Origin of the sequence: Chelatococcus sp. GCM10030263 (assembly GCF_042666455.1) — a bacterium.
GTDB lineage: Bacteria > Pseudomonadota > Alphaproteobacteria > Rhizobiales > Beijerinckiaceae > Chelatococcus.
On record NZ_JBHTDB010000016.1, the window covers coordinates 282,415 to 513,100 of the forward strand.

At 64.9% G+C, this 230,686-nt stretch carries 200 protein-coding genes, 7 tRNA genes and 1 riboswitch (2 of these 208 running past the window's edge); of the genes, 78 read left to right on the plus strand and 129 right to left on the minus strand.

What is annotated here, in order from left to right:
* The 6 genes from ACFQU1_RS23705 to ACFQU1_RS23730 form a co-directional block, all read right to left on the minus strand.
* Positions 1–2,172 carry the 5' portion of a RelA/SpoT family protein gene (locus ACFQU1_RS23705; protein WP_378137425.1) on the minus strand. Its footprint begins 33 nt before the window's first position, so 2,172 of the gene's 2,205 nt are visible here — the first part of the coding sequence; it begins with the start codon at positions 2,170–2,172; its stop codon lies off the left edge, out of view.
* A 153-nt stretch (positions 2,173–2,325) separates the two neighbouring features.
* Positions 2,326–2,712, minus strand: coding sequence for a DNA-directed RNA polymerase subunit omega (gene rpoZ / locus ACFQU1_RS23710; RefSeq protein ID WP_378137427.1), 387 nt, complete (start codon positions 2,710–2,712; stop codon positions 2,326–2,328).
* A gap of 101 nt (positions 2,713–2,813) precedes the next feature.
* Entirely contained in the window at positions 2,814–3,551 is a 738-nt protein-coding gene (locus ACFQU1_RS23715) for an NUDIX hydrolase (RefSeq protein ID WP_378137429.1), read from the minus strand.
* On the minus strand, positions 3,538–3,993 hold the full coding sequence (locus tag ACFQU1_RS23720) for a DUF983 domain-containing protein (protein ID WP_378137431.1): 456 nt from the start codon (positions 3,991–3,993) through the stop codon (positions 3,538–3,540). The genes ACFQU1_RS23715 and ACFQU1_RS23720 overlap by 14 nt, the downstream gene beginning before the upstream one ends.
* Positions 3,972–6,323, minus strand: coding sequence for a ribonuclease R (gene rnr / locus ACFQU1_RS23725; RefSeq protein ID WP_378137433.1), 2,352 nt, complete (start codon positions 6,321–6,323; stop codon positions 3,972–3,974). The genes ACFQU1_RS23720 and rnr overlap by 22 nt, the downstream gene beginning before the upstream one ends.
* A 204-nt stretch (positions 6,324–6,527) precedes the next feature.
* Positions 6,528–8,180, minus strand: a complete 1,653-nt coding sequence (locus ACFQU1_RS23730; RefSeq protein ID WP_378138335.1) for an acyl-CoA dehydrogenase family protein — start codon at positions 8,178–8,180, stop codon at positions 6,528–6,530.
* Between the two features lie 211 nt (positions 8,181–8,391).
* On the opposite strand from ACFQU1_RS23730, the gene ACFQU1_RS23735 reads away from it, so the two are divergent.
* The 8 genes from ACFQU1_RS23735 (at position 8,392) to ACFQU1_RS23770 (ending at position 20,447) form a co-directional block, all read left to right on the plus strand.
* Positions 8,392–10,374: a methyl-accepting chemotaxis protein gene (locus tag ACFQU1_RS23735; RefSeq protein ID WP_378137435.1), complete on the plus strand. Its 1,983-nt coding sequence runs from the start codon at positions 8,392–8,394 to the stop codon at positions 10,372–10,374.
* Positions 10,375–10,421: 47 nt separating this feature from the next.
* Positions 10,422–11,369: an ACP S-malonyltransferase gene (gene fabD, locus ACFQU1_RS23740; protein ID WP_378137437.1), complete on the plus strand. Its 948-nt coding sequence runs from the start codon at positions 10,422–10,424 to the stop codon at positions 11,367–11,369.
* Positions 11,370–11,389: 20 nt separating this feature from the next.
* Positions 11,390–12,127, plus strand: a complete 738-nt coding sequence (gene fabG / locus ACFQU1_RS23745; RefSeq protein WP_378137439.1) for a 3-oxoacyl-[acyl-carrier-protein] reductase — start codon at positions 11,390–11,392, stop codon at positions 12,125–12,127.
* Between the two features lie 285 nt (positions 12,128–12,412).
* On the plus strand, positions 12,413–12,652 hold the full coding sequence (locus ACFQU1_RS23750; RefSeq protein WP_378138337.1) for an acyl carrier protein: 240 nt from the start codon (positions 12,413–12,415) through the stop codon (positions 12,650–12,652).
* Positions 12,653–12,727: 75 nt separating this feature from the next.
* Complete coding sequence (gene fabF, locus ACFQU1_RS23755; protein ID WP_378137441.1) at positions 12,728–13,993, plus strand: beta-ketoacyl-ACP synthase II; 1,266 nt, start codon at positions 12,728–12,730, stop codon at positions 13,991–13,993.
* A gap of 362 nt (positions 13,994–14,355) precedes the next feature.
* Complete coding sequence (locus ACFQU1_RS23760; RefSeq protein ID WP_378137443.1) at positions 14,356–16,188, plus strand: peptidase domain-containing ABC transporter; 1,833 nt, start codon at positions 14,356–14,358, stop codon at positions 16,186–16,188.
* A gap of 317 nt (positions 16,189–16,505) precedes the next feature.
* A complete protein-coding gene (locus tag ACFQU1_RS23765; RefSeq protein WP_378137445.1) occupies positions 16,506–20,081 on the plus strand; it encodes a hypothetical protein in 3,576 nt (1,191 codons plus the stop codon).
* 150 nt (positions 20,082–20,231) lie between these two features.
* The gene (locus tag ACFQU1_RS23770; protein WP_378137447.1) at positions 20,232–20,447 is read left to right on the plus strand and encodes a hypothetical protein; all 216 of its coding nucleotides are present in this window, start codon (positions 20,232–20,234) and stop codon (positions 20,445–20,447) included.
* A gap of 56 nt (positions 20,448–20,503) precedes the next feature.
* Here the strand turns inward: ACFQU1_RS23770 and ACFQU1_RS23775 are convergent, their stop codons facing one another.
* From ACFQU1_RS23775 to ACFQU1_RS23785, 3 genes are all read right to left on the minus strand, one after another.
* A complete protein-coding gene (locus ACFQU1_RS23775) occupies positions 20,504–20,860 on the minus strand; it encodes a hypothetical protein (protein ID WP_378137449.1) in 357 nt (118 codons plus the stop codon).
* Positions 20,861–21,073: 213 nt separating this feature from the next.
* Positions 21,074–21,724 (minus strand): 2-dehydro-3-deoxy-6-phosphogalactonate aldolase, encoded by a 651-nt coding sequence (locus tag ACFQU1_RS23780; protein ID WP_378137451.1) that lies wholly within the window; start codon positions 21,722–21,724, stop codon positions 21,074–21,076.
* Complete coding sequence (locus ACFQU1_RS23785; protein WP_378137453.1) at positions 21,721–22,734, minus strand: 2-dehydro-3-deoxygalactonokinase; 1,014 nt, start codon at positions 22,732–22,734, stop codon at positions 21,721–21,723. The genes ACFQU1_RS23780 and ACFQU1_RS23785 overlap by 4 nt, the downstream gene beginning before the upstream one ends.
* Before the next feature lie 267 nt (positions 22,735–23,001).
* On the opposite strand from ACFQU1_RS23785, the gene ACFQU1_RS23790 reads away from it, so the two are divergent.
* A complete protein-coding gene (locus ACFQU1_RS23790) occupies positions 23,002–23,244 on the plus strand; it encodes a hypothetical protein (RefSeq protein WP_378137455.1) in 243 nt (80 codons plus the stop codon).
* A gap of 226 nt (positions 23,245–23,470) precedes the next feature.
* Here the strand turns inward: ACFQU1_RS23790 and ACFQU1_RS23795 are convergent, their stop codons facing one another.
* From ACFQU1_RS23795 to ACFQU1_RS23805, 3 genes are all read right to left on the minus strand, one after another.
* Positions 23,471–23,746, minus strand: coding sequence for a hypothetical protein (locus tag ACFQU1_RS23795; RefSeq protein WP_378137457.1), 276 nt, complete (start codon positions 23,744–23,746; stop codon positions 23,471–23,473).
* 314 nt (positions 23,747–24,060) lie between these two features.
* Positions 24,061–24,133 (minus strand) — tRNA-Cys (locus tag ACFQU1_RS23800).
* Positions 24,134–24,264: 131 nt separating this feature from the next.
* Positions 24,265–24,879 carry a cysteine hydrolase family protein gene (locus ACFQU1_RS23805; RefSeq protein WP_378137458.1) on the minus strand — a complete coding sequence of 205 codons (615 nt, stop codon included), beginning with the start codon at positions 24,877–24,879 and terminating at the stop codon, positions 24,265–24,267.
* 1,525 nt (positions 24,880–26,404) lie between these two features.
* Here ACFQU1_RS23805 and ACFQU1_RS23810 point away from each other — a divergent pair.
* Entirely contained in the window at positions 26,405–27,760 is a 1,356-nt protein-coding gene (locus ACFQU1_RS23810) for an MFS transporter (RefSeq protein WP_378137461.1), read from the plus strand.
* Between the two features lie 336 nt (positions 27,761–28,096).
* Here ACFQU1_RS23810 and ACFQU1_RS23815 read toward each other — a convergent pair.
* From ACFQU1_RS23815 to ACFQU1_RS23830, 4 genes are all read right to left on the minus strand, one after another.
* A tRNA-Pro gene (locus tag ACFQU1_RS23815) sits at positions 28,097–28,174 on the minus strand.
* Positions 28,175–28,416: 242 nt separating this feature from the next.
* Positions 28,417–28,677, minus strand: a complete 261-nt coding sequence (locus tag ACFQU1_RS23820) for a hypothetical protein (protein ID WP_378137463.1) — start codon at positions 28,675–28,677, stop codon at positions 28,417–28,419.
* 405 nt (positions 28,678–29,082) lie between these two features.
* Positions 29,083–29,376, minus strand: a complete 294-nt coding sequence (locus ACFQU1_RS23825) for a hypothetical protein (protein WP_378137465.1) — start codon at positions 29,374–29,376, stop codon at positions 29,083–29,085.
* A gap of 477 nt (positions 29,377–29,853) precedes the next feature.
* Positions 29,854–30,498 carry a redoxin domain-containing protein gene (locus ACFQU1_RS23830; protein ID WP_378138339.1) on the minus strand — a complete coding sequence of 215 codons (645 nt, stop codon included), beginning with the start codon at positions 30,496–30,498 and terminating at the stop codon, positions 29,854–29,856.
* Positions 30,499–30,713: 215 nt separating this feature from the next.
* On the opposite strand from ACFQU1_RS23830, the gene ACFQU1_RS23835 reads away from it, so the two are divergent.
* The 4 genes from ACFQU1_RS23835 (at position 30,714) to ggt (ending at position 35,166) form a co-directional block, all read left to right on the plus strand.
* Positions 30,714–31,889: a lytic transglycosylase domain-containing protein gene (locus ACFQU1_RS23835; RefSeq protein ID WP_378137467.1), complete on the plus strand. Its 1,176-nt coding sequence runs from the start codon at positions 30,714–30,716 to the stop codon at positions 31,887–31,889.
* 175 nt (positions 31,890–32,064) lie between these two features.
* Positions 32,065–32,718, plus strand: a complete 654-nt coding sequence (locus tag ACFQU1_RS23840; protein ID WP_378137469.1) for a L,D-transpeptidase — start codon at positions 32,065–32,067, stop codon at positions 32,716–32,718.
* 73 nt (positions 32,719–32,791) lie between these two features.
* On the plus strand, positions 32,792–33,331 hold the full coding sequence (locus tag ACFQU1_RS23845) for an OmpA family protein (protein ID WP_378137471.1): 540 nt from the start codon (positions 32,792–32,794) through the stop codon (positions 33,329–33,331).
* A 77-nt stretch (positions 33,332–33,408) separates the two neighbouring features.
* Positions 33,409–35,166: a gamma-glutamyltransferase gene (ggt, locus tag ACFQU1_RS23850; RefSeq protein WP_378137473.1), complete on the plus strand. Its 1,758-nt coding sequence runs from the start codon at positions 33,409–33,411 to the stop codon at positions 35,164–35,166.
* A gap of 19 nt (positions 35,167–35,185) precedes the next feature.
* Here ggt and ACFQU1_RS23855 read toward each other — a convergent pair whose 3' ends face one another.
* Positions 35,186–35,476 (minus strand): hypothetical protein, encoded by a 291-nt coding sequence (locus ACFQU1_RS23855; protein ID WP_378137475.1) that lies wholly within the window; start codon positions 35,474–35,476, stop codon positions 35,186–35,188.
* Positions 35,477–35,640: 164 nt separating this feature from the next.
* Here ACFQU1_RS23855 and ACFQU1_RS23860 point away from each other — a divergent pair, with 164 nt between their 5' ends.
* Positions 35,641–36,747, plus strand: a complete 1,107-nt coding sequence (locus ACFQU1_RS23860; protein WP_378137477.1) for an HlyD family secretion protein — start codon at positions 35,641–35,643, stop codon at positions 36,745–36,747.
* Positions 36,738–38,336, plus strand: coding sequence for a DHA2 family efflux MFS transporter permease subunit (locus tag ACFQU1_RS23865; protein WP_378137479.1), 1,599 nt, complete (start codon positions 36,738–36,740; stop codon positions 38,334–38,336). Before ACFQU1_RS23860 ends, ACFQU1_RS23865 begins: the two co-directional genes overlap by 10 nt.
* Here ACFQU1_RS23865 and ACFQU1_RS23870 read toward each other — a convergent pair.
* The 5 genes from ACFQU1_RS23870 to ACFQU1_RS23890 form a co-directional block, all read right to left on the minus strand.
* The gene (locus tag ACFQU1_RS23870; RefSeq protein ID WP_378137482.1) at positions 38,290–38,583 is read right to left on the minus strand and encodes a KTSC domain-containing protein; all 294 of its coding nucleotides are present in this window, start codon (positions 38,581–38,583) and stop codon (positions 38,290–38,292) included. The genes ACFQU1_RS23865 and ACFQU1_RS23870 overlap by 47 nt on opposite strands.
* A gap of 185 nt (positions 38,584–38,768) precedes the next feature.
* A complete protein-coding gene (locus ACFQU1_RS23875) occupies positions 38,769–39,176 on the minus strand; it encodes a lysozyme inhibitor LprI family protein (protein ID WP_378137484.1) in 408 nt (135 codons plus the stop codon).
* Positions 39,177–39,526: 350 nt separating this feature from the next.
* Positions 39,527–40,252 (minus strand): hypothetical protein, encoded by a 726-nt coding sequence (locus ACFQU1_RS23880; RefSeq protein ID WP_378137486.1) that lies wholly within the window; start codon positions 40,250–40,252, stop codon positions 39,527–39,529.
* A gap of 11 nt (positions 40,253–40,263) precedes the next feature.
* The gene (locus tag ACFQU1_RS23885) at positions 40,264–40,767 is read right to left on the minus strand and encodes a Panacea domain-containing protein (RefSeq protein ID WP_378137488.1); all 504 of its coding nucleotides are present in this window, start codon (positions 40,765–40,767) and stop codon (positions 40,264–40,266) included.
* Positions 40,768–40,850: 83 nt separating this feature from the next.
* Complete coding sequence (locus ACFQU1_RS23890; protein ID WP_378137490.1) at positions 40,851–44,606, minus strand: vitamin B12-dependent ribonucleotide reductase; 3,756 nt, start codon at positions 44,604–44,606, stop codon at positions 40,851–40,853.
* A gap of 661 nt (positions 44,607–45,267) precedes the next feature.
* Here ACFQU1_RS23890 and ACFQU1_RS23895 point away from each other — a divergent pair.
* From ACFQU1_RS23895 to ACFQU1_RS23905, 3 genes are all read left to right on the plus strand, one after another.
* Entirely contained in the window at positions 45,268–45,672 is a 405-nt protein-coding gene (locus ACFQU1_RS23895) for an NADH:ubiquinone oxidoreductase subunit NDUFA12 (RefSeq protein ID WP_378137492.1), read from the plus strand.
* A 70-nt stretch (positions 45,673–45,742) separates the two neighbouring features.
* Complete coding sequence (locus tag ACFQU1_RS23900; protein ID WP_378137494.1) at positions 45,743–46,300, plus strand: GNAT family N-acetyltransferase; 558 nt, start codon at positions 45,743–45,745, stop codon at positions 46,298–46,300.
* Positions 46,301–46,412: 112 nt separating this feature from the next.
* Positions 46,413–47,003 (plus strand): DUF2155 domain-containing protein, encoded by a 591-nt coding sequence (locus ACFQU1_RS23905; RefSeq protein ID WP_378138341.1) that lies wholly within the window; start codon positions 46,413–46,415, stop codon positions 47,001–47,003.
* Positions 47,004–47,007: 4 nt separating this feature from the next.
* On the opposite strand, the gene aat is transcribed toward ACFQU1_RS23905, so the two are convergent.
* From aat to ACFQU1_RS23935, 6 genes are all read right to left on the minus strand, one after another.
* Positions 47,008–47,673, minus strand: coding sequence for a leucyl/phenylalanyl-tRNA--protein transferase (gene aat, locus ACFQU1_RS23910; RefSeq protein WP_378137496.1), 666 nt, complete (start codon positions 47,671–47,673; stop codon positions 47,008–47,010).
* Between the two features lie 35 nt (positions 47,674–47,708).
* Positions 47,709–49,076, minus strand: coding sequence for an acetyl-CoA carboxylase biotin carboxylase subunit (gene accC / locus ACFQU1_RS23915; RefSeq protein ID WP_378137498.1), 1,368 nt, complete (start codon positions 49,074–49,076; stop codon positions 47,709–47,711).
* 8 nt (positions 49,077–49,084) lie between these two features.
* The gene (gene accB, locus ACFQU1_RS23920) at positions 49,085–49,549 is read right to left on the minus strand and encodes an acetyl-CoA carboxylase biotin carboxyl carrier protein (RefSeq protein ID WP_378138343.1); all 465 of its coding nucleotides are present in this window, start codon (positions 49,547–49,549) and stop codon (positions 49,085–49,087) included.
* An 11-nt stretch (positions 49,550–49,560) separates the two neighbouring features.
* Entirely contained in the window at positions 49,561–50,049 is a 489-nt protein-coding gene (aroQ, locus tag ACFQU1_RS23925; protein ID WP_378137501.1) for a type II 3-dehydroquinate dehydratase, read from the minus strand.
* 139 nt (positions 50,050–50,188) lie between these two features.
* Positions 50,189–50,974 carry a DsbA family protein gene (locus ACFQU1_RS23930; RefSeq protein WP_378137503.1) on the minus strand — a complete coding sequence of 262 codons (786 nt, stop codon included), beginning with the start codon at positions 50,972–50,974 and terminating at the stop codon, positions 50,189–50,191.
* Between the two features lie 49 nt (positions 50,975–51,023).
* Positions 51,024–52,445: a M48 family metalloprotease gene (locus ACFQU1_RS23935; RefSeq protein WP_378137505.1), complete on the minus strand. Its 1,422-nt coding sequence runs from the start codon at positions 52,443–52,445 to the stop codon at positions 51,024–51,026.
* A 169-nt stretch (positions 52,446–52,614) separates the two neighbouring features.
* Between ACFQU1_RS23935 and ACFQU1_RS23940 the strand changes: the two genes are divergently transcribed.
* Both ACFQU1_RS23940 and ACFQU1_RS23945 read left to right on the plus strand, forming a co-directional pair.
* The gene (locus ACFQU1_RS23940) at positions 52,615–53,823 is read left to right on the plus strand and encodes a pyridoxal phosphate-dependent aminotransferase (RefSeq protein ID WP_378137507.1); all 1,209 of its coding nucleotides are present in this window, start codon (positions 52,615–52,617) and stop codon (positions 53,821–53,823) included.
* Positions 53,824–54,005: 182 nt separating this feature from the next.
* Entirely contained in the window at positions 54,006–55,493 is a 1,488-nt protein-coding gene (locus tag ACFQU1_RS23945) for an MDR family MFS transporter (protein ID WP_378137509.1), read from the plus strand.
* 287 nt (positions 55,494–55,780) lie between these two features.
* Here the strand turns inward: ACFQU1_RS23945 and ACFQU1_RS23950 are convergent, their stop codons facing one another.
* Positions 55,781–58,585, minus strand: coding sequence for an Rne/Rng family ribonuclease (locus ACFQU1_RS23950; protein ID WP_378137511.1), 2,805 nt, complete (start codon positions 58,583–58,585; stop codon positions 55,781–55,783).
* 640 nt (positions 58,586–59,225) lie between these two features.
* Between ACFQU1_RS23950 and ACFQU1_RS23955 the strand changes: the two genes are divergently transcribed.
* The 3 genes from ACFQU1_RS23955 (at position 59,226) to prfB (ending at position 64,375) form a co-directional block, all read left to right on the plus strand.
* Positions 59,226–60,569 (plus strand): N-acetylmuramoyl-L-alanine amidase, encoded by a 1,344-nt coding sequence (locus tag ACFQU1_RS23955; RefSeq protein WP_378137513.1) that lies wholly within the window; start codon positions 59,226–59,228, stop codon positions 60,567–60,569.
* 157 nt (positions 60,570–60,726) lie between these two features.
* Entirely contained in the window at positions 60,727–63,153 is a 2,427-nt protein-coding gene (locus ACFQU1_RS23960; RefSeq protein ID WP_378137515.1) for a penicillin-binding protein 1A, read from the plus strand.
* Between the two features lie 90 nt (positions 63,154–63,243).
* A protein-coding gene (gene prfB, locus ACFQU1_RS23965) for a peptide chain release factor 2 (RefSeq protein ID WP_378137517.1) occupies positions 63,244–64,375 on the plus strand; the annotation gives its coding sequence in 2 pieces (ribosomal slippage) (positions 63,244–63,312 and positions 63,314–64,375; 1,131 coding nt in all).
* Here the strand turns inward: prfB and ACFQU1_RS23970 are convergent.
* Complete coding sequence (locus ACFQU1_RS23970; RefSeq protein ID WP_378137519.1) at positions 64,336–65,670, minus strand: peptidoglycan DD-metalloendopeptidase family protein; 1,335 nt, start codon at positions 65,668–65,670, stop codon at positions 64,336–64,338. The two genes, prfB and ACFQU1_RS23970, sit on opposite strands and share 40 nt — an antisense overlap.
* Before the next feature lie 125 nt (positions 65,671–65,795).
* Positions 65,796–66,260 (minus strand): peroxiredoxin, encoded by a 465-nt coding sequence (locus ACFQU1_RS23975; RefSeq protein ID WP_378137521.1) that lies wholly within the window; start codon positions 66,258–66,260, stop codon positions 65,796–65,798.
* Positions 66,261–66,843: 583 nt separating this feature from the next.
* Between ACFQU1_RS23975 and ACFQU1_RS23980 the strand changes: the two genes are divergently transcribed.
* Positions 66,844–70,155, plus strand: coding sequence for a DUF3971 domain-containing protein (locus ACFQU1_RS23980; protein ID WP_378137523.1), 3,312 nt, complete (start codon positions 66,844–66,846; stop codon positions 70,153–70,155).
* A 55-nt stretch (positions 70,156–70,210) separates the two neighbouring features.
* Here ACFQU1_RS23980 and tyrS read toward each other — a convergent pair whose 3' ends face one another.
* The 3 genes from tyrS to ACFQU1_RS23995 form a co-directional block, all read right to left on the minus strand.
* Positions 70,211–71,464, minus strand: a complete 1,254-nt coding sequence (tyrS, locus tag ACFQU1_RS23985; protein WP_378137525.1) for a tyrosine--tRNA ligase — start codon at positions 71,462–71,464, stop codon at positions 70,211–70,213.
* Between the two features lie 128 nt (positions 71,465–71,592).
* Complete coding sequence (locus ACFQU1_RS23990; protein WP_378137527.1) at positions 71,593–72,174, minus strand: GNAT family N-acetyltransferase; 582 nt, start codon at positions 72,172–72,174, stop codon at positions 71,593–71,595.
* A gap of 51 nt (positions 72,175–72,225) precedes the next feature.
* The gene (locus ACFQU1_RS23995; protein WP_378137529.1) at positions 72,226–72,885 is read right to left on the minus strand and encodes an alpha/beta hydrolase; all 660 of its coding nucleotides are present in this window, start codon (positions 72,883–72,885) and stop codon (positions 72,226–72,228) included.
* Between the two features lie 255 nt (positions 72,886–73,140).
* Here ACFQU1_RS23995 and ACFQU1_RS24000 point away from each other — a divergent pair, with 255 nt between their 5' ends.
* The 10 genes from ACFQU1_RS24000 (at position 73,141) to ACFQU1_RS24045 (ending at position 81,665) form a co-directional block, all read left to right on the plus strand.
* On the plus strand, positions 73,141–74,340 hold the full coding sequence (locus tag ACFQU1_RS24000; RefSeq protein WP_378137531.1) for a cysteine desulfurase family protein: 1,200 nt from the start codon (positions 73,141–73,143) through the stop codon (positions 74,338–74,340).
* A 128-nt stretch (positions 74,341–74,468) separates the two neighbouring features.
* Positions 74,469–75,944: a Fe-S cluster assembly protein SufB gene (gene sufB, locus ACFQU1_RS24005; RefSeq protein WP_378137533.1), complete on the plus strand. Its 1,476-nt coding sequence runs from the start codon at positions 74,469–74,471 to the stop codon at positions 75,942–75,944.
* Positions 75,941–76,471, plus strand: coding sequence for a cupin domain-containing protein (locus ACFQU1_RS24010; RefSeq protein ID WP_378137535.1), 531 nt, complete (start codon positions 75,941–75,943; stop codon positions 76,469–76,471). Before sufB ends, ACFQU1_RS24010 begins: the two co-directional genes overlap by 4 nt.
* Positions 76,464–77,213 (plus strand): Fe-S cluster assembly ATPase SufC, encoded by a 750-nt coding sequence (gene sufC / locus ACFQU1_RS24015; RefSeq protein WP_378137537.1) that lies wholly within the window; start codon positions 76,464–76,466, stop codon positions 77,211–77,213. The genes ACFQU1_RS24010 and sufC overlap by 8 nt, the downstream gene beginning before the upstream one ends.
* A 7-nt stretch (positions 77,214–77,220) precedes the next feature.
* Positions 77,221–78,552 carry a Fe-S cluster assembly protein SufD gene (gene sufD / locus ACFQU1_RS24020; RefSeq protein WP_378137540.1) on the plus strand — a complete coding sequence of 444 codons (1,332 nt, stop codon included), beginning with the start codon at positions 77,221–77,223 and terminating at the stop codon, positions 78,550–78,552.
* A gap of 112 nt (positions 78,553–78,664) precedes the next feature.
* The gene (locus ACFQU1_RS24025) at positions 78,665–79,912 is read left to right on the plus strand and encodes a cysteine desulfurase (protein ID WP_378137542.1); all 1,248 of its coding nucleotides are present in this window, start codon (positions 78,665–78,667) and stop codon (positions 79,910–79,912) included.
* A 123-nt stretch (positions 79,913–80,035) separates the two neighbouring features.
* On the plus strand, positions 80,036–80,374 hold the full coding sequence (locus ACFQU1_RS24030) for an SUF system Fe-S cluster assembly protein (RefSeq protein ID WP_378138345.1): 339 nt from the start codon (positions 80,036–80,038) through the stop codon (positions 80,372–80,374).
* Positions 80,374–80,799 carry a VOC family protein gene (locus ACFQU1_RS24035; RefSeq protein WP_378137544.1) on the plus strand — a complete coding sequence of 142 codons (426 nt, stop codon included), beginning with the start codon at positions 80,374–80,376 and terminating at the stop codon, positions 80,797–80,799. The genes ACFQU1_RS24030 and ACFQU1_RS24035 overlap by 1 nt, the downstream gene beginning before the upstream one ends.
* Before the next feature lie 90 nt (positions 80,800–80,889).
* Positions 80,890–81,273: a HesB/IscA family protein gene (locus ACFQU1_RS24040; RefSeq protein WP_378137546.1), complete on the plus strand. Its 384-nt coding sequence runs from the start codon at positions 80,890–80,892 to the stop codon at positions 81,271–81,273.
* Complete coding sequence (locus tag ACFQU1_RS24045) at positions 81,270–81,665, plus strand: TfoX/Sxy family protein (RefSeq protein ID WP_378137548.1); 396 nt, start codon at positions 81,270–81,272, stop codon at positions 81,663–81,665. Before ACFQU1_RS24040 ends, ACFQU1_RS24045 begins: the two co-directional genes overlap by 4 nt.
* A 3-nt stretch (positions 81,666–81,668) precedes the next feature.
* Here the strand turns inward: ACFQU1_RS24045 and ACFQU1_RS24050 are convergent, their stop codons facing one another.
* Together ACFQU1_RS24050 and parE are read right to left on the minus strand one after the other, a co-directional pair.
* The gene (locus tag ACFQU1_RS24050; RefSeq protein ID WP_378137550.1) at positions 81,669–83,249 is read right to left on the minus strand and encodes a DEAD/DEAH box helicase; all 1,581 of its coding nucleotides are present in this window, start codon (positions 83,247–83,249) and stop codon (positions 81,669–81,671) included.
* Between the two features lie 185 nt (positions 83,250–83,434).
* Positions 83,435–85,495 carry a DNA topoisomerase IV subunit B gene (parE, locus tag ACFQU1_RS24055; RefSeq protein WP_378137552.1) on the minus strand — a complete coding sequence of 687 codons (2,061 nt, stop codon included), beginning with the start codon at positions 85,493–85,495 and terminating at the stop codon, positions 83,435–83,437.
* A gap of 384 nt (positions 85,496–85,879) precedes the next feature.
* On the opposite strand from parE, the gene ACFQU1_RS24060 reads away from it, so the two are divergent.
* Positions 85,880–86,098, plus strand: coding sequence for a hypothetical protein (locus tag ACFQU1_RS24060; protein WP_378137554.1), 219 nt, complete (start codon positions 85,880–85,882; stop codon positions 86,096–86,098).
* Here ACFQU1_RS24060 and ACFQU1_RS24065 read toward each other — a convergent pair.
* The 3 genes from ACFQU1_RS24065 to ACFQU1_RS24075 form a co-directional block, all read right to left on the minus strand.
* On the minus strand, positions 86,087–86,620 hold the full coding sequence (locus ACFQU1_RS24065; protein WP_378137556.1) for an MgtC/SapB family protein: 534 nt from the start codon (positions 86,618–86,620) through the stop codon (positions 86,087–86,089). The two genes, ACFQU1_RS24060 and ACFQU1_RS24065, sit on opposite strands and share 12 nt — an antisense overlap.
* Positions 86,621–86,766: 146 nt before the next feature.
* Positions 86,767–88,176, minus strand: a complete 1,410-nt coding sequence (glnA, locus tag ACFQU1_RS24070) for a type I glutamate--ammonia ligase (protein ID WP_378137558.1) — start codon at positions 88,174–88,176, stop codon at positions 86,767–86,769.
* 63 nt (positions 88,177–88,239) lie between these two features.
* A complete protein-coding gene (locus tag ACFQU1_RS24075) occupies positions 88,240–88,578 on the minus strand; it encodes a P-II family nitrogen regulator (protein ID WP_378137560.1) in 339 nt (112 codons plus the stop codon).
* Positions 88,579–88,873: 295 nt separating this feature from the next.
* On the opposite strand from ACFQU1_RS24075, the gene ACFQU1_RS24080 reads away from it, so the two are divergent.
* Positions 88,874–90,370, plus strand: a complete 1,497-nt coding sequence (locus ACFQU1_RS24080; RefSeq protein WP_378137562.1) for an NAD(P)H-hydrate dehydratase — start codon at positions 88,874–88,876, stop codon at positions 90,368–90,370.
* A 6-nt stretch (positions 90,371–90,376) separates the two neighbouring features.
* Here ACFQU1_RS24080 and ACFQU1_RS24085 read toward each other — a convergent pair whose 3' ends face one another.
* On the minus strand, positions 90,377–91,858 hold the full coding sequence (locus ACFQU1_RS24085; protein ID WP_378137563.1) for a multicopper oxidase family protein: 1,482 nt from the start codon (positions 91,856–91,858) through the stop codon (positions 90,377–90,379).
* 248 nt (positions 91,859–92,106) lie between these two features.
* Here ACFQU1_RS24085 and ACFQU1_RS24090 point away from each other — a divergent pair.
* From ACFQU1_RS24090 to ACFQU1_RS24130, 9 genes are all read left to right on the plus strand, one after another.
* Positions 92,107–92,191 (plus strand) — tRNA-Leu (locus ACFQU1_RS24090).
* A 74-nt stretch (positions 92,192–92,265) separates the two neighbouring features.
* Positions 92,266–93,693, plus strand: a complete 1,428-nt coding sequence (gene tig, locus ACFQU1_RS24095; protein ID WP_378137565.1) for a trigger factor — start codon at positions 92,266–92,268, stop codon at positions 93,691–93,693.
* Positions 93,694–93,803: 110 nt separating this feature from the next.
* A complete protein-coding gene (locus ACFQU1_RS24100) occupies positions 93,804–94,427 on the plus strand; it encodes an ATP-dependent Clp protease proteolytic subunit (protein WP_378137567.1) in 624 nt (207 codons plus the stop codon).
* 233 nt (positions 94,428–94,660) lie between these two features.
* Positions 94,661–95,926, plus strand: coding sequence for an ATP-dependent Clp protease ATP-binding subunit ClpX (gene clpX, locus ACFQU1_RS24105; protein WP_378137570.1), 1,266 nt, complete (start codon positions 94,661–94,663; stop codon positions 95,924–95,926).
* A gap of 281 nt (positions 95,927–96,207) precedes the next feature.
* Positions 96,208–98,634: an endopeptidase La gene (lon, locus tag ACFQU1_RS24110; protein ID WP_378137572.1), complete on the plus strand. Its 2,427-nt coding sequence runs from the start codon at positions 96,208–96,210 to the stop codon at positions 98,632–98,634.
* A gap of 120 nt (positions 98,635–98,754) precedes the next feature.
* Positions 98,755–99,129, plus strand: a complete 375-nt coding sequence (locus ACFQU1_RS24115; protein WP_378137574.1) for an HU family DNA-binding protein — start codon at positions 98,755–98,757, stop codon at positions 99,127–99,129.
* Between the two features lie 302 nt (positions 99,130–99,431).
* Positions 99,432–99,507 (plus strand) — tRNA-Val (locus ACFQU1_RS24120).
* A 418-nt stretch (positions 99,508–99,925) separates the two neighbouring features.
* Positions 99,926–100,297 (plus strand): hypothetical protein, encoded by a 372-nt coding sequence (locus tag ACFQU1_RS24125; protein WP_378137576.1) that lies wholly within the window; start codon positions 99,926–99,928, stop codon positions 100,295–100,297.
* Between the two features lie 105 nt (positions 100,298–100,402).
* The gene (locus ACFQU1_RS24130; RefSeq protein ID WP_378137578.1) at positions 100,403–102,058 is read left to right on the plus strand and encodes a sensor histidine kinase; all 1,656 of its coding nucleotides are present in this window, start codon (positions 100,403–100,405) and stop codon (positions 102,056–102,058) included.
* Here the strand turns inward: ACFQU1_RS24130 and ACFQU1_RS24135 are convergent.
* The gene (locus ACFQU1_RS24135; protein WP_378137580.1) at positions 102,043–102,411 is read right to left on the minus strand and encodes a PRC-barrel domain-containing protein; all 369 of its coding nucleotides are present in this window, start codon (positions 102,409–102,411) and stop codon (positions 102,043–102,045) included. The genes ACFQU1_RS24130 and ACFQU1_RS24135 overlap by 16 nt on opposite strands.
* A 280-nt stretch (positions 102,412–102,691) precedes the next feature.
* Here ACFQU1_RS24135 and mazG point away from each other — a divergent pair, with 280 nt between their 5' ends.
* The gene (gene mazG / locus ACFQU1_RS24140; RefSeq protein ID WP_378137582.1) at positions 102,692–103,531 is read left to right on the plus strand and encodes a nucleoside triphosphate pyrophosphohydrolase; all 840 of its coding nucleotides are present in this window, start codon (positions 102,692–102,694) and stop codon (positions 103,529–103,531) included.
* On the opposite strand, the gene hflX is transcribed toward mazG, so the two are convergent.
* The 7 genes from hflX to dusB form a co-directional block, all read right to left on the minus strand.
* On the minus strand, positions 103,528–104,850 hold the full coding sequence (gene hflX, locus ACFQU1_RS24145) for a GTPase HflX (RefSeq protein WP_378137584.1): 1,323 nt from the start codon (positions 104,848–104,850) through the stop codon (positions 103,528–103,530). The two genes, mazG and hflX, sit on opposite strands and share 4 nt — an antisense overlap.
* A gap of 64 nt (positions 104,851–104,914) precedes the next feature.
* Positions 104,915–105,178 carry an RNA chaperone Hfq gene (hfq, locus tag ACFQU1_RS24150; RefSeq protein WP_378137586.1) on the minus strand — a complete coding sequence of 88 codons (264 nt, stop codon included), beginning with the start codon at positions 105,176–105,178 and terminating at the stop codon, positions 104,915–104,917.
* Positions 105,179–105,419: 241 nt separating this feature from the next.
* A complete protein-coding gene (locus tag ACFQU1_RS24155; RefSeq protein ID WP_378137588.1) occupies positions 105,420–106,787 on the minus strand; it encodes a sigma-54-dependent transcriptional regulator in 1,368 nt (455 codons plus the stop codon).
* Complete coding sequence (locus tag ACFQU1_RS24160) at positions 106,784–109,045, minus strand: ATP-binding protein (protein WP_378137590.1); 2,262 nt, start codon at positions 109,043–109,045, stop codon at positions 106,784–106,786. Before ACFQU1_RS24160 ends, ACFQU1_RS24155 begins: the two co-directional genes overlap by 4 nt.
* A gap of 170 nt (positions 109,046–109,215) precedes the next feature.
* Complete coding sequence (ntrC, locus tag ACFQU1_RS24165; protein WP_378137592.1) at positions 109,216–110,661, minus strand: nitrogen regulation protein NR(I); 1,446 nt, start codon at positions 110,659–110,661, stop codon at positions 109,216–109,218.
* 8 nt (positions 110,662–110,669) lie between these two features.
* Entirely contained in the window at positions 110,670–111,788 is a 1,119-nt protein-coding gene (locus ACFQU1_RS24170) for a nitrogen regulation protein NR(II) (RefSeq protein WP_378137594.1), read from the minus strand.
* A gap of 38 nt (positions 111,789–111,826) precedes the next feature.
* Positions 111,827–112,792, minus strand: a complete 966-nt coding sequence (gene dusB, locus ACFQU1_RS24175; RefSeq protein WP_378138347.1) for a tRNA dihydrouridine synthase DusB — start codon at positions 112,790–112,792, stop codon at positions 111,827–111,829.
* Between the two features lie 225 nt (positions 112,793–113,017).
* Between dusB and ACFQU1_RS24180 the strand changes: the two genes are divergently transcribed.
* Together ACFQU1_RS24180 and ACFQU1_RS24185 are read left to right on the plus strand one after the other, a co-directional pair.
* Positions 113,018–114,211, plus strand: coding sequence for a bifunctional 2-C-methyl-D-erythritol 4-phosphate cytidylyltransferase/2-C-methyl-D-erythritol 2,4-cyclodiphosphate synthase (locus ACFQU1_RS24180; protein ID WP_378137597.1), 1,194 nt, complete (start codon positions 113,018–113,020; stop codon positions 114,209–114,211).
* A gap of 27 nt (positions 114,212–114,238) precedes the next feature.
* Positions 114,239–114,766, plus strand: coding sequence for a CinA family protein (locus tag ACFQU1_RS24185; RefSeq protein ID WP_378137599.1), 528 nt, complete (start codon positions 114,239–114,241; stop codon positions 114,764–114,766).
* A gap of 10 nt (positions 114,767–114,776) precedes the next feature.
* Here the strand turns inward: ACFQU1_RS24185 and ACFQU1_RS24190 are convergent, their stop codons facing one another.
* Entirely contained in the window at positions 114,777–115,256 is a 480-nt protein-coding gene (locus ACFQU1_RS24190) for a type II toxin-antitoxin system RatA family toxin (protein WP_378137601.1), read from the minus strand.
* Positions 115,257–115,311: 55 nt separating this feature from the next.
* Positions 115,312–116,307, minus strand: coding sequence for a lipoyl synthase (gene lipA / locus ACFQU1_RS24195; protein ID WP_378137603.1), 996 nt, complete (start codon positions 116,305–116,307; stop codon positions 115,312–115,314).
* 142 nt (positions 116,308–116,449) lie between these two features.
* Here lipA and ACFQU1_RS24200 point away from each other — a divergent pair, with 142 nt between their 5' ends.
* Positions 116,450–117,547, plus strand: coding sequence for an acyltransferase family protein (locus ACFQU1_RS24200; RefSeq protein WP_378137606.1), 1,098 nt, complete (start codon positions 116,450–116,452; stop codon positions 117,545–117,547).
* A 3-nt stretch (positions 117,548–117,550) separates the two neighbouring features.
* Here ACFQU1_RS24200 and ACFQU1_RS24205 read toward each other — a convergent pair whose 3' ends face one another.
* From ACFQU1_RS24205 to eno, 8 genes are all read right to left on the minus strand, one after another.
* Positions 117,551–117,808, minus strand: coding sequence for a GlsB/YeaQ/YmgE family stress response membrane protein (locus ACFQU1_RS24205; RefSeq protein ID WP_378137608.1), 258 nt, complete (start codon positions 117,806–117,808; stop codon positions 117,551–117,553).
* A 91-nt stretch (positions 117,809–117,899) separates the two neighbouring features.
* On the minus strand, positions 117,900–119,339 hold the full coding sequence (gene lpdA, locus ACFQU1_RS24210; protein ID WP_378137610.1) for a dihydrolipoyl dehydrogenase: 1,440 nt from the start codon (positions 119,337–119,339) through the stop codon (positions 117,900–117,902).
* A gap of 322 nt (positions 119,340–119,661) precedes the next feature.
* The gene (locus ACFQU1_RS24215) at positions 119,662–121,110 is read right to left on the minus strand and encodes a pyruvate dehydrogenase complex dihydrolipoamide acetyltransferase (protein ID WP_378137612.1); all 1,449 of its coding nucleotides are present in this window, start codon (positions 121,108–121,110) and stop codon (positions 119,662–119,664) included.
* A 7-nt stretch (positions 121,111–121,117) separates the two neighbouring features.
* Positions 121,118–121,357 carry a hypothetical protein gene (locus ACFQU1_RS24220; protein WP_378137614.1) on the minus strand — a complete coding sequence of 80 codons (240 nt, stop codon included), beginning with the start codon at positions 121,355–121,357 and terminating at the stop codon, positions 121,118–121,120.
* Between the two features lie 5 nt (positions 121,358–121,362).
* Complete coding sequence (locus ACFQU1_RS24225; RefSeq protein ID WP_378137616.1) at positions 121,363–122,799, minus strand: pyruvate dehydrogenase complex E1 component subunit beta; 1,437 nt, start codon at positions 122,797–122,799, stop codon at positions 121,363–121,365.
* A gap of 73 nt (positions 122,800–122,872) precedes the next feature.
* Positions 122,873–123,976 carry a pyruvate dehydrogenase (acetyl-transferring) E1 component subunit alpha gene (gene pdhA / locus ACFQU1_RS24230; protein ID WP_378137618.1) on the minus strand — a complete coding sequence of 368 codons (1,104 nt, stop codon included), beginning with the start codon at positions 123,974–123,976 and terminating at the stop codon, positions 122,873–122,875.
* 155 nt (positions 123,977–124,131) lie between these two features.
* Positions 124,132–124,437 carry a septum formation initiator family protein gene (locus ACFQU1_RS24235; protein ID WP_378138349.1) on the minus strand — a complete coding sequence of 102 codons (306 nt, stop codon included), beginning with the start codon at positions 124,435–124,437 and terminating at the stop codon, positions 124,132–124,134.
* 161 nt (positions 124,438–124,598) lie between these two features.
* The gene (gene eno, locus ACFQU1_RS24240) at positions 124,599–125,888 is read right to left on the minus strand and encodes a phosphopyruvate hydratase (RefSeq protein ID WP_378137620.1); all 1,290 of its coding nucleotides are present in this window, start codon (positions 125,886–125,888) and stop codon (positions 124,599–124,601) included.
* Positions 125,889–126,078: 190 nt separating this feature from the next.
* Here eno and queF point away from each other — a divergent pair, with 190 nt between their 5' ends.
* Entirely contained in the window at positions 126,079–126,528 is a 450-nt protein-coding gene (queF, locus tag ACFQU1_RS24245; RefSeq protein WP_378137623.1) for a preQ(1) synthase, read from the plus strand.
* Positions 126,529–126,647: 119 nt separating this feature from the next.
* Here the strand turns inward: queF and ACFQU1_RS24250 are convergent, their stop codons facing one another.
* The 8 genes from ACFQU1_RS24250 to tpiA all read right to left on the minus strand — a co-directional run bounded on the left by ACFQU1_RS24250 (position 126,648) and on the right by tpiA (position 133,780).
* Positions 126,648–127,265, minus strand: a complete 618-nt coding sequence (locus ACFQU1_RS24250) for a thiamine phosphate synthase (protein ID WP_378137625.1) — start codon at positions 127,263–127,265, stop codon at positions 126,648–126,650.
* On the minus strand, positions 127,265–128,059 hold the full coding sequence (locus tag ACFQU1_RS24255; RefSeq protein ID WP_378138351.1) for a thiazole synthase: 795 nt from the start codon (positions 128,057–128,059) through the stop codon (positions 127,265–127,267). The genes ACFQU1_RS24250 and ACFQU1_RS24255 overlap by 1 nt, the downstream gene beginning before the upstream one ends.
* Positions 128,060–128,085: 26 nt before the next feature.
* Positions 128,086–128,313 carry a sulfur carrier protein ThiS gene (gene thiS, locus ACFQU1_RS24260; RefSeq protein WP_378137627.1) on the minus strand — a complete coding sequence of 76 codons (228 nt, stop codon included), beginning with the start codon at positions 128,311–128,313 and terminating at the stop codon, positions 128,086–128,088.
* 20 nt (positions 128,314–128,333) lie between these two features.
* A complete protein-coding gene (thiO, locus tag ACFQU1_RS24265) occupies positions 128,334–129,482 on the minus strand; it encodes a glycine oxidase ThiO (RefSeq protein WP_378137629.1) in 1,149 nt (382 codons plus the stop codon).
* A riboswitch (TPP riboswitch) is annotated at positions 129,471–129,565 on the minus strand. It overlaps the preceding gene by 12 nt.
* Positions 129,566–129,618: 53 nt before the next feature.
* On the minus strand, positions 129,619–130,491 hold the full coding sequence (locus ACFQU1_RS24270) for a VOC family protein (protein ID WP_378137631.1): 873 nt from the start codon (positions 130,489–130,491) through the stop codon (positions 129,619–129,621).
* Positions 130,492–130,610: 119 nt separating this feature from the next.
* On the minus strand, positions 130,611–132,239 hold the full coding sequence (locus ACFQU1_RS24275) for a CTP synthase (protein WP_378137633.1): 1,629 nt from the start codon (positions 132,237–132,239) through the stop codon (positions 130,611–130,613).
* 158 nt (positions 132,240–132,397) lie between these two features.
* Entirely contained in the window at positions 132,398–132,877 is a 480-nt protein-coding gene (gene secG, locus ACFQU1_RS24280; protein WP_378137635.1) for a preprotein translocase subunit SecG, read from the minus strand.
* 144 nt (positions 132,878–133,021) lie between these two features.
* Complete coding sequence (gene tpiA, locus ACFQU1_RS24285; RefSeq protein ID WP_378137637.1) at positions 133,022–133,780, minus strand: triose-phosphate isomerase; 759 nt, start codon at positions 133,778–133,780, stop codon at positions 133,022–133,024.
* A 192-nt stretch (positions 133,781–133,972) separates the two neighbouring features.
* Here tpiA and ACFQU1_RS24290 point away from each other — a divergent pair, with 192 nt between their 5' ends.
* From ACFQU1_RS24290 to glp, 7 genes are all read left to right on the plus strand, one after another.
* Positions 133,973–135,886, plus strand: coding sequence for a SurA N-terminal domain-containing protein (locus ACFQU1_RS24290; RefSeq protein ID WP_378137639.1), 1,914 nt, complete (start codon positions 133,973–133,975; stop codon positions 135,884–135,886).
* Between the two features lie 4 nt (positions 135,887–135,890).
* Positions 135,891–137,405 carry an anthranilate synthase component I gene (trpE, locus tag ACFQU1_RS24295; protein ID WP_378137641.1) on the plus strand — a complete coding sequence of 505 codons (1,515 nt, stop codon included), beginning with the start codon at positions 135,891–135,893 and terminating at the stop codon, positions 137,403–137,405.
* Positions 137,406–137,481: 76 nt separating this feature from the next.
* Entirely contained in the window at positions 137,482–138,090 is a 609-nt protein-coding gene (locus ACFQU1_RS24300; protein ID WP_378137644.1) for an anthranilate synthase component II, read from the plus strand.
* A gap of 10 nt (positions 138,091–138,100) precedes the next feature.
* The gene (trpD, locus tag ACFQU1_RS24305) at positions 138,101–139,132 is read left to right on the plus strand and encodes an anthranilate phosphoribosyltransferase (protein ID WP_378137645.1); all 1,032 of its coding nucleotides are present in this window, start codon (positions 138,101–138,103) and stop codon (positions 139,130–139,132) included.
* Entirely contained in the window at positions 139,129–139,935 is an 807-nt protein-coding gene (gene trpC, locus ACFQU1_RS24310; RefSeq protein WP_378137647.1) for an indole-3-glycerol phosphate synthase TrpC, read from the plus strand. Before trpD ends, trpC begins: the two co-directional genes overlap by 4 nt.
* Positions 139,932–140,417 carry a cyclic pyranopterin monophosphate synthase MoaC gene (moaC, locus tag ACFQU1_RS24315; RefSeq protein ID WP_378137649.1) on the plus strand — a complete coding sequence of 162 codons (486 nt, stop codon included), beginning with the start codon at positions 139,932–139,934 and terminating at the stop codon, positions 140,415–140,417. The genes trpC and moaC overlap by 4 nt, the downstream gene beginning before the upstream one ends.
* Positions 140,414–141,649 carry a gephyrin-like molybdotransferase Glp gene (gene glp, locus ACFQU1_RS24320; protein WP_378137651.1) on the plus strand — a complete coding sequence of 412 codons (1,236 nt, stop codon included), beginning with the start codon at positions 140,414–140,416 and terminating at the stop codon, positions 141,647–141,649. Before moaC ends, glp begins: the two co-directional genes overlap by 4 nt.
* Positions 141,650–141,709: 60 nt before the next feature.
* Here the strand turns inward: glp and ACFQU1_RS24325 are convergent, their stop codons facing one another.
* The 5 genes from ACFQU1_RS24325 to ACFQU1_RS24345 all read right to left on the minus strand — a co-directional run bounded on the left by ACFQU1_RS24325 (position 141,710) and on the right by ACFQU1_RS24345 (position 149,106).
* Complete coding sequence (locus ACFQU1_RS24325; protein WP_378137653.1) at positions 141,710–143,317, minus strand: FAD-binding protein; 1,608 nt, start codon at positions 143,315–143,317, stop codon at positions 141,710–141,712.
* 184 nt (positions 143,318–143,501) lie between these two features.
* The gene (locus ACFQU1_RS24330; RefSeq protein ID WP_378137655.1) at positions 143,502–144,701 is read right to left on the minus strand and encodes an aminotransferase class V-fold PLP-dependent enzyme; all 1,200 of its coding nucleotides are present in this window, start codon (positions 144,699–144,701) and stop codon (positions 143,502–143,504) included.
* 205 nt (positions 144,702–144,906) lie between these two features.
* Entirely contained in the window at positions 144,907–146,118 is a 1,212-nt protein-coding gene (locus ACFQU1_RS24335; RefSeq protein WP_378137657.1) for an amidohydrolase/deacetylase family metallohydrolase, read from the minus strand.
* A gap of 84 nt (positions 146,119–146,202) precedes the next feature.
* The gene (locus tag ACFQU1_RS24340; protein WP_378137659.1) at positions 146,203–147,732 is read right to left on the minus strand and encodes an ABC transporter substrate-binding protein; all 1,530 of its coding nucleotides are present in this window, start codon (positions 147,730–147,732) and stop codon (positions 146,203–146,205) included.
* A 222-nt stretch (positions 147,733–147,954) separates the two neighbouring features.
* Complete coding sequence (locus ACFQU1_RS24345; RefSeq protein WP_378137661.1) at positions 147,955–149,106, minus strand: GntR family transcriptional regulator; 1,152 nt, start codon at positions 149,104–149,106, stop codon at positions 147,955–147,957.
* A 754-nt stretch (positions 149,107–149,860) separates the two neighbouring features.
* Between ACFQU1_RS24345 and lexA the strand changes: the two genes are divergently transcribed.
* Complete coding sequence (gene lexA, locus ACFQU1_RS24350; RefSeq protein WP_378137663.1) at positions 149,861–150,562, plus strand: transcriptional repressor LexA; 702 nt, start codon at positions 149,861–149,863, stop codon at positions 150,560–150,562.
* A 48-nt stretch (positions 150,563–150,610) separates the two neighbouring features.
* On the opposite strand, the gene ACFQU1_RS24355 is transcribed toward lexA, so the two are convergent.
* Entirely contained in the window at positions 150,611–152,941 is a 2,331-nt protein-coding gene (locus ACFQU1_RS24355; protein ID WP_378137665.1) for a ComEC/Rec2 family competence protein, read from the minus strand.
* 133 nt (positions 152,942–153,074) lie between these two features.
* Here ACFQU1_RS24355 and gltX point away from each other — a divergent pair, with 133 nt between their 5' ends.
* Together gltX and gltA are read left to right on the plus strand one after the other, a co-directional pair.
* Complete coding sequence (gene gltX, locus ACFQU1_RS24360) at positions 153,075–154,496, plus strand: glutamate--tRNA ligase (RefSeq protein ID WP_378137667.1); 1,422 nt, start codon at positions 153,075–153,077, stop codon at positions 154,494–154,496.
* A 259-nt stretch (positions 154,497–154,755) separates the two neighbouring features.
* A complete protein-coding gene (gltA, locus tag ACFQU1_RS24365) occupies positions 154,756–156,048 on the plus strand; it encodes a citrate synthase (RefSeq protein ID WP_378137669.1) in 1,293 nt (430 codons plus the stop codon).
* A gap of 42 nt (positions 156,049–156,090) precedes the next feature.
* On the opposite strand, the gene lpxB is transcribed toward gltA, so the two are convergent.
* From lpxB to ACFQU1_RS24555, 38 genes are all read right to left on the minus strand, one after another.
* Positions 156,091–157,257 carry a lipid-A-disaccharide synthase gene (gene lpxB / locus ACFQU1_RS24370; protein WP_378137671.1) on the minus strand — a complete coding sequence of 389 codons (1,167 nt, stop codon included), beginning with the start codon at positions 157,255–157,257 and terminating at the stop codon, positions 156,091–156,093.
* The gene (locus ACFQU1_RS24375; RefSeq protein WP_378137673.1) at positions 157,254–158,186 is read right to left on the minus strand and encodes an LpxI family protein; all 933 of its coding nucleotides are present in this window, start codon (positions 158,184–158,186) and stop codon (positions 157,254–157,256) included. The genes lpxB and ACFQU1_RS24375 overlap by 4 nt, the downstream gene beginning before the upstream one ends.
* On the minus strand, positions 158,183–158,983 hold the full coding sequence (gene lpxA, locus ACFQU1_RS24380) for an acyl-ACP--UDP-N-acetylglucosamine O-acyltransferase (RefSeq protein WP_378137676.1): 801 nt from the start codon (positions 158,981–158,983) through the stop codon (positions 158,183–158,185). The genes ACFQU1_RS24375 and lpxA overlap by 4 nt, the downstream gene beginning before the upstream one ends.
* A 4-nt stretch (positions 158,984–158,987) precedes the next feature.
* On the minus strand, positions 158,988–159,461 hold the full coding sequence (gene fabZ / locus ACFQU1_RS24385; RefSeq protein ID WP_378137678.1) for a 3-hydroxyacyl-ACP dehydratase FabZ: 474 nt from the start codon (positions 159,459–159,461) through the stop codon (positions 158,988–158,990).
* Positions 159,462–159,477: 16 nt separating this feature from the next.
* Entirely contained in the window at positions 159,478–160,542 is a 1,065-nt protein-coding gene (lpxD, locus tag ACFQU1_RS24390) for a UDP-3-O-(3-hydroxymyristoyl)glucosamine N-acyltransferase (protein WP_378137680.1), read from the minus strand.
* Between the two features lie 68 nt (positions 160,543–160,610).
* The gene (gene bamA / locus ACFQU1_RS24395; RefSeq protein WP_378138354.1) at positions 160,611–163,052 is read right to left on the minus strand and encodes an outer membrane protein assembly factor BamA; all 2,442 of its coding nucleotides are present in this window, start codon (positions 163,050–163,052) and stop codon (positions 160,611–160,613) included.
* Between the two features lie 145 nt (positions 163,053–163,197).
* Entirely contained in the window at positions 163,198–164,364 is a 1,167-nt protein-coding gene (gene rseP / locus ACFQU1_RS24400; protein ID WP_378137682.1) for an RIP metalloprotease RseP, read from the minus strand.
* Between the two features lie 246 nt (positions 164,365–164,610).
* Positions 164,611–165,456 carry a phosphatidate cytidylyltransferase gene (locus ACFQU1_RS24405; protein ID WP_378137684.1) on the minus strand — a complete coding sequence of 282 codons (846 nt, stop codon included), beginning with the start codon at positions 165,454–165,456 and terminating at the stop codon, positions 164,611–164,613.
* A gap of 2 nt (positions 165,457–165,458) precedes the next feature.
* The gene (locus tag ACFQU1_RS24410; RefSeq protein WP_378137686.1) at positions 165,459–166,220 is read right to left on the minus strand and encodes an isoprenyl transferase; all 762 of its coding nucleotides are present in this window, start codon (positions 166,218–166,220) and stop codon (positions 165,459–165,461) included.
* 231 nt (positions 166,221–166,451) lie between these two features.
* Positions 166,452–167,015 carry a ribosome recycling factor gene (gene frr / locus ACFQU1_RS24415; protein WP_378137688.1) on the minus strand — a complete coding sequence of 188 codons (564 nt, stop codon included), beginning with the start codon at positions 167,013–167,015 and terminating at the stop codon, positions 166,452–166,454.
* Between the two features lie 190 nt (positions 167,016–167,205).
* Positions 167,206–167,913 carry a UMP kinase gene (gene pyrH / locus ACFQU1_RS24420; protein ID WP_378137690.1) on the minus strand — a complete coding sequence of 236 codons (708 nt, stop codon included), beginning with the start codon at positions 167,911–167,913 and terminating at the stop codon, positions 167,206–167,208.
* A gap of 86 nt (positions 167,914–167,999) precedes the next feature.
* The gene (gene tsf, locus ACFQU1_RS24425) at positions 168,000–168,926 is read right to left on the minus strand and encodes a translation elongation factor Ts (protein ID WP_378137692.1); all 927 of its coding nucleotides are present in this window, start codon (positions 168,924–168,926) and stop codon (positions 168,000–168,002) included.
* A gap of 233 nt (positions 168,927–169,159) precedes the next feature.
* On the minus strand, positions 169,160–170,179 hold the full coding sequence (locus tag ACFQU1_RS24430) for a 30S ribosomal protein S2 (protein ID WP_378137694.1): 1,020 nt from the start codon (positions 170,177–170,179) through the stop codon (positions 169,160–169,162).
* A gap of 254 nt (positions 170,180–170,433) precedes the next feature.
* Positions 170,434–173,895, minus strand: a complete 3,462-nt coding sequence (dnaE, locus tag ACFQU1_RS24435) for a DNA polymerase III subunit alpha (protein WP_378137696.1) — start codon at positions 173,893–173,895, stop codon at positions 170,434–170,436.
* Between the two features lie 432 nt (positions 173,896–174,327).
* Positions 174,328–175,020, minus strand: coding sequence for an ABC transporter ATP-binding protein (locus ACFQU1_RS24440; protein ID WP_378137698.1), 693 nt, complete (start codon positions 175,018–175,020; stop codon positions 174,328–174,330).
* 4 nt (positions 175,021–175,024) lie between these two features.
* On the minus strand, positions 175,025–176,308 hold the full coding sequence (locus ACFQU1_RS24445; RefSeq protein ID WP_378137700.1) for a lipoprotein-releasing ABC transporter permease subunit: 1,284 nt from the start codon (positions 176,306–176,308) through the stop codon (positions 175,025–175,027).
* 36 nt (positions 176,309–176,344) lie between these two features.
* A complete protein-coding gene (gene proS / locus ACFQU1_RS24450; RefSeq protein WP_378137702.1) occupies positions 176,345–177,667 on the minus strand; it encodes a proline--tRNA ligase in 1,323 nt (440 codons plus the stop codon).
* A 603-nt stretch (positions 177,668–178,270) separates the two neighbouring features.
* Positions 178,271–178,531, minus strand: a complete 261-nt coding sequence (locus ACFQU1_RS24455; RefSeq protein ID WP_378137704.1) for a DUF1467 family protein — start codon at positions 178,529–178,531, stop codon at positions 178,271–178,273.
* A 21-nt stretch (positions 178,532–178,552) separates the two neighbouring features.
* Positions 178,553–178,957 carry a methylmalonyl-CoA epimerase gene (gene mce, locus ACFQU1_RS24460; protein ID WP_378137706.1) on the minus strand — a complete coding sequence of 135 codons (405 nt, stop codon included), beginning with the start codon at positions 178,955–178,957 and terminating at the stop codon, positions 178,553–178,555.
* 24 nt (positions 178,958–178,981) lie between these two features.
* The gene (locus ACFQU1_RS24465) at positions 178,982–180,649 is read right to left on the minus strand and encodes a ribonuclease J (RefSeq protein WP_378137708.1); all 1,668 of its coding nucleotides are present in this window, start codon (positions 180,647–180,649) and stop codon (positions 178,982–178,984) included.
* A gap of 102 nt (positions 180,650–180,751) precedes the next feature.
* Positions 180,752–181,558, minus strand: a complete 807-nt coding sequence (locus ACFQU1_RS24470) for a biotin--[acetyl-CoA-carboxylase] ligase (protein WP_378137710.1) — start codon at positions 181,556–181,558, stop codon at positions 180,752–180,754.
* A complete protein-coding gene (gene nuoN / locus ACFQU1_RS24475) occupies positions 181,558–182,997 on the minus strand; it encodes an NADH-quinone oxidoreductase subunit NuoN (protein ID WP_378137712.1) in 1,440 nt (479 codons plus the stop codon). Before nuoN ends, ACFQU1_RS24470 begins: the two co-directional genes overlap by 1 nt.
* 12 nt (positions 182,998–183,009) lie before the next feature.
* Positions 183,010–184,524, minus strand: coding sequence for an NADH-quinone oxidoreductase subunit M (locus tag ACFQU1_RS24480; protein WP_378137714.1), 1,515 nt, complete (start codon positions 184,522–184,524; stop codon positions 183,010–183,012).
* Positions 184,524–186,599 carry an NADH-quinone oxidoreductase subunit L gene (nuoL, locus tag ACFQU1_RS24485; protein ID WP_378137716.1) on the minus strand — a complete coding sequence of 692 codons (2,076 nt, stop codon included), beginning with the start codon at positions 186,597–186,599 and terminating at the stop codon, positions 184,524–184,526. The genes ACFQU1_RS24480 and nuoL overlap by 1 nt, the downstream gene beginning before the upstream one ends.
* Positions 186,600–186,607: 8 nt before the next feature.
* Complete coding sequence (nuoK, locus tag ACFQU1_RS24490) at positions 186,608–186,916, minus strand: NADH-quinone oxidoreductase subunit NuoK (RefSeq protein WP_378137718.1); 309 nt, start codon at positions 186,914–186,916, stop codon at positions 186,608–186,610.
* A gap of 9 nt (positions 186,917–186,925) precedes the next feature.
* Positions 186,926–187,531, minus strand: coding sequence for an NADH-quinone oxidoreductase subunit J (locus tag ACFQU1_RS24495; RefSeq protein ID WP_378137720.1), 606 nt, complete (start codon positions 187,529–187,531; stop codon positions 186,926–186,928).
* A 99-nt stretch (positions 187,532–187,630) separates the two neighbouring features.
* Positions 187,631–188,119: an NADH-quinone oxidoreductase subunit NuoI gene (nuoI, locus tag ACFQU1_RS24500; protein WP_378137722.1), complete on the minus strand. Its 489-nt coding sequence runs from the start codon at positions 188,117–188,119 to the stop codon at positions 187,631–187,633.
* Positions 188,120–188,169: 50 nt separating this feature from the next.
* On the minus strand, positions 188,170–188,364 hold the full coding sequence (locus tag ACFQU1_RS24505) for a hypothetical protein (RefSeq protein ID WP_378137724.1): 195 nt from the start codon (positions 188,362–188,364) through the stop codon (positions 188,170–188,172).
* A gap of 61 nt (positions 188,365–188,425) precedes the next feature.
* On the minus strand, positions 188,426–189,469 hold the full coding sequence (gene nuoH / locus ACFQU1_RS24510) for an NADH-quinone oxidoreductase subunit NuoH (RefSeq protein ID WP_378137726.1): 1,044 nt from the start codon (positions 189,467–189,469) through the stop codon (positions 188,426–188,428).
* 12 nt (positions 189,470–189,481) lie between these two features.
* Complete coding sequence (gene nuoG / locus ACFQU1_RS24515; RefSeq protein ID WP_378137728.1) at positions 189,482–191,563, minus strand: NADH-quinone oxidoreductase subunit NuoG; 2,082 nt, start codon at positions 191,561–191,563, stop codon at positions 189,482–189,484.
* A 4-nt stretch (positions 191,564–191,567) separates the two neighbouring features.
* Positions 191,568–192,869, minus strand: coding sequence for an NADH-quinone oxidoreductase subunit NuoF (gene nuoF / locus ACFQU1_RS24520; protein WP_378137730.1), 1,302 nt, complete (start codon positions 192,867–192,869; stop codon positions 191,568–191,570).
* Between the two features lie 6 nt (positions 192,870–192,875).
* A complete protein-coding gene (nuoE, locus tag ACFQU1_RS24525) occupies positions 192,876–193,835 on the minus strand; it encodes an NADH-quinone oxidoreductase subunit NuoE (protein ID WP_378137732.1) in 960 nt (319 codons plus the stop codon).
* Positions 193,836–193,858: 23 nt separating this feature from the next.
* Positions 193,859–195,049, minus strand: a complete 1,191-nt coding sequence (locus ACFQU1_RS24530) for an NADH-quinone oxidoreductase subunit D (protein ID WP_378137734.1) — start codon at positions 195,047–195,049, stop codon at positions 193,859–193,861.
* Positions 195,042–195,488 (minus strand): GFA family protein, encoded by a 447-nt coding sequence (locus ACFQU1_RS24535; protein ID WP_378137736.1) that lies wholly within the window; start codon positions 195,486–195,488, stop codon positions 195,042–195,044. Before ACFQU1_RS24535 ends, ACFQU1_RS24530 begins: the two co-directional genes overlap by 8 nt.
* Before the next feature lie 5 nt (positions 195,489–195,493).
* Positions 195,494–196,138: an NADH-quinone oxidoreductase subunit C gene (locus ACFQU1_RS24540; RefSeq protein WP_378137738.1), complete on the minus strand. Its 645-nt coding sequence runs from the start codon at positions 196,136–196,138 to the stop codon at positions 195,494–195,496.
* Positions 196,139–196,152: 14 nt separating this feature from the next.
* Positions 196,153–196,701, minus strand: coding sequence for a NuoB/complex I 20 kDa subunit family protein (locus ACFQU1_RS24545; RefSeq protein WP_378138356.1), 549 nt, complete (start codon positions 196,699–196,701; stop codon positions 196,153–196,155).
* Positions 196,702–196,724: 23 nt separating this feature from the next.
* Positions 196,725–197,090, minus strand: coding sequence for an NADH-quinone oxidoreductase subunit A (locus ACFQU1_RS24550; protein WP_378137740.1), 366 nt, complete (start codon positions 197,088–197,090; stop codon positions 196,725–196,727).
* Positions 197,091–197,326: 236 nt separating this feature from the next.
* On the minus strand, positions 197,327–198,415 hold the full coding sequence (locus tag ACFQU1_RS24555) for an ROK family protein (protein WP_378137742.1): 1,089 nt from the start codon (positions 198,413–198,415) through the stop codon (positions 197,327–197,329).
* Positions 198,416–198,516: 101 nt separating this feature from the next.
* On the opposite strand from ACFQU1_RS24555, the gene ACFQU1_RS24560 reads away from it, so the two are divergent.
* Positions 198,517–198,744 carry a hypothetical protein gene (locus tag ACFQU1_RS24560; protein WP_378137744.1) on the plus strand — a complete coding sequence of 76 codons (228 nt, stop codon included), beginning with the start codon at positions 198,517–198,519 and terminating at the stop codon, positions 198,742–198,744.
* Between the two features lie 61 nt (positions 198,745–198,805).
* On the plus strand, positions 198,806–199,654 hold the full coding sequence (locus ACFQU1_RS24565) for an amidohydrolase family protein (protein WP_378137746.1): 849 nt from the start codon (positions 198,806–198,808) through the stop codon (positions 199,652–199,654).
* 6 nt (positions 199,655–199,660) lie between these two features.
* On the opposite strand, the gene ACFQU1_RS24570 is transcribed toward ACFQU1_RS24565, so the two are convergent.
* Positions 199,661–202,012, minus strand: a complete 2,352-nt coding sequence (locus ACFQU1_RS24570; RefSeq protein WP_378137748.1) for a Tex family protein — start codon at positions 202,010–202,012, stop codon at positions 199,661–199,663.
* Between the two features lie 319 nt (positions 202,013–202,331).
* Here ACFQU1_RS24570 and ybaL point away from each other — a divergent pair, with 319 nt between their 5' ends.
* Together ybaL and ACFQU1_RS24580 are read left to right on the plus strand one after the other, a co-directional pair.
* Positions 202,332–204,161, plus strand: a complete 1,830-nt coding sequence (gene ybaL, locus ACFQU1_RS24575; protein WP_378137750.1) for a YbaL family putative K(+) efflux transporter — start codon at positions 202,332–202,334, stop codon at positions 204,159–204,161.
* A gap of 169 nt (positions 204,162–204,330) precedes the next feature.
* Complete coding sequence (locus ACFQU1_RS24580) at positions 204,331–204,624, plus strand: winged helix-turn-helix domain-containing protein (RefSeq protein WP_378138358.1); 294 nt, start codon at positions 204,331–204,333, stop codon at positions 204,622–204,624.
* On the opposite strand, the gene modC is transcribed toward ACFQU1_RS24580, so the two are convergent.
* The 6 genes from modC to ACFQU1_RS24610 all read right to left on the minus strand — a co-directional run bounded on the left by modC (position 204,618) and on the right by ACFQU1_RS24610 (position 210,128).
* Entirely contained in the window at positions 204,618–205,721 is a 1,104-nt protein-coding gene (gene modC / locus ACFQU1_RS24585) for a molybdenum ABC transporter ATP-binding protein (protein ID WP_378137752.1), read from the minus strand. The genes ACFQU1_RS24580 and modC overlap by 7 nt on opposite strands.
* A complete protein-coding gene (gene modB / locus ACFQU1_RS24590; RefSeq protein WP_378137754.1) occupies positions 205,718–206,419 on the minus strand; it encodes a molybdate ABC transporter permease subunit in 702 nt (233 codons plus the stop codon). The genes modC and modB overlap by 4 nt, the downstream gene beginning before the upstream one ends.
* A 59-nt stretch (positions 206,420–206,478) precedes the next feature.
* Positions 206,479–207,300, minus strand: coding sequence for a molybdate ABC transporter substrate-binding protein (modA, locus tag ACFQU1_RS24595; protein WP_378137756.1), 822 nt, complete (start codon positions 207,298–207,300; stop codon positions 206,479–206,481).
* 139 nt (positions 207,301–207,439) lie between these two features.
* A complete protein-coding gene (locus ACFQU1_RS24600; protein WP_378137758.1) occupies positions 207,440–208,294 on the minus strand; it encodes a D-amino-acid transaminase in 855 nt (284 codons plus the stop codon).
* A 275-nt stretch (positions 208,295–208,569) separates the two neighbouring features.
* Positions 208,570–209,469 carry a DUF2189 domain-containing protein gene (locus ACFQU1_RS24605; protein ID WP_378137760.1) on the minus strand — a complete coding sequence of 300 codons (900 nt, stop codon included), beginning with the start codon at positions 209,467–209,469 and terminating at the stop codon, positions 208,570–208,572.
* A gap of 585 nt (positions 209,470–210,054) precedes the next feature.
* Positions 210,055–210,128: transfer RNA gene (locus tag ACFQU1_RS24610), tRNA-Gln, on the minus strand.
* A 287-nt stretch (positions 210,129–210,415) separates the two neighbouring features.
* On the opposite strand from ACFQU1_RS24610, the gene ACFQU1_RS24615 reads away from it, so the two are divergent.
* From ACFQU1_RS24615 to ACFQU1_RS24625, 3 genes are all read left to right on the plus strand, one after another.
* The gene (locus ACFQU1_RS24615; protein ID WP_378138360.1) at positions 210,416–211,228 is read left to right on the plus strand and encodes an aminoglycoside phosphotransferase family protein; all 813 of its coding nucleotides are present in this window, start codon (positions 210,416–210,418) and stop codon (positions 211,226–211,228) included.
* A gap of 261 nt (positions 211,229–211,489) precedes the next feature.
* Positions 211,490–214,078: a mechanosensitive ion channel family protein gene (locus ACFQU1_RS24620; protein ID WP_378137762.1), complete on the plus strand. Its 2,589-nt coding sequence runs from the start codon at positions 211,490–211,492 to the stop codon at positions 214,076–214,078.
* A complete protein-coding gene (locus tag ACFQU1_RS24625) occupies positions 214,051–214,680 on the plus strand; it encodes a GNAT family N-acetyltransferase (protein WP_378137764.1) in 630 nt (209 codons plus the stop codon). Before ACFQU1_RS24620 ends, ACFQU1_RS24625 begins: the two co-directional genes overlap by 28 nt.
* A gap of 109 nt (positions 214,681–214,789) precedes the next feature.
* On the opposite strand, the gene ACFQU1_RS24630 is transcribed toward ACFQU1_RS24625, so the two are convergent.
* Positions 214,790–215,017 (minus strand): DUF378 domain-containing protein, encoded by a 228-nt coding sequence (locus ACFQU1_RS24630; protein WP_378137766.1) that lies wholly within the window; start codon positions 215,015–215,017, stop codon positions 214,790–214,792.
* A 257-nt stretch (positions 215,018–215,274) separates the two neighbouring features.
* Between ACFQU1_RS24630 and ACFQU1_RS24635 the strand changes: the two genes are divergently transcribed.
* The gene (locus ACFQU1_RS24635) at positions 215,275–216,273 is read left to right on the plus strand and encodes a L,D-transpeptidase (RefSeq protein ID WP_378137768.1); all 999 of its coding nucleotides are present in this window, start codon (positions 215,275–215,277) and stop codon (positions 216,271–216,273) included.
* A 64-nt stretch (positions 216,274–216,337) separates the two neighbouring features.
* Here the strand turns inward: ACFQU1_RS24635 and ACFQU1_RS24640 are convergent, their stop codons facing one another.
* The 3 genes from ACFQU1_RS24640 to ACFQU1_RS24650 form a co-directional block, all read right to left on the minus strand.
* Positions 216,338–216,565 (minus strand): hypothetical protein, encoded by a 228-nt coding sequence (locus ACFQU1_RS24640; protein ID WP_378137770.1) that lies wholly within the window; start codon positions 216,563–216,565, stop codon positions 216,338–216,340.
* Positions 216,566–216,756: 191 nt separating this feature from the next.
* Positions 216,757–217,161, minus strand: coding sequence for a DUF1398 domain-containing protein (locus ACFQU1_RS24645; RefSeq protein ID WP_378137772.1), 405 nt, complete (start codon positions 217,159–217,161; stop codon positions 216,757–216,759).
* 38 nt (positions 217,162–217,199) lie between these two features.
* On the minus strand, positions 217,200–217,661 hold the full coding sequence (locus ACFQU1_RS24650) for a MarR family winged helix-turn-helix transcriptional regulator (protein WP_378137774.1): 462 nt from the start codon (positions 217,659–217,661) through the stop codon (positions 217,200–217,202).
* A 160-nt stretch (positions 217,662–217,821) separates the two neighbouring features.
* Between ACFQU1_RS24650 and ACFQU1_RS24655 the strand changes: the two genes are divergently transcribed.
* Positions 217,822–218,337, plus strand: coding sequence for a DUF1772 domain-containing protein (locus tag ACFQU1_RS24655; RefSeq protein WP_378137777.1), 516 nt, complete (start codon positions 217,822–217,824; stop codon positions 218,335–218,337).
* Here the strand turns inward: ACFQU1_RS24655 and ACFQU1_RS24660 are convergent.
* Entirely contained in the window at positions 218,316–218,693 is a 378-nt protein-coding gene (locus tag ACFQU1_RS24660; protein ID WP_378137779.1) for a VOC family protein, read from the minus strand. The genes ACFQU1_RS24655 and ACFQU1_RS24660 overlap by 22 nt on opposite strands.
* Positions 218,694–218,769: 76 nt before the next feature.
* On the minus strand, positions 218,770–219,267 hold the full coding sequence (locus ACFQU1_RS24665) for a hypothetical protein (protein ID WP_378137781.1): 498 nt from the start codon (positions 219,265–219,267) through the stop codon (positions 218,770–218,772).
* An 86-nt stretch (positions 219,268–219,353) separates the two neighbouring features.
* On the opposite strand from ACFQU1_RS24665, the gene ACFQU1_RS24670 reads away from it, so the two are divergent.
* The 5 genes from ACFQU1_RS24670 to ACFQU1_RS24690 all read left to right on the plus strand — a co-directional run bounded on the left by ACFQU1_RS24670 (position 219,354) and on the right by ACFQU1_RS24690 (position 222,399).
* Positions 219,354–220,187, plus strand: coding sequence for a helix-turn-helix domain-containing protein (locus tag ACFQU1_RS24670; RefSeq protein WP_378137783.1), 834 nt, complete (start codon positions 219,354–219,356; stop codon positions 220,185–220,187).
* A 435-nt stretch (positions 220,188–220,622) separates the two neighbouring features.
* Entirely contained in the window at positions 220,623–221,093 is a 471-nt protein-coding gene (locus ACFQU1_RS24675) for a cupin domain-containing protein (protein ID WP_378137785.1), read from the plus strand.
* 742 nt (positions 221,094–221,835) lie between these two features.
* Positions 221,836–221,912, plus strand: a tRNA-Pro gene (locus ACFQU1_RS24680).
* 78 nt (positions 221,913–221,990) lie between these two features.
* Positions 221,991–222,296 (plus strand): ETC complex I subunit, encoded by a 306-nt coding sequence (locus ACFQU1_RS24685; protein ID WP_378137787.1) that lies wholly within the window; start codon positions 221,991–221,993, stop codon positions 222,294–222,296.
* Positions 222,297–222,322: 26 nt separating this feature from the next.
* Positions 222,323–222,399 (plus strand) — tRNA-Arg (locus ACFQU1_RS24690).
* A 98-nt stretch (positions 222,400–222,497) separates the two neighbouring features.
* On the opposite strand, the gene ACFQU1_RS24695 is transcribed toward ACFQU1_RS24690, so the two are convergent.
* Positions 222,498–222,953, minus strand: a complete 456-nt coding sequence (locus ACFQU1_RS24695) for a hypothetical protein (protein ID WP_378137789.1) — start codon at positions 222,951–222,953, stop codon at positions 222,498–222,500.
* A gap of 339 nt (positions 222,954–223,292) precedes the next feature.
* Here ACFQU1_RS24695 and ACFQU1_RS24700 point away from each other — a divergent pair, with 339 nt between their 5' ends.
* Together ACFQU1_RS24700 and ACFQU1_RS24705 are read left to right on the plus strand one after the other, a co-directional pair.
* Positions 223,293–223,502 carry a cold-shock protein gene (locus ACFQU1_RS24700; RefSeq protein ID WP_378137791.1) on the plus strand — a complete coding sequence of 70 codons (210 nt, stop codon included), beginning with the start codon at positions 223,293–223,295 and terminating at the stop codon, positions 223,500–223,502.
* An 83-nt stretch (positions 223,503–223,585) separates the two neighbouring features.
* Positions 223,586–223,801: a hypothetical protein gene (locus tag ACFQU1_RS24705; RefSeq protein ID WP_378137793.1), complete on the plus strand. Its 216-nt coding sequence runs from the start codon at positions 223,586–223,588 to the stop codon at positions 223,799–223,801.
* Positions 223,802–224,009: 208 nt separating this feature from the next.
* Here the strand turns inward: ACFQU1_RS24705 and ACFQU1_RS24710 are convergent, their stop codons facing one another.
* The 3 genes from ACFQU1_RS24710 to eda all read right to left on the minus strand — a co-directional run bounded on the left by ACFQU1_RS24710 (position 224,010) and on the right by eda (position 226,240).
* Entirely contained in the window at positions 224,010–224,525 is a 516-nt protein-coding gene (locus tag ACFQU1_RS24710; RefSeq protein WP_378137795.1) for a DUF192 domain-containing protein, read from the minus strand.
* 239 nt (positions 224,526–224,764) lie between these two features.
* Complete coding sequence (locus ACFQU1_RS24715; RefSeq protein WP_378137797.1) at positions 224,765–225,391, minus strand: cold-shock protein; 627 nt, start codon at positions 225,389–225,391, stop codon at positions 224,765–224,767.
* 204 nt (positions 225,392–225,595) lie between these two features.
* Positions 225,596–226,240 carry a bifunctional 4-hydroxy-2-oxoglutarate aldolase/2-dehydro-3-deoxy-phosphogluconate aldolase gene (gene eda / locus ACFQU1_RS24720; RefSeq protein WP_378137799.1) on the minus strand — a complete coding sequence of 215 codons (645 nt, stop codon included), beginning with the start codon at positions 226,238–226,240 and terminating at the stop codon, positions 225,596–225,598.
* Between the two features lie 224 nt (positions 226,241–226,464).
* Between eda and ACFQU1_RS24725 the strand changes: the two genes are divergently transcribed.
* A complete protein-coding gene (locus ACFQU1_RS24725; protein WP_378137801.1) occupies positions 226,465–227,457 on the plus strand; it encodes a heparan-alpha-glucosaminide N-acetyltransferase in 993 nt (330 codons plus the stop codon).
* Between the two features lie 104 nt (positions 227,458–227,561).
* Here ACFQU1_RS24725 and zwf read toward each other — a convergent pair whose 3' ends face one another.
* Complete coding sequence (zwf, locus tag ACFQU1_RS24730; protein WP_378137803.1) at positions 227,562–229,040, minus strand: glucose-6-phosphate dehydrogenase; 1,479 nt, start codon at positions 229,038–229,040, stop codon at positions 227,562–227,564.
* 95 nt (positions 229,041–229,135) lie between these two features.
* Positions 229,136–230,686: the 3' portion of a transcription-repair coupling factor gene (mfd, locus tag ACFQU1_RS24735; protein WP_378137805.1), read on the minus strand. 1,971 nt of this gene lie beyond the right edge of the window; only the last 1,551 of its 3,522 coding nucleotides appear in the window; its start codon lies off the right edge, out of view — the gene reads right to left on this strand; it ends in the stop codon at positions 229,136–229,138.

Below are 230,686 nucleotides of genomic sequence, written 5' to 3' on the forward strand. Positions count from 1 at the left end.
AGGCTTGGCTTTGAGCTCGCTGATGACGGCGTTCAGGTGTTTCAGGTCCCACACCGATAGATCGATCACGAGGTCCGTGAAGTCCGGCGTGCGTCGGGTCATCGAGATGTTCTCGATATTGCCGTCGTGCTCGGCGATCACCTGGGCGATCTGAGCCAGCGTCCCGGGCTCGTTGATGGAGTTGAGCTTGATGCGCGCGGGAAAGCGTTGGGCGTTGCGCTCGTCGATGTCCCAGCGCACATCGAGCCAGCGGTCGGGCTCGTTCTCCACCTTGGCGAGTGCCGGCGACTGAATCGGGTAGATGGTGATGCCCTCGCCGGGCGTGAGGATGCCGATGATGCGGTCGCCCGGTACGGCGCCGCCCTCGGGGGCAAAGCGGACCGGCAGATCGCCGTTGAGGCCGCGGATCGGGATGGCATTGCCTTGGGCTTCACCCGCGCCGCCCGGCACCTTGAACTTGAAGGCGCGGCCGCTCTTCAGGCCGAACCAGCCGCGGCCGACGGCGCCGTTATCCACCGGCGGCCGTCGCTCCTCCTTGTAGTCGGGATAGACGGCTTTGACGACGTCGCCCGAGAACATCTCGCCGCGCCCGACGGCAGCGAGCACGTCGTCGACGCTCACCCGCGCGAGCCGGGGCAGGGCGGCCTTCAGCTTGTCCTCGGCGAAGGCCTTGCCTGCCCGCTCGAAAGCGCGCTCGATGATCTGGCGCCCGAGGCCGGCATATTGCCGGCGCACGGCGGCGCGCGTGGCGCGGCGGATGGCGGCGCGCGCCTTGCCGGTCATCACGAGTGATTCCCAGGCCGCAGGCGGAACTTGCTCCTGGGCGCGCACGATCTCGACCTCGTCGCCGTTCTGCAGTTCCGACAGGAGCGGGGCGATACGTCCGTTGATCTTGCAGCCGACGGCAGTGTTGCCGACGTCCGTGTGGACGGCATAGGCGAAGTCGATCGGCGTTGCGCGCCGCGGCAAGGCGATCAGGCGGCCCTTCGGCGTGAAACAGAAGACCTGGTCGTGGAACAGCTCGAGCTTCGTATGCTCGAGGAACTCCTCGGGATTGTCGCCCTCGGCGAGGAGGTCCACCGTGCGGCGCAGCCATTGATAGGCTCGGCTTTCGCCGGCCGCCGCGGTCGACCCGGCGGGTGCCTCCTTATAGGCGGCATGCGCGGCGATACCGTATTCGGCGATGTCGTCCATCTCCTGCGTGCGCAACTGCAGTTCGACCCGCTGGTGGCCGGGGCCGATCACGGTCGTGTGGATGGAGCGATAATCGTTCTGCTTCGGCGTCGAAATGTAGTCCTTGTAACGACCGGGGACCATGGGCCAGGTCGTATGCACGACGCCGAGCGCCCGGTAGCAATCGTCGATGGTCTTCACGACGATGCGGAAGCCGAAGATGTCGGACAGTTGCTCGAAGGCGACCGATTTGCGCTCCATCTTGCGCCAGATCGAATAGGGGCGCTTACGGCGGCCCGTGACGACGGCGCTGATCGATTGGTCCGCAAGACGCGCGGTCAGGTCGCGTTCGATGGCTTCGATGAGCTGTCCGTTGCGCTCCGTCACCTCGTCGAGACGCTTGCTGATGGTCTCGAAGGCTTCCGGCTTGAGGGTCTGGAAGGAAAGGTCTTCCAACTCGTCGCGCATCCACTGGATGCCCATGCGTCCGGCGAGTGGCGCATAGATCTCCAGCGTTTCTTCCGCGATGCGGACGCGCTTTTCCGGCGGTACGAAGTGGAGCGTGCGCATGTTGTGCAGGCGGTCGGCAAGCTTGACGAGAAGCACACGCACATCGGCGGCAATGGCGAGCAGGAGCTTGCGGAAATTCTCGCCCTGGGTCGCCTTCTTCGAGACGAAGTCTAACTTCTTGATCTTGGTGAGGCCATCGACCAGGGCGCCGATCTCGGAACCGAAGAGCCGGTCGATTTCCTCACGCGTGGCATCAGTGTCTTCGATCGTATCGTGCAGCACCGCCGCGACGATCGTCGCATCGTCGAGTTTGAGGTCGGTCAGGATGGCCGCAACTTCGAGCGGGTGCGAGAAGAACAGGTCGCCGGAGGCACGCTTCTGCGAGCCGTGCGCGCGCATGGCATAGACATAGGCCCGGTCGAGCAGCGCCTCATCCGCATCGGGATCGTAGCGCTTCACACGCTCGACAAGTTCGTATTGCCGCATCATGAATTTAAGACATTCCGGACGGGGTGCCGACACACCGCTGACCGAAATATCGTCCCGAACCGTCGCGAGAACAAGCGACAGTACGCGCGAACGACCACAAAAAAGCCCGGCAGAGCCGGGCTTTAGCGAAAAACGTTAACGGACGTTGCCCGCTTATTCCTCGTCGTCGCTTTCGGCCGGCGGCACGAGGCCTTCGAGACCGCGCAGGAGGTCCTCTTCGCTCATGCGATCGAACTGCCCCTCCGGGTCGTCGCTGGTCGCGGCAGCGGTGGGGGCGAGCAGGGGCACGGCTTCGGCCTCGGGCTCGTCCACTTCCACATATTTCTGCAGAGAGTGGATGAGGTCTTCCTTCAGGTCCTCGGGCGTCAGGGTGGAATCCGCGATCTCACGCAGGGCGACGACCGGGTTCTTGTCCTTGTCGCGGTCGATCGTCAGCGGCGCCCCGGCTGAAATCAGACGGGCGCGATGGCTGGCAAGGAGGACGAGCTCGAAACGGTTCTCGACCTTGTCGATGCAGTCCTCGACGGTGACGCGAGCCATGAATGGCTCCTTCTATTGCCGATGTGGATTGGGTTTAATCTCGCTCACTACACCTGTCGTCCCGACGATGCAAGCCCCTCGTCGGCGGGCGCGACGATCCGTCAGGACGGCATCGAAGTGAGCGCGACCAGCTCGTCGCGGCGCGGCTTGCCGCGCGTCATATAGAAGAAGGGAACGGGCGCGCTGTAGGGGAGACCAGCCGCCAGCCGCCGTTCGAGCTCGGTGAGGATGATGCGGGTAATGTCGGGCAGCGGGAGGCGCTCGGTCTCTGCGAAGCTCACCCAGGCGATCTCGACGAATTCGCTGTCCGGCCCGACGAATCCGGGACATTCCCCGACGATCGCCTTGGCGCTCACAGCAAAGAAGCGCGTGTCGAAGCGGCGCGAGCGACCCGGCGGCGTGATGGCGCGGGCGATGAAATGCAGGCCGTCAAGCTCGGGAAAGACCTCTTGGCGTGCGAATTCGCTCCAGGACGGCGGCACGTTCTCCGGCGTGCCGTAATCCCTCGTACCGATGACGAGGCCGGTTTCCTCGAAGGTTTCGCGAACAGCGGTGAGGGCGAGCGCCCGCGGGCGGTCCAGAGCCGAACCGCGGCAGCGTTCGAGAAGCCGTGCTTCGACGGTCTGGTGTAGGGTGCCGGCCGCGCTCATCCGCCGGTCGTCGGGCTCGTAGCGGCCGCCGGGGAAGACGAACATGTCGCCCATGAAGACCTGGCGGGTATGGCGCCGACCCATGAGAACGCGCGGCCGCCGCCGACTGCTGTCGATGATGATCAGCGTGGCGGCGTCGCGCGGCTTGAGAACAACGGCCGGACGTTCCGTCTGCTCAACGAGCGTCATGCAGCCGTCCGCCGACCCGGTCCATGACAGGGTTCTCCGTCTCGTCGCCGAAACCATGCATGCGCATCGCCCATTGATGGGCAACGACGGCGCCTTTGACGGGCTGCATGATCAGGAGGCAGAGCACCAGCGTCATGAGCGGCCAGACCACCATGTGCATCCACAGCGGCAGTTCCGAGATCGCCTCCGCGACGAGGATGCCGCTGACGACCACATGGCCGACGACGCTGATTACGATATAGGGCGGCAGGTCGTCGGCGCGTTCGGCGCTCAAGTCCTCGCTGCAGGCCGCGCATCGGCGCTCGACCTTGAGAAATGAGGAGAACAGGCGGCCCTCACCGCAGGAGGGACAGCGGCAGGCGAAGCCCTTCTTGATGGCCGGCCACCAAGCGCGCTTCTCGTCCATGCCCTCGATGTCGGTCAGTCCTCTGATGGCTGCCATGCCGCCCTCCTACCCGCTACGGTCGCGCGCGCTGTTGCACGTTCCGGTTTGCGGTTCTTTCCTGTCGCGCTTTTTCGCCCACCGCGCAACGCGGCCCCGCGTCGCCCCTCCGACAGAAGCTCGAAACGGAGTGCCCCCGCTACGGGCGCGGCTTCGATGAGGCGTACCTCCACCCTGTCGCCGAGGCGATGGGTCTCGCCGGTGCGGCTGCCGACGAGGGCGTGACGCCCTTCCTCATAGCGGAAATAATCCGCGCCGAGGGTGGCGGCCGGGATGAATCCGTCTGCGCCGGTCTCGTCGAGCTTCACGAAGAGGCCGGCCTTGGTGACCCCGGAGATCTGCCCGCTGAAAGTCGTGCCGATCTGGTCGGCCATATGATGGGCGATGAGGCGCTCGACCGTCTCGCGCTCGGCGGCCATGGCGCGGCGTTCGGCGGTCGAGATCAGCGCGGCCGTCTCGGCGAGCTCGGCCGTGGTCGCCCCTGCCGGCAGGCCGTCGGACCCGAGCTTCAGCGCGCGGATCAAGGCGCGATGCACGATGAGGTCCGCATAACGGCGGATCGGCGACGTGAAATGCGCGTAGCGGCGCAAGTTGAGACCGAAATGGCCGTAGTTCTCCGACGAATACTCGGCCTGGGCCTGCGTGCGCAGGACGACCTCGTTGATGAAGGCGCGATGCTCCGTGCCCTGTACGGCCGCCAGAATGCGGTTGAAGAGAGCAGGGCGGAGGGCCCCCGCCTTCGGCAGCTTCAAGCCGATCGATCCCAGCACCTCGCCGAGCACCCGCATCTTCTCGAGCGAAGGCTCGTCGTGCACGCGGTAGATCAGGGGTGAATGCGCGGCTTCCAACGTCTCCGCCGCGCAGACATTGGCGAGGATCATGAATTCCTCGATCAGGCGATGCGCATCGAGCCGCGGCGGGATGACGACACGGTCGATCGTGCCGTCCTCCTTCAGAATGAGCTTGCGTTCCGGCAGCTCGAGCGCCAGTGGCCCGCGCTGGTCGCGCGCCTTGGCGAGCGCGCCATAGGCGGCCCACAACGGCTTAAGTACGGGCTCGACGAGGGCGGCGGCCGGGTCATCCGCCTCCGCATGGCCGTCGATCGCTGCTTGCGCCTGCTGATAGGCGAGCTTGGCCGCCGAGCGCATGAGGATGCGATGGAAGGAATGGCGCTTCTTGCGGCCCTCGGCATCCACGACGATGCGCACGGCGAGCGCCGGCCGTTCCTCCTCAGGTCGCAAGGAGCAAAGATCGTTGGAGATCCGCTCCGGCAGCATCGGTACCACGCGGTCGGGAAAATAGACCGAATTGCCTCGTTGCAAGGCGTCCCGGTCCATGGCCGAGCCGGGCGTCACATAGGCCGCGACATCGGCAATGGCGACGGTGATGACGAAGCCGCCTGAATTGCCGGGATCGTCGTCCGCCACGGCATGCACCGCGTCGTCGTGGTCCTTGGCATCGGCGGGATCGATGGTGACGAGCGGCAGAGCGCGCCAGTCCTCACGCCCTTTTACGGAAACGGGAGCGGCGAGCTCCGCCTCCTTGAGGGCGCCCGGCGAGAAGGCCTGCGGGATGCCATGGGCGTGAATGGCGATGAGGCTCACCGCGCGTTCGGAACGGATGGAGCCGAGGCGCTCGCGCACCTTCGCGACCGGCTGGCCGAAACGTCCTTGCCGCGCCACCGAGACCGACACCAGGTCGCCGTCCTCGGCCTCGCCGGCCTGTCCTGCCGGAATGAGAAGCTCGCGCCCGAGGCTGCGCTTCTCCACGGGAACGAGCCGCCCGCCGCCGTCGGGCGACGCGCGAAAGATGCCGAGCACCTGCGCCTTCGCCTTCTCGAGGACCTTGATGACGCGGCCGGTATAGGCCGGCCCCTCGTCCTCGCCGCTCGCCTCGACGCGCACGACGGCGCGGTCGCCGACGCCCGGCGGCTTCTGTCCCGGACGGGGCCGGCGTGGCATGGCCAAAACGATCTGTGGCGCTGGTCCGTGTTCTTCCGCGTCCCACTCCGCAGGCTCGGCGAGGAGCTCGCCGTCCTTGTCGCGACCGGTGATGTCGGCCAACACGACGGGCGGGAGCTTTTCAGCACGCGCCAGGCGCTTGCCGCGACGGTTCACGAGACCGTCGTCCTCGAGCTCGCGCAGCATCCGCTTCAGCCAGATGCGCTGCCCGCCGCCGATGCCGAAGGCGCGTGCGATCTCGCGCTTGCCGACCTTGCCGGGTGTCTCGGCGATGAAGGCGGCGAGCGCCTCCTTGGTCGGGAGATGTCCGTCGCTGCCGGTCGCGTTTTGGCGAGGGGCGCCTTTTGAAGATTTGGGGGGGCGGGCCAAGTCACTCGTCCAATCGATGTGAATGTCGTTTCTTGCACGGGCGGCGAGAGATCGCCACCCAGGCTCTATGCCGTCGGTCGCCCTGTCGGTTGCAATTGCACCCCCACCAAGGCCTTGATATATGGAGCCGGCCTTGGAAGTTCGATGGGCCGAGGCAGATAAGTTTACACTAAGGCCGGGATTGAAGGGCGCGCGCAGCGATCTTCAGAGGGACGGCAGCACGCGGGCGAGGAGCCGGTCCGTGACCGCCCCGAGATCATTCGCGCCGGGCGGCCAGGGCGCCGTTGCGAGCCGGGTGCGCGCATAGGCCTCCGCGATCTCGCGCGGCGCCGAGCCGGCGAGGGCCGCGGTTGCCGCAAGCGCCGCGAGCCGGACGACGGCAAAGCGCGCCCGCGCTTCGGCTTGCGGTGCCTTGAGCGCTTCTTCCACGTCGCGGGCTGCCTGCTCGACACCGGGCAAGCCGCGCGCCTCCTCGGTCAGGGTGACGAGAACCGATGCGACCGCCTCGGGTTGCCGCGTCGCCGCCCGCAGGACGTCGAGCGCCATGACGTTGCCCGCTCCCTCCCATATGGCGTTGACCGGGGCTTCCCGGTAAAGGCGCGGCATCGGGCTCTCCTCGATGTAGCCATTGCCGCCCAGGCACTCCATGGCTTCGAAGAGAAAGCCGGGCGCCATCTTGCAGATGGCGAATTTGGCGACCGGTGTCAGCACGCGACTGCGCGCCGCCTCACGCTGCTCGGCCGGGGCGCGGTCGAAGCTTGCCGCGAGCCTGAATGCGAGGGCGGTCGCTGCCTCCGATTCGAGCGCGAGATCGGCGAGAACCGCACGCATCGCCGGCTGGTCGAGGAGCTTGCGCTGGAAGACGGAGCGATGGTGGGCGTGGTGCACGGCAAGCGCCGTGCCCATGCGCAGCAGGCCCGCCGAGGCGACGGCACAGTCGAGCCGTGTGAGCTGCACCATGCGCAGGATGGTGCGGATGCCTTTGTCCTCCTCGCCGATGCGCCAGGCGAAGGCCTCGTCGAACTCGACCTCCGCCGAGGCATTGGAGCGGTTGCCGAGCTTGTCCTTGAGGCGCTGGAAGTGCAGCCCGTTCACATTGCCATCCGGGCGGAAGCGCGGGACGAGGAAGGCTGTCGGCTCGGCGCCGACCTTCGCCAGGACGAGGAAGGCGTCGCTCATCGGCGCGGAAAAAAACCATTTATGGCCGGTCAGCGCATATTCGTCGCCGCTCACCGCCACAGCCGCTGTCAGATTGGCGCGCACGTCGGTGCCGCCCTGCTTCTCCGTCATCCCCATGCCGATGGTGACGCCGTGCTTCTCCCAGAAGGGCAGGAAGCGGCTGTCGTAGCTGCGCGAACGCAAGAGCGGCAACCAATCGCGCAGCCGCTCGGGTGCGGTTTCCAGCGTCGCCACCGAAGCATGCGTCATGGTCATCGGGCAGACGTGGCCGCTTTCTACCTGGGCGGCTACGAAGAGGCGCGCGGCGCGCTCCACATGAGCGGTGCGGGGCGCAGCCGGGGCCCTCGACGTCTGCGGCGTCTCGCGTGCCGGATCCCAGGTCGAGGCGTGCAGCCCGTTCGCGACGCTCGCCCCCATCAGAAGGTGATAGGCGGGGTGAAACTCCACGACATCGGCCCGGCGCCCATAAGGATCATGGGTGCGAAGCGCCGGCGTATGCGTATTGGCGAGACGCGCGAGATCGAAACGCTCCTCGCTGCCCCATTCTTCGCCGTATGAAAGGAAGCCGGCACTGATCGCATCCACGTGGTTATGGCTCAGCGCATCGAGCAGCGGCTGGTCGAGAGCCACCAGATTGACGCCGGTGAACGGCGGCACCTGGTTAAACACTTCGTGGATCCTTGCTTTTGCGGCCAATGCGGGCGTCCTCGTCTTCGACCCTCGTTGCAGACCCCCTCTTAAGGCGGACCACGGGACCGTCCAGAAATCAAGGCCAGCCGCGGGATCCGGCGCGGTGCTTCACCGAATCTTAGAGAAAAAGATGCCAAGCATGGCAAGTTTTTCTGATCCAGACGACGGAATGGCCGAGAGGACGACAGGCTTGCCGCGCATGAGACGCATTTCTCTCGAAGGCAGGTTGTTGCTTCTGGCTGGTGTGCCGATCGCCGGGCTGGTCGTCGGAACGCTGTTCTCCCTGGTCGCTCAAAATTTCGCGGAAAATGCCCAAAGCGCGCTCATCGCGTCCGTCTCGGCGGCGCGCGTCGCGTCGAACCTGCGCAGCGAGATCCGGATCATCGGCGCATCCATCGACGAGATGCTGAACGACCCCGGACCGCGCGGCGAGGAACTGACGCGGCGTCACGCGGCCATGGCGCGGGCAGAAGCGGGAATGCTGCGGCAGAAGCTCTCTTCGGCCGCTTCCAGTCGTGAATCGGCGGCTGTCGGTGCACGTTTCGAATCGCTCAATCACCGCATCGACGAGTTGGCGGAACTCAAGGCCGGGCTTGATACGCAGGCCAACGCGGTGGACCAAACTGGTCAAGGCGCGGAACAGACCCTCGATGCCGTTGTGACCGGACAACCCTTTCAAGGCCGGGCGGAGGCCGCACAGCCCATCATTCTGTCCTTCGCCAATATGCGCATGCGCGAAAAGAGCTATCAGTTAGTGCGTGAACCGGCCCAGCAGCGCGCCTTCGAGCAATATTTCGAATCCTTGGCTGCGCAGATCAGTCCCTACAGCGCCCGGGGGCAGGGCCTACAGCCGCTCACCGACCAGCTTGCCCGTTATCGCCAGGCCTTCGAGGGCTGGGTCTCTGCCCAGCATCGGCTGGACGAGGTCAAGCTGATGTTTGATTCCGAACTCGACGAGCTCGGCGCCATCATGGAGCGCCTGATCAGGCAAGCCAACGAGGAGGAGCGGCAGGCGGCGGCGCGATTGGGACGCGTCAACCGCCTGGCCAGTGAAAGCCAGACGATCGCGGTGGTCCTGACGGTGATCATGGCGCTCGGTCTGGCCTATTTCCTCGGCCGCAGCATCGCCGTGCCGCTCCGGCGCATCATCAAGGCCATGCGGAGGCTGGCCGCCGGTGACACCGAAATTGTGGTGAGCGATCTCGGCCGTGGCGACGAAATCGGCGACATGGCGCGCGCGCTCGCGGTGTTCCGCGATCACGCGGTCGAGCGCGACGAGCTACTCGCCCTCGAGCGGCGCCAGGGGGCGGCGAGCATCGAGCAGGGCATGCGCACCAATGCCTTGATCGTCGGTTTCGAGCAGGCGATTGGGGAAACCTTGAGCGACCTGCGCGATGGCGCGACCCAGCTCGACGAGATGGCATCCCGTCTGCACGAAATTTCCGCCGATGTCGCCAACCGGGCGCGCGATGCCGATAGTGCCGTTTCCACCGTGTCGCAGAATGTCGCCTCGGTGGCCGGCAGCATCGAGGAACTGACCGCCTCGACCGCGGAGATCGCGAGTCAGGCCAAGCGCTCCGACGAGGTGGCGGGCAGGGCCGTGCGCGAGGTGCACCAGACGGTGCGCAGCATCACCGGCGTGACCGACAAGGCCTCCGAGATCGAGGGAACCACCACGATCATCCAGCAGATCGCCCAGCAGGTGAACCTGCTTGCGCTCAATGCCGCCATCGAGGCTGCCCGTGCCGGGGAGGCCGGACGGGGATTTGCGGTCGTGGCGCAGGAGGTCAAGTCGCTCGCCACCCAGAGCGCGCAGTTTGCGAGCGAGATCTCCGAGAAGATCCAGGATATCCACCAGGCGTCGCAGGGAGCAACGGCCTCGGTTGGTCAGGTCAGCGCCATCATCGGCGATCTCTCGCAAATCGCCACCGCCGTGGCGCAGGCAGCCGAAGAGCAGCATGCCATCGTGAGTCATATGGCCGAGACCACCCAGAGCGTTTCGGCGCAAGGGCGTGCGGGCGTTTCGTCCATGCGCAGCGTGGAGACCCGCATCGCCAATGCCGCTGACGCTGCGTCCCTCGTTCACGACTGGTCGTCGCGATTGACACAGCAGGCCAATCACTTGGAACGCGAGGTCCGGCTGTTCCTCGTGAATGTGCAAAGACGGCAAAGTGCGGCTTGACAGGCGGGTGAGGCGATGCGAGACGGCCGCCTGTCACGGAGCAGGCCATGTCGCTCGCACTTACCTTTCCAGGCCAGGGCAGCCAAGCGGTCGGCATGGGCAAAGCGCTCGCCGACACCTTCGCCCCGGCTCGTGCCGTCTTCGACGAAGTCGATGACGCGCTCTCGCAGCGTCTGTCGCACCTCATCTTCGAGGGGCCGACAGACGAACTGACCCTGACCGCCAATGCTCAGCCGGCGCTGATGGCCGTCAGCTTGGCGGTCTTGCGCGTGCTGCAGGCCGAAGCCGGGATCGACGTCGGCCGCGATGCCGCCTTCGTCGCCGGTCATTCGCTAGGCGAATATTCGGCGCTCGCAGCGGCCGGCAGCCTCTCCGTCGGCGATACCGCGCGCCTCTTGAGGATTCGCGGCGAGGCCATGCAGCGCGCCGTGCCGGTCGGCGTGGGCGCCATGGCCGCACTTCTCGGCCTCGACTATCCGGAAGCCGCGGCCGTCGCCGCCGACGCAGCGCAGGGCGATATCTGCGAGGCGGCCAATGACAACGGTCCGGGCCAGGTCGTGGTCTCCGGCCACAAGGTGGCCGTCGAGCGTGCCCTCACGCTCGCTCAGGAGAGAGGCGCCAAACGCGCCATTCTTCTGCCCGTCTCGGCGCCCTTCCATTGCGCGCTCATGCAACCGGCGGCCGAGGCCATGCGCGCGGCCCTCGCGGGAGTCCGTGTCGCGCCGCCTGCCGTGCCGCTCGTCGTCAATGTCGCAGCCGCGCCGATCACCGACCCGGAGGCGATTCGCGCGAGCCTCGTTGCCCAGGTGACCGGCACGGTTCGCTGGCGCGAAAGCGTTGCCTTCATGGCGGCGGAGGGCGTCGATATGTTCTATGAGGTCGGAGCGGGCAAGGTTCTGAGCGGGCTCGCTAAGCGGATTGCGCCTGGCGCGGGGACGATGGCGATCGGCACGCCCGGCGATATCGCCGCCGTCGTCACCGCCCGCAACGGCTGACGCCCACCAGGAGAAGAGCGATGTTCGATCTCAGCGGCATGAAGGCGGTCGTCACCGGCGCGACCGGAGGAATTGGCGGATCGATCGCCCGTGCGCTCCACGCGCAGGGCGCCGACGTCGTGATCTCCGGCACGCGTGAGGACGCGCTCGCGGCCCTTGCCGCAGAGCTCGGCGATCGGGTGCACATCCACCCGGTCAATCTGAGCGAGGCGCAAGCCGTCGAGGCGCTGGTGCCGGCTGCGGAAGAGAAGCTCGGCGGCCTCGACATTCTCGTCAACAATGCCGGCATCACGCGCGACAATCTCTTCATGCGCATGAAGGATGAGGAGTGGGACGCGGTTTTGACCGTCAATCTCACCGCCACGTTCCGGCTGTCGCGTGCTGCGGTACGCGGCATGATGCGCCGCCGCTTCGGGCGGATCATCAATATCAGCTCGATCGTCGGCGTCACCGGGAATGCCGGGCAGGGCAACTATGCCGCGTCCAAGGCCGGGATCATCGGCATGAGCAAGGCACTTGCGGCAGAGGTCGCGAGCCGCGGCGTGACGGTCAACTGCATCGCACCGGGCTTCATCACCTCGCCCATGACGGATGCGCTGAATGAGAAGCAGAGGGAAGCGATTCTGTCCAATGTGCCGGCCGGGCGTCTGGGCAGCGGTGAGGATTGTGCGGCTGCGACCGTCTATCTCGCCTCCCGAGAGGCGGCATACGTCACCGGCCAGACCCTTCATGTCAATGGCGGAATGGCAATGATTTGAGGACGTTGGGCTAAGTTGCGATAGTCGCTTGCGAAGCCTTTCTGGCTCTCGCCATCCCGAAGCGAGTATGTTAACAAGCCTTTGAAGAGGTCCGGGGCTCGGCGGGGTGCAAGCCGTTGTCATCTGGTGGATTTGCTGCCAGCTGGCCGGCGGTCTTGCTCAGGACCGATTTGTCATGGAACTCATGAGGCGAAACTGGTCGGTGTAGCGCCGGCCGAGGGTCAAGTCTTGAAAATCGCAGGCTTCCTGGCATCAGGGCTTCGCGAGTGGAACGAGGACGAAACGATGAGTGATATCGCCGAGCGCGTAAAAAAGATTGTCGTGGAGCATCTGGGCGTCGACCCCGAGAAGGTGGTCGAAGGTGCTCATTTCATCGACGATCTTGGCGCCGACAGCCTCGACACGGTCGAACTCGTGATGGCCTTCGAGGAAGAGTTCAACGTCGAAATTCCCGACGATGCCGCGGAGACGATCGTCACCGTCGGCGATGCGATTAAATTTCTTGAGAAGAATGCCTCTGCCTGAGGGCCATGGGCTCAGGAGGCAGATCGTCCGGTCCGTGCATCGCGTGGGGCCAGACGTTGGCATCGCGGTGATTGCATGAGACGCGTCGTCGTAACTGGTCTCGGTATGGTATCGCCGCTAGGGAGCGGCGTCGAGGAAAGCTGGAAGCGGATCGTTGACGGGGAAAGCGGTGCGGCCGCCATCGAAGACTTCGACGTCTCCGATATCGCTTGCCGCATCGCCTGTTCGATCAAACGGGGCGATGGGAGCAACGGCTCCTTCAATCCCGATGACTGGATGGATCCGAAGGACCAGCGCAAGGTCGATCCCTTCATCGTTTTTGCCATGGCAGCCGCCAGGCAGGCCCTCGACGATGCCGATTGGCATCCGCAGGCGGATGAGGATCAGTTCGCTTCGGGCGTTCTCATCGGCTCCGGCATCGGCGGCATCGGCGGGATCTATGAAGCCTCGCTCATTCTCTCCGAGAAGGGACCGCGGCGGCTGTCGCCATTCTTTATCCCCGGCCGCCTCATCAATCTCGCATCCGGTTATGTGTCGATCGCGCACGGCCTGAAGGGGCCGAACCACGCGGTCGTCACTGCCTGCTCGACAGGTGCGCATGCGATCGGCGATGCGGCCCGGCTCATCGCGCTGGGCGATGCCGAGGTGATGGTCGCCGGCGGCACCGAATCGCCGCTCAACAGGCTATCGATGGCAGGCTTCGCCGCCTGCCGCGCATTGTCGACCAATTTCAACGATGCGCCGCAGCGCGCTTCGCGTCCCTATGATCGCGACCGGGACGGCTTCGTCATGGGCGAGGGCTCGGGCATCCTCGTGCTCGAGGAGCTGGAGCATGCGCGTGCGCGCGGCGCCCGCATCTATGCAGAGGTCGTGGGCTACGGTCTTTCGGGAGACGCCCACCACATCACTTCGCCTGCCGATGACGGCAACGGCGCCTTTCGCTGCATGCAGATGGCGTTGAAGCGCGCCGGCATGGCGCTCTCGGACGTGGACTACATCAACGCCCACGGCACCTCGACGCCGGTGGGCGACGAAATCGAGCTGCGCGCCGTCGAGCGGCTCGCCGGCAACGCCGCCTCCCAGCTCACCATGTCGTCGACCAAGTCGGCGATCGGCCATCTGCTCGGGGCGGCCGGTGCGGTCGAGGCGATTTTTTCGATCCTCGCCATTCGTGACGGCATGGCGCCGCCGACGCTCAATCTCGACAATCCTTCGGTCGAGACCGAGATCGATCTCGTGGCGCACAAGGCCAAGGCCATGCCCATCGAGGTGGCGCTGTCGAACTCCTTCGGCTTTGGCGGCACGAATGCGTCCTTGATCTTCCGCCGCCTGGACGCCTGACGCGAGCTGCTCGACCTCTCGCGGTTCGACCCATAATCCCTGACTATCATCATTGTCTGGCCCCTAGTCGGTTCGTCCGACTGGGGTTTATCCCGGGCGCGCACGCGATAGCGTTGAATCTGCCGCTATCGGCAGGGTTACCGTTCAATTGACGTATTTGCCGAAAACATAGCAATTTCAGGTTGTTATGGCCACTCGTTCTGCGCGCTTTGCAACGACTATTGCAGTCTATTGATGGTATATCTCTGCCTGTTTCGAGTTCATATCGTTCCGAATCTGTAATAGATGAAAATCGTGCCTCAATATTAACTTACGATTTACTCTAGAATAGAGCATCGGACGATCTCGGCAAGGGGTATGTCGTGGCCGACATCGTTACAGGGGCGAGGAGCCTCATCAGATATCACGGACCGCGGGGCGGCATCGCCGCTTTGGCTTCTGTTCTGCTTCGCAAAATGAGCGGCGCCGGGGAGGGGGCTTTTAGCTTCGCCTCCGCCGCGCTGGCGGAGACGATCAGGCGCGATCGATATGCCCTCGGGGGGATACTGATCGCATCCGTTCTGCTGCAGGTTCTCGCCATCGCCGCGCTGGTGACCGGCGCCATCGTCATCGACCGCGTCACCGCGCAGGCCAATCTGTCGATGCTCGACGTCGTGGTCGTCGTGCTTGCCGCGATCCTCGTGGCGGAGGCCTTGCTCGCAGGCTTGCGCAGCCATTTGGCCAGCCGCGTGGCGAGCCATATGGAGGTTGATCTCGGCAAGCAGCTGTTCGTGCGTCTCACGGCCCTGCCGCTCACTTATTTTCAAGCACGCCCGATCGGCGAGTTCCTTGCACGCTTCGGGGCGATCGAGACGATCGGACGATCGCTGGCGGCGTCAGTGCTGCCGTTGGCCATGGATATGATCTTCGCGGTGCTCGTCCTGCTAGCGCTGACCCTTTATAGCCCGCTTCTATCGCTCGTCGTTGCAGCTGCCATCCCGCTCTATCTCGCACTCCTGGCCCTTCCCGCGCCGCTTCTGGTGCGCCGGCTGCAGGAGCGGTTCACGCGCGGGGTGGAGCGTCAGTCGCGTATCGTGGCGACAGCGGCGACGATCGAATCCATCAAAGCGATGACGATGGAGCGCCTTGTCCACCGCCGCTGGCACGAGGAACTGGCCGGGCATGTCTTTGCCTCCCAGCGCGTCGCGACGCTCGCCAACGGGTCGACCCAGATCGCGCGCGGCCTTCACAAGCTGACGATCCTCGCGGTGCTCTTTCTCGGTGGGCGGATGGTGCTCGCCCAACAGATGACCATCGGTGAACTCGTCGCCGTGACCATGCTGGCCGGCCAGATTCATATGGTGCTGTTGCGTCTGGTCAAGATCTGGCCCGGTCTCCGGGAGGCGCAGATCGCCCTCGCGCGGCTCGGCGAGATCGTTGATGCGCATGCCGAGACGAGCCATCCTCTGGGCCGTGCGGATGCGCCGATCCGTGGGGATATCGCCTTCGAGCGCGTGTGCTTCCGCTATGGGCCGGAGCGCGGTGAAATCCTGACGAATATGAACCTCACCGTTTCCGCGGGAGAGACCGTCGGCATCCTCGGCCCGACCGGTTCCGGCAAGAGCACGCTCACAAAGCTGATGCAACGCTTCTATGTGCCGGAGCACGGCCGCATTTTGGTCGACCGTATGGATCTCAGCCTCATGGATCCGGTTTGGCTGCGCCGGCAGATCGGTGTCGTGCCCCAGGAGGTGACGCTCTTTGGCGGAACCATCCGCGAGAATATTGCCGGGGCCGATCCGACGCTCGGGTTGGACAAGGTTATCGCGGCGGCCAAGGGTGCGGGGGCGCATGATTTCATCGTCAGGCTACCGCAGGGTTATGACACGGTCTTGAGCGATCACGGCTCGTCGCTGTCAGCGGGGCAGCGACAGCGCATCGCCATCGCGCGCGCGCTGGTTACCGAGCCGGCGATTCTCGTGCTCGATGCGGCGACGAGCGCCCTCGACGAGGAGGCGCAAGGAGTGATCCAGGACGCGCTGAAGGCGATGACGGGGCGGACCGTGCTTATCCTTGCGCAGCGACTGTCAGCGCTTCGAGCCGCCGATCGCATCGTGACGATCGACGATGGGCGATTGCTGCCTTTGGCGGCGCAGAGCGCCGGCAGCGATGATGCCGCACGGTCGTCTCGCGGCGACGCAGCTGACGTACCGTAACGACGAACGCGCTGCTCATCCCGGGACGCCGGCAGAGGATGCCGATCGCCCCGGCGGAGATCGCCGCAGCATCGCTGCGGCTGCGAGCCTTAGCGATTTGCGGGGCTTATCATTAGTTGCGCGCGCGCTGCCAAGAACTGCACTCGCTTTAATTTTACACAGGCCGCTGGGCTCGCACCTCCAATGGGAGCCGAGCAGAGCGATCGGCCGGCTCGCGCATTGAGCGCCGCCAGGGAGCAGGCCGAGATGGGAGGATGGCCCGTAGGGCGGGCCGATATGTGGCCGAAGTCCTCCCCTCCATCAGAAGGAGCAGCGGCATGAGCGATCAGGACAACACAGAGTTTGAGAAAGCAGCGCAGTTCGATGATGCTGCTTTCGTCGAACTCGTCACGTCTCTGCAAGGCGTTGTTGCCGATCCCGAGTTGAAGAGCCTGCTCGATCATCTCGTCACGGTCGCCGAACAACCGGCCGCCCCTGCGGATGAAGCGCCGGCGCCGCTCAACATTGCTGGGACGGGTGAAAGGTATGCTGGCGCGATCTTGGCCTGGATGAAGGCAAATGCCATCAAGGAACGCGACAGCATCGATCAGAACCTGACGAATCTCGGCGGCGGTCTCACGCTCGCGAACCAGGCCCCCGTTATCGCCGAGCCTGTTCTGACGAATGCCGATGCAGCCAAGGATGCGGCCGCTTACAAGGCCTATTATGCCCAGGTCGAAGCCGAGCTGAACAAGGCCTTCAAATTCGATCTCGCCACCAGCAGCGACCCTAAGGCGATTGCTTGGCGCGACCTGCGGCAGCAATTGGCCGATCAGAGCAGCGAAGAAGCGCTCACGAAACGTTATGCCAACGGCGCTGCCGCCAGTGCGAGCCTCGTCGGCGACAGCCTGGCGGGCAAGATTCGCGATGTCTTCATGCAAAAGACCGGTTTGACATCCCGAATCAATGTGCTTGACAGTCAGTTGGACAGGGCGACCACGCTTCTGCGGCTGACCGGCAGCATGCGTAGCGCCAGTACATTGATGCGTCTGGTAGGCGTGCTCAACTCGTCCGAAGCGACCGAGGCCGACAAGTTCCGCGCCGTTGCCGAAATCGCGCACAACGGGGCATCGCTGGGGCAGGCGGTTCTGGGTATGGCCATCGACGCCTGGCCGAAAGCCCTCGATCAGGTCGGGCCGGGCTTAACCGGAACTCCGCTGACCCCCAGCGCAAGTGCGGGGCTCGCCGCGGCGCAAAAGACGCAGGAGATGTTGAAGGCGTCGCTGGCCAAACTGACGGACGCCTTCAAAACCCAAAGCCCCGTGCAGGAGCTCTTCAAGCCGATCTCCATCCGCAATACGGCGGTTACGGCGGCGGATCTCGCAAAGCTCGACGCTCTCGGCCAAGCGAATGCGTCGGCAAGAGAGCGCGCCAGCGGCCGCACTAAAGCCCTCGGAAAGGCAGCCATCGGCACCCTTGCGAGTATCCTGACCGTGGGCAGCGATGTCGCCAAGCTTACCCAATCGCAGGGTTGGGCCGATGTGGGCCGAACAGTCACCGACTTGTTCGGAAACGCGACACTATTCGCGAGCGATGCGCTCAAAGTCGTCGGCAATGGTGCCAAGGCAGCGCAAATCGTCACCTGGCTCGGAGTGGCCGGCGCGGCATCCAACACCGTGGCCGCCGGTTTCAGCCTCGTCGAGAGCGCACTCGAACTCGCCGAGAATCCGGCATCCGAACAGGCCAAGTGGAATGTCGTCAATGCCGCCGTGCAAGTCGCCGGCGGCATCTTTGCGGCCACGATGGCGGTCGTCTGCCCGCCCGCAGCGCTCGTCACGCTTCTCATTCCCAACTTCAGCACGGTCGGTCAGGCGATCGAATATGTGAAACTCATGGAGGACTATGAGAGGCGCGGGTTGATGCACGAATATGCCGTTCTGAACGAACTGCATACGGAGGCTGCCCTGGATGCCTCGCCGGTCGCGAATTGGTTCGGTGCCGTCTATTCCCCGGCCATCGAAGGGGCCATGCGTGACAAGATGACGACGCAGTGGTTTTGGGACGCCTACCAGGAACGGATCAATAATATTTTCGGTGGCCAGTTTACTGATGAAGAGAAGGCGCGCAGCGGCGGTCTGGAGCAACTTCGCGCGAGCACCGGCGCCGTGGAACTGATCGATATCATCTATGACAAAGAGGAATTTTCCTGGCTCGGCAGAGATAAAAAGCTCTTCGGCACGGCCATGACCACCTATACAGCGGATGGTCGGGATGCGCACTTTGATAAGATCTGGCGTGGCAATGTCATGATCGCCGAGCGCAACGGCGCGACCAAGGACGGCCAGATCGATCGTACCGTGCTGCTGCAGAGAAACTTCGAGAGTGACGAGGTTCTGCCGGCCGAACAGCCCATTGGGGAGGAGCTGAGGACGCGCGAAGTGGAGGACTCGTCCTTCGCCGTCGACGGCTGGACCGTGACGCAAATGCGAACGGAAACATATCTGCAGCCGGTCAATGCGCCCGTGGCTAAGGGTATGTCGGTCGAGCTCAAGCTCGACGGCGATAATCTGGTGATCCTGCAGGCCTCCGATACCGTGGTTCACGCGAGCGGCGAAAGCAACGACACCTACAAGGTGCTCGATGGGGTGAACTACGCCATCGGCGACGATTCCGGCGATGCCGATCGCGTGATCTTCGATGCGAGCGCCGACGGCCAGACGTTCAAGCTCCAGGGGACCGGCATCGAAGCCTATTACGGTTCGTCGTTCGACGACACGGTGATCGGCTCCGAGGGCGACGACATCTTCGACAGCGGCGCCACGCTTTACGAGGGTGGTGGAGGCGACGACACCATTACGCTCAACGGCGGTGACGACCTCGCAACAGTCAGCGGCCCTGCCGCCGTGGTCAGTCTAGGTGCAGGCAACGATGCCGCCTATCTTTATGCCCTCGGGGCAACAGTCGATGGCGGAGATGACGCCGATGCCGTTTATCTCGCCGATGCGGTCACGCAGGCAGTGACTGGTGGCACCCGCATCGGCGATGACGGCAAAGTGGTGATCGAGGTCGCCGAGCAGCAACCGTCGGACGGCACGACCCCGTCGACCAGCCGAATGACCGGCATCGAGAGCCTGACGCTGACTCGGCAGGACGACATCTTCGACATCGCAGCGGTTGCGCAAGGCACCGGCCCGGCGGCAGAAGGGCTTGGCCTCCTTGATACTGGCGACGGCAACGACTCGGTGCGGTCACTCGCGGGCGATATCGCCATTCTCACCGGCAACGGGAACGACAGCGTCATCATCGGTAGCGAGGAGCTCGGTGGCGCTGCGATCGAGAATGTGTATGTGGAGGTCGAAGCCGGCAACGACCTGGTCACGGTGGAGGGTAATGTCGCGGCCAATATCGTGCTGAACGGCGACGATCGCATCGCGGCGGCCGGGCAGGTGGACGGCAGCCTCAATGTCCAGGTGGGCAGCGGCAATGCCTGTGTCGAGATCGGCACGGCCGATACCAGTCTCCATTTCGACAAAGAGGACTGCGGCACGCTGACCGTTATAGATGGGCAGGGGCGTGCGGCGGTCCTGGACGAGGTGGTCTTCGACTTCCAGGACTGGTCTGCCGGCGAGCTCGCCGTTGGCATGGCCTATGACGCGTTCGGTGACGCCTGCTATTCGATCGCGACAAGCGGCGGTGAGTTCCAAGTCGACTTTTCATCCGACGATCCGTCGCGCACATGGATCGAGGCCGGGGACGAAGCCTATTCGATGAGCGCGGCCGTCGCCCAGCTCACCCAGGCCATGGCGATACCCGGCACCGCGACGGCGAGCTTGACCCTCGCGTCCTTGGCCGCGGACGCTCACCAGCATATCGAGCGTCCGACATCGACGCCGCTTGCAAGCCTTTCGGTCTGACGGGGGCGGCGTGGGCGCACCCGCATCAGCGGGAAGGCACCTGCGTCTTAAGCAAGAATGCAAATTGTGCGGGACGATGCGCGAATGGCGCTTGAACCGGCAGGGCTCCTCCTATCGTATGAGGCACCTGCTTTATGGTTCGAGGAACACATGCGTTTCAGCAGACTGGCACTGGTGATGGCGCTCGGCGTCGCCACAGTGGGATGCACAACGACAGGGCCCCATCGGGGGGGCTACGGCGGCCCCGGTACTCCGGACTACATCGACGATCAGCTCGACGATGCGGCGTCGCCGCTGCCGCCCGACGACCGCTACGGTGATGACCAGCTCGTTCCAGGGATCGGCGGTCCCGAGGGTGCCGAATAGGCGCGGCTCTAGGGCTTCGAAACGGGACAGCCAAGCTTTCCCTTAGACCTCGGTGATCAACCCAGCGAGGATGCCTTGGCAACGCCCGCACGAAGGTGTGGGGCGCCAGGCGTTGTTTCCATCAACTGGCGTGCGGCAATCGCTTCTTGAACGGCGCGAACGAGTGCCGCAAGCGCCTCGTTGTCACCAGCTTGAGGCGCCGGCTTTTGGTCTGACGGATCGATCGTGTGGCCGTTCACGGGAGACGCGCTCCCCGCCTCTTGCGAAACCTGCGCGGGCACAGCATCGGGGATTGGTTCGGTGAGTTCGACGGTGCCCCAACTGCGGAGCAGCTCCAGAGACCGCCGACGAATGGCCTCTTGCCGCTCCGGCGACATGGCCGCGATCGCTTGACGTAACAGATCATCGCCCATCGCAACCGACTCCCGCACAGAAGGACGCTGATGGTAGGCTGTACGGTGATCAGTGAAAGCGCAATACCGGCATTTGTCCACCGCAATTTGCCGGCTGACTTCTGATCTCGGGCGTGAGCCGTTATCTGAAATAGATTCAGGGAACGCGCCGTAAGGCGCCCATCCAGGGCGGAAAGGTCGAATTCGCCGCTTGTCCGGCGCCTGCCCTGGCCCTCAGGCGGATGCGAGGGCGCGCCAGGCTTTCACGAATTCCACTGCTTTGGCGCGAACATCCTGCGCAGCCGATCCTGGCTTGTAGAGCGCCGACCCCAGGCCAAATCCGGCCGCGCCGGCTGCGAGGAACGGCTCCATGGTCGTCGGCGTGATGCCGCCGACCGGAACGAGCCGCACGTCCTTGGGAAGAATGGCGCGCATCGCCTTGATAATCGGCGGCCCGATGAGCTCTGCGGGAAAGATCTTCAGCGCTGCGGCGCCGGCCGCCAGGGCGGCGAAGGCTTCCGTCGGGGTGGCGATCCCGGGCGTGCAGATCATTCCGGCTGCGACCGCGGCGCGAATGATCTCGACGTCGCCATGAGGCATGACGACGAGATCTGCGCCGATGTCGGCCAGCTGCCGGACATCGTCGATGCGCGTGACCGTGCCAGCCCCCACCAGCACGTCGGTCGGCAGGAGGTCGCGAATGATGCGAATGCTCTCGAAGGGCTCGGGCGAATTCAGCGGCACCTCGATCAGCCGGAAGCCGGCCTCGTAGAGCGCAGTGGCGACGCCGGGTGCTTCCCGCGGCGTGAGGCCGCGCAGGATGGCAATGAGGGGAAGGGCGCTGAAGGCCTCGTCGAAACGCGCTGCGCGGCTCGTCCCGGTCATGGCGTTACTCTCCTCGAGCCGTTGTCATCGGGTGTAACGAGCCCGGCGGCAACGGCGAAATGGAACAGACCCCTCGGCGCCGTGTTGCCGAGGAGCGCCGCAGGGGCGACGTCGAACAGCTTCAAGCCCTTTACATAGCGCTGACTGAGCGCGACGTCGCCGATGAGAACGATCGGCGGCCTATCCTGACCGGCCGCAGCGAGCCGCCCGAGGCCGGATGTCAGTTCCTGCCCGATCAGGAGCCCGGAGAGATAATCCCTGAGCGCGGAGGCCGGCAACCGGTGCGTGAGGCCGAGGGTGCGGGCGGCAAAGAGCTGGTGAAGAAGATCCCCGGGGCCGCTTTGTCGGGCGGCCTCGACGCCGGCCGCGAAGGCTGCATCGCCGGCCGCCGCATCAAGCGCCTCATCGGTCATCAGCCGGCCGAGAATGGAGTGGCGCGTCATCACGGCGAAGACTTCGCCGGTCATATAGGTGTCGAAGCGTGTGATGCGGCTCTTGTCGACCTCGACCCATTTCGAATGGGTGCCGGGCATCACGACGCAGGCCCGCCCGGCAAGCGCCGGGTTGTCGGCAAGGGCTCCGGCGATCTGGATTTCCTCGCCGCGCATAACGTCCGGCGGTGCGTCGGCCGGGTCGAAGATCACGCCCGGCGCGATTTGGATGACGCGGCCGTCCCCGGCCGTCACGCGTCCGGCCTGGCGCGCGAGCTGCGACACGTCGGCCGGGCAGGGCACATAAGGTGCCTCGATCCAGCCCTGCGCGCTACCCACCATGCCGCCGGCCACGACGGGAAGGCCGGGCCATTCCTCCAGCCAGGCGGCGCAAAGTTCGGCAAAAGCTTGTTCGAAACCCGCCACGCCGGGCGCCGGCAGGCTTTGGATTCCGTGGCTGCTGGCACGCTGATCGACGACTTCCGCCTTGCCGTCGATGAGAAAGGCCCGCAGGCTCGAAGTGCCCCAGTCGAGCGCCAGGAGGACGGGCGGCCCGGCGGCGGTGGGAACGGCCGACATGGGACCACTGCTCCCTTGCACGGTGCTGCCGCTCATCCTGTTCACCCCGTCCTCTGACCGCGGTCGATAGCGCGACCTGGATTGCTCTTAGGGGAGCGATCGCGGCCATGTCAAACGCGGCCCCGCCCATGGAGACTCTCACTGGTTATGCGGCCGGAGCCGGTTCACAGGGCCATTCTTTCCTGCATGTTCTTTTTTTGTTCTCATATCCTTCGCGACGCGTTATGGTGCTACTCCGCGCATGTGGACAGAGTCGAGAGTATGAACGTGGACGAGATCGTTGCGGCCTATCTCAAGGCGGAAGGGGACGCGCTTGCCGCGCTCAATGCGGCCATACGCGATGCATTGGCCGATCTCACCGAGAAGGAGCAGCGCCTCGCGAAGGCGGACCGGCTGATTTCACGGGGCTATGTGCGCGGCCGCATGGATGCCGCGCTAGCCCGGTCGGCCGATCCCGATCGCTCCGAGCGGGATAGCCCTGCCCGCGTCGAGAATGACTGCGACATATGACGGTGGTGGCTTTTCATCCGGATTGGGAACCGGCCGCTCTCCAGGTGGCTCGTCAGGCTCAGGTTCCTCCACCGGCGGCGGTGGCGGCTTCGTGGGATCCGTAGGGTCAGCCGGCTGTGGCGGTCGCGGATCAGGGCTCGGCGAGTTCGGCGGCGGCTGTTGCAGAGACAGCATCGACGTCTTCATGGATCTGGCGGCTTTCATGGGCGTGAGCAGCAGCATCGAATCACGCATCGCCCGGGCTCTTTGAGCCTTCCTCGACGCGGACGAGAAGACCCGTCGTTTCGACCCAAGCGCGAAAGGCATCCTCAGCCTCGGCTTTTTCATCCGGTAGACGCGCCCTCTGCAGGCGATAGATCGTGCCGTCCCTGTTGGCCGCGTGGCCGACCGGATGGGCATTGATGAAGGCGAGCGCTTCTTCGAGCGTCGTTATGAGACGTTCGTTCTCTCCGTCGCGCAGCACAAGGCGCGGCTCGATGGGGGTATCGGCTGCAGCTGTCATGACGGGCGAACGGCTGCCGTGACCGGAAGTTCCCTGGCGGCGCCATATCGGAGGGCGCTGGATCTGTGCCTACCCCGACCTATGTCTTGTCAGATACGGAAACGGATGAGCCGGACAGCGGGCGAGTGGCGAATATGAATCGACGCATGTGGACGGTCACGATTGTCTTGGTCGCTATCGTGGTGCTGGGCACCCTGGCCTTCATGTATCTGGGCCATTTCGGAGCGAGTCCGCCGGCCAATGCACCGACGCCGCCTGGGTCCTGAGCCTATCCGCGCCGGGACCAAGCTGAAGCCGGCCAACGGCGGCGGCAATGGAGGCCTCGCCTGGATTTGAACCAGGGTGACAGGATTTGCACTCCTGCGCGTAACACTCCGCCACGAGGCCGGCCAAACAGCGCTATCATCAACACAGTTTTGCCGCAATCAGAAATCGTCTGTGCTTCGGTCCCGACGACCGCCAGTTGCGGGTCCCGACAGCTGCTGGCGAGGACGCCATCGGGAACCGGTGTTGGATGCTCATCGGCGCCATGCGGAGAGCACCACATCGGTCGTCACCACCTCCACCTGCTGGCTATAGCGGTTGCGGTAAACGGTCATGAGCGCGTCGTGCGTCTCGTCGGACGACGAGCAGAGCGCATCCGTCGCGATGAGGACGCGATAGCCGAGGTCGACCGCTCCGAGCACCGTCGCCAGCACGCAGACATCGGTCTCACCCCCGGTGACGATGAGCGTGTCGACGCCGTGCTGCCGCAGGCGCCCGTGCAGGGATGTGCCGAACCAGGGGGAATAGGCCGGCTTGTCCAGAACCTTTGCCGGAGGCACGAAGCGGGCGAGATCCGGGACGAGATCGATCATCTCGGAGCCGAGCCGCTCGATCGTCATATCCGCCCAGCGTTCGTAGTATCTTTTCCAGGTTCCTTGACCCTGGCCCGGGCGTTCGGCGGGGATGAAGCGCGTGAAGATCGTCCGGTCGGGGCGGGCAGCGACGATCTCATGAATGTTCGGCAGGACGCGTGGCATCCATGGGGTGCGCCAGGGCGTGTCCTCCGCAAAGAGGCGTTGCATGTCTACGCAGATGTGAATGCAGCCTGGTCCGAGCGGTCCGAAATTCAGATCGGTGTCTTTTGCCATCATGCCCTCCCGCACGGAAATCGCGGGCAAGCTGGACCGTTCCATCAACCCCTGAGGAAATGAAAACGGAGTTGAGCATCGACAGCGCTTGAAGGCGGTGGACGGGTGGTGCTCATGGGGCTGAGCTCCATGAGTTCTGTTCGGTCGACTTTCAATGATCGTGCCGGCGTCCTGCGGCGCTACGGTCCTGCCGGTGAAGGCATTGGCCTGGTCGTTCACCGGGCGGCATGCTGCCGAACGGATGTCGACCGTCCATTATTGGCGGATATCGCGACTTTCAAAGTCGAGCTCGACCACGTGGAGAGACACGTTGCCGTCGGTCGCCATCCGCCGGATGCAGGCGCTGACGAGCCTGAGCAATTTCGTGGAGGCAGTGTCTGAAACCGGCGCTGCGGCCCAGCCGTGAAGCAGCCCGTGGAGGTCCCGAAGCCGCTCATCATTGAGGATGACACGCGCTCTGTATCGCGGCTCCGGTGCGCGCATGGTCCCCGGTTGAGGCTGTCGGAGGTCCGTCGGCCTCTCTCCAGGCCCTTGACCTTGGCGAGGTTGCAGCCTGCCCAGAATGAAGCCAAGGGTGCTCGGCCAGGGCGGGAAGATGTCGGATCTGAACTGGCGATCGCCCCCCATGCGTCGGCTCCGGCATCAACGTCGCGCGAATCCGCTCCCAGCTTGTACGGTCCAGTCGCGCGCCTCGCCGCGGGGCCATGGCGCGCCCGAGACGAGAGAGGGTGATGCGCCCGATGGGGGGCAGCTGGGGTCAACATCGCGTCCGGGGGGACGCAAGAGGCTCGGGCGCATCGGTAGGCTAACGAATGAGCGGCGTGTTTATTCCCTGGCCAGCTGTGCGCGTCATGAAAGCGGCGGAGGCCCGACGGTCCCGAGCGCATAAGCGAGAAAGTCGACCAGAAACGACCTTCTCCTAAGATGCTGAGTTTTGGGGAGTTTTAGTCGGAGCGGAAGGTGGTGCGCCACCCGAATGGCAAGCCGGCGTGGTTCCTGGACCGTTTCGTCTATGACGAGATCGTCGGCGGCGGGTAGGGCGAGAGGGGCGTGACGGTCGACGGCTTTAGCCAAACCCGGCGGCGGCCCTGTCCCGGCACCTATGAGCGGACCTATTTCGACCCGGTGCCGGCGCTCGTCGATGGATCGAATACGAGGTCCGGCATGCGGCCCGCTTCCTGCTTTGGCGGTCGTAGATCTCATCTCATTCGCTTGCGACCAATAAAATGGTCTGCAATTCCATTCACTACTGCGAATAATGGTTCCGCCGTTGCTCGATCGTCCTTCAAATTCGAGCTGGATCTACAGTGTCGTTTCCGATGACGCGAACGGCATCAAGCGCCTTCTGTATTTCTGTGGAATCCGTTTTTAACCAAGTCGACAGATGGCGAACCAAACCGTCCTTGCATGACTCCCCCTATTGCTCAGACAGTAGACCGTGGTCCCGAAGAGCAGGACGATATTGGGGCTCGGATACTGGAGATCCAATCGTGTTGTATTTAGTTGTCCGCCCGTGATCCCCGCCATGCGCCAATCACCACCTCATCCACCCCGTCGCGCGCTCGTCGGATGGGTGCTGTTCGACTGGGCTTGTCAGCCTTTCTTCACTCTGGTCGCCACATTCGTATTCGCCCCTTACTTCGTGACAGTGCTGGCACCGAACCCGATCGAGGGCCAGGCGCTGTGGGGTTATGCCACGGCCGCCGCCGGGCTGGCGCTCGCGCTTATCTCGCCAGTACTCGGCAGCCTCGCCGATGCGAGCGGACCAAAGAAGCCGTGGATCGCCGGTTGTGGTGTCGTGCTGATCACGGCAACCGCCGCGCTTTGGTACGTCGAGACCGGCGGCGTTATGCTCGCGCTCGTTGCCTTTGCCGTCGCTACCGTGGCGATAGAGGTCGCGATCGTATTCAATAACGCGATGATGCCGCATCTGGTCCCGCCGGAGCGCCTCGGGCGTCTCTCGGGCACTGGCTGGGCCGCCGGCTATGCGGGCGGGCTCGTCTCGCTCGCCATCGTCCTCGGCCTGCTCGCGGCGGTCCCCGAGACAGGCCGCACCTTATTCGGCGTCGAGCCACTGTTCGGTCTCGATCCAGGGCGCCGGGAGGGGGACCGCATCACCGGGCCGCTCGTCGCCGTCTGGTTCGCCATCTTCGTCCTGCCCCTGTTCCTGTTTACGCCGGATGCACCGCGTACGGGCAAGCGGCTCGCCAAGGTCATACGCCACGCTCTGGCACAGCTTGCTGAAACGGTTGCGGAGGCGCGCCGTGACAGCACGGTGGTGCGCTTCCTCCTCGCCCATATGCTCTATCAGAACGGGCTCGTAGTGCTGTTCTCCCTGGGCGGCGTTTATGGCGCGGGACTTTTCGGCTGGAGCTCCGCGGAGGTCGGTGTGTTCGGTGTCCTGACGACGGTGGCTGGCATGATCGGCGCGCTCGTCGGCGGCCGGCTCGACGATCGCTTTGGCGCCAAACCCGTCATCCTGGGCGCACTGATAGTGCTCGTTGTCTTCTGCCTTGGCGTACTATCGCTCAGACGCGACCATATCCTGTTCGTGATTGCGGCCACGCCGCCGCTGCCGGGAGACGGGCTCTACGGCAGCTTGCCGGAGAAGCTGTTCGTAGCCTGCGGCTTGATCATCGGGGCTGTCGCCGGGCCATTGCAGGCCTCATCGCGCAGCCTGCTGGCGCGTCTGGTGCCGGCCGAGGCGGCCGGGTGCTATTTCGGCCTTCTGGCGTTCTCGGGCAACCTGACGTCGTTTCTCCCATCCCTCCTCGTCGCACTCGCAACCGAGGCGACCGGTATGCGGGGCGCCGGGCTCGTCGCCCTCATCGCCTTCTTCAGCGTCGGTGCCATGCTGCTGAGCCGTGTCAGGCGAGCGTGAGGACACCAACGGGGGCGAGCTCCGGTTCGGGTACTTCGTTCGCCGAGGCAGAGGCAGCATGACCGCCGTGGCAAGCGCAGCATTATGATCCGGCAGAGGTCGCTGAAGCGCCTTCGCTTCATCCCAAGGCGCCCGCATCCAGGCCTCGCACTGTTCCTCGGTCGAAGCGCCGGGGTTTTTGTGCCTGCGCATGCGAATAGAGCGCGAGCAAATTTGTGGGGAATTTGTGGGGCTCTCGGCGACATTCCGTGCGATTACGTGCCATTCTGCGAACTAAACGAGAACGGCCCCGCAGGGGCGCCGATCCAAATTTCGCTTTATTTTCAAAGGGCTTGATGGTCGGAGCGACTGGATTCGAACCAGCGACCCCTAGTCCCCCAGACTAGTGCGCTAACCGGGCTGCGCTACGCTCCGACGCCCTATGGGCGTTGATGACGTAGGGTTTTTTCGGTCCGAGCGCAAGCCGGAAATCCCGCGTCCACAGAACATACTGGCAGGGAATGCGGCCTGTTCGAAGGGTGGCGCGTGATACTCGAGCGAAAGGCTCACGGTAGCCACGCGGCTATGTGGTGTGGACTGGCCCTCTCGACCAGTTCATCCATCATCACCTCAAACGCGGGTTTTGGCGAGGCCGCTGTGGCCACGGCGACGGCGGCTCACTGCAGGGAAGCGTCATCACTCCAGATGCTTTCTGTAAGGAAGGCCTCGGCGATCGCGCGCTCTAGCGCTGCGTCCCCAACTGCTGCGGCGAGAAGTGCGTTGCGGAAGTCCGTCAAGGCGCTCACATCCTCGACACCCCGCTCCAAGGCGAGGGCTCTGACCGATGCAATCGCTAGACGACGGATGGCCTGATACGACAGACCATCGTCGATGTTCGCGGAGGCACACGGCGCCTTGACGCTACGCTCGATCCCCATTGTCAATTCCCCGTCCCCCGGGATGCGGCATGTACTGCTATACGGAACTCTAAGGGCGGCTACCCTCCGTCGGTGAGGCAGAGTGGCCCCGGCAATGCCAATCCCGGGCGAATTTGGCCCGGCCGGGGGTCTGCTGACCCAAGAACGCATTCAAATTCAGTCTGATCACAGCCTCCTCCGCTAAGGCGGTTTCACTGGCGGCGCTGTCATGACCATTTTTGATTCCGGAGATCATGCCCCCGGCGAGGCATCTGCCGGACCGAAATGTTCAGTGCAAGCGTACAGCTCTCGCGTCTGCCGGGTGGTGTCCTCGACGGCTACGGCCCCATGGCGCGTCAGTTCTCGGGAACGTATGGGCTCGATATGACAGCAGCGAGGCGGTGAACGTAGCGTCGTCCCGCAGCCCTACCAGTCCCGGCGCTTGCATTTCACCTTTTCCTTGTAGCCGCCTCGATCCCATTTCCGTTCAATCTTGCACCCGCCTCGGCGGTATTTCTCGCGGTAGGCGCGGCGCTCGTAGCGCGGGTCATAGTAATGGCGGCGCGGGCGCCAATCGTCGTAATGGCGCTCATAATGGCGATAGCCCCGGCCATGGCCGCTTTCGTCCTTCCAAGGATCAGCGGACGCACTGCCGGCCAGGCCCATGGCCAGGCCCATGGCCAGGACGGCCAAACTTCCAAGCAGCGTGGCTCTTCGCATCGGAGTGGTCCCTGCTTCGTGACGCCGATCGGCACACCACCGCTGCCGTGATGTTGCAGCACGCACGCTGAGCGCCGCGGTGGCCTGCTACGGGCGGTGATGCGCCTGATCGGGTCAAGCTGGGGGCAGCATCGCGTCCGGGGGGAACGCAGCACGTTCAGGCGCATCACCGCTATAGAAACGGACCAGCCGCGGATTTATTCCCGACAGATAGGACTGCGTTCGGCCGCGAGGCGGCAGCGGGCTCTGCGGGGGATGTAGGGCTTGAACCGGGTGACGGGAGAGGTGAGGGGACTAGCGACATCGCTCGTTAGGCCCGCTCCAATGAGGCACTGAGCGCGCCGGCTGGAGCCGCCGGCCGTTAGACCACCATCCGGCGCGATCCAATAGACCGGGTCCGCAGTCGTCGAAGTCGAGCCGATGTCACTCATGAGGTTCGAGGGTGACGGGTGCTCGGCAGGTGCGCCACGGCCTCTGTCAGTTCTCGTCGGCTCGTCCGGCATACTGATCGACTGCCCCCGCCATCTGGAGCATGAGTTTCTCCATGGAGATAGAGTTGTCGCCATAGGGGTAGAAGTCGGACTTGTCACCCTTCTCCCATTTCCGCCGCAGTTCCGGCTCGGTGATATCCCAGTCACGATAGGTTTTTCGTGCCACCTCGCGCAGGTCCGCATGCAATTCGGCCATGGATGGGCGGCCCCAATAATAGTAACCGTTATAGACCTTGTGGACCTCGAGATTTCGGCCGAGCACGATCGTGTGCGGGATCATCACGTCGTGCGAAGTGTCGGTGTATTCTTTAATGTCGAGGTCCTTCTGTACGATCCGCTCTTCATCGTAAAGGAAGGGCCAGGGGGCTGCGGTCTGCTGGCGATAGTTGTTCGTGGTGTGCCAGTCGTCAGTGGTGATGGTGACGACCTGAGTGTAGCCGACCACGAATTGGGGGTGGAAGCGCACGAGCTCCAGCATGTGCCGACGGTCTTTCGGGCAGAAAAAGCCACGTGTCAGCACCAAGATCATGATCTGGTCGCTTTGGAGGTCCGATAGGCGCCGAGGCGTCTTCGTGTGATCGGGAAGGATGTAGTCGGGGAACTTCCCACCCGCCGCTATGTCCTGTCTCATGAGGCTCACTTCCGGCATTGTGGCGCATTCCTCTCGTTAACCGGGGTTCGGGCAGCATGTTCCACTCCGTGTTGGCAGCCAACGGCGTGCCGTGACCGCGCGCGCCGAGGAACGCCATGACCCGATGCTCATGCGCTTTTGCAAGCGCACGGTCTGGCATCTGCAAGGGAATCGCGTTCTTCTGGGGGCCGGCTCGGACGACGAAGGATATAATCATGCGGCACGTCATCCTAACCGCCATCATGTCGCTCATGAGCGCGGGCTCTGCGGCGGCCAGTTTTTCCACCTGCATCGCCGATCTCCGGGAGAGCGCGGTGCGCGCCGGCATCGACCGGGCGGTGGTGTCGCGGGCGCTCGCCCTCTCCGAGCCCGACGAGAAGGTGCTGCGCCTCTCGAAGGTTCAGCCGGAGTTCAAGACGCCGATCTGGGATTATCTCGGCTTTCTGGTCGACGAGCAGCGCGTCAGCGAAGGCCGGGCCATGATGCGCCGTTACGATCGCGTCCTGCGCGCGGCGGAGCGGCGCTTCGGTGTCGACCGCCACGTCATCGCCGCGGTCTGGGGCGTCGAAACCGATTATGGCAAGGAAGCCGGCGACAGCTTCCTGCCGCATGCCTTGGCGACGCTCGTCTGCGAGGGAGGTTCGCGGCAGCGCTTCTGGACCGGCGAACTCATGGCCGCGCTCAAGCTGGTCGATCGCGGCGATCTCCAGCTCGATGAACTTTACGGCTCCTGGGCCGGCGCTTTCGGGCAGACCCAGTTCATCCCGACTACTTATCAGCGGCTCGCGGTCGATTTCGACGGTGACGGGCGACGCGATCTCGTCAAATCCGTCGCCGATGCGCTCGGTTCGACCGCGAATTACCTGAAGCGCGCGGGATGGCGCAGCGGTGAACACTGGATGATCGAGGTCCGTGTGCCGGAGGGCTATCGCGGGCCGACGGGCCGGGGCAGGCGGGCGTCGCTCTCGGCTTGGGCTGCACGCGGGCTGACCCGTGCCGATGGCGCACGGCTCCATGGCGCCGACCATGCAGGGCTTCTGCTGCCGGCCGGGGCCAACGGTCCGGGCTTTCTCGTCTTCCGCAATTTCAATGCGATCTATTCCTATAATCAGGCGGAATCCTACGCGCTCGCCATTTCCCATCTCGCGGACCGGCTCGCCGGAATGCCGCCGCTCAGAACCCCGTGGCCGACGGACGACCCGGGGCTGACCCGCGCGCAACGCCTTCAACTGCAGAAGCTGCTGCTCGCCAATGGCTATGCCATCGGCGAGGCGGATGGGAAAATCGGCCCGGCATCGCGCGCGGCCATCGCCGCAGCGGAGAAGCGCCTGGGCATGCCGCCGACGGGCAGGGCGGGGCAGAAGATCTATCGCGCATTGGGTGGGCGATAGCACCCGCTGTACCTTCTCATGACCGCCGGTTCACGTCGCAGTGTAGCGGCATACCGCGGCTGCGGGCGTCATAAGTTTTCGGTGCACCGGTTGCGTTAAGCATAATTGCACATTGACCCGACGCCGCGATTCGGCAGGATGCATTTGTGGCGAACAGGGGCGGGGTGGCGTGCAAATGACGCGCGAGAAAGCGCTGACGCGCAGACAATTGGTCGCCGGGGCGATCGCGGCAGGCGGTGTGGTGCTGTCGCGGCCGGCAACGGCACAAACGGTTGATCCATCCGCGTATTTCGCGGGATCGGCCATGGACAACAGCATGGTCTATCGCAAGACGAATTTTGCGATGATCCAGCCAGTGTGGCGACGTCAGCTCGTCAAATACTATAGCGACGAGCCGCCCGGTACCGTGGTCGTCGATACCAATCACCACTTTCTCTATCTGATCTTCGAGAATAAGACGGCCCTGCGCTATGGCGTCGGCGTCGGCCTCGAAGGCTTCCAATGGTTCGGGCGGGCCGAGATCGACCGCAAGGCGGCCTGGCCGAATTGGGTGCCGCCGCCGGAAATGCTCAAGCGCCGCCCTGATCTGCCCCGTTTCGTGGCCGGCGGCCCGGACAATCCGCTGGGGCCGCGGGCGCTCTATCTCTATCGCAACGGCACGGATCTGGGCTACCGCATCCATGGCACGGTGGAGCCTTGGAGTATCGGTTCGGACGTCTCAAGCGGCTGTATCCGCATGTTTCCAGAAGACGTCATGGATCTTTATCAGCGCTGTCCGATCGGCACGAGGGTGCTCGTGCTGAAGCATATCGCTGCACGCGGAGCATAGGGCGGCCTGCCATCAGGGCAGGGCAAGTCTGCCATCAGGGCAGGACAAGTGTTCTCGGCCAGAGGGGGCTGACGTGATTGAATTGTTGCTTCGTGTGCGCCGTAGCGGCGCGCTCGCCTTTGCGCTCGTGGCTGCATTGGCCACGGCGGGTTGCGTCAGCGGCCCAATGGCGGGGGCGCCCAAGGCCACTGCCAATGTTCAGGATGCTCCGGTCGGCGCGGGCGTCGACGTGCCGCCCGGGTCCAACGAGGACTGGATCGTCAATGTCGGCCGCCGCACCTATTTCAAGGAAGGCTCGGCGACGCTGGACGACACCGCCAAGGTGACCCTCGACCACCAGGCCGAGTGGCTCGCCCGCTACCCGCGCTGGAAGGTGAAGGTGCAAGGCTTCTCCGACGATCCCGGGTCCGAGGCGGCCAATATGGCGCTGAGCATGAAACGGGCCGAGGCGGTGCGCGATTATCTCGTCGCCCAGGGCGTCGCTCCGCAGCGCACCCGGGTGAAGGGCTATGGCCGCACGGCCGAGCGGCTGGTGCGTGACTGCCCCGACATCTCCTGCAAGTCCCAGAACCGTCGTGTCATCACCAATCTCGAAGGCGACGAGGATATCTGAGGAAGCAGCACCGGCTGTCCTCTCCTTTTGCGGTGTCGTGATCTAAGATCGCGCTCAGCAAGCGGGGAGACGAGCTCATGACGATGCCTGGCCGGGTCGGATCGACGTTAGCGGTGCTGGTTGTGCTGGCGCTGGTCGCGCCCTCACGACCGCAGGCCCAGGCGCTCGCTCCAGCGCCGGAGGCGCCGGTCGGCCGCAGTCAGCACGTCCTCGGTACGGCGCGGCATTTCATGGTCGCGGCCGCCAATCCCGTTGCGGCGGAAGCCGGCCGCGAAATTCTGCGCGCCGGCGGCAGCGCCGTGGATGCGGCGATTGCCGTGCAGCTCGTGCTCAATCTCGTCGAGCCGCAGAGTTCGGGCATCGGCGGCGGCGCCTATATGCTGCACTGGGACCAGGCAAAGCATGCGCTGACCTCGCTCGATGGCCGCGAGACGGCGCCGGCGGCGGCGAAGCCGGACCGCTTCATGACGCCGGACGGCAAGCCCATGCCCTTCATGCAGGCGGTTGTCGGCGGCCGCTCTGTCGGGGTGCCCGGCACCCCGCGGCTTCTCGAAGAAGCGCACAAGCGCTGGGGGCGCCTTCCCTGGGCGAGCCTCATTCAGCCCGCCATCCGCCTCGCCGAGAACGGCTTCACCATTTCGCCGCGTCTCAACGGGCTGTTGAGCAAAGAGAGGGCGCTGCAGGACAATCCCACGGCGCGCGCCTATTTCTATGAGGCGGACGGCAGCCCGAAGCCGGTCGGCACGGTGCTCAAGAATCCGGCCTTCGCCGCGACTTTGCGGACCATCGCGGAGAAGGGGGCGGAAGCCTTCTACAGCGGCTCGATCGCCGAAGACGTCGTCGCGACCGTCAAGGGACACCCCACCAATCCGGGCGACATGACGCTCGCCGATCTCGCGGCATATCGGGTGGTGGAGCGTGCGCCGATCTGTGGGCCCTACCGGGCCTATACCGTCTGCGGCATGGGGCCATCGAGCTCGGGCGGCATCGCGGTGGCGCAGATTCTCGCCATGCTCGCGACCCAGAATCTGGCGCGCATGGGGGAGGGGCCGGAGGCGGCCCATTGGATCGCGGAGGCAAGCCGCCTCGCCTATGCCGATCGCGCGCAATATCTCGGTGATCCGGATTTTCTCTCCATCCCGGTGCGCGGACTGCTCGACCCCGGCTATCTCGCGAGCCGGGCCGCCTTGATCAGCCCGGAGCGCTCCATGGGCCGGGCTGAGCCCGGCGAGCCGCCCTTCGCGCGCAAGTCGGAGCTTGCCCCTTCCGAGGGCGTCGAGCATGGCACGAGCCATATCTCCGTGGTCGATGCCGACGGCAATGCGGTGTCCATGACGACCACCATCGAGAGCGGCTTCGGCGCGCGGCTCATGACCAAGGGCGGCTTTCTGCTCAACAACGAATTGACGGATTTTAACTTCCTGCCGACGGAAGCCGGCAAGCCGGTCGCGAACCGGGTGGAACCGGGCAAGCGCCCGCGCAGCTCCATGGCGCCGACCATCGTCTTCGACGCCTTCGACCGACTTTATGTCGTCACCGGCTCGCCGGGCGGCAGCCAGATCATCAATTTCGTGGTGAAGACGCTGGTCGGACTGCTCGACTGGAAGCTTGATCCGCAGGCCGCCGTCGACTTGCCGAATTTCGGCAGCCGCAACGGCCCGACCGAGATCGAGGCCGGCACCGCGGCGGAGGCCTGGAAGGCGCCGCTCGAAGCGCGCGGCCATAAGGTGACAGTGCTGCCCATGGAATCCGGCATCCAGGCGATCGTCCTGACGCCCTCTGGCTTCCTGGGCGGCGCCGACAGCCGCCGCGAAGGCGTCGCGATCGGCGATTGAGCCGGATCACACCTGCCGGTCAGATCTGCGATGATTTCGACGGATGGCCGGGTCGCCCCGTGATGTTCTCGTCATTTGACGGATAGTCCGGCTCTTCCTCGTCCTGCTCGTTGGGCGGGCTCTGTTGGGCGTTTTCGATATCCTGCTGGTCGTTGCCGGTGATCCGGTTGCCGCGCAGCTCTTCGACGATTTCGGCATCGTTCAGCAGCCGCTCGTCGGTGGTGCCGGTCTGCTGATGGCCGCGCGTGGTGTCGCGCCCCATGCCTGTTCCGGCGCCAGTGTTCCCTCGGAATCCGGGGTTGCGTGCCATGGTGGTTCTCCTGTCCTGACAAAGCTTTAGGCCGGCTGGCCCTCTCCGCTGAACGTCTTGGCCCCGATATGGTTGCGACAACAGCTCCGGAACGCCGATCCGCTCCGCCCGTTATGGACAGGTACTCTGCTGACCGCGGGCTGCCTGGCGCCTGGAGACGTCGCGTGCTCAAGGACAAGACCTGGAACGACGATGAGGCTGGACAGGACGAGACGCCGCGCCGCGGCCGCCTTCGCCGGCTCGTCGCGCAGCGGCCATTCCTGACCGCGAGCATCGTGTTCGGCACTCTCGTGCTGATCGCCGCAGGGGCCATCTGGTGGCTCTATGCCCGCCAGTTCGAAACCACCGACGATGCCTTCATCGATGCCCGCACGGTCGCCATCAGCGCCGAGGTGAGCGGCGCGATCACGGAGGTTCCCGTGACCGACAATCAGATGGTCGAGGCCGGCGCGGTGCTCGCGCGCGTCGATCCGCGCGACTATCAGGCGGCGCTCGACCAGGCAAAGGCGCAGGCCGAACAGGCGGAAGCCGCCATCGCCAATGTGGAGGCGCAGATCGGCGCCCAAGAGGCGCAGATCGAGCAGGCGCAGAAGCAGGTGAGCGAGGCCGAGGCGGCGCTCACCTTTGCGCAGGACGAGGCCAAGCGCTACACCGACCTCCTCGAACGCGGCTCAGGCACCGAGCAGCGCGCGCAGCAGGCGACCACGGATCTCGCCCAGCGGCAGGCGGCGCTCGCCAGCGCCAAGGCCGCCGCGACCGCAGCCGAGCGGCAGCTCGCCGTGCTGCGGGCGCAGGGACAGAACGCCCGGGCGCAGCTCGACCAGGCGCATGCGGCCGAGGAGCAGGCGCAGGCTAATCTGTCGCGCGCCGTCGTGACGGCGCCTGTCGCCGGCCGCGTGACGAAGCTCTCCGCGGCCAAGGGCGGCCATGCCGCGCCGGGCCAGGCACTGATGATGCTCGTGCCGCGCGAGATGTGGGTGACCGCCAATTTCAAGGAGACGCAACTCGGCCGCATGCGGCCCGGCCAGCCGGTGACCATCTCCCTCGACGCCTATCCGGAGGCCGATCTCAAGGGGCACATCGACAGCATCCAGTCCGGCAGCGGCACGGCCTTCAGCCTGCTGCCGGCGGAGAATGCCACCGGCAATTACGTGAAGGTGGTGCAGCGCGTGCCGGTGAAGATCGTCTTCGACGAGCCGCCGAGCGCGGTGATCGGCCCGGGCATGTCGGTGGTGCCCTCCGTCAGGATCAGGAACCGCATGTGGCCGTGAGCAGCGGCGGTGAGGAGAGCCGCTCGGCGGCGGGCGGCCGCAATCCGTGGATCATCGCCGTCGTCGTCTCGATCGCCACCTTCATGGAGGTGCTCGACGCCTCCATCGCGAATGTGGCGTTGCGCCATATCGCAGGGTCGCTCGCCGCCGGCGCCGACGAAAGCACCTGGGTGCTGACGAGCTATCTCGTCTCGAACGCGGTCATCCTGCCGATCAGCGGTTGGCTCTCGTCGGTCGTTGGACGCAAGCGCTTTTACATGACCTGCGTCGCCTTGTTCACGGTGAGCTCGTTTCTCTGCGGCATCGCGACGAGCCTGTCGATGCTCATCGTCTTTCGCGTGCTGCAGGGGCTCGGCGGGGGTGGGCTTGCGCCGAGCGAACAGTCGATGCTCGCCGACACCTTCCCGCCGGAGAAGCGCGGACAGGCCTTCGCGCTCTACGGCATCGCCGTCATCGTCGCGCCGACGGTCGGCCCGACGCTCGGTGGCTGGATCACCGACAATTTCTCCTGGCACTGGATTTTCTTCATCAATGTGCCGATGGGGCTCATGTCGCTCGCCCTCGTCCATTGGCTCGTCGTCGAGCCGGGGATCCTCGAACGAGAGCGGCGCGAGCGCCTGAGGGAGGGCCTCAAGGTGGACTGGGTGGGCTTCCTTCTGGTCGCCGCCTGGCTCGGCTGCCTCGAGGTCGTGCTCGATAAGGGCCAGCGCGAGGACTGGTTCGAGTCGAGTTTCATCATCACCTTTGCGGCGATCTCCCTCGTCTCGCTCGTGCTGTTCATTCCTTGGGAGCTTTCGCGCAAGGATCCGATCGTCGATGTGCGCCTGCTGTTCCATCGCCAGTTCGGCACGTCCTGCCTCGTCATGCTGGCGGTCGGGGCGATCCTCTTCTCCTCGACGCAGTTCCTGCCGCAGCTCCTGCAGACCAATTTCGGCTACACCGCCATGCTGTCGGGGCTTGCCATGATGCCGGGCGGGCTCGCCATGCTCGTTCTCATGCCGCTCGCCGGCGGCCTCACCGGCGTCGTGCAGCCGAAATATCTGATCGCCGGCGGCACGCTTATCGTCGCGGCGGCCATGTGGCACCTCACGAGCCTCTCGCCAGAGGCTGACTTCGCCTATTTCGCCTGGGCGCGCGTGTTCCAGATGATCGGGCTGCCGTTCCTGTTCATCCCGATCACCACGGCGTCCTACGCCGGCCTGCCGCCGGACAAGTCGAGCGAGGCGGCGGCGCTCATCAATGTGGCACGCAATCTCGGAGGCAGCATCGGGATTTCGATGGCGACGACCGTGCTCGCGCAGCGCTCGCAGTTCCACCAGTCGCGGCTCGTCGAGAACGTGGCGCCGTCCTCTTTGAACTACCAGCAGGCCATGCAGCACATCACCGGCTATTTCACGGGGCAGGGGGCGACGGATGCGGTGGCATCCCAGCAGGCGACGGGTTGGATCGGCCAGCTCGTCACGACCCAGTCGACGCTGATCGCCTATACGGATGTCTTTGCCGGGCTTGCCATCGTCGCGCTCTGTGTCGCGCCGCTCGCCCTCATTCTGCGCCGCGTCGAGGGCGGGAGCGCGAGCCCGGCCGTGTGAGGGAAGGGCGCCGGCGGCTGGTTTGCCGCGGCCCGCCGCGCTGGCCCGCCTCGCTATAGGCGTAGCGATCGCGGATGCGAAAATTGAAGAAGCGGCCCTTCGAATCCGACGCGAGGAAGGCGCGGTAAACGTCGGGCGGAACGTCGAAATAATTGTAAGTCGTGGTCTCGCGGAAGGCGATCGTCAGGACCCGCTTGCGGCGGTCATAATCGATCCAGTCGATGGCTGACGATGTAACCGCCGGCATCCCTCGCCTCCATGCTTCCCATGAGGAACGCGGGCCGAGCGGGGAGGTTGCAGGCACATCGGCTCGTGCCAGCGGCAGAACGGCTTCTCAGCTGTTGCGGCCAGCTGGTCCTGTGCACGCGTGGGCTCCGACAGCGTCAGCCACACTGCCACGAATACGACTGTCGAACCCCTGCTGGCGCGATCTCAATTTCCCGCGGGCACGGGACAGCCGAGATCACCTTCCTTGCAGCTCAGATATTGTTTGAAGTCCGCCACGCGCTTCGTCGTCAGGGCACCGAGGCAGCCGGCGTTCACCATGGGATAGATGCTTCCGCCTTCCGAGCGCGAGGTGGCGAATCGGCATTCGGCATCGCGGAAAGCCACCCAGCTCCGTTGCGCAGCGACGAACCGCTTTTTGGACTCGGTATCGTCGCCCAGCCGCTGAGAGATTTGCTGGTAAAGCTTGTTGAGCTCGGCATCTGCGGCTTTGTAGGACTTATCAGCGCAAGCGTTGATATCGGTCTGTGTCTTTGCCTTGTCCAAGCATTCGTCTGCGGAAGCCGCTTGGAGCGACAGAAGCATCAAGGCAGCGGCTACACTAAAGCGTCTCATGGCTTCTCCTCAGCTTTGGCGAGCAATGCCGCCGGTCACCCTCATCTCGCGCCGCGTGGAGCGGGGACGCGCGAGGGCGGCCGTTTGAGGCAGGGGCGTCGCCTCAAGGTCTGGCGGTCTCGCGGATGGTGATCGTCAGGACGCGCCAGCGTCGAGTGTAATCGATACAGTCGGTGGCCGACGATGAGACTGCTGACATCCCTCCCTCTGTGCTTCTCAAGGAGGAACGTGGGCCGCGCGGGTTGCGTTAGATGGCGCGGTTGGCCTCCGCTGAGCACAAAACGGCGCGAGGGCGGATCAAACTGAGGCGCTGACCATTCGCGCTAACCTGTCGCGGCAAAGAAGGCCGGTTAGTCGAACAACCCGGGCTGATCCGGATCAGGTGAACGACTGTCCGGTCGCTCTTCCGGCCGGGGAGAAGCCGGCGCGCCCCGTAGTTCCGCAACCGCTTGAAAGTAGCCCTCCGCAAAACACTCCAGCATCTCGACTTTACGGCGGTCGTCGAGGCGGATGATATCGCGCGCGTCGACAACGCGCAGGGTACGTTCCTGCTTAGGACCGGGGCAGCTGAAATCCAAGATCTCGAACCGAGCTGTTTCCAGGTCAGGATCTTGCATCAAGATTTCATCCACAAGCGTGACAAATAATGCCAAGCGTTCCTTCGCAAGAGGATTTGTGCGCCAAAAGCTAAACCAGGGGAAATAAAGCTGTCCGCCGACGCCGTAGATCAAGGGCGGTTCAAATGGCACCATAAGGCCGCGACCTACCGGATAATAACGTTTGCCGACAGTTTGGTAGAAATCAGGTGAGACGTCAGAAAAATGGTTGCGAATGAGAGGCAACACACTAAGAAGATTCTGGCGGACGTTCTCACGTTTGATTCTTCGAATTCCCTTCTCCACCTCATCGTAAGGGACGCCGAGTACCAGCATGTCCTGGACTGCGGCATACAGTGGATTGTAATTGAAATGCGGCGGGTTGCGAGCCAGTTGAACTAACGCGCGTGCGATGGCTGTCGGCTGTTGATTCCAGTTCCGAGCGAGATGTTGAACGGAGGGGACGCGCAAGTCTGCCATATAATAGTCACCTATTGAATGGAGTTGGGGCACGTTGCCTTGGAGTAAAATTCCTGAATTTTGACATCATCAATTTTCATGCCGGGATTCACTCTTCCCCCGTGATTCCATACAGAATGCCAGGGTCCGCCCTCCGCGTGACTTAATTCGACAAGGTCGCTAGCACGAAGCCGCGAGTAGAACGCAACAATCTGGTTTAGCAATGTCTCCGTCTGCGTATCGAAAGCATATTGCACAACTTCACTTTGGCCATTGCGAGGGTTGATTTGAGTGGCGCGACCGGCAATTGCCAATCGGTCAAACTTTCTGAACTCGCGATAGAGATAAGGTAGGACCGGCCCATACTCCCAAGCCTCGAATTTATGACGTACGAGAGGCCGGCCTAATTCGATTAGCGACCAGACATGGCAGAAGTACACAATCTTCTGCAGCGAGAGGTTGGTCACCGCCCGACCGTTCCTATCGCAGAAGTCGAGTATGAAATTGGCGATGGCGCGTCCGTCGTAGCCGCCCATCAGTCAATGTCCTCATTCGTTCTGGAGTTGTTGCTCTCGTCTTAGCAGCGTGTTTATAGACTATTTGAGTCTCGGAGAGCATCTCAGCTGCAGCCCGTCGTGCTGCCGCAGGTATCACATTTCATGCAGGTGCCGTTGCGGACCAGTGAGAAGTTGCCGCATTCGGAGCAGGCCTCGCCCTCATAGCCCTTCATGCGGGCTTCCGCCCGGCGGTCGGCGATGCTGCGCACCGCCGTCGGGGTCGCGAAGCCGAGCGACGAGAAGGCCTCGTCGCCAACGGGCTCGATCGCCTCGTCCGCCTCCACATCCTCCTGCGGCTCGCCCTTCAGCGCGGTCGCGCCGGCGCTCGTGAAGGCGACGACCGTGCCGGCGCCACCCTGCGCCGTCGGCGTCTTGCCGCCATCGCGCTTGTCGCCGGGTATGGACATGAAATTGGTCGGCCGGCCGCGCACGAAGCCTTTCGAGACGACCTGCTGGCCCTGTGAGCCTTCCGGCGCTTTGCCCTGGTCCTCGCCCTTGCCGATCACGTCGAAGCCGATCTCGCTCGGATCCACATGGGCGAGGTCGTAACGGCCGAGATAGCTGATCGCGAGCTCGCGGAAGACATAGTCGAGGATCGAGGTGGCGTTCTTGATCGACTGGTTGCCCGCCACGAAGCCCGCCGGCTCGAATCGCGTGAAGGTGAAGGCCTCCACATATTCCTCGAGCGGCACGCCATATTGCAGGCCGAGCGACACGGCGATGGCGAAGTTGTTCATCATCGCCCGGAAGGCCGCGCCCTCCTTGTGCATGTCGATGAAGATCTCGCCGAGACGCCCGTCGGTATATTCGCCGGTGCGCAGATAGACCTTGTGGCCGCCGACCACCGCCTTCTGGGTGTAGCCCTTGCGGCGATCCGGCATCTTCTCCCGCTCGCGCACCCGCTCGACGCGCTCGATGATCTTCTCGACGATGCGCTCGGCGACCTGGCTCGTGCGTGCCGCCGTCGGCTGGGCGAGGAGGGCCTCGACGGCATCCTCGACCTCGTCCTCCTCGTCGCTGATCAGCGCGGAATTCAGGGGCTGCGAGAGCTTCGAGCCGTCGCGGTAGAGCGCATTGGCCTTCAGCGCCAGCCGCCAGGAGAGGAGATAGGCCTGCTTGCAGTCCTCCACCGTCGCGTCATTCGGCATATTGATCGTCTTGGAGATCGCGCCGGTGATGAAGGGCTGCGCCGCCGCCATCATGCGGATGTGGCTCTCGACCGAGAGATAACGCTTGCCGGTGCGCCCGCAAGGATTGGCGCAGTCGAAGACCGGGTAGTGCTCGGGCTTCAGATGCGGCGCGCCTTCCAGCGTCATCGCTCCGCAGATGTGGATATTGGCGGCGTCCACATCGGCCTTGCTGAACCCGAGATGGGTGAGGATGTCGAAGGCCGGGTCGGCGAGCTTGTCGGCCGGGATCTTCAGGGTGCCGGTGAGGAAATCCTCGCCGAGCGTCCATTTATTGAAGACGAATTTGATGTCGAAAGCCGACTTGAGACCGGCCTCGACGGCGGCGATCTTCGCCTCCGTGAAGCCCTTGCCGGCAAGCGTCGTGCGGTTGATGGCGGGTGCCTGGGCGAGCGAGGCATGGCCGACCGCATAGGCCTCGATCTCGGCGATCTCCGCCTCGCTGTAGCCGAGCACGCGCAATGCGTCCGGCACGGCGCGGTTGATGATCTTCCAATAGCCGCCGCCGGCGAGCTTCTTGAATTTCACCAGCGCGAAATCGGGCTCGATGCCGGTTGTGTCGCAGTCCATGACGAGGCCGATTGTGCCGGTCGGCGCGATCACCGTCGTCTGGGCGTTGCGATAGCCGTTCTTCTCGCCGAGCGTGAGCGCCTTGTCCCAGGCAGCGACCGCATGCTCGACGAGAAGTCGGCCGAGCGAGCCGACCTTCGCCGCGGAGGCATGGTCGAGCGGCACCGGATTGGTGTCGAGCGCCTCATAGCCAACCGCCTCGCCGCGGGCCGCGCGGCGATGATTGCGGATGACGCGCAGCATATGCGACGCGTTCTTGGCATAGCCGGGGAAGGGGCCGAGCTCGCCCGCCATTTCGGCGGAGGTCGCATAGGAGGTGCCGGTCATGATGGCGCTGAGCGCCCCGCAGAGCGCGCGCGCTTCCGCCGAGTCATAGGGCAGGCCCATGGTCATGAGCAGGCCGCCGATATTCGCATAGCCCAGGCCGAGCGTGCGGAACTCGTAGGAGAGCTCGGCGATCGCCTTCGACGGGAACTGCGCCATGGTGACGGAGATCTCGAGGACGAGCGTCCACAGCCGGCAGGCGTGTTCATAGGCTTCGACGTCGAACGCGCGCGCGGCGCGGTCGTAGAACTGCAGCAGATTGGCCGAGGCCAGATTGCAGGCCGTGTCGTCCAGGAACATGTATTCCGAGCACGGATTCGACGCGACGATTGGGCCCGAGGCGGGGCAGGTGTGCCAATCGTTGATGGTGGTGTGGAACTGGATGCCCGGATCGGCCGAGGCCCAGGCGGCATGGCCGATCTTTTCCCAGAGGTCGCGCGCCTTCAGCGTCTTCACGGGCTTGCCCGTCAGGCGGGCGGTCAGCTGCCAGTCCTTGTCCTCGGCGACGGCGTTCAGGAATTCGTCTGTCACCCGCACCGAATTGTTGGAGTTCTGTCCGGCGACCGTCGCATAGGCCTCCGAATCCCAGTCGGTGTCATAGACGTCGAAGGCGATGTCGGTGTAGCCCTGCCGGGCGAACTGGATGACGCGCTTGATATAGTTGTCCGGCACGAAGGCGCGGCGCGCCAGCCGGATCTCGCGCTTCAGAGCCGGGTTCTTCTCCGGGTCGAAACAGGAATCGGCGTCGCCCTCGCAGTTGACGCAGGCCTTCATCACCGCCTTGAGGTGCTTGTGGCAGGCCTTGGAGCCGGCCACCAGCGCGGCGACCTTCTGCTCCTCCTTCACCTTCCAGTCGATATAAGTCTCGATGTCCGGGTGATCGACGTCGACAACGACCATCTTGGCGGCGCGGCGGGTCGTGCCGCCCGACTTGATGGCGCCTGCGGCGCGGTCGCCGATCTTGAGGAAGCTCATCAGGCCGGAGGAGCGGCCGCCGCCGGAGAGCTTCTCGCCCTCGCCGCGCAGCCTTGAGAAATTCGAGCCGGTGCCCGAGCCGTATTTGAAGAGGCGCGCCTCGCGCACCCACAGGTCCATGATGCCGCCCTCGTTGACGAGGTCGTCACTGACCGACTGGATGAAGCAGGCGTGCGGCTGCGGATGCTCGTAGGAGGACTTCGACTTCGTCAGCTCGCCGGTCTTGAAGTCCACATAATAGTGGCCCTGGCTCGGGCCATCGATTCCATAAGCCCAATGCAGGCCGGTGTTGAACCACTGCGGCGAGTTGGGCGCCACCATCTGGTTCGCCAGCATGAAGCGCAACTCGTCGAAGAAGGCGCTCGCGTCCTCCTCGGACGAGAAATAGCCGCCCTTCCAGCCCCAATAGGTCCAGCAGCCGGCGAGTCGGTCGAAGACCTGCTTCGCCGAGGTCTCGGACGTGTAGCGCTCGGCCTCCGGCAGTTCCGCCAGCGCCTTCTCATCGGCGACGGAGCGCCACAGGAAGGAGGGGACGTCATTCTCCTCCACCCGCTTCAGCCGCGCTGGCACGCCGGCCTTGCGGAAGTATTTCTGGGCGATGACGTCGGTCGCCACCTGGCTCCAGCTCTCCGGCACGTCGATGGCGTCGAGCTTGAAGACAGTCGAGCCGTCGGGATTGCGGATCTCGCTCGAGGCGACCCGGAATTTCATGGAGGAGTACGGGGACTGTCCCGCCTCGGTATAACGCCGCTCGATCCGCATGCTGTGATCCTCGGAGGCGGTCCCCCGCCCTGTCTAGATATTGGTCCTGTGCCTTAAGGCACCAAGCTTGAACGCATCAGTCGACGCCCTACCGAAGACCTGCTTCCCGGGGTTCCGACCAACGCCGCGAATCCGCGTCGCCGGTCGGACATTCAGGCACAGAACAGCGCACGCTGCTCGGCAACGCCGCACGTCGGTGGACTCGACTTTTGAAACTGATCGATCGGGTCGCCAGCGCTACTGCAGCTAACGAAACAGGATCGGAGGTTAGTGCCATCCTCGATCGGGCGTCAATATCTAGTTGCTCGCCGATTTTGAGCCGCTAGGTCTTGACGGCCTCTCTCAAAAATCCGCGCGCCTCTCTGCGCGACGATAAGTGCCCCTGATGTCGAGGAGAATCACCGGTTTGCCGTCATCTGTGGATGGCCTCAGTCTCGTCATCATTTGTTCACCATAATTTATCTATCCACCGTCATCCCCAATGCAGCCTTCGATCCGCTTCGCCGGCAGCCCGGCGGCGGCCGGTGCCTCGCCGCACGCGCCCCATGCGAATCGAGATCAAGCGAGACCTCTCGCCACAAGCCCTGATGCTGGACAGCGGCGGCCGGAAGCGCCATAACCGCAGCAACGGCAGGCCTCTCGGTGGCCTTGGGAATCGGTCATGAAAGACTTTCTTCTGCGCGTCTTCACCTGGTGGAACAGGCAGACGATCGGCACCCAGTTCTGGACATGGCGGAAGGGTGAACTGGTCGGTGAGGACGAGTTCGGCAATCGCTATTACCGGACACGCGGCGGTGCCAAGGATCCGGCGCTCGGCTTCGAGCGCCGCTGGGTCATCTATGCCGATTACGCCGAGGCATCGATGATCCCTCCCGGCTGGCACGGCTGGATGCACCATACCACCGACGTGCCGCCGAGCCGTGACACCTACACGCCTCGTGAGTGGCAGAAGCCGCACCGGCCGAACCTTACCGGCACGGCGGAGGCTTACCGGCCCTCCGGCTCGACCCTGGCGAGCGGCCAGCGCCCGCCTGCGACCGGCGACTACAGCCCCTGGACACCCTGACGGCGGCATTTGCGTCGCCGCGATCGCTACAGGCAGGCAAATTACCGGGAGATCGACAGGAGACTCCCGGATGCCTTTTTTATGGTCGCGGACCTCGCCTATACGCCAGGTCACGCCGGTGGAGTTTTCTCGCCTGTGCGACGCCTTCCAGCAGGACCTGATCGAATGGTTCGTGCTGGGCGCTCGATCTCAGGAGCAGCTGAAGTGGAACAATCGAATTGCCGCGGCTCTGGCGCTGAGTAAATTCTCCTTCGGTTCCGATTACTTCACCTGTGTTATCGGCCGAAAACCAGTCGGGATTGCCGCTGTCACGCGCACAGATGGCTGCTATATCGACATTGGCTTGCTCGCGACCCATCCGGGGCAACAGGGGGCCGGTTCGATCCTCATCGAACATATCGTCAATTTCTGGCCGCCGCAGTCCTTTCACTTGGAACTCGCCCCTCTCAGCGATGCGCGCCCGTTCTACCTGCGGCTCGGCTTCGAGACGCTCGGAAGTCGGGACATGCGTCTCGATGTGACGAAAAGCCCGCAGTGGGTGAGGCTCGGTGGTAAATGGCGCCTGGCCGCATATGTGCATCTGCCGTTCTACGCCGCCGTCGTCGACGCCGTTCCGGCCGCACCATAAAGCCGTCCCACTCGATCGCCATCATGGACGCGCTTCCGCTGGCGTCGTTCATCGTGTTAAGCACGGCAGTGACGCCTTCGCTCCATCCCCGTTGCGGCAAGACACCAGCATGATGTTTCGACGCCTGTCCGCGATGTGTATCGCGGTCGCCCTCTTGAGCGCATCGACCGGAGCGGCTCTAGCCGACAAGATCAAGAATCCGATCGCGGTCTTTTCCGGCCTGGACAAGATCACCGGGCGAATCGTGTCCTTCGAGGCCGCGATCGACGAAACGGTGCAGTTCGGGGCACTGCAGATCACGCCGCGCGTCTGCTACACGCGTCCGGCGACGGAAACGCCCAATACCACCGCCTTCGTCGAGGTGGACGAGATCACCGCATCCAACGAGATCAACCGCATTTTCGCAGGTTGGATGTTCGCGGCGAGCCCCGGCCTGAGCGGTATCGAGCACCCCGTCTATGATGTCTGGCTGACCGACTGCAGAGGCGGCACGCAAGTCATCGTCGAGCCGAAGGACAGGACGGGCGAGGAGCCGCCGCCGCCCAATGCGCAACCGCTGAACGTGCCGCGTTCGTCTGTCCCGCAGCCGCGCCGGCAGGTCCTGCCACCGTCTGAAGCGCCGCGGCAGCCTCAGCCGATGGCGCCCGCCGAACCGCCCGGCTTCGTTCCGCCCATGCCGATCGGACCCGATCCGGCGCGATAGGCGGTCAGCGCACGCCGAGCGTCTGCAGCGCCAACGCACCGGTGAGGATGGTTTCAGGCGGCCAGGACCACCAGTTGGCAACCTTGCCGAGGGCCGCATCGAGCTGCGCCATATAGGCCTTGCGCGGCACGGCCACGGCGCCGAAGCGTGCCAGATGCGCGGTGACGAATTGCGTATCGAGGAGTTGAAAGCCTCCATGTCGCAGGCGAGCGACGAGATGGACGAAGGCCACCTTGGAGGCGTCGCGCTCGCGATGGAACATGCTCTCGCCAAAAAAGGCCGCGCCGAGCGCAATCCCGTATAGACCGCCCACCAGCCGCCCTTCGCGCCAGACCTCGACCGTGTGGCAATAGCCGCGGTCGAAGAGCTCGCCATAGAGCGCGCGAATGCGGCCGTTGATCCAGGTCTCCTCGCGCCCCTCGCCGGGGGCGGCGCAGCCGGCGATCACCGCGTCGAAATCGCGGTCGATCGCGATCTCGAAATGGTCGGCGGCAATGGTGCGTGCCAGACGATGGGGAACGTGAAAGGAGTCGAGCGGAACGACGCCGCGCTCCTTCGGCTCGACCCAGAAAAGCCCGGGATCGTCGGCGCTTTCGGCCATCGGGAAAAGCCCGTTGGCATAGGCGTTGAGCAGGATCTCGGGCGTGATCTCGGCAGGACGCGTCGTCATGACCACCCAATTCCGGCCAACCGTGGCGGTTCCGGTCAGATGGCGGCCATGATCTCTTCGACGCCGCCCTGATCGAGAAAATGCTCCAGCCAATGAATGTCGTAAAGGCCGTTCTGGATGCTCTGGTTCCGGACCAGCGTCCGGAACAGGGGCAGTGTCGTTTCCACCCCGTCCACCACGAATTCGTCGAGCGCGCGCCTCAGCCGCATCAGGCATTCGGTGCGTGTCCGGCCGTGCACGATGAGCTTGCCGACGAGCGAATCGTAATGCGACGGAATGCGATAGCCCTGATAGACCGCCGAATCGACGCGCACGCCGAGGCCGCCCGGCGGATGGAAATAGGTGATCGTGCCGGGTGAGGGGCGAAAGGTCGCCGGGTGTTCGGCATTGATGCGGCATTCGATGGCATGGCCCTCGATGCGCACGTCTTCCTGCCGGATCGAGAGGGGATTACCGGCGGCGATGCGGATCTGCTCGTTCACCAGATCGATGCCCGTGATCATCTCCGTCACGGGATGCTCGACCTGGATACGCGTGTTCATTTCGATGAAATAGAACTCGCCGTTCTCGTAGAGGAACTCGACCGTTCCCGCGCCGAGATAACCGAGCTCCTGCATGGCCTTGGCCACGACGCTGCCGATTTCCTCGCGCTCGGAGCGGTTGAGGGCAGGTGAGGGGCCTTCCTCCCAAACCTTCTGGTGCCGGCGCTGTAGCGAACAGTCACGCTCGCCGAGATGGATCGCCCCGCCACGGCCGTCGCCGAGCACCTGGATCTCGATATGGCGCGGCTTCTCGAGATACTTCTCGATATAGACCGCATCGTCGCCGAAGGCGGCGAGCGCCTCCGCTCGTGCGGTGGCCAGCGCATGGTGAAGTTCGCCTTCGCTGCGCGCCACCTTCATGCCGCGCCCGCCGCCGCCGGCGGCCGCCTTGATCAGCACGGGATAGCCGACCTCGGCCGCGACCCGCATCGCCTCGCCGTCCTCGGTGATGCCGCCGTCCGAACCGGGGACGCAAGGGATGCCGAGCCGGTGCGCGGTGCGCTTGGCTTCGATCTTGTCGCCCATCAGGCGGATATGTTCCGCCTTCGGCCCGATAAAGCCGATGCCGTGATCGTTCAGGACTTCAGCGAAATGCGCGTTCTCGGAGAGGAAGCCATAGCCCGGATGGACCGCATCGGCCCCGGTGATCTCGCAGGCGGCGATCAACGCGGGGATATTGAGATAGCTTTCGCGGGCCGAGGGCGGTCCGATGCACACGCTCTCGTCAGCGAGACGCACATGCATGGCGTGCTGGTCGGCTGTGGAATGCACCGCAACCGTCGCGATGCCGAGCTCCTTGCACGCCCGCAGAATGCGTAGGGCGATCTCTCCTCGATTAGCGATGAGGATCTTGTCGAACATGGGCCCGGTCATTCGATGACGAGCAACGGCTCGCCGTATTCCACCGGCTGGCCGTCCTCGATCAGGATGGCGGTCACGGTTCCGGCGCGAGGAGCGACGATGTCGTTGAAGGTCTTCATGGCCTCCACGAGGATGAGCTTATCGCCGACTTCGACCCGCGAGCCGATCTCGATGAAGGGCTTGGCCTCCGGCGATGGGCGCAGATAAGCCGTGCCGACCATCGGCGAGGTCACCGTGCCCGGATGATCCGCGTCGGGCTTGGCCGAGGCCGCCACCGGGGCCGTGACGCTAGCGGCGGGAACATGGACAGGCGGAGGTGCAGCGACGGGTACATGCACGGCCGTCGTCACGTTGCGCGCGACGCGGATGCGTAGATCCCCCTTCTCGACTTCGATCTCGGTGAGATCCGTCTCGGCAATCAGGCGCGCGAGTTCGCGCACGAACTCATGATCGATCGGACTTGGTTTGGCCATTGGCACTTTTGTCATGAATGGGTTCCACTACCCGGCGCGGCTGCCGTCGTCTTCGCGGTCCGCGCCTCGACCAAGGGAACGAGCGCATCGAAGGCGAGGTCGTAGCTCGCCGCCCCGAAGCCGCAGATGACGCCCACGGCAACCGGCGCGATCAGCGAGTGGTGACGGAAGCTCTCCCGGGCATGGACATTGGAGAGATGAACCTCGATCGTCAGCGCATCGACGCTCTTGATCGCGTCTCTGAGCGCGATCGAGGTATGTGTATAGGCGGCCGCGTTCAGGATGACCCCGGCACCAGCCAGCCCGGCTTCCTGGATGAAGCTGACGAGCTCACCCTCCACGTTGCTCTGGCGGAAGACGAGCTCCACCTGGCCGCGAGCGGCCGCACGCGCGCGCAGCCGCTGCTCGATATCGGCCAGGGTCAAGCTGCCGTAGACCTGCGGCTCGCGCCGCCCGAGCAGGTTGAGATTGGGGCCGTTGAGGACGTGGATGGCTATCATGCCGGATTGAACGTTCCGTCGTGAGGCTTCGCGACGACCTTGCCGCGAGGCGGCCCTCTTAACGCGAACGTGGCCTGAGGGGAAGGCCCGCGCGCCGCGGGGCCGCTGAAAGCGGTGGGTAGCTTTGCTCGCGATGCGGTCAACAGGTCGTCCGGCCGCACTGGCGAACCGAGGCGATCGCCTTCTGCATGGGCTCGAGGCCGACCGCCCCGAAGACGACGTCGCGCCCAATGACGAAGGCCGGCGTGCCGGTGAGGGACAGCTGGTCGCCGAGAGCGAGGGTCTTCTTGATTTCGTCGCGCAGCTCGGGCGAGGCCGCATCGCGCTGCAGGCGCGCCAGATCGAGACCCATCTCCTTGGCGACTTCCATCGCCCGCTCCTTGCCGACGAGGCCTTTCGAGGTCAGGAGGCGGCTGTGATAGTCGAAGAATTTCTCGCCTTGCAGCTGCTTGCGGGCCGCGAGTGCGAAGAGGGAGGCATCGAGCGACTCCTGCCGGAGGATGGGAAAGTCCTTCAGCACAACCCGCAGATTCGGATCATCCTTGACGAGATTGGCGATGTCGCCCAGCGCGCGCTTGCAATAGCCACAGTTGTAATCGAAAAACTCGACGACCGTGACATTGCCCTTCGGATTGCCGACGACGACGTTGTTCTCGTCGTCGAAAAGCGCCTGGCTGGCGCTCGCCACCGCCTGTTCCTGGGCCTGACGCTGCTGGTCCTGCTGGCGGCGCTCCAGCTCAGCGATCGCCTCCTGCAGAACCTCGGGGTTCTTGAGGAGATAATCGCGGACGACCTGCTCGATCGCCGTCCTTTCCGCAGGCGTCATTTCAGCGGCGGATGCCGGCCCGACCGGGGCGAAAGCGGCAATAGCCGAGATCGCCACGACGGCTGCGGCCGGAAGGCGAAGTTTGGAGAACAGGCGCATGCAGATAATCCAATCATTAGAGCCGTGGAGAAGGCGACACTGAATTATGTCATTTATCCGGCGGACGGGTGGTTGGTTGATAGGCCAGGATATCGTCCGCCCTGAGCCAGGCCGGCGAATTCGGCTTGAGCTTGGCCTTGGCGCGCGAAGCCTGGGTCACGGCCTGGTCCCATTGGCCGAGCGCAAAGTAATATTGCCCGGCGGCCAGTTCGGCCATGCCGATATTGCCTTTGCGGCCATAGGCGGTCGAAAGATCCCGGAAGGCGTCCGCGAACTCCGGTTCGTGTTGAGTGGCGTTGGTGAGCTCGCGGATCGCCTGGTCGAGGAGGCTCGGATCGCCCGACGTAACCAGCGCCCGGCCGAGCATGGCGCGAATGAGCGGGGTCGACGGGGCAAGGGCCACCGCCTGGCGTAAGGGCGCGATCGCCTCACGCGGCCGGCCGCTCTCGAGCAGCACCTGGCCCTTCATCTCCCAGAAATAGGGATTCTTGGGCTGTTCATGCAGAAGGTCGTCCATCTGGGCGATCGCCTCGCGTGAACGCGCCGTGCGATAGGCGAGGATCGCGCGGGCATAGCGGGCGGCGACCGAGCGATCGCTCGGCGGATACCGCCGCATGACCGTCTCCGGGCGTTCAGTGAAACCGGAGAGCTTCGCCCGCATGAGATCGTGGCGAGCCTGCAGGGCCGGCGGGTCCGTGACATTGTAGTAGGGACTCTTGGCCGCGAGGTCCGCGAGATTGGCGATGCGTTCCTGCGGCAGCGGATGGCTCTGCAGATAAGGATCGATCGACGCCGTGCTGAACAGCGCGTTGTTGGCGAAGCCCTTCAGTGTGGACAGCAGCCCCTTCGCCGATTGATGCGTCGCATTGAGGAAGCGCACGGCCGCCTGATCGGCCGCCTGCTCTTCCGAACGTTGATAGGACAGAAGATTGCGTCGCACGAGCTCCTGCGAGCCGACGAGCAAACCGCCCGCGCCCGTGCCGCTCTGGCCGACGCGCCCATTCGCCGAACCGACCAAGGCGCCGGCGCCCAGCAGCAGACCGACGACCGACAGAACCTTGGCATTGGCGAGCTGCTGGTGGAGGCGCGCGAGATGGCCGCCGGCGATATGGCCGGTCTCATGGGCGAGAACGCCGATGATCTCGTTCGGCGTGCGTGTCTCGATCAGCGCGCCGGTATTGATGAAGATCTTCTGCCCGTTGGCGACGAAGGCGTTGAAGGTGGCGTTTTGGATCAGAACGACCTTCACGGCGCTGCCGCGGACATTCGCTGCCTTCAGGATCGGCCTGATATAGTCGCGTAACAGGCTCTCGATTTCCGTGTCGCGCACGATCGGCATCTTGCCGCTGCTCTGGGCAACGGCGGCGTGCGGCGCCAGCGCCAGCGCTGCGCAGCTCACGGCAACGAGGATGCGGCGCAGAAGGCCCGGGCGTTGTCTCGAAAGGGGAGATGCGACGGGTAACGGCTGCATTCGGCTGGGGCACTCTTTCCTGTTCATGCGGGTGACGCGAACCGACAAATTTCATAAAGCAATGAAGCCTATCGGGACAAATTGAAGACAATCGGTCAAATCAGAAAGCCGTCATCGCCTGCCGGATCCGCCGCCCTTTCTGCCGCATCGCCGGAGAACTCGTTCAGTCATGCCCACTTCCCCGCCCAGCAGCCCACCGAAATCCCCGCCCGTTCTCGGTCGTCTGCCGGCCGCCCGCATGGCGAATGTCGCGCCCTTTCTCGCGATGGACGTCTTGTCTGCCGCCAAGGTGATGGAACGGCGCGGCGAGAGCGTGATCCACATGGAGGTGGGTGAGCCGACTGCGGCCGCTCCGCGCCGGGTGCGGGAGGCGGCCCAGGTGGCGCTGGCAAGCGGCCGCATCGGCTATACGGAGGCCTTGGGGCTTCCGAGCCTGAGGGAAGCGATCGCACGCAATTACCGCGACCGTTACGGCCTGTCGGTCGGCCCGGAGCGCATTGCGGTGACGACCGGCTCCTCATCGGGCTTCGTGCTGACCTTTCTCGCGCTGTTCGAGCCGAGAGCCCGCGTCGCGATCGCCTCGCCGGGCTATCCGGCATATCGCAACATCCTGACGGCACTCGGGCTGGAGGCGGCGCCGGTGGCGGCCGGACCAGCCGAGGGCTGGGTCATGACGGCCGAGGCGATCCGCCGATGCCATGCGGAGGCGCCGCTCGCCGGCGTGCTCGCCATGAGCCCTGCCAACCCGACTGGCCGAATGATGGACCGCCATGCCCTCGGTGAGATCGCCGGCACTTGTCGCGAACTCGGCTTGTGGTTCATTTCCGACGAGATCTACCACGGCTTGCATTATGAGGCGGAGCCCGCGACGGCGCTCGCCTTCGATGACGATGCGGTGATCGTCAATTCCTTCTCCAAATATTACTGCATGACCGGTTGGCGCGTCGGTTGGCTGGTCGTGCCGGAACGCCTGGTGCGGCCCATCGAGCGGTTGGCGCAGAATCTCTTCATTTCGCCGCCTTACCTCAGTCAGATTGCGGCCGAAGCGTCTTTCGAGTCGACCGAGGAGCTCGAAGCGATCAAGGCCGGCTATGCCGCCAATCGGGCGCTCCTGATGGACGCGCTGCCGTCGCTCGGGCTCGATGCGATGGCGCCGCCGGACGGCGCCTTCTACGTCTATCTTGACGTGGCGCGCTTCACCAATGACTCCATGGACTTCTGCCGGCGTCTTCTTAGCGAGGCGGGGGTCGCCGCAACGCCGGGTCTCGACTTCGACCAGGAGGCGGGCAGCCGCTTCATGCGCCTTTCCTTTGCCGGGTCGCATGAGGACTGTGGCGAGGCGGTCCGTCGCCTACGGAGCTGGCTACCTTCGGCTTGAGCCCCGGCCGGTCGCCGGCAGGCGGCAGGCAAGGGGCTCCGCTTGATTGTGCACATGCGAAGAAGAGAGCATAGCTGTCCTTCACGTGGCGCGGATCTCGGGCAAAACCAATCTGTTATAAGGATGCGGCGCAAAGAGCGCCGTGCCGGCTTTGTCCGGCGTCCATCCAGCCGAAGTGCACGATGACTGCCCTCTCGTCCAATGCCGCGCCCAGTCCCCTGACGCATGCGGAAATCATATCGATCATCGTTGGCGTCATGCTGGCGATGTTTCTCGCCGCGCTCGACCAGACGATCGTCGCGACCGCCATGCCGACCATCGGCGACGATCTCGGCGATATCGCCCATCTGCCGTGGGTGGTGACCGCCTATCTGCTCGCGGCCACCGCGGTGACGCCGCTCTACGGCAAGCTGAGCGATATCCATGGGAGACGCGTCACGATGCTGGTGGGCATCGGTGTCTTCATGCTCGGTTCGCTCGCCTGCGCCTTGGCGCCGACGATGCTCCTGCTGGTGATCGGGCGGTTCATCCAGGGGCTTGGCGGCGGTGGGCTCATCTCGCTAGCGCAGACCATCATGGGCGACATCACCTCGCCCCGCGAACGCGCGCGCTACCAGTCGCTCATCGCCGTCGTCTTCGTATCGGCGAGCGTCATGGGGCCGCTGCTCGGTGGCTTCTTTGCCGAAAAGCTGCATTGGTCCTTGATCTTCTGGATCAATCTGCCCTTGGGCCTCGCGGCCTTCTTCATGACCTATAGGCTCCTGCGCAAGCTGCCGCGGCACGAGAGGCCGCATCGCATCGACGTGCTCGGCGGGCTGCTCATGCTGGCGGCGACCGTGTCGTTGATGCTGGCGCTGAACTGGGGCGGGTTGCGCTATCCTTGGATCTCACCGGAGATCATCGGCCTTCTGATCGTCTCCGCCGTGATGTGGGTTGCCTTCGTCCTTCGGCTGCGCACGGCGGTGGAACCGTTCCTGCCGCTCTCGCTCCTCGCCAATCAGGTCGTGCGCAACGGCACCCTGTGCTCGGGCCTCGGGATGGGGGCCTACATCGGCCTGACAATCTACCTGCCCGTCTATCTGCAGACGGTCTATGGCATGACGGCGAGCGAGACCGGCTTGATGCTCGTGCCGCTGATGGCGGGGACCGTCGTGGGCGCCACAGTATCGGGCAACCTGATGGCGAGGGTGCAGCACTACAAGCGTTTGCCGCTCTTCGGTCTTGCTATCTCGATCATCGGGCTCGTCGCGCTCGCAATCCATCCGGAGAGGATGTCGCTCACCAGCTTCGAAATCCTGCTCGGCCTCATCAGCATCGCGCTCGGCACCATGCTGCCGGTGGTTACGGTCTCCATCCAGAACGCAACGCCGCTTCACCAGCTCGGCACGTCGATGGCGATCATGAATTTCTGCCGTCAGCTTGGTGGAGCGTTGGCCGTTGCCGTGTTCGGGGCGATCGTGCTTGGTGCCTTCGCCCAGCGCGATGGCGTGGCTTCGCCGGAAATGATGGCGATCGGCTTTGTGGGAAGCGATATCGACTTCGCGCCGACATTCCGCTGGGTCTTCATTGCTGCCGCTGTGGCCCTGGCTGCAGCGCTCGCCGCCCTGATCGCCATGGAGGAGCGGCCTCTGCGTGCCACCGTCGACGAAATGCCGGTCGCCGCGGAGTAACAGCCAACTGCGATCGGCCTGCGCCTCGCGAGGTTCCGAAGGGGGAGGACGCTTCTCCAGATCTCGCGCCGGTTAGGATAGATGGTCGTTCCGGCCCGCCCGAAAAGGCAGGGCCTGCATATCCATCGTTGCGTGCGGCTATTCCGGAAAGATCTGACAGGCTTTGGATCCGCTCCCCGCGCTGAACGCGGTTGTCCCAATTCAGATTGAAGGGGCCTAAGCGGACCGGCAGCGGGTCTCTTGGGGTACGAGCGGAGCGCGCTCAGGCGCTCCGCTCGTTAGCTACATCAGCCGCCGGTAATCGTTGCCTTGGCGCGCGACCACCAGCCGGTGCGCTTCGGCCGATTGTCGACTTCCTGGGTTTGGGCGGGAGCCGGCGCTTCTTGCTGGCTCTCTGCAGCGGTTGCCTCTACTGGGGCTTCGGCCTCGCTCGGCGCCGCAGTTGATGCAGGCTCAGCAGACTCAGGCACCGCTTCGGCCATAGTCGGCTCCGGCTCCACATCAGGCGTCTCGGCCTCGCTCGTCTCCGCCCGCGTCTCGCCGACATCGGATCGGCTGCGCGCAGCCGACCGGCGCGGCGCCCTCGTCCGCGTCTTTTTCGCAGGCGCAGGCGCAGTTGCCGCGTCGTCGCCGGCCTGATCTGCGGCGGCTGGAGCCTCGGCGTCCGCAGCAACCTCCGGCTCGGCGGTTGCTTCGCTCGCCGCTGCTCGACTGCGAGTGGTCCGCCCGGTGCTCGCGCGGCGGCGGCGCGGTTTCTTCTCGCCCGGCTCGGCCGCAGCTTCAGGCGTCGCCTCCTCAAACTGCACCGCGGGTTCGACGGGCGCTTCGGCTGCAGGCTGGGACACTACCACCGTCTCGCCGCCCGCGACGGCCGCTTCGTCCATGGCCACTTCCTCCCTGGCCACTTCCTCCCTGGCCACACCTTCCCTGGCCACGTCCTCTCCGGCCTCGGATTGGTCGCCGTCCTCATGAGCGTCCATGCCGTGGGACTGACCGGCTTCCATCGGATGCTGGCCGTGGTCGCGTCCCTCGCCACGTCCGCCGCGCCGCCGCCGCCGCCGCCGGCGGCGCCGGCCGCCATCCTCGCCATTGGCCGCTTCCGTCTCGCCTTGGCGGGGGGCGGGGCTGGGCGCGTGGTCCGCCACCTCGCTCTCTTCCTCGTCCTCGACGCTTTCGGCTTCGTCCTCCGCCTCATCGGCCGGAATGACGGTGTCCACTTGAATGCCCGGAACCGGCTGCCGAATTTCCGGCTTGATCGCCGGTTCGCCGCGTTCCACGGCGAAATGCGTCGCGCCGATCAGGCTTTCGTCGGCCACGACCGTGATCAACACGCCGAAGCGGGTCTCCAGATCGCGCAGATGCCCCCGCTTCTGGTTGAGGATGTAGAGCGCGACCGCGGTCGGTGTCTTCACGGTGATATTGTGCGTTGCGCTCTTGAGAAGCGTCTCCTCGATCGAGCGCAGGATATGCAGCGCGACCGACGGAATGGCGCGGACGAAGCCCGAGCCGCCGCAGTGCGGGCAGGGGATCGATGAGCTCTCGAGAACGCCGGTGCGAATGCGCTGACGCGACATCTCCATCAGGCCGAAAGCCGAAATGCGGCCAACCTGGATGCGGGCACGGTCGTTCTTGAGGCAATCCTTCAGCTTCTTCTCGACGGCGCGGTTGTTGCGCTTCTCCTCCATGTCGATGAAGTCGATGACGATGAGCCCGGCGAGGTCGCGCAGCCTGAGCTGCCGGGAGATTTCCTCGGCCGCCTCGAGATTGGTCTTGAGGGCCGTGTCCTCGATATTGTGCTCGCGGGTCGAGCGGCCGGAGTTCACGTCGATGGAGACGAGCGCTTCCGTCGGGTTGATGACGATGTAGCCGCCCGATTTGAGCGTCACCTGATTGGAGAACATCGCATCGAGCTGCGCCTCGACGCCATGACGCACGAAGATTGGCAGGTTGTCGCGATAGGGCTGCACGGCCTTCGCATGGCTCGGCATGAGCATGCGCATGAAGTCCTTCGCCTCGCGATAGGCCTCCTCGCCGGCGACATGCACCTCGTCGATGTCCTTGTTGTAGAGGTCGCGGATCGCCCGCTTGATGAGCGACCCCTCCTCATAGACGAGCGCCGGCGCGGTCGATTTCAGCGTGAGTTCGCGCACGCTCTCCCACAGTCTCAGCAGATATTCGAAGTCGCGCTTGATCTCGGCCTTGGTGCGCGCGGCACCCGCCGTGCGCAGGATGACCCCCATGCCCTCCGGCACGTCGAGCTCCTGGGCCACTTCCTTCAGCCGCTTGCGGTCCGGCGCATTGGTGATCTTGCGGGAGATGCCGCCGCCGCGCGCCGTATTGGGCATCAGCACCGAATAGCGGCCGGCCAGCGAGAGGTAGGTGGTGAGCGCCGCGCCTTTGTTGCCGCGCTCTTCCTTGACCACCTGCACCAGGAGAACCTGGCGACGCTTGATGACTTCCTGGATCTTGTACTGGCGCCGGAGCGGACGCGAGCGCCGGTCGGGAAGCTCGTCGGCTGCATCGGCCGAACCGCCGACCTGCTCGACCGCATCTTCCTCACGTGCCTCGCCATCGTCGTGACCGTTGGCGTGGTTGTTGTCGTCGTGGCCGTTCTCGGAGGCGTTATCGCTTCCGTCCTCGTGCGTTGTTTCGCCTGCGTTCTCTTGAGGCGCCTCCTGACCTTCGACCGCTTCGTCCGATGTGGCTTCGGCGCTGACGGCTGGTCCGCCGCCACGCCGGCGTTCGCGACCACGGCCGCTGCGTCGCCGCGCCGCGCGCTCCTCATCACGCTCGGCATCGCGTTCGGCCTGAGCCTCTTCCTCGATCAGCGCCTGCCGGTCGGCGACGGGGATCTGGTAGTAGTCGGGATGGATTTCGTTGAAGGCCAGGAAGCCATGGCGGTTGCCGCCATATTCGACGAAGGCCGCCTGCAGCGACGGCTCGACGCGCGTGACCTTGGCGAGATAAATGTTCCCGCGCAGCTGCTTGCGGTTTGCCGATTCGAAATCGAATTCCTCAACCTTGTTTCCGCGAAGCACGACGACCCGGGTCTCTTCCGGATGCGCCGCATCGATGAGCATCTTGTTGGCCATTGTAAACTCTCGTGAGGGCGGCCCTTGGCTCGTGGGGCGAGGCGCCGCGCCTGTGCGGCGCACGGCCCGTCCGTCCCGCCGTAACGGCGGGATCATTGCCCAGGGGCACGCTGACGCGCCGGACCAAGCCGGCGCTATCGGGGGTGATGGGGGGGAGGAAAGAAAGGGCAGAAGGAGGGAAGCTGGCAGCGAGCTCCGACGCGTTTGCCGCGGCCGACACGACGCGAACGGCGGTCGGCAATGCATAGCGGCGTGCCCGGTCGGGTGAGCTGCCCATATCCTCCAATCCTAAGTCGCGGATCTCGAAATCACCGATCGTCGATGCTTCCGAGCGGTCGCGGCATTGCCGCGACCTTGACGATAACCGTTTCGAGGCGCCAAGGCCGGGTGCAGGCATCCCTGCATCCTCGGATTGGCGGCCGGCGCGATCGCCCGTCTACCGGACGGCACGCGCACCGAAACAGAGTCATGATTTCATTACAGATGCCTAGCGGCTCTTGGCAAGCGTCATCCACGAGGTTGTATGCGTGCAACGCTGTTTCCAAACCGGCCGCGAGGCTGAATGATTGGTTAACCATCGGTGGCGTATGCCTTACAGAGAATGTGCGGATCACGGTCGGTGGCGGCGCATGATTGCGCGATGGCAGACATGATCGGAAGCGGCGTGGGTACGAGGGCTGGAAGGCGAGGGGGACTTTCCGTGGTGCGGGCTTGGCTGGCGGCTCTGCTGCTGGCCTGCATCATCCAGCCTGCCGCCGCCGCGGGATCACCGCCGGCCAATGTGAGCTCGCCGATCGCCAATATGGTCCGGGCCACCGCGGTGTCGGTGGAAGCACGCAAGGATTTCGTCCGTCTCACCTTCGCTCTCACCGGCCCGGTCGAGGCCAAGGCCTTTCTCCTCGAAAGGCCGGATCGCGCCATTATCGATCTGCCGGAGGTGAATTTCCAGCTGCCGAAGACCGCCGGCAGCAGCGATCTCGGCAAGGGCGGCTTCATCGGTTCCTTCCGATTCGGTCTATTCGCCCCCGAGCGCTCGCGCATCGTCATCGACCTCAAGGAGCCGGCGCTCGTCAAGCGGGTCGAGACCATCACGACAGCCGAAGGCGCGGCCCTCATCATCGAGCTGAACCGAACGAGCCGGGCGACCTATCACACCGCAGCCCTTCGCCCGATGATCGATACGGGCGACGGCGGCCTGTCGGATCCGGGCCTCGGCCACGCGCTGGATGCCGCCAAGAGCGTGGCGGCTGCGGCCAAGAAGGACGCATTGCCGGTCATCGTCATTGACCCCGGCCACGGTGGCATCGATCCCGGTGCGCAGGGCCGGGACGGGGTGATGGAAAAGGATGTGGTCTTCGCCTTTGCGCAGCAGATGCGCGAGCAGCTCGAGGCGACCGGCCGTTATCGGGTTCTCCTGACGCGCACGTCCGACACGTTCATTTCGCTCGGTGCACGCACCCGCATCGCGCGGGAAGCCGATGCTGCTCTCTTCATCTCGATCCACGCGGATACGCTCGGCGGCGGGGGAAGGGTTCGCGGCGCGACGGTCTATACCGGTTCGGAATTCGCCACCGACGCGGAGGCTGCCCGCCTCGCCGACAAAGAAAACCTGGCCGACCAGATCGCAGGCGTCGAGGCGGCCGAGGATCCCGAGGAGATCGTGGGAATTCTGACCGATCTCACCAAGCGCGAAACTCGCACCTTCTCCAACTCCTTCGCGGGAACGATCATCGACAGCTTCAAGGGCAGGGTGCTTCTGAACAAAAATCCGCATCGTTCCGCTGGCTTCCGCGTCCTTAAAGCCCCCGACGTGCCTTCCGTCCTGGTCGAGCTGGGCTATCTCTCGAGCGCCAAGGACGCGGCACTTTTGACGTCCGACGACTGGCAAAAGAAGACGGCTGGTGCCCTGGTGGAGGCGGTCGGCCGCTATTTCGCCCGGCGCACGCCGTCCGAACGCGCCGGAGGTGTCGCCTTTTCTCCATAGTCTTCGGTCAAATGGATTCGCAGGCCTCGGCCTGCTGGCATGAGGCTCCTTCTCCATGCTAAAAAAACGTAGGTTGAGAATTGGGGGACGGCAATCACGGCGCAGTCGATGATCCCGATCGCGGATCGATCCTTTGCGCCGCTTTGGACCAATAGGTATGAGATTAATCCTGCGCTTCATCGGTTTTGCGTTTACTGCCGGCGCAATCCTCTTCCTCATTGGCGCGAGCGTCGCGGGCTACGTTGTCTATCGTTACTCGCAGGGGTTGCCGGAGTATAAGCAGCTCGCGACTTACGAGCCTATGGTCACCACCCGCGTGCACGCGGGCGACGGTAGCCTGCTGGCCGAATATTCACGCGAGCGGCGCCTCTATCTTCCCATCCAGGCGATCCCGAAGCTCGTGGTCGCCGCCTTCCTCTCGGCCGAAGACAAGAATTTTTATAAGCACGGCGGCGTCGATCCCGAGGGTATCGTGCGCGCCGCGGTCAATAATTTTCGCTCGAATGGTCGTCGCCAGCAGGGCGCCTCCACCATTACGCAGCAGGTGGCCAAGAACTTCCTGCTCACCAACGAGCAGACCTACGAGCGCAAGATCAAGGAGCTGATCCTCGCGGTCCGCATGGAGTCGGTGTACTCCAAGGACAAGATCCTCGAGCTCTACCTCAACGAGATCTATCTCGGGCTCGGGAATTATGGCGTCGCGGCCGCCGCGCTCAATTATTTCGGCAAGTCCATCAACGAGCTGACGCTGTCGGAGGCGGCTTATCTCGCAGCCCTTCCGAAGGCGCCCAACAATTATAATCCATTCCGGCAGCAGCATGCGGCCATCGATCGCCGCAATTGGGTCATCGATCGCATGGTCGAGAACGGCTACGTCAGCCGGGCCGATGGCGAGAGGGCGAAGGCCGAGTCGTTGGGCGTGAGCGTACGCTCCTTGCCGGAAAGCTCGGCTCTGGCGGGCTACTTCGCCGAGGAAGTGCGGCGCGAGATCGCCGAGCGCTATGGCGAGAAGGAACTTTACGAAGGTGGATTGTCGGTCCGCACCACCCTCGATCCCAAGATGCAGGCGATGGCGCGCAAGGCCATGGCCGACGGTCTTGTCCGCTATGACGAGTCCCACGGCTGGCGAGGTGCTCAGCAGCAGCTCGACTTGAAGACTGGCGAATGGGGCGCGTTACTCGCTCAGGTCAAGGCTCTCGACGACGTTCAGCCTTGGCGTCTGGCGGTCGTTCTGGATGCTGACGCGCGCGAAGCCACGATCGGACTTCAGCCCGAGCGGGAGCCGTCGGGCGCAGTCAGCAGCGAACGGGAGACCGGGGTTATCGGGACTGACGGCATCCGCTGGACCCGTCGCGCACGCGTCAATCAGGCTCTGTCGCCCGGCGACGTCATCTATGTCGAGCCGATGGAGGGCAAGTCCAAGCAATTCCGGCTGCGGCAGATCCCGGAAGTCAGCGGCGGCATTGTCGCCATGGATCCCAATACGGGCCGCGTCTTTGCCATGGTCGGTGGCTTCTCCTTCGACCAGAGCGAGTTCAATCGTGCGACGCAGGCCCTGCGCCAGCCGGGTTCCGCATTCAAGCCGATCGTTTATGGGACGGCGCTCGACAACGGCTATACGCCGTCGAGCATCATTGTCGACGGGCCGTTCGAGCTCGACCAGGGGCCGGGGCTCGGCGTCTGGCGTCCGGAGAACTACGACAAGAAATACGCCGGCCCGCGTACTCTGCGCTACGGCGTCGAGCATTCGAAGAATTTGATGACCGTGCGGCTCGCCCACGACATCGGCATGCCGCTCGTCGCCGAATATGCGAAGCGCTTCGGCGTCTACGACGACCTACCGCAACTCCTCTCGATGGCGCTCGGGGCGGGGGAGACGACGGTCCTGCGCATGACGACCGCCTATTCCATGTTCGTCAATGGCGGCAAGCGCATCAAGCCGACGCTGATCGACCGCATTCAGGACAGATGGGGTCACACCATCTATCGCCACGACGAGCGGCAGTGCATCGGTTGCACTGCCAAGAACTGGGAGGACCAGCCCGAGCCGACGCTCGTGGACAAGCGCGAGCAGGTTCTCGATCCGCTGACCGCCTACCAGGTCGTGTCGATCCTTGAGGGCGTGGTCCAGCGTGGCACCGGAACCGTGGTCAAGAGCGTCGGCAAGCCTCTCGCGGGCAAGACGGGCACGAGCAACGATTCCAAGGACGTCTGGTTCGTCGGCTTCTCGCCGGATCTCGCCGTTGGTGTCTTCATCGGCTACGACAAGCCGCGCTCGCTCGGCGGGCGGACCACCGCGGCTGTGCTTGCGGCGCCGATCTTCCGTGACTTCATGGCCATGGCGCTCAAGGACAAGCCGGCGACGCCATTCCGCGTGCCGCCGGGCATCAAGCTCATCCAGGTCGACGCGCGCACGGGCATGCGCAGCTCCGGCGGGGGTAAGGGAACAATTCTGGAGGCCTTCAAGCCGGGAACCGCGCCGCCGGACGGCTATGCCGTTGCAGGGGCGGGCGAGACCGGAGCCCTGCCGGGCGGAGGCGCCGGGCAGGCCGCGGTCGGAGGCGGAACGGGCGGCCTGTACTGACCGGGTTTACACGATCAGGCGCGATGACTATGGATGGCGTCCGCCATCCCGCGCTTGTCGGCGCGCCCTACCAACACCCATGTAAGAGCCATGCGAGCCGAGATCCAATCTCTCGTCGATGCCACCAAGCAGTCCGTGGGACTGCTGAGGAGGCATCTTTGACTGGGACGTCGCCACGAAACGCCTCGAGGAGCTGAACGCCCTCGCAGAAGATCCGAACCTCTGGAACGACGGTGAAGCCGCGCAGAAAGTCATGCGTGAGCGCACCGAACTGGAGGAGCGCCTGTCGGCCATCACCCGCATAGAGCGGGGGCTCGACGATGCCGCGACTTTGATCGAACTCGGCGAGGCCGAGGGCGATCAGGATTCGGTCGTCGAGGGCGAGAACAGCATCCGCGAGCTCCACGCCGAGGCGGCGCGGCGGCAGGTGGAGACGCTTCTGTCGGGCGAAGCCGACCAGAACGACACCTATATCGAAATCCACTCCGGTGCCGGCGGAACCGAAAGCCAGGACTGGGCGCAGATGCTCATGCGCATGTATGCGCGCTGGGGCGAGCGCAAGGGCTATAAGGTGGAGGTCGTCGAGGAGACCGACGGCGAAGAGGCCGGCATCAAGTCGGCCACGCTCGTCATCAAGGGCCACAACGCCTATGGCTGGTTGAAGACCGAATCGGGCGTGCACCGTCTGGTACGCATCTCGCCGTTCGATTCCAACGCCCGCCGCCACACGAGTTTCGCCTCCGCCTGGGTTTACCCGGTGATCGACGATCGCATCGAGATCGACATCAAGGAGTCGGATTGCCGGATCGACACCTATCGTTCGTCAGGAGCGGGCGGCCAGCATGTCAACACGACCGACTCGGCGGTGCGCATCACGCATATCCCGACCGGAATCGTTGCCGCATGTCAGAGTGAACGCTCCCAGCACAAGAACCGGGCAACGGCCTGGAACATGTTGCGAGCCCGGCTCTATGAGCTCGAACTGAAGAAGCGGGAAGAACAAGCCTCGGCCGAGGAGGCGACGAAGAGCGACATCGGCTGGGGCCATCAGATCCGCTCCTATGTCCTCCAGCCGTATCAGCTCGTGAAGGATCTGCGGACCGGGATGACATCGTCCGCGCCATCGGATGTCCTTGACGGCGAGCTCGACCCCTTCATCGAGGCCGCGCTCGCGGCCCGCATCTACGGCAATGCCGATAAGGTCGTGGAAGACGTCGATTGAGCGGTCTTTCGAGCGGGAAGCCGTTCCCCCTCGAATAACGCCAGCTTGTCGGCGGCACGCAGGAAGCGGGTGGGATCGACCGCCTCCCCGGATATGCGGGTCTCGTAATGCAGATGCGGCCCGGTCGAGCGCCCGGTGGTGCCGACCCGGCCGATTTGCGTGTCGACCGTAACCACGGTTCCCGGCCGAACGTCGATCTCCGACAAATGGGCATAGCGCGTGACGACGCCGTTGCCGTGGTCCACCTCGACCATCTTGCCATAGCCGCCGGTGACGTCGGCGACCGTCACGCGGCCCGCGCCTGTCGGATAGACGGCCGTGCCTTCCGGGAGGCCGAAGTCGATGCCGGGGTGCAGCGCCGGGGCGCGGGTGAAGGGATCGACCCGCACACCGAAACCGCTGGTGATCGCGGAATCGGAGGCAGGGCGCCGGAGCGGTAGGACATCGACGGTCCGGCGGAGCCGGTCGAGGGCGGTGAGGTCGAGCTGGGTGGCGAGGGCAGTGCGCGTGAATAGGTCGTCGCCGGCGCCTTTCACCGGGATATAGGGCCCACCCTGATTGGCACGCGAGGCGGCCGTGATCGTATCGGGATTGAGGCCGACCTCGGCGACGACCTCACGAAGACGGGCAGTCTGGCGGCGCACGATGCTGCTCAGCGCCTTCAAAGTCTCGACGTGGTGGGTCGCCATGGCGTTCACGAAACGGTCGGCCCGCAACAGGTTTTCACTGAGCGAGTATGTGCCGGGGGTAAAGCTCGTCGGCAAAGGCGGTGCGCCGAGATCTGTATTGGACGGTGTCGGTGGCGTGGAAATGCTGACGCCGCTCGCCGGCCGATCGGGGGGAGGCGCAAAGATGTTGACGCCGGTGCCCGCGCTCGCTTCGACAGCGGCACTGCCGGACAGCTGTGCCTGCCGGACGAGCGAGTCGACGACCGCTTGGCGGTCCTCGAGCTGCACCTGGCGCTTGAGAAGATCCATCATGCGCCGGTCGTAGATCTCCTGATCGACGACCTGCCGGCCGGTCACCGTATCGAGGCGGGCGCGAAAATCGCGCAGGCGGTCCTCGTAGCTGTGGCGCAGCGCCGCCTGGTGCTGGATAAGGCGGCCGACGACCTCATCCCGGAAGACGAAGGCCCAGGTCGCAACAGCGGCCCACAACACGGCGACGACGAAAACGGCGGCGAAGAGCAGGGCAACAGGGCGACCGACGGTGAGAGCCTCGCGCCGCAGCGGATCGGCCAAGGCGCCCCACGATCCGCGCGGCTCGGCCCGTCCAAACTCACCATGCGCCACCATTCCGAATCACCCCACAGTACCACTGGGATGATTACTGACAGCGCTCGGTTAAATGGGCGTAAATGGTTGCAATATCAGGGTTGTGCAACCTATTCTATTGCGTGGATCGGCCGCGCATCTCCCATTCAGAGGGCCTCAGCGGCGGCCAAGACTTCTTCGGGGTGGCCGGTAACCCTGACGCGTCGCCAGATCCGGGCGATGCTCCCGTCCCGGTCGATCAGGACCGTGGCGCGTTCAATGCCCATGTATTTGTGTCCGAACATCTGCTTCTGGACCCACAGGCCATAAGCGTCGATTGTCGCTCTGGATGGATCGGACGCCAGTGTTAAATCGAGCTTGTACTTGGCCTTGAACCGGTCGTGACTTGCGATGTCGTCGGCGGAGAGGCCGATCACTTCTGTCTCGGCGCTCGCGAAGGCTTCCTTTAGCCTGTTGAATCCGATCGCCTCACGCGTACAGCTGCTCGTGTCGTCCTTGGGGTAAAAATACAAAACAACCTTCCTGCCCCTAAGCGCGTGAAGCGATATGCGTCCGCCGCCACTTGCCGGCAGGTCGAAATCGGGTGCTTTACCGCCGCTGCTGACTTGCATATGCCTTCCTTTTGTCGGAATGACGTTGTTCTAGAAGCCGAGAATGCGGGCGAACGTCTTGTGTTCAGCCGCCGCCTTCGAATCGGCCGTTTCAATCCTCGAAGACCGATTTGGAATAATCCATTCCTCTGGCCTTGCCGAGATGGCCTCCCCGGACCGTTAGGGGCTAAGCCGTGGCAGATCAAATCGGCAACCGAGGCGACATGGCCGAGATCGACGTCATGCGGCCTTTGCCCCCGGTCGCGCCGGCAACGACGCCGGTATCCTGTTGACGAAATCACCGGCCATGCGCCGGTGGAAGACACCCCTCTGCTATTCTTCTCGCCTGTTCGGAGCGAATCGAATGCTTGAGCGAAACCATCGGCGGTTGAAGGCAGCAGGCGCATTGAGGCCGGCACCAGAACACCGATCCGATATGGTTTCGATTCCGATGACGTCGCCGCGTCACTCATGACGCGACAGAGCTCCGCTGGACGATATGGCTACCGTTCGTAGACTGAGACAAAGACGCCGGATCGCGAGAAGAGCGGCCAAAAGGCCGCTGTGCCTCACGCGTCGCGTCGCGGCCTGTGCGGGGTTGGCGGTGCTCTTGGCGGTCGCGATCGTCGCACTGCGCTTTGCGCTCGGACCGATTCCCATCGCCGGCGCCGACCGGACGATCGCCGCCGAGCTCGCGACACGGCTCGGCCCGGGATGGTCAGTGAAGGTCGCCGATACGGCCATCGAATATACCCGTCACGGACCGACGCTGCGTCTCGACAATGTCGATCTGCGCAATCCGCGCGGCCTGAGCGTGCTGAGGGCGCAGACCGCCTCGATCGCCGTATCGCCTTGGGGGTTGCTGCGGGGGCAGATGTCGCCGCGTTCCGTCGAGTTCAGCGGGCTCGACCTGCGGCTCTTCGTTGCCCGCGACGGCGGTTTGACCATGTCGGCGGGGGAAGCCGATCCGCCGGAAGTCGAGGCAAAGGCCCTTGCTCCGTCTTCCGTCCCGACAGCCGAGCCTCCCGCGGACTCCAGTGATGCAGCGAGGAAGCAGAGTCTGCCGCTCGCGGTGGCGGCGGTCTCTTTCATCGACCTCGTCTCGGGAAGCGAGACTTTCGCCGGCGCACTCGAGCGGGTGCGCCTGTCCGGCGCCCGCCTGACGCTGATCGACGAAACGAAGCGGCAGAGGATCCGCTTTGACGACGTTTCCTTCCATGTGGAGCGGCCGCGCTCCGGCGAGCTGCATTTCGGTTTCGGGCTGAAGGGGCGGCACGGGCCGTGGCAGGTGTCCGGTACGGTTCTCGGTGGGACGACCGGAACGGACCGCAAGGTGTCGATGAGCGTCGACGACGTTCCCGTCTCGGATCTTCTGGCGCTCGGCGGTTTCAGAGCGCCCGTGGTAACCACCGACATGCCCCTCTCGGGGAAACTGGAGCTCGCCATTGCGCCGGACGATTCCCTCCGTGCTCTCGACGCGACCCTGCGTGGCGGACGCGGCATTCTCGCCATGGACGATCCCGATCAGCCGCCAATCGCCGTCGACGATCTCGCCTTGCATTCCAGCTGGGATGCGGCCGCCGGCGAATTGGTGATCTCGTCAGCGGAGTTCCACGCGGGCGATACGCATCTGGCGCTGGCCGGACGTGTCTCGCCTGCGCAAGACGGGCATTCCTGGCGCATGGCGCTCACTGGGCGTGATGCCCAGATCGAAAGCCTGGACGGGGGAGCGCCCGTGGCGATCGATGATCTGTCGCTGACCCTCACGGGCGCTGCCGGCGGCGGCGTCATCGTCGAGAAGGCGCAGATCGCCGGCCCGGAATACGCCATGGCCCTGTCCGGCTCCTTCGGCACGGCGTCGGATGATGGCGGCCTGACGATCAAACTCGCCGTCGAGCCTTCGGCCGTGCGTCGGGTCCTGCGCTTCTGGCCCGCTTTCGTCGCCTCCGACGTACGCAAATATCTCATCGAAAACATGCCGGCTGGTAAGGTCGATCATCTGACGCTGGCGACACGGCTTTCGTCCGAGGCTTTGGATGCGGCGCGGCACAAGAAGCCCATTCCCGACGAGGCCGTGAGCCTGGATTTCGGCATATCGGGCGGCACGCTACGGCCGGCACCGGGATTGCCGCCGTTGACCCAAATTTCGGCCACCGGACGCGTTACCGGCCGCACGGCACTCATCCATGCCTCGCAAGCCAGCATCGCCTTGCAGGGTCGCGCCCTGACGCTCACGGATGGCGTTTTTAAGGCCGCCGACCTTGCCCCGCCTGTTACGGCACAGATCGGTTTTCACTTGAACGGTCCCGCGGATGCATTGGTGGCGCTGCTCAAGAGCGACGTCATCCGCGAGACGGTGCCGATCGATTTCGATCCCGCCAAAGTGCGCGGGCAAGCGGACATCGACATCGCTCTGACGCTGCCGCTGGTGAACACATTGAGCCCGGCGGATGTGCAAGCGACCGCGAGCGGCAATCTCACCAATCTCACCATCGAGAATATTCGCGGCAAGGACCGGCTCGAAGGCGCCAATCTCGCACTTGCGGTCGACCAGACGACGCTCAGCTTGAAGGGCAATGGACAGATCGCCGGGGTTCCCGCGTCGATCGACGTGAATCAGGTGCTGCGCTCGCATGCGGGCGAGGCCACCATCGCCTTCGTCCTCGACGAGGCTGCCCGCCTGCGCAAGGGCATCGATCTCGGATCGAAGCTGAAGGGGCCGGTCGGGGTGACGATCAAGACGGGCCTGGCCGGCGATGCGCCGACCGCCGTCGATGTCGACCTGACCCGGGCCAGCATCGACAACCTCCTGCCCGGGTGGCGCAAGAGTGCCGGCCGGTCCGCGCGTCTTGCCTTCACGCTTCTCGACAACGACGGCTACGAATTGCGTGATGTCGCCCTCGATGGGGCCGTGACTGCCAAGGGCAATGTCAAGCTCACGGCGGACGGAGCCCTGCGTGAGGCGAGCTTCTCGCAGTTCAAGCTGTCGCCGGGGGATGACCTGAAGCTCGACGTATCGCGCAACCGCAGCGCCTATCGCGTTGTCGTCAGGGGCAACCTGCTTGACGCGCGGCCTTTCCTGCAGGTCATTTCGGGCGATACCGATTCCGGTTCGTCCTTCGACTTCGACCTCGATCTCGCGGTCAATATTCTCGCAGGCTACAATGACGAGGCGATCGCAAATGCGGGGTTGAAGCTCGGGCGCCGCGGCAAAGCCATCCGCGACTTCTCGCTGAGCGGAAAGCTCGGCAGCGCGTCGGTGTCGGCGCGGCTTGGCGGAAGCGGGGCACAGCAGCAGATCTTCGCCGAAACCGCCAATGCCGGATCGGCCCTACGGTTCCTCGACCTCTACAAGCGCATGGTCGGCGGGCATCTCCAGCTCAGCCTGTCGGCGAGCGCGAATGACAACCAGGACGGGGTCCTCACGATCCGGGACTTCAGCCTGCGCAACGAGCAGGGGCTGCAGCGCATCATCGCCCAATCGCCGAACCAGGGGAATGCGCCGGCGCTTGATGCCTCCGACATTCGCTTTACCAAGCTCAAGGTCGATTTCACGCGCCTGCCCGGGCGAATCAATGTGCGCGAGGGCGTCGTCTGGGGGCCGACCGTCGGCGTCAGCCTGGAAGGCCATCTCGATACGACGAGCGACCGGCTGGACCTCTCCGGCACCTATGTCCCGGCCTATGCGCTCAACAATATTTTCAGCCAACTGCCGATCGTCGGCCTGATCCTCGGCGGTGGGCAGTATGAGGGCCTCTTCGCGGTCAATTTTCGCGTGACGGGGCCGGCTGCCGCTCCCGTCATGTCGATCAATCCGCTATCGGCGATCGCCCCTGGCATCTTCCGGAAGTTCTTCGATCTCGGCCGGGCCGATAGCGGGCAGACGAATGCCATCCCGCTCCGGCCGGAGCGCTGAGGCACTCGGCTGGGGCTCAATCTCTCTTTGGGGAAGTGTGACCTTGCCCAGGCCCTTAGAGTGGACGCAGGAGGACGTGTTTCTTGCGGCCGAGCGACAGCTTGATGGTGCCGTCCGCGGTGAGGTCGGCCGATGTCAGCAGGGCGCGTTCGTCAGTCACGGTGTTGTCGTTGACCTTCAGACCGCCGCCCTTGATCTGGCGTCGTGCCTCGCTGGTGGAGGCGACGAGCCCGGCGGTGACGAAGGCCGAGAGGGCGCCGAGGCCGTCCGCGAGCGCAGCCCTATCGATTGCAACGCTCGGCAGGGTGTCCGCCAGGGTTCCTTCCTCGAAGGTCTTGCGCGCCGTTTCGGCTGCCTCTTCGGCGGCGGCGCGGCCATGGAGGAGGGCCGTCGCCTCGAAGGCGAGCACCTTCTTCGCCTCGTTGATCTCGCTGCCCTGAAGTGCGGCGAGGCGCGCGATCTCATCGAGCGGTAGTTCGGTGAAGAGCTTCAGGAAACGGCCGACATCGCCGTCTTCCGTGTTGCGCCAAAACTGCCAGTAATCATAGGGGCTCAGCCGATCGGCATTGAGCCAGATGGCGCCGGCAGCCGTCTTTCCCATCTTGGCGCCGGAGGCGGTCGTGATCAGCGGACTCGTCAGCGCGAAAAGCTCGACATCGGCCATGCGGCGCCCGAGATCGATGCCGTTGACGATATTGCCCCATTGGTCGGAGCCGCCCATCTGCAGCACGCAGCCGTGGCGCTTGTAGAGCTCCACGAAGTCATAGGCCTGCAGGATCATGTAGTTGAATTCGAGGAAGGACAGCGACTGCTCGCGGTCGAGCCTCAGCTTCACCGATTCGAAGCTAAGCATGCGGTTGACCGAGAAATGGCGTCCGACATCGCGCAGGAAGTCGATATATTTGAGCTCGTTCAGCCAGTCGGCATTATTCGCCATCATGGCGTCGGTCGAGCCGTCGCCAAAGGCGAGGTAATTGGTGAAGACGCGGCGGATGCCGGCAAGATTGGTGGCGATCTGCTCGTCCGTGAGAAGGCTGCGCGCCTCGTCCTTGAAGGATGGATCGCCGATGCGGGTCGTACCGCCGCCCATGAGCGCGATCGGCTTGCCGCCGGTCTTCTGCAGCCAGCGCAGCATCATGATCTGCACGAGCGAGCCGACGTGAAGGCTGGTCGCGGTCGCGTCGAAGCCGATATAGCCGACGAGCTCGCCGGTGCGCGCCTTGGCGTCGAGCGCCTCGAGGTTCGAGCACTGATGGATGAAGCCCCGCTCCGTCAGGACGCGAAGGAAGTCGGATGTTGGCGCGGTCATGGCGTGCAAATCTTGGGTTGCGGCTTTTCTCTCCCCGGTTCCGGGGAGAGGGACGTGTACGACAATTGGATGCCGAAGGGGAGAGATTCTCTTGGCCCAAGATCAGCACGATTCGGGCATAGTAGACGCTAGCGATCATCCCTCAGCATTTCGGGCCGAGCGATCCAGACCCAAAATTCCCGCACGCCTTGCGTGTCGTCACGTATGAAATCTCGGGCGGAATCACGTTCCAATTTCAAGCGCGCCATGACCGCTTGGGATGGCAGATTGCGGCGATCCGTGCAGGCCAGAACTTCTCGAAGACCGGCCCTGGTGAAGACGTCATGGAGCGATGCTCTGGCCGCCTCCGTCGCATAGCCCTTTCCCCAGGCCGTTCGCACGAGCCGCCACCCGATCTCCACATGCGCTCCCAGAGGTTCACCATCGGCGGGCCAAGCCATGACGCCGACGCTGCCGATGAAATCTCCCTGACATGTTGTTACGGCCCAGCGGCAAAAGCCCTGTGTGCGGAAGCAGTCCAAGTAGGTATCGACTCGGTCGTCGCTCTCCTCGCGATCGAGCGGACCGCCCAAATAGCGCATTACCTCGGGATCGGCGTTCAAGGCCGCGAAAGCATTCCGATCGGCCTCTCGCCATAAGCGCAATTGGAGCCGGGCCGTATCGATGGTGACACAGGGGTACAAAGGCATCCAAGCAGACTGCCACCACATCCGAGCAGATCCAGGGAGGCGATGCAGCGGAAGTCGCCTATAGCGCAATCGCTACGCGGCGTTTTCCTGGACGCTGCCGAGACGCTTGTCGAGATAGCCGTCGACTGTCCCCATCAGTTCCTCGAGCTTGCCCTCGAAGAAGTGGTTGGCGCCGTCGATCACCGCGTGCTCGATCTGAATGCCCTTTTGCGTCTTCACCTTCTCGATGACGCTGATCACCTCGCGCAGCGGGGCGACGCGATCCTGCGACCCGTGCACGAAAAGCCCGGAGGAAGGGCAGGGCGCGAGGAAGGTGAAGTCGTAGCGGTTGGCCATCGCGGCGATCGACAGGAAGCCTTCGATCTCCGGCCGGCGCATCAGGAGCTGCATGCCGATCCAGGCGCCGAAGGACACGCCGGCGATCCAGCAGGTGCGTGCTTCCGGATTGACCGACTGGGCCCAGTCGAGCGCCGCGGCCGCATCCGACAATTCGCCCTGGCCATGGTCGAAGGAGCCCTGGCTGCGGCCGACGCCGCGGAAATTGAACCGCAGGACCGAGAAGCCCCTGTTCACGAAGGTGTAATAGAGGCCATACACGATCTGGTTGTTCATCGTGCCGCCGAACTGCGGATGCGGGTGGAGCACGATCGCGATCGGTGCACCCTTTTCCTTGGCCGGGTGATAACGGCCTTCGATCCGGCCCGCTGGTCCGGTGAAAATAACTTCAGGCATTGATCCGCCACCATTGCCGTGTTGATGCGCCGGCTGCCGCCAAGACGTATGCGCAAACGTCCCTTGACTTAGCTTGCTGCAGCGCCATAAATCACGGTTAGAATTATTCTAAGGCCTATCAGGACGTGTAGATGAGTTGCTGTGCAACCCGATCTACCCCGAAGGCCACGCGCTCATGAGCCGCGTATGTAGCACAGCAAGGGGGGCCAAAGGCAAGACTTCCGTGAAGTGGTGCCTTTTCCCCAGGAAACAAGCATGACGTCGGGTCGAGTTTATCTGGACTACAATGCCACGGCCCCCCTTCGTCCGGAGGTGGTGGAGGCGATGGTCCATGCGCTGACCGACGCCGGCAATGCCTCCTCCGTACACAGGGAAGGACGGGCCGCACGGGCGGCGGTCGAGCGGGCCCGCGCGCAAGTTGCAGCGCTCGTCGGCGCCGGGGCCGCCAAGGTGGTTTTCACGAGCGGTGGCACCGAAGCCAATGTGACGGCGCTCTCGCCGCATCTGCGTGTCCGCAGCCTCCGTGGATCCGATGCTGCGCCGGTCCATCCCTATTTCGTCGGGGCAACGGAGCATCCGAGCGTACTCGCTGGCGGACGTCTGCTGGCAGACGCCCTCAGAATCGTGCCCGTCGACCCGAACGGCATCGTCAGGCTCGCGTGGCTGGCGGACCAATTGGCGCAGCTCGCCGACCGGGCGCCTGCCGCCCGGCCCTTTGTCTCGGTGCAGATGGCCAATAACGAGACGGGGGCCTTGCAACCGATTCCCGAGCTGGCGCGGCTGGTGCACGACGCCGGCGGCATCCTCCATGTCGATGCGGTGCAGGCGGCGGGCAAGCTGCCGATCGACTTTTCGACGCTCGGTGCGGACCTCATGAGCCTGTCGGCGCACAAGTTCGGCGGCCCGCAAGGGGCTGGCGCGCTGCTGGTGAGCCCGGGTATCGATTTGGGCGAGGCGCTGTTGCGCGGTGGGGGCCAGGAGGAGGGCCATCGCGCCGGCACCGAAAATTTTGCGGCCATCGTCGGTTTTGGTGTCGCGGCAGAGATCGCATTCACCGAACTCGATGATTATATGAGACGTGTCGCAGGCCTGCGGGACCGCCTCGAGCGGACCGTCCGGCAGGTGCGGCCCGAACTCGTGGTCTTCGCGGAGCAGGTGGTGCGGCTCGCCAATACCTCCGCTTTCGCGATGCCTGGGTTGAAGGCCGAGACGCTGGTCATGGCACTCGATTTGGCCGGCATGGCGGTATCGTCGGGCTCGGCCTGTTCGTCGGGCAAGGTCCGGCCCTCGCATGTGCTGGCGGCGATGGGTGTGGAGCCGGCGCTGGCGCAGGGCGCGATCCGTGTCAGCCTCGGCTGGGCTTCCCGGGAGGCCGATGTCGATGCTTTCGTCGCGGCCTTCGACAAGGTTACGAGCAGCCTTATCGCCCGGCGGGAAGGCTCGAAAGCAGCGTAACGGCCTTGCGTGGCAACGCGCCCGTTGCGCGGCAAGGTTCGATTGTACCCCATGATCCGGTCGCGATCGTTTCGGACCATGGCTTATAGGCAACCCGCGGCCCTTGAAGCCGTGACAGGAGTTGAGCGATGCCTGCAGTGCAGGAAACCGTCGAGCGCGTGAAGGCGATCGACGTCGATCAGTACAAATACGGCTTCGAGACCACGGTCGAGATGGACAAGGCCCCGAAGGGCCTGAACGAGGACATCGTTCGCCTCATCTCGGCCAAGAAGGGCGAGCCGGAATGGATGACCGAGTGGCGGCTCAAGGCTTTTCGGCATTGGATCACCATGCGCGAGCCCACCTGGGCGCGCGTGCATTATCCGCCGATCGCCTTCCAGGAACTGCATTATTACGCCGCGCCCAAGAAGAACGCGGCGCCGAAATCGCTCGACGAGGTCGATCCGGAAATTCTGAAGACCTATGAGAAGCTCGGCATTCCGCTACGCGAGCGGGAGATCCTGGCCGGTGTCGAGGGTGCGGGTGCACGGGTGGCCGTGGACGCGGTGTTCGATTCCGTGTCGGTCGTCACGACCTTCAAGAAGGAGCTCCAGAAGGCCGGCGTCATCTTCTGCTCGATCTCCGAGGCGATCCGCGAGCATCCCGAGCTCGTGCGGAAATATCTCGGCTCGGTCGTGCCGATGGGCGACAATTTCTACGCCGCCCTGAACTCCGCGGTCTTCACCGACGGGTCCTTCGTCTATGTGCCGGAGGGCGTGCGCTGCCCGATGGAGCTGTCGACCTATTTCCGCATCAACGAGCGCAACACCGGCCAGTTCGAGCGCACGCTCATCATCGCCGACAAGGGCTCCTATGTGAGCTATCTCGAAGGCTGCACGGCGCCGGCGCGCGACGAGAACCAGCTCCATGCGGCGGTCGTCGAGCTCATCGCCCTCGACGATGCCGAGATCAAATATTCGACCGTGCAGAACTGGTATCCGGGCGATGCCCAGGGCCAGGGCGGCGTCTACAATTTCGTGACGAAGCGCGGCGACTGCCGCGGCGACAATTCCAAGATTTCCTGGACGCAGGTCGAGACCGGCTCGGCGATCACCTGGAAATATCCGTCCTGCCTCCTGCGCGGCAACAATTCGCGCGGCGAGTTCTATTCGATCGCCATCTCGAACGGCTATCAGCAAGTCGATTCCGGCACCAAGATGGTCCATCTCGGCCGCAATACGACGAGCAAGATCATCTCGAAGGGCATCGCGGCGGGGCGTTCCGACAATACCTATCGCGGCCTCGTGTCGGCGCATCGACGGGCGTCCGGCGCGCGCAATTTCACGAATTGCGACTCGCTCCTCATCGGCGACAAATGCGGGGCGCATACGGTGCCCTACATCGAGTCGAAGAATGCGAGCGCCGTCTTCGAGCACGAGGCGACCACCTCGAAGATCTCCGACGATCAGATGTTCTACTGCATGCAGCGCGGGCTCTCGGACGAGGAGGCGATCGCCCTGATCGTCAACGGCTTCGTGAAGGACGTGTTGCAGCAGCTGCCGATGGAATTCGCCGTCGAGGCGCAGAAGCTCATTTCGATCTCGCTGGAGGGGAGCGTGGGATGAGTGCGACGAAGCCCGTGATCAATCTGGCGGACGTGCCGCTGCATGAGATTGCCCAGGGCGAGGCCTTTGCGGCCAAGGTCGGCCGGATCGGGCCGGCGATCGGCTCGCCGATGCTCGGCTGCATGCTGCATGTGGTGCCGCCGGGCAAGCGGGCCTTCCCATTCCATGCCCATTCGGTGGCGCACGAGCTCTTCCTCGTTCTCTCGGGGACGGGGGAGTATCGCTTCGGGGCGGAGACCTATCCGGTGCGTGCCGGAGACGTGCTGGCCGCACCGGCCGGCGGGAGCGAGGTCGCTCACCAGATCATCAACACGGGCAGCGAGGATCTTCGCTATCTCGGCTTCTCGACCCATACGGGAACCGAGGTGGTGGAATATCCGGACTCGAACAAATTCGCGATGTTCGCAGGCTCGCCCGACGGCAGCCCCATGACCGCACGCATCGCCTATGTCGGCCGTGTCGCCAATTCCCTCGACTACTGGGAAGGCGAAGGCGCCTCATCAAAGGACGAGAATACCAATGCTTGAGATCAAGAACCTCGTCGTCGAGATCGAGGACAAGCGCATCCTCAACGGCCTCGACCTGACGATCAAGGACGGTGAAATCGCCGCGATCATGGGCCCCAATGGCTCGGGCAAGTCGACGCTGTCCTATGTCATCGCCGGCAAGGAGGACTACACGGTTCTCGACGGCGAGATACTGCTCAACGGCGAGAACCTCCTGGAGCTCGAGCCGGCGGAGCGCGCGGCCAAGGGCATCTTTCTCGCCTTCCAATATCCCCTGGAGATCCCGGGCGTTGCGACGATGACCTTCTTGAAGTCGGTGCTCAATGCCCAGCGCAGGGCACGCGGCGAAGAGGAGCTGACCACGCCCGACTTCATGCGGCGTGTGAAGAAGGCGGCCGAAACGCTTCAGATCGACCAGGAGATGCTGAAGCGCGCGCTGAACGTCGGCTTCTCGGGTGGTGAGAAGAAGCGCATGGAGATTCTCCAGATGGCGCTGATCGAGCCCGGCTTCTGCATCCTCGACGAGACCGATTCGGGCCTCGACATCGATGCGCTCAGGATCGTCGCCGAAGGCGTCAATGCGCTGAGGAGCGACAACCGCTCCTTCCTGGTCATCACCCATTACCAGCGCCTGCTCAATTATATCGTGCCGGACACCGTGCATGTGATGTCGAAGGGCAGGGTGGTGCGGTCGGGCGGCAAGGAGCTCGCGCTCGAGCTCGAAGCCAACGGCTATGCCGACTACCGCCATTTGGCGGCGTGAGGACACCATGTCAGTCGTTTCTCCCATGCGCACTCCGGCCGAAACCGGCTTGATCGAACGGTTCAAGGCCGTTCGCGACAGCCTGCCGGGCACGCCCGAGACCGCGCGGCAGCGCGACGAGGCCTTCGCCCTGATCGAGGCGGGCGGCCTGCCGCATCGCCGCGTCGAGGAGTGGAAATATACCGATCTGCGCAGCGTCATGCGCGAGGCGCCGCCTCTCGCCGGCCGGCCAAGCCTTGCCGAGACGGATGCGGCGCTGGCCACAGGCACGGCCTTCACTGCCGTCGAGGCAACGCGCCTCACCTTCGTGAACGGCCATCTTGTCACGATGGACGCGATTCCGGACGGCATCGAGGTGACGGCGCTCGCACAGGCCCTCGTTGAAGGCGATCCGCGCCTCGCCCGCATGGGCGGGCTTGCGGTTGCCAAGGACAATGCGGCAGTTGCGCTCAATGCCGCCTTCATGGCTGATGGCGCGCTGATCGAGGTCGGCGAAGGCGTGAAACTCGAACGCCCCATCCTCCTGCGCTTCATCAACACCGGCTCGCAACCCTTTGCCACGTCGCCGCGCGTGCTGCTTCTGGCCGGCGAGGGCGCTTCGCTCACGCTCATCGAAAGCCATGAGGGACCGCTGGGCGTCGCCTATCACAGCAATGTGGTGGTCGAGATCGCGGGCGGATCCGGCGTCGATCTCACCCATCTGCGGCTTAATGCCGAGGGTGACGAGGCGATCGCCCTGTCGACGCTGATGGTGTCGCTCGGGGCCGATGCGCGCCTGGCAACCACAGGCACGGTCGTCGGCGGCCATGTGTCCCGCCATCAGCTGTTCCTCGCCTTCGAGGGCGAGAACAGCACGGCCTATCTCGGCGGGGCGACGATGCTCGCCGACAAGGACCATGCCGATACGACGCTCGTGGTCGATCACATCGTGCCGGGGTGCCAGAGCCGCGAGCTTTACAAGACCGTGGTGGACGGCGAGGCGACCGGGGTCTTCCAGGGCAAGATCATCGTACGGCCCGGTGCCCAGAAGACCGACGGACAGATGATGTCCGCGGCGCTCCTGCTGTCGGACGGCGCGTCGATGAACAACAAGCCGGAGCTCGAGATCTTCGCCGACGACGTCGTATGCGCCCATGGCGCGACCTGCGGCGAGCTGGACGACGAACTCCTGTTCTATTTGATGGCACGCGGTTTGCCACGGCCGCAGGCGGAGGCGCTTCTGGTGCAGGCCTTCCTGGGTGAGGCTTTGGAAGCCATCACCCTGGACGACGTGCGGGAAGAGCTGACGGAGCTCGTCGCCCAGTGGCTGGCGGGGCGCGCCAAGGAACACGCCACGTAACGTCGGCGCCATCCCCCTCCCTGTATCGGATCGGGACTGTGGCCTCAGATCGGCACAGGAATGTGCCGACCTCCTGTGTCGGCCGACTGAGTAAGGAAACGAGGCGAAGGTCATGAACATCGCCGTTGCCAATACGACTTACGACGTCGCGGCCATCCGCCGCGATTTCCCGATCCTGTCCAAGGAGGTTTACGGCAAGCCCCTGGTCTATCTGGACAGTGCGGCTTCGGCGCAGAAGCCGCGCGCGGTCATCGACGCCATGGTCGCCTCGATGGAGAGCGGCTATGCCAATGTGCATCGCGGTCTCCACTACCTCGCCAATACGGCGACGGAAGCCTTCGAGGACGCGCGCGAGGCGGTGCGCGGCTTCCTCAATGCCGAGAGCACCGAGGAAATCGTGTTCACGCGCTCGGCCACCGAGGCGATCAACCTCGTTGCGGCGAGCTATGGCCAGCTTGCGAATATTGGGGAAGGGGACGAGATCGTCCTGTCCATCGCGGAGCACCACTCCAATATCGTGCCCTGGCATTTCCATCGCGAGCGGCGCGGCGCGGTCATCAAATGGGCGCCCGTCGACGACGAGGGCAACTTCCTCATCGAGGAATTCGAAAAGCTTCTGTCGTCCCGCACCAAGATCGTCGCCATCAGCCAGATGTCGAACGTTCTCGGCACGATCGTGCCGATCAAGGAGATCGTGAAGCTCGCCCATGCACGCGGCATTCCCGTGCTCGTCGACGGCAGCCAGGGCGCGGTGCATCTGCCGGTGGACGTGCGCGATCTCGATGCCGATTTCTATGTCTTCACCGGCCACAAGGTCTATGGCCCGACCGGCATCGGCGTGCTCTACGGCAAGCGGCGTTGGCTGGAGCAACTGCCGCCCTTCAACGGCGGCGGGGAGATGATCGAGGAGGTGACGCTCGACCGCGTCACCTATAATTCGCCGCCGCATCGTTTCGAGGCGGGCACCCCGCCGATCGTCGAGGCGATCGGGCTGGCGGCCGCCATTCGGTATATGGAATCGATCGGCCGCGACGCCATTCTCAACCATGAGAATCGGTTGCGCGACTATGCGCACGAGCGGCTCGCCGCGCTCAATTCGATCCGCATCATCGGCAAGGCGCAGGCCAAGGGCGCCATTATCTCTTTCGAGATGAAAGGCGCGCATGCCCATGACGTGGCGACGGTCATCGACCGGTCGGGGGTGGCCGTCAGGGCCGGCACCCATTGCGCGCAGCCGCTGCTGGCGCGTTTTGGAACCACCTCCACCTGCCGCGCGTCCTTCGCGATGTACAACACGATCGGCGAGATCGACACCTTCGTGGAGGCCCTGACCAAGGCCCAGCATCTGTTCTCCGATTGAATGAGGCCCTCCAAGGGCTTACATCGAGGACATATGCGCGCCATCTACGCTGCCTGAGAGGAGCGACCGTTGACCCAATCGCCAGCATCGTCGGTTGACGATTTCAAGCCGAACGCGCCCGAGATGGCGCGGCCGGAAACGCTGCCGCAAGAGGAGATCGACCGGCTTCTCGAGGATGTCATTGCCGCCCTGAAGACGGTTTACGATCCGGAGATCCCGGCCGATATCTACGAACTCGGCCTCATCTACCGCATCGAGATTTCCGACGAGCGCCATGTCAACCTGGATATGACCCTGACGGCTCCGGGTTGTCCGGTCGCCGGCGAGATGCCGGGCTGGGTGGAAAACGCGGTCTCCACCGTCCCTGGCGTGCAAGGCGCGACTGTCAACATGGTCTTCGATCCGCCGTGGGACCAAAGCCGCATGTCGGACGAGGCGCGCGTCGCCCTCGACATGTGGTGATGGAACCGGCGCCCCCGATCTACGGCGTTCTGGAGACGGCGCTCTATGTCGATGACATGGAGCGTGCCGCGAGCTTCTACAGCGAGCTTCTCGGCCTGAAGGAGATCACGCAGGACGCGCGCTTCCATGCCTATGAAGCCGGCCTCCGCAGCGTGCTCCTGCTCTTCAAGCGGGGCGCGACGCTGGACACGGTGCATCTGCCGGGCGGCACCATTCCACCGCATGATGGCCATGGGCCGCTGCATATCGCCTTCGCGGTCGCGGCCGACCAGCTCAGCGCTTGGGAGCGTCGTCTCGGGGATGCAGGCATCCCGGTCGAAGGCCGGACGGATTGGCCGCATGGCGGCCAAAGCATCTATGTGCGCGATCCCGACGGGCATCTCGTCGAATTCGCGACCCCCGGTCTCTGGCCGAATTACCGATGACGGTGAGGGCCCCTCGACCGCGGCGGTCATCGTAACTATCTTATGGCATGAGACCGCAGGGCCTTTAACCCTGGTGGAGGAGTTTAGACGATGGGTCTGCCCCGCCCGAAGCTCAAGGTGATGAGCCTGACCGATGCTGCCGCTGCGCGCGTCAAGGCGCTTATGGCCAAATCGAATCCGCCCGCCGCTGCCTTGCGCATCGGGGTGAAGAAGGGCGGCTGCGCCGGCATGGAATACACCCTGGACTATGCCGCGGAGATCAAGCCCGGCGAGGATGTGGTCGAGGAGAAGGGTGTCACGGTGGTGGTCGAGCCCGGGGCCGTTCTGTTCCTGCTCGGCACGACCATGGACTACAAGGTCGACAAATTGACCTCCGGCTTCGTCTTCAACAATCCGAACCAGACGTCGGCCTGCGGCTGCGGCGAATCGGTCGCGCTCACGCCGGCCCGACCCGACGCGCTCGCGATCCAGTGACCCTCGACGCCGAAGCGCTTGCCGATATCTTCGGCGACTTCGGGCCGGTGCACACGCGGCGCATGTTCAGCGGCACCGGCATCTATCGCGACGACGTCATGTTCGCGATCGAGGTCGGCGGCACAATTTATCTGAAAACCGATGCGATGAGCCGAGCCGCCTTCGAAGAGGTGGGTGCGCGGCCCTTCAGCTATGGGCGCCGCGACGGCCGTGTGGTGCTCACATCGCTCTGGAGCATGCCCGAACAGGCCCTCGATGATCCGACTGTTGCGGCAGGCTGGGCAGAACGCGCCTGGCAGGCGGCCTCGGCCAAGCGGGCGGCAGCGCGAACGGGCCGCCGCCGGAAGGGCAGGGCCGCTCCCCACCCGCCCGCTGATCCTGAAGGAAACTGAACCTCAGTCCTCGGAGCTCGCCTTTTTCGGCAAGCGAACCGGCCGGAGCAGGAAGGCCGGAACGTGATCCCCGAGCCCGACGACGCGGTCGTCATCCTCGTCGTCGCGACGGTGATGACGAGGACGGGCACGCTCGTGCTCGGCCGGCGCGGGTTGCGGCCGCTTGCGCGGTGCACGCTCCTGGCTGGCTTCCCCTTGACTCCGCTCCGCTGGGCTGCGCTCGCCTTGGCCGCGTGCCCCTCGGCGCTGGTCGGCCTCGGGTGCTTTCCGCTCTTCCGCGAGGGCTCCCTCCTGGGGGCGCTCCTCGCGCTGGGAGGTGCGGGCCTCCGGCTGAGGTGCAGAGGCACCGCGGCGGCCACCACGGCCTCCCTCGCCACGTCCGCTGGCACGGCTGCCGCCACCCGGGCTGCGGCGGTCGCCACGCCGTCCATGGCGCGGCGCCTCCTCGGCATTCGGGTCGAGCGGCTCGCCCTCCCATTCGATGGGCTGGCCGGTGAGGGCCTCGATGGCTGAGAGCGAGCGCTGATCGCCCGGCGTCACCAGCATGGCCGCATAACCGGAGCGGCCAGCGCGTCCGGTGCGGCCGATGCGGTGGACGTAGTCCTCCGGATGATGCGGCACATCGAAATTGAAGACATGGCTGACGTCGGGAATATCGAGACCACGCGCCGCCACATCGCTCGCCACCAGCAACTGCACCTCATTGTTGCGGAAGCTGTCGAGCGCCTGCGTGCGCGAGCGCTGATCCATGTCGCCGTGCAGTGCAACCACGCTGAAGCCGTGACGCTCCAGGGAGCGATGGACGATCGCCACGTCGCGCTTGCGGTTGCAGAAGATGATCGCATTCTTGAGGTCGGTCGCGCCGCGGATCAAGCGCCGCAGAACGTCGCGCTTGTCGTGCGCCTCCGATCCTGCCGCCACGAGCCGTTGTGTGATGGTGGTGGCAGCCGAAGCGGGGCGGGCGACCTCGATCCGTGCCGGATTGTGCAGGAAGGTGTCGACGAGCCGCTGGATTTCCGGCGGCATGGTCGCGGAGAAGAACAGCGTCTGCCGGGTGAAGGGCACCATGCGGCAGATGCGCTCGATATCCGGGATGAAGCCCATGTCGAGCATGCGGTCGGCCTCGTCGATGACGAGCACCTCGATGCCGGTGAGCAGCAGCTTGCCACGCTCGAAATGATCGAGCAGGCGGCCGGGTGTCGCGATCAGTACATCGACGCCGCGAGTGATCTTCGCATCCTGGTCGCCGAAGGAGACGCCCCCGATGATCAGAGCGACATTGAGCTTGTGATTGACACCATAGCGGATGAAGCTCTCTTCCACCTGGGCGGCGAGCTCACGCGTCGGCTCGAGGATGAGCGTGCGCGGCATGCGGGCCCGGGCTCGGCCGTTCTCGAGCAGCGTGAGCATCGGCAGCGTGAAGGCGGCCGTCTTACCCGTGCCGGTCTGCGCGATGCCCAGAACATCCCGCCGCTGCAACACGTGAGGGATCGCCTGCTCCTGGATGGGGGTAGGTGTCGTATAGCCGGAGGCAGCGACGGCTTGCAGTACCTTGTCGCTGAGACCAAGTTCGGAGAATGACATCGTGATCCGTATGTCGAAACGTCCGCTGGCGAGGAAATACGCAGCTCGGGACGCGGCTCATGTCATCGTACGCAACCGCGACGACATTCTGCGCGAACATAGGGAGATCGCGATCAAAGTCAACGCATGGACTTGACAAAGGCGGTCGCTATCGACCGCGGAGCCCGATACCCGGCCCTTCGGCCTCAGATGTCGAGCTCGGTCGCGAAGGCGGCGCGCTCCTGAATAAAGGCAAAGCGCGCTTCCGGTTTGTTGCCCATCAAGCGCTCGACGACGTCGGCCGTGGCCGGCCGCTCATCGGAGGCGACGGCGACGCGCAGAAGCGTGCGCTTGGCCGGGTTCATCGTCGTTTCCTTCAATTGCGCCGGCAGCATCTCGCCGAGGCCCTTGAAGCGGCCGATCTCGACCTTGCCCTTGCCCTTGAAGACCGTGTTCATCAGCTGCTGCCGGTGAGCGTCGTCGCGTGCATAAACCGTCTTGCCGCCTTGGGTCATGCGGTAGAGCGGGGGCACGGCGAGATAGAGATGCCCTTCGTCGATCAAGCGCGGCGTCTGGCGCCAAAAGAAGGTGATGAGGAGCGAAGCGATATGGGCGCCGTCGACGTCGGCGTCCGTCATGATGATGATCTTCTCGTAACGCAAATCGTCGGGGCGATAATGCGAGCCGGAGCCGCAGCCGAGCGCGAGCAGGAGATCGGCGAGCTGCTGATTCTGCGCAAGCTTGTCGCGACCGGCCGAGGCGACGTTGAGAATCTTGCCGCGCAGCGGCAGAATCGCCTGGTTCGCGCGGTTGCGCGCCTGCTTGGCGCTGCCGCCGGCCGAATCGCCCTCGACGATGAAGAGCTCGGAGCCGGCCGCTCCCGCATTGCTGCAATCGGCGAGCTTGCCGGGCAGGCGAAGTTTGCGCGTCGCCGACTTGCGTGCCACCTCCTTTTCGGCGCGGCGCCGGAGCCGCTCCTCGGCACGCTCGATCGTCCAGTCGAGGAGCTTGGTCGCCTGTTGGGGAGCCGCCGCCAGCCAATGGTCGAAGGCGTCACGAACGGCGGCTTCGACGATCCGGCCGGCTTCGGCGGTCGCGAGCTTGTCTTTGGTCTGGCCCTGGAACTCTGGCTCCCGGATGAAGACCGAGAGCATGGCGGCGCAGCTCACCATCACGTCGTCGGCGGTGATCTGCGCTGCGCGCTTGGCCTGGCCGACACGCTCGGCGTGGTCGCGCAGGCCGCGAACGAGCGCCGTGCGCAGGCCCGCTTCATGGGTGCCGCCTTCGCCCGTCGGAATGGTGTTGCAATAGGAGGAGGTGAAGCCGTCCTCGTGGGTAAGCCATGCAATCGCCCATTCGAGTGACCCGTGCCCACCGGGTTTGGTGATCTTGCCGGCGAAGATCTGGTCGGCGACGAGCGCCATGCCGTCGATCTCGCGTGCAAGATAATCCTTCAACCCGCCGGGGAACCGGAAGACCGCCTCAGGGGGGACGTTGGCGAGATCGGCGACGAGTGCCGGCGCACAGGTCCAGCGAATTTCGACGCCGCCGAACAGATAAGCCTTCGAGCGCGCCATCTTGAAAAGGCGGCGCGGGTCGAAACGCACTTGCGCACCGAAGATCTGCGGGTCGGGCTTGAAGCGCACCGTTGTGCCGCGCCGGTTGGCCACGGCACCCACGGTTTCCAACCCCGTCAGCGGCAAGCCGCGGGAATAGATCTGGCGGTAAAGCGTGCGCCCGAGCGCCACCTCGACCTCGAGACGCTCCGACAGGGCATTGACCACCGAGATGCCCACCCCGTGCAGGCCGCCCGAAGTCTCGTAGACCTTTGAATCGAACTTTCCGCCGGCGTGCAGCGTGGTCATGATGACCTCGAGCGCCGACTTTTCCGGGAATTTCGGATGGAGATCGACGGGGATGCCGCGGCCGTTATCCGTGACGCGCAGAACCCCGTCCGTGTCGAGCTCGACCTCGATGAAGGTCGCATGCCCGGCGACCGCTTCGTCCATCGCGTTGTCGATGACCTCGGCAAAGAGGTGGTGCAGCGCCTTCTCGTCGGTGCCGCCGATATACATGCCCGGCCGGCGGCGAACCGGCTCCAGGCCCTCGAGCACCTCGATCGACGCGGCCGTATAGCTGCCTTGGCCCGGCGTTGCCGCCGAAGCAGGCGCGGCCGCTGCGCGCTGTGCCGCGGCTGGACCCTTCACGGCCGTCTTGCGCTGGGCGTTGCCGTCACGACCGCCGAAAAGATCCACTGGTTCTGCCATCGTCTCCTCGATCCCCTGATTCGCCCCGCATGTGGTGCCCCATTATGGCACGCGTCAAGTTAGGTGTCCGTTATCCGCCGACAGGAACAGACAGGAAACGCACAGGCTTCGGCCCATATGTCAAGAGCGGCGCTGATTACACCGGCTGATGGCCTGACCTCGACCATGTGAGGCAGCGCACAGCAACTGCCCCCGTTTCGTCGCAACTTTGTGACGCGTGAACGGCAGGCAAGGGTTACACGCAAAAATGCGGCGAAATGCAATGTCCACGGCAGGTTCTGAGACGACGAATGCGGCGAAACAGGGCCATGTACGAAATCGTCGTAATAACATCACGTTAACTTTGCCCGCGCAGGATCCGCAATGATGACAGGAGGAAAGGCTATGCTTTCATCCGCAGCCAGCAGACCACATCACGCCTTCCAACAGCGCGCGCGGACCGAGAAGGCGGGCGTGCAATCACGCGCCTGGTCCGAGGACCTCGACGGCGAGATCGAAATGCCCGCAATGGCGCGGCATTCCATGGATGTCGAACTTTTCGCGCTTTGGGCTTGGCTCGCCGCCAGCGCAGGGGCGGCCGCCGCGCTCATCCTATTCTTCTGAGGCTCCCTCGGCGGGAGAGCCTTCCCGCTTGGAAGGCTTTCGCAATCTGAGCCTTTCCAGCAGGCCGCCCACGACCTTCTCAGCGCCGTGCCCCATGACGAGCAGCCCGAGCGCCATCACGACTCCGATGATGACCAGCGGCCAATTGCCCAGGCCGCAGACCATGCCGGCAGCGGCGGTCACCCAGACGGAGGCGGCGGTCGTCAATCCCTGAATGTCGCGATTTTCACGGTCGCGCAGAATGGCACCGGCGCCGATGAAGCCGATCCCCGTCAAAATGCCTTGGATAAGCCCCTGCACGACGCGGCTTAGCGCATCGGGGTGGTCTGCCAGGGACGCATATTCGAGGCTGGCAACGGTGACGAGCGCGGTCCCCAGGCCGACGAGGCCGAGCGTGCGCACCCCGGTCGGCTTGCCTTCCAGATCCCTGTTCAAACCGACGATCATGCCGGCGAGGGTTGCTGCCCCCAGCCGCAGGATCTGGTCGAGATGGTCGGCGAGCATTCTCTCGAGATAGTCCACGCGATTTTCCAGCCGTTCTTGTCGGACGATGCGTGACGTCATCGATCGACTACCCGTCCCGGAGCGTCAATAAAAAAGGCCGGAGGAAAGCTCCTCCGGCCCTGCATTGCCGAGCTCTGCGGTGGCCGAGGCCGCCGCAAGGCCGTTCAGACGCTGTAGTACATGTCGAACTCGACCGGATGCGGCGTGTGCTCGAAACGGATCACGTCCTGCATCTTGAGCTCGATATAGGCATCGATGAAGTCGTCGGTGAAGACGCCGCCCGCCTTCAAGAAGGCGCGGTCCTTGTCCACATGGCCAAGCGCTTCGCGCAAGCTCGCCGACACGGTCGGGATCTTCTTCAACTCGCGCGGCGGCAGGTCGTAGAGATCCTTGTCCATGGCCGCGCCCGGATCAATCTTGTTGATGATGCCGTCGAGCCCGGCCATCAGAAGCGCCGCAAAGCCGAGGTAGGGATTGGCGGTCGGATCGGGGAAGCGGACCTCCACGCGCTTGGCCTTGGGCGAAGCCGTCCACGGGATGCGGCAGGAAGCCGAGCGGTTGCGCGAGGAATAGGCGAGGAGGACCGGCGCCTCGAAGCCCGGCACCAGGCGCTTGTAGGAATTCGTCGACGGATTGGTGAAGGCGTTGATCGCCTTGGCGTGCTTGATGATGCCGCCGATGTACCAGAGGCATTCCTGGGAGAGGTCGGCATATTTGTTGCCGGCGAACAGCGGCTTGCCGCCCTTCCAGATCGACTGGTGCACATGCATGCCCGAGCCGTTGTCGCCATAGACGGGCTTCGGCATGAAGGTCGCAGACTTGCCGTAGCTCGCAGCAACATTGTGGATGCAGTACTTATAGACCTGCATCTGGTCGCCCATATGCGTCAGCGTGTCGAACTTCATGCCGAGTTCGTGCTGGGCCGAGGCCACCTCATGATGGTGCTTCTCGACCTTGACGCCCATGGCGGCCATGGCCGCGAGCATCTCGCCGCGCATGTCCTGTCCGCTGTCGAGCGGCGGCACCGGGAAATAGCCACCCTTGACCGGGATGCGGTGGCCGAGATTGCCGCCCTCATACTCGGTATCGCCGTTGGTGGGCAGTTCCGTCGCGTCGAGCTTGAAGCCCGTGTTGTAGGGCGTCGCCGAGAACCGCACGTCGTCGAAGACGAAGAATTCGGCCTCGGGACCGACATAGATCGTGTCGCCGATCTTCGTCGACTGCAGAAAAGCCTCGGCCTTACGGGCGATGCCACGCGGATCGCGGCCATAGGCCTCGCCGGTGGTGGGCTCCAGAATGTCGCAGACGATCGAGAGCGTGGGCGCCGAGAAGAACGGGTCGAGGGTGGCGGTGGCCGGATCCGGCATCAAGAGCATGTCCGACTCGTTGATCGCCTTCCAGCCGGCAATCGAGGAACCGTCGAACATGGTGCCTTCGGCGAAGATCTCTTCGTCGATCATCGACACGTCGAAGGTGACGTGCTGCCACTTGCCGCGCGGGTCGGTGAAGCGGAAATCGACGTATTTGATGTCCTGCTCTTTGATCGCCTTGAGCACGTCTTGGGCGCTCTTCATCATTCGGTTCCTCGTGTTGGACATAGTCGTTGGCCCCGCACTCGCGGCGCGCGCGGGTGGAAGTTAAATCGCGTCGAGCCCGGTTTCCCCCGTGCGGATGCGGATGGCCTCCTCCACGGTCGATACAAAAATCTTGCCATCTCCGATCCGGCCGGTTTGGGCCGCCTTGCGAATGGCATCGATCGCCGCCTCGACCATGTCGTCGGCGAGGACGATCTCGATTTTCACCTTGGGCAGGAAATCCACCACATATTCAGCACCCCGATAAAGCTCGGTATGGCCTTTCTGGCGCCCGAAGCCTTTGGCCTCGATGACCGTGATGCCCTGGAGGCCGAGCTCCTGCAGGGCCTCCTTCACCTCGTCGAGCTTGAAGGGCTTGATGATCGCATCAATTCTCTTCATCGGTCGCGCCTCCCTGTGCTGCCCGCTCCGGCGACGCGGAACGAGACATAGGACGGCTCTTATCACCAAAAGTGGAGCGCCGGCCACGGCGAAGTTGGTGACCTTCGGCTGCCCGTGCTCAAAACCTGCTCAGTCAAATGCACAAAATTGCGGCATTTGCTCACGACGTGAACAATGGGGCTCCGGGCGGCCCAAAATGGGGGTTCTGGCGCCTTCGTGTCGGGCGCGCCATGATGAGGAAAGGCGCAACATCCAGGCGATGCTCTATCCCGCAACGAAGAAGCCGAGAGCGCGCATGCACGAACTTCTCACGACCGCCGCCATGCGCCGGGCCGATGCCCAGGCCATCAGCGCCGGAATCCCCGGACAGGAACTGATGGAGCGTGCCGGTCGCGCCGTTGCCGATCACGCCGCGGCGCATCATCCGCCGGGCGGTCGCATCTTGGTCGCCTGTGGGCCGGGCAACAACGGCGGCGACGGCTTCGTCGCGGCGCGGGTTCTGGCGGAGGAGGGCTATCGGGTGGAGGTCTACCTGCTCGGCAGCCGGGAGGCGCTGACGGGCGATGCCGCCTGGGCGGCCGGGGCGTGGCAGGGGGACATGCGACCGCTGGCGGAGATTGCGCCCGACGCTTCCTGCCGCGTAATCGACGCCCTGTTCGGCGCCGGCCTGTCGCGGGATCTCGACGGCGAGGCCGCCGCGGCTGTCGCGCGGATCAACGCTTCCGGTGCCTTCGTCATCGCCGCCGACATGCCCTCGGGCATCGATGGCGATACCGGTGCGGTGCGCGGCATGGCGATCGAGGCTGTCGAGACCGTGACCTTCGTGCGTCGCAAGCCGGGGCATCTCCTGCTGCCCGGCCGCCTCCATTGCGGCCGGGTGACGGTCGCTCCTATCGGCATCGACGACGAGATTGTCGCCTCCCTGGCATCGCCCTATGCCGCCAATGCCCCGGATCTCTGGCTGCGCGCCTATCGGCGCCCGGCGTCGGGCGGCCATAAATACGGCCGGGGACATGCGGTCGTCGTGTCGGGCGGCATATCGACGACGGGCGCAGCGCGGCTTGCGGCGCGCGCGGCGCTACGAGCCGGGGCGGGCCTCGTGACGGTCGCGTCGCCGCCCAATGCGCTTGCCGTCAATGCGGCACATCTGACGGCCGTCATGGTGCGCTCGGTCGACAGTGCCGAGGGTCTGAGCAGCTTTCTCGCCGACGATCGTCTCAATGCCGTCGTCATCGGTCCCGGGGCGGGCAGGGGGGAAGCGACACGGGCGATGATCGGCGTTGCCGCCGATGCCGGCCGCGCGCTCGTGATCGACGCGGACGGCTTGACGAGCTTTGCCGGCGAGGGGGGCGAGCTCGCGCAGCTGACCGCGCTGATCGCCGCCAATCCCGCGCCGGTCGTGCTGACACCTCACGAGGGGGAGTTCGCGCGCCTGTTCAACGGCGTCGACGAAGTTCTTGAGCAGCCGTCAAAACTGCTCAAGGCCACGGCTGCTGCCCGGCAGACCGGAGCCGTCGTGGTCCTCAAAGGCGCGGACACGGTCATCGCCTCACCGGATGGCCGGGCGATCATCAACGAGAACGGCACACCCTGGCTTGCCACCGCCGGCACGGGCGATGTGCTCGCCGGCCTCATCGGTGGGCTGCTCGCCCAGGGCATGCCGGGCGGGGAGGCGGCGGCGGCCGGCGTGTGGCTGCATGGGGCGGCCGCCATGGCCTTCGGCCCGGGTCTGATCGCCGAGGACCTGCCGGAAAAGCTGCCGGAGATCTGGCGGCGCTTTCTCATGGATTGAGGCGGATCAGGTCACCTCGAACCAGGCTGCGAGCCCGGCGCCGAGGCGGTCGAGGATGCTCGAGCCGATCATCCACTTGCCTGGCGCTTCCGCCACGAAGGCAACGCGCACCGTGCGGCCGATCGGCACCGCAATGGTGTCGACCCAGTAGGGCTCCCAGCCGTCGTCCAGGGCATGCAGAAGCCGGGCTGAATGGCCATGAAGATGCATGGCCTGCAGCTGCGCGGTCCGGTTGGTGAGGCTCAGCACCACGGGCCGCCCCTGCTTGACTGTCAGCAGGGGCTTGGCGGCATCGGGCCAGGCGATGCCGTTCACCTGCCACAGGCGGCTCGAATCGGCGGCGGACGCGCCGCCTGGGCCGGGAGCGGCCGGATCGAGGCCGCCGGTCAGAACGAGGTCGGCGCGGACGGCGGCGGCGAGATCGATGGCCTGCGGAAGACTGTTGTCGGGGAGGACCGGCACCGGTGACCCGGCAAGAGGCGAGGAGGCGCCTTCGGTCGCAACGGCCAAAAGCGGAAATCCCTGCCCGAGGGCCGCGACGACGGCGGCGGATGCACCGGCCGTGGTAGGGCAGCGGACCATGAGGTCGCAGCGGCTGCCGGGCAGCATCGCCAAGCGGTCTCCGGCGGGCGCGAAGGGGTCGGCCGGTTGGCCGTCGATGGCGACCACCTGGACGGCAAGGCCCTCGAAACGCAAGGTCACCGGCCGCGCATTGGTGGCATTGAGGAGGCGCAGCCGCAGCTGCGCCCCTGGCGCGACCGTCAACTTTTCAGGCGCAGCGGCGCTGTTGACGGTGAGCCAATTGCCGAGGCGGCCGGCGAGCCCACCCTCTTCACGCGTGCCGAAACCGGGGCGCAATTGGTTGTTGTCGTCGAGTGCCCAGTCGTCGATCACCATGACGAGATCCGCGTCGACCGCAGGTGGCTCGTCCTCCTCGATGATCAGGAGCCCGGAGAGTCCCCGCTCGGTCTGTTCCGCCGCGTGCGCCGGCACCAAGGGCCGGTACCAGAAGGTGCCGGCATCCCGAGGCGTGAAGCGAATCTCTTGCGTGGCACCAGGCGCGACCGGCTGTTGGGTCAGCCCGCCGACCCCGTCGCGCGCATTGGCGATACGCAGGCCGTGCCAATGCAGGCTCGTCGGTTGGGCGAGGCCGTTCTCGAGATGGACGGCGAGCTCGGAGCCACGGCGCAGGCGCAGGATCGGGCCCGGAGACATCTCCTCGAAGCACCAGAGCCCCGTCGCGGCGCCCGCCTTCAGCGGCCACGCCTGGGGCGCGGCGCGCAGCCTGACCGGGGATGCCCCGCCCTTTGGACGAGGTCCGGGCTGGTCGTCGGCAGCGTCCGGCCGGGCGCGCGCCTCAGCCGCCGCGTTCTGGGCCAGGGCCAAGATCGTGACGGCGAGGCCGGTGCAGAACGCGCGCCGGCCGAGCCTCGGCGATAGGTCAAGGGCAGGGGAGCCTTGATGGGAGGCGGGCGATCTGGTGCGCATGAGACGCTTTCGGTCGAGAATTCGGCCATGATGGCCGATGGGAGGGCCGTTGGACGGGGAGAAGGGAACGTGTCAGTGATAATGCACGTGAAATTGCTCGCATTCTCCCTGTTTCCGCATTGAACAGGGGCAAATCCGCTGGCGAGGAAGGCCGCTCGTCGCCCGCTACCGTCATTTTTTTGCTGCATCCCCCTGCCGTCATGATATAGAGCCGCGTCCCGAAGGGGCAGGCGTGTTGCGGGCCCTGCGCGGGCGTGGCGGAACTGGTAGACGCGCTGGATTTAGGTTCCAGTGACGAAAGTCGTGGGGGTTCGAGCCCCTCCGCCCGCACCATCGCCGCGAGGGGACCCGTAGCAGCGTCACCCCCGAGGCATCATCAGAAGCACACGAAGTCGAGAAGCTGTATCATGCAGGCGACGCAAACCCTGTCCGAGGGCCTGAAACGCGAGTTCAAGGTGGTGGTTCCGGCCGCCGAGCTGGAAACCAAACTGACGGGCGAACTCACCGGCCTCAAAGACCGGGTGCGCATCAACGGCTTCCGTCCCGGCAAGGTTCCGCTCACGCATCTGCGCCGGCTCTACGGCCGCGCGGTGATGGCCGACGTTCTGCAGAACACCGTGAACGAGGCGAACCGCAAGATCGTCGAGGAGCATTCGCTGAAGCTCGCCAACGAGCCTCAGGTCAAGCTCTCCGAGGACCAGGGCGAGGTCGAGGCGGTGATGAACGCCAAGGCGGATCTCTCCTATACGGTCGAGCTCGAGGTCCTGCCGGTCTTTCAGCTCAAGGACCTGTCCGACATCACGGTGACCCGCGAGACGGCAGAGGTCAGCGACGCTGAGGTGGACGAAGCGCTCTCCCGGATGGCCCGTCAAAATCGTGGCTTCAATCCGAAGGCAGAGAGCGAAGGCGCGGCGACAGGCGACCGCCTGACGATCGACTTCGTTGGCACGATCGACGGTGAGGCCTTCGAGGGCGGCTCGAGCGAAGGCGTCCAGGTCGAGATCGGCTCCGGCAATTTCATTCCCGGCTTCGAGGAACAGCTCGTCGGCGCCAAGGCGGGCGACCAGAAGACGGTGACGGCGACCTTCCCGGAGGAATATCCGGCGCAGCATCTCGCCGGCAAGACGGCGAGTTTCGACGTGACCGTCAAGGAAGTGGCCGCGCCTGCCGAGGTGACCGTCGACGACGAGTTCGCCAAGGGATTCGGCATGGAATCCCTCGACAAGCTGAAGGAGGCGGTACGCGCCACCATCGAGCGCGATTTCACGGCACAGACGCGGCGCAAGGTGAAGAAGGCGCTTCTCGACGCGCTCGACGAAAAATACGGCTTCGATCTGCCGCCGAGCCTGGTCGAACAGGAATTCGCCGGCATCTGGAATCAGGTCGAGACCGACATGAAGCAGGCCGGCCGCAGCTTTGCCGACGAGGACACCACCGAGGAGGACGCCCGGGCCGAGTATCGCAAGATCGCCGAGCGGCGGGTGCGTCTCGGGCTGGTGCTTGCGGAGGTCGGTGAGCAGGCCAATATAAAGGTGGCGGACGACGAGGTCACCCAGGCCGTCGTCGAACGCGCCCGCCAGTTCCCCGGCCAGGAAAAGATGGTTTGGGACTACTACCGCAAGAACCCCCAGGCACTCGCCGAGGTGAGAGCTCCGCTCTTCGAGGAGAAGGTGGTCGACCACGTCCTGTCCCAGGTCAAGGTCGAGGACAAGGTCGTCTCGAAAGAGGCCCTGTTCGCCGATGATGCCGCGGACGAGGCGGAGGGCGGAAAGGCCACGAAGCGGACGGCGGCCCCAAAAAAGGCGAGCCGGTCGAAGAAGAAGGACGACGCCTGAGGCCTCATCGATGCGGCTCCACCGAAAAAGGAGCCGCAGCGCCGCCGGCGACGACGAGCTGTTAATGATCCCCGGGGGATGATCCGGGTGATCGAGGAGACTGAGCTGTCATGCGGGATCCGCTAGAGGTCTACAACAACACCCTTGTACCGATGGTCGTGGAGCAGTCGAACCGCGGCGAGCGGGCCTTCGACATCTACTCGCGGCTGCTGCGCGAGCGCATCATCTTTCTGACGGGTCCGGTCGAGGATTACACCGCGTCGCTGATCGTCGCCCAGCTCCTCTTCCTCGAGGCGGATAATCCGAAGAAGGAGATTTCCTTCTATATCAACTCGCCGGGTGGCGTGGTGACGTCGGGCCTGTCCATTTATGACACCATGCAGTTCATCCGCTGTCCCGTTTCGACGCTTTGCGTCGGGCAGGCCGCCTCAATGGGCTCCCTGCTGCTCTCCGCCGGCGAGCCCGGACAGCGCTTTGCGCTGCCGAATGCGCGCATCATGGTCCACCAGCCCTCGGGCGGCTTCCAGGGCCAGGCGACGGATATCCTGATTCATGCCCGGGAAATCGAGGCGCTGAAGCGTCGCCTCAATGAAATCTATGTGAAGCATACGGGCCGCGCGATGGACGTGATCGAGCAGGCACTCGAGCGCGACAATTTCATGACCGCCGAGGCGGCACGCGAATTCGGCATTATCGATCAAGTGCTTTCCAAACGCGCAGAGGCGGAAACCTGATGGCCTGCCTGGCGTCGGCGAACGGCGAACAGCCGGCCGGCGCGGGTATGCGTCAAGGTGTCCGGCTGCTATTGATCGCCATGCGGCCTCATGTTTGCATGGCAGAGCGGGGGCCGGCGCAAATCCCCGGGGATGTCATGGATACGGCATTACCTTTTTTTAGACCCGGTCCTATATGAAGGTTTGAAGACGCCGGTGTCCTCAGCGCCGACGGTACAGAGTGGAGACGGACCATGAGCAAGACCGGCGGTAGCGACTCCAAGAGCACGCTCTACTGCTCGTTCTGCGGCAAGAGCCAGCATGAGGTCCGCAAACTGATTGCCGGGCCGACCGTGTTCATCTGCGATGAATGCGTGGAGCTATGCATGGACATCATCCGCGAGGAATCGAAGTCCTCGCTGGTGAAGTCCCGCGACGGAGTGCCGACCCCGAAGGAGATCCGCAAGGTCCTCGACGACTATGTCATCGATCAGGACCATGCCAAAAAGGTGCTCTCGGTCGCCGTGCACAACCACTACAAGCGGTTGGCGCATGCGACGAAGCACAATGACGTCGAGCTTGCCAAGTCCAACATCCTGCTCGTCGGGCCGACCGGCTCGGGCAAGACGCTGCTGGCACAGACGCTGGCGCGCATCCTCGACGTGCCCTTCACGATGGCCGACGCCACCACGCTCACCGAGGCAGGCTATGTCGGCGAGGACGTCGAGAACATCATTCTGAAGCTCCTGCAAGCCTCCGACTACAATGTCGAGCGGGCGCAGCGCGGCATCGTCTATATCGACGAGATCGACAAGATCTCGCGGAAATCGGACAATCCCTCGATTACGCGCGACGTGTCGGGTGAGGGCGTGCAGCAGGCTCTCCTGAAGATCATGGAGGGCACGGTTGCGAGCGTGCCGCCCCAGGGTGGGCGCAAGCATCCCCAGCAGGAGTTCCTGCAGGTCGACACCACCAACATCCTGTTCATCTGTGGTGGTGCCTTCGCCGGCCTCGAGCGCATCATCATGGGCCGCGGCAAAGGCACGTCGATCGGCTTCGGTGCCAAGGTTCAGTCTCCCGAGGACCGGCGCACGGGCGAGGTGTTCCGCGAGGTGGAGCCCGAGGATCTGTTGAAGTTCGGCCTCATCCCCGAGTTCGTGGGCCGCTTGCCGGTGATCGCGACGCTCGAGGACCTCGACGAGAACGCCCTCAAGCGGATTCTCCAGGAACCGAAGAACGCGCTTGTGAAGCAGTACCAGCGCCTCTTCGACATGGAGGAGACGCAGCTCACCTTCCATGACGACGCGCTCACGCTGATCGCCCGCAAGGCGATCGAGCGCAAGACCGGCGCGCGCGGGCTGCGCTCGATCATGGAGGGCATCCTGCTCGACACCATGTACGAGCTGCCCGGCCTCGAAGGGGTCGAGCAGATCGTCATCGGGCCCGAGGTGGTCGAAGGAAAAGCACGACCGCTCTTCATCTATGCCGATCGCGCGGCCGAGACGAGCGCGAGCGCGTGATCGCCGGATCCGGAATGTCTCTGCTTTCCCCGAGAGGTGTTCCGGATTGCGTCCGCTCCATGCAGAGGACGCAAAGCTGGTCGACGTTTCAGGCACTTAGGTTGAAACGTCGGTACCGGATCTCCAAGTTCTGCGGGACGCTGACATTCCGGCATGCTCATTGCGAGGTGATCGGATAGCGGGCTGGAAGCAGCCATTTCGATGGTGAGCGCTTCCGGCGGTCCGCCCGCGGACCAGCCTTGTTCGGAGGCTGCGGGCGCAACACGAAGGACAAGTGGGCAATGACCACAACGAAGCCCCGTCAGACGGCAGTTCCCGGCACGGTCGGTACCTATCCCGTCCTGCCCCTGCGTGACATCGTCGTCTTTCCGCACATGATCGTGCCGCTGTTCGTTGGGCGCGAGAAGTCGATCCGGGCGCTGGAGGAGGTCGTCAAGAGCGATCGCCACATCCTTCTGGCCACCCAGATGAATGCGGCCGACGATGATCCGGCGACAGACGCCATCTACACCATCGGGACCATCGCGAGCGTGCTGCAGCTTTTGAAGCTGCCGGACGGAACCGTGAAGGTGCTGGTGGAGGGTACCGGCCGCGCCAAGATTGGCGCCTATAGCCGTACCGAGGATTTCTACGAGGCCGAGGCCGAGGTCCTGGCCGAGCAGGTCGGCAGCAAGGTCGAGACCGAGGCGCTGGCGCGCTCGGTGCTGGCCGAGTTCGAAAATTATGTGAAGCTCAACAAGAAGGTCTCGCCGGAGGTCGTCTCCGCGGTCACGCAGATCGAGGATCCCTCGAAGCTGGCGGACACGGTGGCTTCGCATCTGGCGGTCAAGATCGCCGATAAGCAGGCGATCCTGGAGACCACCGTCATCGCAGAGCGGCTGGAGAAGGCGCTCGGGCTGATGGAGAGCGAGATCTCGGTCCTTCAGGTCGAGAAGCGCATCCGTACGCGCGTCAAGCGCCAGATGGAGAAGACCCAGCGCGAATACTACCTGAATGAGCAGATGAAGGCCATTCAGAAGGAACTCGGCGACGAGGACGGCCGCGACGAGCTGGCCGAACTCGAGGAGAAGATCGAGAAGACGAAATTCACCAAGGAAGCCCGTGAAAAGGCGCTCGGCGAGCTGAAGAAGCTGCGTCAGATGTCGCCCATGTCCGCGGAAGCGACCGTGGTGCGCAACTATCTCGATTGGATGTTGGGCATCCCCTGGGGCAAGCGGTCCAAGATCAAGAAGGACCTGAACCTCGCCCAGAACATTCTCGACGCCGATCACCACGGGCTCGAGAAGGTCAAGGACCGGATCGTCGAATATCTCGCCGTCCAGCAGCGGGCCAACAAGCTCACGGGTCCTATCCTGTGCCTCGTCGGACCTCCCGGCGTCGGCAAGACCTCGCTCGGCAAGTCGCTCGCCAAGGCGACGGGGCGCGAGTTCGTGCGCATGTCGCTCGGCGGCGTGCGCGATGAGGCCGAAATCCGCGGCCATCGGCGCACCTATATCGGCTCGATGCCCGGTAAGATCATCCAGTCGATGCGCAAGGCCAAGACGTCCAACCCGCTCATCCTGCTCGACGAGATCGACAAGATGGGCATGGACTTCCGCGGCGATCCGTCGGCAGCCCTCCTCGAGGTGCTGGACCCCGAGCAGAACAACGCCTTCAACGACCATTACCTCGAGGTCGACTATGACCTGTCGAACGTGATGTTCGTGACGACGGCGAACACGCTCAACATCCCGCCCGCGCTTCTCGACCGCATGGAGGTGATCCGTATCGCCGGCTATACGGAAGAGGAGAAGGTCGAGATCGCCAGGAAGCACCTCATTCCGGGTGCCGTGCGCAAGCATGGGCTGAACGACAAGGAATGGTCGATCGACGACGGCGGCCTCACCACGCTCATCCGGCGCTATACGCGGGAGGCGGGCGTCCGCAACCTCGAGCGCGAGATCGCCAATCTCATCCGCAAGGCGGTCAAGGAAATCGTGCTCACCAAGCGCAAGAGCGTCGAGGTGACGGCCGATACCATCGCCGACTATCTCGGCGTGCCGAAATATCGCTACGGCGAGGTGGAGGCCGAGGACCAGGTGGGTGTCGTCACCGGCCTCGCCTGGACGGAGGTGGGCGGCGAACTCCTGACCATCGAAGGCATCATGATGCCTGGCAAGGGCAAGATGACCGTCACCGGCAACCTGCGCGAGGTGATGAAGGAGTCGATCTCGGCCGCCGCCTCCTACGTGCGGTCACGTGCGGTCGATTTCGGCCTGGAGCCGCCGCTGTTCGAGCGTCGGGACATCCACGTCCACGTGCCGGAGGGGGCGACCCCGAAGGACGGGCCGTCAGCCGGCATCGCCATGGCAACGGCCATCGTCTCGACGCTCACGGGCATTCCGGTGCGGCGCGATGTGGCCATGACGGGCGAGGTCACGCTCAGGGGTAGGGTGCTGCCGATCGGCGGCCTCAAGGAGAAGCTCCTGGCGGCTCTGCGCGGCGGCATGAAGAAGGTTCTCGTCCCCGAGGAGAACGCCAAGGATCTGGCGGATCTTCCCGAGAGCGTGAAGAACGGCCTTGAGATCGTGCCCGTGGGGCGGATGGAACAGGTGCTGCAGCAGGCCCTGGTGCGTCAGCCTGAGCCCATTACCTGGGACGAGCCGATCCCCGATCAGGCCCCGAACAAGGCCGTGGACGGCGAATCGAGTACGGTTGTCGCGCATTGAACTGCTGCAAACGGGTGACGTTTGCTGTTGAAAAAGTGCCCTCTGGCGGTTCGCCAGGGGGCTTTTTTCGGTTTGAGGCGTCAGACACGTTGATTTCCTTGGAATTCTGGGCCATCCGGGGTGACACACGCGCCGCCGGCTTTGGCGACGACGCGTGTCTCGCGCGGCGCGCAGGAACAACAACGCGCCTGCACAACGCAGGTTAGGAGGTTTGAAATGAACAAGGGTGATCTTGTTTCCGCAGTGGCTGAAAAGGCTAGCTTGACGAAGGTTCAGGCCACGGAAGCCATCGACGCCGCCATCGACGCCATCACCAGCGCCCTGAAGTCGGGCGAGGAAGTCAAGCTGGTCGGCTTCGGCACCTTTGGGGTGGCCGATCGTGCCGCCGGCACCGCGCGCAATCCGCGGACCGGCGAGACGATCAAAGTGCCTGCTTCCAAGACGCCGAAGTTCAAGGCCGGCGCCGGCCTGAAGGAAGCCGTCAACGGCAAGTGAATACCCCTGCGATCGAGCGTCTCGGTCGGAGCGGATCCGTGAGGGGCTGGCGTTGGCGCGACGTGCCCAAGCTGGCCTCCTTCTCGGCCATAGGTTCCAGTAGGATCCAGCCCCTCGCGTAAACCCCCAGGCACGATGTCGCCAGCGGCATGCCCGCACCGGAAAAGCAGGTCGTGATCTGCTTTGCCGTTGAGGGCATGCCTCGGCATCCCATATGTTCCCTTCCGGTGCATCCCTGCGCAGCGCGACAGGCGCCGAAGGGCTTGCGCCGACGGCTGACGGTCCGCTAAATCGGAGGGGAGGGGCGGTTAGCTCAGTTGGTAGAGCATCTCGCTTACACCGAGAATGTCGGCGGTTCGAGCCCGTCACCGCCCACCATCATTTAAAGCCGTCCAGATCGCCGACGGCTCTTCCGCTTCCGCGCTGTTTGTGTTGAGATGCGGGACCAATATCATCTGCCACATTGGCGCCCGAATTGCGGAGCGCAAGTCCGGGGAACCGGCGAGCCGCTCCCGCATGGGTCCGGTCGCGTCTGCTGCCAGCATTGAATGGTAGTTTTGCGTGGGCGCCTAGTGTTTATTGCCGCTACCACGGTACAGCAAACAACCAACAATGAATTTGCTGCCACTGCATGGCGAGAAAGATCTGGTCTTTATGGGCCGATATTGCACGCGGAGTGTGCGTTCAGTATTTTGACAGCCCAACAGCTATTTTATGGCGAGAAGGTGGGAACTCTATTGTCGCTTCTGCGTTAGGCCTTCGTAAGCGCTTCGACGAAGCTTGAAGGGAGCCTCTCATGCAGCACCGGGTAAGGTCGGCCTCCAGCCGGGACTGTGACATTGTGCTCGCATCCCATTTAGCGGAACTCGAAGAGCTCATGCAGGAGTTTCGACCAGCGGTCCCGCATGCCATCGAGGTGCTCAACCATCTTCAGCCCTTTGCCGCGGATGACGAGCGCGCAAAGTCGCTCAAGGACCTGTTGGCTTTCTTCATCGAGAAGAGAGCGGAACCGGATTTTTCGCCGTCGCTCGATTGCCGCTTTCCCTTCTTCTGGGGCCGTTTCGTGAAAGCTTGGATTGCCCGGCGATCAGGGGCGGCCAAAAAGAAGGTGCGGGACGTCACAGAGGTGTTTTCACCAAATCGTGTTGAGAGCGTCGAGGTCCACTGACCTCCGCGGGGCCGTTCGGCTTCTTCACCTGCCCGTTTATCAAACTTAGCCAGTCGACAATCGAGATGTGACACGGTTCTATATCCCGGCAGCTCGGGAAGAATGATGTCACTGGTCAAGGCGTCTCATGGCCCTCGTACCTGGCTCGTGAGCTTCGTTACGCTCGCGGTTGTGGCGGGGCTCGGGTTATGGACAGCTTTTGTCTGGCAGAGCTATCGCACATCCCTGAACAAGGCCCGCAATAACATAGGCTTTGCCTCCTGGCTCGCCGAGGAGCACGTGCGCGGCGCGGTGCGCGGCATCGATGTGATCCTGCAGGGCGTCGTCGACGAGGTCGAGAGCGGCGGGCTGCAGACGGCCATTTCTGACGAGAAGGTTCGTACACGGCTCAAACATGGCGCCCAGACGCTGCCGCATCTCGGTGACATCCTCATCTTCGACGAATCGGGCGCTTTGACCTTTTCGACTTCCGTGCTGCCGCCTCAGACGACGATTGCCGACAGTGCGGTGCTCCGCGCCCTTCGAGACGAGGGACGAACTCTCTTTCTGACCTCCTGGAAGAGCCCCGGGACCGGCCAATTTTTGGTTGGCGTCGGCCGTCGTCTGGCACTGGGCGGCGCCTTTCAGGGCGTCGTTCTCGGAGCTCTCGATTTCAGCTTTTTCCAGCGCTTCGTCGAAAGCCTCGGCCTGCCTCCGGGCAGCGCCGTGGCGGTTTACAGCTCCGATGCGCGCCTGATCCTCCGGCAGCCAGTGGCCGGCGAGGATCTTGCCGAGAGTTACGGGCATCTGTCGTTGTTTTCGCAGCAGGACGGCGTGAAGGGGCTCGCGGGGCTCTATGAGGACACCGATCCGCAGACGGGGAGGGAGGAGATCTACGCTTATCGGCGGCTGCCGGAGCTGCCGCTGATCGTGCAGGTCAGCACGCCGAAGGCTGCCAATCTGAAGGACTGGTGGTTCTTCGTCTATGCAAGCAGCGGTTTTGCTGTCGGCGGGCTCGGTATCACGCTCCTTCTCACCGGTGCCGCCGTGCGCAGCATCAAGCTCCTGGAGGAGGCGAGGGCGCGGGAGGCCGCGACCAATGTGTCACTTGCGGCGACGGTGGCCCAGCAGGACATGCTCTTCCGCGAGATGCACCATCGCACCAAGAACAATCTGCAGATGATCGCGAGCCTGGTCGCCCTTCAGGCGCGACGGGAGCCTGATCCGGCCGTGCGTCAGAGGCTGCAGGAAACCATAGGGCGGGTCACCTCGATGGCCGCTATCCACCAGCAGATGCAGGGCAGCGACAATCTTACCGGGGCTGATTGCTCCGCCTATCTGGCGGCCGTCTGCGATTCCCTGCGCCTGACGGCCGACCGCGACACCATCGTGATCGAAACGGCGCTCGAGCCCGTGCGCTGTTCGATGGCCGATGCCGTCGCTCTCGGTCAGATCGTCAACGAAGCCGTGACCAACGCGCTAAAACATGCCTTCTCGGATGGACGGGCAGGGCGAGTCGAGGTTTCCTTGCGCCACCGGCCGAACGGGCGGCTCGTGCTGACCGTCTCGGACAACGGGGTGGGCATGCCCGCCGGCGCTCCCGACAGCAACAGCCTCGGTCTGCTCGTCATACGCTCAATGGTGCTCAAGCTCGAAGCGGAACTCGACTGGCGCAGTTCCAGCGCAGGCACCGCACTCGAGGTGGTGCTGCCGGCAAACACGGAAGAACCCACCTCCGCGATTACCGACGCCGCCAAGGCTGCCTCTCAGAGTCCCCAATAAGGGTTCACGCCGTAATAGTCGTGCAAGCGCTGCTCATAGGCCCGGTCACCCCATTCGGGCTTCGTCTCGGCCTCGTAGCGAGGTGCGCCTTCGAGCTGCTCCCGGCTGAGATTGACGACATACCCACCCTTGTCGACGTCATAGGTCAGGGTCGACCATGGCAAGGGGTGATGCTGCTCGCCCATGCCCAGAAAGCCGCCGAAGGACATGACGGCATAGGCGACGCGTCCGCTGACCTTGTCGATCATGATGTCGGCGATCTCGCCGAGATGCTCGCCCGCCGCATTATAGACTTTGGTGCCGGCCACCTTGTCGGAGCCGATGAGGGTTGTTGTTTCCTGCTCGTGGTCCATTGCTGCCTCCCGTAAAGCTGTAGATACAATGAGCGATTGGCGTGGGTGGTTCCGCAATCGCGGCCGGGTGCCACCTGAGTTCCAGATTTGTAGTTCCATAATGCGCCTTATGCGAACCACGTCCGCGCAAACGGTAGCGCCCAAGCCGGACCACCACGCCGCCTCATCTGGCGATCCCAGCTGATCGACGGTGGCCGTGAGCCCGTGGTCGAAAGGCATTGGTCGGCGAACCCTGCCATGCGATACGAGCCTTTCTCATCGCAACCAGCTGGAGTGCTCTATGGAAGCCTCGCGGGACATCGGCCAGCTCATTTCCATCATGGCCATGCTGCGGACGCCGGGCAGCGGCTGTCCGTGGGACCTCGAACAGACCTTCGCTTCGATCGCGCCCTACACCATCGAGGAGGCTTATGAGGTCGCCGATGCCATTGCGCGCGGCGATATGGTCGACGTCAAAGAGGAGCTGGGCGACCTTCTGCTGCAGGTCGTCTTCCACGCCCGCATGGCGGAGGAAGCCGGCGATTTCTCCTTCGGCGATGTGGTCGAGGCGATAACCAGCAAACTCATCCGCCGCCATCCGCATGTGTTCGGCAATGCCCGCGATCTCGCACCGGACGAGGTCAAGCGCCTGTGGGACACTATCAAGATCGGAGAGAAGGCCGAGCGTCGCCGCAAACGGGTGGAGCAGGGGTTGCCGGAAGAGCAGACCGGCCTGCTGGCCGATATTCCCGGAAACCTCCCTGCCCTCATGCGTGCGGAGAAGCTGCAAGGCAAAGCCGCGAAAGTCGGCTTCGACTGGCCGGAGGCGCGCGAGGTCGTCGCCAAGCTGCGCGAGGAACTCGCCGAGATCGAAGAGGCCTTGGCAGACAAGGACGCAGCGGCTGTTCAGGATGAAATCGGCGATCTGATCTTTGCCGCCGTCAATCTGGCGCGGCATGTGGGCGGCGATGCCGAGGCGGCGTTGCGCGCTACCAATGCCAAGTTCGAGCGCCGCTTCGCCGCAATCGAACGGGCACTTGGCGCTGCCGATCGCAGCCTCGAAGAGGCCACTCTGGACGAAATGGAAGCGCTCTGGCAGCGCGCCAAGGAGGACGAACGGGCAGACTCTGATGCTGGCTAGCGCACCCGCCGCGCCCCGGGACAGCGCCGCAGAAGGCGCGGGGCCTTTTCCTCGGCGAGGCGAACGGCGAGGACGGTCCGGCCTTCCTCGTCGAGGCGCCGGTCGAGCACCTCTGTTTCCTCGTAGAGCCAGTTGAGAACGTCGCCAGCGGTCGGATCGAGGAGCACGCGGTAGGTCTTGCGGTCCTTGGCGACCCGAAGCTCGATGGCGGCGAGGAGGCGATCGAGCCCCTCCCCTGAGGTTGCCGACACGATCACCGGCCTGAGTTCCGGCGGCCGGCGGTCGGCCAGATTGGCAAGGCGCGTGCGTTCGTCCGGGCTGAGCAGATCGGCCTTGTTCCAAACCTCGATCAGCCTGTGGCCGTCGGCGGGATCGATGCCGAGGTCCCGCAGAATGCCCTGCACGTCGCTCGCCTGGGCCTCGGTATCGCCATGGGAGACGTCCCGCACATGGAGCAGCACATCCGCCTCGATGACGTCCTCCAGGGTGGCGCGGAAGGCGGCCACCAGCATCGTCGGCAGGTCGGAGATGAAGCCGACCGTATCGGACAGGATGGCCTTCGCCCCATGCGGCAGCGCAATGGCCCGGGCGGTCGGGTCGAGCGTGGCGAACAGAAGGTCCTCCGCCCTCACCTCGGCTGCCGTGAGCCGGTTGAACAGCGTCGATTTGCCGGCATTAGTATAGCCGACGAGCGCGATGATCGGATAGGGCACGCGCCGGCGGCTTTCGCGGTGGAGCGAGCGTGTGCGCTTGACCTGACCGAGATCGCGCTCGATCCGGGTCATGCGCTCCTGAATCAGCCGCCGATCCGTTTCGATCTGCGTCTCGCCGGGGCCGCCGAGGAAGCCGAAGCCGCCCCGCTGCCGCTCCAGATGGGTCCAGGACCGGACCAGCCGGCTCTTCTGATAGGTGAGATGGGCGAGTTCCACCTGCAGCGCGCCTTCGCGCGTGCGCGCCCGGCGGCCGAAGATTTCGAGGATCAGCCCCGTCCGATCGATCACCTTCGCGCCCCAGGCACGTTCCAGGTTGCGCTGCTGAACGGGCGAGAGGGCGCAATCCATGACGACGAGAGCGATTTCTTCGGCCTTGATGACGCCCGCGAGCTCCTCGACCTTGCCGGATCCGAGATAGGTTGCAGGCCGGATTGCCGCGAGGGTCAGATTGATCGCCTGGACGATGATCAGATCGATGGCGCGGGCGAGGCCGACCGCCTCGTCGAGCCTCGCGAGCGGGTCCCGCACCGCGCCGGCCGCTTCATGTCCACTCCCTGCCCTCGTTACATAAGGGCCGATCACGAGGGCGCGCGTCCCCGTCCGCATATCCACATCGGAAGGGGGCGCCGTCGGTGAGAGCTTGTCTTTACGCGTATCCGGTTTCGTCAACTCAGGCCTTTTCTGCCGGGCCATTCTCGTCGGCGGGGGGCTCGAACAGCTGGATCGGATGCCCGGGCATTATGGTAGATATGGCGTGCTTGTAGACGAGCTGCGAGTGCCCATCGCGGCGCAGCAATACACAAAAATTATCAAACCATGTAACGACGCCCTGCAGCTTCACGCCATTGACCAGGAAGATCGTGAGCGGAACCTTGTTCTTCCGCAAATGGTTGAGAAAAGTGTCCTGAAGGTTTTGCGTGCGTTCGCCCGCCATTTTGTTGAGCCTTTTTTCTTCGCCGTACGCCCGTCGGTCCTTGTTGACCGTACGGCATGATGTTGTTCCACGAGCCGCGCAACACGGCACGGGATGGTAGCGGACCGAGACAGGTCATTACAAAGCGAGAAACGCCTTCGGCGCAAGGGGTCATCACCCCTTGCGGCATTTTCGGAATGGCTGACGCGCGTCGTCATTCGCCCACTGCATTCCAAGGTGCTCCGGTCGACAGCTGGGCTGATCACCCGATGCCGAGCGACTTGAGCTTACGGTGCAAGGCCGAGCGCTCCATGCCGATGAATTCGGCGGTTCGCGAGATGTTTCCGGAGAATCGGCTGATCTGCGCCACGAGATATTCCCGCTCGAAGATCTCTCTCGCGTCGCGCAGCGGCAGGCTCATCAGCTTCTCCCCCCCGCTTCCCGCAGGCGTCGTAGGCACGAGCGCGCCGATTTCGGCCGGCAGCATCTCGGCCGTGACCGGGGCGTCCGGGTCGCCGCCGGAGAGGATCATGAGGCGCTCGACATTGTTGCGCAGCTGGCGGACGTTGCCCGGCCAGTCGTGCGACTGCAGCACCGCCATCGCATCCTCGGCGATGACCCGCTTGGCGAGACCGGTCGCGACCGAAATCTGCTCCATGAAGAAGGTAATGAGCTCCGGTACATCCTCGCGCCGTTCTGCGAGCGAGGGAACCCTCACCGGGACGACGCTGAGCCGGTGAAACAGATCTTCGCGGAACCGGCCATCTCCGATCTCAGTCGTCAAATCCCGGCTCGTCGAGGAAACGATGCGTACATCGACATGGACGCGCGTCGTGCCGCCGACGCGTTGGAAGTTCTGGTCGACGAGCACCCGCAGAATGCGGCTCTGCGTTTCGCGCGGCATGTCACCGACCTCGTCGATGTAGAGCGTGCCGCCGTGGGCTTCCTCGAGCGCGCCGGTGCGGCGTCCGCGGCCGTCCATGGCCTCGGTGCCGAAGAGCTCGCTTTCCATGTTTTCCGGCGTAATCGCTGCGGCATTGATGACCACGAAGGGGCCGCTGGCGCGCTGGGACTGGGCATGGAGGGTGCGCGCTGCGAGTTCCTTGCCGGATCCCGAAGGCCCGCTGATCAGCACGCGGGCATTGGTGGGCCCCACGCGCTCGATGGTTTGCCGCAGCTGGTTGACGACCGGCGAACGACCGACGATGCGGCTTGCCTGACCCGAGCGGGTTCGCAGTTCCCTCACCTCCCGCTTCAACCGAGAGGCCTCGAGCGCCCGTTCGGCAACCAGCACCAGCCGGTCGGCCTTGAAGGGCTTCTCGATGAAGTCATAGGCGCCGCGTTTGATGGCCGAAACGGCGGTTTCGATATTGCCGTGGCCGGAGATCATCACCACCGGCAGTTCGGGGTGCTGCTCCTTGATGACGTCGAGCACCTGCAGGCCGTCGAGACGGCTGCCCTGGAGCCAGATGTCGAGAAAAACGAGATGCGGCCTACGCGCTTCGACGGCGGCCAGTGCCTCGTCCGAACTGCCGGCGGTCCGGGTGCGATGACCTTCGTCGTCCAGTATGCCGCCAACGAGTTCACGAATATCCGCTTCGTCGTCGACGATGAGGATGTCGGCGCTCATCCGTGTGCCCTTTGTCTGATGTCGTCCTTGTCCGCAGCCGCAACGTCACCATTCCCCGCAACGTCACCATTCCCCGCTTTGGGGAACCACATCTTCACGCGTGCGCCCGGCCCTCCCCCGATCGCGTCGGAACGGTCGAGGAGTTCGATGGCGCCGCCGTGGTCTTCGAGGATCTTGCCGACGATGGCGAGGCCGAGCCCGGTGCCCCCCTCGCGCGTCGTCATATAGGGCTCGAGGAGCCGCTGCCGGTGTTCGCTGGGAAAGCCCTTGCCGTTGTCGCTCACCTCGATGACGACGATGTCACCGGGGTCCTGGCGCACGCTCACATGAACACGCCCCTCCCCGCGCTTGTCGGCACCGACCGCCATCACGGCCTCGGTCGCATTCTTGACGATATTGGTGACGGCCTGGGAGATGAGCCGCCGGTCGAAGCGCGCGATGATCGGCGCGTCGGGCAGGTCTTCCTCGAAGGTGATATCGGGAGAGCCGACGCGCATGAGGAAGATCACCTGGCGCACGGCATCGACGACATCCTCCATCGCATGCGTCGGCTTCGGCATGCGGGCGAAAGAGGAAAACTCGTCGACCATCCGTTTGATGTCGTCGACCTGACGCACGATCGTCGCGACGCATTGGTCGAAGACCGTGCGATCCTCGACGATGACCTTGCCGTATTTGCGCCGGATGCGTTCGGCCGACAGCTGGATCGGCGTCAGCGGGTTCTTGATCTCGTGGGCGATACGTCGCGCCACATCGGCCCAGGCGGAGGTCCGCTGCGCGGCGACAAGGCCGGTGATGTCGTCCAGCGTGACGATGAAGCCCTTGTCCTGACCGGCCGCCTGCTCGCTCGTCACGCGCACGTTCAGCGTCCGCTCGCGGCCCTCACGGGTGATGGCGATCTGCCCCTGGGTGAGCACGCGCTGGCGGGCGGAGAGCGCCTCCTGGATGAGCGCGGAGACCTCCGGCAGGGCCGTGCTGATATGTTCGCCGACGAGCGTGCCGCCTTCGGTGCGCAAGAGCGCCTCGGCGGAGGGATTGACGATGGTGATGATGCCGGCCGCATCGGTGCCGATGACGCCAGCCGACACCCCCGCGAGCACGGCCTCGGTGAAGCGCCGTCGCTTGTCGATAAGATCGCTCGCGGCGATCAGCCCGTCATGCTGCTGGCGCAGCTCGCTCGTCATCTTGTTGAAGGTGGCGCCGAGATGGGCGAGGTCGCCTTCAGTGCGCCGGATCGGCACCTGCACATAAAAGTTGCCGCTCGCCACCTGGTCGGTGGCGTGGATCAGGCGCCGCACCGGCGTCACCAACCGGTTGGCGAAGCTCAAGCCGAACCAGATGGCTGACAGGAGAACGATGAACGCGACGAGCGCGAACATGGAAGCGAAGGCGATCTGGATGCCGAGCTTCTTCTCCTCCAGCGCCTGATAATAGGCGACTCCGGTCTCGGCGGCGGCCGGAAATTCGACGGCGCGGGGGTCCACCTGGCGCGCGACATAGAGGACGGTGGGTTCGGGCCAGTCGAGCTTGAGGAGCGAGCGGAACAGATTGCCCGATTTCGGGATCAGGCAGATGGGATCGCTCGAATTCGCATCCTTCAGATCGTCCGCCGTGGGCGGATCGAGATGCGCCGCATTGCGCGATTCGATGCGCTCCAGCACCGTGCCGTCCGCCTGGACGAGCATGGCGTTGGGGAAGCCGAGGAAGACCGACCGCGAGAGCATGAAGTCGTGGAACAGCTTGCGGTCGGCGTTATAGAGCACCTTCGCCCGGTTCAGGTCGGCCGCCATCAGCTCCGTCTCGCGCACCATGTTGCGGCATTGGGTGTCGCGATAAGCGTGGGCGATCTCGACCGTATTGGTGATGAGCGCCTTGAGCGAGCTCGTGAACCACGGGTCGAGGCCGCGTTCCAGCGTGATCGAGGCGACCACGGCGACGAGAATGGCCGGAAAGGCGGCGACGAGGCTGAACAGGGCGACGATGCGGACGTGAAGGCCGGCGGCCGCAGCACCCCGGCGCCGGGCGCGAAACAGGCTGTAGGTTTCCCACAGAATGATGGAAACCAGAAAAAGAACGAGCACCAGATTGATGAAAAGCGCCCAGACCACCACGATGTGCGTGGGCAGAATCGGCGTCATGCCGGCGAGCACGAGAAAGGTTACGAGCGCCGACATCAGCGCCAGAGTAACCGCAATCGTGCCGATGATGCCGGAAACGCGGGAGCCGCGTTCTCTCGATAGATCCGTCGATATGCTCACAAGTGCCGCGCTCGTTGAGTTGCACCGAATCGGGGTGAATCACCCTGCAATAGGTGCGCTCATACAACAGTGTTGTCGAATTGCGACAATCACAAGGCAGCACCGAGTGTGCAGCCCTCAGGCGGCGCCCCACGCCGGGAGACGGGGGTGTCGATAAAGCAACAGCCCCGTCAGCGTGCCGGAGACCGGACAACCGCAAGATCGAGGTCGCGGATCTTCTTGCGCAGGGTATTGCGATTGAGGCCGAGCAGCTCGGCTGCGCGGATCTGGTTGCCGCGGGTGGCGGCGAGTGCCATGCCGATCAGCGGTCCCTCGATCTCGCGAAGGATGCGGTGATAGAGCCCCGGCGGGGGCAAGGCGTCCTTGAAACCGCCGAAGTAGCGGGAGAGGTGGCGCTCGACCGCTGTCGTCAGCGGCTCGTCCTCGCGCATGCCCTCGACGCTCGTCGTGGTGCCGGGTGACGGCTCGAGTTCGGCGTCGATGATCGGGCCGGTGATCGTGTCCTGCGGGTAGAGTGCCGCCAAACGCCGGACCAGGTTTTCCAGTTCGCGCACATTGCCCGGCCAGCGGTAGCGCTTTAGCCGCTCCATGGCGTCGAGATCGACCTGCTTGTGCGACAATCCCTCGCGGGCGACCAGCGTGAAAAAGTGCCGGACGAGATCCGGGATGTCCTCGGCGCGCTCGCGCAGAGGCGGCAGGCGCAAGGGCACCACATTGAGGCGGAAGAACAGGTCCTCGCGGAAAATGCCCTGCTGGATGGAGATGCGCAGGTCTTTGTTGGTCGCGGCGATGATCCGCACATTGGTCTTGATGGGCGTGCGTCCGCCGACCGTCGTATATTCGCCCTGCTGCAGAACCCGCAGAAGCCGCGTCTGGGCCTCCATGGGCATGTCGCCGATCTCGTCGAGGAAAAGGGTTCCGCCTTCCGCCTGTTCGAAGCGGCCGGCGCTGCGCGCCGTCGCGCCGGTGAAGGCCCCCTTCTCGTGACCGAAGAGCTCGGATTCGATGAGATCGCGCGGGATCGCCGCCATATTGATGGCGACGAAGGGGCCGGCACGGCGCTTGCCGTAATCGTGCAGGGCGCGCGCCACCAGTTCCTTGCCGGTGCCCGACTCGCCGGTGATCATGATCGTGAGATCCGTCGGCATCAGGCGTGCGAGCGCCCGGTAGATCTCCTGCATGGCCGGCGAACGGCCGACGAGGGGGATTTCTTCCGCCTCGCCGTTCACGGCCGAGATCGCCGGTCCGCGCGGCCGCGAGAGGGCGCGGGCGACGATGCCGACGAGTTCCTTCAGGTCGAAGGGCTTCGGCAGATATTCATAGGCGCCGCGCTCCGAGGCGCGGATCGCGGTCATGAAGGTGTTCTGCGCGCTCATGACGATGATCGGCAGTTCCGGCCTGAGCTTCTTGATGCGCGGCAGGAGATCGAAGGCATTCTCGTCCGGCATCACCACATCGGTGATGACGAGATCGCCCTCCCCTTGCGCCACCCATCGCCACAGCGTTGCCGCGTGCCCAGTGGACCGGACATCGTAGCCGGCCCGGGCCAGCGCCTGGTTCAGCACCGTGCGGATGGCGGTGTCGTCGTCCGCGACCAGAATGCTGCCTCTCGCCATATCGTCCCTCAAGCCTCCGAGCCACGGCCGTCGCGCGCCAGATACATCGGCATGAGCGCGCGGAAGGTCGTCCGGTGAACACCCGTGTCGCATTCGATGACCCCGCCGTGGTCACCGATGATCTTCGCCACCAAAGCAAGACCAAGGCCACTGCCCGAAGCCTTGGTGGTCACGAAGGGATCAAACAGATTGGGCAGGATGTCCGACGGGACACCCGGGCCGTTGTCGCGTACGCAAATTTCGAGCGGCAGGCTCACCCGCGCGGTCGACCCGCGCAGGCTGAGCCGCATGCCCGGCCGAAAGGCTGTCGACAACACGATCTCACCATCGAGCGCGTCGTCGCCGATCGCTTCGGCGGCGTTCTTGATGAGATTGAGAAAGACCTGCACCAGCTGGTCGCGGTTGCCATAGAGCGGCGGCAGCGACGGGTCATAGGCTTCAACGAAACGGATGTGGCGCGCAAAGCCCGACTGGGCCAAGCGTTTCACATGGTCGAGAACGCCGTGGATATTGACCGGCCCGCGCTCGACGGGGCGCTCGTCGCCGAACAGCTCCATGCGCTCGACGATCTTCACGATCCGGTCGGTCTCGTCGCAGATGAGCCGCGTCAACAGGCGGTCCTCGTCGCTGGCCGCGCCTTCCAGCAACTGTGCTGCGCCACGGATGCCGGAGAGCGGGTTCTTGATCTCGTGAGCGAGCATCGCCCCGAGCGCGGTGATCGAGCGCGCTGCACCGCGATGGGTCAGCTGTCTGTCCATTTTTTCGGCAATTGTCCGTTCCTGCAGCATCAGGACGAGCGAGTGGTCCTCGTCGCCCAAGGGAACGGCAAAGATGTCGACGATCCGGTCCTGGCCCGTGCGCGGCGTCCCGATGTCGATGCGATATTCGCTGACGCTCGCGCGGCTGCGCCTGACCTCCTCGGTCAGCGTCAGGACCGGCGAGCCGAAGGGGAGGAGATCGGCCAGGGTCTGCCGGCGCAGAACGGGAAGGCTCACCTCGAAAAAGGCTTCGGCGGCGCTGTTGGCGTGCAGGATGACGTCGCCCTCGCCGATCACCACCACCGGCAGCGGCAAGGCATTGAGAATGAGGCCTTCCCCGAAGGTCGGCGATGGGGCCGGTCCAGACATATCGCTCGTCGCCATGCCCTGCCTTTTTGGTCTCACCGTCAGGCCGCCCTCATGAGGCCGGCTGCGTCAGCGGCGCCGGCCGATGCCTCGTAAAGCTGCTCCAACAGCGCCAGCACGCGGGCCGGCTCCTCGCTGGTGACGAGCTCCGTCCTGCAGGCCTGCGCCGTCGCGCTGCCGCAGCGGGCGGCATCGGCGCAATAGGCGGCGAGATGCTTGCGCGCATGGCGCAAGCCCGTGCGGATGCCGTAAAGCGCGAGCAAGCCTTCGTAATGTTCGATAGCGGCTATTGTTTTCGCCTTCGCTGAAGGCTCGGGTGCCGCTTCGCCCGTCGTGCGTTCCGCGGCGATCTGGCCCACCAGCCAGGGGCGACCGACGGCGGCGCGGCCCACCATCACCGCATCGGCCCCGGACGCGGCCAAAGCAGCCTCAGCCGTCTTGCCATCAAGGATGTCGCCATTGACGACGAGCGGCAGCGACGTCGCTTCACGCACGCGGCGAATGGCCGGCCAGTTGGCCTCGCCCTTGTAGAACTGCTGTCGCGTGCGGCCGTGCACCGTGACGAGGGCGACACCCGAGTCTTCGGCCCGGCGGGCGAGCTCGGGTGCGTTCATGGAGGTCTCGTCCCAGCCGAGCCGCATCTTGACCGAGACGGGAATGGCGACCGCCCCGACAACCGCCGCAATGAGCGACGTGGCGTTATCGAGATCGCGCATGAGCGCCGAGCCCGACCAGCCGCCTATGACGCGCTTGGCTGGACAGCCCATATTGATGTCGATCATGGCGGCGCCGGAAGCCTCGGCGATGCGCGCGGCCTCCCCCATCCAGCGCGCGTCGCAGCCGGCGAGCTGCACCACATGCGGCGAGACGCCCACCCCCTCGGCGCGCAACAGGGCTTCGGCAGATCGGCTGACCAGTTCGTCGCTGGCCACCATTTCAGAGACGACGAGCGAAGCGCCGAAACGGCGGGCGATCCGTCGGAAGACGACATCGGTCACGCCCGACATGGGCGCAAGCACGGCACCACCGATTATCCGTCGCGGATCCCAGACGTCCGACTCGGCGGGGTTGCCTAATTCAGCATCATTCATGGCCATGCTTATAAAATAAACAAACTAGCTTGTCGTGTGGATTTTTTCGCATCCGCAGCATTATGCGTCACCCAACTGATCGGGATTGTGTATGACGCGCCCACGCCCTATCACGGCGGCTTCTCTGGCGAGAAGGTTTCAATGGCGAAGACAGCAGCGATCATCGTGGCAGCCGGCCGGGGCACACGGGCAGGCGGCGATGTCGCCAAGCAGTACCGCATGCTGGGCGGCTCTCCCGTCCTGGCCCATACTCTCGTCGCAATGGCCGGACATGAGGGCATCGACGAGATTCTCGTCGTCATCCACCCCGAGGACGAGGCGCAGTATCGCGCGGTGACTGCCGCCCTGTCGCCGTCGCTGACTGCACGGCTCAGCGAGCCGACCTATGGCGGTGCGACGCGTCAAGCCTCCGTCCAGGCGGGGCTCGAGGCTTTCGCCGGGCGGCTCTCCCCGCCGGACCTCGTGCTCGTGCATGACGCGGCTCGCCCCTTCCTCTCCGTCGACTTGATCGGGCGGGCGATCGCGAGTGGGTATGCCCACGGCGCCGCGGTTCCCGGTCTCAGGATTACCGATACGGTCAAGCGCGTCGACCCGCAGGGCAAGGTTTGCGATACGCCGGATCGCTCCACCCTGCGTCGTGTCCAGACGCCGCAGGCCTTCGCCTTCTCGCCGCTCCTTCTCGCGCATCGCCGGGCGGCGGCCGAGGGCTTGACCGAATTCACGGATGATGGCGCGCTTGCCGAATGGGCGGGCCATATCGTCCATGTCTTCGATGGCGAGGCCGACAATATGAAGATCACCGCCGCGCAGGACCTCGCCGAGGCCGAGCGCCGGCTCGCCGGCAGCACCATCCTCGTGCCGCGTGCCGGCCTCGGTTACGACGTGCACAGCTTCGGGCCGGGCGATCACATCTGGCTCGGCGGCCTGCGCATCCCGCATGACCGCGGCGTGGTCGCCCATTCCGACGGCGATGTCGCGCTCCATGCCCTGACGGACGCGATCCTCGGCGCCCTTGCCGACGGCGATATCGGCAGCCATTTTCCGCCGAGTGACCCGCGCTGGCGCGGCGCGTCGTCGGACCGTTTCCTCGCCTATGCGGTGGAGCGTCTGCGGGCGCGCGGCGGCTGGCTCGATCATCTCGACGTGACGATCGTCTGCGAGGCGCCGAAAGTCGGTCCGCATCGCGAGGCCATGCGCGCGCGGATCGCGGAGATCGCCGGCATCGTCGTCGGCGCCGTCTCGGTGAAGGCGACGACCTCGGAGGGGCTCGGCTTCACCGGCCGGCGCGAGGGCATCGCAGCCCAGGCCATCGCCAGCATTCGATTGCCCGGATAGGCAGTCGGGATTCACGAGGGCCATGTCGTGGTTGATATCGAACCGACGCGCATCGATCGCGAGCTCCTGCTGCAGGCGAAGGCCGTGATCGAGCTCTGCCGGGGTAAGGGGCTCGGCGTCGTCACCGCCGAATCCTGCACCGGCGGCTTGGTCGCCGGCGTGCTCACCGAGCTGCCCGGTTCTTCGGACGTGATCGAGGGCGGCTTCGTCACCTATTCCAATGATGCCAAGGAGGCCCGGCTCGGCGTGTCGGGCATGCTGCTCGCGGCGCATGGGGCGGTGAGCGAGCCGGTGGCCCGCGCCATGGCCGAGGGCGCGCTCGCCCATTCGCAAGCCGATATCGCCGTCTCGATCACCGGCATTGCCGGGCCAGGCGGCGGCACGGCGACGAAGCCCGTCGGCCTCGTCCATTTCGCGGTGGCGCGGCGCGGTTTTGCAACGGAGCATGTGGAGCGCCGCTTCGGCGATCTCGGCCGCGGCGTCGTCCGCCGTCTATCGATCGAGCAGGCGCTCGCGCTGATTACGCAGATGGCCGAGGCAAATCCCCCGGCGTGAGGCCGCACTTTCAAGCCGGCGCGGGATGCGCGCCTCCAGCGCGGCCATAGACGGCGGCGGCGCGCGCCACAAAAGCATCCGAAAAGCGCTGAAAAGCCTTGTCGAACAGGGCGCCCATCAGGAGCTTCAGGGCGAAGCTCCGGAATTCATAGGAAATGAAGAACTCGACCGTACAGCCGCCGCCTTCGGCTGGCCGAAAGGTCCAGCGGTTCTCGAGATAGCGAAACGGGCCGTCGATATATTCCACCATGATCTTCAGCCGCGGCCGATCGAGGGTGACGCGGCTGGTGAAGCTTTCCTGTATGGCCTTGTAGCCCACGCTCATGTCGGCGACGAGCGTCTCCACCCCCTCCCCGCTCTGCGAGCGCCTGCGGATCTTGAGGCCCTCGCACAGCGGCAGGAACTCCGGATAGCGCTCGACGTCCGCGACCAGGGCGAACATTGCCTCGGGCGGCTGGGGAACCGAGCGGCTGTCGCGGAAAGTGGGCATGCGGAACGGTCAAACGCTGCAGGAGTGAAGATGCGGCCGGGAGGCTCGGCAGGCGCTAATTGCCGAGTTTCAGCGCGCGCGCTGCCTTCAGACGTTCGAAATCGTCGCCGGCATGGTGGGACGAGCGGGTCAGCGGGCTCGACGAGACCATCAGGAAGCCCTTCGCATAGGCCGTGGTCTCATAGGCCTTGAACTCGTCCGGCGTGACGAAGCGCAGGATGGGATGGTGCTTCTTCGTCGGCTGCAGATATTGCCCGATGGTGATGAAGTCGACCTCCGCCGAGCGCAGGTCGTCCATGAGCTGCAGAACCTCGTTCCGCTCCTCGCCCAGGCCGACCATGATGCCGGACTTCGTGAAGATCGTCGGATCGAGCTCCTTCACCTGCTGCAGCAGGTGGATGGAATGGAAGTAGCGGGCTCCCGGCCGCACGGTGAGATATTTCGACGGAACCGTTTCGAGATTGTGGTTGAAGACGTCCGGCCGTGCCTCAACCACCACTTCGAGAGCCCCCTTCTTCCGCAGGAAGTCGGGCGTCAGCACCTCGATCGTCGTCTTCGGTGAGCGGGCGCGGATGGCGCGGATGACCGCGGCGAAATGCGCGGCGCCGCCGTCGGCGAGGTCGTCGCGATCGACGGAGGTGATGACGACATGGCTGAGGCCGAGTTTCTCGACCGCCTTGGCGACGCTCTCCGGCTCATCGTGGTCGAGCGCCTGCGGCAGACCCGTCTTGACGTTGCAGAAGGCACAGGCGCGCGTGCAGGTGTCGCCCATGATCATGAAGGTGGCGTGCTTCTTTTCCCAGCACTCGCCGATATTCGGGCAGCCGGCCTCCTCGCAGACGGTCACGAGCTTGTTCTCGCGCACGATGCGGTGAGTCTCGGCCCATTGCGGCGAGCCGGGCGCCTTCACGCGGATCCAATCGGGCTTGCGCAGGACCGGCTGGTCGGGGCGATGCGCCTTTTCCGGATGCCGTGCGGGTTCGGCCGGACGTGGCCGGCCATCCTTGGCCCGCCGATCCCCGCCGTTGAGAAGGTCAATTACCACCGCCATGCGCGCCTCGCTCCAGGCTGGTCCGCTTCAGTCCCCTACATATAGGGCCCGGGCGGTACCCACAAGAAAGGGCGGCTCACAGTTGGCATGATCCCTGCGCAGGTCCCCTGGCGCGATTGCGCGCAGTACTGGAGCGGGATTCATGCGCGCTCGTGTCTCTATATCGGACGGGATTGGGCAAGGCCGGGACAATTTCCTCGCCTTGCGCCACGTCCTTGCGGGCTGCGTGCTCGTCAGCCACGCCTTCTTCGTCGTGAACGGGCCGGCGGTCGCGGAGCCCTTGCTCGCCACGACGGGCCTCGATCTCGGCCAGCACGCGGTCAATCTGTTCTTCACCATCTCCGGATTTCTAGTCGTCCAGAGCCTCGAACGACGCGGTCTCGCCGGCTATGGGCAGGCGCGGGCGCTGCGCCTCTTCCCGGGCCTTGCCGTCGCCGTGCTTGTGGCCGCCTTCGTTATCGGACCGCTCGCCACGACGCTTGGTCTCGGCGCCTATTTCCGCGATCCGCGAAGCTGGCTCTTCATCGGCGACATCCTGCCTCGCTTCGACGGCCATGCAACGCTTCCCGGCGTCTTTGGCCAGCAGCCTGCATCCGAGGTGATGATCACGATCTGGACGATCAAATACGAGATCGCCTGCTACGTGCTGCTCGCCATCGGCGGTGTCTTCGGCCTCACCCGGCGGCGGGCCGTTCTCGCCGTGGTCGTCGGCGGGTTCCTCGTGATGCTCGCTGGAACGCTCGTCAGCCTTCCCGATGCCGTCCTGTCGCTCGCGCGCTTCGGTCTGTGCTTTGCGATCGGCGTCGCCGGTTGGCTCTATCGCGAGGAGCTGCCGCTCCGGGCGCGTTATGTGCTCGCGCTTGCGGCACTCGCGGTCCTCTTCAGCGGGACCCGCGCCGGTATCCCCGTCATGATCGTCGCCGAATGCTACGGCGTGCTGTGGCTCGCCTTCCTGCCCTTTGCCAGGGACAGCGATCGGTCCAGCCGCCAAGCGGCGCCCGACCTCTCCTACGGCATCTATCTCTACGGTTTTCCGCTGGAGCAGTTCATCTATTTCCTGCTGCGCCCAGCCGGCCCATGGGAACTGCTGGCGCTCGCCCTGCCCGCGACGCTCCTCGTGGCCGCCCTCTCCTGGTATCTGGTCGAGAAGCCGGCGCTCAGCCTCAAGGCTCGGCGGGCGACGGTGGTCCGCCGAAGCGTTACGTCCCAATCCGCGGTAGAGGCGGACGGGCGCGGCTGACGGTCAGGATCGTCGCCGGAACAGGCCGAGTATGAACAGGAAGATGATGGCACCGACGGTCGAGACGACGAGGCTCGGCCAGAAGCCGCCCTCGACCGGCACCAGATTGAAGATCCGCAGGACGGCGGGCCCAATGAAGGCGCCGATCAGGCCGACGATCAGGTTCGTGAACAGACCATGGCTGCGGCTCATGACCTTTTCGGCGATCCAGCCGGCCAGAATGCCGATGATGATCGCGCTGAAGAAGCCCACACCCTGCATGCCACGTCCCCTTGTTTGACTGATGCTGCCGCCTACCCGAACGTCGACAGCCTAGGACCTGTTCCGCTCAAGTTCGTGAAAACGCCACGTCTCAGGTGTGGATCACCCGGCCATAAGCGTCCATCACGCTCTCGTGCATCATTTCCGAAAGGGTCGGATGGGGGAAGACGGAATTGATCAGCTCTTCCTCGGTCGTCTCCAGATTCATGGCGATGACGAAGCCCTGGATGAGCTCGGTGACTTCCGCCCCGACCATATGGGCGCCGAGGAGCTTGCCCGTCTTTGTGTCGAAGATCGTCTTGACCAGGCCGTCGGGCTCGCCGAGCGCGATCGCCTTGCCGTTGCCGATGAAGGGGAAGCGCCCGACGCGGATGTCGTAGCCCGCCTCTTTCGCCTTGGCTTCCGTCAGCCCGACCGAGGCGACCTGAGGGTGGCAATAGGTGCAGCCGGGGATCATGAGCTTGTCCATCGCATGCGGATGGAGACCCTTGATCGCCTCGACGCAGATGACACCCTCGTGCTCAGCCTTATGGGCGAGCATCGGCGGGCCGGCGACGTCGCCGATGGCATAGATGCCGGGAACCGAGGTCACGCCCATGCCATCCGTGACGATGATGCCGCGGTCGGTCTTCACGCCGAGTTTCTCCAGGCCGAGATTCTCGGTATTGCCGACCACGCCGACGGCGGAAATGACCCGGTCGACGGTGATCGTTTCCGTGCCGCCTTTGCCGTCTTCGACCGTCGCAGTGACGCTGTCGCCCTGCTTGTCGAGCTTCGTCACCTTGGCGCCCGTCATGATGCGGATGCCCTGCTTCTCGAAGCGCTTGCGGGCATGAGCCGCGATTTCCGCATCCTCGACCGGCAGGATCTGCGGCAACACCTCGACGACGGTCACCTCCGCACCCATGGTGCGGTAGAAGGAGGCGAATTCGATGCCGATAGCGCCCGAGCCGACGACCAGCAGCGACTTCGGCATGCGGTCCGGCACCATGGCCTCGAAATAGGTCCAGACCAGCTTGCCGTCGGGCTCGAGGCCCGGCAGCACGCGCGGGCGCGCGCCCGTCGCCACGATGATGTGCTTGGCGAGATAGGTGCCCGGCCCCTTCGGGTTTTTCGGCGGGGCGGCCGTTCCCTCGCGTGGCGCACGCGTCTCCTTCACGGCGATCTCGCCGGGCTTGGTGATCGTCGCCTCGCCCCAGATGACGTCGATCTTGTTCTTCTTCATTAGGAAGCCGACGCCGTTATTGAGCTGGCCGGAGACGCCGCGCGAGCGCTTGATGACCGCAGCCGGATCGGGCCGGATCGTGCCTTCGAGCACGAGGCCGTAGTCCTTGGCGTGGGTGGCGTAATGGTAGATCTCTGCCGAGCGCAGCAGCGCCTTGGTCGGGATGCAGCCCCAGTTCAGGCAGATGCCGCCGAGATGCTCACGCTCCACCACGGCCGTCTTGAAGCCGAGCTGGGCGGCGCGGATGGCGGCCACATAACCGCCGGGCCCGCCGCCGATGACGATGATGTCGTATTGATCGGCCATTTACGTCTCCGGTTCCGCCCTTGCCCCTCCCCCTTTGCGGGGAGGGTGAAGCACTGGTTCATGCTCGGCGCCGCTGATCCCTCCCCGTTGCAAATCGGGTGCTCCCGATTTGCACATCAATGGGAGTGCAACTCGGAAACATCCGAGTTGCACGGGAGGGTGGATCCGAGCAACGCTCGGAGCCGGGTGGGGTGCCACACAGCAGTGCTGTCCCCCTCCGACGCCGCTTCGCGGCGTCACCTCCCCCTCCAGGGGAGGATCACGCCGCGCTCGATTTCGCAGCCCCTCCCCACAAGGGGGAGGGGAAGCGCGGAGCGGCAAATCACACCAGCATCGCCATCGGGTTTTCGATGAGCTGCTTGAAGGCGCCGATGAGCTCGGCGCCGAGCGCGCCGTCGACGGCGCGGTGATCGGTCGAGAGCGTCGCGGACATGATGGTGGCGATCGCCGGAGCATCGTTCTTCACCACGACCCGCTTCTCGCCGACGCCGACGGCGAGGATCGAGGCATGCGGCGGGTTGATGATCGCGGCGAAGTCCTTGATGCCGAACATGCCGAGATTCGAGACCGCCGAGGTGCCGCCCTGGTATTCCTCGGGCTTCAGCTTGCGGGCCCGTGCGCGGGCGGCGAAATCCTTCATCTCGTTGGAGATGACCGACAGCGGCTTGGTGTCGGCCTTGCGGACCACCGGCGTGATGAGGCCGCCGGGAATGGAGACGGCAACGCCGACATCGGCCTGCTTGAATTTCAGCATCGCGCCCTCGGTCCAGGCGACATTGGCGTCGGGCACGCGCATCAGGGCGAGTGCCAAGGCCTTGATGACGAAGTCGTTGACGGAGAGCTTGTAGGCAGGCTTGCCCTCCTTGTCCTGGGGGGCGGCCGCATTGATCTCACTGCGCAGCTTCAACAGCGCGTCGATCTCGCAATCGACGGTCAGGTAGAAATGCGGCACCGTCTGCTTGGATTCGACGAGCCGGCGCGCGATCGTCCGGCGCATGCCGTCGTGCGGCACCTCCTCATAGGTGCCGGGCTCGAAGAGCTTCTTGATCGTCTCGTCGCTCATGCCGGGCGCGAGCGGCGCGGGCGCGGCGGGTTTGGCCGCCTGCGGTGCGGCGGCGGGAGCGCCGGGTTGTGGCGCTGCCTTCGCGGTGCCGCCGGCGAGCGCCGCCTTGACGTCGCGCTCGATGATGCGCCCGTGGGGCCCCGAACCCTGGACGGCGGACAGATCGATACCGCCCTCCTTGGCGAGGCGCTTGGCGAGCGGCGAGGCGAAGATGCGGCCGGCGCCATTAGCGCGCGGCGCTTGCGGAGCCTCGTGGATACCGGAGCGCATCGCGGCGCCGGGCTCTTCCTTGGCAGCGGTTGCCGTGTCCTGCCTGGCCGGTTCCGGCGCTTTGGGGGCGGGCTCGGCGGCTTTTGCCTCGGCGGGTTTTGCCTCTGCGGGCTTGGCTTCAGAGGGTTTGGCTTCGGCGGCAGGCGCGGGGGCTGCTGCCGTGCCGGCCCCTGCGGCGACGGCCTTGGGGTCTTCGCCTTCGCTCGCGATGACGGCGATCAGGTCATTGACCGGCACGTCGGCGGTGCCTTCCGGCACGACGATCTTGGCGAGAATGCCCTCGTCGACCGCCTCGACCTCCATGGTCGCCTTGTCGGTCTCGATCTCCGCGAGCACGTCGCCGGAGGCTACCTTGTCGCCTTCCTTCTTGAGCCACTTGGCGAGATTGCCCTTTTCCATGGTGGGCGAGAGGGCGGGCATCAGGATATTGGCGGGCATGGCGGCCTCAAATCAGTTGCCAAACTTGGCGGGTATCTCGGCGACTATAGGTGAGCTTTTTTGCATCACGCAGCCGCTGAGCGGCCCAGCGGACGTCATATTGCCATGTAAAGAACAAATCGCCGGAAGCTCGGAGCTCAGCCTCGTGCTTCTCCCAAATGCGCCGCGCGACTTCGACGATAGTGGCAGTGCCACCTAACGCCCGAAGCGTCTCCTCCAGCACTGTCGGCAGATCGGTCCGCTTCATGACGCTCACCGATAGGTGACCGCCTTCGCCGCCTCGACGATGTCGGCGACGGAAGGCAGCGCGAGCTTCTCCAGATTGGCGGCATAGGGCATGGGGACGTCCTTGCCCGATATCCGCGCGACCGGTGCATCGAGATAATCGAAGGCTTCCCAAAGGACGCGCGCGGCGATCTCGGCGCCGACGCCCGACTGCTGCCAGCCTTCCTCGACGGTGACGAGCCGTCCGGTCTTCTGGACGGAAGCGACGATGGTGGCGGTATCCATGGGGCGCAGCGTCCTGAGGTCGATGACCTCCGCCTCGATCCCCTCCCCCGCCAGTTCCTCTGCCGCTTTCAGGGCATAGGTCATGCCGATCGAGTAGGCGACGATCGTGACATGCTGGCCGGGCCGCGCGACACGCGCCTTGCCGATCGGCAGGACATAGTCGTCGAGCTTCGGCACCGGGAAGGTATGGCCGTAGAGGATTTCGTTCTCGAGGAAGATGACGGGATTGGGGCTGCGGATCGCCGCCTTCAGAAGACCCTTGGCGTCGGCCGCCGTATAGGGGGCGATCACCGTGAGGCCCGGGATATGGCTATACCAGGCGGAGAAATCCTGGCTATGCTGGGCGGCGACGCGGGCCGCCGCCCCGTTCGGACCGCGGAAGACGACGGGGCAGCCGAGCTGGCCGCCCGACATATAGAGCGTCTTGGCGGCCGAGTTGATGATCTGGTCCATCGCCTGCATGGCGAAGTTGAAGGTCATGAATTCGACGATGGGCTTCAGGCCCGTGAAGGCCGCCCCGACGCCGAGACCCGCAAAGCCGTGTTCCGTGATGGGCGTGTCGACCACGCGCCGGGCACTGAACTCCTGCAGGAGGCCCTGCGTGACCTTGTAGGCGCCCTGGTACTCGGCGACCTCCTCGCCCATGACGAGGACGGTCTCGTCGCGGCGCATCTCCTCGGCCATGGCATCGCGCAACGCCTCGCGCACGGTCATGGTTACGAATTCGGTGCCCTCCGGCACCTCGGGATCCGGCTGTGCCTCGGGCTGCGGCGGTTGGGAGACGGCCGATTCCGCCTTCGGTGCGGCGGGCACCTTGGGTGCGGCGCCCTCGGTGGCGGGGGGCATGGATTCGGCGACCTTGGCGTCCTTGCCAGGCTCCGGCTTGGCGGCGGCCGGTGCCGCGGCAGCCTGGCTGCCGACCGACTTGGCATCCTCGCCGTCGCCGGCGATCAGGGCGATCGGCGTGTTGACGGCCACATCCTCGCTGCCCTCGGCCACGAGGATCTTGGCGAGTGTGCCTTCGTCGACCGCCTCGACCTCCATGGTCGCCTTGTCGGTCTCGATTTCTGCGAGCACGTCGCCCGACTTGACCGAGTCACCTTCCTTCTTGAGCCATTTGGAGAGCTTGCCGCTTTCCATCGTCGGGGAAAGAGCGGGCATCAGAACGTCGATGGGCATGGAGATCTACTTTCGCGGACGAACTCGGGGCGCGGAAACGGCCTTGCGGGCGGCAAACGACCGCCCGCAAGGGCTACTTCAACACGTCGGTCCACAGCTCGGACGGATCGGGTTCGAGGTCGTGGGTTGCAAAGTCTGCCGCCTCGTTGACGACCTCGCGCACCTTGGCGTCGATCGCCTTCAGTTCGTCCTCGGACAGCTTCCAGTCGGTCAGGAGGCGCCGGCGTACCTGCTCGATCGGATCGTGCTCCTCGCGCATCCGCTGGACCTCGTCCCTCGAGCGGTATTTCGCCGGATCGGACATGGAATGGCCGCGGTAGCGATAGGTCTGCATTTCGAGGATGTAGGGGCCGTTACCCTCGCGCGCCCAGGTGATGGCGCGCTCGCCGGCCGCTTTCACGGCCCGCACATCCATGCCGTCCACCTGCTCGCCGGGGATATTGAAGGAAGCGCCGCGCTTGGAGAAATCCGTCTGCGCCGAAGAGCGGGCGACAGACGTGCCCATCGCATAGCGGTTGTTCTCGATGACATAGACCACGGGCAGCTTCCAGAGCTCCGCCATGTTGAAGCTCTCGTAGACCTGGCCCTGATTGGCCGCGCCGTCGCCGAAATAGGTAACGCAGACGCGCTCCTCGCCGCGGTAGCGGTTGGAGAAGGCGATGCCGGTGCCGAGCGACACCTGTGCGCCGACGATGCCGTGGCCGCCGTAGAAGTTCTTCTCCTTGGAGAACATGTGCATGGAGCCGCCCTTGCCTTTGGAGTAGCCTCCTCGGCGGCCCGTGAGCTCGGCCATCACGCCCTTGGGATCCATGCCCGTCGCGAGCATATGGCCGTGGTCGCGGTAGCCGGTGATCACCTGATCATCTCCGGCAGCGGCGGCCTGCATGCCGACGATCACGGCTTCCTGGCCGATATAGAGATGGCAGAAGCCGCCGATGAGGCCCATGCCATACATCTGACCCGCCTTCTCTTCGAAACGGCGGATCAAGAGCATGTCGCGGAACGCGGCGAACTCCTGTTCCTTGGTGAAGCCGGTGCTCGAGCCCGCATTGGCCGGCCCCCGCTTCTTGGCTGGAGCCTTCGCAAGGCGCCCGCCTCGGCGTTGTCCCGCTGCTTCAGACGTCACGGAATCGACCTGAGCGTCGGCGCGCGAAGCTTTTCGTGCGGCAAGGGCCATGAACATCCTCCCGACCAGAGTTTGAGAGGATATGTAGCGCAGGGCCGCCCTCATGGCGAGACCCTCCGATCAAAAATAATAGGTTCAAATGCAACTAACGGCCTGAAAAGGCGCCACTTTTTCGGATCAACCGGAATTTGGTTAAGCCGAGATCCTCACGGCGTCGCCGGTGACGCCGTCTCGTTGGCAGCGCCATCCTGCTGACCGAGCAGAACGACGACGTCGTTCTTGTGAACATATCCCAGCACTTCGCGGGCCTGCTCGTCGAGCACGTCGTAGTCGATCGCCTCGGCGCGCAGCATCGAGGCCCGCTTTTCCCATGACGCACGCTCGTCTCTCAATGTGGCGAGCTCGTCGGTGAGCCGCGCGATTTCCGCCGTGAGCTCGCGCTTGGCCTCCAGGCCGCGCGCGCCGTGGTGCGCGTGAAAGACGAAATAGCCGACGACCGCGCTCGACACCATGTAGAGCACGAGGGGAATCAGAACTGCACGAAGACGCCGACGAACAACCATGACGGCAAGTCTGCATCCGCCGTGGTTAAAAAGCGGTTAGAACCGCAGATGCATACGAAAAATCCCCGGCCGGAACCGGGGATCGTGGGCCGAGGCCATCGAGCCGAGGATTACGACCGCGCCAGCGCTGCGAGCGCCGCGCGACCGGCGTAGCGCGCGTCGTTGCCGAGCTCCTGCTCGATGCGCAGCAGCTGGTTGTATTTCGCGAGCCGGTCGGACCGCGCGAGCGAGCCGGTCTTGATCTGCCCGCAATTGGTGGCGACGGCGAGATCGGCGATCGTCGCGTCCTCGGTCTCGCCGGAGCGGTGCGACATCACCGCCCGATAGCCGGCGCGATGGGCGAGATCGACGGCGGCAAGCGTCTCTGTCAGCGAGCCGATCTGGTTGACCTTCACGAGAATGGAATTGCCGACGCCCTGGTCGATGCCCTGTTGCAGGCGCGTGACATTGGTGACGAAGAGATCGTCGCCGACGAGCTGCGTCTTGCCGCCGACGAGGTCGGTCAGTTCCTTCCAGCCGTCCCAGTCGTCCTCGGCCATGCCGTCCTCGATCGAGGCGATCGGATAGTCGGCCACGAGCTTGGCGAGATAGTGGGCCTGTTCGGACGGGCTGCGCGTCGTGCCCTCGCCCGAATAGACATAGGCGCCGTCCTTGAAGAACTCGGTCGCGGCGCAATCGAGCGCGAGCACCACGTCCCGTCCCGGCTCGAAGCCGGCGGTGCGCACCGCCTGCATCACGAAATCGAGTGCGGCCTCGGCCGACGGCAGATTGGGCGCGAATCCGCCCTCGTCGCCGACATTGGTGTTGTGACCGGCATCCTTCAGCGCCTTCTTCAGGATGTGGAAGATCTCCGCGCCCATGCGCAGCCCCTCGCTGAAGCTCGGCGCGCCGACCGGCATCACCATGAACTCCTGGAAGTCGATGGGGTTGTCGGCATGCACGCCGCCATTCACGATATTCATCATCGGCACGGGCAGGACGCGCGCCTGGGTGCCGCCGACATAGCGGTAGAGCGGCAATCCGCTCGCCTGGGCGGCGGCTTTTGCAACAGCCAGCGACACGCCGAGAATGGCATTGGCGCCGAGCCGGCTCTTGTTGGGCGTGCCGTCGAGGGCGATCATCGACTCGTCGATCTGGACCTGGTCCTGGGCATCGAAGCCGCCGATCGCCTCGAGAATCTCGCCGTTGACCGCCTCGACCGCCTTCAACACGCCCTTGCCGCCATAACGGGCCTTGTCGCCGTCGCGCAGCTCGACGGCCTCGTGGGCGCCGGTCGAGGCGCCGGAAGGCACCGCGGCGCGGCCGAAGGAGCCGTCCTCCAGCGATACGTCGACCTCGACGGTCGGATTGCCGCGGCTGTCGAGGATTTCACGGGCGAGAACATCGACGATGGCTGTCATGGGGGCCTCCGACCAGAAAACTGCAGGGCAACGCGGCCAACTGGCCTTGTCTCAGCCCGGCTTTTACGCCAACTGCTGAAGCTGGCAAGGGTCACCGGCTCCGACGCCGCTAAAAGCCGCGGCGCGGTCCAGCATGACAGCTGCGGACCATGATCGCTCGGCGCGGGAGGCCGGCAAAAGGAACACGGAAATGACCAATGACACGCTCCAGCTCGGCAGGCCGAGCCCCCTGCCCGCCTCACCCGAGGAGGCGCAGCTCGACCGCGTGCCGAACCCGCAGGCCGGCACGCCTTATGTCGCACGCTTCACCTGCCCGGAATTCACGTCGCTCTGCCCGGTCACCGGCCAGCCAGACTTCGGCATCATCGTCATCGATTATGTGCCGGGCGACTGGCTCCTCGAATCGAAGGCGCTGAAGCTCTATCTCAACGCCTTCCGCAACCACGGCGCCTTTCACGAGGACTGCACGGTGTCGATCGGCAAGCGCATCGCCGAGCTGCTCGCGCCGGTGTGGATGCGCGTCGGTGGCTACTGGTATCCGCGCGGCGGCATTCCGATCGACGTCTTCTGGCAGACGGGCGCCCCGCCCGAGGGGCTCTTCCTGCCCGACCAGGGCGTGCCGCCCTATCGGCCGCGGTGAGCCGTGGGCCACGGCTGGCTTTTTGGCCCTGGGCTGTGAATCCCGGGCCTGACATTCAGAAGCGGATTCAGAACGTCACGTTAACATATTGGTAGCGCCACGATTCTCGGGCTAACGGCCTACCCCCGCCACGCCGCGATCAGCGCCGCGACTTCACCGGCGGGATCGTCCGCGCGCATGACGCCTCCCATCACGGCGATGCCGGCCACACCGGCCGCACGGCAGGTCTCGACCGTGTCAGCAGCAATGCCGCCGATGGCGATCACCGGTAGCGACGTCGCGGCAGTGATAGCCTTGAGCCCCTCCGCTCCGAGTGCCGGGCCGTAGCCGGGCTTGCTCGCCGTGAGGAACGCCGGACCGGCGATCACATAATCCAGGGCCTCCGCCGGCGCGGCGCCGGCCTCGCTGACCCTATGGACCGATTGGCCGATGAACACGTTCGGTCCGAGCAGGGCCCGTGCGGCCTCGGCATTCCCGGCCGCGCCGAGATGGATACCGTCGAGTCCGGCCGCATGCGCGAGGTCCGGCTCGCCATGGAGCATGACCCGCGCGCCGTAAGGCGCGGCGAGCGCCTTGATCCGAAGCGCAAGTGAGATTTGAGCGTCGCGGATTAAGTCCTTTTCGCGCAAGCTGAACCAGCGGCACCCGCCGGCAAAGGCCGCCGCCGCCACCTCCTCCATCGGCCGATCCGTCTGGCGGCGGTCGCTGACGACGAGAAGCGGCGGGTCCGGGAGCATCAGTTCTCGACGAGACCGAGCTGCGGGCTCGACGGTTCGGCATAGCGCCGGCGCGGAATGCGCCCGGCGAGCCGCGCGAGGCGCCCGCCCTCGACGCCTGCGCGCATGGCCTTGGCCATCAGCACGGGATTGTCGGCGCGCGAGATGGCGGTGTTGAGCAGCACCGCCGAGCAGCCGAGCTCCATGGCGAAAGCGGCATCGGAGGCGGTGCCGATGCCGGCATCGAGCACCACCGGCACGGGGCTGCGGCTCGCCACGAGCTCGATGAGATGGGGATTGGAGATGCCGAGGCCGGAGCCGATCGGCGAACCGAGCGGCATCACTGCGGCCGCTCCGGCATCGGCGAGCTTGCGGCAGATGACCGGATCCTCGGTGCAGTAAGGCAGCACCACGAAGCCCTTGCCGACGAGCTCCGCGGTGGCCGCCAGCAGCTCTTCGACATCCGGATATTGCAGCTCGCGATCGCCGATGATCTCGAGCTTCACCCAGTTGGTGCCGAGCGCCTCGCGGGCGAGCTCGGCGGTGAGCACGGCATCGCGCGCCGTCTGGCAGCCGGCCGTATTCGGCAGGAATGAGACCCGGTCGCCGAGCACGTCGAGGAGGCTTTCCTCGTAGCCATCGAGGCTGATGCGGCGGATCGAGGCGGTGACCATCTCGGTGCCGCTTGCCGCGACCGCGTCCAGCATAGCCTGCTGGTTGGGATAGCCGGCCGTGCCGAGGAAGAGCCGCGAGGTGAACCGGCGATCGGCGATGATGAGCGCATCGTCTGTGGAAGAATGAGCCCGTTCAGGCATTTGTGCCATGAGGTTCATAGGACGAATCAACCTCCCTGTCGGGCATGGACGATCTCGATGCGATCGCCGGGGGACAATGCGGTCTCCGTCCAACGGGCTCGCGGGACGACCGCGCCGTTGAGCGCCACCGCCACCCCGCGCGCCTCGGGCGCAATATGCTGCGCCACGAGATCGGCCACTGTCGCGGCCGTGAGTGCCTCGTCCTCGCCGTTGATGCGGATCATGCCGCGCGTCTTAGTGTTCTCTTCGCGCATTCTTCAGTGCCTTGCGCCGCTCACGCCGCGACGGGAGCGGAGGTGAAGCGGGAGAGCCGGAAAGGCTCCGCCACCGGATCGAGCAGGCCCTCGACGATCAAATCGCTGATTACCTTGGCGGTAATCGGCGTGAGCAGGATGCCGTTGCGGTGGTGGCCGGTGGCATAGACGAGGCCTTCGACGGGGCCAGGTCCCAGTACCGGCGCATCATCGCGGCTGCCGGGCCGATGCCCGACCCAGGTCTCGATCACCGGCAGTTCCTCGATGGCCGGAAGCGCGCGCCAGCCGGCGTGGAGGAGCGACAGCAGCCCACCGGCGGTGATGGCCTGATCGAAGCCCTTCTCCTCGACGGTGGCGCCGAGAATGAGCCGGCCGTCGCGGCGCGGCACCATGTAGACGCCCGGCGCCCAGACCACGTGATTGAGAAGCGGCGCAGCCGGATCCATGCCGAGTGCGATAAGCTGACCCTTGACCGGCCGCACAGGTGGGCGCGCCTCGGCCGGCAGGCCATCGAGCCCGCGCGACCAGGCGCCGGCTGCCAGCACGACCGTGCCGGCGGAATAGAGGCCGGCGGCGGTTTCGATGCCGGTGACACGACCATTCCCGACGGCAAGCGCCGTGACGGCCGTCTCTTCCACGAGCCGCACGCCGGCGGCGGTGGCCGCGATCTTCAGGGCGCGCGCGAGTTTGCGGTTGTCGACCTGGTGATCTTCCGGCGAGACGATGCCGCCGACAAGACCCGGGGCAAGCGCCGGCTCGCGGCGCCGCACGTCCGTCGCGGACAGCCAGCTCACCGGAAGCTGCAATTTTTCCTGCAGCACGAGATGCTGCTTGAGGCGTGCCGCCTCGTCCGCGGTCAAGGCGATATTGAGCGTGCCTTCCTGCCGGAGATCGACCGTCTCGCCGCTTGCCGCTTCGACCTCGGCCGCAAAATCGGGCCAGAGGGCCTGGCTCGCCCGGTTGAGGTTGAGGAGGCGCTCTTCCGAGGGCTCGATTTCGGCGCAGGCGGCGAGCATGCCGGCGGCTGCGTGACTTGCCCCCTCGCCTGCCCGGCCACGGTCGAAGACCGTGACACTGAGGCCGCGCTGGGCGAGCCGCCAGGCGATCGACAAACCGATGACGCCCGCACCGATGACGGCGACGTCCGACCCCTTGTCCTGATGAAGCATCGGCGGCTCCCTACGCTGGCATGACCCAGACAGGTTCGATGGGTATGATCTCAGCCCCGGATGGGGCACCCCAAGCCATGTCTCCTTATGATGGCCTCTCGGTCGGCAATCGGCAAGGGATGCGCGATCGCCGGGCTTACGAGGCCCCTCCCGCAGGCTCGAAGGCGATCGCGGTGCCGAAGCCGGCCTCCGGCGGCACGACGAGCCGCGGTCCGATCGCGCGGCTCGGGATGCCGGCGCCGGTGAGGTGGGCCGCAACGGCCTCGACGTCGTCCACGGCGATCGTCAAGGCGACGAGCGCCGGATCGCGCGGTGCATCCGCGAGGCCATAAAGGCTCCGGCAGGCGTCCGGCGAGAGAATGTCGAACCGCCCGCGCGGCAAGGCGGCACTCACGCCAAGCGAGGTGGCATGCAGATCGCGCTGACCGGTAAAGGCCGAGAGGAAAATGTGATGGTCGGTCGGGTTTTCCGCGGCCATTACGGCTGCCGCGATGCGCCGCGCGCCATTGGCATGCTGCTGGAACGCCGCGTTCCAGAAATTCTCGGGATGATGGTGCTGGCAGGTGAAAAAGCCGACGTTCGGCGCGCCTGCGTCGTGAGCGAAGGCGAGTGTGAAGGCGACCGTCGTCTCGCTGCCGTCCGGGCGGCGCCCGCGCCGCTCGAAGAAGAAGGGCTCGAAATCGCCGATGCCGGCCGCGGCGAAGCCTTTCGCATCGGCTGCGGCGTCGTCCGATTCAAGCACGAGCATGGCAAATCCCTCGCGGGCGGCGAGATAGTCGCGCAGGAAGGCGCCGAAGCTGAACCGGCGGGGGCCATGCGGCGGGATCGCCGTTTCATCGACGACGGCGACGAGCTCGATAAACGAGCCGTCGAGCTGCACGATGCGGTTTTCCGTGCCCCAGGGGTGCCGGTTGCGCGCGCCCACCGTGAAGCCGAGCCGGGCATAGAAATCGCCGGCCGCGTCGAGATCGCGGACGGCGATGACGAGATGGTCGATGCCGCGGGGCATGTCAGATACCCGTCCTTTGCTCTGAGACAGGTGGGGATCCCACCTCCTCCGCTGCGCGGAGTACCCTCCCCGCGATGGGAGGGATCGTGCGCCCTAGATGCGAGATCCCGCTCAAGTCCCTACACGAGCCGCGATTGCTCCACGGCCGCGGCCACGAAGCTCTGGAACAGGGGATGCGGCTCGAAGGGACGCGACTTCAGCTCCGGGTGGAACTGCACGCCGATGAACCAGGGGTGATCGGCAAGTTCGACGATCTCCGGCAGAAGGCCATCGGGGGATATGCCGCAGAAGCGCATGCCCTTGTCCTCGAGACGCGCCCGATAGGCCATGTTCACCTCGTAGCGATGGCGATGGCGCTCGAAGATTTGCGTGGCGCCATAGATCTCAGCCACCTTGCAGCCGGGGTTGAGATGCGCCTCATAGGCGCCGAGGCGCATGGTGCCGCCGAGATCGCCGTCGGCGCGGCGCCGTTCGAGCTCGTTGCCCTTGAGCCATTCGGTGAGGAGGCCGACAACCGGCTCGCTGGTCGGGCCGAATTCGGTCGAATTGGCCTCCCTGACGCCGGCGAGCGAGCGGGTCGCTTCGATCACCGCCATCTGCATGCCGAAGCAGATGCCGAAATAGGGAAGCTTGCGCTCGCGCGCGAAACCGGCGGCGCGGATCTTGCCCTCCGCCCCGCGTTGGCCGAAGCCGCCGGGCACAAGGATGCCGTCGACATGTTCCAGGAAGGGGGCAGGGTCCTCGCGCTCGAAGATCTCGCTCTCGATCCAGTCGAGATTGACCTTGACGCGGTTGGCGATGCCGCCGTGCATCAACGCCTCGATCAGCGACTTATAGGCATCCTTGAGGCCGGTATATTTGCCGACGATGGCAATGGTCACCTCGCCTTCCGGATTGCGGACGCGTTCGGAAATGCCAGTCCAGCGGGTGATGTTCGGCTTCGGCGCATCGTCGATCCTAAAGGCGGCGAGCACCTCGGTGTCCAGGCCTTCGGCGTGATAGGCGATCGGCACATCATAGATCGAGGCGACATCGCGGGCCTCGATCACCGCGCTCTCGCGGACATTGCAGAACAGCGAGAGTTTGCGCCGCTCCTCCTGCGGGATGGGGCGATCGGTGCGGCAGAGCAGGATGTCCGGCTGAATGCCGATCGAGCGCAGCTCGGCGACGGAATGCTGCGTCGGCTTCGTCTTGAGCTCGCCCGCCGAGGGAATATAGGGCAGGAGCGTCAGGTGGATGAAGACAGCCTGGCCGCGGTCGAGCTCCTGGCCGAGCTGGCGGATGGCTTCCAGAAAGGGCAGGCTTTCGATGTCGCCCACCGTGCCGCCGATCTCGACCAGCACGAAATCGCTGTCTTCGTTGCCCGTCAGCACGAATTCCTTGATGGCATTCGTGACATGCGGAATGACCTGCACAGTCGCGCCGAGATAATCGCCGCGCCGCTCCTTCGTCAGGATGTCGAGATAGATGCGCCCCGTCGTGACATTGTCGTCGCGGGTGCAGGGACGACCTGTGAAGCGCTCGTAATGGCCGAGATCGAGATCGGTCTCGGCGCCGTCGTCCGTCACGAAGACCTCACCATGCTGGTAAGGGCTCATCGTTCCCGGATCAACATTGAGATAGGGATCGAGCTTGCGCAAGCGCACGCTGTAGCCACGTGCCTGCAGGAGAGCTCCGAGGGCCGCCGATGCAAGCCCCTTGCCCAGGGAGGACACCACGCCGCCGGTGATGAAAACGTACCGCGCCATGGGGTTCCTCTTCTACTCCATCGGAATCGATTCGGGGAGAGGCAAAGATGCCGATCCCCGGCAAAAAGAAACACGCATCCCCAGGGAAAGGAGACCGGTCTCTCAGCCGATCTCCCATCCCGTGAGCATGCCTGCGACGTCGCTGTTGTCGCCGCCTGTTACTGAGAACCCGGCACTTGCGGTCCAGAGGGAGCCGGGGCAGCAGGTGCGGCCGGCGCGGGCGCCGCCGGGGCAGACGGGGCGGCGGGCGCGTCAGGCACCGAAGCGGGGGGCGCGGGCGATTGTCCCTGCTGCCGGTTCTGCAACTGCTGGAGCTGGTCGAGCACGCCGCCTCCGCCGCTGCTCGGCGCGCCAGGTGCCGAAGGCGCGGCCGGCGCATTGGGCATCGTGTCGAAGATGGAGCGCTGGTTGCGCTGCAAGCTGGCGAGTATCGACAGGCCAAGGCTCGTCAAAAAGAAGATCGTCGCGAGAATGGCGGTCGTGCGGGTCAGCACGTTCGTCTGGCCCCGCCCGGTCATGAAGCCGGACACGCCGCCGCCGCCCATGCCGAGCCCGCCCCCTTCGGAGCGCTGCAGCAGCACCACGCCGACGAGCGCGATGACGACAACGAGATGGACGACGATGATAACGCTCTGCATGTCAACATCCAGCGCCCAGCGCGGCACGGCCGGCCAGGCTTGATTCCTTGAGGCCGCTCCTAACACGATCGCCGCTGCCGAGGAAAGAGCCGTGCGCAGGCGAATCGCCGCGCGGTGGTCGCCGGGCGCTCAACTCAGGCAAGTTCAGCCGCAACACCCTCGGGCGATCGCCAGAAAGTCCGCGGCAAAGAGGCTCGCTCCGCCGACGAGCGCCCCGTTCACATGCTCGACAGCCATGAGCTCGGCGGCATTCGACGGCTTGACCGAGCCGCCATAGAGCAAACGTATGCTCTCCCCCTGGCCGCCGTAACGCGCCACGAGCTGTCGGCGGATGGCACCGTGCACCTCGGCGACATCTCCTGTGGTCGGCGTGAGCCCCGTGCCGATGGCCCAGACCGGCTCATAGGCAATGACGACATCGGCCGGCAGAGTGTCCGGCACCGATTGGGCCACCTGCCGTTCCACCACCGCAAGCGTCTGGCCTGCATCGCGTTGCGCCCTGGTTTCGCCCACGCAGACGATCGGCAGGAGCCCGGCACGCCAGGCGGCTTTCGCCTTGGCACATATGTCGGCATCGCTCTCGCCATGACCGGCGCGCCGCTCCGAATGGCCGACGATGACTGCAGCCGCGCCCGCATCGGCGATCATTTCGGCGGAAATGTCACCGGTGAAGGCGCCGGCGAGCTCTGAATGGCAATCCTGGGCGCCGATCGCCACGCGGTGGCCCTGCGCCAGATCGGCGAAGGCGGTGAGAAGCGTCGCCGGCGGACAGACGAGAAGATCGACGCGACCGGCAAGGGCCGCATCATAGTCATTGATGATCGCGCGCAGGACCTCGGTCGAGGCTTTCAGGCCATTCATCTTCCAATTGCCGGCCACGAGCGGTCGCAGATTCCCTGCCATCAGCTACTCCCTAATGCCGGTCTTATCCGGCCGCCGTTTGCTCCGCTACCAGAGCCGCATCGCGCCTGCAACGCGGGCGGCATTGCGGCGCCGTGCCCTGGTCTCTATGATCCGCCACCTTTTACGAAGGTGCGGCCGAGCGCAACCGCTCCGCCCCGCTCATGCTGACCTCAGACCGGATCTCGACCTGTCATGTTGAATCGCTTTCGCAATGCCGGAAAAAGCTGGCTCGGCCGTATAGCCGTCGCCGTGATGTTCGGCTTTCTCATCATCTCCTTCGGTCTTTGGGGTATTGGCGACATCTTCCGCGGCTACGGCGCGAATACGGCCGCCAAAGTCGGTTCGGTCGAGATCTCGACACAGGACCTGCGCAACGCCTATCAAGCCGATCTGGCGCGGCTGATCCGTCAGGTGCGCCAGCCGATCAGCGCCGAGCAGGCGCGGCAGCTCGGGCTGGAGAATCAGGTTCTCAGCCGGCTCATCGGCGAGGCGGCCCTCGACCAGCGCGCGACCGAGCTCGGGATCGGCATTTCCGATCAAGATATCGCGCGGACCGTCATGGACGATCCCATGTTCCGCAACGCGGCCGGGCAGTTCGACCGCGCGGCTTTCGACGAGATCCTGCGCACCAACGGCCTCAACGAAGCGACCTATCTGCGCGACCAACGAGCCGTCATCATCCGCCGGCAACTGGCGGAAAGCGTCGTCGGCGCGATGACGGCGCCGCTCACCATGCGCGAAGCCATCTATCGCTACGGTGCCGAGCGACGGAATGTCAGCTATCTGGTCATGCCGGCTTCCAGTGCCGGCCAGATCGCCGATCCCGATGAGGCCGCCTTGCAGACGTGGTTCGACGCCCGAAAGGCGGTGTTCCGGGCGCCGGAGTTCCGCGGCGTGGCGACGCTCGTGGTGACGCCGAACACGCTCGCAAAGCCCGACGACGTCTCGGACGACGAGGCCCGCAAGCTCTACGAATCCGCGAAGGCAACCCGCTTCGGCACGCCCGAGCGGCGCACCGTGCAGCAGATCGCTTTTCCGAATGATGCCGACGCGCAGGCGGCCGCCGACAAGATCAAGGCCGGCACGAGCTTCGATGCTATCGCCAGCGAACGTGGCATCGCGCCGAACGACCTGACGCTCGGCACCTTCGCCAAGAGCGAGCTGGTCGATCCGGCGATTGCGGACGCGGCCTTCGGGCTGGCGCAAGGGGCGGTCAGCGCCCCGGTCAAGGGCCGTTTCGCGACGGTGCTCCTCCGGGTGACGGCGATCGAGCCCGCACAGGTCAAGCCGTTCGAGGAGGTCGCCACAGAGATCAAGCAGGAGATCGCGCGCAGCAAGGCGCAGGCCGCTCTCACCGACATTCACGACAAGATCGAGGACCAGCGGCTCTCAGCCAAGCCCTTGGCCGATATCGCCACTGAGCTCGGCCTGCAGACCCGCACGATTCCGGCGATGGATCGGTCCGGGCAGGACAAGGGCGGCAAGGCCATCGCCGGCCTGCAGGGCGGGACGGCGCTCATCAACGCCGTCTTCGCCTCCGACGTCGGTGCGGACAACGAGCCCGTCAGCCTGCCTGAGGGCGGCTATGTCTGGTACGACGTGACGGGGGTGGAGCCCGCCCATGACCGTCCGCTCGCCGAGGTGCGCGATGATGTCCTGGCGCGTTGGCGTGCCGATGCGATCGCCAAGGCGCTTTCCGACAAGGCCCGCGCCTTGAGCGAGCGCCTGGACAAGGGTGAGCCGATCGCGACCATCGCCACCGAGCTGTCGGTGCCCGTGAAGACCGCCGAGGGCCTCGCGCGCAATACGCCGAAGGACGACCTGACCGGGCCTGTCGTTGCACAGATCTTCGCCGTCCCGTCGGGCAAGGCGGGCTCGGCCGCGAGCGATCCGGAGGGAGGCAGCCGTGTCCTCTTCCAGGTCACCGCGGCGACGGTGCCGCCCTTCATCACCTCGACCGCCCAGGCCGGACAACTCGACGAGCAGCTCCGCACGGCGCTCAGCGACGACATCCTGAGCGAATATGTCGCCGACCTGCAGAACACGATCGGCGTGACGGTGAACCAGCAGGCCGTGCGCACCACCTTCGGCGCACCGGATTTCTGAGGCTATGGTGTTTTCTCCTTCCTACGAGGAATTTGCCTCGACCTATGCGGCCGGCGCCGCGACAGTCCTCAGCACGACGCTCGTTGCGGATCTCGAAACGCCGGTCGCCGCCTATCTGAAGCTCGCCGCGGGCCTTGCACAGCCGACCTTCCTGCTCGAATCGGTCGAGGGCGGGGCCACCCGCGGGCGCTATTCGATGATCGGGCTCAAGCCCGACGTGATCTGGCGCTGCCGCGATGGCCGCGCCGAGATCTGCCACGCACCCGCCGATGGCGCTTTTGCCGCCGACGAGCGCCCTGCCCTCGAGAGCCTCAGGGTGCTGATCGCCGAAAGTGCAATCGCCCTGCCGCCCGGATTGCCGCCCATGGCTGCGGGCGTCTTCGGCTATCTCGGCTACGATATGGTCAGGCTAATGGAACGCCTGCCGGGCGGGCCGCGCGATGCGCTCGGCGTCGACGATGCGATCCTGGTGCGCCCGACGCTGATGGCGGTTTTCGATTCGGTGCGCGACGAACTCTCGTTGATCACGCCGATCCGCCCCAAGCCCGGCCTGTCGGCCAAGGCGGCCTATGAGGCGGCGGTCGCCCGCATCGAGGAGGCGCTGGTTGCGCTCGACCGGCCGCTGCCGCATGACGCGCGTGTCGACGCGACAGCCCTCGTTGCGCCCGAGCCGGTGTCGAATACGACGCCGGATGCCTATCGGGCGATGGTGGAGAAGGCGAAGGACTATATCCGCGCCGGCGACATCTTTCAGGTGGTGCTGTCGCAGCGTTTCGAAGCCCCCTTCCCGCTGCCGGCGCTGTCGCTCTATCGCGCGCTGCGGCGCGTCAACCCGTCGCCCTATCTCGGCTATCTGGACTTCAACGATTTCCAGATCGTCTGTTCGAGCCCGGAGATTCTCGTCAGGGTGCGCGACAATAAGGTCACCGTGCGGCCGATCGCCGGCACCCGCCGTCGCGGCGCCACGCCGGCTGAAGACCGGGCGCTCGCTGAGGAACTGCTCGCCGATCCTAAAGAGCGCGCCGAGCATCTGATGCTGCTCGACCTCGGCCGCAACGACGCGGGCCGGGTTTCGGCGATTGGTAGCGTCACCGTCACCGACAGCTTCTTCCTGGAGTACTACAGCCAGGTGATGCACATCGTCTCGAATGTCGAGGGCGTGCTCGACCCGAAGCGCGATGCGCTCGATGCGCTCGTCGCCGCTTTCCCCGCCGGTACGGTCTCGGGTGCGCCGAAGGTGCGTGCCATGGAGATCATCGACGAATTGGAGAGGGATCGGCGCGGGCCCTATGGCGGCTGCATCGGCTATTTCGGCGCGGACGGCGAGATGGACACCTGCATCGTGTTGCGCACGGCCCTGGTCAAGGACGGGCGTATGCATGTGCAGGCCGGAGCCGGGATTGTCTATGACTCCGACCCGCAATCGGAGCAGGTCGAATGCATCAACAAGGCCAAGGCCGCCTTCCGCGCGGCGGAGGAAGCCGTGCGCTTCGCAGCCTCGGCGCGGCGCGGGCAGTGAAACGGCGGTCGGGCCCGCAACGCTTGACCGCAGCGGCCGCGGGCTGCAAACCAGGGGCTTCGTAAAGGCATCGGCCATGGCGCGCGTCATCCTCATCGACAATTACGACAGCTTCACCTGGAACCTCATGCATCTCGTCGCCGGGCTCGGCACCGAGGTGGAGGTGCACCGGAACGACGCCATCGGCGTCGAGGACGTCATAGCCCGCCGTCCTGATGCCATCGTGCTTTCGCCTGGGCCCTGCACGCCGAACGAGGCCGGCATCTGCCTGCCGTTGATCGAGCGGGCCGGCCCGGACATCCCGCTCTTCGGCGTCTGCCTCGGCCTCCAGGCCATGGGACAGGCCTATGGCGGGCGCGTGGTCAGGGCGCCACTGCCCATGCACGGTAAGGTCTCGGAGGTGCGCCACCGCGGCACCTCCGTATTCCGTGGCATCAACGGGCCGTTCCAGGCGACGCGCTACCACTCGCTGGTCGTCGACCGCGCCGACTGTCCCGAGGCCTTCGACATTACTGCCGAGAGCGAGGATGGGCTGATCATGGCGCTGTCGCACAGGCATCACCCGGTCTATGGCGTGCAGTTTCACCCGGAGAGCATTCTCTCCGAACATGGTGCCACCATCATGGGGAATTTCCTCGACATGGCAGCGACCTGGAACGCAAGCCACCGCCCTCCCCTCAGCTGACGGAACGCTTATGGACGCCTTCAAACCCTTCCTCGCCAAAGTCGCGACGGGTGCTGCGCTCAGCCGGGACGAGGCACGGGCTGCCTTCGACACGCTCTTGTCCGGCGAGGTCACGCCCGCCCAGAGCGGTGCCTTCCTGATGGCGCTCAGGGTGCGCGGTGAGACCGTCGACGAAATCGCCGGCGCTGTCGCTGCCATGCGGTCGCGCATGCTGCGGGTGGAGGCGCCGGCCGGCGCCATCGACATCGTGGGGACGGGCGGCGACAGCTCCGGCAGCTACAATGTCTCTACCCTCGCAGCCATTATCACCGCGGCCTGCGGCGTCTTCGTCGCCAAGCACGGCAATCGTGCCGCCTCGTCCAAATCGGGCGCAGCCGACGTGCTGACTGCGCTCGGCGTGAAGGTCGGGCAGGAGCCGGCCGGCATCTCCCGCTGCATCCGCGAGGCCGGCGTCGGCTTCATGTTCGCGCCGGTCCATCACGGCTCCATGCGTCACGTCGGGCCGGTGCGGGTCGAGCTCGGCACGCGCACGCTGTTCAACCTGCTCGGGCCGCTCGCCAACCCCGCGGGCGTGGACCGCCAGGTGGTCGGCGTCTTTGCGGAAAGCTGGCTCGCGCCCCTCGTCGAGGTGCTGAAGACACTGGGGTCGTCGCGCGTCTGGGCCGTCTATGGCGAGGACGGGCTCGACGAAATGACAGTCGCGGCGCGCACGCAGGTGGTGGCGCTGGAAGACGGCCAGATCCGCCGCTTTTCCGTCCATCCCGAGGAACTCGGCTTGGCGCTCGCCCGTCCCGAGGATCTGAAGGGCGGCGATCCCGAGCAGAATGCGGCAGCGCTACGCGAGGTGCTCGACGGCAAGCGTAACGCCTACCGCGACATCGCGCTGCTCAATGCGGCCGCGGGCCTCGTGGTGGCGGGCCAGGCGAAGGACCTGCCGGACGGCCTCATCCTCGCCGCGAAGGCGGTTGATTCTGGGGCTGCGCGCGCCACGCTCGAGACGCTCATCACCGTCTCGAACGCACCCGCGGCGGAGGAACCATGAGCGACATTCTCGCCCGCATCGAGGCCTATAAGCGCCGCGAGATCGCGGCGGCCAAGAAGGCCGTTCCGCCAGCCGAGATGGAACGGCGCGCCGGCAATGCGCCTCCTCCCCGTCCATTTGCGGGGGCAATCGCCCGGCATCTGGAGGCGGGCCGTCCGGCGCTCATCGCCGAGGTCAAGAAGGCTAGCCCCTCGAAGGGTTTGATCCGCGCCGATTTCGACCCGCCCTCGCTCGCCCGCGCCTATGCGCGGGGCGGCGCCACCTGCCTCTCCGTGTTGACGGATGCGCCTTCCTTTCGGGGCCATCCGGACTATCTCGGCCAAGCCCGCGAGACCTCCGGCCTGCCGGCGCTGCGCAAGGATTTTCTGTTCGAGCCCTATCAGGTCTTCGAGGCACGGGCCTGGGGGGCCGACTGCATCCTCGTCATCATGGCGAGCGTGAGTGACGCGGAGGCACAGGCGCTCGTGGCGACCGCACATGACCTTGCCATGGATGTGCTCGTCGAGGTGCATGACGCAGCCGAGCTCGACCGGGCGCTGCCGCTCGGCACCAAGCTCGTCGGCATCAACAACCGCAATCTCCGTACCTTCGAGACGTCGCTCGCCGTCTCGGAGGAGCTTGCGCCGCGTATTCCCACCGATCGCATCGTCGTCGGCGAGAGCGGCATCGCCACCCATGCCGATGTCGAGCGGCTCGCGCGTGCCGGCATTCGTACGCTGCTCGTCGGCGAGAGCCTGATGCGGCAGCCCGATGTAGCGGCGGCGACCCGCGCGCTGCTCTTCGGCGAGGCAGCCGTCTCGTGAGCAAGCTCACACATCTCGATGCCGGGGGCGCGGCCCATATGGTCGATGTATCGACGAAGCCGGTGACGAGCCGCAGCGCGGCCGCCGAAGGCACGGTGCGTATGCGGCCCGAAACCCTGGCGCTCATCCGAGCGGGCGACGCCAAGAAAGGCGATGTGCTCGGCACCGCGCGGCTCGCCGGCATCATGGCGGCAAAGCGCACGCACGAGCTCATCCCGCTCTGCCACGCGCTTCAGCTCTCCAAGGTGAGCGTCGACCTCACGCTAGACGACGCCTTGCCCGGCGTGCGCGTGACGGCCGAGGCGAAACTCGCCGGCCAGACCGGGGTGGAGATGGAGGCACTGACCGCCGTCAGCGTCGCCTGTCTCACCATCTACGACATGGTGAAGGCGGTTGATCGCGCCATGGTGATCGGCGAGATCCGCCTTCTCGCCAAGAGCGGGGGCCGCTCCGGCGATTTCGTCGCGGACAAGACGCCATGAGCCCGGCCGACAAGAACCTGACCTCCGTCGAAGAGGCGCTGCAGCGCATCGTCGCGGACCTGCCGGGTCCGCTGCCGGCAGAAGATATCCCGCTTGCCCAATGCCGGGGCCGCAGGCTCGCCGTCGATCTGGCGGCATTGCGCACGCAGCCGCCCTTCGCCGCCTCGGCCATGGACGGCTACGCCGTGCGCGCCGCGGATGTCGGGCCGCTGCCGGCGCGTCTTGCGGTGATTGGCACGAGCGCGGCCGGCCACCGTTTTGCAGGCTCGGTCGGGCCGGGCGAGGCGGTGCGCATCTTTACCGGTGCGCCCGTGCCGGACGGCGCCGACCGTGTGGTCATCCAGGAGGATGCCACGCGCGAAGGCGATGCCGTCACCTTCGCCGCCGTCTCCTCCTCCGGTAACAATATCCGCGCGGCCGGGCTTGATTTCAGGGAGGGCCAGCCGCTGATTATCGCGGGTGCGCGCCTCGATGCGCGGCTTCTCGCGCTCGCCGCCGCTATGGGCCATGGCACCCTCCCCGTCCGGCGCCGACCGCGCGTCGCCATCCTCGCGACCGGCGACGAATTGGTCCGGCCGGGCGAGCCGATCGGCCCCGACCAGATCGTCACGTCCAACAGCTACGCCGTCGCGGCGCTCGCCGAGGAGGAAGGCGCGGAGGTGATCGACCTCGGCATTGCCGGTGATGACTTCACCGCGCTCGAAACGGCGATTGCAGCGGCGCAAGCCGCCAAGGCCGATGTGCTCGTGACGCTCGGCGGCGCCTCGGTCGGCGACCACGATCTCGTCCAGTCGGCGCTGGTCAAGCAGGGCATGCGGCTCGGCTTCTGGCGCATCGCCATGCGGCCGGGGAAGCCCCTGATGCACGGTCGGCTCGGGCCGATGGCGATCCTCGGCCTGCCCGGCAACCCCGTCTCGGCGATCGTCTGTGCCTTGCTCTTCCTCGTGCCGCTGATCCGCAAGCTGTCCGGCGATCCTGACGCCTTACGCGATCGCAGCGAGGAGGCCGAGCTCGCCGCCGATGTTCCGGCCAATGACATCCGCCAGGATTATCTGCGCGCCGAGCTCATCGACCGACCGAATGACCTGCCGCTCGCGCGGCCCTTCGGCCGGCAGGACAGCTCAATGCTCAGCACGCTCGCCGCCTCCGGGGCGCTCGTGCTGCGCCCGCCACACGCACCGGCCGAGAAAGCCGGTGCGCGCTGCCGCATCTTGCGGCTCGTGGGGCGGTAGGGAACAAACGGGGCCTGGGTAGAGATTCCCCGCGCGCTCCTTCGGAAGCATCTCAGGCCGTCAGGCGACCGGGATCGACTGGGCGCTCCGGAACCAATCGGAAGGGTTCCAGTTTTTCTTTGCGCCCAGCAGGCTGAAACTGGAACCACCAAGGTAGTTTTCGCCGAAATAGAGGCTCATTGCTTTGTTGATATTGGCGTAAGGCGTGTGTGGGCCATTGTTCACGCCGAGATCTGTATCGCAATAGTTGAAATAGCAGCCGTCTACCGTGCCGGTTCTGTCTTCCACAGGGTCGGGGGTGCCGCCATACCCGCTGTAGATGCGCGCATACATGGTCTTTAGCCAGGACATGTTCGCCTGAGCCAGCGCCGAGTTGGCACCCTCATCCGAATCTTCGAACCAATAGGTTTGATACTGTATTTTCATGATCGACGAACGTTGCGGAATAGCGGACGCGTTCGAGGCAACGCTGTTGATTCGTCCGCCATAGGAATCGATCTGAAACAAGCTCGCCGAGAGATCCGATCCCGGGAAGTCATTCGACGTCATGAACTGGTACATGGCCATGCCCTGCTCGGACGGCACGGCACGCTTCATATAGGCCGACTTGTATTTGCCGTAGCGGTTCGGCCCGGAACCGCTCAGGGCCTGCATTCCCTCGAGATAGGTATAGCGGCGGTACGGCAAATTATTTGTCGGTGTAAAGACCCGACCGTCGTCGACCCAGGGATGTCCGATGCGCGGAACGGGGTCGTGCGAGATCGGAGCGACCCCCTTGTAGCGGTCTTCGCGAGCCAAGATGTCGGCGTTCAATTTCGCTTCGAAGGCCGATCGATCTCCGTGAATAATCTGGTCATAGCAAGCGAAGGAGGAGAGAACGATGCCATTGGGGGCCGATTTGTGGAATACATGCAAGATATTGTGCTGTTTCCAAGTGTCCGGATCCTGACTGCATTCGTACGTAGAGAACAGGTTGAGGATATCTTGGAACTGCGTCGGGGTGAGAGAATCCCATTTTAAGTTGATTGTGCTCAGATAGATGTCGTCGGGAGCTCGCGGTGGGTCGGCGAAATAGTAGCGTGTAATGATCCCGAAATTACCACCTCCCCCGCCTCGAACGGCCCAAAGGAGCTCGGCCGTTTCCGGCGCAGACACGTCGCATTGGATGAGTTCAGGCTTTCCACCGGGAAAGGCAACGATGTCGACGCCCGTCACGTAGTCGATCGACAATCCGAGAAAACGCGACAGGAATCCGTAACCACCGCCAGTGATATGACCGCCTAAGCCGACAGAGTAGCATGATCCCGCCGGGATGGTGCGGCCGTACATATTGTTGAATAGCCGGTACATGTCCCAATTGCCATAACCGACGTCGATATAATAGCCCCTTTTGGGGTCGATGCCAAAGCCCTTGAGCCCCGTCACATCTATAATGACTTTTGTCTTTTCGTTATATACGAACCCCTCGTAACAATGTCGACCGCACGTGATTTGTACTTCGTCTTGGTTGAATATTCCTTCGTCGACGATTTGCCGCATTGCATATAAGACTTCGTCTGCAGTTGTGGGCAAATACACGATATAGAGGTTTGGTGCATTCCAGCGCCGATCAAAGCCCTGCTTGTCGGAACTGCTGATGTTGCCGGCGACTCGAAAGTGACATGCCATGGTTAACCTCCCCAAGGTTATCCAAGCACAGGGAGTTCTATTCCCGTGCGTGGTGGACAATTCCACACGCTGTAAGCTAACGACGGGGAAAGTATTTCGTCAATGAAACGCCTGTTAACGAATTCTCATCCCTTAGATGGTTTATTATTAACTATTATTCGTCGCATGGCAGTAAGTGCCCTACTCAGTCCGGCCAGCGTAGCAGGCTGTCAACGCGCCGCTTTCTCCGCTCGATCAGGGACGTTGCGATAATGGTATTCGAGCGGGCCGCCCGGTCGAGCTCTTCGCCGATCCGCTGCGCCACGACCTCCTCCTCGCCAGGATGGAGATTGCAGGGATCGAGGAAGACATAGCCGTGCTCCACCTCGTGGTCGCGCACGATAACCGGCGGTGCGCCGGCGGCGAGTACATCGGTCAAGTCCCAGGCGGTGATATGCGCGGCCTGGGGATCGACCGCCAGTTTGAGGCGATCGAGCGGGTTATTGGTGGGATCGGCGACGATGGTCGCGGTAATCCCCGTGCGGCTCGCCAGCTCGCGCTGCCAGAGCGCGAGGGCCGCCCTCTCCCGCGCCCGCACCGCCTGATGGTCCCGGCGCTCCCAGGCTTCCAGCGCGGCTATTGTGCCGGCTATGCTTTCCTTGCCGACCTTCATGCCCCGGCCGATACCGGTATTCTGCAGGAAGGCGGCGCGCACGAGATCCTTGTGGCCGGCAACGATGCCGGCGGTCGGCCCGCCGAGGAATTTATGCGCGGAGTAGAGTGCGACATCCGCTCCCTTGGCCAGAAAGCCGCGCAGGTCATATTCCGAGGCGGCATCGACGATCACCGGCACGCCCCGCTCATGGGCGATCATCGCGAATTCATCGAGCGGGATCTGCCCGAATTGCACGGTGTGGTGGGAGACGACATAGACGGCGGCCGCGGTTCGCTCGGTGATGGCGCCGGCGAGCTGGTAGGCCTGGGCGCTCGTCACCTGGCCGACGGGCACGACCTTGGCACCGGCGAGCCGGATGCCCTGCTCGACGGGTGCTCCGTAGCCCACCAGATGGCCGGACAGGATCACCACCTCGTCCTTCAGCCCTCGCGTATCCGGCAGGCGTTCGATGGCGGCGAGGTCCGCTCCCGTCATGGCGCCGGCCACCGCCAGTGTGATGCCGGCCGAACAGGAAGCGGTGACGAAGCCTGCCTCGCTACCGCAGAGGCGCACGATCACGCGGCTCGCCTGCCGCTGCAGATCGTTGATCTCGACGAATTGCGGCAGGATGCGCGCGACGGTGTCCACCGCCTCGGGCACGACGATCGAGGCACCGAGCGCCGTCATCGTGCCCGACACATTGATGATCGGCCTGAGGCCCAATGCGCTGCGGATGTCCGTGGTGCTCACTGCGATCTCCCGATGGTGCTTTACCCGGCGCCGAAGGCGGCTCGGTGGAGCGCTCTATCGAGCGCACATGGAGGGTTTGCCGGGCCTTGAATCGCATCCATGGGGACCCCGAAGAAGGCATTGGACGACGGCTGCCCTATGTCCTCCTTCGAGATCCCCATGGATCGCCCCCTTCCCCCGGCGGCAACTTTGAAAGGTATTTTCCTCAGCAACAGGACAGCCGGTAGCGCCCGGTCGGTGCCGCCGGCTGATAGCGGGCTGCCTCGACAACGCGGCTTCCGATGATCGCGAAACGGGGTTCGAACAGGCGGCGCAGGGTCGCCGTCTGGCCCTGGGCATCCTCGACCGCGAGATCGGCATCGACGAGATCGAAGATCGTCAGTTCCGCCTGCCTGCCGATGCCGAGAAGACCGTCCGTCGGCAGGCCGACCGCCGACATCGGCGCCGTGGTCGTGGCGGTCACGACCGCCTCCAGCGGCATGCCGACCGACAGCAGCTTCGACATCGTCGTAGCCAAGTCCCACACCATGGAATCGCGCGACCGCATATGCAGGTCGGTCGAGATGGAAAAGGGCATCAACCCGCGTTCGATGGCCGTCTCCGCCACCTTGAACGAGAAGGATGCGCCACCATGGCCAACGTCGAGGCGCACGCCCCGCTCGGCGCATTTGACGACGAGATCCCAGAGATGGCGGTCCTCGACGATCGAGGACCCGACCTTGCCGTTGAAGCAGTGCGTGACGATGTCGCCCGGATCGAGCAGCTCGAGCACCTCGTCGAAGGTCGGCGGCGCTTCGCCCACATGCACCATCATCGGCAGCCCGGCGATGCGGGCGAGCTTCTTGGCGATCTTGACCGGTGTGATGCCCCAGCTGCCGAGGATGACGCCGCTCGCCCGACATTTGATGCCGACGATGACGTCGCGATTGGCGTCGATGACCTTGAGCGCGCGCTCGAGATCGATCGAGCGCATGTCGGCGAGCTCGCTGACGCGGTTGCAGGCGACAAGGCCGATGGAGCCGACATTGAGAAAGGCGAGGATGCGCTCGGGCGCGGTGTCGATGACATATTCGCGAAAGCCGTGGAAATTGGCTTCGCCCGCCGACCCCGCATCGACGATCGTCGTGACGCCGTGGCGCATGCCCGCCTGCGACGGCCGTATCGAGATATCCGTTCCGCCGTGCCAGACATGGGCGTGCAGATCGACCCAGCCCGGTGACACATAGGCGCCCCTGCCGTCGATCACGCGCTGCCCCGCGGTTGGGGAGATGGATCGGCCAACTGCTGCGATCAGGCCCTGCGCGTCGATCAGGATGTCGGTCGGGTCGCCGCGTTGATCGGCGCCGAAGCCCACCGGCCGTACGTCACGCAACAGCACGGCGATCGGCTCAGTGGAGGGGAAAGAGGCGTCGATCATGTCAAAAGTCCCGGGATAACTCTACTCTACGGTCGGTCTGATCAGGCACACTCGGCCACTGCGGGCCCGGCAACTCGCTGGCGCCTACTCCAGCCAGGCATTCCAGAAGAATGGCCAGGGGGCCGGTGTGACGCCTTGGAGGTTCGGCGCCTTCGCGGAGAGCGCGTTGAAATTGCCGACCTTGTAGAAGGGCACTTCGGTGAAGACGGCCTCCTGCACCTTCGCGAACAGTTTCGCTCGCTCGGTCGGATCGACCGCGGTGTTGAAAGGACCGACGGTCTGATGTTTGAGATCGCTCGCCCACCAACCCGGGGCGGCATCCGACATGTAGCTCGACAGCGCCGGCTCCGGCAGGAAGGGGCTGTGCGTGATGTAGATGTTCCAGAGCTTGGGATCGGCGCGCCGATCGGTGAGGGTTGCCCAGTCCACCACCTGCATGTCGACCTTGAAGCCGGCCTGTTCGAGATAGGCCTTGGCGACTTCCGCCATCTTGTAGTGGAAGGGATATTGGCGGCTCGTCAGGATGACGAGCGGCTCGCCCTTGTAGCCGGCCTCCGCGAGCAGAGCCTTCGCCTTCTCGGCATCGGCCTGATTATAGAGTGTGGCACCGGCTTCCGTGTGCCAAATATAGCCTTCCGGATAAAGCGCGCCGTCCAGCGAATAGAAGTCTTTCGAGCCGAAGGCGGCGAGCAGCATATCGTCCGGCGCGAGCGCCGCCTGGACGGCGCGGCGCATATCCAGATTGGCAAGAAGACCTTCTTTGGTGTTCATCATGAAGACCGGCCAGCCGAAGGATTTGAGCACGACGGCTTCGCTTTTGCCGCCCTTGAGGCGTTCGAACGACTCGACCGGCAGCGAATCCGCATAGGTGAACTGGCCGGCAATCGCGCCCTGGACGCGCGTGTTGGGATCCGGGACCGGGACAAAGCGAATCTCGTCGAGATATTGCTTGCGCGCGCCGCCGTAAAAGTCTGCTTCGCCGCTGCGTGATTTATAGCCGTCGAAACGCGCGAGCTGGATGTAGCGATCGGCTCGGCGCTCCTTCAGCACATAAGGGCCGGTCCCGACGACCTTGACGAGCGGCACGGCCTGGTCTTCAGCCGGAAGGACGACGGCCGCCGCATTGTTGAAGGCGAGCAGCGCGAGCAGCGGCGCATAAGGCTCCTTCAGCGTGATCCGGACGGTCGAATCGTCGGGTGCTTCGATCGCGGCGATCTTCGGCGCCGTTTGCTTGCCGCGGGTCGCAACCTCCGTCCAGCGCTTGAGGGAGGCGACGACATCCTCCGACGTCATCGCGCTGCCGTCGTGGAAGGTGATGCCGGATCTCAGCTTGATCGTGTAGATCTTGCCGTCCGGCGAGACCTGCGGAAGATCTTCGGCGAGCAGCGGCACGATCTTCCAGTCCTTGCCGAAGGTATAGAGCGTCTCGAAGATGTGTTGTGTCACCATGCCGACGAGATCGGTGGTCGAGGCCATGGGATCGAGCGTCGGCGGTTCTCCGACAACCGCCACATTGATGACGCCACCGCGTTTCGGCGCGGCAAGCGCTGCGTCACCGATAAATGGCAGGGCCAGGAACGCGGCTGTCAGAACAAGGGCCGGGCTGACTTTCATGACATCTCCCATGGATTTCGAATTATTATAATCTCTCTCGTAGAGGTCTTTTATGAAACTTCAATTATACTTATGGACGATAACGAATATGATTTACTATTTAGGCCCTGAGCCCATCCCACAGGAGGCCGTGACGCGTAAACAGCGAGCCCTATTGCATGCCGGATCTCGGCGATTGTGCTTTCCCCCGTCACGCGCCGAAGGTCTTCGCGTTACCCTCGATTATCGCCTCGCAGCAACAGCGGCTTGGCCGATGAAGGGCGTGATCAACGAGCCGTCGCTGCGTTGAGATCTTGCCGGAGGCGCGCTGGAGGTGCGCACGACGAGCGTCGGATCGAGGGTGATACGAATCGGCGGCCCGGAATAGATGCCTGCGACGCGCTCGTGCAGAAGCCGGAAGGCGAGCCGTCCGAGCGTTGCTGGGAAAGGATCGACGCTGGTCACCGGCGGATCGAGTGAACGCGACAGGAGGCTGTTGTTGATAGCCGTGACCGAGACATCCTCAGGAATGCGACGCCCCGCCTCGCGCAGCGCCCGCATGACGCCGACCGCCGTGACATCGTTGCGCGCAAAAACGGCGGTAAAGTCGATGCCACGGCGAATGAGCCCCGCGATCGCCTCTTGGCCCGCTTCCTCCGACGGCAAGTCAGGGAGGCAGACGAGATCCTGCTGGAGCGCGATGCGCGCCTCCTTCAGCGCTTCGTGGTAACCGCTGAAGGGGGAAAAACCGGGCAGATGCGGCGCACCTTCCACATAGGCGATCCGCCGGTGGCCTAGTCCGATGAGATGATCCACCGCGAGCTTAGCGGAGACCAGATAGTCGGTGCTGACGCTGTCGGTCCTCAGTCCTCTCGGCCAGCGGCCGAGATAGACCAGCGGCTTGCCGGCCTGCACCATTCTCAATGCGCCGGGCACGGGCCTGTCGACATGGGCCGGTGCAACGATGGCTCCCCGGACGGCCGGATCGGCCGCGGCAGCCGACAAGTGGTCGCTTTCGCTATCCGGCGAATAGGCCGACTGGCTCGCCATGATGCGCAGATCATGACGGCGCGCCTCCTGTTCCATCCCGTCGATCATCTCGCCATAGAACGGGCTCGAGAAGGTCGGAATGATCAGCGCCAGTGTCGGCGAGTGACTGGATGCAACGGCAGACGGCCGCATAGGCTCGGTCACGAAGGTGCCGCTGCCAGGCCGTCGCTCGAGCTGGCCGGCACTCACCAGTTCATCGATTGCCCGTCGGATGGTTGTCCGCGACAGGGAGAACTCCTCCATGAGCTGCCGCTCCGAAGGAATTGCACTTCCAGGCTTATAAGTGCCCCGCTCGATTGCCTCGCGAAGCGCTTGTACCAGCAGTCCGGTCTTATCTGAGGTCATGGCAGCACCATCTCGTGATACATGTATCGTAGCGGATGCATAGCCGAGCCGCAAGTGGTGCATTCGATAAAACCGCTCTCAGGCGTGGACAAGCGCCTCGGCGGATGCACGGCCCAGAATCCAGGCGACGCTTGGCCTAGACAGGGCCGCAACGCCGAACGTGGCATAGCGTCGGCTCGCCTTGAACCGTGATTTCTTTCCACACTTCGGAACTTATAAGACAAGCGGCGGCGCTGTTCAGAGTAGCGGTACTTTGCGGCCGGTCTCATTATTCCGCGTCAGGCCAGTTGCCCGCCGACGTTCGCACCAAGTCCGTTGGGACAAGGAAAAGGACCACCAGGATACTGGTATCTAATCCGGTCTGATACAGGTCTGAAACCGCGACGAGGGCGTGAATCATGGCTTTCGAAACGCCACGTGAGGGCCCGTCAAAGGCAACAGTCGCGTCTCGGCTCCCAGTCGCCGACTTTCTCCCATGACGGGACCAGTGCGGAAAATAGCGAGGAGGCCGCTCTGCCTGTTCATCCCCCGGGGGCATAGGGCCTGCACGCCTCGAGGCTATCCATGCACGTCCCGTTGCCTTAACTCTTGCGGAACACACAGGGAACAGCTATGGTCGTTCATGATTTGTTTCCGACTCTTGGCCAACAATGACGCTTAGCCAAAAGTGATATCTGGCCAACAGTCCTGATCGGATCTTGAAACCGGATGATCTCGGCCACGGTGGCCACGACCAAGGTGGGGTTCACGGCAGATGCTGACGCGCAAGCAAAACGAGCTTCTACGCTTCATCCACGAGCGGCTGCGCGAGACCGGCGTGCCGCCTTCCTTCGATGAGATGAAAGAGGCACTGGATCTCAAGTCCAAGTCCGGTATCCATCGGCTCATTATTGCGCTCGAAGAGCGCGGCTTCATCCGCCGGCTGCCTAATCGGGCGCGGGCACTCGAGGTCATTCGTCTGCCCGATGGCGCGATCACGCCGCGCGGGCGCTTCAGCCCGAGCGTTGTCGAGGGGGGGCTTGGTCGCGTGCGCAGCCTGCCACCGGCGGCTGTCGAAAGCGAATCCTCGCCGAAGATGGTCCCCGTCCCCGTCATGGGCCGGATCGCGGCGGGCACGCCGATCTCGGCCATTCAATCCCGCAGCAGCACCATCGCAGTGCCGGTGGAGATGCTCACCAGCGGCGAGCACTTCGCCCTGGAGGTGCGTGGCGATTCGATGATCGAAGCCGGCATCCTTGACGGCGACACGGTTGTCATCCGCCGTCAGGAGACGGCCGATACGGGCGACATCATCGTCGCCCTCATCGACGATGAGGAGGCGACCCTGAAGCGGCTACGCCGGCGCGGGTCATCCATTGCGCTCGAAGCGGCCAATCCATCTTATGAAACACGCGTCTTGGGTCCCGACCGCGTGCGGATCCAGGGCAAGCTCGTGAGCCTTCTGCGGCGCTACTGATCGATTGCCGGTCGGCCCGCGATAGAACTGCTGATCGCTGGTCGACGCTCACGGCGTATGAGAATCGCCCTCGCCGCCTGGCGCATCGCCGGTGGGCGTTGCTCCCGACGGGTCGTCGATGTCGGCTGCCGCTGAAGGGATGGCATCAAGTGGGTCGAGATTGTCGATCCGTGGTCGCGGGGGCGGCGCGGGCGCCGGCGAAGCTGGCCGGTGTGGCTTGGTTCCGGTCCAGGGGCGCTGCGCGGTGGAACTTGCGGTGACACGTGCAAAGCCTTCGGCGGTGGCGGTGAGCGTGGTGGCGCCCGACTGGTCGAGTGCGCGGCGGTCGAGCACCGTAGCACTCGCGCAGGAATTGGGGGCGACGAGCGGAGTGACGATGACGACCGCACGCCGACAATCGTCGGGGAATGCGCGCTTGTCACGGACGAGCGAGATGCTGCGCCCGTCGGGGAGCTTCGCGACACAGGCGAAGCGGTCGCAGAGGGCACCGCCGCGCAGGCCCGGGTCATCGGTCGCGCGCCCGTCGCCGTCGGCTCTGAGCCATTGTTCGAGAACGAAATCGGAAGGCCGGCCGAGGACGATCAATTGTCCGCTCTTCTCCCGGACAGCCGCACCGGCGCCGCTGCGATCGACATAGACATCGGGCCGACTGGGAGCGAGCGCCGACAGGGCGCCGAGGGCGGCCGGGACGATCGCCAACCACCGCAGGGCGGTCGTCCAGAGCGTGGACCAGACGATGGCCGCGCTGAAGAAGGCGAGAGCGGCGGGCGCGAGCGCCGGCACGATGACGGTTGAGCGGTCGAGCAGGGCGACCATTTTGGCGCCGGCGAGCACCGGCGCCGTCGCCTGGCCGATGAGCCACCAGACGGGTTGATCGAGGGCGAAGGCGGAAGCGAAGATCCCGAGCACCGACAGCGGCATGACCGCGAGCTCGATCAGCGGTAGCGCCAGGGCGTTGCCGAGGAGACCGAGCGGGTTCAGCGTCTGAAAGTGATAGGCGCTGAAGGGAGCGGTCGCGATGGTAGCAATCGCCGTGGTGAAGATGACAAGGAAGGCCCATCGCCCGATGCCGTGGAGCGGTGCCAATCCTCCGGCCCCTGCGGGACGCCCGGCAAACAGCCCCGATGGCTGGACTGCGAAGGCGATCATGCCGGCAACCGCCGCGAAGGACATCTGGAAGCTCGGACCGAGCAGCGCCTCCGGCCGAATAGCAAGGCAGATGAGCGCCGCAAGCGCCAGATTGCGCATGGAGAGAGCCGGGCGGTCGATGAGAATGGCGCCCATCATGACGAGCGTCATGACGAGCGAACGCTGGGTGGCGACCTCCGCGCCGGAGAAGAGGCAATAGGCGATGGCGCCTGTCATGCCGACGAGGGCCGCGAGTTTCTTCACCGGCCAGACGAGCGCGAGGCCGGGGATGAGTGCGAGCACCGCGCGCGCCGCCCAGAACAGGCTGCCGGCGGCAAGCGCCATGTGCAGCCCTGAAATGGAGACGATGTGATAGATGCCGGCGGCACGCAGCGCGTCATTCACGTCTTCCGTGATCAGCCCGCGTTTGCCGGTGACCAGGGCGGCGGCGAGCGCCCCCTCCTGGCCGCCGGAGGCTTGGGCGATACGGTCCGTCAGCCGGTTGCGGGCAACATCGACGGCGATGGCGAGAGCCGTCCAGAAATCCGGTGGCGCGGGCGGCGCGGCGACCGTCACCTTGCCGACAAGGGAGCCGACGGCACCGAGGCCGTCGAAGAAGGCGTCGCGGGCGAAATCATAGCCGCCCGGCCGGGCGGCCGTGGGCGGCGGCAGAAGGCGCGCCGTGGCTTCGATGAAGTCGCCGGCCTTCACCGATGTGCCCGGCTTCATGGACACGCGGACCTGTACGGGCCGCTCGGCGATAGTGAGGCTGCCGAAGGTCTCGACGCGCAGGACCATGCGCGGGCCAGCCGGCCGCTGGTCGACAGAGAGTACGAGCCCGCGCAGCTTGGCGATCATCGGCCGCGCGAGGACGGGCGCCGATACCTCACGGGTGCGCCAGGTGGCGGTCGCGAAGCCTCCCATGACCATAGCCACGGCGATCGCCATATTCATCGCGCGTGGGTGACGACCCAACGCGAAGGCAGCTGCCGCCGCCAACCCCGCCCCCGTGAGCGATGGCCACAACGAGGGCTCGGCGTCGGCGGCGAAATAGAGGAGAATGCCGGCACTGAAGGCAACCGGCAGCCAAAGGAAAAGGCGTCGCCGTTCCGCCTCAAGGGCAAGCGCCCGCCGGAGGGCTCCGAGAAGCCGCTGTGCGGGGTCGTCGCCGGCCGCAGCGGCCAGCCATCGTCTGGCAGCACGGGCGCGACCATCGGCTAGAGCGGCGGAGACCGGCTCGCGTGACGACATGGGACTTCGGGAAACAGTTCTTACCCCCGGGAAGGCATCATGCTACACGACGCGCCACCGCTGGCGAGAGCTTCTTTGAGGGGAGCTCCTGCCGTCGTCCGTTCATCCTCGTACGAGAGAGCAGACATCTGAGATGACCGGAACCGTCGTTACGCGTTTCGCCCCCTCCCCCACCGGGTTCCTGCATATCGGCGGGGCCCGTACCGCATTGTTCAATTGGCTCTATGCGCGCCGGCACGGCGGCAAGATGCTGCTTCGCATCGAGGATACGGACCGCGAACGTTCGACGGATGCGGCGATCACCGCCATTCTCGACGGCATGAAATGGCTCGGCCTCGACTGGGACGGCGAGGCCATCCACCAGTTCGCCCGCGCGGCGCGGCATCGTGAGGTGGCGGAGGAGCTCCTCGCCAGCGGCCACGCCTATTATTGCTATGCCACCCCGCAGGAGCTCGAAGCGATGCGCGAGGAGGCGCGCGCCGCCGGCCGACCGCTGCGCTACGACGGGCGCTGGCGCGATCGCTCGCCCGCGGAGGCGCCGCCCGGCGTCAAGCCGGTGATCCGGCTGCGCGCGCCGACCGAAGGCGAGACGGTCGTCGAGGATCACGTCCAGGGACGCGTCGTCTGGCAGAACAAGGATCTCGACGATCTCGTGCTCCTGCGCTCCGACGGCACGCCGACCTATATGCTCGCCGTCGTCGTCGACGACCACGACATGGGTGTGACCCATGTGATCCGCGGCGACGACCATTTGACCAATGCCGCCCGGCAGAAGCAGATCCACGACGCGCTCGGCTGGCCGGCGCCGGAGATGGCGCATGTGCCGATGATCCTGGGGCCGGACGGGGCGAAATTGTCGAAGCGGCACGGCGCCCTCGGCATCGATGCCTACCGCGCCATGGGCTATCTGCCGGAGGCGCTGCGCAACTATCTGGTGCGGCTCGGCTGGAGCCACGGGGACCAGGAGATCTTCTCGACCGAGGAGATGATGGCGGCTTTCGATCTCGGCTCCATCGGCCGTTCACCGGCCCGGTTCGATTTCGCCAAGCTCGAGAATATCAACGGTCACTATATGCGCGCGGCGAACGACGGGGCGCTGGTCAAGGCGATCGAGGATATTCTGCCGGAGATCGGCCCGGAGCGCGGGCTTGGGCCGTCATTCGACCCGGCGCTGAAAGAGAAGCTCCTCGCGGCCATGCCCGGCCTCAAGGAGCGTGCCAAGACGCTGGTGGAACTTCTCGACGGCGCCTGGTTTCTTTATGCGAAGCGGCCGCTTTCCTGCGATGCCAAGGCAGCCGCCATCCTGAACGACGAAGGCCGGCAGCGCCTTGCATCCGTGCTGCCGATCCTCGAGGGCTTGAGCGACTGGAACGCGGCAACCATCGAAGATGCCGTCCGTCAGGCTGCCGCCGAGGCTGGGCTTAAGCTCGGCCAGCTGGCGCAGCCGCTGCGTGCGGCCTTGACCGGACGGGGCACATCGCCCGGCCTTTTCGACGTGATGACGGTCCTGGGACGTGAGGAGAGCCTGGCGCGCATAAGTGATCAGCTGCCATGACCCGGGCCTGCTTGAACCCCCGTCGCGGATGAGCTAGAGCATGGGCGACCATTGATGACTTCTCTGGGGAGAGCGGGCATCAAGCTATTGATCCTGAGCGATTTCTTTGTCGATCAGGCCGTTTTACATGTCCGAAACGGGCCGGACAGCAAAGTACATAGCTTCTCGGCCGGCCTGTAGTTCATTGCCGCAGGACTTTTGCATCGTTCCTAGGTTCGGCGGCCACGGCTTCGCTGGGTCTCAGCAAAAGGAAATACCCATGAGCGACAAGGCAACCACCTTGACTGTTGATGGCCAGGCCATCGATCTACCCGTCAAGCATGGGTCGATAGGCCCGAGCGTCGTCGACATCGCTGCCTTGTACAAGCACAGCGGGATGTTCACCTACGACCCGGGCTTCACCTCGACGGCAAGCTGTGAATCCGCCATCACCTATATCGACGGCGACGAGGGCATCCTGCTCTATCGTGGCTACCCGATCGAGCAGCTCGCCGAACACGGCGACTTTCTCGAAACCTGCTACCTTCTGCTTTACGGCGAACTGCCCACCGCCAGTCAGAAGGCGGAGTTCGACTATGTCGTGACCCGTCACACGATGGTTCACGACCAGATGAACCGCTTCTTCCAGGGCTTCCGGCGCGACGCCCATCCGATGGCCGTGATGGTGGCCTCGGTCGGCGCGCTCTCGGCCTTCTATCACGACTCTACGGACATCTCCGATCCGCAGCAGCGCATGATCGCTTCGATGCGCATGATCGCCAAGATGCCGACCTTGGCGGCCATGGCCTATAAATATTCCGTCGGCCAGCCGTTCATGTATCCGAAGAACGATCTCGACTACACGTCGAACTTCCTGCGCATGTGCTTCGGTGTGCCCTGCGAGGAATATGTCAGCAATCCGGTGCTCGCCCGCGCGCTCGACCGCATCTTCATCCTGCACGCCGATCACGAGCAGAACGCATCGACCTCGACGGTGCGCCTGGCCGGTTCGTCCGGCGCCAACCCCTTCGCTTGCATCGCCGCCGGCATCGCCTGCCTCTGGGGGCCGGCGCATGGTGGCGCCAATGAGGCGGCGCTCAAGATGCTGGCCGAGATCGGTACCCCCGAGCGCATTCCGCAGTATATCGCGAAGGCCAAGGACAAGAACGATCCGTTCCGGCTCATGGGCTTCGGCCACCGCGTCTATAAAAACTACGATCCGCGCGCCAAGATCATGCAGCGCACGACGCATGAGGTCCTCAGCGAGCTCGGCATCAAGGACGATCCGCTTCTCGACGTCGCCCTCGAGCTTGAGCGCATCGCGCTGCACGACGATTATTTCGTCGAGAAGAAGCTCTATCCGAACATCGATTTCTACTCGGGCATCACCCTTAAGGCGCTGGGCTTCCCAACCTCCATGTTCACCGTGCTGTTCGCGCTCGCGCGCACCGTCGGCTGGATCGCCCAGTGGAAGGAGATGATCGAGGACCCCTCCCAGAAGATCGGCCGTCCGCGCCAGCTCTATACGGGTTCGCCGCAGCGCGGCTATGTGCCGATGGCGCAGCGCTCGTAAGCCTTCGACGAGGCGCGTACCGAGCACTACCGAAAGGGGCCCTCAGGGCCCCTTTTTTGTTGCGAGCAGCTGGGCGATGATGTCGGCCGCTCGCTCGCTCGGCTTTTCCATGCCGATACTCATGGCGTCGGCGACGCGGTCGAAGGCGGCGACCTGTGCGCGCCGCTCCGGCGTGTCCCCGATGAGCGGCAGAAGCGCGGATGCGAGCCGCTCCGGCACACAGTCCCACTGCAGGAATTCCGGCACGGCCGGCTCGTCGAGGATGATATTCGGCAGGCTCGCGCTCTTCACCGTAATGAAATGCCGGGCCTGAACTTCGAGCCGGGAGACCTTGTAGGCGACCACCATAGGGATGGCCGCGAGGGCGAGTTCCAGCGTCACCGTGCCGGATGCGGCTAGCGCCGCCGTCGCCTTGCGGAAGGCCGCATATTTAGCTGCCTCGCCAGTGACGATCTCCGGGCGAACGGGCCAGCGCGTGACCGCCTCCTCGATCAGGCTCGCGACATGGGGCACGGCTGGAAGAATCCAGCGCAGTGGGACTCCCGACAGTTGCGTGACGCGCGCCACCGTCTCGCCGAAGACCGGCATCAGACGCGTCACCTCGGACCGCCGGCTGCCAGGCAGCACTAGCACCGTGGCCTCGCCGCTTCCCGGTTCGCTGCGCTCGCCAGGCGCTGGCCTCAGCTCGCCGAGCCGCTCGATCAATGGATGCCCGACATAGCTGCAGGTCGGCCCGCCGAGCCGCAGATGGGCGGCAGGCTCGAAAGGCAGGAGCGCCAGGAGATGATCCACATAGGCGCGCATGGTGCGGGCCCGCCCCGGCCGCCAGGCCCAGACCGTCGGGCTGACATAATCGACGATCGGCAGGTCGGGTCGCGCGCGGCGCACGCGCTTGGCCACGCGATGGGTGAAATCCGGACTGTCTATGATGACGAGCATGTCGGGATTGTCGGCGAGCACCGCGGCGGCGGTTTGGTCGATGCGCCGGATCAGCGTCGGCAGCCGGCCGATGACGGCCGAGAACCCCATGACCGCGATATCCGTGAGGGGAAAGAGGCTGACGAGCCCTTCGGCGGCCATCGCATGGCCGCCGACGCCGGAGAAGGCGATCTTGTCCGGCAGTCGCCGGCGCAAGGCGGCCATGAGCTTCGCGCCAAGCTGATCGCCGGATTCCTCGCCCGCCACCAGGAAGATCTTGACGGAGCTCATGGTGCCCCTCGCGCTCCCGCGGCATCGATACCGGGCGCGGTGTCGAATGCTCCCGCTTCGTCGACCGCGATCAGGAAGAGCCCGCGCCTATCAGCCTCGGCGACGGTACGCTCCGGGTCGATGACCAGTGTGGCGCCTGCCGCGATCGCGATGCCCCGCAGCCCCGCCGCTGCGGCCCGGACGACCGTGCGCGGCCCGATCGTCGGCAGGTCGACCCGCAGGTCCTGGCCACGCTTCGGAGCCTTGACGAGAACGCCGCCGTGGATGGCGCGCAGGCGCCGGCCGGAGCGCAGGCTCCTCACACGTTTGAGCATGGCGTCGGTGCCTTCCGGCCCCTCGATGGCGGCAATCCAGCGGGCACAGACGGCAACCGCCTGGCCCACATCAAAGGGCGACAGCGCCGCGAGCGCGGCAAGGCCGACGGCGATGCTCGCCCGGCTCTCGGCATCGGGCGCGACTGCGCCGAGCTGCCCGGATTGGGCAAGCAGTTCCGGGGCGAGACTGTCGATGCCACTGACGACGAAGCCTTGGTCCTCAAGCACGCGCACGACGCCGGTCAGAAGCCCATCGTCGCCAGAGCCGAGAATCGCGGCGATCTCCTCGCGATTGCGGAAGGCGGCAAGCGCACCCATGAAGGCGCCGGGCTTCGGCCGGTTGACGGGGCCGACGAGCACGACTTCCGCCGGAGCCCAGGATCTGAGCGCCGCAAAAGATCGCTTGTAGTCGATGAGGTCCACAACGAGGTCGGCGCGACGCACCAGCGCCCGCTCGGCGAAACCGCGGAAAGCAAGGATCCGAACGGGACGGCCACGGCGTATCAGCGCCTCGGCGAGAAGTCCCGGCAGCGCCCCTCCCCCGGCCAGCAAAGCGACCGGTCCGGCCGCGCGCGGGGCCTGGCTGTGGCCCGGCGCGCCATCCTCCGGGCTCACCCCTCCTGGACCTCGCGCGGCGTGCAGATGGAGCGCTTGCCGCCGGCGCGGATGAATTCGACCATGTCAACGACGACCGTGTTCTGCTCGAATTCAGCGGCGACCTCGTCGACGCGCTCCACGAAGGTGCCATCGCCGCCGAAGAGCAGGCGGTAGGCGCGCCGCAGGCTGTGTATGTCCTCACGGGAAAAGCCACGGCGCTGCAGCCCGACGATGTTCAGACCAGCAAGATGCGCGCGGTTGCCGAGAACCATGCCATAGGGGATGACGTCGTTCTCGACGCCGGAGAGGCCGCCGACGAAGGCATGGCTGCCGACGCGCGCGAACTGAATGATCGCGGCGCCGCCACCGACGATGACATGGTCACCCAGGGTGACATGACCGGCGAGCATCACGTTGTTCGACAGGATGACGTGATCGCCGACCCGACAGTCGTGGCCGATATGCGAATTGGCGAGCAGGGCGCAGCTATTGCCGACGACGGTGGCGAGCCCACCGCCTTCCGTGCCCGGATTGATGGTCACGCCTTCGCGAATGATGCAGTCGTTGCCGATGGTCAGCGTCGACCGCTCGCCGCGGTATTTCAGGTCTTGTGGCTGATGGCCGATCGAGGCGAAGGGAAAGATGCGACTACCCCGGCCGATGGTCGTTTGCCCGGCGACCACCACATGGCTCACCAGCTCGCATTCGTCACCGAGGACGACCTCGGGGCCGACGACACAGAATGGACCGATACGCACGCCCTCACCGAGCTGCGCGCCAGCCTCAATGATCGCCGTCGGGTGAATATTGCTCATACGCTCACTCGATCACGAGCATTGCGCTGACTTCGGCCTCGCAGACGAGCACGCCGCGAACCTTCGCCTCCCCGCGGAACCACCACATGTTGCGACGGTTGTTGAGCTTCTTCATATGGTACTCGACCGTGTCGCCGGGTTCCACGGGCTTGCGGAACTTGGCCTTGTCGATCGTCATGAAATAAACCTCCTTCGGCCTCGCCTTCTCGGCGAGCTGCGCCGCGACACAGAGCGCGCCGGCCGTTTGCGCCATGCCTTCGATCATGAAGACGCCGGGATAGAGCGGACGGCTCGGGAAATGGCCCGAGAACTGCGGCTCGTTGAAGGTCACGTTCTTGATGCCGATGCAGGATTCATCACCCTTCATCTCGATGATCCTGTCGACGAGCAGAAAGGGATAGCGATGCGGCAGATAGCTCAGAATCTGCAGGATATCCGCGGTTTCGAGCCTTGCCGGCACATCCGTCATGAAAAGCATCTCCCCTTCCAGGCGATCACGCGCGGCCTTTGGTCTTGTCCCGTGGATCCTGCCGGGCGGCAAGGTTCTTGAGGCTCGTCACCTCGCGGAACCACTCCCGCACCGGCTTGGCCGGCGTTCCGCCCCAGCGTTCTCCCGCAGGAACATCAGTCGCGACATTGCTGGTCGCGGCGATCTGCGCGCCCGCCCCGATCGTCACATGGCCGATGACGCCGACCTGACCGCCGAGCACGACGAAATCCTCGATCGTCACGCTCCCGGAGATCCCGACCTGCGCCACGATCACGCAGTGACGCCCGATGACGACGTTATGGCCGATCTGCACCAGGTTGTCGATCTTGCTGCCCTCACCGATCACCGTGTCGCGGCTGGCGCCGCGATCGACCGTCGTGTTCGCGCCGATCTCGACGTCGTCCTGGATGATGACGCGGCCGATCTGCGGCACCTTGGCATGGCCGCCCGGCCCCATGGCGAAGCCGAAGCCATCCTGGCCAATGCGCACTCCGCCGTGCAGGATCACCCTGTTGCCGAGGAGGGCATGGAGCACCGACACATTGGGGGCGATGCTCACATCGCGGCCGATCCGCGTCTGTGGGCCGATGACCGCATTGGCGCCGATGATGGTGCCGCTTCCGATTTCCGCCTCGGGACCGACGACCGCCCCCGGATCGACGACGACGCCGGGCTCGAGGCGCGCCGACGCGTGCACAAAGGCGCCGGGTGAAATGCCGACGGCACCGAAAGCCGATTGCGGCCGCGCGGCGGACGGAAAGAGATAGGCAAGCGCTCTGGCAAAAGCACGATATGGCTCGGGCGTGACCAGCGCGACAGCCGACGCGGGCACTCTGGGTGCAAAACGCTGCGAGACGAAACAAGCGCCTGCGCGGGTCGCGACCAGGGCATCGCCATAGCGCGGATTGTCCATATAGGCGATGTCGGCAGGCCCGGCCGTTTCCAACGGCCCTGCCCCGCCAATGCGCAAATCCCCGGCCTCGCCGGCGGGTAGCGCAACGCCTACGAGAGCGGCAAGCTCAGCCAAGGTGGGCTGAGCCACACGCGGAAAAAAGACCGGATCCGTCATAAACGCGACATCTCGAATCGGGAGGGCGGCCCCATCGAATGGGGCCGCCCCGCGCCGAACCCATACACTCAGAAGCTCGTGCCGCCCGAGAAGCGGAACTGCTGCGTCTGATCGCCCGTGGCCTTCGACAGCACCCAAGCATAGTCGAAGCGCAGCGGACCGAGAGGGGACTGCCAGAGCAAGCTCACGCCGACCGATGACCGGATCGTCTTCTTGTCGAGCAGGTTGATGCAGGTCGGCTGGTTCGTATAGTCGGCGAACGGAGTTCCGGCCTGCGGGCAATAAGACGGCACGCCCGGCGGATTGAAGTTCGTTGCGCCGTTATAGCCGAACAGCGTACCGGCATCGGCGAAGACCGCGCCGCGCAGTCCGAGGTCCCGCGGCAGGCCCCAGATCGGGAACTGCACCTCGAGCGAACCGCCGAAGTAGGTCGTGCCGCCGAGGGCATTCGCCTCGTAGTCGCCGTTCATGTCGCGCGGACCGATGCCCGACGGGGCAAAGCCGCGCACCAGCGACGGGCCGAGGAAGAAGTTGTCGACGATGCGCAGGTCCTTGTCGCCGAAGGCTTGCACACGACCGCCCTGGATGCGGACCAAACCGACGACGTCATCGAAGAGCTCGCGATAGTAGCGCGCCTCAGCGGTCGCACGGATGAAGCGGGAGTCGCCACCAGCGCCGGCCACGTCCGGCTTGACTTCGATGTAGAGGCCCGAGTGGGGATTCCGGACGTTGTCCAGAGTGTTGTAGGTGAGCGTTGCACCGACCAGCGACGTGATCGTCTCGCCCGCAGCTTCCTTGATAGCGACCGAGGCCTCGCCGTTGTAGATACAGCTCGGATAAGCGCCCGTGATGCCGGGGATCGGATACCAGCAGTCGTTATAAGGATCGTCCGTGTCGTTCGGGATCTTGAGGTTCGACTGATAGAGCGAGTAGCGCAGCGTGACCGTCGTGCTCTCGTCGATCGGCAAGCCAAGTCGCAGCTGACCACCGGTGACGCGGTTCGTGTAGCGCGAGTACTGGGTGTTGTCGGTGTATTTCGAGAACAGATCGAAGCCGGCGGCCATGCGCTGGCCGAGGAAGTAAGGCTCCGTGAAGGAGAAGTCGACGCCCTGGGCACGCTGGCCCCACGAGCCGGCGAGGCGCACATATTGCCCGCGGCCGAGGAAGTTCGACTCGGAGACCGCGACCTCGCCGATGAAGCCATCCGCGGTCGAATAGCCACCCGACACCGAGAACTGGCCGGTCGGCTGATCCTCAACATCGATATTGACGATCACGCGATCGGGGGACGACCCCGGCTCGTTGGTGATACGCACCGATTTGAAATAGCCGAGGTTGTTCAGGCGCCGCAGGGCACGGTCGATAAGAACCTTATTGAAGGCGTCGCCTTCGCCGATGTCGAGCTCGCGCCGGATGACATAGTCACGGGTGCGCGTGTTGCCGCGGATATTGATGCGCTCGATATAGACCCGCGGTCCCTCGTCGACGATGTAGTCGATGCTGATGGTATGGGTTGCGGGATCACGAACGCCGGCCGGGCGCACCTGGGTGAAGGCATAGCCGCGACGGCCGAGTTCGGTCGTCACGCGGTCGAGCGACTTCTCGACCGCTTCGGCGTTGTAGACGTCGCCCGGGTCAGTCGTAACGTAGCGATCGAGTTCCGCCGACGGCACGGCGGGGATATTGGATTCGACCCGCACATTGCTGACCCGATAAGGCTGCCCTTCATCGACCGTGATGGTGACAATGTAGCCGCCCTTGGCCTCGTCGAAGACCACATTCTCAGACACGATGCGGAAGTCGGCGTAGCCGTTCTTGAGGTAATAGCGGCGGATGAGCTCCTCGTCGGCGGCGAGACGGTCCGGATCATAGACGTCGGACGTTTTCAGCCAGGAGAGGAAGTTCATCTCGGTGGTCGTCATCAGCCCGCGCAGCTTCGAGCTGGAGAAGGCGTGATTGCCGACGAAATTGATTTCCTTGACGCCCGTCTTGTCGCCCTCGTCGATCGTGAAGACGACGTCGAGCCGACCGTTCGGCAGATCGACCGTGCGTGCCGTAACCGAGGCCAATCCGCGCCCGGACCGGCGATAGATCTCGCGGATGCGCTGGATATCGGCGTCGACGGTGGCCTGGCTGTAAGGCGAATTCGCCCGGGTCTGCACCTCCGAGCCCAAGACGTCCTTATTGAGCTTCTTGTTGCCTTCGAAGGCAACCCGGTTGATCAGGTCGTTTTCCGACACCGTCACGACGATATTGCCGCCGCGCTTCGCTACCTGCACGTTTCGGAACATGCCGGAGGCGATCAGTGCGCTGCGGATTTCCGCCGGAGAAGCCGAGGGATTTGTGATGTAGGACCGAACGGCGTCGGCATCGACCCGCCGATTGCCCTGAACGACAACGGACTGCGCCGATGCACTGCTGGCGAACCCCACCAAGAGGGAGAGCGCCAGAAGTCCCGTGCGAAGCCCCTTTACCAGGTGCTGGCTTCTTTTGGTCGTCAGCGTCATCAGGTGCCGCCTCTTTGTTCTTTTCTCTGCCGAATTAACGGCCCGCATCAATCCCATAGGGCGAATAACGCTTCTACAGAGTTTACTCGTCCATGCAAACGTACAAACACCGTTAACAAATTTTTCCCCGCGTACCGTGACCTCCGGGTCACGTCGCCTTCTGGCCGAAGCTCAGCCCAAGATGCGCGAGATCGTTCCAGGTCACGAACAGCATCAGCATCACCACGAGTGCGAGGCCGATGCGAAAGCCGATCTCTTGAGCGGTCTCGCTCAGGGGCCGGCCACGCAACGCTTCGATCGCATAGAACAGAAGATGCCCCCCATCGAGCAGCGGGATCGGAAACAGATTGATCAGGCCGATCGACACCGACAACACCGCCGCCAGATTGAGAAGCGCGAAGAACCCGCCAACGGACGCAACCTTGCCCGACACTTCGGCGATGCGGATGGGGCCCGAAAGCTGATCCGTTGATTCTCTGCCGCTGAAGAGTCTTGCCACATAAACGGCGGTTCGGTCCACGATGAACCACGTCTCGCTCGCACCGACCTGGAGCGACTCCACGAGGCCGAAGCGCTGGACATGCCAGTTGGCGGGATCGCCGGATGCCGCCTGCAGGCCAAGCACGCCGATGCGCTGGGGTCCGAAGGGCGTGGTGATCTCGCGCAGGTCTGGGGCGGCGGACAAGGTGATCTCCTGTCCGTCGCGTTCGACCTGGAAGCTCATGGTTTCGCCGGCGCGGCCGCTCACGACGCGCTGCATATCGGCGAAGGCGGTGATCGGCTCGCCGTCGATGGAGAGGATAAGATCACCACCGTGAAACCCGGCTCGTTCCGCTGCACTTCCCGGCTGCACCGCCTCGACCTTCGGCACGAGCACCTGCCGTCCGCCGAGATAGGCCGCGCCGCCGAAGATGGCGATCGCCAAGAGGAAATTGGCGATTGGACCGGCAGCGACGATCGCCGCCCTGCGCCCGACCGACTTGTGGAAAAAGCTGACCCGGCGCTCTTCCTCGCTCAGATGGTCGAGGGCCTCGCGATCCGGCATGCTAGCGGCATTGGCGTCGCCGGCGAATTTCACATAGCCGCCGAGCGGAATAGCCGAGATCTTCCAGCGCGTGCCGCGCCGGTCGGTCCAGCCGATGAGCTCCTTGCCGAAGCCGATGGAAAAAGCCTGCACGCCGACGCCGCACCAGCGGCCGACGAGGAAGTGTCCGAGCTCGTGGATGAACACCACGAGCGTCAGGACGAAGAGGAAGGGAACGATATAGCCGACGAGCGAACTCGTCGCTGCGCCAAAGGCGCTGAAGATTTCCATGACTTAAGCTCTCAGGCCATCGTGGGTCAGGCGTCGCGTCGCAACGAAGCAATTGAGGGAACAAGGTTATCACATTATGACGCGACAGCCCCGCAGCACGTACAGAACACCTGATCCCACCTTCACACGCCCCGCATAGGATACTGTCCCCGATGAGGATCTGCCGTGCAAGATACACGGTGGGGGAAACCGCGACCTTTCACAGGGCCACGATGAACAGGCAATCACGGCGAGAGCGAGGCTATCTCAGGCCAGCTGGATGAGGAGGCCGAGGCCGACGAGAAGCGACACCGCCCAGAAGGAATCGAGCCGGTCCATCAGGCCGCCGTGCCCGGGGATAATGCTGCCCGTATCCTTCACGCCGACACGGCGCTTCAGCGCCGATTCTGCCAGGTCGCCGGCTTGCGAAGCGATGGCCGCAACGGCCGAAGCGACCAAGATGATCCAGGTGGCAAAGGGAGCCGGCCCTCCCACGAGGGAGGTTCCGGCGACGAGCCAGCCGGCGAAGGCACCGGTTGCAACACCGCCGAGGAAACCGGACCATGTCTTCTTCGGGCTGACCCGCGGCCAGAGTTTCGGGCCGCCGATCAGGCGCCCACAGGCATAGGCGAGGACGTCAGTGGTCCAGACCACCGCGAATATCCACAGCACCAGAAGCAGGCCCCACTCGCCCTGGCGCGCCGCCACCGGCACGATCGCAATGACCGCCGCGTAGAGAACGCCCGCGATGCGCGCCGCGCGTTTGGCCCTGCTGCCGTTCCGGCCGATGCCGGCCAAGAGGGCCGCGGCCGCGATCAGCAGCCCGCCAACGAGGGCACCGGCGAGATGGAGCGCGAGCGCCGCCGCCGCGACCAGGAGCGCAACCGCCCGCGCTCGCTGCCGTATCACCTCCTGCTGGTCGGTCAGGGACTGCCATTCATAGGCGACGCCGCCGGCTGCCACCGCCCAGATCAGCGCAAAGGGAAGTCCGCCCCAGAAGGTCGCTCCGAGCACGGCCGCTGCGAGCACGATGCCCGACAGAATCCTGAGCGCCAGTTCGGAACTCGTTCGCGATCGAGCAGGTCCTTCGGCCGGCTCCGCACCATCGCCCATCGTCAGCCCGTCGCGCTGCTCAAGCCGCCGAAGCGACGTTCCCGGCGCTGGAATTCGGCAAGCGCCTCCTCGAAGGCTTGGCGATCGAAATCCGGCCACAGCACGGGCGTGAAGACGAATTCGGCATAGGCCGCCTGCCACAGCAGGAAATTTGACAGGCGCTGCTCGCCCGAGGTTCGGATGACGAGATCGGGATCCGGAATCTCGGCCGTGTCGAGATGCCGGCTGAGCGCATCGCTGTCGATGGCGTCGAGCGTCAGGCGTCCGGCTGCAACTTCCGCGGCGAGGCTTCGCGCCGCCCGCACGATCTCTTGGCGGCCGCCGTAATTGAAGGCGACGACGAGCGTCAGCGCCGTATTGTTGCGCGTCAGGCTTTCGGCTTCGGCCAGCAGGCCGACGACGTCCGGCGCGAGCCCCTCGCGCGTGCCGATGATGCGCACACGTACATTGTTGCGATGAAGCTCGGCCAAGTCGCGCCGCACGAAATGGCGCAGCAGGCTCATCAGTTCTGCCACCTCGGCGGCGGGCCTGCTCCAGTTCTCCGCCGAGAACCCGTAGATCGTCAAATAACGAATGCCGAGATCACCGGCCGTCCGCACGGTTGCCCGGAGCGCTTCCATACCCCGGCGATGGCCCTCGAAGCGCGGCAATCCGCGGCGGGCGGCCCATCGGCCGTTCCCGTCCATGATGATCGCCACATGCGCCGGAAGCGCGCCGTCGGGACGGGAACCTGTGAGCATCGGCTTCTCGGGCGACGCGCTCATGCCCTGCCCCCGACGGGCCGAGGCCTCGATCGCCATGAAAAAGACCCGGGGAACGCGAGCCGACTTGCCGCACCGGAGGGGCGGAGCAAAGGCTCTGAGAGGAAACCGGCGTTCATGAAATTGCTCTTGCCCCCATGGCTCGGCTCGCCAAGCGCCCCGCAAACCAGCCTCGAGCAACCGCCTCGCCGACCGATCCATGCTCGCCGGACAGATGGGCCCGTCCCGCGGCGATCAGACCTGCAGGATTTCCTTTTCCTTGGTTCCCAGCAGCTGGTCAATTTCGGCGATGGTCTGGTCGGTGGCCTTTTGCACCAGATCCGCTTCGCGAGCCTGATCATCCTCGCTGATCTCGCCGTCCTTGGCGAGCTTCTTGAGATGGTCGAGACCGTCGCGGCGGACATGCCGGGCGGCGATGCGCGCGTCCTCGGCATATTTATGCGCGACCTTCACCATCTCCTTGCGCCGCTGCTCCGTCATCTCCGGAATGCGCAAGCGGATGACCTGGCCTTCGGTCTGCGGGTTGAGACCGAGGTCGGATTCGCGAATGGCCTTCTCCACGGCGGCCACCATGCCCCGATCCCAAACCTGGACGCTGATCAGGCGCGGTTCAGGCACGCTGACCGTGGCGACCTGATTGATCGGCATCGTGGCACCATAGGCCTCGATCTGGATGGGATCGAGAAGATTGGGGGAGGCGCGGCCGGTGCGGAGGCTCGCGAGATCGTGGCGAAAGGCCTGCACGGCTCCCTGCATGCGCCGCTTGACATCGGAGAGGTCGAAAGGCGTGGCAGTCATTTCAGAATGGCCCTTGTGTTCTCTGTCTTGCGCGACGATGAGCGCGGCTCGCCCCCCAGGTCAAGCGCGGCGCATGGAATCCTCGCGTGGGATCGGCTCCAGCCCTAACGCCTTTTTTCCCGCAAGGAAACCGTCGGGTCGTTCAAGATGGGCCGAGCGCGGCTGTTCGTCGCCTCGAAATGGTGTCTCTTCAGGGGGCGACGATGGTGGCGTGCCCTTCCCCGTCGAGCACACGGCGAATGGCTCCCTGCTCCAGGATCGAAAAAACGACGATCGTGAGCCCCGCCTCGCGCGCCAGCGCAAAGGCGGCAGTGTCCATGACCTTCAGATTCTTGGCGATCGCCTCGTCGTGGGTCAGGCTGTCGAAACGTGTGGCGGTCGGGTCCTTCTTCGGGTCGGCGCTGTAGACGCCGTCCACATTCGTCGCCTTCAGCAGGGCTTCGCAGGACAATTCCGCCGCCCGCAGCACGGCGGGCGTATCGGTCGTGAAATAAGGATTGCCGAGGCCGCCGCCGAGCACCACCACTTTGCCGTGGGCGAGATGATCGAGGGCACGCCGGCGCGCATAGCTTTCGCAGAGCGACGGCATGGGAACGGCCGACATCGCCCGCGCCGGAACCCCGGCCGCCTCGATCGCATGTTCGAGAGCGAGCGCATTCATCACCGTGCCGAGCATACCGATGGAATCAGCCGTCGGCCTGTCGAGGCCCTTGTTCAGCCCCTGCACCCCGCGGAAGAAATTGCCGCCGCCCACGACGATCGCAATCTCGTGGCCGGCTTGGGCCGCGGTCGCGATATCGTTGGCGACTTGCGTCAGCATCTGGCCGCTGAGCCCAGCGCTGCCGGATCCGGCCAAAACCTCGCCCGAGAGTTTGATGAGCGCCCGCTTGATCCGCATCCGTCAGGTCTCTCCGTTGTCTCGTCTCAGCATTGGACCATCCCGGCCCATATGAAAACGGCGCCTGATGGCGCCGTTGTCGTTCGTCAGCTCTGGCCGCCGGCCGCCGCCGCTACCTCGGCGGCGAAATCGGCTTCCTCTTTCTCGATACCCTCGCCGAGGGCATAGCGTACGAAACCGGTGAGCTTGATCGGCCCGCCGACGCGCCCTTCGGCCTCCTTCAGGACCTGAGCCACCGATTTCGAGGGCTCATGAATGAAGGCCTGGTCGAGGAGGCAGACCTCCTTGAAATAGGTCTTGAGGCCGCTGTCGACGATCTTCTCGACGACATTGGCAGGCTTGCCCGCATGCTTTTCGGCGAGAATGGCCTTTTCGCGCGCCACCGTCTCGGCGGGCAAACCAGCCGAATCGAGCGCCAGCGGATTGGCGGCCGCGACATGCATGGCGATCTGGCGCCCCAGCGTGCCGAGCTGCGTGACGTCCCCCGTCGATTCCAGCGCGACGAGGACGCCGATCTTGCCGAGCCCATCGCCGACGGCATTATGCACGTAGGTGGCGATGATACCCTGGCTGACCGCGAGCTTCGCCGCACGGCGGATCGTCATGTTCTCGCCGATGGTGGCGATGAGTTCCTGGAGGCGATCCTTGACGGTCGTCTGCGAGCCCGGGAAATGCGCCTGCTCGATCGCCTCGACCGTCGGCTCGACATTGAGCGTGAGCTTTGCCACCTCGCGCACGAAGGCCTGGAAATTGTCGTTGCGCGCGACGAAATCGGTCTCGGAATTCACCTCGACAATGGCCGCCGAGTGGCCGGGCGACTCCACCGCGACGAGACCTTCCGCAGCGACGCGGCCGGACTTCTTGGCAGCCTTCGAAAGGCCCTTCTTGCGCAGCCAGTCGACCGCGGCCTCGATGTCGCCATCCGTCTCCGTCAGCGCCGTCTTGCAGTCCATCATGCCCGCGCCGGTCTTCTCGCGGAGCTCCTTCACCATCGCCGCGCTGATGCTGGCCATCGTCATCCCTCGTCATGATCGGCCGTGCCCCGCTTCTTCTCAAGCGCGAGGCCGGCCAGAGGTCAATCATCGCTCAAACATAACAGCGGAGCAGGCATTCCGATCCTCGGAAGGGCCTGCCCCGGAGCGTCATCGATTCACGCGGTCGCCGCCTTTCGGCCGGACCACCCGAATGCTCTGTCGTCGTCAAATCGGCCGGCGGAGACATCCCGCCGGCGCGATTTCCCTCTTGCTCAGCTCACCGCCTCGGTGAGCGCGCGGGCCTGGGCGACCCAGCCGTCGCGCTCGATGCGGCCGTGCAGCTTCAGCTCGGCGTCGAGGGCGGCGATATCTTCCGGCTTGAGCGCGGCGATCTGCCAATAATGGAAGATCCCGGCCTCGTTCAGATTCTTTTCGAGCTCGGGACCGACGCCGTTCAAGTTGGTCATGTCGTCGGGCGCACCACGGGGAGCACCGAGCCGCTCGAACACGTCTTCCGACGTCGACGCGGCCGGAACATCTTCTACCGGCAGCTCCTCGACCATGGGCGCTTCCGCCTCGCCCATATCCATGCCCATATCGCCGTGACCGCGCGAGATGCCGTCGATGGCGGCGCGGGCGACGAGGTCGCAATAGAGCACGATCGCCCGACCGGCGTCGTCGTTGGCCGGAACGGCGAAGGTGATCCCGTCGGGATCGCTGTTGGTGTCGACGATGGCGGCCACCGGAATGCCGAGGCGTTGCGCCTCCTTAATGGCGAGCTGCTCCTTATTCGTGTCGATCACGAACAGGAGATCGGGCGTGCCGCCCATGTCCTTGATGCCGCCAAGGGCGCGCTCGAGCTTCTCGCGCTCCCGCGAGAGCATGAGGCGCTCCTTCTTGGTCAGGCCCTGGGCGCCGGACGTCAGCGTCTCGTCGAGCTTGCGCAGGCGCTGGATCGAGCCGGAAATCGTCTTCCAGTTGGTCAGCATGCCGCCGAGCCAGCGCGAGTTCACGTAATACTGTGCCGAGCGCTTGGCAGCATCGGCGACCGCATCAGCAGCCTGACGCTTGGTGCCCACGAAGAGCACGCGTCCGCCGGCGGCGACTGTGTCGGAAATCGCCTGCAGTGCCCGATAGAAGGCCGGCACCGTCTGGGCGAGATCGATGATGTGGATATTGTTACGCGTGCCGAAGATGAACTGTTCCATCTTCGGATTCCAGCGGTGGGACTGGTGGCCGAAATGCGCACCAGCTTCCAGCAGCTGGCGCATCGAGAAATCGGGAAGCGCCATCTCTATTTGTCTCCGGTTCATGCCTCCGCGGAGCCTTGGCCGGATAACCGGCCACCGGATTGCCCGGGTGGGCTTACTCCGCGTGTGGGATGGGCGCGCTTATACGGGTCGGAGCACCAAGACGCAAGTCTTTGCGGCGCTGCAACGATACTGGTCGTTCCGGAGCCACGTGAGCGGAATGACCTTTGCGGCCAATGCGCTCCACGGCGCAACCCGGACCGCCGTCGCGCGGCGCTCCGCTAGGGCGATATCCCTCAATGCATCTCGACGTGGACCACGCCCGGAATGGCGCGTAGCGCGCTCGCTATCTGCGGCGTCGTCGGGTAACGGCCGGGAAGCTTCACCTCGACCTCCTGCTTCTCCTCGAGCATCAGCACGAGCGAAACGTCGCCGTCGCCGCGCGCCTTGAGCCGCTCGGCCACGATCGGCAGTGGCGCCTCGTCGCGCACGAAGATGCGCAGGCTCTTGTGATGTTTCGACACGGCCGAATCGAGCGGCTCGACCGATTGGATGCGCGCCCTCACCTCCTCGCCCTCGGCCGAAGCCTGCACGAGCAGGATGACCGCCTTGCCGGGCTCGAGTAGATCGCGGAACTGCATCAAGCCCTCGGCGAAGATGATGGCCTCGAAATGCCCGCTCTGATCCGACACGGTGACGATGCCCATTTTCGAGCCGCTCTTCGTGCGCCGCTCGGTGCGGTCGAGGACGGTTGCGGCTAGCCGCCCCATGCTCGTTCCGCCGCGCACGGCGCGGGCGAAGTCGCTCCAGCGCTGCACCCTCAGCTTTTCCAGAAGCGCACCATATTCGTCGAGCGGATGACCGGTGAGGAAGAAGCCCGCCGCGTCATATTCCTTCTGCAAACGCTGGGCCGGCAGCCAGGGCTCGTAGGGCGGGATGCGCAGCGGCTCGGGCTCGGCCGTGGGGCCACCGAAGAAATCATTCTGCCCATCGGTCTGCGCCGCGACGGTGCGGGCCGCGACCGCCATCATGGCGTCGATGGCCGCAAAGGCGCGCGCGCGATCGGGTTCGAGCTCGTCGAAAGCACCCGCCGCGATCAGCGCTTCGAGCGTGCGCTTGTTGACGAGCCGCGGATTGAAGCGGCGGGCGAAATCGGCGAGGTCGCCGAAGGGCTTCTCGCCCCGGGATGCGACCAGCCCTTCCACGGCGTGGCGGCCGACGCCCTTGAGCGCCGCCAGCGCATAGCGGATGACACCCTGCTCCTCGGCATCGTAATGCACCTCGAAGACGACGCCTGACCGGTTGATCGAGGGTGCTTCCACCTTGATCCCCAGGCGCTCGGCCTCGCGCCGAAATTCGGACAGCTTGTCGGTATTGTCGAGTTCGAGCGTCATCGACGCGGCCAGGAACTCGACCGGGTAATTCGCCTTGAGATAGGCGGTTTGATAGGAGACTAGCGCATAGGCCGCCGCATGGCTCTTGTTGAAGCCGTAGTCGGCAAATTTGGCGAGAAGGTCGAATATCTCGTCGGCGAGCTGCTTGGTGAGGCCGCGCTCGATGGCGCCCGACACGAAACGCTCGCGCTGGGCATCCATCTCCGCCTTGATCTTCTTGCCCATGGCACGGCGCAGGAGATCGGCTTCGCCAAGCGAGTAGCCCGACAGCGCCTGCGCGACCTGCATCACCTGTTCCTGGTAGATGATGATGCCGAAGGTCTCGTTGAGGATCGGCCGCAGCTTCTCGTGGAGGTACCACTCCGCCTCCGGCTCCCCCTGGCCGTGCTTGCGCGCGCAATAGACGGGAATATTGGCCATGGGACCGGGACGATAGAGCGCGACGAGGGCGATCAGGTCCTCCAGCCGGTCGGCGCGCATCTCGACGAGCGCCTTGCGCATGCCGGTGCTTTCCACCTGGAAGATCGCGACCGTCTCGCCACGGCCGAGAACCTCGTAGGTCTTGCGATCGTCGAGCGGAATGGTCGCCAGATCGATGGCGATGCCGCGCTTCTTGATGAGGTCGACGGCGGTGCGCAGAACGGTGAGCGTCTTGAGGCCCAGGAAGTCGAATTTGACGAGCCCCGCCGGCTCCACCCATTTCATGTTGAACTGGCTGACGCGCATGCCCGAGCGCGGATCGCGATAGAGTGGCACCAGCTCTTCGAGCGGCCGGTCGCCGATGACGATGCCGGCCGCATGGGTCGAGGCGTGGCGGTGCAGCCCCTCGAGCTTCTGGGCGATGCCGAGCATGCGCCCGACGACCGGCTCTTCCTTGGCGGCCGCCTGCAGTTTCGGCTCGTCCTCGATCGCCTTCTTCAGGGTGACCGGATTGGCCGGATTCTGCGGCACGAGCTTGGTCAGCTTGTCGACCTGCCCATAGGGCATTTCGAGCACGCGGCCGACGTCGCGCATGACGCCGCGCGCCTGCAGGGTGCCGAAGGTGATGATCTGGGCCACCTTGTCCTCTCCGTAGCGGCTCTGGACATAGGAGATCACCTCCTCGCGCCGATCCTGGCAGAAGTCGATGTCGAAGTCCGGCATCGAGACGCGGTCGGGATTGAGAAAGCGCTCGAAGAGCAGCCCGAAGCGCAGGGGATCGAGGTCGGTGATGGTGAGCGAATAGGCGACGAGCGAGCCCGCGCCCGATCCGCGGCCAGGCCCGACCGGAATGTCGTGCGCCTTCGCCCATTTGATAAAGTCCGAGACGATGAGGAAGTATCCCGGATATTGCATGCGCTCGATGACCGAGAGCTCGAAATCGAGCCGCGCGCGGTAATCGGCCTCGGTCAAGCCCGGCGCCGGCGGATGCATCGCGAGCCGCGCGGTGAGCCCCTCCTCCGCCTGGCGCCGCAGTTCCGCCCCCTCATCGACCTCGATGCTGCCGAAGCGCGGCAGAATGGGCTTGCGCGTGCGCGGCCGATAGGCGCAGCGCATGGCGATCTCGACCGTGGATTGAAGCGCCTCGGGCAGGTCCGAGAAGAGCTTCACCATCTCGGCACGCGTCTTGAAATTATGCCGGTTTGTCAGGCGTCGACGCTTGTCGTCGGCGACCAGCCGGCCCTCGGCAATGGCGAGCAGCGCATCATGGGCTTCGTAGTCGTCGGCCTTGGCGAAGAAGGGTTCGTTGGTGGCAACGAGCGGTACGCTGGAGGCATAGGCGAGGCGCAGGAGCTCGGGCTCGACCAGCGCCTCTTCGTCGCGGCCATGGCGCTGGAGCTCCACATAGAGCCGATCGCCGAAGATCTCCATCAGCCGTCTGAGGCGGTCGGCTGCGAGATCGGAGCGTCCCTCGCGCAGCGCCGTATCGAGGGGACCGCCGGGACCACCGGTCAGCGCGATCAGCCCTTCCTGAAGCTCGTCCAGAAGGCTGAGGGGCACATGTGTCCCCTCGCCTGTCGGCGTGTCGAGAAAGGCGCGGCTCGTCAGCCGCATGAGATTGCCATAGCCCTCGGCGGTTGCCGCGAGCAACACGACATGCGGCAGCGTTCTCGGCCCAAGGGGCTGGCGTACCGTCGGATCCGGCGGCTCGAATTCGACCGTGAGCTGCAGCCCGGCAATCGGCTGAATGCCGGCACCGGCGAGCTTTTCCGAGAACTCGAGCGCCCCGAAGAGATTGTTCGTGTCGCTGAGCGCCAGCGCCGGCATGCCGTCGGCCTGCGCCAGCTTCGTCAACACGGGGATCGTCAGCGCGCCTTCGAGCAGAGAATAGGACGAATGGACATGGAGATGAACGAAGCCGACGTCGCTGAAGATCTTATCCATGATCCGAGAACTTTATCCGCTGCAGCCCAGGGCACGGCTCGACCTTAAGGCACGACAGGCCACGGTCGAGGGGGCACGCGCGACTATCTGTGGATTCGCGCCGACTGTCAGGCGGGCAGGCTCGCGGCGCTGGCCCATAGCCCGATCATCGCGACGAAAAGTCCAAGCGATGCCAGTTCGACAACTCGCCCGAAAAACCATTGCACCATGACGGCCTCCTCAGTGTTTCTTCTATGTTCCATTATGTACGTGTTTTGTTCTTGAACAAGTGCTGATGATGCTCCCGTGCGGGGTGAGCGCGCTGAGGGTTAATGATGTGTTGCGTGCTTGGGCAGACGGCAGGGGAATGTTACCCGGCGGGCGCAGAAGGGCGATCACAGGGGCCAAGCCCCTGCGTCACCATTCGCATGCGGATCAATTGCGGTAGAACGCCTAATCCAGCGAGACGACTATGCCGTCGCGGATTGTGACCCGCCGGTCCATACGCTGGGCGAGCTCACGGTTGTGGGTGGCGATGATCGCGCCGACGCGCGCCGCTCGCACGAGCGCGATCAATGTCGCGAAGACATGATCGGCGGTATGCGGGTCGAGATTGCCGGTGGGCTCGTCGGCGAGGAGCACGCGCGGGCCGTTGGCGACGGCACGGGCGATCGCCACCCGCTGCTGTTCGCCGCCAGAGAGCTCCGCCGGCCGGTGATCGAGGCGCTGGGCAAGACCGAGGAAGCTCAGAAGATCGGTCGCGCGCTGGCGCGCCACGTGCTTGTCGAGACCGCGGATGAGCTGCGGCATGACGACATTCTCGAGGGCGGAAAACTCCGGCAGGAGATGGTGGAACTGATAGACGAAGCCGATGTCGACCCGTCGCAAGCGCGTTCGCTCGGCATCGTCGAGGGCAACCGTCGGCTTGGCGCCGACATAGACCTCGCCCGCGTCCGGCCGCTCCAAGAGCCCGGCGACATGGAGAAGGGTCGATTTGCCCGTGCCGGAGGGGGCGACAAGCGCCACGATCTCGCCGGGCCAAACGGCGAGATCGGCCCCACGGAGGATATCGAGCGTCGATGTTCCCTGCACATAGCGCCGTTCGACACGCGACAGGAAGAGAGCGGGAGGCGGAGGCGTCGTCATCCGCTCATCCGTAGCGCAAGGCTTCGACTGGATCGAGCCGTGCGGCCCGCCAGCTCGGGTAGAGCGTCGCGATGAGCGAAAGGATGATGGCCGTCGCCACCACGGTGACCACCTCGCCGGGTTCGATCACCGCCGGCAGGCGGCTGAGGAAATAGAGCTCGGCGGGAAAGAGATTGGTGTTCGTCAGCTGCGACAGGAAGGCCCGGATTGATTCCACATTGAGCGCGATGGTGAGGCCGAGGAAAAAGCCGGCCAGGGTTCCGACGATGCCTATGGAGGCGCCGGTAATGAGGAACACGCGCATGATCGCGCCGCGCGTCGCCCCCATGGTGCGCAGGATCGCGATATCCTCGCCCTTGTCCTTCACGAGCATGATGAGGCCGGAAACGATATTCAGGGCGGCCACCAGCACGATCAGCGTCAGGATGAGGAACATCACATTGCGCTCCACCTCGAGCGCCGAGAAGAAGGTGCGGTTACGCTGCCGCCAGTCGCTCATCATGATCGGCCGGCCGGCGGCGGCGTCGATGCGGTCGCGGGCGGCATCGACGGCGTCGGCGTCCCTGAGGAAGACCTCGATCACGCTGACATCGCCGTCACGATTGAAGAAGTTCTGGGCCTCCGGCAAGGGCATGAAGACGAAGGTGCTGTCGAATTCCGACATGCCGATCTCGAAGATGGCGACCACCGGATAGGACTTGATGCGCGGCGCTACCCCCATCGGCGTGGCCGCGCCCCGCGGCGAGATGATGGTCAGCGTATCCCCTACCCTCACCCCAAGGAATTCGGCGAGCCTGCGGCCTATGGCGACGCCGCCCTTCTCGTCGAAGCCGGCGAGCGTTCCCTCGCGGATCGTGCCGGCGATATAGGGGATGCGCGCGAGATCGGCCTCGCGCACGCCGCGCACCAGCGCGCCGTTGTTGTTGCCGGTCTGCGCAGAGGAAGCGAGGGCCTGACCCTCGACGAGCGGCACGGCGAGCGAAACGCCGTCGACAGCCTCGATGCGCTTGGCCACCTCGGCGTAGTCGGTCAGGGGGCTGTCGATCGGCTGGACGAAGATATGGCCGTTCACGCCGACGATCTTCGACAGGAGCTCCTCGCGGAAGCCGTTCATCACGGACATGACCACGATAAGGGTGGCGACGCCCAGAGTGATGCCGAGAAAGGAGAAACCGGCGATGACGGAAATGAAGCCTTCGCGGCGCCGTGCTCGTAGATAGCGCCAAGCCAACATCCACTCGAATGCTGCGAAGGGGCGCGTCGAATCCACCTCGGGTTCTGCCGTCATCCGATCCTTGTCTCCGGCCCCCTCACCACCCCGATATCACCCCGCAACCTTGTTGACCGCCTCCTCGATGGTGAGGAGTTCCCGCTCGCCGGTCGCGCGCCGCTTCACCTCGACCTTGCCTTCGGCGAGGCTCTTCGGCCCGACGACGATCTGCCACGGCAGGCCGATGAGATCGGCACTGGCGAATTTAGCACCCGGGCGGTCGTCGGTGTCGTCGTAGAGCGCCTCGCGGCCGCGCAGGGCGAGCGCCTTGTAGATGCGCATCGCCGCATCGTCGGTCGCCGTATCGCCCACCTTGAGATTGATGAGCGCCACGTCGAAGGGGGCGACGGCATCCGGCCAGATGATGCCCTTGTCGTCATGGCTCGCCTCGATCAAGGCGGCGACGAGCCGCGACGGGCCGATGCCATAGGAGCCCATATGAACGGGGACTTCCTGGCCGTCGGGCGCGGTCACGGTCGCCCGCATCGGCGCGGAATATTTGGTGCCGAAATAGAAGATATGGCCGACCTCGATGCCGCGCGCCGACAGGCGTTTGTCGTCGGGAATTGCAGCATAGCGGGCCTCCTCGTGCTTTTCCGAGGTGGCGGCATAGAGCGAGGTCCACTGGTCGACGATCGCCTGCAGGCCCGCGCCATCGTCGAAATCGGTGTCGGCGGCCGGAATGGGAAAGTCGATGAAGTCCTTGTGGCAGAACACTTCGCTCTCGCCGGTATCGGCGAGGATGATGAACTCGTGCGAAAGATCGCCGCCGATCGGCCCGGTGTCGGCCTGCATCGGGATGGCGCTCAGCCCAAGGCGCGCAAAGGTTCTGAGATAGGCCACGAACATCTTGTTGTAGGAATGGCGTGCGCCCGCTTGGTCCACATCGAAGGAATAGGCGTCCTTCATGAGGAATTCGCGCGAGCGCATGGTGCCGAAGCGCGGCCGGATCTCGTCGCGGAACTTCCACTGCACATGATAGAGATTGAGCGGCAAGTCCTTGTATGACTTGACATAAGCGCGAAAGATCTCGGTGATCATCTCCTCATTGGTCGGGCCGTAGAGCATCTCGCGCTCATGCCGGTCGGAGATGCGCAGCATTTCCTTGCCATAGGCTTCGTAGCGCCCCGACTCCCGCCAGAGATCGGCCGATTGGATGGTGGGCATCAGAAGCTCGATGGCGCCCGAGCGGTTCTGCTCCTCGCGCACGATCCCAGCCACTTTGTTGAGCACCTTCAGGCCGAGTGGCAGCCAAGCATAGATCCCGGCGGATTCCTGACGAACAAGGCCGGCGCGCAACATCAGGCGGTGGGAAACAATCTCTGCTTCCTTGGGCGTTTCACGCAGGACCGGGAGAAAATATCGGCTGAGGCGCATCGTGACCTTGCATCAGGAGATTTGACGATCATTGAGATTCGGCACGGCTGAGACAATACCTATGACGCTAAAAATACAAGCAGTTCCACGGGATATACCGTGCCGGCCGTGCCCTTGTCCTCGTCGCCCATCGCTCGGCGCCACATTGGTGTCGATCGACCTGCAGCTAAAGCGATCAATTCGGGCAAAAACAAAGCCGCAATTTTCGTGGGCATGACAGATTTATGTCGGCAGGTTTTCATCGGGCCGCAGAGCGAAAGGGCCGACCGAGATCATACTTGCAGATCCAGCCGCAAGCCTTTGCGAGTTCTATAGATTTAGAAAAAACTAAAAAGGATGCAAAAAATGCAGGCAAGCCCTGCACAAAAGGATGACAAGCCGGCTTGGTTAGCGTATGAATTGTGGCGGATGAATGTCCTCGGCAGGCCATCGGCAGCTGAGGGCTCGGTCCAGGTCTCGGGAGGAAATATCGCCTTATGAACGAGGCGCCAATCGCGCCCATGTCCGGAACGAGGCGATTCAAGAACAAAATGTTCTTAAAGCAAGGCGGAAGCCTTGCTTTTTTTATGTGTCATCGACAACTGCCCGAACCGCGGCTGGCGCTTAAATTTTCACCAACTGTACGATAACGCTGATGATCACAAAGACCACGGCTGCCACCAGCGTATTGACGAGCGCCTTGCGCAACAATTGCGGGTGCTGCGGTGCGCCGGGCTCGGTACCGTGGGTCACCTCGCCACCGTCCTCGGTCTGGCTTTTGACCCAGAACGGCAGGACGGCAAACAGCGTCATCCACCAGACCAAAAAAAAGATCGCGATGGATCCCGCGATGGTCGACATCGGCAGATAGTCTGTGAACGCCACGGATTCCTCCTTGAAGCCGGTTCACGCCTGTTCCAGCTCGATCAAAACGCCGCCGAAATCCTTGGGATGAAGGAAGACGACCGGCTTGCCGTGGGCGCCGATCTGCGGCTCGCCCGGCCCGAGAAGCCGTGCTCCCGATGCGAGCAGCCTATCCCGTGCGGCGCCGATATCGGGCACTTCGTAGCAGATATGGTGGATGCCGCCATCCGGGTTGCGCTCGAGGAAGCGGCCGATCGGCGACGCCGTGCCCAAGGGCGCGAGCAACTCGACCTTCGTGTTGGGCAAGGTCACGAAGACGACCGTGACGCCGTGCGCCGGCAGGTCCTGCGGCTCGGAAACGGCGGCCCCCAGCACGTCCCGGTAGAGGGCGCGCGCCGCCGCCAGATCCTTGACGGCGATGGCCACGTGATTGAGCCGACCGATCATCCCGATGTCCTCGTCCTGCGGTCCTTATACCGCGAGGACATGGACATGGCAGGTGGGCTTCTTGCCCCAGGCGTGCTGGACCTCCGCCCGCACCGCCCGCTCGATGGCCTTGGCGACGCTGTCCGGGTCGCGACGCTTGGCGCGCGGCAAGCCGTCCAGGACGTCGGCGACGGCATCGTCGATGAGTTCGAGCATCTCGCCGTCGCTCACGGCAGCCGGCATGCCGGAGAAGGAGATCTGCGGGTCGCCGGTGATCTCGCCTCGGCTGTCGAGGGCGAGCGATACGGAGACGATGCCGCTGAAGGCGAGCCGCCGGCGCTCGGGGATGGCGGGCTCGCCCATGCCGACGAGCACCGTCCCGTCCTTGTAGACGCGCCCGACCGGGATCGTATCGACAATGGCGGGCTTGCCCGGCGCGAGCTGCACCAGGTCGCCGTTGAGCGGCCTGAGCACATGCGGCACGCCTTGCGCCTTGGCGAAGGCGCGATGCTCGGTGAGGTGCAGCGCCTCGCCATGGGCGGGAATGGCGATCTGCGGCCTCAACCAGCTGTAGAGCGCTTGTAGTTCGCCGCGCCGCGGGTGACCGGAGACATGCACGAGATGCGTGCGATCGGTGATCACCTCGATGCCCCGGCGTGACAGCTCGTTGATGATGCGGTTGACGGGGCGCTCATTGCCCGGAATCGTCCGCGAGGAGAAGATCACGCGATCGCCCGGCGAGAGCGAGATGTCGGGATGGCTGTCGCTCGCAACCCGCGCCAGGGCTGCCCGCGGTTCGCCCTGGCTGCCGGTGAGAAGCGCCAAGACCTTGTCGCGCGGCAGATAGCCGTAGACGTCCGGCGAGCGGAACGGCGGCAGTCCTTCGAGGTAGCCGCAGTCGCCGGCAACGTCGAGGACCCGCTCCATTGCGCGGCCGAAAACCACGACCTCCCGCTCCGCCTCTGCCGCAGCCTTCGCGACGGCATAAAGCCGGGCCACATTGGAGGCGAAGGTGGTGACGGCGACCCGCGCGGGGGCGGACTTGATGAGCTCCGCCAGACCGACTTCGACATCGGCTTCGCTCGGGCTTACGCCGTCGCGCAGCACATTGGTCGAATCGCAGATGAAGGCGAGCACGCCCTCCTCGCCCAGCGCCCTGAGCCGCGCCTCGTCGGTCGGCAGGCCGATGGTCGGCGTCGGGTCGATCTTCCAATCGCCTGAATGGACCACGAGCCCGAGCGGCGTGCGGATGGCGAGCGCGCAGGCTTCCGGTATGGAATGGGCGACGGGGATGAATTCGCAGTCGAAGGGCGGCAGGGAAAAGCGCCCGCCCTGCGGCACGACCGTGATCTGCACCTTCGGAGCCCCCGGCTCGGAGAGCCGCCGCGCCTCCAGCAAGCCGGCGGCGAAGGGCGTCGCAAAGAGCGGCGCCCTGAGCCGCGGCCACAGGTCGGCGATGGCGCCGATATGATCCTCATGGGCATGGGTGATGACGATGCCGACGAGATTGTCGCGCTCCTCCTCGATGAAGCGGATGTCGGGCAGGATGAGATCGACGCCCGGAACATCCTCCCCCGCGAAGCTTATCCCGCAATCGACCATCAGCCATTTGCGTTGCCCCTCCGGCCCGAAGCCATAGAGGCCGAGATTCATGCCGATTTCGCCGAGACCACCCAGGGCTGCGAAAACCAAGCTGTCCGTGCGGGACGCCATTCCCTCCTATCCTTCCTTCGCTTGCCCGGTCGCTGTGTCCTGACCGGAAGCGCGCAATATCAAAAAAGTGGACCACCGTCCGCAAAAGTCACGCGCCTTTCTTCAGGCCCGCGCCGTTGCCGCCTCGCCGAAATGAACGTCACCTGCGGCAATTGCGGCGGTACCGCCGTCCGCTCGCCTTAGGACGAGTTGGCCTGAGTCGTCGATGGTTTCAAAGGTTCCGCGCAGGATTTGCTGCCCGATACGCACCGCAACCGGGCGACCGAGCCCGGCGGCGCGATCGAGCCAGCGTCGGCGAACGGCCGAAAGCCCCCGTCCCTGGTCCCACAGTCCTTCGCAGGCGACCCAGCTGTCGGACAGCGCCGTGAAGAGGGTTTCCGCAGTGACCGAGACCCCGAGCGAGGCAAGCGCCGCAGCGGGATAAGGTAGGCCTTCGGGAGCGCTCGCCACATTGACGCCGATGCCGATGACCAGTGCGCGTCCATGGTCGGTCTGCTCGCTTTCGAGCAGAATTCCGGCGAGCTTGGCGCCGTCCACGAGCACGTCGTTGGGCCATTTGAGCGCAACACGCCCGCTCGGCTCGGCGCTGGAGCCTCGGCCGAGATAGGGCGCGACCTCGGCGAGCGCATCGGCCAGCGCCAGCCCCGCCACGAAACCGAGCGTGGCGGCGAGCGGCGGCGGCACGTCGACGACCTTCAGGAGCGAAGCCGCCAGATTACCGGCCGGCGACGCCCAGGCATTGCCGCGGCGGCCGCGTGCTGCCGATTGCTCGCGCGCCACGAACCAAGTCGGCCCTCGCTCGCCTGACCGGCCGCGGACCAGGGCCTCCGCATTGGTCGAGCCGAGCCTGTCGAACTGAACGAGCTGAAAGCCGGCGGCGCGTGCCTCCGCACCAAGCGTGAAGGCCATCAGAACAGCGACTTGGCCGCTGCGGCTGCGGCGCCGACGAGCGGAGACGGCACCAGCCAGAATAGCAGGACGACCACGCTCGACAGCCCGAGCACGAACCTCACATCCGGCGCCATCGGTCCGTAAGGCGCGCCCTTCGGCTCGTCGAAATACATCAGCTTGACGATGCGCAGGTAATAATAGGCGCCGACGACGCTCGCCAGAACGCCGACCACCGCCAATCCGTAGAGCTGAGCCTCGACAGCCGCGCCGAAGACGTAGAGCTTGGCGAAGAAGCCGGCGAGCGGCGGAATGCCGGCGAGCGAGAAGAGCAGCATCGCGAAGAGGAAAGCGAGCATCGGCTGGCTGCGCGACAAGCCGGCGAGATCTTCGATCTCCTCGACGGATCCGCCCTCGCGACGCATGGCGATGATGCAGGCGAAGGAGCCGAGCGTCATGGCGAGATAGAGCGCCATATAGACCATGACGCTCTGGACACCGCCCGCGGTGCCGGCCGCAAGCCCGACGAGCGCGTAGCCCATATGGCCGATGGAGGAATAGGCCATCAGGCGCTTGATATTGCGCTGGCCGATAGCGGCGAAGGAGCCGAGCAGCATGGAGGCGATGGCGACGAAGACGATAATCTGACGCCACTGGTCGATGATGCCGGGGAAGGCGGAAACGAAGACGCGCACCGTCAGTGCCATCGCCGCCATCTTCGGGGCTGCCGCCATGAAGGCCGTCACCGGTGTCGGTGCGCCCTCGTAGACGTCGGGCGTCCACATGTGGAAGGGCACGGCTGAAATCTTGAAGGCGAGCCCCGCGGCGATGAAGACCAGGCCGAAGACGAGGCCGGCCCCCGCGTGGCCACCGGCGACGGATGCCGCGATGCCCGGGAAGGCGACCGTGCCCGTGAAGCCATAGACCAGGGAGGCGCCGTAGAGCAGCATGCCGGACGAGAGAGCGCCGAGGACGAAATATTTCAGGCCGGCCTCGGACGAGCGGGGATTATCCCGATCGAAGGCAGCGATGACGTAGATGGCAAGGCTCTGCAGCTCGAGCCCGAGATAGAGGGCGATGAGGTCGTTCGCCGAGATCATGATCATCATGCCGAGCGTCGACAGCACAACCAGGATCGGGAACTCAAAGCGCTCGATGCTTTCGCGGCGGAAGAAATCACGCGCCAAGAGTAGCGCCGCCGCAGCGCCGACGACCGACAGCATCTTCATGAAGCGCGCGAAGCCATCGACGACGAAAGACCCGCTGAAGGCTTCCACGCGCTCAGGGCCCTGCACGACCAACGCGAGCCCGACGAGGACGAGGAGCGCGATGGAGAGCACATTGACGAGCGGCGCGGCACGTTCGCCCCGGATCGCACCGATCAGGATGAGCACGAGCGCACCAAGCGCGAGGAGAAACTCCGGCAGGACGACGCTGAATGCTGGAACGAGCGGGGTCATCGGTGTCAGGCCTTACTGCAGGGTGAAAGCGGCGGCGGTCTTGATGCCCGCCAGTGCCGCTTCGGTCGTGCGCATCAGATTGTCGGTCGAGGCCGAGAAGGCATCGAGAATCGCTCCCGGCTGTACGCCATACCAGATGACGAGCAGGACGAGCGGCACGAACATGACGATCTCGCGGGTGTCGAGATCGGTAATGGCCTTGAGGCTCGGCTTCTCAAGCTTCCCGAACACGACGCGGCGATAGAGCCAGAGCGCATAGGCGGCCGACAGGATGACGCCGGTCGAGGCCAGGATCGCCACATAGGCATTGGCCTTGAAGGCGCCCATCAGCGTCAGGAATTCGCCGACGAAGCCGGAGGTGCCGGGCAGGCCGACATTGGCCATGGTGAGCACCATGAAGACGAGCGCGTAGAGGGGCATGCGCTGCACCAGCCCCCCATAGGCGTCGATGCGCAGCGTATGCATGCGGTCGTAGATGACGCCCACCGCAAGGAACAAGCCGCCCGAGACGAGGCCGTGGCTCACCATCTGGAACATGGCACCCTGGATGCCCTGCTGCGTCAGGGTGAAGAGCCCCATTGTCACGAAGCCCATATGCGCCACGGACGAATAGGCGATGAGCTTCTTGATGTTCTCCTGCATCAAGGCGACCAGCGAGGTGTAGATGATGGCGACCACCGACAGCGCGAAGACGAGCGGCGCGAAATAGGCGGAGGCCTCCGGGAACATCGGGATAGAGAAACGAATGAAGCCGTAGCCGCCCATCTTCAGGAGAATGCCGGCGAGGATCACCGAGCCCGCGGTCGGCGCCTCGACGTGGGCGTCGGGCAGCCAGGTATGCACCGGCCACATCGGCATCTTCACCGCGAAGGAGGAGAAGAAGGCGAGCCATAGCCAGATCTGCATGGTCGGCGCGAATTTGTGCTGCAGCAGGCTGGCGATGTCGGTCGTGCCCGCATCCCAGTACATGGCCAAAATGGCCAGCAGCATCAGCACGGAGCCGAGCAGCGTGTAGAGGAAGAATTTGAAGCTCGCGTAGATGCGCCGGTCGTGGCCCCAGATGCCGATGATGAGGAACATCGGGATGAGGCCGGCCTCGAAGAACAGGTAGAAGAGCACGAGATCGGAGGCCGCGAAGACCCCGATCATGGTGGTCTCGAGCACCAGGAAGGCGACGAAATAGGCCTTCACCCGGTCGTGGATCGACTTCCACGACGCCAGCATGCAGAAGGGCATGAGGAAGGCCGTTAGCAGGATGAACGGCATGGAGAAGCCGTCCACGGCGAGCTTGAAGGCGATGGATTCGCTGATCCAGCGGTGCGTCTCGACCAGCTGGAAGGCGGGGTTCGAGGCATCGAACCGCGACCAGGCGACGAGAGACAGGAGGAAGGTGAGCACCGTCGTGGCGAGCGCCGCCCAGCGGGCGTTTGAGGCGACCGCCTCCTCCTCGCCGCGGAGCGTCAGGATGAAGGCCGCACCGACGAGCGGCAGGATGAGAAGGCCGGAGAGAATGCCGAAGCCGAACATCACTGCGCTCCCCCGACCAGATACCATGTCACGAAGGCGGCCACGCCGATCAGCATGGCGAAGGCGTAGTGATAGACATAGCCGGTCTGCAGGCGCACGACCCGGTTGGTGACATCGACGACCCTTGCCGAGACCCCGTCAGGCCCAAGGCCGTCAATGAACCAGCCGTCGCCCTTCTGCCACAGGAAACGACCGAGCCACTTCGCCGGACGCACGAAGAGGAAGTCGTAGATCTCGTCGAAATACCACTTGTTGAGCAGGAACCGGTAGAGGAACGGATTCGCCTCGGCGAGGCTGACCGGCACCCGCGGATCGAGGATGTAGAACCAGAAGGCGATGAGGAAACCGATCAGCATCATCACGAAGGGCGACCAGGCGACCCAGGCCGGCACTTCGTGCATGTCGTGCAGGATGTGGTTCTCCGCCCCGGTGAAGATCGCGCCCTTCCAGAAGGCGTCGTAGCCCTCGCCGATGAAGAACGGCCGGAAGGCAAAGCCCGCGAAGAGCGCCCCGATGGCGAGCACGGCGAGCGGCAGCAGCATGACGAGCGGGCTCTCGTGCGGCCGGTGCTCATCATGGCCGTGAGCATGGTCGTCGTGGCCATGGTCGTCCTGGCCATGGGGCGTGTGCGAGGCGGGCTCCACGTCATGGCCGTGCCCGCCCTGGTCGGCGCTGCCGCCGTGCGACACGCCCTCGTGCAACGCACGTGTCGCGGCGGCGTGGCTGCCCCAGCGGGCGCTGCCCTCGAAGGTCAGGAAATAAAGCCGCCAGGAATAGAACGAGGTGAAGAGCGCGGCGATCACCGTCGCCAGGAAGGCGAAGCCCGCCCCCGGCGTATGTGACACATAGGACGCCTCGATAATGGCGTCCTTGGAGAAATAGCCGGCCGTGAAGGGAAAGCCCGTGAGCGCCAGATTGCCGATCGCCATCATGGCGGCGGTGAAGGGAATGTAGCGCCGGAGGCCCCCCATGTGGCGCATGTCCTGCTCGTGATGCATCGCGTGGATGACCGAGCCTGCGCCCAGGAACAGCAGCGCCTTGAAGAAGGCATGGGTGAAGAGGTGGAAGATGCCGGCCGAATAGGCGCCGACACCAAGCGCCACGAACATGTAGCCGAGCTGCGAGCAGGTCGAATAGGCGATGACGCGCTTGATGTCGTTCTGCACCAGGCCGATCGTGGCGGCGAAGAAGGCGGTGATACCGCCGATCACCGTGACGACGGCGAGCGCCCCCGGTGCCATCTCGAAGACGGGCGACATGCGCGCCACCATGAAGACGCCGGCGGTCACCATGGTCGCCGCATGGATGAGGGCGGAGACGGGTGTCGGGCCCTCCATCGCGTCCGGCAGCCAGGTGTGCAGCAGGAACTGAGCCGACTTGCCCATCGCGCCCATGAAGAGCAGGAGCGCCGCGACCGTCAGGGCCGGGAAGTCATGGCCGAAGATATGGAAGGTGGCATTGGCGAACTCGCCCGTGCGCGAGAAAATATTCTCGAAGGAAACCGACCCGAACAGCACGAAGAGGAGGAAAATGCCGAGTAGGAAGCCGAAATCGCCGACGCGGTTGACGACGAAGGCCTTGATGGCGGCGGCATTGGCCGACGGCTTGTCGTACCAGAAGCCGATGAGCAAATAGCTCGCCAGTCCCACGCCTTCCCAGCCGAAGAACATCTGCACGAGATTGTCGGCGGTCACCAGCATGAGCATGGCGAAGGTGAAAAGCGACAGATAGGCGAAGAAGCGCGGGCGTGCCGGATCCTCGTGCATGTAGCCGATGGAGTAGAGATGCACGAGCATGGAGACGGAGGTGACGACGATGAGCATCACCGCCGTCAGGGTGTCGATGCGGAAGGCCCAGTCGACATTGAGGTCGCCGACCATGATCCAGCTCGCGACGCGCACATGCGCCGCCTCGCCGTAGAAGCCGACCCGGACGAAGGCGACCCACGCCAGCGCGCAGGCCACCGCCAGAAGCGATGTGGTCACCACTTCGCTCGCCCGCGCGCCGATCTTCGAGCCGAAGATCCCCGCGATCAGAAAGCCCACCAGGGGCAGGAAGACGATGGCGTGGTACATCGCGTCCGTCAGCCCTTCATCAGGTTGATGTCTTCAACCGCGATCGAGCCGCGGTTGCGGTAATAGACGACGAGAATGGCGAGCCCGATCGCCGCTTCGGCGGCGGCCACCGTCAGGATGAACAGCGCGAAGACCTGGCCGACGATGTCGCCCATATAGGCCGAGAAGGCCACGAAATTGATGTTCACCGCGAGCAGGATGAGCTCGATCGACATCAGGATGACGATGACATTCTTGCGGTTGAGGAAGATGCCGAAGACGCCAAGCGTGAACAGCACCGCCGCGACGGTGAGGTAGTGGATGAGCCCGATGGTCATTCTCGCCCCCTATACGCCCTGCCGGAACGGCACCTTGCGGATCTCGACCGCGCTCTTATCGCGCGCCACCTGGTCGGCAATGACCTGGCGCTTGACCTTCGGCTTGTGGCGCAGCGTCAGCACGATCGCGCCGATCATCGCAACGAGCAGGATGAAGCCCGCCGTCTGGAACAAGAAGAAGTACCGGGTGTAGAGCACCTGCCCGAGGGCGACGATGTTCGAGCTCGCGGTGCCGCTCGCGACCACCGGCGCCTTGACCGCACCCGGATCGACCGTGAAGAGCCCGGCAACCAGCACGAGCTCGGTGAGGAAGATCACGCCGATGAGTGCGCCGATGGGCAGATAGTTCAGGAAGCCGGCGCGCAATTCGGCGAAATCGACGTCGAGCATCATGACGACGAAGAGGAAGAGCACGGCGACCGCGCCGACATAGACGACGACCAGAATGAGCGCCAGGAACTCCGCGCCCATCAGCACGAAGAGGCCCGCCGCATTGACGAAGGCGAGGATGAGGAACAGCACCGCATGCACGGGATTGCGCGAGGCGATCACCATGAAGGCGGAGGCGATGCACACCCCGGCGAATAGATAGAAAAAGGCAGCTTGCCCCGTCATATGCGGTGCCCCGTCGTCGCGTCTGCGAGCGTGACCTGGAGGGATTCTTGTCGGCTTGTCACGATCGCGCCTGTTCTGGAGAAATGAACGTCCGGAAGCTCACCGATAGGGCGCGTCGCTGGCGATGTTGCGGGCGATGTCCCGCTCCCAGCGCGCGCCGTTCTCGAGGAGCCGGTCCTTGTCGTAGTAGAGTTCCTCGCGCGTCTCCACGGCGAATTCGAAATTCGGCCCCTCGACGATGGCGTCGACGGGGCAGGCCTCCTGGCAGAAGCCGCAATAGATGCACTTCACCATGTCGATGTCGTAACGGGTCGCGCGCCGCGTGCCGTCGTTGCGGCGCGGGCCCGCCTCGATGGTGATGGCCTGGGCCGGGCAGATGGCCTCACAGAGCTTGCAGGCGATGCAGCGCTCCTCGCCGTTCGGATAACGACGCAGCGCGTGCTCGCCCCGGAAGCGTGGCGAGAGCTCACCCTTCTCGAAGGGATAGTTCAAGGTCGCCTTGGGCTTAAAGAAATAGCGCATCGACAGGAAGAACGCCGATACGAACTCCTTCAAGAACAACGACCTCGCGGCCTGATCGAGCCTCATGACTGGCTCCATTCTCCTCTCGGCGCAGGCCACGCCCGCACCCGTTTCATTCAGTCGATCGCCGCGCCGATGCTGCAGCCGACGATCGGAAACAACACCACCGTGCCGGCGACCAGGAGCTTTCGCAGCCTTGCGGCCCGTCGCTCGAAGAGCGCCCTCTCCGCCTCCGTCGGCGTAACGTCGTCGACGGCGCGGACGTGGCGGTCGATCAGCCGCCGGACGATCCAGTAATCGATAACCCCCATGACGAAGCCGAGAACGGCCCCGATCAGGCCCCCGCTCGACAGGTCATGCCTCCCCTGGCCCTCATGCTCCCGGCGCCCAGCCCATGACCTGCAGAACGACCGCCACGATGACGACCATCGTCAGCGACAGCGGCAGGAAGACCTTCCAGCCGAGGCGCATGAGCTGGTCGTAGCGATAGCGCGGCACGAAGGCCTTCACCATCGCGATCATCAGAAAGATCAGCACGGTCTTGCCGATGAACCAGATCGCCCCCGGCACGTATGTGAAGGGCGGCAGCGCGATCGGCGGCGCCCAGCCTCCGAAGAACAGGATCGTGGTCAAGGCGCACATGGTCACGATGGCCACGTATTCGCCGAGCATGAACAGAAGATAGGGGGTCGAGGAATATTCCACCATGAAGCCGGCGACGAGTTCCGACTCCGCCTCCACGAGATCGAAGGGCGGGCGGTTCGTCTCGGCGAGCGCCGAGATGAAGAACACGACCAGCATCGGCAGCAGCGGCAGCCAGTACCAGTTGAGGAAGGACAGCCACGGCAGGCCGATGAGCGTCGCGAGCCCTCGCGTCTCTTGCGCCTGGACGATGGCGCCGAGATTGAGCGAGCCGACGCAGAGCAGCACGGTGATGATGACGAAGCCGATGGAGACCTCGTAGCTCACCATCTGCGCCGCCGAGCGCAGCGCGCTCAGGAACGGATATTTCGAGTTCGACGCCCAGCCGCCGATGATGATGCCGTAAACGCCGAGCGAGGAAATCGCGAAGATATAGAGGATGCCGAGGTTCAGATCGGCAATCGCCCAGCCGTCGGAGATCGGGATGACGGCCCAGGCCGCCAGCGCCAGCACGCAGGTGACGAGCGGTGCGAGCAGGAAGAGCACCTTGTCGGAGCCCGCCGGAATGACAGGCTCCTTGAAGACGAATTTCAGCAGATCGGCAAAGGACTGGAACAAGCCCCAGGGGCCGACGACATTGGGGCCGCGCCGCAGCTGGACGGCAGCCCAGACCTTGCGATCCGCCAGGAGCAGATAGGCGATCACAATGAGCAGCCCGACGAGCAGTACGACGCTCTTGAGGGCGGCGAGCGCGATGGTGGCGACGAGGTCCATGCGGGCGCTCCCCTATTCCGCCGCCTGGCGCTCGGCGCCATGGGCGAGCGCGGAACATTCGGCCATGACGGTCGACGCCCGCGCGATCGCGTTGGTCAGATAGAAGTCGACGATAGGCGACACGAAAGCGGCGGCGTCGATGGTGCCGGCGCTGCCGGCTGCCAGCGTCGTGATGGCCGCGGATTCGCGTGGCAGGAGGCCGTCGATATCGGCGAATTCCGGGTAAGCGGTGTAGAGCGCCTGACGCAGCTGGGGCAGGCTGTCGAACGGCAGGCGCTGACCGAGCACGTCCGACAGGGCGCGCAGAATGGCCCAGTCCTCGCGCGCATCGCCCGGCGGGAAAGCCGCGCGATTGGCGAGTTGCACCCGCCCTTCGGTATTCAGATACGTGCCGGACTTCTCGGTATAGGCCGCGCCGGGCAGGATGACGTCGGCGCGATGGGCGCCGCGGTCACCATGGGTGCCCTGGTAGATCACGAAGGCGCCGGGCGCCACGTCGATTTCGTCCGCACCGATGAGGAAGAGCACGTCGACGCCACCCGCCGCCATGGCGGCGGCATCGCGTCCGCCCTCGCCGGGGACGAGCCCGAGCTCGAGCGATCCGACACGGGCGGCGGCCGTATGCAGCACGCCGAAGCCGTTCCAATCCTCGTTCACGGCACCGACAGCCGTCGCCAGCTTGGCCGCGAGCGTGAGCACCGCAAGGCCATCAGGACGGGCAAGCGCCCCCTGCCCGATGATGATCAGCGGCCGCTCGGCCTTGTTCAGCGCCTCGGCGAAGCTATGGGCGCCGCTCGCGATATCGGCCAGCGTCTGCGGCCCGGCACCGAGATAATCGTAAGGATAGGTCAGGTCCACCTGCTCGCCGATGACGCCGATCGGCAGCGGTGCCGTGCGCCAGCGCTTGCGGATGCGGGCATTGAGCACTGAGGCTTCGATGCGCGGATTGGAACCGACGATGAGGATCGCGTCCGCATCCTCGATGCCGGAGATCGTGGCATTGAAGAGGTAGCTTGCACGCCCGAGCTTCGGATCGAGGATTGTGCCATCCGGACGTCCGTCGATGTTCGCCGAGCCGAGCTTTTCCATGAGCAGCTTCAGCGCAAATGATTCTTCGACCGTCGCGAGATCGCCGACGATGGCGCCGATGCGGTCCGGGTTGGCCGCCTTGACCTTCGCGGCGATCGCGGCGAAGGCCTCGCCCCAGGAGGCCGGACGCAGCCGCCCGTCCTCGCGCAGATAGGGCCGGTCGAGGCGCTGGCGGCCCAGCCCGTCCCAGACGAAGCGCGTCTTGTCGGAGATCCACTCCTCGTTCACCGCATCATTGACACGCGGCAGAATGCGCATGACCTCCCGGCCGCGCGCATCGACGCGAATGGCCGAGCCGAGCCCATCCATGACGTCGATGGACTCGGTCTTGGTCAGCTCCCAGGGCCGTGCCTTGAAGGCATAGGGCTTCGATGTGAGAGCGCCCACCGGGCAGAGGTCGATGACATTGCCCTGCAGCTCGGAGCGCATGGCATGTTCGAGATAGGTCGTGATCTCCATGTCCTCGCCGCGGCCGATGGCGCCGAGGTCCGGCACGCCCGCCACTTCCGTGCTGAAGCGCACGCACCGCGTGCAATGGATGCAGCGGTTCATGGAGGTCTTGACGAGCGGGCCGATATATTTGTCCTCGACCGCGCGCTTGTTCTCCCAATAACGGCTGGTGTCCACGCCATAGGCCATGGCCTGGTCCTGCAGATCGCATTCGCCGCCCTGGTCGCAGATCGGACAGTCGAGCGGGTGATTGATGAGCAGGAACTCCATCACCCCTTCGCGGCCGCGCTTGACCATCGGCGAGCGCGTAAAAACCTCCGGCGGCTCACCATTGGGGCCGGGCCTGAGATCACGCACGCCCATGGCGCAGGAGGCGACCGGCTTCGGTGGCCCGCCCTTCACCTCGACGAGGCACATGCGGCAGTTGCCGGCAATCGACAGCCGTTCATGGAAGCAGAAGCGCGGGATCTCCGCCCCCGCCTCCTCGCAGGCCTGGAGGAGCGTGTACTCCGCCGGTACCTCGATTTCCTTGCCGTCGATAATAAGCTTGGCCATTGCGTTACTCCGCGGCCTCGAGCACGGGCTCGCCGTGCGGGTTGGCCGCATATTCGTCGATCCGCCGCTCGATTTCGTGACGGAAATGCCGGATCAGCCCCTGGATCGGCCAGGCCGCCGCATCGCCGAGCGCGCAGATCGTGTGACCCTCGACGCGGGTCGTGACGTCGAGCAGCATGTCGATCTCGCGCTTCTGCGCCCGGCCTTCCGCCATGCGGTTCATGACCCGCCACATCCAGCCGGTGCCCTCCCGGCACGGGGTGCACTGGCCGCAGCTCTCATGCTTGTAGAAGTAGCTGAGCCGGGCGATGGCGCGCACGATGTCGGTCGACTTGTCCATGACGATCACGGCCGCCGTGCCGAGGCCCGACTTCAAGCCGCGCAGCGTGTCGAAGTCCATATAGGCATCGGCGATCTCGGCTGCAGGCACCAGCGGCACCGATGAGCCGCCCGGGATCACGGCGAGCAGATTGTCCCAGCCGCCGCGGATGCCGCCGCAATGCTGGTCGATCAGTTCGCGGAAGGTGATGCCCATGGCCTCTTCCACGTTGCACGGCTTGTTCACATGGCCGGAGACGCAGAAGAGCTTGGTGCCTACATTGTTGGGCCGGCCGATGCCCGCAAACCAGGCCGCGCCCCGGCGCAGGATGGTGCCGGCAACGGCGATCGACTCGACATTGTTGACCGTCGTCGGGCAGCCGTAGAGGCCCATATTGGCGGGGAAAGGCGGCTTCAGCCGCGGCATGCCCTTCTTGCCCTCGAGGCTTTCGAGAAGAGCCGTCTCCTCGCCGCAGATATAGGCGCCAGCTCCATGATGCACATAAATATCAAAGGGATAGCCGTGGATGTTGTCCTTGCCGACGAGCTTCGCCTCGTAAGCCTCGTCCACGGCGCGCTGCAAGGCATCCCGCTCGGCGATATATTCGCCGCGGATGTAGATATAGGCCGCATGCGCGCCCATCGCGAAGGAGGCGATCATGCAGCCTTCGATCAGGAGATGCGGGTCGTGCCGCATGATCTCCCGGTCCTTGCAGGTGCCGGGCTCGGATTCGTCGGCATTGACGACGAGGTAATGCGGGCGTCCGTCCGACTGCTTCGGCATGAAGGACCATTTGAGGCCCGTCGGGAAGCCGGCGCCGCCGCGACCGCGCAGGCCCGACTTCTTCATCTCGTCGATGACCCAGTCGCGCCCTTTCTCGAGCAGAGCCTTCGTGCCATCCCATGCGCCGCGCATCTGCGCGGCCTTCAGGCCCGGACTGTGCAGCCCGTAGAGATTGGTGAAGATGCGGTCCCTGTCGTGCAGCATGGCCGCTTACTCCTTGCCCGTGCCGTCGGGATCGGGCGTCTTCGTCTTCTTCGGCGCTCGCGCGGTCTTCGGCGACTTGGCGCGCGTGCGCTCCTCCTGTTCCGGCGCGGTCTGCGGCGCGGCTTTCGTCGCATCCTCGCCGCTGACCGGCGCGCGGCCGTCGGCGGTGCGATCGGCCGGTGAGTCGGCGGTGCGCTGTTCGGAGCGTGTCTCAGCAGGCTTGGCGGGCTCCGGCGCCTGGGGCGCTGCCGCCTGCGCAGCGGCCGCTTCGGCCTTGGCCTTTTCCTCTGCCGCCGCCCTCGCCTTGGCTTCCTCTTCCTCGAAGCGCTTCTTCCAGGCGCCGACCATGGATCCGTCGTAGAGCGAAGGATCCGTCAGCGTGGTGATGGCGCCCTCGGGTTCGGAGGCGCGGCGGCCGTTCTGGGGGCCGGGCGTGACGGGACGGCCGGCCACGAGATCGTCGAGGACCTTCTCGAAGCTCTCCGGGGTGAGGTCCTCGAAATAGTCATCGTTGATCTGCACCATGGGCGCGTTGCAGCAGGCGCCCAGGCATTCCACCTCGACCCAGCTGAAATTGCCGTCGGCCGACACATGGTGCTGCTCACCCACCCGGCGGCGCATCACGTCCTTCAGGCCTTCGGCGCCGCGCAGCATGCAAGGCGTCGTGCCGCAGAGCTGGACGAGATATTTCCCGACCGGCTCCAGGTTGAACATCGTGTAGAAGGTCGCGACCTCCAAGACCCGGATATAGGGCATCTTGAGGATATCCGCGACGGTGCGGATGGCGGCCTCCGGCACCCAGTCGCCACATTGCTCCTGCGCCTTCCACAGGAGCGCGATGACGGCCGAGGCCTGACGGCCTTCCGGATATTTGGCGATCTGCTGACCGGCCCAAACGGCGTTCTCCGCCGTGAAGGCGAAGGAGGCGGGCTGGACCTCGGCAGGGGCGAGGCGACGGACGGCCATCTACAGGTTCCTCAGCATCGAGATCACCGGTCCACCTCCCCGAACACGATGTCGAGCGAGCCGAGAATCGCCGAGACATCGGCCAGCATATGGCCACGGCACAGGTAATCCATGGCCTGGAGGTGGGCAAAACCCGGCGCGCGGATCTTGCAGCGATAGGGCTTGTTGGTGCCGTCGGACACGAGATAGACGCCGAACTCGCCTTTGGGCGCTTCGACCGCGGCATAGACCTCGCCGGCCGGCACGTGGAAACCTTCGGTGTAAAGCTTGAAATGATGGATGAGCGCCTCCATCGAGCGCTTCATCTCGCCGCGCTTCGGCGGCACGATCTTGTGATCGACGGCCGCGATCGGCCCCTGCCCTTCCGGCGCTCGGAGCTTGGCGATGCACTGCCTCATGATGCGGACGGACTGCCGCATCTCCTCCATGCGGATCAACTGGCGATCGTAATTGTCGCCGTTCTTGCCGACCGGAATGTCGAAGTCGAGTTCCTCGTAGCACTCGTAGGGCTGCGCCTTGCGCAGATCCCAAGCGGCGCCGGAGCCGCGCACCATGACGCCGGAGAAGCCCCAGGCCCAGGCCTCCTCCAGGCTGATGACGGCGATGTCGACGTTGCGCTGCTTGAAGATGCGGTTGCCGATGAACAGCTCTTCGAGATGATCGAGGGTGCCGAGGAACGGGTCGCAAAAAGCCTCGATATCGTCGATGAGCTGCGGCGGCAGGTCGAGATGCACGCCGCCGGGGCGGAAATAGTTGGCGTGCATGCGCGAGCCGGAAGCCCGCTCATAGAACACCATCAGCTTCTCGCGCTCCTCGAAGCCCCAGAGCGGCGGCGTGAGCGCGCCGACATCCATGGCCTGGGTCGTGACGTTGAGGAGATGCGAAAGAAGCCGGCCGATCTCCGCATAGAGCACGCGGATGAGCTGGCCACGCTTCGGCACGGTAATGCCGAGCAGCTTCTCGATTGCGAGGCAGAAGGTGTGCTCCTGGTTCATCGGCGCGACATAATCGAGCCGGTCGAAATAGGGCACAGCCTGCAGATAGGTCTTGGCCTCGATCAGCTTTTCGGTGCCGCGATGCAGCAGGCCGATATGGGGATCGACCCGCTCCACCACCTCGCCGTCGAGCTCCAGCACGAGGCGCAGGACGCCGTGAGCCGCCGGATGCTGCGGCCCGAAATTGATGGAGAAATTGCGGATCTCGTGCTCAGCCATGCTCAGTCGCCTGCTTGGCCGCGAATTCGGCCATGACTTCCGCGCCGGTCTTGCGCGGCCGCTCTCCCGCAAAGTTGTAGAGAGCGGGTTTTTCGTCGATGAAGATCTCTTCGGCGAAGACGAAGGGTGACATATCGTCGAAGCTCTGCACCGAGACGGCCACGTGATCGGACTTGCCGCGCACGCGCCAGAACAGACTGGAGCCGCAGGTGCCGCAGAAGACCCGCTCGCCCCAATCCGACGAGGCATACACCTTGACCGCGCTCTCGTCCGCCATCGTCACCTTCGCGCACGGCACGGTCATCAAAACCCCGCCTGTCCACCGCCGGCACATGCCGCAGTGGCAGACGTCCATCGCGTTTTTGGCCGGCACGGCGGCGAAGCGGACTGCGCCGCACAGGCAGCCGCCAGGCATGGCCGATGTGTCGGCACGAGCCATCGCGCTCATCCCTTGGCCTTCTCGTCGCCGGGCAGGATGTACTCGGTTCCCTCCCATGGCGAGAGGAAGTCGAACTGGCGGAACTCTTGCGTCAGCCGCACCGGCTCGTAGACGACGCGCTTCTCGCCGTCGTCGTAGCGCACCTCGACAAAGCCGGTGAGCGGGAAGTCCTTGCGCAGCGGATGCCCCTCGAAGCCGTAGTCGGTCAGGATGCGACGCAGATCCGGATGGCCGGAAAAGATGATGCCATAGAGGTCATAAGCCTCGCGCTCGAACCAATCCGCCGCCGGGAAAACAGCGACCGCACTCGGCACCCGGGTCGTCTCGCCGGCCTGGACCTTCACGCGGATCCGCCGGTTATGCGACGGCGAGAGCAGATGGTAGACGACGTCGAACCGCTCCGGGCGGCCGGGATAATCGACCCCGCAGATGTCGATCAGGCAGACGAAGCGGCAGGCCGGATCATCGCGCAGGAAGGTGAGCGCGTGCACGACTTCCGCCGCCGGCACCGTGATCGTCAGTTCGTCGAACGAGACCGCTGACGCCGCACCCGCCCCGAGCGCCGCCGTGACATGCGTCGCGAGGGCGTCGAGAGCGCCGGTCGGTCCTGCGTCGTTCGACGAAACCTGGCTTTCGGGAGAGGTCGTCATCCGTTCATCCGCGTTCAGCGTTCGATGGTGCCCGTGCGACGAATCTTCTTCTGCAGAAGGAGAACGCCGTAGAGCAGCGCCTCAGCCGTCGGCGGACAGCCGGGGACATAGATGTCGATGGGCACGATGCGGTCGCAGCCGCGCACCACCGAATAGGAATAGTGGTAATAGCCGCCGCCATTGGCGCAGGAGCCCATGGAGATGACGTAGCGCGGCTCCGGCATCTGGTCGTAGACCTTGCGCAGCGCCGGCGCCATCTTGTTGGTCAGGGTGCCCGCCACGATCATGACGTCCGACTGACGCGGGCTCGCACGCGGCGCAAAGCCGAAGCGCTCCGCGTCGTAGCGCGGCATGGACATCTGCATCATCTCGACCGCGCAGCAGGCCAGGCCGAAGGTCATCCACATCAGCGAGCCGGTTCGCGCCCAGGTGATGAGGTCGTCCGTCGTGGTGACGAGAAAGCCTTTGTCGGCGAGTTCGTTGTTCAAGCCGGTGAAGAACGGATCCTCGCCGGTCGCAGCGACATCTGCACGCGGATGAACACCGCCCGCCGCGGGCGGCATCGCCAAGCCCTTGGCATCAGTGATCAATCCCATTCCAGGGCTCCTTTTTTCCACTCATAGATGAAGCCGACGGTCAGGACCGCGAGGAAGATCATCATCGACCAGAAGCCGGCCCAGCCAAGGGGGCCGAAGACCGCCGCCCAGGGGAAGAGGAACGCCACTTCCAGGTCAAAGATAATGAACAGAATCGCCACTAGGTAGAAGCGCACGTCAAATTTCATGCGTGCGTCGTCGAAAGCGTTGAAGCCGCACTCGTAGGCCGACAATTTTTCCGGATCCGGCCGCGAATAGGCCACGATGAACGGCGATATCAGGAGCGCGAGCCCGATCACGAGCGACACGCCGATAAAGATCACCAGCGGCAGATAGTCGGCGAGGAGGCTTGGCATCCGGAACTCGCAGCAGCATGTCCGCAGCGCGCGGCGGACGACGACTCAGGTTACGAGCGACACAAGCCGTCCAGGGCTTGTCCGGCGAGCGAAGCGCAGGCTCCGCTTACGGAATTTCGCCTTGGAACGGTTCGTATCTGCGCGCCGCAGCCTTAGCCCAGCGGGCCGTCCGAAGCAAGTGCTGCGCTGCCGCATCTCCTGGTGCAGATGCGCAGTGACGACCCGGCCGGGGTCATTCACCGACCCTTGCGGCCGTTGTCGTGGCGGTTGACGAACACGCCGTTGCCGAGCCCGGTTCCGATCGTCAGGATGCCCCAGCGCGTGACGTCGCGCATGAAGGGCACTTCACTCAATCCCTGTACGATCGCGTCATTGTGGATCACCACCGTCGTCTCGTGATCGCCGATCTCGGGAATGGCCCGCCGTAGCTCCTGCGCCAGATTGAAGCGCGTGCCCTCCCAGTTGCCCGGCAGGTTCTGCGCGCCCTTGGTGATGAAGCCGTCTTCGGCGATCGCGCCGGGGCAGCCGACGCCGATGAAAGGCGCGAGCCTCACACCGGCCTTGGCCGCCCGGTCGATGAGGCTCGCCAGGATGTCCAGCATCTTGCCGACGGCCTCGCTGCGTGACGGCTTGTCGTCGCGATGGCGCCAGATCTCCGTCTCCCATACCTCGGCCCTGGAGAAATCACGTGCCTTGCCTTGCTTCATGAGCACGACGCCCGCTCGGATATTGGTGCCGCCGATGTCGATCGCGAGGATGCTGTCGTGCCCGGAAAAGACCCAGGATGGTGCGAGATGCACGGCGCCGATCAGCCCGGCCTCATCGGGATGGTTGCGGATGAGCGTGAGTTGGACGTCATTGCCCTGTTCCTTGAGCAGGACAGAGGCGCGCCCGATCGCGAGCTGGCCGATCCGGCTTTCGCGAAATCCGCCGCCAAAGACGATGCGCTCAACATCGGCCCAGGCCTTGAGTCGCTGGAACCGGCGGAGAACGACCGCGAGCTCCTGGGCATAGGTCTCGACGGCGCTCAGCACGAGGCCTGCCGCCTCCAGATCGCCCTTGGCCAGAATGGCCTCGAGCCTGCTGCGCTTGATCTTTTCAGTGGCCTCGTCGCCGAGCGGATCCTCGCCGAACTTGCGCAGGTCTTTGCGCAGGCCGTCCAGAATGACGGTGAAGGCGCCTTTGGCAGCCCTGTCGCCGACGAAGCCGTCGTCGTCGCGAATCTCGGCATTGTAGGATTCGACGATGACGGACGGAAGAACCTTGCACCCATGCGTGCCGACCGAGGGCTGCGGGAGGGGAGCTGGCTTTAGCTTGTCTGTCATCGGCATAGAAACAGCCGACCTATGGGACTTGTTCCGCCGGGAACTCGCGGGCGAGCGATTCGTTCAGCTTCAAGTGGTCACCCTTTCTGAAGGAGGCTTCCATGCATGCCGATTTCGACAAGCCCGCGCGGCTGCAATACTGGTCGGCCAGCCGTGAAGCGGACGAGCGGGACGCCATCGACTTCGACACGCTTGACGATGCCGTGAGCTTTGCGATGACGCAGAAGCCCGGCAACAAGACCATCGCCTGGGTGCGCACGGCGAGCGGCGAGACTCTGACGCCGGACAAACTCGCCGCTCTCTGGGAACTGAACCGCATGCGGCAGTAGCGCCGCCTTGTGACGGCCCCGCCCCTCCCGCTATCGTGACGGAAACGGGAGGGCGTGGACTATGGAGCAGAAGGTTGGGTGGGACGAACTGCGGATCATCGATACGCATCTGCATCTCATCGAGCCCGAACGCTTCAACTATCCGTGGACCGCGGACGAGCCCGGCTTGCAGAAGACCTTCGACCTCACGGCCTATCGCCGAGAGGCAATGGCGCTCGGCATCACCGCCATGCTCCATATGGAGGTCAGCGTACCGGAGGACGAGATCGAGGCCGAGACAGCTCATGTCACCGGCCTCGGCCAGGGCGTCATCGGCGCCATTGCCGGCTGCCGGCCGACACGCGCCGATTTTCCCGCGGTGGCCGGGCGGCTGGCGGCCAATCCGCGCGTCAAGGGCTTGCGCCACGTCTTCCAGGGCAACCCGGCGATCTATGACGAGCGGCTGCTTGCCGAGAACCTGCGGCGGCTCGCGACGCTCGGCCTCACCTTCGACCTCTGCATCTACGGGCCGGAACTGCCGCGCGCCACCGCGCTCGCGGCCGATTGCCCGGAGGTGCAGTTCATCCTCGATCATTGCGGCAAGCCGGGCATGGGGCCGCTCGATCAATGGCGGCGGGACATCACCGCCATCGCCCGCCTGCCCAATGTGGTGTGCAAGTTCTCGGGCCTCCATTCCTATGCCGCGCCGCCGGATTGGAGCCTCGACGACCTGCGCCCAGCCGCCGAACACGTCATCGCCGCCTTCGGCTTCGACCGGCTCGTCTGGGGCAGCGACTGGCCGGTCTGCACCTTGACCGGCAGCCTGACGCGCTGGGTCGAGGCGACCCACGCGCTGATTGAAGGCGCGAGCCCCGACGAGAAGCGCCGGCTGTTCTCGGCCAATGCCGAGCGCGTTTATCGCCTCGCTTGAGGCGCCCTATCCTTTCGGCGCTTGGCCGCCTTTGAGCCCGGCGCGGCGCAACGCCTCGGCGAGCGCCCCGCCCTCACCTTTCGCGGGCACCGACGGCCGTGGCGGCGGCGCGGTGCGCACCGGCGCGCTCGTGCGCGGAGCCTCCCGCTGCCCACGACGCGGAGACGGCGCCACGTCGTCGTCGAGCCGCATGGTCAGGCTGATACGCTTGCGCGCCTCGTCCACCTCCAGAACCTTGACGCGCACGACGTCGCCCGGCTTGGCCACGGCGCGCGGGTCCTTCACGAAGGTCGAGGACATGGCCGAGATATGCACCAGCCCGTCCTGGTGCACGCCGATGTCGATGAAGGCTCCGAAGGCTGCGACATTGGTGACGACGCCTTCGAGCACCATGCCGGGCTTCAGGTCGGACAGCTTCTCGACACCCTCCTGGAAGGTCGCGGTCTTGAAGGCCGGGCGCGGATCCCGCCCCGGCTTTTCCAATTCGCGCAGGATGTCGGTGACGGTCGGGACGCCGAAGGTCTCGTCCGTGAAACGGCTGGGCGACAGGCCGCGCAGCACCGCCGTATTGCCGATCAGCGCGCGGATGTCGCTCTTGGTCGCGGTGAGAATGCGCCGGACGACCGGATAGGCCTCGGGATGGACGCTCGATGAGTCCAGCGGATCGTCGCCATTCGGAATGCGCAGAAAGCCGGCGGCGAGCTCGAAAGCCTTCGGGCCGAGACGCGCCACCTTCTTGAGCTCGCCACGCGCGCGGAACGGTCCGTTTTCGTCGCGGTGCAGCACGATATTCTGCGCCAGACCATCGCCGATGCCGGAGACGCGGGCGAGAAGCGGCGCGGAGGCGGTATTCACATCCACACCGACGGCATTGACGCAGTCCTCGACGACGGCATCGAGCGAGTGCGACAGCTTCGTCTCGCTCAGGTCGTGCTGGTACTGGCCGACGCCGATCGACTTGGGATCGATCTTCACGAGCTCCGCGAGTGGATCCTGAAGCCGGCGGGCGATCGACACGGCCCCGCGCAGCGAGACGTCGAGGTCCGGCAGTTCCTGGGAGGCGAAGGCCGAAGCCGAATAGACGGAGGCGCCTGCCTCCGACACCATGACCTTGGTCAGCTTGAGCTCGGGATGGCGGGCGATGAGCTCGGCCGCGAGCTTGTCCGTCTCGCGCGAGGCCGTGCCGTTGCCGATCGCGACGAGCTCCACCTTGTGGCGCGCCGCGAGTGCCGCGAGCGCCGCAACCGCCTCGTCCCAGCGCCGCTGCGGCTCGTGCGGATAGATGGTCGCTGTCGCCACGACCCGGGAGGTCGCATCGACCACCGCCACCTTGACGCCGGTGCGATAGCCGGGATCGAGCCCCATGGTCGCGCGGGTTCCGGCGGGCGCTGCCAGGAGGAGGTCGCGGAGATTGCCGGCAAAGACCTTGACGGCCTCGTCCTCCGCCACCTGCCACAGGCGGGCGCGCAGGTCGACGCTGATATGGACGAGGATTTTGGTGCGCCAGGCCCAGCGCACGGTCTCGATCAGCCAGCGATCGCCGGGCCGGCCGCGGTCGGCGATGGCGAAACGGTGGGCGATGCGCCGCTCATAGGCGCCCGGCTGGGCCGAAGTCGGCGGGCTCGCCGGCTGGTCGGGCTCGGGCTCGATCTTCACGTCGAGCACCTCCTCCTTCTCGCCGCGGAACAGCGCGAGAATGCGATGCGACGGCAGCTTGACGAGCGGCTCGCTGAAATCGAAGTAATCCGCGAATTTGGCGCCTGGCGTTTCCTTGCCCTCGCGGACACGGGAGACGATCTTGCCCCTTGTCCAGACCTCTTCACGCAAGGCGCCGATGAGATCGGCATCCTCGGCGAAGCCTTCCACCAGGATGGCACGCGCCCCCTCGAGCGCCGCCGCTGCATCGGCGACGCCCTTCTCTATATCGACATAAGCGACCGCCTGCCCCGCAGGCTCGCGCTCGGGCTGGGCGAGTAGTGCCTCCGCAAGAGGGCCTAGCCCGGCCTCGCGGGCGATCTGTGCCTTGGTGCGGCGTTTCGGCTTGAAAGGCAGATAGATGTCTTCGAGCCGCGCCTTGGTGTCGGCTCCGGCAATGGCCGCTTCGAGCGCGGCGTCGAGCTTGCCCTGCTCGCGGATGCTCGCCAGGATCGCGCTGCGGCGCTCTTCGAGGTCACGCAGGTAGCGGAGCCGCTCCTCCAGAAGCCGGAGTTGCGTGTCGTCGAGCGTCTCCGTCGCCTCCTTGCGGTAGCGCGCGATGAAGGGAACGGTCGCGCCACCGTCGAGAAGCTCGACCGCCGCCGCAACCTGCCGTTCGTGAACGCCGAGCTCGTCGGCGATACGCTGATTGATGGATACCATCGTGCTCCCGTGGTCGTTCGATCTGGCGCACTCACTGCCGGCAAGCCAGAGCGGGAGGAAGCGGCCTTTTCAAGGTCGGCGAGCGCCAAGGCGGCGATTTCCTGTGGGCAGCGCCATCAGCCAGCCGCCCGCATCACAGGCTTTCGGTCACCAATTCTCTTGCCCGGCTTGGCCCGAGCCCTCAATAATGAGCGGTCTCGCAACGTCCGGCGGTATGGCCGCGCGGTTGCAACCGCCTTTGCGATACACCGTCAAACAGAATAGTCGGTCGTGTGCGACAACACCGCCAGCTCAACGGGGAAGAGGCGATAAAGACGGCATGCCTCACGAGACACCGCTCATCACCACCATTGTCGTCGGCCTCGGACTGGCCTTCATTTTCGGCGCCCTCGCCAATCGATTTCGCCTCCCTCCCATAGTCGGCTATCTAATCGCCGGTGTGGCCGTCGGTCCCTTCACGCCGGGCTATGTCGCCGACCAGACGCTGGCGCCGGAACTCGCCGAAATCGGCGTGATCCTGCTGATGTTCGGCGTCGGCCTGCATTTTTCGCTGAAGGACCTTCTGTCCGTGCGGGCGATCGCGGTGCCCGGCGCGATCGTGCAGATCGGCGTTGCGACGCTTCTCGGCGCGGGCCTTGCCTGGCTCATGGGCTGGACCTTCGGTGCCGGGCTCGTCTTCGGGCTGGCGCTGTCGGTCGCGAGCACGGTGGTGCTGCTGAAGGCGCTGCAGGAGCGGCGGCTCGTTGAGACCGAGCGCGGACGCATCGCGGTCGGCTGGCTCATCGTCGAGGATCTCGCGATGGTGCTGGCGCTCGTCCTTTTGCCGGCGCTGGCGAGCCTCATGAACGGCGGCAGCGGCGGGGACGCGATCGCGGATCCGCTCGCGGCGCGTTTCGGGCTGGGCCTTTGGGGCGTGCTCGCGCTGACGGTCGCCAAGGTCGTCGCCTTCGTCGTCTTCATGCTCGTGGTCGGCCGGCGGGTCATCCCGTGGATCCTGCACTATATCGCCCATACGGGCTCGCGCGAGCTCTTCCGGCTCGCGGTGCTCGCCCTTGCACTCGGGGTTGCCTTCGGCGCGGCCAAGCTTTTCGGCGTGTCTCTCGCGCTCGGCGCCTTCTTTGCCGGCATGATCCTGAGCGAATCGGAATTGAGCCATCGCGCGGCGGAGGAATCGCTCCCCCTGCGCGACGCCTTCGCCGTGCTCTTCTTCGTCTCCGTCGGCATGCTGTTCAACCCGATGAGTGTCGTGCACGATCCGCTGCCGGTGCTCGCGACCCTCTTCATCATCCTGATCGGCAAGTCGGTCGCCGCCTTCCTGATCGTGATCGCCTTCCGCCACCCGGTCGGCACGGCGCTCACGATCTCGGCGAGCCTCGCGCAGATCGGCGAATTCTCCTTCATCCTGGCGGAGCTCGGGGTGAAGCTCGGTCTCCTTCCGCACCAAGGCCAGGATCTCATCGTCGCCGGGGCGATGCTGTCGATCCTCGCCAATCCCCTGCTCTTCGCGGCTGTCGGCTGGCTCAGGCCGCAGATCGAGCGCCGCGTTGGCCGCGCCGCGCCGGCGGCTGCTTCGGCGGGCGAATCGCTTCCCGAAACCGCTCCGGCGCCGGCGGCCGAACGCGATGAAGACGAGATCCCGGCGACCGCCCTCACCGATCACACCGTGCTCATCGGCTATGGCAGGGTCGGCAGCCTCGTCGGCCAGGCACTTGCCGAGAAAGGCGTGCCCTATCTCGTCATCGAGGATGCGGACAAGACGGTCAGCCGGCTGCGCGACGGCAAGATCGAGACGATCGTCGGCAATGCGGCCAAGGCGGAGATCCTGAAGGCCGCCAATCTTGGCGGTGCTCGGCGCATCATCGTGGCCATTCCCAATGCCTTCGAGGCAGGCCAGATCGTCGAACAGGCCCGGGCCGTCAATGCCGATCTCGATATCGTCGCCCGCGCCCATTCGGACGCCGAGGTCGAGCATCTCACCGGCCTCGGCGCCAACAACGTCATCATGGGCGAGCGGGAGATCGCGCGCGGCATCATCGAGCGGGTCGCGAAAGACGGCACCTCGCCTGCGCCCGACCAGCAGGCCAGCGAGACACCGGCTGCCGAGACCGGAGCCGACGATCAGCCGTCGATCGCCGCAGAGAAGGTCTGATCAGGGAATTGTCGCCCGGTCGTGCGTCATGCAGGATGGCGGCATGACAGAGATACCCTCCCCAGCCCTGTCGCGTGGCGTGACCATGCGGACCGGCAATGCCGGCCCGACCGGCCGCCTCACCATCCGCGTCGATCTCGGCGCCCACGGGGCGCTCGGCCCCGGCAAGATCCGGCTCATGGAACTGATCGGCGAGACAGGCTCGATCTCGGCGGCAGGCCGCGCGATGGGTATGTCCTATCGCCGCGCCTGGTTGCTCGTCGACAGCCTGAACCGGGCTTTCCGCGCGCCGGTGGTCGCAACCCAGCACGGCGGCACCCGCGGCGGAGGCGCCGCGCTGACAGAGTTCGGCGTGGAGATCGTGGAGCGCTATCGCCTCATGGAGAAGGAGGCGCATCGCGCCGCCGCCGATCACCTCGACGTGCTCGTTGCCTCGCTCAGCGCCGACGCCTCTGCTCAGTGATCGCTGGCTTCGCCCCTGGCGAGCCCCTGCCGGTCGAATGAAACCGCCTTGATCACAGCGAACAGGCTCGCGCCCGGCACGAGCGCCAGCGTTTCCACCGAGCGACGGGTGAGGCGCGCAAGAAGCGCGATGCCGTTGCAGTCGAGGCGGATTTCGACGGAAGCGCCGCCGGCCGGCCCGATCTCGGCGATCGTGCCGCGAATGACATTGAGCGCGCTCAGTCCCTCGGGCGGGCGGGTCGACAGCATCACGTCGCGGGCACGAATATGCACGCGCAAAGGCGCGCCGAGCGGAAGCGCCACCTGCGGCACGAGGAGATCGCCCGCCGGGCTCGCGAGGCGCGTCAGCGCGAAGGCTATGTCATGCGCAACCACGCTGGTTTCGATCACCGCACCCGCGTCGTCGGGATCGGCGACCGGGGCGAGATCGAGCCGCTGCATCACGTCGGCGGTCGGGCCTGCCGCCTCGACCTGGCCGTTGTTCATGACGACCAGGGTGGTGGCGAGCCGCGCCACCTCCGTGAGCGAATGGCTGACATAGACGATCGGCAGCCGCATCTCGTCGCGCAAGCGCTCGATATAGGGGAGGATCTCGCCCTTGCGCGCCTCGTCCAGGGAGGCGAGCGGCTCGTCCATCAACAACAGCCGGGGGCCGGCGAGCAGCGCACGGCCGATCGCCACGCGCTGCTTTTCGCCACCGGAGAGGCCGGCCGGCCGGCGATCGAGCAAATGGCCGATGCCGAGCATCTCGATGACCGGCGCGATGGCCGGTCGCTCCGCCGCCGGCGTGAAGAACCGGCCGTAAAGGAGATTCTGGCGGACCGTCAGATGCGGGAAAAGCCGGGCTTCTTGAAAGACATAGCCGAGGCGGCGGCGGTGCGGTGGCACGAAGATTCGGCGCTTGGTATCAACCAGGGTGACGCCGTCGACGACGACGCGGCCATGCTCCGGGCGCAGCAGCCCCGCGATGATATTGACGAGCGACGTCTTGCCGGAACCGGAGCGGCCGAAGAGAGCCGTGACGCCTCCCTCGCCTTCGAATCGCGCGGTAAGCCGGAAACGGCCGAAGGCATGGGCGACGTCGACGGCGATGGTCATCCGGCGGCAATCCGTCGGCTGACGCTGCGCGCCATGAGCTCCGAGACGAGAAGTGCGGCCATGGCGATGACGACGGAGACGAGCGTGAGGCGCAGGGCTCCTGCATCGCCGCCGGGCACCTGCGTGAAGGTATAGATCGCCGCGGCGAGCGTCTGGGTCTCGCCGGGAATATTCGAGACGAAGGTGATGGTGGCGCCGAATTCCCCCATGGCCTTGGCGAAGGCGATGACCATGCCGGCGATGATGCCCGGCATGACCAGCGGCAGGGTCACGGTGACGAAAACCCAGACCGGATGGGCACCGAGGGTTCCCGCCGCCACTTCGAGCCTTCGGTCGACGGCCTCGATCGACAAGCGGATCGCCCGCACCATCAGCGGAAAGGCCATGACCGCGGAGGCAAGCGCCGCGCCGGTCCAGCGGAAGGAAAAGACGATGCCGAAATGATCGGCGAGAAAGGCGCCGACCGGCGCCCGCCGGCCGAAGACGAGGAGCAGCACGAAGCCGGTGACCACCGGCGGCAGCACGAGCGGCAAATGCACGAGGCCATTGAGGAGCGCATGTCCCCAGAACCGGCCGCGGGCCAGGAGAAGCGCGAAAAGAATGCCGAAGGGCAGGCTCGCCAGCATGGCCCAGAACGCCACCTTGAGGCTGAGGTGGACCGCCGTCCATTCCGCGGGGCTCAAGTCTAACCAGTTCATGGCGACCTACCGTTGCGCCGAGGACAACCTCATGACCGACTCGCGGCCACCCGCCGCTTCTAATGGGTCGTGGGGGCGGATAAAACCGTGAAGCCTTGGCGCTCGAAGAGCGGTCGAGCGGCCGGCGACTTCAGGTAATCGAGAAACTGGGCCGCATCCTGATTGTCCGAGCCTTTCACCAGCGCCGCCGGGTAGAGAATGCGTGGATGCGAATCCTCAGGGAAGGTGCCGACGACCCTGACATTCGCGTCAGCGGCGGCATCGGTTGCATAAACGATGCCGAGCGGCGCCTCGCCGCGCGAGACGAGGAGCAGCGCGGCGCGCACGTTTTCAGCCTGGGCGATCTTGCCCTCGACCGACGGCCAGACGCCGAGGGTCTCGAGCGCCGCCTTGCCGTATTTGCCGGCCGGCACGGCCGCGACATCGCCCATGGCGAGGCGGCCGCCCGCGAGCGCGCCGGCGAGGTCGAAGCCGGGCGCGATGGCGAGGCTCGTCGTCGAATCCTTCGCGGCGACGATCACGAGCCGGTTGCCGAGCAGCGTGACGCGGCTTTTCTCGGCGATGAGGCCCTTCTTTGCGAGATAGTCCATCCAATCGAGATCGGCGGAGATGAAGAGATCGGCAGGTGCACCGGCCTCGATCTGGCGGGCGATCGCCGAGCTCGCGGCATAGGACATCACCACGCGTTTGCCCGTATCGCGCTGCCACTGCGCGCCGACGGCATCGAGCGCGTCTTTCAGGCTGGCGGCGGCGAAGACGGTGACGGCCTTCGGTTCGGCCGCCAATGAAGGCCCCGCGACGGCGACAGCGCAAATCGCGAATAGGAGCGCTCGGGCCGCTCCTGCCAGTTTGCCCACCGACAACCGCTCCAAGCTCGCCATGGGGACCCTCCCGCTCAGTTAACCGAAATATCTATTAGGATATAACGATGGCTGAAACCAGAGGCCCCGGCAATCTCCTCCGGGTCGAACACGGAGGCGTGGGCAGCGTCCCCTCCCCATTCGCGGGAGGTGATAACCCCTATGTCGCTGTAGCGCGTGCGTGGGCGATGTAGAGTTCGCGCAGCCTCAAGGTGAGCGGGCCGGGCTTGCCCGTCCCCACCGGCCGGCCATCGATCGCGATGACGGGGGTGACAAAGCTGCCGGCGCTCGTGAGAAAAGCCTCTGCCGCGTCATGCGCCTCATCGAGGCTGAATGGTCGCTCCAGGATCCGGATGTCCTCTTCGGCCGCGAGCTGGCGCAGCGCGAGATGCGTGCAGCCCGGCAAAGTCGCATGCGAATGGCCGCGGCTGACGATCGCGCCGTTCCGCGTCACGATATGGGCGGTTGAGGAGCCGCCCTCCGTCACCAGTCCGTCCTCGATCATCCAGGCTTCCTGGCACCCGGCCGCAGCGGCCGCCTGTTTGGCGAGCACCTGGGCGAGCAGGCCGACGCTCTTGATGTCGCGCCGTGCCCAGCGCAGATCCGGGACGGTTATGACGGCAAGACCGTTGAGACCGAAGGGCGAGGCCGTGAGGTTCTTCGCCTGGGTGAACAGGACGAGCGTAGGTGTCGCGTCCTTCGGAAAGGTGAAATCCCGGTCGGCTGCGCCGCGCGTCACCTGCAGATAAACGACGCCCTCTACGAGCGCGTTGCGGCGGATGAGCTCCCGCTGGATCTCCTCGACGCGCTCGAGCGTGACCGGCAACTCGAGCGCGATCTCGGCGACCGAGCGCTTCAGCCGTGCCATATGCAGGGCATTGTCGATGAGCTCGCCGTCGATGACGGCGCTCACCTCATAGATGCCGTCCGCAAAGAGGAAGCCGCGATCCAGGATGGATATGCGCGCCTCATCGAGCGGCACGAAGTCTCCGTTGACATAGGCGATCCGGGTCAAGGTTTTCTCCTCTCCCGGGCCTTTTACGCCTTCAGGTGCAGCGTGACCAGAACAGTAAGCGGGCAACGGCAAGGGCGCGGTGTGAAGTTTGCCGCTTAGGGCCCGAACCTTTCCAAGACGGATGGTATGGGCCGGACGGGGAATGCCGGCTGGTGGCGGGCGGCCGCAGCCGCCTTTGAAAGCCAACCGGCGCATCAGCCCCATCGAACAACCCGCTCGCTTTCACGAGCCCGTGGGCTGCTGGAGCCACAACGCTATTGCTGCAAGCGGCCTTCCTATGACGCTTCCGGCACGTTGCCCATGTTCGGCCTGTCGGAGCCCGTAATCCGCCGGTAGAGATGCCAGGTGGCGTGCCCCAGAACGGGCATGACCACCACGAGCCCGACGAGCAGCGGCAGGGAGCCGAGAATCAGCGCCAGGGTGACGATCGCGCCCCATGCGAGCATCGGCAGCGGATTGCGCAAAAAGGCGCGGACGGAGGCGTTGATCGCCGCCATCACGCCCACGTTACGATCGAGCAGAAGCGGAAACGAAATGCTGGTCGCCGCGAGCGCCAGGAGCGCAAAGATGAAACCGACACCGCTGCCGATCGCGACCAGCGCCCAACCGGCCGGCGTCGTGAGGACTTCGTGCAGGAAGGTGCTGAACGACGTCGGATAATCAGGGCCGAGCGTGAGGTCGTAAATCCACATGGCGGTGAGAAGCCACAGCAGGAAAAAAGCGATCACGATCACGCCGAGCAGGACGATCGATCCGAAGGCGGGCGATCGGAAGACGCCGAAGGCCTCCACCCAGGTGATGGTCTCGCCGCGCTCGCGCCGGCGGCTCATCTCGTAGAGCCCGGTCGCCGCAAAGGGACCGATGAGGGCAAAGCCCGAGGCGAGCGGAAAAATGATCGGCAGCATGGAATAGCCGACAGCGATCTGGCTCAGCACGATGCCCGCGAGCGGATAGATCAGCGCGACGAAAATGATGTCCGAACGATTGCTAAGGAAATCGTCGAGACCGCGGGCGAGCGCTTCGCGTAGATCGCGCATGCCGATGCGGCTGATGGGAATGCTCTGGGCGAGCTCCGCATCGTCATCGTGGTAGAGCGAGGTTCCGACCGTTCCGGCCGCATGCATGGTCTGGTTGAGCTGCCAGAGGCTCCACTCGACCGGATTGCGTATCGTCATGGCGCCACTCCCGAACAGGGGTTCGAGGGCCGCAATGGCGCGGGCATGATCCCATCGGCCGGCGGCCACATGCCCGACCACGGCGACGATCGGCTCATAATACTCTTACCCTGTCCATGCGACAACCGAGGCTGACAGAACGCCGTGAATCGCAATGCGCAGCCATGGTGTCGCTGCGGGTTCACGCATGATGGCCACTTCGATCCCAAGCGGACTGCGGCCGGGCAAAGTGTCCCATGATTTTATGTTTGTGATTTGACCGAAGCCCGAGCTGAGCCCACTCTGCAGCGGGGCGAGGCCTTGGGGGGCCGTGCTCTACGCTCCCGGATCTTCGCTCTCGGCATCCCCCGAGATCCGTCGATCCGGGGGCGGCCCATCGAGCGCTCTCCCGCTCATCCTCTTGACGCGAAGATGTAGACCGACAGTCTGCAAGACGCCCGGAGGGCTGTGGCAACTATGTCTTCCAGGAGATGGCTTCCGCGGAACCTTCCGCCTCCACCGACGGCTAAGTCGCCCACCTGAAGGTCGCATATGCCGTGCGTGCAATGGGAAGCTGTGGTCGCCAACGTCACAAGTGCGGCGCGGTGGCTGGGGGACCTGGATTCGAACCAGGACTAACGGAGTCAGAGTCCGCAGTTCTACCGTTAAACTATCCCCCACCGAATCTCCTGATCTCACTGACCTTTAGTCGGTCGCGTTGATCCGACCGAAGGCACATTGATCAGGCCCTGTGGTGCCCCGGAGATAGGTCGTTTTTTGTCCGCCGTCAATCCCGCCGGAAGAAGGTCGCACGAGGCTGCAGCTGCCGAGTCTACGTGCTAAATGCGTGGGCGCTCAACATACCGTCCATTTCCGTAGACTATGAGATCGCAACCTAAAGGTTGTTTTTTCACTGCGCAGCGACACAGCCGAAATCAAGACCTGGAATTTGCGTAAATCCCGCTCAATGTTCGACTATCACCTGCTTCGCTGGGACCTCGTTCCCGACGGGGACCCGATCGCGACGCCAGCCGCCCGTTTGCTCCCGGTGTTGCGCAAGGGCGAACCCGCCATGCTCAAGCTGTCCTTCGAGGAGGACGAGCGGCAGGGCGGCGTGCTGATGGAGTGGTGGGATGGAGACGGCGCCGCACGGGTTCTCGCCCGCGATGACGATGCCCTCCTGCTGGAACGCGCCTGTGGCGCGGCCTCCCTCTCCGCCATGGCGCGCGCAGACCGCGACGATGAAGCCTGCCGCATCCTCTGCGCGACGGCGGCTCGCCTGCATGCGCCCAGGAACAAGCCGCTCCCCGCCTTGATTCCCTTGGCCGAATGGTTTCGGGAGCTGGAGCCGGCCGCCGCGAACTATGGTGGAATTCTCCCTCGCTGCCTCGATACCGCTCGGGCTCTGCTGGCCGAGCCGCGCGAAGTAGGCGTGCTGCATGGCGATCTGCACCACGACAATGTGCTCGACTTCGGCGAGCGCGGCTGGCTGGCGATCGATCCCAAGCGTCTCATCGGCGAGCGTGGCTTCGATTACGCCAATATCTTCACCAACCCGGATCTGGCCGACCCCACCTGCCCCGTCGCAACGCGGCCAGGCCGGTTCGCGAGGCGGCTGAACATCGTGGCTGAGGCTGCAGGTTTGGAGCGCCAGCGCCTTCTGCGCTGGATCCTCGCCTGGACCGGTCTGTCGGCAGCCTGGTATCTGAGCGACGACGATCCTATGGCGGCGATCGACCTACAGATCGCGGAATTCGCCGCGGCCGAACTGGACCGGTGATCGGCGAATAGCTTCATTCCGTTCGCATGTTCGCAGCGTCCAGCGCGAGGCCCGACGGCACCGGTCGAGCAGAGCCGGCGCGTCCGATAATTCTCGGATCGGTTCGACGTCGTCCCGAGCTCTCCGATCGCCTCCATCCAGGCGATCGGCTCCCCCGTAACCCTTTGCGTCATTTACCGTCCGCTAAAGCGGCTGGCCCTTTACCTTTGACTCCACCTTGGGCCGGGTTCAGGATCATCTTGCCATGCAAGGGGCCTGTGGATGTCGATCAGTGCCAAGACGATTGCGATCTCGGTGCGGGCCGGTCACTCATGCCAGGGTCGGCCGGGGCGCTCTATTGCCGGCCCAATCGCCGCCGTTTTCACCATCCTGATGCTCTTGCTCGGTCCAGCCTATGGCCAGGCGATCGCCAATTGGTCGGGAACATGGGACACGAAATGGCGCGACGGCGGCGCGCAGCTCATTCTCGAACAGAACGGCACGCAGGTCACCGGCAGCTACCCGCTCTATAACGGGCGCGTCGAGGGAACCGTCGAGGGCGACGAGCTGAAGGGTCGGTGGACCGAGGATGGGCGGTCGGGCGAATTTCTGTTCGTTCAAGGACCCGATGGCCACAGCTTCATGGGCCGCTTTTCGACATCGTCGGAGTGGTGGACCGGTATACGCGTCGACGCGGCGCGCTACCAGGCCGTGCCGGTCGACCAGTCGAGCCCGATGACGACCATGCGCTCCTTCCTGGAGGCCATGAACGAGAGCGGCGCCGACAACATCCAGCGGGACGAGACCGGCTCCACCGACCTGACCGGAAAAGCCGCCGCCCTCCTCGATGTGACGCGAGCCGATCGTGGCGGCGTCAATCTCATCGACTACACCCGGCAATTCTACGCCGTCGTCGACAAACTGACCTTCCGGCTTTGGAGCCTGCCGCACGACGGGATCGATGGCGACCAGGTCACGGCGACGCTCGGGCAGTTCGGCAGCCGCATTACCTTCGATGTCACTTTCCGGCGCAAGGACGGCCGCTGGTTCATCGTGGGGCCGCCGCTGGCCGCCTTGCAGTCCAAGCGCGACGAGCTTCTGCAGGCGCGCAGCGAGCCGCCGGACACGGTTCTAGATCCCCGCAAACTCCGGAGCCCCCGCGACAGCTTCAAGATTCTGCTCGGCGGCTTCATGGACGAGCAGGGCCGCAGCACGGCCTATACGGCTCTCGACATGCGGGAACTGAGCTCCGTCGTCAAAAGCGACGAGGCCGACCTTCTCGCCCGCTATATCAAGAAGGTTCTCGATCGCGTCGGCTACGTCTACTGGCAGGAAATCCCGGACGATCCGAACAGCAGGGCACCTTACGTCCATTTCGAGCATCCATCGGGGAAGATCGTCGTTGCTCCCGTAGAGACGAAGGACGGCGTGATCTGGCAGTTCACGCCGGACACGCTCGCCAGTATCCGTGCGCTCTATGCCGATGTCGAAGAGATGCCGGTCGCCCCAGAGCTCGCCGAGAGGCAGACGACCGATCTTTACTTCGAGACCCGCAATGCCGCGCAGAGCATCAATCCGGAACTGCTCGCCCGCGCCGGGCCGCTGGAGCGCTGGCAATGGCTGCTGCTCGTCTTCGCCTGTCTGGTTGGGCTCGGTTTCGGCTTTCTCATCAGTGGTCTCATCTTTGGCTTTGTCCGCCAGGGCCGGCGGACAGCGATCCGCCAACCAGAGGCGGTGCTCGAGCGCGTGTTGGCCTGGTCGGTTCGGGCGATATCCCTCGGCCTCTTCCTGCTCGCGGCGCTGCGGTTGCTCGGATTGCCCGATATCGTCGCGACGCCGGTGCAGGCGGCCGCCTGGGTGTGCGTTGTCGTCGGCTCGGTTCCCCTCGCCTGGCATCTCATCGGGGTGGTCGCGGAGAGCTATCGGCGGCGGTGGGTCTCGCCAGGTTATCACGAGACGCTGATTTCGCTGACCTCCGGAGCGATCCGGGTGGCGATCATCATCGCTGCCTTTCTTCTCCTCGCCGAGGTCCTCGCCATTCCGTATCAGGGCGTAATCGCCGGTCTCGGCATCGGCGGCCTTGCCGTGGCACTCGCGGCCCAGCCCACGCTGCAGAACTTTCTGTCCGGCCTTACGCTCTATGCGGACCGGCCGATCAGCGTCGGAGACTTCTGCCGCTTCGGCGACAAGCTCGGCACCGTCGAATACATCGGCATGCGCTCGACCCGGGTGCGCTCGGTCGATCGCACGGTCATCTCCGTGCCGAATTCCGAGTTCGCCAATATGCAGCTCGAGAACTTCACACGTCGCGACCGCATCTGTTTCACGACCAAGCTTCAGCTGCGCTACGAAACCACGGCCGATCAGCTGCGCTATGTCATTGCCGAGCTGCGCAAGCTCTTCATTGGCCATCCTCGGGTCGCCGACGAGCCCTGCCGGGTGCGCTTTATCGGCTTTGGCGAATATTCGCTCGACGTGGAGATTTTCAGCTACGTCCTGACGCGGGACTTCAGCGAGTTCACGGCCGTCCGCGAAGACATCCTCCTGCGCATCATGGCCATCATGGACGAGGCCGGCACCCAGTTCGCCTTCCCGTCGCAGATCGAGTACCACGCTGAGGACACGCCTATCGATGCCGAGCGGCGTGCCGGCGCGGAGCGTCGGGTCCAGGCCTGGCGCGACGAGCAGAAGCTTCCCTTCCCCGAGTTCGATGAGGCGGACAAGGTGCGAATGCGCAATGGTTTGCCGTATCCGCCGGAAGGCTCGGCCATTGCTGTCGGCCAAGGCGAAGACCTCGCTCCCGAATTGGCAGCGGCAGCCGAACGGTGGCGCTGGAATTTGCGGTGGTCGAAGAAATCACGTCCGGCATGACGGACGGGGCGATGCGGCTGCAGCCCAAGCATTCGATCGTCTTCCCCGGCGAGCGGATCGATCTCGTTTCGCTGGCCGAGCGGCATTTGCCGCTTCTGGTCGCCTGGCGCAACGATCCAGAGATCCACCGCGGCTTCTTCAGCCGGCCGGCCTTCACCCTCGCCTCTCAGACAGAGTGGTTCGCGCAATATGCGCTCGATCCGACCGACCTCTACTTTGCCATCACAGTAAAGGACGGCCTGCCGATCGGGACGGTCTCGATCTCCAGGATCGATTGGCAGGCGCGCAAGGGTGAATTCGGCCGGTTCCTGATCGGCGATCCCCTCTTCCGTGGGCGCCGCTATGGGCGCGAAGCAGCTCTGCTCGCCATCGCCTTCGCGCGGCAACAACTCGGTCTGCGCACGCTTTCCCTATCGGTTCGTCCGGGCAATGCAGCGGCCATCGGCCTTTATCGGGCCTTGGGCTTCGTCCCCACATCGACCGTCATGAAACGGCTGCCGGACGGGGCCGAGGAGTTGGCGCAGCAGATGACGCTCGCCCTCCATGACGACACGAACAGCCAAGAAGGCACTATCGGCCAAATCGCCGAACGAGGGCCATAGGGCTTCGAGCCGCGGCCAACCTTCGCGTGAGCCGTCTGGCTCTCACGATCCGCGGAGCCTCCCCTGGGGAGGCACGAAAGCGGCGCGCGTTTCCGCGCGCCGCGGACACTCAATGCGCGCGTTCGGCGAGCGGCTCATCCGTCGAGAAGGCCCGAGACAGGGGTATGAGCTGCCAAAGGGCGGAGAGACCGACGAGAACGTAGATGAGGCGCGAGACGGCCGCGCCTTGGCCGCCGAAGATCGCTGCGACGAGGTCGAATTGGAAAAGCCCGACGAGCCCCCAGTTCAAGCCGCCGATAATGATGAGAATGAGCGTGATCAGGTTAGTTGCCTTCATGGCACTACTCCAGAGCCACCGGTTCGGGCTCCAGATTAATTCCGCCGGCGTGCCATAGTTCCCAAACCGGCCGATCGCCTCAAGTATTAGGTATCGCAGGGGGATCCGATTCCGCAAACAGGTCACGCGCAAGGTCTCATCCCGGCGTAGATCGCTCCTGCCCGCGCCGATGCTCTTGAGTGGCCGACCCGTCCATCGCCGGAACCACAAGGCCCTGCCGACACTTGTTAGTCGCGTAACAGGTCTGGAGCCGGCCAATGCGGCGGCTATTCATCTCAATCGTCTTGGTCGCCCTCGCTGTGCCTCTCGGCCATGCAGAGGCGGCGAAGCTCGATCTGAAGGCTGTCAATGACGCGCAATTCCCCACGCGGGCGGTGAAGGGCATCGATCCGGCCCTGGTGCGCGCCCAGATCCTGCTCGACCGCGCCCGCTTCTCCCCTGGTGTCATCGACGGCCGCGGCGGCGAGAACCTGGACAAGGCGATCGCCGCTTTTGAGCGCGCCAATGAGCTCATGCCGGACGGCAAACTCGACCCGCAGACCTGGGACCGGCTTGCCGCGACCTCCCCCGCCCCCGCTTTGATGCCCTACAGGCTGACGCGCGACGACGTGAAGGGTCCGTTTACGCGCAGGATCCCGGCCAAGATGGAAGCCATGGCCCGCCTCAAGCGGCTCGGCTACCGGAACGCGCTCGAGCGGCTCGCCGAACGTTTCCACATGGACGAGCGTCTTCTGCGTGCTTTGAACCCCGGCAAGCGCTTCGATCGTGCCGACACTGACATCATCGTGGCGAATGTCGCGCGCCCGGCAATCCCAGAAAAGGCCGCCTCGGTGGAGGTGGACAAGGCCGAGCGCAGCCTGCGCGTCTTCGGCCAGGACGGCGGGCTCATCGCCGTCTACCCAGCCTCGATCGGCAGCGACGAGAAGCCCGCGCCGAGCGGTGCCTTTGCGGTGAACCGCGTCGTCCATAACCCGACCTATACCTATAATCCCGACTTCGCCTTCCGCGGCGTCAAGGCGAAGGAGGCTTTCACGATCGCCAAAGGGCCGAACAATCCCGTCGGCTCAGTATGGGTCGACCTCACTGCGGAAACCTACGGCATTCATGGCACGCCGGAGCCGCGCAACATCGGCCGCGCCTATTCGAACGGCTGTGTGCGCTTGACCAATTGGGATGTGGAAGATCTTGCCGGAATGGTCGAGAAAGGGACGGCCGTCATATTCCGCGATGCGCCGCAGGACCTGACGGCGCGCTAAAACTCTTCCTTGGCCGCAAGATCAACGTAAAGCCGTTCACTCTCACGAGATCGCAGGCTCGCCCTTACCGCGCCTTCGGCGAGGAGGTCGGCGGCTGCGTCAAGCCATTGCCGTTCATGGCATCTTCCTGGCGCTGCAGGCATTCGGCCATCGGCAGGAACTTGCCGCCGTAATTGTTGAGGCAATAGTCCGTTGCCGCCTGCATCGGCGTGCGCGGCGGCGTCAAGGCGCAGCCAGCCAAGAGACCAGCCAAGAGTCCGGCCATGGCGAATGCCGTCAGAACCTGTTTCATATCAGCCCCTTCCCCGATCCAGCGATTTCATAACAGAGGCTGATCACCATGCCTATGCGAGGGCGGCAGCATGGTTACCGGGCCGCCCCGACCCCTGGCCTTGTCTTCAATCCGCAGGCCGCGTGTCCGCGCGGACAATCCTTGGGAATCAGCAGTTTCCGCCCGGCTTCTCGAGAGAACGATCGTCGCTGCTATTGATGGGGAAAGTTCTCGACGTGGGTCTCAGCGGTGCGGCCGATATAAAGAGCCCGGCGACCGGAGAACGACACGATGTAGCTGGCACATCCAGCCAATGCGGCCTTTCTGCAGAAGCCCTTATAAGTGTAGCCGGGGACCTGCTGCTGCGCTTCTTTGATCGCTGCCTGCATCAGGGTTGTATCGAAGGTTGGTGCGACGGGAGCGTCGATCCGGTGGGCCGGCAACTCGATGCCCTCCCCATCGGGCAGATAGTAGGTCGCGGTCGCCCGCCGGAAGTCGATCGCGTAGCCTTCGAACCCGGCTTGCATCAGCATTCCGACGATCTGAGGGCAGGTCATCAAATTGCCCTCGGCCCCTTCCAGGCAGGCCTGGGCCGCTGCTTTCTGTTGATCATTCATATGGGCTTCTCCGTATCCGTATCATCGGTAGACCGCGTTCATTCGATCGGGATTGCAGTCATGCGGCCGCCCTCAGCCAAGCGCTTCAGGAGCCGTTCCAGGGTTGCCCGTTCATCCCCCGTGAGGCATTCGAAGAATTCCGCATCGTTGCGGTCGGCGAGCGCGGCGAGATCGGGCACGAGGTCGAGGCCGCGATCCGTCAGGGCGAGCGTCTGAGCGCGGCCGTCGTCAGCACTGGCTTGGCGTGTGATCAGCGACTTGGCGATCAGTCTGTCAGCGAGCTTGGTGATCGCTCCCCGTGTCATACCCATCTCGTCCGCGAGCCGGCTCGGGGGCATCGGCTGTCTGCCGTAGAGCGCGCGCAAAAGGCACCATTCCGCGACGGTCACTTCCTTGCGAGCCAGCTTGGATGCGAAGGCGTGGGAAATGTGGTTGGAGACCATGCGCAGCCAGAAGCCGAGATGTGCGGTCAGGTCCGAAACGGGCGGGATCGACGGCATGGCAGGCCCTTTTAATTGACAAGGAAACTACCTCATTTAATTTCCTAGTCAACTAAAAGGACGAGGTGCATAGGCGCATGGACATGACCGGGCGTCATCGCGCAGGCTGGGGGAAAGCCGCGCAAACGTCCTCCCGTGGCGCGGCGAAAGGGAGCGAACCATGTATCAGATCCTCCAGGTGGCGAGCATTCTGCTGGTCGCCGTCGGCATGGGCCTGTCACTGGCGCATGCGCTCGAATATCCGGGGAAGCTGCGTCTGCCGAAGGACAGCTATGCGGCCGTCCAGACGATCTACTATCCCGGCTTCACGATCGGTGGTCTGCTTGGCGAGATCGGCGCCGCCGTTGCGACCGGTGTGCTGCTGGTCTTCACGCCTTTCGGGAGCACGGCTTTCTGGCTCACGGCCGCTGCGCTCGTCGGCCTCATCGCGGTGCATGCCATTTATTGGCTCGTTACCCATCCCGTGAACCGCTTCTGGCTTCGGGATGAAGGCCTTGTGGGTCCGGGCGCCACCTTCTTCGCCCTCGCCGGGGCCTCTGAGGCGGATCGCGATTGGATCGCGGCGCGCAACCAATGGGAGCTGTCCCATGTGGCGCGCGCCGTGATTGCCGTGGCCAGTTTTCTCGCGCTCGTCGTCGCGTTCACTGGCGATGGCTATGCCGCCTCGCCGCAATAGGCCTCGAGACGATAGCCATCGGGATCGACGGCGAAGGCGGCGTAATAGTTCGGACCGTAATCCGGCCGAAGTCCCGGCGCGCCGTTGTCGCGCCCGCCTGCCGCCAGCGCCGCCGCGTGAAAGGCGTCGACGCTGGCGCGGGTCGGCGCTTTGAAGCAGATGTGAAGGCCGGACTTGTCGTCGGCCGCGACCGGCCGCTCCACCGCCGAGATCCAGTAGAAGACCGCGTCCTTGCCATAGCCGAGCGAATCCGCACCTTCGCTGAGGCAGGCATAGCCGAGCGGTGCGAGCGCCGCATCGTAGAAGCGCTTGGTACGACCGATGTCACCGACGCCGATGGACACGTGATCGAGCATCGAACTCTCCTCATGCTGTTAGGGGCGCCGGCGACTGCCGAAAGAGCAGCGTCGCCGGCTGGATGAAGACAAACGATCATGCAAGGCGACGGGCGTGGAATTCGGCCTCGAGCCGCCAGTTCGCGCCGCCGTCATCCGAGCGTTCGCCGAGCCAGCGAAAGGCATCCGGCCTGATGTCCCGGAAGCTCCAGCGGATATCCGATCCGTCCTCCGTCTTGCCGCGCTGCACGATGTCGGCGCCGTCGGCACGGCCGATCTGCCGGGAGTAATATTGCCGGACAGGATCGCTCCACAGGATGTGCCAGGCGTCTAGGCCGGGATCATAGACCCTGAGTGTCGTGCCGTAGAACACGCCGGGCAGGATCCAAACGTCCTGGATGGCGCGCCCTTCGAGCACCCAGCCGAAGCGGATCTCGCCTTGGCCGGAATGCTTGCGGCCGTCCTTGAGGATGACGGTGGCGTCCATGGACCAGGCACCGACGAGCCACCCGTAGAGGCCCATCTTCTCAGCACGGTCCTGCGCCGGACCGGCGCAATGGAGCAAGTCGATGAAGGTAGCAATAGGCTGTGTCATGGCACGCTCCGCGATCTGATAGCGGACTGACTATCGATCGGGGCTCGGCAGGACTTGGGGAAAATTGCTATTGTCACGCCATGACGATGACATCGCATCAGCTGGCCCGGGGCCCCGGATGGCGGGTCTACGATGTCGTCTGCACTGCCGGACCGCAGGACCGTCCGTTCGAAGAATGCCACGAAGGGGTTTCCATCGCCGCTGTGACCCGCGGGACCTTCCAGTATCGCTCCTCGGTCGGCCGGGCCGTGCTCACGCCCGGCGCCGTACTCCTCGGCGATGCGGGAACCTGCTTCGAATGCGGCCATGAGCACGGCGTTGGCGACCGTTGCCTGTCCTTCCAATATACACCGGACTATCTCGAAGGCGTCGTCGCAGCGCTCCCGGGCGTGCGGCACTCCACCTTCGGGGTGCCCCGCCTACCGCCCTCGGACAGACTCATGCCGCTCATTGCCGCGGCCGAGGCCGCGACCGGCGACGCCGCGGCCCTCGAGGAAATCGCCCTCACCTTTGCCGGCGCCGCCGTCGCCTTGCTCGCGGAGACCGGGCCGGCTGCTGCACCCAGCCGGCGGGACGAACGGCGCATCAGCGATGCGGTGCGCCGGATCGAGGCGCAAATAGAGGAGTCCCTCGGCCTGGCCGACCTCGCCCGGAGCGTGGCCATGAGCCCCTATCATTTCCTGCGCAGCTTCCGAAGCGTGGTCGGCATGACGCCGCGGCAGTATCTACTCACGCTCCGGCTCGAGCGGGCAGCTGTGCGCCTACGCCAAACCGCGGAACCCATCGCGACGATTGCCTATGACAGCGGCTTCGGCGACCTCTCCGAATTCAACCGCCGCTTCCGGCGCGTCATGGGCGTGAGCCCGCGCGTCTACCGTCGGCTCGGCGGATCGAAGCCGTTCGCCTGCCGGCCGATATGAACGAGCAGCACGGGGATCGGCGCGACCCGCCGGCCGCAGGTCGCGACCGCAACTTGATCTCAGCAAAAAACTATGTCTTTTTATTACCCATAGCGAGTTCGCTTACGAGCGAACTCCGGCCCGGCTGTGTCGACCTTCGCCCCCGACGGAAGGACACAGCCGGGCTTTCCTTGTCGTCCGCAGACCCGGATCATTGAGACATGTTTCTCCGCAACTGAACGGCCCATGGTTGCGGAGGCACGTGCGAATTCGATGTCCGCGTTCTCAGAATGATCTGGTCCGGCCTTCGACAAGTGGTCGACTTTCGCCCCGCTCTCCCGGCGGGCGGAGCGGGACTGTAAAGACATATCGGTAGCGTGTCCTGTTTATGGCCCGTCTCGGCCATGATACCTTTCCGAGGGTGGCGCGCCAGCGCCCGACCGCGGGAGAAGCACCATGTCTGCCGGTATGACCAACACATACAACGTACTCGGGAACCTGCTGCGCTTTCTGGTGCGTGGCAGCGATGGTGATTCCAGCTATTCCCTGATGGAGGGCACTTTCCCTCCCGGCCATGGCGCCCCGCCCAATCGTCACGCGGCAGACGACGAAGCCTTCTATATCCTCGAAGGCACCTTTGAGTTCATGGTCGGGGGCGAGACAAAGACCGGAGGCGCAGGGACTTTCGTGAAGATCCCGAGAGGGGCCGTCCACGCGTTCAAGAATATCGGCCGGGACAATGGCAGGTTGCTGGTGATCAATTCACCAGGGCACATCCATGATGCCTTTTTCAGTGAAGCGGGCGATCCGCTTCCTCCCGACACGACGGAACTGCCGCCATCCGGACCGCCGGATATCGCGCGCGCGCTGGCTGCGGGCCAGCGCAACGGCATCGAGTTCATTCTGGACGGGCACCCCACCGGATAAACCTTTGCTCAAAGCTTTCTCACTATCTTTAGGGATCGAGCGAGATTCGGTCTGTGTGCGGAGGTTCGCGGCTTCGGTCCCGCCCCATGAGGGTAGGTACCCCGATCCGGAACGAATATCGAAGCTCATGAGTTGACCAACAGCGTTATCGTAGCCGTCCGCTGTTCTAGCGGCAGGTTCATCGATGGCTCAGCACCCTGGATAGTCCAAGACGGGCCGGGGAAGATCAGGAGGAGACGCATGAACAATCGTACGATCTGGTACGTCATCGCTGCAGTAGTCGTGGTCCTCATTGCCCTCTGGGCCTTCTATCCTCGAACTGCTGAAACACCGGCAACGGGCGCCGCTCCGAATTCGCCGCCGGCATCTACATCAGCGCCTCCGGCAGCTTCTCCGCCGGCGCAATAGTCGGAGCGCGGCCTGCTGCGCGACCAGGGGAGCCTCAAGGGACTGCCCGTCGCTGGCGGCGGGTCGAGGTGTCTGAGGCCGTCTTGCCGGTCGGCAAGTCGACGAGCATCAGCGGGACTCATGTCTCGCTGATCTCCAGTGCAAAAGGTGGCGAGCCGGCTCCGCTTACGGTCTGCCCCTGGGCCGCAGGACATTCCATGGATATGGCAGCGGTTTTGTCCGGAACTGCTCGTCCGGGATAGCGGCGGTGCGTCCGCCATATGCGCATCGGCGCAATTCCGGACTTGCCTTTAGACTGTTAGTTTTCTAAGGAAATCAGCGACGTGAGCATGATCGGGGCATAGCGCAGTCTGGTAGCGCATCTGCTTTGGGAGCAGAGGGTCGCAGGTTCGAATCCTGCTGCCCCGACCAGGTCTCGTCGACGGTCCGCGTGTCGTCGGGTAAGCCGGAGAGCGCGTCAGGGAAATCGACAGGTCGGGAAGCCGGAGCATGAGCGCACGCATCTACAAGCCCTCCCGGACCGCCATGCAGTCGGGCTTGGCGAAGACCCGGCGTTGGTGCCTGGAGTTCGATGCCGAAAACGCGCGCGAGATCGAACCGCTGATGGGCTGGACGAGCTCCACCGACACGCGCCAGCAAGTTGGGCTCTGGTTCGATACGCGTGAGGAAGCGGTCGCCTATGCCGACAAGCACGGCATCAGCTATCGCGTGGAAGAGCCAAAATCAGCCAAGCGGCGATCAATCGCCTATTCCGATAATTTCAAGTTCAACCGCGTCCTGCCTTGGACCCATTGACGGCATCCAGGGTCACTGGCGCGTAAGGCCCCGTAGCTCAGTTGGATAGAGCAGCAGCCTTCTAAGCTGCGGGTCGCAGGTTCGAATCCTGCCGGGGTCGCCAACAGCTAGCCTTCGGTTGCGTGGATCGGCGGGCCCGATCATAGCGCCAGCCCAGTCCTGTCCACGCACCCCGCTTTCACATCTCAGGACGGATGCCGCCTATCGAGACGTGCCGAGTTGCCGCTTGGCTTCGTTCACGGCGTCCATGCAGGCCGTTTCTTGTCCAGAACGGTCAAGCTGGCGCGCGCGATCGAGACTTGCGCTCGCATCCATCGGGCTGGAGCCGACAGAGCCGGTCGTGAGATTCTCCCCGCCGGTTCCCTCCGTTTGGCGGCGGACGTCTTGAGGAGACGTGGCGCGGGTCCCTGCTGACGGAGCTGCCGCCCGCCCGGGGCTGCCTTGAGCTCCTGCCGCCTTGGCTTCCTCGTCGGCTCTCGCTTGCGACGACATATTCGCGGCCTGCGCGCCCTTCGTCGGCCCGGAACCCGCATCCTTGCTCGACAGGACCTGGGCGAGGCGGTCGATCTCGGTCGTACATGGACCGGCATAGGCGGCGGAACCGGCAAAGAGGACGCTACTCGACAGGGCAAGGGCGACCATATGGGCGTTTCTCATGCTTTCCTCCATCAAAGCTTCCCGGCGAGGGCATGCGCCCTCACCTGTCTGATGGAGCAGCAACGCCCTGGATAGAAAATGGTTCGCGGTTGCGCGCCCGAATGATCGGTGCTCGCGCTTGGAACGTGCCTTTTCGCCGCCATCTTGCCAGAGCGTGAAATCCCGCTTACATTCAAGGCATCGAGATTGGCCGGATGTTAGGGCCGAATGGATGCGCCGCCTTGCTGTGCCGGGCCGGAGGCACCTTCAGACTACCTCTCCAAATCGACGAAACTGCACAGGCAGCATGTATAGCTGCCCCGCTTACCCATGTTCTAAAGCCGACCGAAAGGACACTCCATGGCGACTGGCACGGTAAAATGGTTCAACGACCAGAAGGGCTACGGCTTCATTCAGCCCGACAACGGCGGCAAGGACGTGTTCGTCCATATCTCCGCCGTGCAGCGCTCGGGTCTTCTCGGGCTCGTTGAAGGCCAGAAGGTCTCCTACGAGGTCGAAGCCGACCGACGCACCGGCAAGGAAGCCGCCGTCAATCTGCAGGCGCAGTAAGACGGCTCGCAATTGGGCGGTCCGGAGCTATCCGGACTTCCCGCTCCAATCGGTCGATCGACCCAATAACAAGGACAAAGACTATGAACTTCATTTATGCACCACGGCGCGTCGTCAGTCGTCGCGCCGATCACGCCTTCACGGTTCACAAGCTCTGGGCGCAAGGCGCCGACGAGAAGACGGACCTCAGCCACCTCATCGACCGCAGCTATGCCTACGGCTCCTCGCGTGAACTGCGCTGGCATCTCGCCGAACGCTTCGGCTTGAACCCGCAGGACTGCGTGCTGAAGGCCGCCTGATCGATTGAGTATTGAGCCGCAACCGCCGGCGAGAGCCTGAGCGCCGCTTCGCGGATTGCCCCTGTCGCAGGGGCGGAGACTGCCGGGGCGGATTAGAGCGCCTCGAGTGAAGTGGATGCCGGCTCGCGTTAAAGCAACGCAACGAGCCAGAACGCCGAGCTCTTGTCGCCATCCGACAATGCAAAACGCTCCAGGCGGCCAGCCGGAATCAGCGATCGAACATCGGATTTTCGATGCGATCGCCCGGCTTGGCGCCGATCTTCGCGGCTGTGCCCGCATTCACCTCGAGAACGGCCAAGACCGGCTCGCCGGATGGAATGATGCGGTCGGACAGAGGCTCGGTATTGTCCTCGATGCGTGCGATCGTGCCATCGGGGCGAACGAACAGCATGTCCAGCGACAGATAGGTGTTGTGCATCCACATGGACACCGGCTGCACGGCCTTGAAGTCGAAGAGCATGCCGCGGTCGGCCGGCAGATAGCGCCGCTCCATCAGGCCACGGCCGCGCTCGGCATCCGTTCGCATCACCTCCACCATGAAGACATGCCGTCCCGTCGCGGTAACGATAGTCAGTTGCTCGAGGCCGGCTGGCGTCTTGCCCTCCGCCTTTGCGGCGTGCGCCCCGAACGGTGACGCGCTGGGAGGAAGCCACACCAGCGGCGCCAGCAGGGCTGTGACGATCAGAAACCGAAACGCCGCCGCAAATCCCGTCAACATGACCATGGCTGCCTCATCGATGGGTCTACCGCCGACCCGTGCGCCAAGTCATCGCGCAGTCGGATGCGCCGATCAAGTGATCAGCACGCACCACCCCGTGATCGGTGCAGATCGGCTGAAGGATCGGGCCGGCCTGACCGGCCGGACAGAAAAAAGCTGGTTCCGATGGCCGGAACCAGGCTGAGGCAAATTGTCTAAATGCAATCAACAAAAAAAGTCGAGTTCGATCCGGCTTCAGGATGGCGTCAGTGCGACGATGGTGTCGTGCCGCCATCGAGCGGCCGAACTTCGGCTGCCATCAGACCTTTCGGTCCGTTGCCGAAGCGCACAAGCACGGACTGACCGGGCTTGAGCTCCGTCAACCCGAAGCGCCGCAGCGTCTCCATATGGACGAAGATGTCGGGCGTGCCCTCCCCGCGCGTGACGAAGCCGAAGCCTCTCAGGCGGTTGAACCACTTGACCTCCACCTTCTCCAGCCCGCTCGTCGGAACGACCGTGACACGCGTGCGCGCCGGCAGTTCCGAAGGATGCACGGCTGACGAGTCATCCATGGAGACGATGCGGAAGGCCTGCAATCCACGGGCGCGCTGCATCGCTTCGCAGACAACCCGGGCACCTTCATTGGCCGTTTCGTAACCGTCCCGCCTCAGGCACGAGACGTGCAGAAGAACGTCCGGCATGCCGTTATCCGGTACGATGAAGCCGAAGCCCTTGGCAACATCGAACCATTTTATGCGCCCGACCACCTCGACGAGATCGAGAGAGCGTTCTACCGCACCCTCATCCGCCTGGGTTAGGCCGGAAACAGCCTCGTCTGCTTTCTCTTGCCCTGCCTTTGGGCCGAGAAAGCTTGAGTCAAATTCGTTGGACATTGAACCACCAGCCGAATCACAATGTTAATTTACGAGACGGAGAATAACATCGCGTCCAAGGCGGCAAAGTCAGAAAGGGATGCGTTCGCGGGCTCCCCGATGGGCTTCCCTTAAGATCTTATGACTGCCAAAAACGGAAAAACAAGCCTGAATCCGCAACTTATCGTTGCAATTCCGATTGTTAACACGCAAGTCCAGTGTGTCTCAGGTGCCACGCAGAGTGTCCACGAGATTGCGAGCCTTGCCCGCCTCGTCGCGAATGAAGCCCCAGTTGCGCTCAGTGACAGCCTTTAGCGGCACGAGCCATGAACCGCCCACGCAGATAACCTGCGGCAAAGTCAGGTAATCTTTCAGATTGTCCGTATCGACCCCACCGGTGGGGCAAAAGCGCGCCTCCGGGAAGGGGCCCGCAAGCGCCTTCAGCATCTTCACACCGCCTGCGAGTTCGGCCGGAAAGAACTTGACGCGGGAACGGCCGACGCCGAGCGCACGCATCAGCTCGGAGGCAGTGGCAACGCCCGGCAGCCACGGCAAGCCCGCCTTTTCAGCCGCCTCATGCAGGTTTTCGCCGAAACCGGGGCTGACCGCGAGCGCCGCACCAGCGTCGCGAACCGCCGCGAAATGCTCCGGCCGCGTCAGCGTACCGGCGATGACGAGCACATCCGGGCAATGGCGCGCGACGGCCTCGACGGCCTTGGCGCCGGCGGCTGTGCGCAGGGTGAGCTCGATGACATCGATTCCCCCTTCCTGCAGCGCTTGGGCAAGCGGCACGGCAGCTTCGACATCGGGAACGGTCACGACCGGAACGACGCCGCACCGCCGAATCCGTTCCAGATAAGCCTCGTCCATCGGTTCCTCGTCCCCGTTCGTCACGCAAGCGAACAGACCTCCCCGCCCCTCCAAACATAGACAGAGGGTCGCTTCGAGGAGATCGTGGCAGTGAGGATCATTATGCCTTATGCGAGGCGCCATGACCACGCATGAAGATGGTGTTCGACAGCACTCTTTACGTCAGCCAGACTGACGTAAGCTGGGGTGACGCCGGGCGAGCCAACAACAGTCGAAGGTGAATCGTGGCGACTTCTCTTTCCCCTTCAGCGAGCCTTCCGACTGTCCAGTCGCTGCCGCGCATCCCGCTGATCGATGCGGCACGCGGCATCGCCCTCCTCGCCATGATCAGCTACCACTTCGCTTGGGACCTCAGCTTCTACGGTCTTATCGAAACGGATATCGCGGCGCATCCGGCCTGGCGGATCTACGCGCATCTGATCGCCGGGAGCTTTCTTGCTCTCGTGGGTGTCAGCCTCGTGCTCGCCCATGCCAATGGCATCAACCGACGCTCTTTCCTGCGGCGGCTGGCGATCCTCGTCGCTGCCGCCGCCGCGGTGACCGTCGGCACCTATTTCCTTTTTCCGGAGAGCTTCATCTTCTTCGGCATTCTGCACGAGATCGCGCTGGCAAGCGTCCTCGGCCTTTTCTTCCTGCGCCTGCCCTGGATCATCACGCTCGCGGCGGCGGCCGTGGCGCTCGCCCTTCCCCTCGTCGCGGCAAGCCCCTTCTTCAACGCGCCGGCCTTGTTGTGGCTCGGCCTCGCGACCGAGGTGCCGGAGACGAACGATTATGTACCGCTGTTTCCGTGGTTCGGCTGCGTGCTCCTCGGCATGGCGCTGGCGCAGATCGTGCTAGGTCGCCCTGCCCTGCCGGCCTGGCTCACATGGCGAGTTCCCGGCGTCCTCGGACGCGGCCTCACGCTCGCCGGGCGACATAGCCTCCTCGTCTATCTGACGCATCAGCTCGTGCTGCTCGGCGCGCTCTGGGTCTTCGTGCAGGTGGTCCAGCCGGTGCGCACGGCCCCCTTCCTGCGCAGCTGCGAGGCGACCTGCCAAAACGGCGGAACGGATGCCGCAACCTGCGCGCGCTATTGCGGCTGTGTCGGCGACGGCGTCGCGCAGCTTGGCCTCTGGGGCAAGGTGGCGGCCAATGCGCTGTCGCCGGAAGACCGCCAGCGCCTCGCCGGCATGGCGCGCCAGTGCCGGCCGGCTAGCCCTCCGGCCGGGGCCGAATAACGGCCTGGAGCATTTTTGCCTTTCCTCGAATGGGGAAAAGCGCTCCGGATCCCGATCTGATGTGTTTTGGTGTCGCGAACCGGCCGCGCTTTCGCGCGAACGCTTCAGTCGCCGCTATCGTACCAGGTGCGGCCGTCACGCTCGATCAGCGCGATCGAGGCGGAAGGCCCCCAGGTGCCCGCCGTATAGGGCTTCGGCGCCTCGCCGGAGTTCTGCCAGGCCTCGATGATCGGGTCGATCCAGGTCCAGGCGGCCTCCACCTCGTCGCGCCGCATGAAGAGCGTCTGGTTGCCGCGCACCACGTCGAGGATCAGCCGTTCATAGGCATCCGGATTGCGCACGCCGAAGGCCTCGGCAAAGCTCATGTCGAGTGGCACATTATGCAGGCGCATGCCGCCCGGGCCGGGATCCTTGATCATCAGCCAGAGCTTTACGCCCTCGTCCGGCTGCAGGCGGATGACGAGACGGTTGTTCTCGATCGTGCCTGCCTCGCCGTCGAACATGGAGTGGGGAATGCGGCGGAAGGCGACGACGATTTCCGAGACGCGGCTCGGCAGGCGCTTGCCGGTGCGCAGATAGAACGGCACGCCCGCCCAGCGCCAATTGGCGATCTCGGCCTTTACGGAAACGAAGGTCTCGGTTCGGCTCGTCGAGGCGCCGAGTTCGTCGAGATAGCCGGGCACCGCGCCGCCGGCCGATGCGCCGGCGCGATATTGGCCGCGCACGGTCGCCGCCGTCGCCGTGCGGCCATCGATCGGCACGAGCGACTGCAGCACCTTGAGCTTCTCGTCGCGCACGGCATCGGCGGCCGTCGAGGTCGGCGGCTCCATCGCGACCAGGCAGAGAAGCTGCAGCATATGGTTCTGCACCATGTCGCGCATAGCGCCGGCCGTGTCGTAATAGCCGGCGCGGCCCTCGACCCCGAGTGATTCCGCCACGGTGATCTGCACATGATCGACATGGGCTGCGTTCCACACGGGCTCGAAGAGCGCATTGGCGAAGCGCAGCGCCATGAGATTCTGGACCGTTTCCTTCCCGAGATAGTGGTCGATGCGATAGACGCTCTCTTCCGGGAAGACACGGCCGATCGCGTCATTGACCGCGCGGGCCGAGGCAAGGTCCTTGCCGATCGGCTTCTCCACGACCACGCGTGTCTGCTGGTCGACAAGGCCATGCGTGCCGATGCGCTCGGAGATCGGTCCGAAGAGATCGGGCGCGGTCGCCAGATAGAACACGCGGATATGGCCTTCACCCCGCTTCACGCAATCGACCAGATCCGGCCATCCCTCGTCGGAGCCGGCATCGAGGCTGACATAGTCGAGGCGCTCGAGGAAGCGTCCGAGGCCGTCTTCGGCCAGGTCCTTGCTCGGCACGTGTTCGGCAATGGCCTTGCGGGCGAAGGCCTGGAACTCCTCGGCGCTCATGGCCCGTCGCGAGGTGCCGATGATCCTGGCGTCTTCCGGCAACTGGCCGGCGACGCAACGATGAAACAAGGCCGGCAGAAGCTTGCGCTGGGATAGATCGCCCGTGGCGCCGAAGATGACGAGGGTGAAGGGCGAGACAGGAATAACGCGACTGGCCATGCGGTGCGATGCTCCTCGATCCTCTGACGCAACAACAGCCTTGAAGCACGCAGCCTCGCCGCGTGCAAATTTTCTGAACGGCGGCGGCTGTCCCCCTAGGCCGCCTTCTTGCGCTCGGCGATGCGCACGAGATTGCGAAGGATGGCCGTCGTGCCCTTGAGGCGGGCGGCCGGCGTCGGGAAGTCGTCGATGAAGACAATGCGCATGTCTGGCCGGACCTTGGCCAGCGAGCCCTGTTCGCCGACGAAGGCGACGAGCCCTTCCGGATTGGCGAAGGAGTTGTCGCGGAAGGAGACGATGACGCCCTTCGGTCCGGCTTCGACCTTCTCCACATTGGCGCGCCGGCAGAGCGCCTTGATCGAGACGATTTTCAGAAGCTGCTCAACCTCTTCCGGCAGAGAGCCGAAGCGGTCGATGAGCTCGGCGCCGAAAGCCTCGATCTCGGTGTCGGTATCGAGCGTCGACAAGCGGCGATAGAGCTCGAGACGCACGTCAAGATCCGGCACGTAAGTATCGGGTATCATGACTGGCGCGCCCACCGTGATGGTCGGCGACCACGTATCCTCGCCCGTCTCCTCGACGCCGGCCTTGAGCTGGGCGACCGCCTCCTCCAGCATCTGCTGATAGAGCTCGTAGCCGACCTCGCGAATGTGGCCGGACTGCTCCTCGCCGAGGAGATTGCCGGCGCCACGAATGTCGAGATCGTGACTGGCCAGCTGGAAGCCGGCGCCGAGCGTATCGAGCGACTGCAGCACCTTAAGCCGCCGCTCGGCGGACTGGGTGAGGCGCCGCGTCGGCGGGACGGTGAGGAGCGCATAGGCTCGAAGCTTGGCGCGCCCGACGCGGCCGCGCAGCTGATAGAGCTGCGCCAGGCCGAACATGTCGGCGCGGTGCACGATGAGCGTGTTGGCGCGTGGAATGTCGAGGCCCGATTCGACGATGGTCGTCGAGAGCAGGACGTCGAATTTGCCGTCGTAGAAGGCGCCCATCACGTCTTCGAGCTGGCCGGCCGCCATCTGGCCATGGGCGACGGCGACCCTCACCTCCGGCACCTCGCGATCAAGGAAGGACTTGACCTCGGCGATATCCTCGATGCGCGGGCAGACATAGAAGGACTGGCCGCCGCGATAGCGCTCGCGCAGCAGCGCCTCGCGCACCGAGAGTGGATCGAAGGGCGTGACGAAGGTGCGGACCGCCAGGCGATCCACCGGAGGCGTCGCGATGATGGAAAGCTCGCGCACGCCTGTGAGGGCAAGCTGCAGGGTGCGCGGAATGGGTGTCGCGGTCAGCGTGAGCACATGCACCTCGGCGCGCAGGTCCTTCAGCCGCTCCTTGTGGCCGACGCCGAAATGCTGCTCCTCGTCGACGACGATGAGGCCGAGGTCCTTGAAGCGGATCGCCTTGCCAAGCAGCGCATGGGTGCCGACGACGATGTCGAGCCGGCCATCGGCCAGCTGCTCCTTCACCGCCTTGAGTTCGGGCGCCGAGACGAAGCGCGAGGCTTGGCCGACCTTCAGCGGCAGCCCCTGGAAACGCTCCTGGAAGGCGCGGAAATGCTGGCGGGCGAGCAGCGTCGTCGGCACGACCACCGCCACCTGCCGGCCCGACATGGCGACCGCGAAGGCCGCGCGCAGGGCAATTTCCGT

Coding starts and splice junctions, on each gene's coding strand:
- rpoZ (WP_378137427.1), bottom strand. CDS start 2,712: ATGGCTCGCGTCACCGTCGAGGACTGCATCGACAAGGTCGAGAACCGT.
- ACFQU1_RS23715 (WP_378137429.1), bottom strand. CDS start 3,551: ATGACGCTCGTTGAGCAGACGGAACGTCCGGCCGTTGTTCTCAAGCCG.
- ACFQU1_RS23720 (WP_378137431.1), bottom strand. CDS start 3,993: ATGGCAGCCATCAGAGGACTGACCGACATCGAGGGCATGGACGAGAAG.
- ACFQU1_RS23735 (WP_378137435.1), top strand. CDS start 8,392: ATGAGACGCATTTCTCTCGAAGGCAGGTTGTTGCTTCTGGCTGGTGTG.
- fabD (WP_378137437.1), top strand. CDS start 10,422: ATGTCGCTCGCACTTACCTTTCCAGGCCAGGGCAGCCAAGCGGTCGGC.
- fabG (WP_378137439.1), top strand. CDS start 11,390: ATGTTCGATCTCAGCGGCATGAAGGCGGTCGTCACCGGCGCGACCGGA.
- ACFQU1_RS23750 (WP_378138337.1), top strand. CDS start 12,413: ATGAGTGATATCGCCGAGCGCGTAAAAAAGATTGTCGTGGAGCATCTG.
- fabF (WP_378137441.1), top strand. CDS start 12,728: ATGAGACGCGTCGTCGTAACTGGTCTCGGTATGGTATCGCCGCTAGGG.
- ACFQU1_RS23765 (WP_378137445.1), top strand. CDS start 16,506: ATGAGCGATCAGGACAACACAGAGTTTGAGAAAGCAGCGCAGTTCGAT.
- ACFQU1_RS23770 (WP_378137447.1), top strand. CDS start 20,232: ATGCGTTTCAGCAGACTGGCACTGGTGATGGCGCTCGGCGTCGCCACA.
- ACFQU1_RS23775 (WP_378137449.1), bottom strand. CDS start 20,860: ATGGGCGATGATCTGTTACGTCAAGCGATCGCGGCCATGTCGCCGGAG.
- ACFQU1_RS23780 (WP_378137451.1), bottom strand. CDS start 21,724: ATGACCGGGACGAGCCGCGCAGCGCGTTTCGACGAGGCCTTCAGCGCC.
- ACFQU1_RS23785 (WP_378137453.1), bottom strand. CDS start 22,734: ATGTCGGCCGTTCCCACCGCCGCCGGGCCGCCCGTCCTCCTGGCGCTC.
- ACFQU1_RS23795 (WP_378137457.1), bottom strand. CDS start 23,746: ATGACAGCTGCAGCCGATACCCCCATCGAGCCGCGCCTTGTGCTGCGC.
- ACFQU1_RS23805 (WP_378137458.1), bottom strand. CDS start 24,879: ATGGCAAAAGACACCGATCTGAATTTCGGACCGCTCGGACCAGGCTGC.
- ACFQU1_RS23810 (WP_378137461.1), top strand. CDS start 26,405: ATGCGCCAATCACCACCTCATCCACCCCGTCGCGCGCTCGTCGGATGG.
- ACFQU1_RS23820 (WP_378137463.1), bottom strand. CDS start 28,677: ATGGGGATCGAGCGTAGCGTCAAGGCGCCGTGTGCCTCCGCGAACATC.
- ACFQU1_RS23825 (WP_378137465.1), bottom strand. CDS start 29,376: ATGCGAAGAGCCACGCTGCTTGGAAGTTTGGCCGTCCTGGCCATGGGC.
- ACFQU1_RS23830 (WP_378138339.1), bottom strand. CDS start 30,498: ATGAGACAGGACATAGCGGCGGGTGGGAAGTTCCCCGACTACATCCTT.
- ACFQU1_RS23835 (WP_378137467.1), top strand. CDS start 30,714: ATGCGGCACGTCATCCTAACCGCCATCATGTCGCTCATGAGCGCGGGC.
- ACFQU1_RS23840 (WP_378137469.1), top strand. CDS start 32,065: ATGACGCGCGAGAAAGCGCTGACGCGCAGACAATTGGTCGCCGGGGCG.
- ggt (WP_378137473.1), top strand. CDS start 33,409: ATGACGATGCCTGGCCGGGTCGGATCGACGTTAGCGGTGCTGGTTGTG.
- ACFQU1_RS23855 (WP_378137475.1), bottom strand. CDS start 35,476: ATGGCACGCAACCCCGGATTCCGAGGGAACACTGGCGCCGGAACAGGC.
- ACFQU1_RS23870 (WP_378137482.1), bottom strand. CDS start 38,583: ATGCCGGCGGTTACATCGTCAGCCATCGACTGGATCGATTATGACCGC.
- ACFQU1_RS23875 (WP_378137484.1), bottom strand. CDS start 39,176: ATGAGACGCTTTAGTGTAGCCGCTGCCTTGATGCTTCTGTCGCTCCAA.
- ACFQU1_RS23880 (WP_378137486.1), bottom strand. CDS start 40,252: ATGGCAGACTTGCGCGTCCCCTCCGTTCAACATCTCGCTCGGAACTGG.
- ACFQU1_RS23885 (WP_378137488.1), bottom strand. CDS start 40,767: ATGGGCGGCTACGACGGACGCGCCATCGCCAATTTCATACTCGACTTC.
- ACFQU1_RS23890 (WP_378137490.1), bottom strand. CDS start 44,606: ATGCGGATCGAGCGGCGTTATACCGAGGCGGGACAGTCCCCGTACTCC.
- ACFQU1_RS23895 (WP_378137492.1), top strand. CDS start 45,268: ATGAAAGACTTTCTTCTGCGCGTCTTCACCTGGTGGAACAGGCAGACG.
- ACFQU1_RS23900 (WP_378137494.1), top strand. CDS start 45,743: ATGCCTTTTTTATGGTCGCGGACCTCGCCTATACGCCAGGTCACGCCG.
- ACFQU1_RS23905 (WP_378138341.1), top strand. CDS start 46,413: ATGTTTCGACGCCTGTCCGCGATGTGTATCGCGGTCGCCCTCTTGAGC.
- aat (WP_378137496.1), bottom strand. CDS start 47,673: ATGACGACGCGTCCTGCCGAGATCACGCCCGAGATCCTGCTCAACGCC.
- accC (WP_378137498.1), bottom strand. CDS start 49,076: ATGTTCGACAAGATCCTCATCGCTAATCGAGGAGAGATCGCCCTACGC.
- accB (WP_378138343.1), bottom strand. CDS start 49,549: ATGGCCAAACCAAGTCCGATCGATCATGAGTTCGTGCGCGAACTCGCG.
- aroQ (WP_378137501.1), bottom strand. CDS start 50,049: ATGATAGCCATCCACGTCCTCAACGGCCCCAATCTCAACCTGCTCGGG.
- ACFQU1_RS23930 (WP_378137503.1), bottom strand. CDS start 50,974: ATGCGCCTGTTCTCCAAACTTCGCCTTCCGGCCGCAGCCGTCGTGGCG.
- ACFQU1_RS23935 (WP_378137505.1), bottom strand. CDS start 52,445: ATGCAGCCGTTACCCGTCGCATCTCCCCTTTCGAGACAACGCCCGGGC.
- ACFQU1_RS23940 (WP_378137507.1), top strand. CDS start 52,615: ATGCCCACTTCCCCGCCCAGCAGCCCACCGAAATCCCCGCCCGTTCTC.
- ACFQU1_RS23945 (WP_378137509.1), top strand. CDS start 54,006: ATGACTGCCCTCTCGTCCAATGCCGCGCCCAGTCCCCTGACGCATGCG.
- ACFQU1_RS23950 (WP_378137511.1), bottom strand. CDS start 58,585: ATGGCCAACAAGATGCTCATCGATGCGGCGCATCCGGAAGAGACCCGG.
- ACFQU1_RS23955 (WP_378137513.1), top strand. CDS start 59,226: ATGGCAGACATGATCGGAAGCGGCGTGGGTACGAGGGCTGGAAGGCGA.
- ACFQU1_RS23960 (WP_378137515.1), top strand. CDS start 60,727: ATGAGATTAATCCTGCGCTTCATCGGTTTTGCGTTTACTGCCGGCGCA.
- ACFQU1_RS23970 (WP_378137519.1), bottom strand. CDS start 65,670: ATGGTGGCGCATGGTGAGTTTGGACGGGCCGAGCCGCGCGGATCGTGG.
- ACFQU1_RS23975 (WP_378137521.1), bottom strand. CDS start 66,260: ATGCAAGTCAGCAGCGGCGGTAAAGCACCCGATTTCGACCTGCCGGCA.
- tyrS (WP_378137525.1), bottom strand. CDS start 71,464: ATGACCGCGCCAACATCCGACTTCCTTCGCGTCCTGACGGAGCGGGGC.
- ACFQU1_RS23990 (WP_378137527.1), bottom strand. CDS start 72,174: ATGTGGTGGCAGTCTGCTTGGATGCCTTTGTACCCCTGTGTCACCATC.
- ACFQU1_RS23995 (WP_378137529.1), bottom strand. CDS start 72,885: ATGCCTGAAGTTATTTTCACCGGACCAGCGGGCCGGATCGAAGGCCGT.
- ACFQU1_RS24000 (WP_378137531.1), top strand. CDS start 73,141: ATGACGTCGGGTCGAGTTTATCTGGACTACAATGCCACGGCCCCCCTT.
- sufB (WP_378137533.1), top strand. CDS start 74,469: ATGCCTGCAGTGCAGGAAACCGTCGAGCGCGTGAAGGCGATCGACGTC.
- ACFQU1_RS24010 (WP_378137535.1), top strand. CDS start 75,941: ATGAGTGCGACGAAGCCCGTGATCAATCTGGCGGACGTGCCGCTGCAT.
- sufC (WP_378137537.1), top strand. CDS start 76,464: ATGCTTGAGATCAAGAACCTCGTCGTCGAGATCGAGGACAAGCGCATC.
- sufD (WP_378137540.1), top strand. CDS start 77,221: ATGTCAGTCGTTTCTCCCATGCGCACTCCGGCCGAAACCGGCTTGATC.
- ACFQU1_RS24025 (WP_378137542.1), top strand. CDS start 78,665: ATGAACATCGCCGTTGCCAATACGACTTACGACGTCGCGGCCATCCGC.
- ACFQU1_RS24030 (WP_378138345.1), top strand. CDS start 80,036: ATGGCGCGGCCGGAAACGCTGCCGCAAGAGGAGATCGACCGGCTTCTC.
- ACFQU1_RS24035 (WP_378137544.1), top strand. CDS start 80,374: ATGGAACCGGCGCCCCCGATCTACGGCGTTCTGGAGACGGCGCTCTAT.
- ACFQU1_RS24040 (WP_378137546.1), top strand. CDS start 80,890: ATGGGTCTGCCCCGCCCGAAGCTCAAGGTGATGAGCCTGACCGATGCT.
- ACFQU1_RS24050 (WP_378137550.1), bottom strand. CDS start 83,249: ATGTCATTCTCCGAACTTGGTCTCAGCGACAAGGTACTGCAAGCCGTC.
- parE (WP_378137552.1), bottom strand. CDS start 85,495: ATGGCAGAACCAGTGGATCTTTTCGGCGGTCGTGACGGCAACGCCCAG.
- ACFQU1_RS24060 (WP_378137554.1), top strand. CDS start 85,880: ATGCTTTCATCCGCAGCCAGCAGACCACATCACGCCTTCCAACAGCGC.
- glnA (WP_378137558.1), bottom strand. CDS start 88,176: ATGAAGAGCGCCCAAGACGTGCTCAAGGCGATCAAAGAGCAGGACATC.
- ACFQU1_RS24075 (WP_378137560.1), bottom strand. CDS start 88,578: ATGAAGAGAATTGATGCGATCATCAAGCCCTTCAAGCTCGACGAGGTG.
- ACFQU1_RS24080 (WP_378137562.1), top strand. CDS start 88,874: ATGCACGAACTTCTCACGACCGCCGCCATGCGCCGGGCCGATGCCCAG.
- ACFQU1_RS24085 (WP_378137563.1), bottom strand. CDS start 91,858: ATGCGCACCAGATCGCCCGCCTCCCATCAAGGCTCCCCTGCCCTTGAC.
- tig (WP_378137565.1), top strand. CDS start 92,266: ATGCAGGCGACGCAAACCCTGTCCGAGGGCCTGAAACGCGAGTTCAAG.
- ACFQU1_RS24100 (WP_378137567.1), top strand. CDS start 93,804: ATGCGGGATCCGCTAGAGGTCTACAACAACACCCTTGTACCGATGGTC.
- clpX (WP_378137570.1), top strand. CDS start 94,661: ATGAGCAAGACCGGCGGTAGCGACTCCAAGAGCACGCTCTACTGCTCG.
- lon (WP_378137572.1), top strand. CDS start 96,208: ATGACCACAACGAAGCCCCGTCAGACGGCAGTTCCCGGCACGGTCGGT.
- ACFQU1_RS24125 (WP_378137576.1), top strand. CDS start 99,926: ATGCAGCACCGGGTAAGGTCGGCCTCCAGCCGGGACTGTGACATTGTG.
- ACFQU1_RS24130 (WP_378137578.1), top strand. CDS start 100,403: ATGTCACTGGTCAAGGCGTCTCATGGCCCTCGTACCTGGCTCGTGAGC.
- ACFQU1_RS24135 (WP_378137580.1), bottom strand. CDS start 102,411: ATGGACCACGAGCAGGAAACAACAACCCTCATCGGCTCCGACAAGGTG.
- mazG (WP_378137582.1), top strand. CDS start 102,692: ATGGAAGCCTCGCGGGACATCGGCCAGCTCATTTCCATCATGGCCATG.
- hflX (WP_378137584.1), bottom strand. CDS start 104,850: ATGCGGACGGGGACGCGCGCCCTCGTGATCGGCCCTTATGTAACGAGG.
- hfq (WP_378137586.1), bottom strand. CDS start 105,178: ATGGCGGGCGAACGCACGCAAAACCTTCAGGACACTTTTCTCAACCAT.
- ACFQU1_RS24155 (WP_378137588.1), bottom strand. CDS start 106,787: ATGAGCGCCGACATCCTCATCGTCGACGACGAAGCGGATATTCGTGAA.
- ntrC (WP_378137592.1), bottom strand. CDS start 110,661: ATGGCGAGAGGCAGCATTCTGGTCGCGGACGACGACACCGCCATCCGC.
- ACFQU1_RS24170 (WP_378137594.1), bottom strand. CDS start 111,788: ATGTCTGGACCGGCCCCATCGCCGACCTTCGGGGAAGGCCTCATTCTC.
- dusB (WP_378138347.1), bottom strand. CDS start 112,792: ATGTCGGGCGTGACCGATGTCGTCTTCCGACGGATCGCCCGCCGTTTC.
- ACFQU1_RS24180 (WP_378137597.1), top strand. CDS start 113,018: ATGGCGAAGACAGCAGCGATCATCGTGGCAGCCGGCCGGGGCACACGG.
- ACFQU1_RS24190 (WP_378137601.1), bottom strand. CDS start 115,256: ATGCCCACTTTCCGCGACAGCCGCTCGGTTCCCCAGCCGCCCGAGGCA.
- lipA (WP_378137603.1), bottom strand. CDS start 116,307: ATGGCGGTGGTAATTGACCTTCTCAACGGCGGGGATCGGCGGGCCAAG.
- ACFQU1_RS24200 (WP_378137606.1), top strand. CDS start 116,450: ATGCGCGCTCGTGTCTCTATATCGGACGGGATTGGGCAAGGCCGGGAC.
- ACFQU1_RS24205 (WP_378137608.1), bottom strand. CDS start 117,808: ATGCAGGGTGTGGGCTTCTTCAGCGCGATCATCATCGGCATTCTGGCC.
- lpdA (WP_378137610.1), bottom strand. CDS start 119,339: ATGGCCGATCAATACGACATCATCGTCATCGGCGGCGGGCCCGGCGGT.
- ACFQU1_RS24215 (WP_378137612.1), bottom strand. CDS start 121,110: ATGCCCGCCAATATCCTGATGCCCGCCCTCTCGCCCACCATGGAAAAG.
- ACFQU1_RS24220 (WP_378137614.1), bottom strand. CDS start 121,357: ATGAAGCGGACCGATCTGCCGACAGTGCTGGAGGAGACGCTTCGGGCG.
- ACFQU1_RS24225 (WP_378137616.1), bottom strand. CDS start 122,799: ATGCCCATCGACGTTCTGATGCCCGCTCTTTCCCCGACGATGGAAAGC.
- pdhA (WP_378137618.1), bottom strand. CDS start 123,976: ATGGCCCTTGCCGCACGAAAAGCTTCGCGCGCCGACGCTCAGGTCGAT.
- ACFQU1_RS24235 (WP_378138349.1), bottom strand. CDS start 124,437: ATGGTGTCGAGCGCGGTCGTCGGCTATTTCGTCTTTCACGCGCACCAC.
- eno (WP_378137620.1), bottom strand. CDS start 125,888: ATGACAGCCATCGTCGATGTTCTCGCCCGTGAAATCCTCGACAGCCGC.
- queF (WP_378137623.1), top strand. CDS start 126,079: ATGACCAATGACACGCTCCAGCTCGGCAGGCCGAGCCCCCTGCCCGCC.
- ACFQU1_RS24250 (WP_378137625.1), bottom strand. CDS start 127,265: ATGCTCCCGGACCCGCCGCTTCTCGTCGTCAGCGACCGCCGCCAGACG.
- ACFQU1_RS24255 (WP_378138351.1), bottom strand. CDS start 128,059: ATGCCTGAACGGGCTCATTCTTCCACAGACGATGCGCTCATCATCGCC.
- thiS (WP_378137627.1), bottom strand. CDS start 128,313: ATGCGCGAAGAGAACACTAAGACGCGCGGCATGATCCGCATCAACGGC.
- thiO (WP_378137629.1), bottom strand. CDS start 129,482: ATGCTTCATCAGGACAAGGGGTCGGACGTCGCCGTCATCGGTGCGGGC.
- ACFQU1_RS24270 (WP_378137631.1), bottom strand. CDS start 130,491: ATGCCCCGCGGCATCGACCATCTCGTCATCGCCGTCCGCGATCTCGAC.
- ACFQU1_RS24275 (WP_378137633.1), bottom strand. CDS start 132,239: ATGGCGCGGTACGTTTTCATCACCGGCGGCGTGGTGTCCTCCCTGGGC.
- secG (WP_378137635.1), bottom strand. CDS start 132,877: ATGCAGAGCGTTATCATCGTCGTCCATCTCGTTGTCGTCATCGCGCTC.
- tpiA (WP_378137637.1), bottom strand. CDS start 133,780: ATGGCAGGGAATCTGCGACCGCTCGTGGCCGGCAATTGGAAGATGAAT.
- ACFQU1_RS24290 (WP_378137639.1), top strand. CDS start 133,973: ATGTTGAATCGCTTTCGCAATGCCGGAAAAAGCTGGCTCGGCCGTATA.
- trpE (WP_378137641.1), top strand. CDS start 135,891: ATGGTGTTTTCTCCTTCCTACGAGGAATTTGCCTCGACCTATGCGGCC.
- ACFQU1_RS24300 (WP_378137644.1), top strand. CDS start 137,482: ATGGCGCGCGTCATCCTCATCGACAATTACGACAGCTTCACCTGGAAC.
- trpD (WP_378137645.1), top strand. CDS start 138,101: ATGGACGCCTTCAAACCCTTCCTCGCCAAAGTCGCGACGGGTGCTGCG.
- trpC (WP_378137647.1), top strand. CDS start 139,129: ATGAGCGACATTCTCGCCCGCATCGAGGCCTATAAGCGCCGCGAGATC.
- glp (WP_378137651.1), top strand. CDS start 140,414: ATGAGCCCGGCCGACAAGAACCTGACCTCCGTCGAAGAGGCGCTGCAG.
- ACFQU1_RS24325 (WP_378137653.1), bottom strand. CDS start 143,317: ATGGCATGTCACTTTCGAGTCGCCGGCAACATCAGCAGTTCCGACAAG.
- ACFQU1_RS24335 (WP_378137657.1), bottom strand. CDS start 146,118: ATGATCGACGCCTCTTTCCCCTCCACTGAGCCGATCGCCGTGCTGTTG.
- ACFQU1_RS24340 (WP_378137659.1), bottom strand. CDS start 147,732: ATGAAAGTCAGCCCGGCCCTTGTTCTGACAGCCGCGTTCCTGGCCCTG.
- ACFQU1_RS24345 (WP_378137661.1), bottom strand. CDS start 149,106: ATGACCTCAGATAAGACCGGACTGCTGGTACAAGCGCTTCGCGAGGCA.
- lexA (WP_378137663.1), top strand. CDS start 149,861: ATGCTGACGCGCAAGCAAAACGAGCTTCTACGCTTCATCCACGAGCGG.
- ACFQU1_RS24355 (WP_378137665.1), bottom strand. CDS start 152,941: ATGTCGTCACGCGAGCCGGTCTCCGCCGCTCTAGCCGATGGTCGCGCC.
- gltX (WP_378137667.1), top strand. CDS start 153,075: ATGACCGGAACCGTCGTTACGCGTTTCGCCCCCTCCCCCACCGGGTTC.
- gltA (WP_378137669.1), top strand. CDS start 154,756: ATGAGCGACAAGGCAACCACCTTGACTGTTGATGGCCAGGCCATCGAT.
- lpxB (WP_378137671.1), bottom strand. CDS start 157,257: ATGAGCTCCGTCAAGATCTTCCTGGTGGCGGGCGAGGAATCCGGCGAT.
- lpxA (WP_378137676.1), bottom strand. CDS start 158,983: ATGAGCAATATTCACCCGACGGCGATCATTGAGGCTGGCGCGCAGCTC.
- fabZ (WP_378137678.1), bottom strand. CDS start 159,461: ATGCTTTTCATGACGGATGTGCCGGCAAGGCTCGAAACCGCGGATATC.
- lpxD (WP_378137680.1), bottom strand. CDS start 160,542: ATGACGGATCCGGTCTTTTTTCCGCGTGTGGCTCAGCCCACCTTGGCT.
- rseP (WP_378137682.1), bottom strand. CDS start 164,364: ATGGAAATCTTCAGCGCCTTTGGCGCAGCGACGAGTTCGCTCGTCGGC.
- ACFQU1_RS24405 (WP_378137684.1), bottom strand. CDS start 165,456: ATGGGCGATGGTGCGGAGCCGGCCGAAGGACCTGCTCGATCGCGAACG.
- ACFQU1_RS24410 (WP_378137686.1), bottom strand. CDS start 166,220: ATGAGCGCGTCGCCCGAGAAGCCGATGCTCACAGGTTCCCGTCCCGAC.
- frr (WP_378137688.1), bottom strand. CDS start 167,015: ATGACTGCCACGCCTTTCGACCTCTCCGATGTCAAGCGGCGCATGCAG.
- pyrH (WP_378137690.1), bottom strand. CDS start 167,913: ATGCGGATCAAGCGGGCGCTCATCAAACTCTCGGGCGAGGTTTTGGCC.
- tsf (WP_378137692.1), bottom strand. CDS start 168,926: ATGGCCAGCATCAGCGCGGCGATGGTGAAGGAGCTCCGCGAGAAGACC.
- ACFQU1_RS24430 (WP_378137694.1), bottom strand. CDS start 170,179: ATGGCGCTTCCCGATTTCTCGATGCGCCAGCTGCTGGAAGCTGGTGCG.
- dnaE (WP_378137696.1), bottom strand. CDS start 173,895: ATGGATAAGATCTTCAGCGACGTCGGCTTCGTTCATCTCCATGTCCAT.
- ACFQU1_RS24440 (WP_378137698.1), bottom strand. CDS start 175,020: ATGACGACGCCTCCGCCTCCCGCTCTCTTCCTGTCGCGTGTCGAACGG.
- ACFQU1_RS24445 (WP_378137700.1), bottom strand. CDS start 176,308: ATGACGGCAGAACCCGAGGTGGATTCGACGCGCCCCTTCGCAGCATTC.
- proS (WP_378137702.1), bottom strand. CDS start 177,667: ATGCGCCTCAGCCGATATTTTCTCCCGGTCCTGCGTGAAACGCCCAAG.
- mce (WP_378137706.1), bottom strand. CDS start 178,957: ATGATCGGTCGGCTCAATCACGTGGCCATCGCCGTCAAGGATCTGGCG.
- ACFQU1_RS24465 (WP_378137708.1), bottom strand. CDS start 180,649: ATGGCGTCCCGCACGGACAGCTTGGTTTTCGCAGCCCTGGGTGGTCTC.
- ACFQU1_RS24470 (WP_378137710.1), bottom strand. CDS start 181,558: ATGGCCTTCACGCTTGGTGCGGAGGCACGCGCCGCCGGCTTTCAGCTC.
- nuoN (WP_378137712.1), bottom strand. CDS start 182,997: ATGACCCCGCTCGTTCCAGCATTCAGCGTCGTCCTGCCGGAGTTTCTC.
- ACFQU1_RS24480 (WP_378137714.1), bottom strand. CDS start 184,524: ATGTTCGGCTTCGGCATTCTCTCCGGCCTTCTCATCCTGCCGCTCGTC.
- nuoL (WP_378137716.1), bottom strand. CDS start 186,599: ATGTACCACGCCATCGTCTTCCTGCCCCTGGTGGGCTTTCTGATCGCG.
- nuoK (WP_378137718.1), bottom strand. CDS start 186,916: ATGACCATCGGGCTCATCCACTACCTCACCGTCGCGGCGGTGCTGTTC.
- ACFQU1_RS24495 (WP_378137720.1), bottom strand. CDS start 187,531: ATGACGGGGCAAGCTGCCTTTTTCTATCTATTCGCCGGGGTGTGCATC.
- nuoI (WP_378137722.1), bottom strand. CDS start 188,119: ATGAGGCTCGATCAGGCCGCGAGGTCGTTGTTCTTGAAGGAGTTCGTA.
- ACFQU1_RS24505 (WP_378137724.1), bottom strand. CDS start 188,364: ATGGGGGTTATCGATTACTGGATCGTCCGGCGGCTGATCGACCGCCAC.
- nuoH (WP_378137726.1), bottom strand. CDS start 189,469: ATGGACCTCGTCGCCACCATCGCGCTCGCCGCCCTCAAGAGCGTCGTA.
- nuoG (WP_378137728.1), bottom strand. CDS start 191,563: ATGGCCAAGCTTATTATCGACGGCAAGGAAATCGAGGTACCGGCGGAG.
- nuoF (WP_378137730.1), bottom strand. CDS start 192,869: ATGCTGCACGACAGGGACCGCATCTTCACCAATCTCTACGGGCTGCAC.
- nuoE (WP_378137732.1), bottom strand. CDS start 193,835: ATGGCCGTCCGTCGCCTCGCCCCTGCCGAGGTCCAGCCCGCCTCCTTC.
- ACFQU1_RS24530 (WP_378137734.1), bottom strand. CDS start 195,049: ATGGCTGAGCACGAGATCCGCAATTTCTCCATCAATTTCGGGCCGCAG.
- ACFQU1_RS24535 (WP_378137736.1), bottom strand. CDS start 195,488: ATGGCTCGTGCCGACACATCGGCCATGCCTGGCGGCTGCCTGTGCGGC.
- ACFQU1_RS24540 (WP_378137738.1), bottom strand. CDS start 196,138: ATGACGACCTCTCCCGAAAGCCAGGTTTCGTCGAACGACGCAGGACCG.
- ACFQU1_RS24545 (WP_378138356.1), bottom strand. CDS start 196,701: ATGCCGCCCGCGGCGGGCGGTGTTCATCCGCGTGCAGATGTCGCTGCG.
- ACFQU1_RS24550 (WP_378137740.1), bottom strand. CDS start 197,090: ATGCCAAGCCTCCTCGCCGACTATCTGCCGCTGGTGATCTTTATCGGC.
- ACFQU1_RS24555 (WP_378137742.1), bottom strand. CDS start 198,415: ATGACAGACAAGCTAAAGCCAGCTCCCCTCCCGCAGCCCTCGGTCGGC.
- ACFQU1_RS24560 (WP_378137744.1), top strand. CDS start 198,517: ATGCATGCCGATTTCGACAAGCCCGCGCGGCTGCAATACTGGTCGGCC.
- ACFQU1_RS24565 (WP_378137746.1), top strand. CDS start 198,806: ATGGAGCAGAAGGTTGGGTGGGACGAACTGCGGATCATCGATACGCAT.
- ACFQU1_RS24570 (WP_378137748.1), bottom strand. CDS start 202,012: ATGGTATCCATCAATCAGCGTATCGCCGACGAGCTCGGCGTTCACGAA.
- ybaL (WP_378137750.1), top strand. CDS start 202,332: ATGCCTCACGAGACACCGCTCATCACCACCATTGTCGTCGGCCTCGGA.
- modC (WP_378137752.1), bottom strand. CDS start 205,721: ATGACCATCGCCGTCGACGTCGCCCATGCCTTCGGCCGTTTCCGGCTT.
- modB (WP_378137754.1), bottom strand. CDS start 206,419: ATGAACTGGTTAGACTTGAGCCCCGCGGAATGGACGGCGGTCCACCTC.
- modA (WP_378137756.1), bottom strand. CDS start 207,300: ATGGCGAGCTTGGAGCGGTTGTCGGTGGGCAAACTGGCAGGAGCGGCC.
- ACFQU1_RS24605 (WP_378137760.1), bottom strand. CDS start 209,469: ATGACGATACGCAATCCGGTCGAGTGGAGCCTCTGGCAGCTCAACCAG.
- ACFQU1_RS24615 (WP_378138360.1), top strand. CDS start 210,416: ATGTTCGACTATCACCTGCTTCGCTGGGACCTCGTTCCCGACGGGGAC.
- ACFQU1_RS24620 (WP_378137762.1), top strand. CDS start 211,490: ATGTCGATCAGTGCCAAGACGATTGCGATCTCGGTGCGGGCCGGTCAC.
- ACFQU1_RS24630 (WP_378137766.1), bottom strand. CDS start 215,017: ATGAAGGCAACTAACCTGATCACGCTCATTCTCATCATTATCGGCGGC.
- ACFQU1_RS24635 (WP_378137768.1), top strand. CDS start 215,275: ATGCGGCGGCTATTCATCTCAATCGTCTTGGTCGCCCTCGCTGTGCCT.
- ACFQU1_RS24640 (WP_378137770.1), bottom strand. CDS start 216,565: ATGAAACAGGTTCTGACGGCATTCGCCATGGCCGGACTCTTGGCTGGT.
- ACFQU1_RS24645 (WP_378137772.1), bottom strand. CDS start 217,161: ATGAATGATCAACAGAAAGCAGCGGCCCAGGCCTGCCTGGAAGGGGCC.
- ACFQU1_RS24650 (WP_378137774.1), bottom strand. CDS start 217,661: ATGCCGTCGATCCCGCCCGTTTCGGACCTGACCGCACATCTCGGCTTC.
- ACFQU1_RS24655 (WP_378137777.1), top strand. CDS start 217,822: ATGTATCAGATCCTCCAGGTGGCGAGCATTCTGCTGGTCGCCGTCGGC.
- ACFQU1_RS24660 (WP_378137779.1), bottom strand. CDS start 218,693: ATGCTCGATCACGTGTCCATCGGCGTCGGTGACATCGGTCGTACCAAG.
- ACFQU1_RS24665 (WP_378137781.1), bottom strand. CDS start 219,267: ATGACACAGCCTATTGCTACCTTCATCGACTTGCTCCATTGCGCCGGT.
- ACFQU1_RS24670 (WP_378137783.1), top strand. CDS start 219,354: ATGACATCGCATCAGCTGGCCCGGGGCCCCGGATGGCGGGTCTACGAT.
- ACFQU1_RS24675 (WP_378137785.1), top strand. CDS start 220,623: ATGTCTGCCGGTATGACCAACACATACAACGTACTCGGGAACCTGCTG.
- ACFQU1_RS24685 (WP_378137787.1), top strand. CDS start 221,991: ATGAGCGCACGCATCTACAAGCCCTCCCGGACCGCCATGCAGTCGGGC.
- ACFQU1_RS24695 (WP_378137789.1), bottom strand. CDS start 222,953: ATGAGAAACGCCCATATGGTCGCCCTTGCCCTGTCGAGTAGCGTCCTC.
- ACFQU1_RS24700 (WP_378137791.1), top strand. CDS start 223,293: ATGGCGACTGGCACGGTAAAATGGTTCAACGACCAGAAGGGCTACGGC.
- ACFQU1_RS24705 (WP_378137793.1), top strand. CDS start 223,586: ATGAACTTCATTTATGCACCACGGCGCGTCGTCAGTCGTCGCGCCGAT.
- ACFQU1_RS24710 (WP_378137795.1), bottom strand. CDS start 224,525: ATGGTCATGTTGACGGGATTTGCGGCGGCGTTTCGGTTTCTGATCGTC.
- ACFQU1_RS24715 (WP_378137797.1), bottom strand. CDS start 225,391: ATGTCCAACGAATTTGACTCAAGCTTTCTCGGCCCAAAGGCAGGGCAA.
- eda (WP_378137799.1), bottom strand. CDS start 226,240: ATGGACGAGGCTTATCTGGAACGGATTCGGCGGTGCGGCGTCGTTCCG.
- zwf (WP_378137803.1), bottom strand. CDS start 229,040: ATGGCCAGTCGCGTTATTCCTGTCTCGCCCTTCACCCTCGTCATCTTC.